Consider the following 221,163-nt stretch of genomic DNA (forward strand, 5'->3'; position numbering starts at 1 on the left):
ACTTTTTCCTGAACTCCTAAATTTCCAAGGGTTCCACCAGGACTGAAAGCCATGGTAAAGGATTTGCTCCCAATCCATCTTTTTCCGGCGGAAAGCGTGCGGCGCGCCCGTGACGGGCGACGAGGCAAACGATGACCGACGCGATGAAATGTCCGACCTGCAACTCCGAGCACGCCTATCAGGATCGCGGCCTCTGGGTCTGCCCGGAATGCGGCCATGAATGGAGCGGCACGGCGGAGGCCGCCGCGGACGCCGCGCAGGAGGCCGGCGTGCGCGATGCCAACGGCAATGCGCTCGTCGATGGCGACAGCGTCATCGTGATGAAGGATCTCAAGGTCAAGGGCTCCTCCTCCGTCGTCAAGGGCGGCACCAAGGTCCGCAACATCCGCCTGCAGGACGCGACCGACGGCCACAACATCGCCTGCAAGATCGACGGCATCGGCGCGATGAACCTGAAATCGGAGTTCGTGAGGAAGGCGTAAGCCGAGGCCCAGTGTTCAAAAGTGGACATACGCTGCTGCGCCGGACCGGTACCCATCGCTCAACATCCGCACGACAATTTTGGGAGGCCGCTCTGCGAGGACCGCCAACAAGCGACGCGACCCGGCCAAACCCGACCGATGACATGTTCGACAATCTGAGCGACCAGGCCGTTTTGCGATTGTACGAAAACATCCGGCATCAGGTTGCCGCCGACAAGGCGCTCGGAGGCAGGTATCGGCTGCTCGGCAAATCCGCCAGCGAGCGCGCCGAGCGGCTCGGGCGGGAGCTGACCGGCCGCGGCGTCAAGTTTACCGCCATCGAATGGTAAGCGCCGTTTAGGGTCCGCGATCTATCGCTGCCGCTGCGCCAGATAGAATCCGCACAGCACCGTCACCAATCCCGCCGTCTGCAATAGTGTCGGCGGCTCGCCCAGCAGGAGCCAGCCGGTGAGCACCGTCAGCGCCGGCACGCAGGCGGGGACAACGGCGGCGCGGGCGACGCCGAGGCGTTGGACCGAGACGGCGAACAGATAAAGCGCAGCCGGGCCTGCAAGCACGCCCTGCGCCAGCGCCTGGATGGCGTTCTCACCGATACCGATCGCCGCGATCCGCGCCAGCCCGCCGGTCATGAGGTAGATCGGCAGCAGCAGCAGCGACAGCACGTTGATGACGAGCGCGGCCGACACGGCGGAGACACGCCAGTGGCGCAGCAGCGCGCCGAAACCTGCGAACATCAATCCGGTCAGCACGAAGGTGAGATCGCCGAGCACGCCGTCGACGCCGATATGGCCGATCGATTCCGCGCCGATCACTCCGAGCCCGCCGACGATGACAACGGCGCCGGCGATGCGCGACGCGGAGACATGTTCTTTCAGGAACAGGGCCGCGAGCAGCAGGCCGCCGAGCGTCGCGCAGGAAGGCTGAATCACGCTGCCATGGCCGAGCGGCACGAACAGAAAACCAGTGTAGGAGATCAGCGACATCACGGGACCGCCGAGCACCATCAGCGCAAGGCCCCTGCCCCAGCCGATGCCGCAGAGATCGGAGATCCCGCCGCGTATCACCAGCGGCAGGAACGCGATGCCGGACCAGACATAGCGATGCACCAGCAGATCGACCGGCGTGAAGCCGACCTTGAGCCCGTGCCGCGTGCTGGCAAAGCCGAGCGCCCAGAACACCGCCGCGGCGAGGCCGCAAAGCACGCCGACAAGCGCCGGCGCCGCATCGCTTTTCCGAGTGAGAGCGTCGGCGCCGCTCGTCCGCTGATCCATAAGCAAGCCTTATGTCAGCGCGCGACGAGGCTCAACCCACGCGGTTGCAGATCTGGCTAGAAAAATCCGGGGCTGAGATCGAGCCCATAGGTCAGGCTCAGAACAAACACGAACAGCGCGGCGGCTGCGAACAAGGCGAGATGCCTGAGAATGAACGCGCGCGGCGAGACGCTTGCAACAACGGCTTTCTGTGCAACGGGCATGACTACTCCATTATGAAAATGATTCTTGGCTGCTCAATAAGCGGCGCCCGCATCAAGCGCGCCGATCTGCAACGCAACTATTAAAGAGATCACACTCGCTTTGAACGGCCGTACACAAGTGGCAAGTGACTACGACTCGCTGCGAAAAAAAAGACCGCGCTCCCGAAGGGGAACGCGGTCGTGGCAGGCTCGGAGAAAACGAGCCTGCATCACGTTAGCTTGATGTTGGCTTGTGGCGACCCCAGATCAGCGGGCGCTGCCGGTCGTGACATCAGCCGTCTTCACCTTGCGCGACGAGAGAACGCGGGCCTGGTGGATCGAAGCAACGTTGGTGGGTGCCGAGGCCTGCTGCTCGACATGCGCGGCACCGAGCACGCGCACCTGCATCGGGGACACAGGAAAACCGTTGGCCTCATAAGTCGGCAGCTCGGCGGCAAAAGCCGCGGTGCTGCCCGCGATCGTCAGGATGGCGGCGGCGATCGACAGAGTCTTCTTGTTCATGGGTGATGCTCCTTCAGTGGAAGATTCGGAGCACATTTAAGCGCGTTTTGCTGCATTGCGACATGCGTTGTTGCAACGCAACAACGCGCCGGGTGCATGGCAATATGTTTAATGCGCGCAACGCTTTGGCAAAATCGCCGCCCGGCGCGACATGACGCTTTTATGGGCGGCGTCAGCCGCCGAGCACGTGGCCCCAGCCGTCGAAAACGTAGGCCTTCCAGATCACGGTTCCGTCCTGGCCCGGCCGGCTGGCACGCCTGAAATCGTCGGCCTGCTCAGCGGTCCAGGTGATGATCGTATCGGAGAGCTGGTCGTGCAGGATGGCGGGCTCGGTGGGGTCGAAGGCGTCCATGGGACGAAGCGAGGAATGCGTCATGGGCGCCTAACGCGCTAGCCGCAGCAAAGTTGCCGCAAGGCGTCGGGCGCCGCTCCACACAGCTCATTTCAACGCCGTCGCCAGCGATTGCAGTTTTGCGACGAGGTTGGTGCCGAGGGCGTAGATGATCTCGATGATCGCGAGTGCGATGCCGGCTGCGATCAGGCCGTATTCGATCGCGGTGGCGCCGGATTCATCGGCGACGAATTCGGCCCATTTGCATTTCAGTTTCATGCGCGTGTCCTTCCCAACTCTGCCGGAAATCGCCGGCACGGGAGACTTGCATGACCACAATCCAAGATTGAGTAAATTCAACCGCCTCAAGTTGACGACAATGAATACTGCATTTGCAGGCCCTTTCGGCTGCGGCACCCCCTGGAACGCAATGGAACCCGCGTTGCCCGCGCGCAACACCCGCTCGAAAAGCCCGCTTTCGCCGAATTGCGCCATTGCGCCGCCACACCGTCCTCCGAACAATCGACGCGCGGCGTGCCTTTTCGTGCAAGACTGTTTGCCGAGACTGTTTGGTCAAGACTGTTCGGAGAAGACGAGGTTCGACAGAACCGTTTGGAGGCAGGGATCATGAATGATCGGCGGTCTCTTCTGGTGGCGGTCTCCTGCCCCTCGGCGGTTCTCGCCGGCTGGCTGGCGCTCTCTTTGTCCGCCTATGCCCCTGCCCTCATCGAGAACAGCGGCGCCAATGCTTCTGCCGTCTCGCGCGCCAAGGATCTCAGCCGGCTTGACCTCGCCGACATCCCGCACGCTGCGGCCATCGAGGACGGCGTCGCCCTGACCGCCGATATCGCGGCCGCTGTCGCTGCGACACCAGGCACGGTCACCGGTGAAGCGGCAGCGCCCGAGGCGCCAGCTCCGGCCATCAAGCTCGCCTCGGCCGACCCAGTGCTGATCTTGCCGACCGAAGCGCCGCTCGCGCCGCAGATTTCGCCTGACCCGACACCAGTTGCCAGCGAGATTGCTCCGGCTCCGGCGCCGGAGCCCGTGATAAGGCTCGCATCCGCCGATCCCACCGAGATCGTGACGACGGACGCGCTGTCGCCCGCGACGATCGCGACCGGCCCTGCGCCTGCCGCGAGCAAGGCCTCGCCGTCCGCGGACACGACCGCAGTACTCGACGAATGCTACGTCATGGAAGCCTGTATCGACCGGTATCTCTGGGCGCTCTACCAGCGCACGGCCAAGGAAGACTCGATCAAGGTCACAGATCGCCGCGCCGTCACCGTCAAGCGCAAGGGCAAGATGGTGACCGTGATGCGCAGCTTCACGAAACTGGTCGACGAGGACTTTGGCTGGAAGGATCCGAAGGCGGCCGACCGCGCCGGCATGTCGATGATGGACTACGTCATCGGCGGCATGGACAAGAGTTTCAAGAAAAAGCTGTTTCGTACGTTGCTCGCGGCTGAGGCTGCCGGGCTTTCGCCGGGCATCACCAGCGCGTTCCGCGACGACTATCGCCAGTCGATCGCGAGCGGCCTGAAGGCCGCCTCCGACCGCTCCTATCACGGCGGCAGCACGCGCGGCGGCTACGGCCACGGCATGGCGGCCGACATCGTCAGCACCAAGGGCGACAACCGCGCGCAACGCTGGGTCTCGACCGAGGTGCTGTGGAAGTGGGTCGATGCCAATGGCAAGGCGCTCGGCATCGGCCGCCCCTATCTTGGCCGCGATCCCCCGCATGTCGGCCCGGTCGACGGGACGGAATACGTCTCGCGCCGAGGCACGTCGGACCGTAAGGAAGCCAACGTCAAGCCCAGGAAGGCGCGGGCCGTGGCAAGCGCAAAGCCGCCAAAGGCGCAGGCGACGCGCGAGCAGAAGGTCCCGGCAAAGCCGCAGAAATCAGCGCAATCGGCCGCGAAGCGCGCGACCTGAGTATGGCGGTCTACCGTCCGGGCGTCGGCAGCGGCACGAGCCGCATCTCGGCGGTGCCGGCCTCCTGCGTGCGCACCAGCACTGCGAAGATGGTTTCGACTGCGAGCCGCACCGCCGCCTCGGTCGCTGTGCCCCTAGCCAGATGTGCCGCGATCAGGCCGGTGAGGAGATCACCGGTGCCTGAGGGGCGGATCGGCAGGCGCGGCGTCGCAAAGCGCGACAACTGACCGTCGGCGCACAGAATCGTTTCCACCTGCCCTTCCGCCGTATCAGTGAGCGTGCAACCGGTGGCGACCACGTCGATGCGACCGGTTCCGGCCAGCGCCGCGCACGCCGCGCGCAGACCCTGCGCATCCAATATGTCGAGGCCTGTGAGCAGCCCGAGTTCGAACTGGTTCGGCGTGGTCAGATTGGCAGCCGGCAGCAGCCGGTGCCGGACCACGTCCAGGATGCCGTCCGCGACATAGACCCGGCCGTCATCGCCGATCACGGGATCGCAGAGATAGACCAGCTTTGAATTGCGGGTCAGCGCCCGCTCGACGAAATCGGCAATGACAGCGGCATTGCCGGGCGAACCGAGATAGCCGGTGACGATTACCGCGGCCTCGTCGACGAGATCGCGCTCCTCGACGCCTCTCAGCAGATCTGCAACGAGCTCGGTCTCCAGCACCCGCCCGCGCACGGTCGGATAGCGCGGATGGTTCGACAGCAGCGTTGTCGGCACCGCCGCGACATTCACCCCTTCCGCCTGCATGGCATAGGCAGCGGCGCTGTTGCCGACATGGCCGTGGACCACCTGGCTTTGAATGGAGATGACAAGCATGAAAGTCCGTAGGTTCAAATGCCGCGCGAGACAAGGGTCGCCCGGATCACGAAAGACCATACCCAAGCCCGGGCCGCAGCGCCTGCATCTTCCGCGCCAGCCGCCGATGCCCGGTCTCCTCCGACCGCGCCAGCCGGTCCACGACCGCGACGTGATCCGCATCGCTCTTGTGCTGGTTGAGCTTGGCCTGCCCCTCGACGGTATCGACCACGAGATCGATGACGCGAATGGCGGCCAACATGGTCTCGCGCTTGTCCGGCTCCATCTGCGCGAGGTCCCAAGGTGCTTTCGGCAACCGCGCTTCCGACACGGCGAGCAGCGCATCGCCATGGCCGCGGTTCTCGTCAAGCCCGCGCGGATAAGCCACGCCCGATAGATGGACCGCCTCGTAGAGCCAGGTCGAGACGTTGTCCGGCGAAGAATACCAGTCGTTGGAGATATAAGCATCGTCGCCGGCAACGATCAGCAGAAAGCGCCGTGCGCCATCCGCGAGCGGGACAAGCGGATTCCTGGCGGTGAGATGGATCTGGACGATCGCGCGCCCCTCGCGTTGCTCCAGCACGAACGGCACATGCGAGGCGCGCGGACCGCGCTCATCCGCCGCCACGATCATTCCGAAGCCGCGCTGGGTTGCGAATTCCAGCGCTTGCTGCTCCTCGATGCGGAATTGGGGGCGGAGGACATGCATGGCGGCGCTCGTTGACTGGCTGGAGGACAAACCGAGGCTAACTCATGATCCAGTCAAGTCGGAAACGATATTGGCCCGCGAACGCGGATGTCAGGAATGACTTCGTCGCCGCGCAAGCTCATCGATATAGGCGCAGAACATGTCGGCCATTGCGTCGGCATGACGCGCGATCTCCGCCTCGTTGCGCGGTGTCTCCGAGAACCGCTTGCCAACCTCGCTCAGCGTCGTCTTGATCAGCTCGCCGGCAAGCTCCCGCGTCGCATCCGGCGCCTCGGGCAGGGCCTCCCGCATGAAGGCCGCGACGATGCCCTTACCGGCGGCCCGCGCGTCGTGTGCTTCGGGCGCGTCGCGATAAAGTGGTGCGGCGTCATCGAGCGCCCCACGGATCGCAGCCTCCTCGCACTCGGAACGAATGAAGGCGTGGACCAGCGCGCGCAGCCGCACCAGTGGCGGTTCCGCCCGGTGCGCCAGGATGCCGCGCAGGAGCTCGCTCGTGCGCCGCCACTCGTCGCTCTGGAGGCGGAACAGGATCGCCGCCTTGTTCGGAAAATATTGATAGAGCGACCCGACGCTCACCCCGGCCCGCTCGGCCACCCGCGCCGTCGTGAAGCGCTGCGCCCCCTCCTTGGCCAGGACCTGAACAGCCGCGTCCAGAATGGCCGCCACCAGCTCGTTCGAGCGGGCCTGCTGCGGCTGTTTTCGTGAGGAAACTGAACGGCTTCGACGATCGGCCATGGCGCCCTCGGGCAATGCGAATAGCGAATGCGACGAATTAGTCGTATTTCAATTCTCACGCAAGCACTGCCTCGCGGCGACATCTGGAGACTACACATGACCACCCCGACCATCATATCACTTGCGCCACTGCTCGATCGTCTGTTCGACCAGGACGAAGCGGCGCGCGGCGCGATGCGAGCCGCCTTCGCCGATGTGACCGACGCCGACCGCACACGGATGATGCGGAGCAAGACCGCTTACCGCGACCTCTACGGGCGGCTGAAGGACGCACCGCTCGCAGTCTCCCGCGAGACCGGTCACCTGCTTTACATGCTCGCACGCAGCTCCCGCGCCAAAGCGATCGTCGAGTTCGGCACCTCGTTCGGCATCTCGACCCTGCACCTTGCCGCGGGCTTGCGCGACAATGGCGGCGGTCGCCTCATCACCACCGAATTCGAACCGTCCAAGGCGGCCCGGGCGCGCGAGAACCTCGCGGCCGGCGGGCTGCTGGACCTCGTCGAAATCCGCGAAGGCGACGCGCTGAAGATGCTTCAAGTCGACCTGCCCGACACGATCGATCTCGTGCTGCTCGACGGCGCCAAGGCGCTCTACGCCGATATCCTGGATCTGGTCGAAGGCCGTCTCCGGCCGGGCGCGATCATCGTCGCCGACAACGCCGACGACAGCCCCGACTATCTGGCGCGCATGCGCAGGCCCGGAAGCGGCTACATGTCCACGGCCTTTGCCGAGGACGTCGAACTCTCCGTGCGGATCAACTAACGCCACCACCAATGAGCCGCCGCGCGAACCATCGCGCGGCGGTTTCGTGCTGCGCTCCGCCGTGTCGCAGGCTCGTCACTGACACGTGATAGCTGGACACGGGCAAACGTCACATTCCCCGTACCGCGCGGTATCTTTCTCTGCGCAACACGCCCGAGCCCGTGATGACTTCCGCCTTCAATGCCTACGCAGCGCTTGCCCTCGCTATCGTCCTCGAGGTCACGGCGTCCGCCTTCCTCCAGCAATCCGTGCAGTTCACCCGGCTGTGGCCGACACTGGCGATGGTGCTGTTCTACGTTGCCTCGTTCTACGCGCTGTCGGTCGCGATCCGGGTCATCCCCCTGAGCATCGCCTATGCGATTTGGGGCGGGGTCGGCATCATCCTGACGGCAACCGTCTCCTTCGTGCTGTTTCGCCAGATGCTCGACGCTGCGGCCTTCGTCGGTATCGCGCTGATCGTGTCCGGGGTCGTGGTCATCAACCTGTTCTCGGCGACCACAGTGCATTGATGCCGGCAAGCGAGGTATTCACCGGCAAGGGCTTCGGCTTCGCGACGCCCTGCCGGCAACAACCGCTCACGCCTACTGGCTTTGCGACGGCTTGGGAGCACGCGGCCCGGATCGCTTCGCGCCAGGTTTGGCCGCAGCCGGCGCCGCATCGACCGCTTCCAGATAGGAGGCAAGCGCCTTGGCTGTGTCCGAACTGGTTGCGTAATGGTCCTTCAGGAACCAGGACAGCGTCAGGTTGAAGCGTTCTTTGGCAAGGCCGCGCGGGCTGCGATGGCAGGTCGCGCACCCATCGGCGAAGAGCTTCTGCGGCGACTTGCCGGCATCGAGATTTTGTGCGGCGGCAATTGTCGCCGTCAGGACGGCGGCGGCTGCAAGTGTCATCGTTGGAAGAGTCATCAGGGGCGCGATCAGGTCGCGCCCCGGTCGAAATGGCGAAATCAATGTCGTCCCCTGCCCGTCTTGCGGTCAGGCCGCCAATAACTGATCGAATTCGGGCGGCGCATAGGCCTTGCCGTCCTGGTCGGTGATGACGACCTTCCACCCCTCGCTTGCCCAAACCTTTGCCTTCGCCACGATCAGCAAACGGCTCTCGCGGGCAAAACTGCACTTCTCATTGTCGCGTTCTGCGATCATCTTGTAGGCCAATGCGCATCCCCTTGCGTTGCCCTGCACCCGATCTCGTCGTGGCAGCGGGCTTTGGCGGCAATTCGCCGGGAGCGTGGCAATTTGATGCCATCCAAGGCAGCATTGTGCCTTGCTCGGCGGAACGACGGAGGTTGATCGTGCGTCGCATCATGAATGCGATCCTGCTTGTCGCGGGCCTGTTTGGTGCGGGCTTGCTCGGCGCGGTGCCCACAGCCGCGCAGACCTACGACCCGCGCCATCCCGTCTGCCTTGAGATCTACACGATCGACGGCCGCAGCATCGATTGCAGCTTTGCGACGATCGCGCAGTGCGCCGCGACCGCCTCCGGGCAATCCGCGCAGTGCTACGCCAATCCTTATGCCACGCAGAGCCGGCAGCTGAGCTTGGTTCCGTCGCCGCCGCGACGAAGCCGATAGCATCAGGTCTGCGCTCCGATCAGTGGACGCGAATGATGTGGGGGCGGCCAAGATCAATCAGCCCCTGCACCGCCGAGAGGCGGTCGTCGAGGGCTGCGATGGTCAGCAACAGATTGTTGCGGCGTTCGTCGAGAAGGCCCATCTCGGCGCCGGAGAGTTTGGTGCTCGATCGCTCCTTGTGAATCATCTCGAGAGATTGGCGCAATCCGGCAATCAGGCCGGACAGCTGCTTGGCCTCCTTGGTCATCGACCGCTTCGCGACATTGTGGCGGCGCGTCTCCGCCTGGTTCTGTCTCATCGTCGTCATCCTCCCGTGCCCCGCTGCCCCGAGTGGAATGCTTGCAGCTTTGAGTAGACATATTACGATCGATGAAATCTGCCCGCGAAGAACTTTCTTAAATTATACGCGCCGGGAACCTGGTCCGACCCAAGCAGAAAGCCCGGCGCGAGGGCCGGGCTTTCGTTGGCAAATTTAGTGCTTCTGGTGTCCGCCGCCGGGACCGCCGGCCGGCGCACCGCCGCCGCGCGGCGCGGCGTTGATGTGAGGAGCGCCGCCGCCGCCGTGCGGCATCGCGGGCGCAGCCGCGCGCGGCGCCGGCATCTGGGCATGAGCATTCATCGGCGAGCCGTGGCTCAAACTGGGCTGGGCCACATGCGGCATCGCGGGCCGGCTTGCGGGAGCGGCTGACACCCGCGGCGCCTCATGCGGCCGCGCCATCGGTTGCGCACGCACAGCCGCGCGGCTCGCGGCCTGCTCGTGCATGATGCGGGCTTGTGCATCGCGCGGATTGCGGCTCTGCAGATTGATACGCTCATGCGCGATGCGCTCGGTTCGTCCAGCACGGCTCCGGTCCGTCGTCACTGCAGTCTCGCGCTTGGCGATGGCGGCGTCGTGCCGTGAAGTTGCGGCATCATGGCCGGAGACCGCGGCCGCGCCCTTGACACTTTCCTTGGCATTCGCACCGTTGCGCCCGAGTGCGACCGCCGCATCGCGCGTTGCCGCGCGGCCGATGCGAGCCGCGCGCGGATCGATCGTCATCCGCGTCGCTTCGCGCTGATGCGAAGTCCAGTAGGTGTTCCAGTGGGCATGCCGCCGATACCATGGCCGCCCCTCATAATACCTCGACCAATACGAGGTCAGCACGAAGGGAACGATCGGCACGTCGATCTCATCGACATAGTCGGGGAGATAGACGTAGTGATTGCGGTAGAGATATTCGAGATATTGCGACGACACCCAGCCACGGTCATCCGAGAAGCTCACGTCGCACCAGGCCCTGCCGCGCAGGCAACCATGGATGTCGACGCGGGCGCCCTCGGGGATGCGATCGACCAGCGGAAAGCCCGAACCCGGCCCGGCGCGCAGGCCGGTCGAGACGGTGACCATGCCCGGTGCGGCCAGTGCGGCCGTCGGGGCGAGCAGCAATGCGGCTAATAACACGCTTCGGAATTTCATGGCGTAGTCCTCCTCTTTCGAGTCGGAACGCGCAAGCGGAACGGGCGTTCCGCGTACGAAGGTCTCATCCGCCAAAAGATCGAGACGGATGCCGCGCGCGGTTCAATATTCATTCGCCGTTCATCGACACAGCGCGCAAGAGCGCCGCCGGCCCGTCAGTTCGCTTGCAGCATGAAGCCGTCGAAGTACGCAGCAAGCGCAGCAAAATCATCCAGCGGCAGCACGGTCGCGACATACTGATCCGGCCGCACCACGACCGTGCAGCCGACCTTGCGATCGATGCCGCGCATGGTGAAGACGTCCTGACCATTCTTGAGGTCCGGACAGAACATCTTCTCGTAGTCGATCAGGCCGTACCGGCCCTTGCGCGGAAGCAGCAGCGCGGGCATCGCCTCGACGGCGAGCTCGCGATGATCTTGCTGGAAGACCGCCCGCAGGTCGATCACGCTGTCGATGTCGGCGGCCGCGGGCGTGTAACGCCGGACCGGCGACTCCCGCGCCTCGGAGAGAAAACTGCACAAGGCGCGAATGGCCGAGCCGGCTGCTGCGGGATTCTCAGCGCCAGAGAAAGCGTAGATGCGGAAGCGGCCATCCGCCGGCGCAGCGTGACCGAGATGCACGGGCTTCGCATCCGCAAGCCGGATCACCGGGGGGGAATGAAAGCGCGTGCCGATGACGAGGCCTTGCGCGAGATGCTGGTGCGACGTCGCTCCGGTCAGAACCGACGGACGGTAATGCGTCGCGGTGCCCGCGGTGTAGCGACCGTGCCTCACGAAATAGTCCTGCGTCCTGGCGGCATCGGCGCCGCCGGCCTTGGCGGCGGACGCAAGAATCCCCGCCCATTCGCGATCGAAATCGATCAGCTCTTTCGCGACCGCCTGGCGCTCGGCCGAATAGGAATGCAGCAGGCTCGGCGCAGACTGCTTCCGCAGAACGGCAGCGAGCTTCCAGCCGAGATTGAAGGCGTCCTGCATCGAGACGTTCATGCCCTGCCCCGCCTTCGGGCTGTGGGTGTGGCAGGCATCGCCGGCGATGAAGATCCGCGGCAGACGCGTAGCGATCTCGGTCTCCGGCACGTCGTCGAACTTGTCGGTCAGTCGCTGACCGATCTCGTACACCGACCACCACGCGATCTCCTTCACATCCAGCGTATGCGGCTTCAGGATCCGCTGCGCTTTCGCGATCACGTCATCGGCGGTGATGTTACGATTGGCGACGCGCTCGCCGATCTCGAGCTTGGCGAGCTCGACATAGAGGCGGACCATGTAGCCGCCCTCACGCGGGATGATCAGCAGGCTGCCGTCCTTGGCCGACTGGATCAGGGTCTTGAAGCGGATGTCCGGAAAATCGGTCACTGCCAGCACGTCCATCACGCCCCAGGCGTGATTGGCGGAATCGCCGAGCAACTCGCGGCCGATCGATTTGCGCACCATGCTGCGGGCGCCGTCGCAGCCGACGACATAGCGCGCCTTGATCGTCTCGACCTTGCCCTCGATCCTGGCATCGACCCGTTCGAGCCGCGCCGTCACGGCATGGTCGGCGGGACCCGCGGCCGGATCGACCTGAAGGTCGAGCAGGCGCCGGCTATAATGGGGCTCGAGCCTGGCCGGCGCTTTGTGCATAACGTCGAGAAAGCCATCATGGATGCGCGCCTGATTGAGGATGACGTGCGGGAATTCCGACAAACCGTCCTCGACGTCCTGCACCCGGCCGCTGCGGACGATATTTTCCGGCGCCCGCTCGTCCGGTTTCCAGAACGTCGTCTCGTTCACCCAACAAGCTTCCTTCAGGACGCGCTCGCTGAATCCGAAGGCGTGGAACATCTCCATGGTGCGGCATGCGATGCCGTCCGCCTGCCCGACCAGCAAGCGGTCCGGCTTCTGCTCGACGATGCAGGTCTTTATGTCGGCAAACTGCGCAAGCTGGGCAGCGAGCGTCAGGCCCGCAGGGCCACAGCCCACGATGAGGACATCCACTTCGTCAGGCACGGCCCCGGTGGCGCCGGAGGCCTGAATGCGCGCGGCGGGATCGGCGATTTCAGGATCGCCCGGCTGAAATCCATTGAGATGGAATTGCATGAGCACCTCTCCCCCCGATGTTTTGCTTGGATGTTGCTCAGTATGCTGACTATCAGTATACTTGTCAACGACACCGGCCGACCTGCCCCAATGGAGAAATTCGGTGAAAGACAACAACGACATGCCCGGACATCTGGCGCGCCGATTCCAGCAGATCGCAGTCGCGGTGTTTCTGGCCGAGGTTGGAGACGCCGGCTTCGACCTTACGCCGGTGCAATACGCCGCGCTCGCGACCATCAAGGCCAATCCGGGGCTCGACCAGGTGACGCTCGCAGGATTGATCGCCTACGACCGGACCACCATCACCGGCGTGATCGACCGCCTCGTGCAGAAGGGGCTCGCGGAGCGCCGCGCCTCGAGCCGCGACCGTCGTGCCCGCGAGCTCGACATCACCGACGAGGGCCGCCGCACGTTGCGCAAGATCACGCCGGCGGTCGAATCCGCGCAACGCATCATGCTGCGCGGCCTCAGCGCCAAGGAAGGTGAGGATTTGATGCGCCTCCTGCACAAGACCATCGCCGCCGGCAACGAGCTCAGCCGCGCCCCGCTGCGCGAAGCGCAGGCATAGAGCGTTTTCGAGCGACGTGGATGCCGGTTCGCGTCAAGAAAACGCGCCAGGACGATCAGCCCCGTAATTCTACCCGTCATTGTCGTAGATCCGCGAAACCAGGAACTAACCTTCGGCTGTTAGGGTCGGCCGCATTCGGCGTTTAACGCGCGATTAACTTTGCCGGTCTGGAGTTTCGGATGTTCAGGTTCCTCATTGCGGCGGCGGCCATCGCACTCTCGAGCGTTCCGGCGCTCGCGAATGGCCATGGTGGCGGCGATGCCCCTCCTCCGCCGAAGCCCGCGACCTCACCGGCGAAGGTGATCCTGACCAAGCAGGGTCCGACGCTCGTCGACCTCAACGGAATGACGCTCTACTATTACGAGCGCGATACCACCGGCAAGACGTCGAACTGCAACGGCAAATGCGTCGAGAGCTGGGTTCCGCTATCCGCAACGGCCGATGCCAAGGCGATCGGCGATTTCACCGTGATCAACCGCAACGACGGCAGCAAGATGTGGGCATATCGCTATCGTCCGCTCTACACCTCGCCGGCCGACAAGGCGCCGGGCGAGGCCAACGGCAATGCGACGACGTTGCAATGGCGCATTGCACGTCCCGAGAACTAGGGCGACCTCACCCGCGCCAGCTCGGCCGCGCTTCGACCTGCGCGTTCTGTCCGGGCGGCAGCACCACGACCATCGAATTGAGCTTCACCCGGTCATAGAGATCGATCACGTCCTCGTTGCGCATCCGGATGCATCCGGACGAGATCGCCTGCCCAATATATTCCGGCTGGTTGGTGCCGTGGATGCGGTAGAGCATGTCCTTATTGCCGGCATAGAGATAGATGCCCCGCGCACCCAGCGGATTGGCGGGACCGCCGGGCACGCGCGCCGGATAGGGTCCGAGCCGCGCCTGGATGTCCGCCGTCGGAACCCAGTCCGGCCATTCCGCAAGACGACCGACCCGCGCCACTCCGGAGAACGCCATGGCTTCCTCGCCGACCGCGACACCGTAGCGGATCGCCTTGCCGTCGGGCAGCACGAAATAGAGATAGCGCGCATCGGTATCGACCAGGATCGTGCCCGGCTGCTCCTTGCGCGGATAATCGACGATGTGACGCAGATATTGCTCGGGCACGCTCGCCTGCGCGTAAGGCGTATGCGCGAGCAGCTGCCGGTCGCGCGGCGTCATGCTCGCGTCCGTCGATGGCGAAAGCGTCGTCTGCATGCAGCCGCCCAGCGGAAGCATGGCAAGGACGAATAGAACGAATAAGGATCTTGGCACCGCCCGGCCCCGATAGCGATAGCAGCACCCCCAGCAACACCAGATGCTGCCAAAATCGTGCTGAAAACAAGGCATTGCGGAACACGTGCCTGTGTTTGATGAAGCGGGTTCCATCACCACAAACGGCGCAAGAGCGTCGCACAGTCTCCATCCCCTCGCCTTGCTTTGGTCAAACCCGGCTGGACTCGTGCGTCATGTGCTTGGGCCTCGGGGAATTGGATGGGCTCGCCTCACGGATCTGCTCGCGCGAATGCGGACGGCCAACACTTCAACTACTCAACACCTGGACTGCAAAAAACCCAGGCTTCAAAGGAGCTGCGATGCTCGCGACACTGAACTCTCGGCAAATCGTCGATGAGATCGTGAAGGACACGGTCACGAACAACGACCCGCACGACGCCGTGCAGATTTCGCCTGACATTGTGCTGGCCTCGCGCCCTCTCAGCGTCGCGCCCGCGCTCGCGCCTGAGATCACGACTCGTCCGGAAGTCAAAATAGATCCGGCGTTCACACTGAAGTCCAGAATGGATCCGGAGCCGAAGTTCAATCCCGTCCGCGAGCCGCAGGCGGCAGCGCCCTCGGTCGACACCGCCGTGCGCGTCGCACCCGGTGATGGTCTCAGCCGGCAGAAGCGCTCCTCCGCTGGTAAATGGCTGCGCGGTGCGTTCGTCACGATGCTGTTTGCGGGCGGAAGCGCGGCCGCCACTGTTGCCTGGGAGAAACATGGCGACACCGCAAAACAGATGCTCGCCGAATGGACACCGGCAGTGGCGTCGCTGCTGCCTTCGACGTCGCAGACGGCACCGGTCGCCGCCGCACAGGCCGCGCCGCCCGCGGACCAGGCCGCAACCGATCAAGCGGCAACGGATCAAGCGGCCGACCAATCTGCGGCTCCGCCTGCCACCCCGGTTGCAGCAGCGGTGCCCACGGCAACACAATCCGATCCTGTACAATCGGTGCAGTCGATGACGCGCGATCTCGCCGCGATGGCGCAACAGATCGAGCAGCTCAAGGCCAACATCGCCGAGTTGAAGGCCGGGCAGGAGCAGATGGCACGCGAGATGACGAAGCCGCCCGCGGCGAAGCCGGTGGCCGATGCGAAGCCGCGCATCGATCCGCGCGCGCAAATGTCCGCGCTGCCCCCGCGGCCCGCGGCGCCGCCGGTTCGCAAACCCAAGCCGGTCGTCTCGCACACCTACATGCCAGCTTATTCGCCGGCACCGCTCGCTCCGCCGCCGTCGCAGGCTGCCGCAGTGCCTCCGCCAGCTGCCATGACGACGACGCAAGCCGTTGCCGACGACGACGGACCTGTCGTGCGCCCGCCAATGCCGCTGCGCTGAACGATCGCACGCGAGGGCATGAAGCGTCGCGCCAGGGACGCTGTCCGAGTCGATGTGATGCGTTGAGTCCGGGTGACTACGGGAAGCAATGCTTCCATTGTTTTCCATCAAGAGAAAAGGCCGTCGGGATCTATGCCGGCGGCCTTCTCTTGCAGCTGCCGGTTCCCGGAGCCCGGTTCTGCTGCAATTCCATGGCTCATGATCACGCCGACATATTTAATAAAATCTTAACACGCTTGAATGTTGCACATCATTTCTGCGCCATAAGCACAGAGATTGCGCGTGCCGTTCATTCGATAAACATCGACTCAGTGGTACCATCAGTCATGTGTTGAAAGCCGAAGCTCAATTCGTCACACCGGGGAATTCGGATGCCTTACTATTCCTTCGATCTCGTGGTTGGTGAAGAGTTCAAGAACCAGGGCGGTATCATCCTCGAAGACATCGAGGTCGCCTCCGATCGTGCCGTTCAACTGGCCACCGAGCTGTCACAGGTGAAGCCCGAGTTGCAAAGCAAGGGTTGCGCTGTGCGCGTCACCGACCGCGATCACAAAGAGGTCTACCGCACGCCGCTCGATCCCGTGCCGGCCTGGCGGCGCTAGCTCGCCGGCCGCTTCGCTCCCGCACGCCATCCCCATTGCGGAGCGGCGCGCCAGCCGCTAGCCTTCCCGAAAATTCGGGGAGGTACCAAGGATGCGGACTGGTTTTCTGATGACGGCTCTGTTGCTGCTGGCGGCGCCGGCCCAAGCGGCCGACCATCCACGTTCGACCTATGTCACGTTGGTCTTGCAGGCCTTCGCCGCCAAGGTCGAATGTCCCGGCACGGATGTCGTCTACCAGGATCTGGTGCAGAAGGCGGAGCAGATGCAGCTGCCCGAGGGCACCACCGAGAAGGTCCGCAAGGCGATCGCCTGGATGCACACCGGCGGCAAGATGGGCGAGAAGCAGGACGACGATCTGATGGCCGAAGTCGCGGTGGCCACCCAGGCGACCGACCTCAACCAACGCCGCCTCGGCATGCCCAGCTGGTGCGAGGCCCAGAAGACCAACCTCGCCGGCCTGATCCGCAGCAAGGGCGGCTAGGGTTCTCAAGTGGCGTTAAGCACGCCGCGCCGGAACTTTTGCTTCGGCCAATAATCGTCACAATCCTCGCCAGCATGCGGCTCTCTTCGAAACTCGAACAGGGGAGCCCCATGCGGATCAACCATGTCTTTCTCGCCGTCGCGTTTGCCGTCGCTTCGATGCTGACTGCGCCCGTGCTGGCGAAGAATTCCGATGCCCAGAAGGGCGAGGACAAATCGACCTCGTCGTCATCGTGCAGCGCCTATCAGCAGGCGCCGGACGGCTCGTGGGAGCCGCTCCCCTGCAAGGAGACGGGCGAGCACTCCCAGCCGACACAGAATCGCACGTCGCCACAGGGCGCCGATCGCGGGGAGCGTTGAACGCGGGGAACCTTGACGCGCGAGGGTGTCAGCTCTGGTGCGGGCCGCGTATGATCTTCATCGCGTCAGCGATGTGACGCCACTCTTTGGCCTCGTCGCCCTCGCCGCGGCCCTCGCAGGCCCTGGCCTGTTCGGCGGCCTTCGCGATCGCCGCAAAACCATGCTGTTCCAGCATCTGGCGCGCGACGGTGTGGACCTGGACCTCGGTCATCATGGGCGTTCTCCCGTTTGACGAAACCGCGGTGCATCGCGCCGCCGCGGGTTGTTGACAACGATTGAGCCCCTGACCTCGTTCCGCAGCGTTCCGATCGGCGCGCAAAAGGCGGCCCGCTATGCCCAGCGGACCGCCTTCTCACCCACCCCAAATTTTGAAGCGTCGCGGCCGAGGTCCCTACCCGACCGCCGCGCGCCTGCGCTCGAAATCGTTGGGCACCTCGATATCGACCTCGAGGGTCGAGACCTCGTCGCCGCGATCGAGCCGGACGATGACCTTGGTCGGGTCCAGCGTGACGTGCCTTGAGACGACCGCGAGAATTTCCTCACGCAGCACACCGAGCAGATCGGGCTGGCCGCGCAGTCCGCGTTCATGGGCAAGCAGGATCTGCAACCGTTCGCGCGCGACGGGTGCAGAGGCCTTGTTGCCGCGAAGAAGCCGAAGCAGACCCATGCTCATGCGGCCCTCCGTCGCAGCAGGCGGTCCATGAAGCCCTTGCGCTCGGTCGGCACCTGCATCGGCACAGTGTCGCCGCAGAGCCGTCGCGCCGCATCGATATAGGCCCGCGCCGGTGCGCCTTCCGCGTTCGACAGCGTCACGGGCGTGCCGACGTTGGAGGCGCGCAGCACGTCCTGGCTCTCCGGGATGATGCCGAGCAAGGGCGTTGCAAGAATCTCGAGGATGTCCTCGATGGTCAGCATCTCGCCGCGCGCGGCGCGCGAGGGATCATAGCGGGTGATGAGGATGTGCTTCTCGACCCGCTCGCCCTTCTCGGCCCGCACCGTCTTGGAATCGAGCATGCCGATGATGCGATCGGAATCGCGCACCGAGGAGACTTCGGGATTGGTGACGATCACGGCTTCGTCGGCAAAGCGCATCGCCATGGAGGCGCCGCGCTCGATGCCGGCCGGGCTGTCGCAGATCACCCAGTCGAAACGGCTGCGCAGATCGTCGATGACCTTGCCCACGCCCTCTTCGGTCAGCGCATCCTTGTCGCGGGTTTGTGAGGCCGGCAGCAGCCAGAGGTTCTCCAGCCGCTTGTCCTTGATCAGCGCCTGCGGCAGCTTTGCGACGCCTTGCACCACATTGATGAGGTCGAACACGACGCGGCGTTCGGCGCCCATCACGAGGTCGAGGTTGCGCAAGCCGACGTCGAAATCGACGACCACGACCTTTTCGCCACGTTGCGCGAGCGCAGCTCCTAGTGCGGCGGTCGTCGTCGTCTTGCCGACGCCCCCCTTGCCTGACGTTACGACCAGTACCTTGGCCATCTCTGAAATCTCCTTCTGGTCAGTTCAGCGCAGTAATTCGCATGGTGTTGCCCTGGAGCCAGGCCTGGGCCGGCTTGCCGCGCAGGGCCGCGTCGATATCGTCGGCGGTCTGGTAAAAGCCATCGATTGCAAGCAGTTCGGCCTCGATCTTCTGACAATAGATGCGTGCGCTCGTGTGACCGTTCACGCCCGCCATGGCGCGGCCGCGCAGCGCGCCGTAGATGTGAATGGAACCGCCGGCGACGACCTCGGCGCCGGAGCCGACAGAACCCAAAATGGTGACATCGCCTTCGGGGAAGATCACGGTCTGACCGGAGCGCACCGGGCTTTCGAGCAGCAGGGACGTCGGCTTGGTTTCGACCTTCGCCTCAACCTTCTTGGGCGCACTCGGCTCGACCACGCAGCTCCGCCCGCCCGAAAGCAGCGGCGGCATCATGGGGGTCAGCCGGCTCTCCTCCACGCCCTCGATCCCGAGCACGCGGATATTGCGGTCCTGAAGGCTGGTGAGGAGATGGCCGATGCCGGATTGGCTGAGATCGACCGAGGACAGGTCGATCACCACGGGGCGGCCGGCGAAGAAACCCGGCGAGCGCGCGATGGTGGTGTCGATCTCCTGCAGCCAGTCCTGGATGGGAACCGTCGGCACGAACACGAAGGCCACATAGGAGCGCCCGCGTAAGCGCACCATTTGGCGTTGAGGTTTTACTGCAGCCTCCATAGCGGCCGACTCGTTCCCTGTTATTGAATGGTTAACGATGCCGCCGATATGGTTAATGGCCGGTTAATTTCTCCGTGGGGTTAGGTGGGGGCGGGCGTCGGGCCGTGGCCCTCGGCGACGGGCAGCCGCCCCAGATCTCCGGTGTCGTCCGGCGAAAGCCAGGACCCATACCGCGGAATCCATCGATGCGGACGGTGGGAGTACCGAACCACGAGTCTTCGCCGAATCACGCCCTGGGGTAATGGGTCCTGGCTTTCGCCAGGACGACGATAAGGAAGCCCCCCTACTTCTTCACCTTGCTCGCATCCATCTTGATGGCGGGATCGAGCATCTTGGTCGTGAACGCCGTCGTGACATCGAACGGCTTCTCCATGCCCAAATAGGTCTGGACCAGATCGTAGTCCTTCTTCATGCGCTCGCCGTCGATCCAGCCGAGCGACTTTGTCGTCGTGAATTCGTCGGTCATCAGGAATTTGATGCGCTCCCACTGGCGCTCCTGGTTCTCCTTGTCGAGACCGGAGACCTGATCGAGCAGCGCCTTCAGGCAGGGCGCGGCGTCGGCGACGCAGGTCGCGAAGGCCTTTTGCGTGACCCGCACGAACTCCTCGACCAGCTTCGGGTTCTTCTGCAGATAGTCGCCATTGACGATCAGCGAATTGCCGTAAGGATTGAGCCCGATGTCCTTCCAATTGACGTAGCCGAGATCGCTTCCGAACTCGATCACCTTCAAATCGTGCTCGTTGTAGAAGTCGCTGATGATGTCGACGGTATGGCTCTTCAGCGCAGCGATCTTCGCCGTCGGCCCGACATTGACGAAGCCGACGGAGTCGGGCGCAAGCCCTGCGGCCTTGGCGAAGGCCGGCCACATCACGCGCGAGGCGTCCCCCGGCGGATTACCGATCTTGTGGCCGGCAAAATCCTTCACCCCGTTCACGCCGTAGCTCTTCAGCCAGTAGAAGGTCTGGCCGGTGTTGGCGTAGACGCTCATCACGGCCACAGCGTCAGCCCCCTTGCTCTTCGCCACCAGCATGGTGGCGAGATCGGCGACGCCGAAGGGCGAACCGCCGGAGCCGACCTTGGCGGCGGAGACGCCGGAGCCCTTTCCGACCTCGATGGTCAGATCGATGCCCGCCTTCTCGTACCAGCCTTGTGCCTTGGCGTAATAATAGGGCGAGTGATCGGCCGTCGGCGCCCAGTTCAGGATCAGATTGACCGCCTCACCCGCGTTCGCCGGCATCGCCGGTGAACCGAGCATCAGGGCCACAGCCAGGGCCGAGCCCGCCGCCTGCAAACGCTTCATCGCATCTCTCCTCGTTGCCCGCGACCCGGCTTGTCGCTCTCCCCCTGTGAGGATACCAATGCAACAAGGCCGCCCTTCACTTGTCAACTGTTTGGTTGGAAATGCCCGCAAAACGTTCAGGCGACACCGTGCCGCAGCGGCGCGACCCGGTCGCCACGCGCAAGAAGCTGCTCACCGCGGCGCGCGAGGAGTTCGCCCGGCACGGCTTTGCCGGCGCCCGCGTCGACGAGATCGCGGAGCGCGCCGGCGTCAACAAGCAGCTCGTCTACCACTACTTCGGCGACAAGGACGCGCTCTATCTTGCCGTCCTCGAATGGGTTTACGCCGATATTCGCGAACAGGAGCGCCAGCTCAATCTCGAAGGCCTGCCCCCGGAAAAGGCGATCCGGAAACTGATCGAGGCCTCGTTCGATTACCTCGCGACAAACCCCGATTTCATCGTGCTTCTGAACGACGAGAACCGCGGCGGTGCCCGCCACGTCCGCGGCTCGACGCGGCTCGAGGCGATGCATTCGCCGCTGGTGAAGAGCGTGTCCCACATCCTTCACGAGGGCGTTCGCGCCGGCATGTTCCGCAAGGGGATCGACCCGATCCAGCTCTATATCTCCATCGCGGGCCTCAGCTATTTCTATCTCTCGAACACGCCGACGCTGTCGGCGATCTTCGGCAAGGACCTGTCAAGCCGGGCCGCGCGCCGCGCCCGCCGCCGGCACGTCGCCGATCTCGTGCTACATTCGCTCCGGCCGTAATCAACCAACTGGTTGAAACTTCCCTCAAGGCCGGTTAGGCTTGCGACCAGCGGCAAGGTGGCCGCTGCAACAGGGAGCAACCGGTGACAGGAGACGGCGCCCGCAATACGCGCAGCTTTGCGATCGTCCTGATCGTGCACCTCGCCGTGCTCGTGCTCTGGCAGGTCCTGGTCGACGCCTTCCATGTGCCGAAGTTCATCCTGCCCTCGCCGCTCGCGACGATCCAGACGCTGGGAACCGCGAGCTACGCCTGGGGCGCCAATACGCTGGTGACGGCGATCGAGATCCTCGGCGGCTTTGCGCTCGGAGCATTCGTCGGCGTCACGTTTGCCGTCATCTTCAGCTGGGCACCGCTGCTCAGCCTCGTGCTGCTGCCGCTGTTCGTGACGCTGAACATGATTCCGAAGGTCGCGCTCGGCCCGCTCCTCATCGTCTGGTTCTCCTACGGCATCGTGCCGAACATCCTGATCGCCTTCAGCATCTGTTTCTTTCCGATCCTGCTCACCACCGCGCGCGGTCTTCGTGAGGTCGAGCCGGATCTGCTCGATCTCGTCAAATCGCTGCGCGGCTCGCGCTGGACGCTGTTCCGCAAGATCCAGCTGCCGGGATCGCTGCCATACATATTCTCCGGCATGAAGGTCGGCGCCATCCTCGCTGTCGCCGGCGCCATCGTCGGCGAGTTCATCGCCTCCGAGCGCGGGCTCGGCTACCTCATGATCCAGGTGCAGTCGTCGCTCGACACGCCCGCGATGGTGATGGCCGTCGTGCTGCTGACGCTGCTCGGCGTCGCGCTTTACGGCTTCGTGCTCGTCCTCGAACGCATGTTCGTGGTCAGTGACGCAACACCGACTTGAACGGCAAAGCCAAGACCAAGGACCACAACCATGCTCCTGACCCGCCAGACACTGCCGAAAACCATCCCCGATATCGCCGCGCTCGACCATCTCCTGTGCCGGCCGACGCAGGCCTTGATCGACGACCTCGCCAGGGTCGAGGGCGACATCATGATCCTCGGCGTCGCCGGCAAGATGGGGCCGACGTTGGCGGGGCTTGCCAAAGCCGCAGCGCCCGATCGCCGCGTCATTGGCGTCGCCCGCTTCAGCGACGCCAGCGTCAAGGACTGGCTGCACGCGCGTGGCGTCGAGACCATCAATTGCGACCTGATGGACGAGACCGCGATTCAGGCACTGCCGAAGGCGCCCAACATCGTCTTCATGGCCGGCCGCAAGTTCGGCGCGGAGGGCGATCTGTCGCTGACCTGGGCGATGAATGCGCACGTGCCGGCGCTGGTCGCGCAGGCCTTCCCGTCGTCGCGGATCGTGGCGTTCTCGACCGGCTGCATCTATCCCTTCGTTCCCGTCGACGGCAAAGGCTCGAGCGAGGACATGGCGCCGAACCCGCCCGGCGAGTACGCCCAATCCTGCGTCGGCCGCGAGCGCATGTTCGAGTATTTTTCGCGCAAGCTCGGAACGCCCGGGCGGCTGTTCCGCCTCAACTACGCGATCGACATGCGCTATGGCGTCCTCCACGACATCGCATTGAAAGTGCTCACGGGCACTCCGATCGATGTCAGCATCGGCCACGTCAATTTCATCTGGCAGGGCGATGCCTCGTCCCAGGCGCTGCGCTGTCTCGCGCATTGCAGGGCGCCGACCTCGCCGATCAATGTCAGCGGCCACGAGATTTTGGCGGTGCGCGACCTCGCAGCACGATTCGGCGCCAGGTTCGGCCGCGCGCCGGTCCTGACAGGAAACGAACAGCCGACGGCATGGCTGACCGACACGTCCAAGGCAGTCGAGCTGTTCGGCCTGCCGGTCGTCGACACCGAGCAGCTGATCGCCTGGACCGCGGATTGGATCTCCCGCGCCATGCCGAGCCTCGGCAAGCCCACCAAATACGAGGTGCGCGATGGACGCTACTGACGCTCCGCGCGTCATCCGGCTTGGCGTCGAGGATGCTGCGGCAGGCCTCGCGCTCTCGACAGAGGCGCACTGGAACCAGAATGAAGACGACTGGCGCTTTTTCCTAAGCGACGGCATCGTGTTCGGCATCCGTGATGGCACGCAACTGGTCGCGACCGCGGCGCTCTTGCCCTACCCCGGCAACAACGCCTGGATCAGCATGGTGCTGGTGACGGCAAGCCACCGCCGGCGCGGTCTCGCCACGCGGCTCGTCGACGCCTGCCTGGCGACGGCACGCAAACGCAACCTGACGAGCTGGCTCGACGCGACGCCGGATGGTGCCGCCGTCTATGGGCCGCTCGGGTTCACGCCGACCCTGCAGTTGCGCCGCCTCAGGCTGGTGAAATCCGCTTCAACGTCGGAGCAGGCACCTTCATCCGCGCCGCTCGACGCGCTCCGCGCGCGTGACCGGCGCGCTACGGGCCTCGATCGAACCGCCCTGCTCTCTGCCTTTGCGCAGCGGCCCGGCTCACGCATCGTCTCCGCGAGCGGCGCCATCGCGCTGGTTCGCGACGGACGCACGGCGCGCCATATCGGCCCGCTGTTTGCCGACGACGCCGCAGCCGCGCTGACCTTGGTCGATGCCATCGCGCGATCGGAAACCGGCCCGCTGCTGCTCGACGCCGTCGCGTCGCAACCTGGGTTCCCTGAAGGATTGACCGCATCGGGCTGGAGCATCGAACGTCCGTTCCAGCGCATGCGGTTCGGCCCCGCCACTGCCACAGGTGAAGAAATGCCATTCGCCGTCGCCGGCCCTGAATTCGGATAGGATATCATGCACCACAGCCAGATCAACAGCGAGATCCGCAAGCTGATCGCCGACGGCACCGTGCTGCCGGCGCATCCCCTCGCGCTCACCGCCGAACGCCAGCTCGACACAAAGCATCAGCGCGCGCTGACGCGCTATTACATCGACGCCGGCTCCGGCGGCCTTGCGGTCGGCGTGCACACCACGCAGTTTGCGATCCGCGATGTCGGCCTCTACCGTCCCGTGCTCGAACTCGCCGCCGAGACTGCGGCGAACTGGACCAAGCGTCCGCTGGCGCTGGTCGCGGGCCTCGCCGGTCCGACCAGGCAGGCCACCATCGAAGCCCGCACCGCGCGCGACATCGGCTACCACGCAGGGCTCCTCAGTCTCGCTGCGATGAAGGGCGCGTCGGAGGACGAGATCATCGCGCATTGCGCAGCGGTCGCTGCCGAAATTCCGCTGGTCGGCTTCTATCTTCAGCCGGCCGTCGGCGGCCTGGTCCTGTCGAGCCGGTTCTGGCAGCGTTTTGCCTCGATCGACAATGTCATCGCGATCAAGATCGCGCCCTTCAACCGCTACAGGACCCTTGATGTTCTGCGCGGCGTCGCGGCGGCCGGCGCGCTCGACCGCGTTGCGCTCTATACCGGCAATGACGACCACATCCTGCTCGATCTGATGCTGCCGTTCGACCTCCGTGACAACGGAATCACCACGCGCACTTATTTCAAGGGCGGACTGCTCGGCCACTGGTCGGTTTGGACCGCGAGCGCCATAAAACAGTTCGAGCGCTGCAGAGCGGCACGGCACAAGGACAGCGTCCCGGCCGATTTGCTCGCGCTCGATACCCGCGTCACCGATTGCAACAGCGCATTCTTCGACGTCGCCAACGATTTTCACGGCTGCATCGCCGGCTGCCATGAGGTGCTGCGACGGCAGGGCCTGATGCAGGGCCTGTGGTGCCTCGATCCGAACGAGGGCCTTAGCCCCGGCCAGAAGAATGAGATCGACCGCGTCTACCGCGAGCATTCCGACCTCAGCGACGACGCGTTCGTGGCCGCAAACTTGAACAAATGGCTGGCATGAGCTCAAACCCCTTCATCAGCCTGCAAGGCGTCCGCAAGGTGTATCGCAGCGGCGGAGCCGAATTCCTGGCGGTGTCCGACGTCACCATGGACGTGCAGGAGGGTGAGCTTGTCTCGCTGGTGGGCCCATCCGGCTGCGGCAAGACCACGGTGATGAAGATTTTGGCCGGCCTGCACGACGCCGACGGCGGCACGGTGAACATCGGCAATGCCAAAAGCCCGTTCGATCCGACCCGCGACATCGGCATGGTATTCCAGCAGGCGCTGCTGCTGAAATGGCGGACGATCCTGGACAACGTGCTGCTGCCGGCAGAGATCGTCGGCCTGCCGATCAAGGCCGCGCGGGAGCGGGCGCGCGATCTGCTCAATCTGGTGGGACTTGCCGGCTACGAGCAGAAATATCCGCGAGAGCTCTCCGGCGGCATGCAGCAGCGCACCGCGATTGCGCGCGCCTTCATTCACGACCCGAAACTGATCCTGATGGACGAGCCGTTCGGCGCGCTCGACGCCTTGACGCGCGAGCAGATGAATCTGGAGATGCTGCGGATCTGGCGCGAGAGCGGCAAGACCATCATCTTCATCACGCACTCGATCCAGGAGGCCGTATTCCTGTCCTCGCACTGCGCCGTGCTGACGGCGGGCCCGGCGAAGATGGCCGATTATTTCCCGATCGACCTGCCCTTCCCGCGGGATCTGCCGCTCAAGACGACGGACGCGTTCGGCGCCTATGCACGGCGGATTTACGAGAAGCTCGGGCTGGGCGCGGCTTAATTCACCGCACGATAGATGCCGTAGGGTGGGCAAAGCGAAGCGTGCCCACCATGGCGAGTCAAGCAAGCAGTGGTGGGCACGGCGCAAGTGCGCCTTTGCCCACCCTACGGGAGTTTGCGCACTCAAGCCTTGTTGCGCATCTTGCCGAGCAGATAATTGTCGTAAAAATTCTCCGCGATCTGCGTGTAGAACAGCAGCTCCTTCATATAGGCGTCGTGGCTTTCCTTGGTGCGCTTGAACAGGTCGCTCTTGGTGGCGAGCTCGTTCAGATGCTCCTGGGTCGCGGCGTAGCAGGCCTCCAGCACCGGCTGCGGAAACGCCTTCAGCTCCGCGCCATTGGCGATCAGCCGCTTCAGCGCCGCCGGATTCACGCTGTCGTATTTCTCGAGCATCCAGGCGCCCGCGGCCGACGCGGCCTGGTTGACGATCGCCTGGTACTGCTTGGGCAGCGACGCCCACTTCTCGTCGTTGACGATCATGTGCAGCATGGCGCCACCTTCCCACCAGCCCGGGAAGTAGTAGTATTTGGCGACCTTCTGGAAGCCGAGCTTTTCGTCGTCATAGGGGCCGACGAATTCGACCGCGTCGATCGTGCCCTTCTCCAGCGCCGGATAGATGTCACCGCCCGCGATCTGCTGCGGCACCACGCCGAGCCGCGCCAGCACATGGCCGCCCATGCCGGCGATGCGGAATTTCAGGCCCTTGAGATCGTCGACGGTCTTGATCTCCTTGCGAAACCAGCCGCCCATCTGGGTGCCGGAATTGCCGCAGAGGATGGCATGCGCCTTAAACGGCTTCAGCGCCTCGTTAGTAAGGTCGGCGCCGCCGCCGAAATGCCACCAGGACTCCTGGTGGCGATGGTTCATGCCGAATGGCGCGCCGGTCGCATAGGCCAGCGCCGGCTCCTTGCCGATGTAGAAATAGAGCGGGGTCTGCGCCATGTCGACAGAGGCTGTGCTGACCGCATCGAGCGCCTGCAGGCCGGGGACGAGCTCGCCGGCCGCAAAGGTCTGGATCTGGAATTTGTTGTCGGTGGCCTCGGCAACATATTTCGCAAAAGTCTGCGCGGTGCCGTAGATGGTGTCGAGCGATTTCGGGAAGCTCGACGTCAGGCGCCATTTGATCTCGGGCGCGCTCTGCGCGATCGCGGGTGCGGCAACCAGCGTCGTCGCGCCGGCGAGCGCGCCTCCCTTGAGAAATGTACGGCGTTTCATGATGGGTCTCTCCCTGAACTATGTTTCAACGTATCGGCTTGAGCGCGATCTTCGCAGACCATTGCCTGTCCCTATAGCGGAGTCCAAGCCGTGAGCGGTAGCCCGGATGGAGCGCAGCGCAATCCGGGAATCTCCCCAAAAATCTGCCGTGTCGCTCTCAGAGCAGTTTGGCGCTGACGAACAGCGCGCGCACGGCGTTGGTCGCCTGCACGACGAGCATGGCGTTCTCGGCGGCGCCTTCGAGCGCTGCGACCGCGTCTTCATGCAGCGAGCGGAATTCCATCCACTCAACCGATTTGAAATTGGTGAGGAATTGATAGGCCTGGCCGACGGTCGCAATCGCCAGCGTGTCGCCGTTCAGCTTGATCTTGAACGTCGTGCGCAGCGGGGTCTCGGAACTTTGCGGATCACTCATGGGCTGCTTCTGGACGATGACGGCTTAACGAAGGGAAAACGGCAGCCCCGCCGTAGCAGGCAAATATCAGGCGCAGATATCAGGACTCAGTGCTCGCGCGCTGCGAGGCAGTCGCCGACGGGGTCAGCCGGGGCACCACGACCAGACGGTTGAACTCACCGTTGTCGTAGGCCTTCATGAATCGATCATAGTCCTTGATCGAAACGCAACCGTTGGAGTCGCCACGGGGCCCGAGCATGTAATTATGGGTGAGCAGGCCGACGCGGCCGAGCGCGCTGGTGCCCTCCGTGGGCGTCAAACGCAGTGCGCGGACGCCGTGAAACAGTTTTTCGCGCGGCTTCAGGTCGTAGGTCGCGGGCGGGGTGGCGCCAACCATGCGCTGGTCGACATGCTCCGGGTCGTCCATCAGCGCGCCCATGCCCGAATGCGCTTCCAGCGCGAGGCCGCTCGGCAGGTAAAGCGCCTTGGCCGAGATGTCGTAGACAGCCGTCCGCGAATCGTAACCGAGCGCGGCGAGATCGGGCGCCTTGCCGAACAGGCCGCTGTCGGGCGTCAGCGAGGCCAGCTTGATCTTGTCGGTGAATTTTTCGAAGAAGTTGCGGTTGTCGACCCGGGGGTTGGTCTCGGCATAAGCCTGGCTCGAGGCGATCTGGGCAGAGATGTCGGCCTGGGGCGGGCGCGAGCGCGGCATCGGGATGGCGTCAGCACGCTGCGCAAGTCTCGCCTCTTCGGACATGTGCCGGTCGTCGTCGGTCAGGGTCGAGCGCCAGTCGTCGCCCTGGAGCTTCTGGGCGAGCATCGCCTTGGCGTCGCGCAGCTTGAGCTGGACTGCACTCACCGCGGAGCGCTCCAGCGTCCGCAGGCCGAGCTCGCGGGCGGGCGGGCTGCTCGATGCCGAAGCGAAACGATCATCGAATGAAGGTGCATTGGCCGGCGGCAGTGCGGCGGTGACAAGCGAGGCCGAACCGCCGATATCCGCGACCCAGGCGGCGGCGCCCAGCGCCAGCGCGACGGCGGCCAGAGACAGCAATATCGTCTCGGCTCGCCCAATACGGCGGCGCGACAATAGCCTCTCGGCTTGTGCCCGGTCGGAAACCATCAGCTCCCCAAAATCGACCCCCGGGGGGACCCACCCCCACCCGGAGATTCTATACCAGCTACCACATTGGGAGCCAAAAGTTAGGCATAATCGGGGCCGGCAGGGGTCTGGCAAGGGTCTGGCAAGGCTCCGGCAAGCCATTCCGGGGTATCCCAAGGTATATTATGACTGATCCGTTCGATCTGGAACGCTTTGTCCGGGCCCAGGACCCGGTCTATGGCGACATCCAGGAGGAGCTGACCCGGGGCCGAAAGCAGAGCCACTGGATGTGGTTCGTCTTCCCCCAAATCGCCGGCCTCGGCTTCAGCGCCATGTCGCAGCGCTACGCCATCGCCTCCCGCGCCGAGGCCAGCGCCTACCTCGCCCACCCCATCCTCGGTCCGCGCCTGATCGAATGCACCCGCCTTGTGCTCGCTGTCGAAGGCCGGAGCATCAACGCCATCCTCGGCGCGCCCGATGACGCCAAATTCCGCTCGTCGATGACGCTGTTCGGCGCCGTGTCGGATGAGCCCGTTTTCGACGAGGCGCTCGCCCGGTATTTCTTGGGCGAGCGCGATCAGGCAACGCTCGATATCCTTGCGGCCCTCGACCGACGGCCCAAGTGGTCGCGGCCACCAGCGTAAACCCGGGATTAACATCGCCTGCCTATTGTCCGTGCAAATAGTTTCCCGCGCCAGTTGCCGGACAGAATCATGAAAATCGGTACGCTCCTGACCACCGCCATCGTTTCGCTCTCGACTGTGGGCGGCGGCCTCGCCGTCTACGTCGCCGTGACGAAATACCAGACGATGGAGCGGATCACCGAAGCTCAGGGGCGGCTGGCGATCGTCCGGGCCGTCAGCGACATCCCGCGCTACCTCAATCCCGAGCGCGGCTTTTCCACCAACATCCTGTATGGCCCTCCCGCCGTCGACCCGGCGCTGCTTGCCGAGCAGGGCAAGCTGCGAAAGCAGACCGATGCCGCCCGCGACACGATGAACGCGCTGCGCAAAGACCTGCCCGGCCCGTTTGACGACGGCAACACGACCGGCGGCAACATCGACGCCATCAACTCGAAGTTCACCGCACTGCGCGAGGCCATCGACAAGGCGATGTCGGGCCCGCCTGAGGCGCGCAAGGACGCTGCCAAGAAGATCGTTGCCGACAACGCCGTTCTTAACGCCGGCGTGACCGCGCTGCTCAACGAGCAGGTCCGCCGCATGGCGATCCTCAACGGCGATGCCTATCGGCAGGCCAGCTACGCCAACATCGCGATGACATTGCGCGACGTGGGCGGCTTCAACTCCAGCCTGCACAAGAACCTCGTCGGGGGCAAGAAGCCGGCGACCGACACCGAGAAGGCCGAGATCAGCCGCTCGCAGGGCCGCAACGATCAGATCGTGATGTCGCTGCTGGAGTTGCGTGGCAATCCCGCAACGCCGGCCAACGTCGCCGCCGCGCTGGAAAAATTCAACGCGATCTACATCGAAGAGTTCGGCCGCGAGCTCAAGCTGGTGAAGGAGGGTGCGGTCAGCGGCAAGTACGAACACGACATGGACACCTATTACACCGCCACGCAGCGCGGCCTCAGCACCATCATCGAGGTCCGCGACGCCTTCTACGACAACGCCGAGCAGATTCTCGCCGGTGCCTCGACCGCCGCCCACACCAGCTTCACCATCGCACTCGCGGGCCTCCTCGCCGTGCTGATCGCCAGCGCCGGCCTCATCGTCACGGTCCGCCGCCGGGTCTGCGCTCCGATCGTCAACCTGACGACGCGGATGTCGCGGCTTGCCGACGGCGAGGTCGCGGAAGAGATTCCCGGCGCCGAGCGTTCCGACGAAATCGGCGCGATGGCCGCGGCTGTCCGGGTCTTCAAGGACAACATGATCCGGGCCGACAGCCTCGCGGCGGAGAAGCAGGCCGAGAACGACGGCAAGATGCGCCGCGCACAGGCGCTCGACGGGATCACCCGCGCGTTCGAAGCCAAGGTCACCGAGCTCGTCGGCGGACTATCGAAAGCCTCCTCCACCATGGAAAGCACGGCGCAGTCGATGACCTCGACGGCGGCCCAGACCAACAGCCAGGCCGCGGTCGTCGCCGCCGCCTCGCAGCAGACATCGAGCAACGTGCAGACCGTCGCGAGCGCCACCGAAGAGCTGACCTCTTCGATCTCGGAGATCGGCCGTCAAGTGGCCCAATCCACTGAGATCGCGGCCCGCGCCGTCGACAACGCCCGCCGCACCGGCGACACCGCCCGCGCGCTGGCCGAGGGCGCGCAGAAGATCGGCGACGTCGTGACGCTGATCCAGAGCATCGCCGAGCAGACCAATTTGCTGGCGCTGAACGCGACCATCGAGGCCGCCCGCGCCGGCGAGGCCGGCCGCGGCTTTGCGGTGGTTGCTGCCGAGGTGAAATCGCTGGCGGGCCAGACCGCCAAGGCCACCACCGAAATTTCCGAGCAGATTTCGGCGATCCAGGCCGCGAGCGACGAGACCGTGACCGCGATCCGCAACGTCGCCGACGTCATCGGCGAGATCGACCAGATCGGCACCGCGATTGCGGCCGCGATCGAGGAACAGGGCTCGGCGACCAAGGAGATCGCCCGCAGCGTCCAGGAGGCCGCGCGCGGCACCCAGGAGGTCAACACCAACATATCGGGCGTGCAGCGCGCCGCCGACGACACCGGTACGGCCGCGCGGGAGGTGCTGGGCGCCGCCGAGCAGCTCTCGACCCAGTCACGCGACCTCGCCGGACAGTTCGACCGCTTCCTCGGTGAGGTCAGGTCGGCGTAAGCGCGGCAAACGCGCAGCTTCGTAGCCCGGATGGAGCGAAAGCGTAATCCGGGAATCGTGCCGCAAACACCGACGGCCCGGATTGCGCTTCGCTCCATCCGGGCTACGGGACCGTCAATACGGGGCTGTCAATAAGGCGGCGCCTTGCGCGCCCGTTGCGCCTTGGCGGCCTCGATCCACCAGGCGAGATCGTCGGCGAAGCGCGGGAACGAGCGTTCCAGCGCCTTGCCGCCCTCGCCGACTGGCTCGCCCGCCTCCGACAGCGTCTGAGCGATCGGGCCGACGCCGATGGTGCTCGACACCACCACCATGCCCATCTCCGAGAGCGTGCCATGCCAGGCGGTCGAGGCACGCGCGCCGGACAGGCGGCCGGCCGAGTAGCTCACGATGGCGGCCGGACGCCAGAACCACTCCTCGAGGAAGTGGTCGGTAAGATTCTTCAGGCCCGGCTGAATGCCCCAATTGTATTCGCCAGTGACGAACACGAAACCGTCCGCGCCGCGGATCTCTCCGGCCAGCTTCTCCAGCGCCTCGGGTGCGGAGCCCTTGGGATATTCCTTGTACATACGATCGAGCATCGGCAGGCCGATCGCCTTGGCGTCGATGAACACGACGTCGTCGCCGCGGGCGCGCAAGCGATCGATGACGAAATTCGCAAGGCGGATGCCCATGCGGTCGGAACGGTAGGAACCGTACAGGACGAGGATGCGATTGCTCATGACCGGTACTATAGCACGGATCATCAGACCGGCCTCAACGTTTTGACGGCTAGGTTCGCCGTCCGCATTCAAGCGTTTGCGACGGTGTCTCGCCGAACTGGTCCCGATAGCTTCTGGAGAAGTCGCCGAGATGCCAGAAGCCGAACGCCAGCGCAACGGCCTTGACGCTGTCGGCACCGGCGAGCAGCCGCTGGCGCACCAGCCACAGCCGCCGCAGGCGCAAGTAGCGGTGCAGGCTCATGCCGCGATAGCGGCGGACGACGTCGTGCATGGTGCGAACGGACAGACCGAGCTTGCGCGCGATCTCGTCGCTGTAGATGGGCTGCGAGAGGTCGTCGGAAAGCAGCGCGCGGATGTCCTGAAAGACCTTGAAGTTGCGCTCGTCATTGGGGCGCAGGGTCCATCGCGCAGGAACGATGCTTTCGAAAACTGCGTCCACAGCGCCGAGCAGGGTCTCCTTCATGGCGGCCGCCTTCAGCGGCACGTCGGGCGCATCGACCGGCTCCGAAGCGGCTGCCAGCACCTCCCGAACCACCCCGCGGAGCCGGTTCAAGCCCGCCGCGGTCGTTTCGAAGATGTTGAAGCAGAAGGCTGCTTGTGGCCAACCGCGATCCGTCACCTCTGGCCTGAACACCACCGAGGCGATTTGCCGCTGCACCTCCTCGATGGTGGTGTAAGCCGCGCCGCCGTTGCCGATGACGATGACGGGTCGCGTGCGCTGCGTGCCGTTGAATCGAACCGGGACGTCCAAATCGTCCATCGTGAATCCGATCGCCGTACAATTCTCGACGAGCTGTGCGTCGACGACCCGCGGAAATGCCCGCGTCAGATTGACGTCGCAGCCGGGCAGCGACAGAATGGTCTGCTCGGCCGAAATCCTCCGTACGAAAGGCGTGAACTCGAAGTTCAGGCCTCGTATGGCACTTCGAAATTCATCGACGTCGGTGAAACGAAATACCTTCGGCGCCAGCGTCGGCGCATCATCACTTCTGTTCATGGCAATGTGACTTCGCATCGCAACACACGCGCGTCCGGCGACGATGCTGGCCCAACTTCCCCGTTCCGGTGTCCCCTTAAGTCTGAAAGAATCACTTCGAACTATGCTGACCAGTTGGCGAGCGTCGAAGTCCAAGGACAAGGCGACGCATCAAATCTCGCCAATTTTCGATAGCGTTTCCCGTGTGGCCTGCGGTGCACATATACCTAGACGAGCAAAATCCAAATTTCAAATTAACGTTTGTCGAGCGGAATAGGCGCAGTTCGATAGTCCAAATCAATTTTGAGTCAGGCCCCTGCCATGATGGCAAATTCGCCTGCTGATATTCTTGCTGAATTGGAAGAGACGGTCGCAACGTGCCCGGCGGAGCGTTGCGCACGCATTCTCTCCGGCATGGTGCAGTTGCTCATTGGCAGCCGCGACCAGTGCCGGGAATTGCTCAGCAACGTGGTGGACGGTGTTCTGCTGCGATTGACGGAACGGGTCGAGGCCAGCGCACTGGTCCAGCTCAGCACGGCGCTCGCTGAGCTTGACATCGCGCCTCCCGAAACATTGTGGCGTCTCGCCTCGCACGATAATCCGGACGTGGCATGTCCTGTGTTGCTCAAGTCGCGTGCACTTTCCGCAGCCGATCTCGAGGCTGTCATTGACTCCCGTGGCGAGTGGCATCGACGCGCGATCGCCGACCGCAGCGACATCGCGCCGGCCGTGACCGAGGCGTTGATCAAGCACGGCGGCCCGATCTGCCTTGCCCTGATCAAGAACCCGGGAGCGAAATTCTCCGACGCAGCCTATGCAGCGCTGATTGCCAAGGCCGACCAGGACGGCGAGATCACGAAGGCGCTGGTACTCCGGCCCGGCACGCCCGACCTGGTCGTGCGCAAGCTGCTCTCCGTCCCACCAATCCGGAAGGCACCGGCGACGCCCAACCCATCCGCCGCGGCGCCGGTGCCGGAAGCGGAGCCGGCTGCGCCAAAGCGGCCTTGCCGGGCCGACTACGCAAGCGCGAGGCCGGAGATCGTCGTCCTCAACCGAATCGGCAAGCTCAATGATTCCACGGTGAACCGTTTTGCGATCCGCGGCGAGACGGCCAACCTGTTCACGGCGCTGTCGGTGCTTTCAGGGGCGCCGCTTGAAATCATCGAGCATGTCGTGAGCGACGACGATTGCGAGGGGCTGGTCATGGCGTGCCGGGCTTCGCGGCTGAACTGGCAGACCACCCTTACCATCCTGAGCAACCGCAGCGGCAAAAGGCTCTCCTATGCCGAGCGCGAGCGCGCGCAACGGATCTTCGAGACTCTGCTTCTGTCCACCAGCCAATGGACAGTGCGATGGGGGGAAATAGCGGCAAGCGCCAACACGAGCGATCCGGCAAATCGCGGCGCGAAGATGGGGGTTGGCCGATGAAGTTCGACGGTCGCAAGGCGCAGCGCGTGAAAATGGATCACAAGCAGCCGGTCAATCTGATGGGCTCGGACGGCACGTGGCGGCGCAGTTGCGTTCTGCTCGACATATCGCAAAGCGGTGCGAAGATCGAAGTCGAGGGCACGCTCGACGTTCTGCGGGCCAAGGAATTCTTCCTGCTGCTGTCGTCGACGGGGCTCGCCTACCGGCGCTGCGAATTGGTCTGGATCGACGGCACCACGGCCGGCGTGCACTTCGTCACCGTAGACGGAAAGAGGAAACCGGCAGCCGCCGCCGCCGCTCAGAGCAAATAGGCCCAAGGATTCATCGGTCACATCCACTCAGCATAATTCAGGTCAACCGTGCAGAACGCGCAAATTATATCCCGCCCCGTCAAAGGCGACGGCGGCATCCGAGAGAAGCAAGCGGCACGCCCGTTCGTGCATGTGCTGGCTGATTCCTCAGACAAACTATCGAGCGTCTGTTCGATTCTCGAGCTGCAGTTTGCCGTCTCAGGCGAACGGCTCGACGCGGAAGCCAAGCTGTCCCAGGTGCCGTTCGCGATCGTCATCCGCGCGGAATTGCGTGACGTCCGCACCATTGCGGCCATCAAGAAGCGAGCCGTAAAGCTCGCGAAGGCAACGAAGCGCATCTTCCTGGTCGAGCACTCCTCTCACATGAGTATTTCGCAGGCCTACGCGCTCGGGGCCACGCTCGTCCTTCCCGGAACGATCGACAAGATCAAGCTGCTGGCAGCGCTGGCGGAGCCCGCCGAAGTGGCGTCTGCTTTCTCAGGTCACGCGGCGCAGCCTGACAATGCAGTCGAGACCGCGGCGACCGCGATCGCATCGATGTTCACCTCGGTGACAACGGGCCAGCCGATCGACGTTAACGGCGCCATAGAAGCCGGCCGCCAAATCGCCGATCGCATCAGCCAGCATGGCCTGTCGGAATGGCTCACGACGGTGCGGCGCCATCACGAGGGGACCTATCAGCATTGTCTCCTCGTCACCGGCGTCACCATCGACTTCGGCCTGAGCCTCGGCGTCGGCAGGCCCGATCTGGAGCGCCTGTATACGGCGGCCATGTTCCACGACATCGGCAAGGCCCGGATCCCTCTTGCCATCCTCGACAAGCCCGGCCGTCTCGATCCGGAGGAACGTGCCATGATCGAGACTCACCCGGCAGCGGGCTACGATTTTCTGAAAGACCACGACGATATCTCGCCGGAGATCCTCGATGCCGTGCGGCATCATCACGAATATCTCGACGGCAGCGGCTATCCGGATGCGCTCGGGGCCGAGAGCATTGGCGACATCGTGCGGATTCTCACGATCTCGGACATCTTCGCGGCCCTGATCGAGTATCGGCACTACAAGCCGACGCTGCCACGCGGCGAGGCCTATGACATCCTATGCGGGATGAGCGGAAAGTTGGAGAAGGCACTGCTGATCGCGTTCAGGCAGGTCGCGCTCACGCGATAAGCGCGTCACACCCGCCTCGACTCCAGTCTAGTGCGCGGCGCGATGTATGGTGCGGCGCGGAACGGACCGGCAGGCGAGCCCGTTGGCCAGCAGCTTCATGTCCTCATGCCGGCCGCTGCGGATCAGCCGGCCGAACTCTTCGGGGGTGAAAGGAAGACTTGGATCATCATCGATCGGACGCCGCACTCGCGGGCCGAAGAACCGTCGAACCAGGCTAGCGAGCCGCCGCATGTCAATTCCCTCGCGCCAGCATCAAACCTTTCAGTCCGCACATTGTTCCTCCCGCACGATCGAGATTGCAAGAGGCCGCCAAGCGGTCCGCACCAAAAATTTCAGGCGAGAGAATAATCTCCTCTGCCTGCACTACTCCGCGAATCCGACGTAGCGCACGAAATCGTCGTTGCCCTCGCGATCGGAACGCACGGCGTTCGCGGCAAAGTTGTCGTCGGGATAGCCCATCGCGACGCAGGTCATGATCACCTCGTCCTCCGGAATGTTCGCGACCTCGCGCACCATGTCGGAACGCATGATGCCCTGCCCGTTGATCACCGAACCGAGACCACGGTCCCAGGCCGCGAGCACGATGCCGTAGCAGAGCGCGCCCAGATCGAAATGGCAGACCGCGCCGGGATCGAGCACGCGGTCATAGGTCAAGACCAGCGAGACCGGCGCGTCGAACTGGCGGAAGCCGCGCAGCACCCAGTCCTGCCGCATCGGCTTGTCGTCGCGCGCGATTCCCATCGCGCCGAACAGTTTCTTGGCGACGTCGACTTGCCGCGTGCGGTGCACGCCCTGGTATTCGCCATGACTGACGATGTCGCGCTTGACCTTGGCGCCGCCGACCATTTCCTCCATGTTGCGTCGGCGCAGCTGTTCCAGCGGTCCGCCTGTGAGCACGTGGACATGCCAGGGCTGGGTGTTCATCGACGACGGCGCACGTTTGGCGCTGTCGATGATCGCCTCGATCACCGCGCGCGGCACCGGCTCGTTCTTGAAGCCACGCACGCTGCGGCGCGACTGGACCAGCGTTTCGAATTCCACCTCAAGACCTCCCTGCCCGTTCATTCCCGGCATTGCCACATGCGAGCGGTTGCCGATGCGGCGCGCAAAATCTATGCTAACCCTCAACCAAGACCAAGAACCCTGTGAGGATCCCCATGAAAGCCAACATGGCCGCACCGCTCGATCCCGTCATCGCCCAGATCATTCCGCTGCTGCCGATGCGCGATCACACGACGATGACGCCACAGAGCGCCCGCGATTCCTTGCGCGCACTGGCTGCCTCGCGCGCGGCCATACCGCCGCCGCCGGTCGACATCGTCGCGGATATCAAGGTGAAAGGCGGCGCCGGCCCGCTCGACGCACGGGTCTACCGGGTCGGCACCACGCCGGCGCCGACCGTGGTGTTCTTCCATGGCGGCGGCTGGGTCGCGGGCGACCTCGAGACCCACGACCGGCAGGCACGCAACCTTGCGATCGAGACCGGCGCGGTCGTCGTCTCCGTCGACTATCGGCGCCCGCCCGAAACGCGCTTTCCCGGTGCGTTCGAGGACGCCTTTGCCGCGGTCAGCGACGTGTTTGGCCGCGTTGCGGAATTTGGCGGCGATGCAAAACGCCTCGGCGTTGCCGGCGACAGCGCCGGCGGCAATCTCGCAGCCACCACCGCGATCGCCTGCCGCGATGCCGGCATCAAGCTCGCGGCGCAACTCCTGGTCTACCCCGTGACCGACGTCCTCGGGAGTTATGCGGACGCGCGCGAGAACGCACCCTTTCCCTCGCGCGCCGAGAATGCCGAAGGCTACTTTCTCTCACGCGCGGTGATGGAGTGGTTCTGCGGCCATTATCTCGCCGATCCCTCGCACGCCACCGACTGGCGCGTTTCACCGCTGCGCGCGAAGTCGCTTGCCGGCGTCGCGCCCGCGATCGTCACCACCGCCTGGTTCGATCCCCTGCGCGACGAAGGTGCCGCCTATGCACGCGCGCTGGAAGCCGCCGGTGTGCCGGTGAACCATCATGAGGGCCCCGGCCTGATCCACGGCTATTTCGGCCTCGGCGACGCCTCCGAGGTGGCGCGGGCCGAAGCGCGGCGTGCACGGGCGGACTTCAAGGCGCTTCTCGCGCGGGGCGTATGATGTCGGGAGCGGCAGGATCGACCGCCGCGCCGGCCAGCGGTCAGACCTTGGCAGCGGGCACCTCGAAGAAACCCGTCGCCTGAACGAGCCGGCCGTCGTCGCCGAAGCGGCCGAAGCTCTCGCCCGTGACGAACACGTCACCGGTGCCGTCATACATTGTCCAGCGAAAAAGCCCCTGATCATGGTGCTCGAGGAAGCTGTCATTCCTGAAATGCGCGCCAGGAAACTTGAGCTGGGTTTGACCAATGCGCGCCATCAAGGCGTCACGTCCCTCAATCTGTGAGCCCGGATCGGTATACACGCAGTCCGCGGCAACGCTTTGCTCGAGCAGCCGACGCCGCTCGTCCTCATCGATGGGTCCCCACGCCGCCTGATAGGTGTTCCAAGTCTTCAATCGCGCTTCATCGTTCATCTCGCAGAACCTCTCATGGCCTCATGCACTTTGTGCAAATTGACAATTATCGTTATTTTGTCAATATGGCCGACGTTCAGTTCCGACCCTCGTGAGGCTCATGGCTCGTTCCGGCATTTCGAAAGAAGAGCTCGCCGTCGGGGCTGCGACGGAAGTCTTCTCCCGCTACGGCCATGCCCGCACGACGATGGGCGACATCGCCGCCAAGGCGGGAATGTCGCGGCCGGCGCTCTATTTGCTCTTCCCCGACAAGGATGCCGTGTTCGCGGCGGTGATCCAGCGAATGGACGAGCAGAAGCATCGGGAGATCAGGGCCGCCATCGCGCGCCTCGACGGCCTTCACGCCAAGCTGCTCCATGCCTGTAAATCCTGGGGATCGCATGGCTTCGACCTGATCGAGGCGCATCCCGATTCGGCAGATCTGTTCGACCTCCGTTTCCCCGCGGTTCGGAAGGTCTACGACAACTTCCAGTGTTTAGTCGCCGACCTCATCCGCGATCAGGTGAAGGCCGCTGGGATAGCGAACGAGCCGGAAGTGCTGGCGCGATGCCTGGTGTTCGGCATGCGGGGGCTGCGCGAAACCGCCCGAAGCGGCAAGGAGATGCGGCGGCTGATCGCCGTTCAGGTCACCGTGCTCGTCAGAAGCATCGATGACGGCCGTTGACCTGCTAAGAGCCGCCTATCGGGCGCTCCGCGCCCGTTGCGCGTCGGTGTGCCCCCACGTCTGGTCCCAATCCTGACCGGCGGCATCGACGACGCGGCCGTCGGCTTCGAAGAACTTGTTCGGCACCTGGAAGATCGCCAGGATCAGGGCGCCCTCCGGGCACCAGGCAGCATGCCGGCTGCCCGCCTCGCGCCAGATGAATTCGCCGGCCTTGCAGGCGATGCCGCTGGCCGGTCCCTCGTTGTCGACGAGAGCGCCCTCGATGACATAACTCTGCTCGACGCCGACATGCTCGTGATCGGGCAGCACCGATCCCGGCGCAAAGCGCATCAAGGCCGTCATCAGACCGCTGCTGCGATCGAACAGCAGCGTCTTGGCCTCGCAGCCGGGAAAGCGCGTCTTTTGCCATTCCATCTCTTGCGGCCGAACCAGGTGAGAATGCCGGTCAGAAGCGGCATTCGGCATGTTCGCAATCAGGGTCTCCATCACGATGCTCCCTCGGGCTAAACTCGCCCGAAGCTAGCAGGATCGCCCGTCCCGGTCAGCGAGCAGTGCAGCAGGCGGTGGGCCCTGTCGCACCCGCGCTCGGAAAATCGCTGGGAAGACCGGACGGCAGGCACTCATCCAGCTTGATTGCGCCACGATTCCCGGCTCCAATCCGCGCGCCATTTCTGGTTTAGGGAGACAATCATGATGAAGCGGATTTTCCTGGCTGCGATCGTTGCCACGTTTGCAGCGGGTTCAGCCTTCGCGGACGACACCTGCGAAAGCAAGGCTGTCGGCAAGGACGGCAAGGCCTTGGCTGGTGCCGCCAAGACCTCGTTCATGAAGAAGTGCAGGGCCGACGCCTGTGCGCCCAAGGCCGTCAGCGCCGAGGGCAAGCCGCTCGCCGGCGCCGCCAAGAACAGCTTCATGAAGAAGTGCGAGATGGGCGCGTAAGGCGTCGCGAATTCGCTGCATCTTTAGCGGGCAATCGCCAAACGAACACTGTCATGGCCGGGCCTGTCCCGGCCATTCGCGTGTGTGCTTTCATATGCCGGCGTCCAGACCAAATCATCCGAAAGCCGCCACCCTAGACAGGAGCTCTCGACTGACCGATCATACGGTGCTGAGCGAACCGGGGCGCATCGACAGGGCTTTCTAGGAAAGGGACGTCAAGATGTGGCAACCTCGAGTGCGTCATCACTTCATCGCGGCAATGAGCTTGCTCTTCGCGCTGCTCATCGGACTTGAAGCCGCGAACGCGCGGGGCCCGGGGCTGCCCAACGTCATGGTGCTCGCAACCGGCGGCACGATCGCCGGCAGCGGGGCGAGCAGCACCACGGTGGTCGGTTACACCGCCGCCACGGTGGGCATTGAGACGCTCCTGAATGCCGTCCCCGAACTGAAAACGGTGGCCAACGTCAAGGGCGAGCAGGTTTTCCAGATCGCCAGCGAGAACATGAACAATGACTACTGGCTCAAGCTTGCCAAGCGCGTCAACGCGCTGCTCGCGCAGGACGACGTCGATGGCATTGTGATCACGCACGGGACGGATACGATCGAGGAAACCAGCTATTTTCTCGACCTCGTCGTCAAGAGCAAGAAACCTGTCGTCGTCGTCGGCGCGATGCGGCCGTCGACGGCGATCAGCGCGGATGGGCCGATCAACCTCTTCAACGCGGTGATCCTCGCAGGCAGTGACGAGGCCGTCGGCAAGGGCGTGCTCGTTGCTCTCAACGATCAGATCAACGCGGCTCGCGATGTCACCAAGAACAACACCTCGACGGCAGACACCTTCCGCACGCCTGAACTCGGCTTTCTCGGCTACATGCAGGGCAACAAGCCATACTTCTATCGTCAATCGACTCGGCGGCACACGGCGGACTCCGAATTTGACGTCTCCAGCCTCGATGTCCTGCCGCAAGTCGACATCGTCTACGGCTACGCCAACATGAACCGGGTCGCGATCGACGCCTTTGTCGCCGCCGGAGCCAAGGGGATCGTGCATGCAGGCGTGGGAGACGGCAGCCTGGCTCGGCCCGCGGTCGAGCCGGCGCTCGACGAGGCCCGAAAGAAGGGGGTCGTGATCGTGCGCAGCAGCCGGGTCGGCAACGGCATCGTCGCACGCAACGGCGAGGCCAAGGACGACGAACACGACTTCGTCGTCTCGGATACGCTCAATCCTCAAAAGGCGCGCATTCTCCTGATGCTGGCGCTGACCAAGACGACCGACACGAAAGAAATCCAGCGGATGTTCTTCAGTTACTAGACCGTCCGGTCGCCTACTCCCGCTTGAAACGGTAGTCGAAGGCGGCACCGAGCGGCTTGATCAGCCCGACCGTCGGCGCCGGAAAATGGATCGGCAGGATCAGCGTGTCGGTGTCGGCGACGGAAGCAAAAAACTTTCGCCGCGACACCGCCGACTGCTTCGGATCCCAATCCGGCTTGGCCGACCAGTCCGGCTCGCGGCACTGGATCTGGTGGTGCATGAGGTCGCCGGCGACCACCGCGCGGCGCCCCTTCGAGAAAATGTTGACGCAGCAATGGCAGGGCGAATGCCCCGGCGTCGGCATCAGCGTGACGGTGTCGTCGAGCGCGTAGTCATCATCGACCAGCAGCGCTTGGCCTGCCTCGACGATCGGCAGGCAATTGTCGCGAAACACGGTGCCGGGCGGGTTGCTGCCCTTGGCATGCTCGGCCTCCCAGGCCGCATATTCTCCCTTGTGGAAGACGTATTTCGCATTCGGAAACGTCGGCACCCAACGGCCGTCGCGCAAGGTCGTATTCCAGCCGGTATGGTCGATATGAAGATGCGTGCAGAAGACGTAGTCGATCTGCTCGAAGGAGATGCCGAGCGCGAACAGCTCGTCGCGCCAGCGCGCCTTGCCCGGAAAATCGAACGGCGGCGGATGGCCCTTGTCCTCGCCGGTGCAGGTGTCGACCAGAATGGTGTAGCGCGGCGTGCGCACGACGAAGGTCTGATAGGTGATCATCATCATGCCGCGCCCAGCGTCGAACACCTCCGGCTCCATGGTCGGCAGATGGCGCTTGAACACGCCCTCGTCATAGGCCGGGAAAAAATCCTGCGGCCGCCGCCACGGCCCTTCCCGCTCGATCACCGCGTCGATGGTGATGTCGCCGATGCGCAGCTGCTTCATGGCTGTTTCGCTCCCGCTTTTTAGGAGGAGCGTAGCGGGCGGCAGCAACGCGTCAAGGCGGCGTAGCGGAATGCTAGCTCCGCAATCCCGGCGCTTCCTGCCCTGTGCGCGCGACATATTCGGTGTAGCCGCCGCCGAACTGGTGGATGCCCTCGGGCGTCAGCTCCAGCACGCGGTTCGACAGGACGCTGAGAAAATGCCGGTCATGCGAGACGAACAGCATGGTGCCCTCGAAATCCGACAGCGCCGCGATCAGCATCTCCTTGGTGGCGAGGTCGAGATGGTTGGTCGGCTCGTCCAGCACCAGAAAGTTCGGCGGATCGAACAGCATCTTCGCCATCACCAGGCGCGCCTTCTCGCCGCCCGACAATACGCGGCAGCGCTTCTCGACGTCGTCGCCGGAGAAGCCGAAGCAGCCGGCGAGCGCGCGCAAGGACCCCTGCCCCGCGGTCGGAAACGCGTATTCGAGTGACTCGAACACCGTCTGCTCGCCGTCGAGCAAATCCATCGCATGCTGGGCGAAATAGCCCATCTTGACGCTGCCGCCGACCGCCACCGTGCCCTCGTCCGGCTCGCTCGCTCCCGCGACGAGCTTGAGCAGTGTCGATTTGCCGGCGCCGTTGACGCCCATCACGCACCAGCGCTCCCTGCGGCGGATCATGAAATCGAGCCCGTCATAGATCCGCTTGCTGCCGTAGCCCTTGAACACCTTTTTGAGCGCAACAACGTCCTCGCCGGAGCGCGGCGCCGGCGGGAAGTCGAATGCCACCGTCTGGCGGCGGCGCGGCGGCTCGACCCGCTCGATCTTGTCGAGCTTCTTCACCCGGCTCTGCACCTGCGCTGCATGAGAGGCGCGCGCCTTGAACCGCTCGATGAACTTGATCTCCTTGGCGAGCATCGCCTGCTGGCGCTCGAACTGCGCCTGCTGCTGCTTCTCGCTCAGCGCCCGCTGCTGCTCGTAGAACTCGTAATTGCCGGCGTAGGTGGTGAGCGATCCTGAATCGATCTCGACCACTTTCGAGATCACGCGGTTGATGAACTCGCGATCGTGCGAGGTCATCAGCAGCGTGCCTTCGTAATCGTGCAAGAACTTCTCCAGCCAGATCAGGCTTTCGAGATCGAGATGGTTGCTGGGCTCGTCGAGCAGCATGACGTCCGGGCGCATCAGGAGAATCCGCGCCAGCGCCACGCGCATCTTCCAGCCGCCGGAGAGCTTGCCGACGTCGCCGTCCATCATCTCCTGGCTGAAGCCGAGGCCGGACAGCGCCTCGCGCGCGCGGCCGTCGAGCGCGTAGCCGTCGAGCTCTTCGAAGGCGTGCTGCACCTCGCCATAACGCGCGATGATCTCATCCATCTGGTCGGCCTTGTCGGGATCGGCCATCGCCGTCTCGAGCTCGCGCAGCTCAGCCGCGACCGCACTCACCGGCCCCGCCCCGTCCATGACCTCGGCCACGGCGCTGCGGCCGGCCATCTCGCCGACGTCCTGGTTGAAATAGCCGATGGTGATGCCGCGATCGGTCGAGACCTGCCCCTCATCGGGCAGTTCCTCGCCGGCGATCATCCGGAATAGCGTGGTCTTGCCGGCGCCGTTCGGGCCGACGAGCCCGATCTTCTCGCCCTTGTTGAGGGCGGCCGAGGCTTCGATGAACAGGATCTGGTGGCCGGCTTGCTTGCTGACGTTGTCGAGGCGGATCATGAGGTCTTTTTGGGGGATTGTTGCGTTGCAGCGTCAATAGGCCATGCGGGCCGTCAGGGGAAGCCCGGCCGGACCCGGATCAACCCTGTCCGCCGCCAAACTCCCGCAATTCGACCCGCAGCTTACGGCTTATAGACCTCCACGGTCTGCATCATGCCCATCTCCTCATGGTTCATCATGTGGCAGTGGAGCATGTAGACACCGGTGAAATCGATGAAGCGCGAGCGGAACACGACCACGCCGCCCTTGCGCTCCACGATCACGGAATCCCGCCATTCCGGCACCGCCAGCGCCTTGCCATTGGCCGAGATCACCTGGAACGGGTTGGTATGGATGTGGAACACGTGGTCGTCATGCTCATGCGTGTTGACGACGGTCCACTCCTCGACCGCGCCCAACTTGACCCGTTGATCGATACGGCTGGGGTCGAACTTCTTGCCGTCGACGAAGAACTGGAATTCCTGCCAATGGCCGGCCGCATCGGCCTCTGGCGCGGTGGCCGACAGCACCACCTTGCGGCGGTTGGTGATCTCGGAATCCTTGATGGTCGCGAGCGGCGCCGGCGGCAGGGTGCGCGGCAGCTTCATGTCCATCGGCGCGCCTGAGACCACGACCCGGGCCAGCGGTCCCACCGGCGACGGATGCCCCTGGTCGTAGGGCGCGGCATTGAAGGCGTAGGTGCCGGGGGCGCCTGCCTTCACCAGAATGTCGGCGCGCTGCCCAGGCGCGATCAGGACCTGCTTGAGCGGCTGCATGGCGCCGAGCTGGATGCCGTCATAGGCGATCGCATGCAGATCGTGCTTTTCCAGGTCGAGCAGCATGTCGTCCTGATATGCGGCATTGAGGATGCGCCAGCGCTGCACCTCGCCTGGCCGCATCTCGATCATTGGCCGGCGCTGGCCGTTGATGGCGAGAAAGCGCGTCGCGGTCTCGGGAAACAGCGTCTCGAAATTCTCGACCATGCCGTTGGCGTCATAGACCACCTGGGTGAGCACCATGAGCCGTTCGCGAGCCGTGGCGATCTCGGGAATTTCGGCGAAATCGCCCTCGATGATGACGGCGCCGACCATGCCGGAGGACATCTGGATGTCGGCGCTGCCGTGGTGATGCGGGTGATACCAGTAGGTGCCCCTGGTGTGATCGGCCGGCAGGGTGATTTCGATGTTGTAGCTGCGGCCCGGCGCCATCGACCGCATGACGTTGTCGGAAATCCCGCTCGGGCTGGTATGCGCGCCGTGGAAATGGAAATTGGTGTTGTTGAACTGGTGCGGATGGCTGATGTCGGCCGGCAATCCATCGCGGTTCGGCGGCAAATCGTTGATCATCTTGATGCGCAGGGTTTCGCCGGGCTTCATGCGCAGGGTCGGTCCGGGGCTGCCGCCTTCATAGGATCTGACATAGAGCCTGACGCCGCCGATCTGGCGATAGGCATAGCCGACGCGCAACGTCGTGCTCAGCACGCCATTGACGGACCGCCGTACCTCGGGCTCGACCAGCGCTTGGTCCATGGCAGGAACGGGCGTTTCAGCGACCATCCCCATGCTCGGCGACATGTCCGCGGTGTGGGACGTGCCCGCATGGTCGTGCATGGCGTGCTGGGCATTTGCGGCACCTGCGAACAGCGACAACGCGCCGGCTTTGAGACCGCAATCCAGCAATTGGCGGCGCGACAATGTCGTCGTACCCATCGCCCTGGTGACTGAAGACGCACCGTTCGAATCGTGCTGCATTTGAATTGCGCCCCCTGTTGCCGGACCGTCTTCCGTTCGATTCGATTCTAAAGCAAGCACGAAACCACAATTCGATCTGCGAGCGCACGACATTCAGCGGTTGTAAACCTTCTCACCCGTTCTATCGTCGCATGATGCATCGTGACGGATTCGCGCTGGCGCGCGCCTATGCCCTTCGGACATCGCATGCTGACGGCATCCCGATGTTCTCGAAATTCTGTACAAGGATATGATCATGGGGACTTCGCGACGCGAGTTCGTGAAGTGGTTGTCGGCGGGAGGCATCTCGGTCAGCCTGTCACATCTGGCGTCCGCGGCCGGTGTGCCCTTCGCAGCGCACGAGACGCTGCCTGGACGCGGCAAGTTCAATCCCGCGACAACGGGCGCCGGCCGTGTCGACGGCGTCGCCAAAGTCACCGGCGCAAAACTTTACGCCTCCGACTTCCGCGCCAACGATCTCCCCGGCTGGCCGCAGGCCACCTCGCACGCCATCCTGGTCCGCGCCAACGAAGCCACGCATGTCTATACCGGGCTGGACCTCGCCCGCCTCGGCGGCGCGCTCAAGCCGTCGGTGGTGGTGACGGCCGCCGATCTCGACCGGATCGGGACGCAGGTGCCGGAATTCTATGCGGGCGACCTGTTCTGTCCGGTCGGCAAGACGCCGCTTTATCTGGGACAGCCGGTCGCGCTTTTGATCTTCGAGAAGTTCGACGCCTTCGACCAGGCGCGTCTGGCGCTGCGCGACGGCACGTTCGTCCAGTTCGGCGAGGAGACCGGGCCTGTAGTCGTCCCCGATTACGGGGCCTTCCGCTTCACCCGCGTGGCAGGTCCCTCACCTGACAAACCGGATGTCTATTCGCCGCTCCAGGCCGGCTGGGTCTCGCCCAAGAAGGTCCAGAGCGCGGCGCTGCCGGTGTGGTCGCCGCTCGCGAAGGAGATGCCGGCGGATTACGCCAAGGCGGCGAAATATGGCGAGCAGATCCGCGCCGAGCTTGCAGCGGATGACGCCTCCACGCTGGTGCTCGACCGCGAGTTCGAGACGCAATCGGTCGACCCGATGTTCCTGGAGCCGGAATGCGGCCTCGCCTGGTACGACGGCAAGGGCGGCAATCTCGAACTGCTGCTCGGCGTCCAGTCGCCCTACGAGGCAGCTGAATCGATCGCGCATCTGCTCGGCAAGGCCCGCGCGCCCTACAAGCCGGCGCACATCAACGCGCAGTTCGCCCATGTCGGCGGCGGCTTTGGTGGCCGCGATCACACGCCTTTTATTCTCTATGTTGCGCTCGCGGCGGTCTGTTTTCCCGGCAAGCCGGTGCGGCTGGCGCATGACCGCTACCAGCAGTTTCAGGCTGGCATCAAGCGCCACGCGATCAAGATGCGCTCGCGCATCGGCGTCGATCGCGCGACCGGCAAGATCAAGGGGTTCGCCGCCGATCACGTGCTCGACGGCGGCGGGCTCGCCCATTTCTCGGCCAGCGTCGCCGTCGTCGCAGCCACTGGTGCAATCGGCATCTACGACATTCCGAAGGTCGACGTCAGGACCGTCGCGGTGCACTCGCGCGGCGTAAGCGCGGGCTCGATGCGCGGCTACGGCATCCTGCAAGCCATGACGGCGCTGGAGGTCCTGATCGACGAAGCCGCGTCCGAGCTCAAGCACGATCCGATCGATTTTCGGCGGCGCAATGCGCTGCCGCAAAACGGCCGGACCATGACGGGCAATCCCTACATCGTCTCGGTGCGCACGCCCGAAATCCTCGACAAGCTCGAGAAGCACCCGATCTGGCAGCAGCGGGCGCAGTTCAAACAGACCTCGTCGGATCGACTGGTCGGCACCGGCGTCGCCTGCGTGACGAAAGACTATGGCTCCGGCGCGGACGGCTCGCTCGGACGCGTGGAGCTTGGACCTGACGGCAAGATCGTCATCTATTGCGATCATGTCGAAATGGGCAACGGCATCGGGACGGCGCTGGCCAACCGGGTCGCCGGTCATCTCGGCGCCATCGCCGACGAGGTCTCGGTCGCCCGCGTCGACAGCTATGACGTGCTCGGGCTGGTCACATCAGGCGATCCCTCCACCATCGATCAGAAGACCCAGGATGCCGCGGAGAAAAATCCGCGCTGGGTGCCCGCGATCAGCTCGCCGACGAGCTCCTCGATCGGCGCCCATGTCGGCACGCATTCCGCCGCGGAAGCCGCCCGCGTCATTTTCCGCTTCGGCCTGTGGCCCGCGGCGATTGAGCTGTGGCACATCGCAAAGAGTGATCCGCGCGCACGGAAATGGGACGCCGCAAGCTGGCAGAACGGCCAGCTGACCATGCCCGGCCTCGAACCGCTCGCCCTCCCGGCGCTCGCGGCGACGGCTCACACGCGCGGCTTCGTCACCGGTGCGGTCGCGCACAGCTTCTCGCGCTGGGCGTGGTCGCGGGCACGCTTCCCGCTGTCCGGCGAGCAATATCGCGCCGAGATCGACGCGCTGGCGATCCGCAAAGGCAACGGCAAGTTCGAGCGGATCAACCGCACCAGCGTCAAGTTTCCGCCGACCGAGAACAACCGGATCGGCACCGCCTACACCTCGATGTGCGGCACGGTTGTTCGCGTCGAGATCGAGCGCGCAACCGGGAGCTTGCGCATCGCCAAGGCCTATAGCGTGCTCGAATGCGGCACCGCGCTCGTGCCCGAGGTGGTGATGGGCCAGGCCCAGGGCGGCTTCGCCATGGGCGTCGGCTACGCGCTGCTCGAAACCCTGCCCCCGTTCGAGGGCGGGCCGGGCAACGGCGAATGGAATCTCGGGCGCTATCTGGTCGCACGCGGCTCCGACCTGCCGCTCCGCGATCTCGAGATCGAGATGCTGAAGCCGCAAACGGCAGACGAAGCACCGAAGGGCATGGCGGAGGTCGTGATGATCCCGATCGTGCCGGCGCTGATCAACGCCATCCACGACGCCACCGGCCATCGCTTCCGCGCGCTGCCGGTCACCGCAAGCCTATTGAAGGGAGTGCTCGCGTGACGACCCTCAGCCTCACCATCAACGGCCAGAAGCACGGTCCGATGGACGTCCGCGACGATCTCTCGATGAACGATTTTCTGCGCGAGATGCTGGGCATGACGGGCACTAAGTTCGGCTGCGGCGCCGCGCAATGCCTGAGCTGCGCCGTCATCGTCGACGCGCCCGACGGCACCAGCACCACCAGCCCGACCTGCGTAGCGCCCGCCGTGAATTTCGACGGCAAGTCGATCCGCACCGTCGAGGGGCACGCCAGGGACGGCGAGCTCTCGACCCTGCAAAAGGCGTTCATCGCGCACTTCGCCTTTCAGTGCGGCTATTGCACCGCCGGCTTCCTCAATGAGGGCCAGGTGTTGCTGGAGCGCCTGTCGCGGACACCGGTCGCGCGGGAGGCGCTGGAGCAGACCATCGCGGATGCGCTCGACGGTCATCTCTGCCGCTGCACCGGCTACATCAAATATCACGAGGCGGTGCGCGACGTGATCCTCGCCGACTCGAAGCGCTACCTCATGGCCACCAAGTGACACGCACCATGATCTCCGACGTGCGGTTCAAGATGATTGCCGTGGTCGCCGCCCTCGCCGTTAGTCTCAGTGCGGGCTATGCGGCATCGGAGACGGCAGGCCACGCCCTCGCCTCGCCCGAGAGCTTTGCCTCGATCGGCGACACAGAGAAACGTTCGGCCGCAATCTTCACCGAGCTCGGCAAGGTGCTGACGCACCCGCGTTGCACCAATTGTCACCCGGCCGGCGACAGGCCGCACCAGGGCGACAATGCCCGCCTGCATCAGCCGCCGGTCACGCGCGGCGCTGACGGCCATGGCCTCGAGGCGATGCGCTGCAACAGCTGTCACCAGAAGGCCAATTTCGAGCCCGGCCGCATGCCCGGCCATCCCGAATGGCATCTCGCCCCGCGCGAGATGGCTTGGGAGGGCAAGACCGTCGGCGATATCTGCGAACAGATCAGGGATCCCGCGCGCAATGGCGGGCGCAAGGTGGAAGACCTGATCGACCATATCGGCAAGGACACCCTCGTCGGCTGGGCCTGGAAGCCCGGCTTCGGCCGCACGCCCGCCCCGGGCACGCAAGAGCAGGCCGGCGCGCTGGTCGAGGCCTGGGTGAAGACCGGAGCGGCGTGTCCGGCGCCGTGACGACGTCGAAGTGGTCCGTTCCGCGAACGGCGTTCAATCAAACTTGTCTTCCACGCCGAGCGTCATCATGTCATGGCGCGGCTTGATCGTTTCCGACGGCACCGCTGCCACCCGAGGAGTTCACCACGCATATCGCACCACGCCCTTGCCGGCGTAGCTGCGCGTCACGTTGGAGAACTCGCCGTCGAAAGTCGCGGCGGTCGACCAGCCGTTCATCCATTTGGTTTCGGCGGATGCGGTGAGAAGCGCGGAATCGCTAGCCTGCGGGGCGCCGTTGACGAATAAGCTGGCGCCCGGCAGCGTCTGGAACGTCGCACCGATGCCGCGGTCGGAACTGAAGTCATGCGCCCAGGCCACGCGGCCGCGCAGCGTCAGCATCGCGCTCTGCATGGCGAAGGATTTGTCGGCGCGCACGCCGAGTTCGCTGCGGGTGTCGGTCACGCTCTTCGCCGTATAAGCGAGCGTAAAGGTGTTGTTGCCCGAGATGACACCTTCCGCATAGGCCGGCAGTTCGAACGTGGTGAACTGGCCCGCCCCGTAGGGCGTGAAGCCAATTCCGCCGATCAGGGGCGCCACGAAGCGGTAGCCGCCCTCGACGCGGCCCGACCAGGCATTGGCGTTGAACTGCGCGCGCAGCCGATCGATGCCGGCGACGGTAACGGTGCGATCGGTGGTGACGTCCTGCCAGCCATAGGCGAGCGCGCCGGAGACATAGGCGGCGTCGATAGTGTGCCGAACGAACGCGCCGGCCTGGAACAGGTCGGAACGCCCGGTGCCGTTATTGGCGACGCTGAAACTGGTGCCGCCGCCGGCCAGCGAGAAGCCGGCGATGGTAAACGGCGAGAAGCGATAGTCGGCGCCAACAGCTGTGCCATAGACCTGCGACGTCGCCGCATTGGAGCCGGTCACGTTGTTGCCATCCGTCGTTTGCGAGCCGCCGAAGCCGGCCGCCCATACGCTCCAGCGCTGCTGGAATGGCACCGCAGCTGGCGCCTTGGTGTAAATCGCCGCCAGCGCATCGCTCGGATTGCGTTTCTTCGCGGCATGCGCCAGCGCTTCCGCGTCGGCGTAACCTGGCGCCGTGCCGGGCGTGTTCCCGCCTTCGTCCCTCCCGGCAATGAACGGGTCGGTCATGACGCCCATGAACTGGTTCATCGCGTTGAACGTGGATTGCTGCGATCCCGTTCCGGTCTCGCCGGCCGCCTGCGAGAGCCCCTTCGGCGACATGTTTGCGAACACTGCGGGAATGCCGCCGGTGGTGTTGAAGAACTTCGTCAGCGCGTCGCCGACCGCCTGCTGATTGGGGTTGAGGCCGCCTGGAATGGCGAAACTCAGCACCATGTCCAGGTAGACGTTGTTGGCATCGTAGCTCAACGTCGAAGAAAAGTTCGATGGCGCACCGGAAGTAATCACGCCACCGAAGGTACCGCCGACGCCACCGGTCGCGGTGAGGATGGTGTACTTCTTCTGCACATAGGTCCCGGGCGCAAAGCTGGCGCCCACCGCAGCGCCGCCAAGCGTCGCTGTACCGTTGACGACCGCAAAAGAGGCGGTCGTGGGGTCGATTTGGACCAGATATTGCGCGGCCGCCTGGAACGCGAGATTGCCTGTTATCGCCATCGACGAACCTGGCGTGCCGTTGCCAGGCGCAAAGATGCCGGAGATCGTGCTGTTGGCGCCGGTCACTGTGCCGGCGCCTTGCAAAACGGCGAATGTCTGGTTGAAGCCGTTCAAATCCAGCGTCGCGCCGCCCGCGACCGAAAACTGGTCGCTGGTCCCGAACGCGGCGGCATGTCCGGCGCGCAGCGTTCCGCCGTCTACTATCGTTGCGCCGCTATAGGTGCTGGCCGCCGAGAGCACCAGCGTGCCGACGCCGTTCTTGTTCAGTCCCCAGGTTCCGGCGTCGACACCCGTGCCGCCAGAACCGGTCTGGTCGGCGATGCCGTCCGAAAGCGTTTGCGTCGCACCGCCGCCGGGCTGGAAGTTGAGGATGCCGTTGCCTTGAAGGAAGATGCCGGCTCCGAAGGCAGAACCGCCACTACCTGCCGTGCCATTGTCCACGCCGCCAAAACCGTTGCCGCCGGCGCCGCCGACTCCCCCGGCGACGCTGCCGCCGTTGACGTTGAACGCGCCGGCGATCGTTAGCGAGCCGCCCTCCTGAACGAACAGCGCGCCGCCCAATCCGGCACCGCCGCCTCCGCCGCCGCCTCCGCCACTCCCACCGTTCGCCGCGATGCTGCTGCCGTTTCCGGCGCCGCCACCGCCAAATCCTCTACTCCCGCCCGTTCCGGCCACCTCACCCAAGTGGTCGGCCCCGCCGCCGCCGCCGCCGCCGCCGCCAACGCCACCAGCGCCTCCCTGATGGCCCGCTATCGAGTGCCCCCCTGCGCCGCCGCCGCCAAATCCCCCTGTGCCGCCTCTGTCGTCCGCAGCGCTATGACCGCCGCCGCCGCCGAATCCGCCTTGGCCATTGCTGAATATAGGACTTCCACCGATCCCGCCGGCGCCTCCATCGCCGGCACCTCCGCCGTTAATGCCACCGGGGGAACCGCCGAAACCTTGTCCGCCACTTGCCGCGCCCACGACAATGCCCGCTCCACCTCCGACCCCTGTGTCGCCATCGGCGCCGCGTCCGACACCGCCACCGGCCCCACCCCCTGCATTGCCGCCGAGACCGCCGCCTCCGCCGCCGGCCGTTCCTGCGCCCGGCACGCCGTCACCGCCGACAGCGCCGGCGCCGCCCGTTGCGTTGTTGCCCGAAAGAACGACGTTGCTCACGGTCACATGGCCGCCGCTCGCCACGAACAGCGCGCCGCCGGCACCGAGTCCGCCAGCGCCGCCCCCGCTACCGAATCCAATGGTGCCCCCATTGCCGCCGAGCGCCTGGGTGTTCTGGATCGTCAGATTGTTGACGGCGACAGTGCCTGCGTAGACAAAGAACCCGCGCTGCACACCACCGCCGTCCAGCCTGAAGCCGCCGCCATTCACCGTGACGTTGCTGGTGGTGTTGAAGGCGCTCAGCGTGTCGGCCGCTGCGCCAGTCAGCGTTATGTTGTTCTGGAAATTGATGACATAACTCGCGCTGGCATTGCTGTCGGCCTGCGCGATCGCCGCCGACAGGCCGGCGCTGTCGGACACATTGATGACCGTCTGGGCGTGCGCACAGGTGCAACCGATCAGGGCATAAGCCGTGCCGCTCAGGAGAGCTGATCGCATTAGAAGCTCGCGGCGCTGTCGACGGGCAGGCAGATTCTTCACTTCATTGCTCCACCGCCGGCACCCTGGCCGGTGGAAGCTGCGAGTGCCGGAATAGCGCCTGAGAGGACGAAGAAAGGGTCGGGCCATCGCCTGTCCGTCCGGCCTTCGCCGGGCCATCTAAGCCGGGCGCGCCCGTCGTCGTACGCATCGCTGATCTCCCAATGTCGCTACGCTGAGAGAATCCGTCTTCCCAGTCACGCCGCCGAATATCGCGCCGCTGGATAGGTCTGAGAACTACCTAGAAAGGTGGTTCGCCGTGCTTTATGTATGCCCGCGCAGGTCGGCGACCTCTGAGGTCGGAGAAACTCTGCACGCGCACTGGGAATGACATGCTTCTCTCCACGGATCCCATCGATCCGCAAAATCAAGAAATCTATGCGCTCTGGGATCAGTTGGCCGACTTCTCGGTTGCCGATGGTGATGCGGCGCTGACCCACCTGATGTCCGCACTGCGAACCATGTTGTCGGCACGCAATGTGCTGTGGGGCGTGGTCGTGCGATTGCCTTCGCCGAAGCGGGCCGATCCCCTGCTCGGCTGGCGTCCGCGCTTCGTCAGGGTGCTGGACCCGATCCCCGCGGTCGCGGCATCCGTGCAGAAGCAGTACGATACGCTCTGGTCCGACGACGTCGACCTGTCGCAGATCCTGTCAATGTCGGGCGATGAGCCGTTCCGCGTCCGCCTGCTGTTCGAAACGCTGCCGCCGGAATGGTTCGAGGGCAAGCACTATCGGCGGCACTATCTGGATGTCGGCTTCGCCGACAGCATTTCCGTGCGCATTGCGCTCAATGACGATTTGAGGATTCGCCTGTTCGTATTTCGTGATGCGCAGCAACCCCGCTTTACGGCACAGGACGGCCAGCGTCTGGGCTTCGTGATGCGCGCCTTGAGATGGTTTCACCGTCAACAATTGCTCAGCCACGGACTGCTCATCGCCAACGCGCCCCTCACACCCGCTGAACGCCGGGTGCTGCTCGGACTGCTCGCCGGGGACACGGAAAAGCAGATCGCACAGAAGCTCGACCAAAGTCCGAACACCACGCATTTCCACGTCAAGTCGATCTACGCCAAGTTCGCTGTGCGCAGTCGCCAGTCGCTCGCCGCGCTGTGGCTCGGCAGGCTGCGATAATGGGCGAGCAAATGTATTGCTGCTCGATTGTTTCGCCGTAGGATGGGAGCACAAGCTGGAGGGGTGAAATGACTTCTTTTCGAAGGTTGGTGATGGGGATTGTCGAAGCAATGGCGGTGCTCTCGATACTTTTCGGCACGATTGTCGGAGGACTTTATGGTGCAGCGTCTGGAGCGGTTTGGTCGAGCATTTTCGGAATTTCTCCCAACGTTGACATCCGGTTGCAAGGCATGGGCCAGGTAGCGACTACTGGAGTCGTGTTCGGGGTTATCATTGGCGCTATTCTAGGATTTGTGGTCTCGTCAACATTTGGAGGCACCGTCTTCTTTTTTGCCCAAATTGAACGGAACACCCGTAGTCCATTGGAAAGAGAACGCTCTGAAGAGCCGACACAATATCGGATCGCCCCGCGCTTCTAAGCATCCGCTGACGACTCAATGTCGTAGTTGGGTCACTTGCCGATATCGGCCCAAGTCGCACGTCAGGCCTGCTCTACCTTCGCAAGCGGACACCCAGAATTCTAAGCAACCGCCCTACGCCCGCCGCATCAGCTTGAGCGAGGCCGCCAGCCGCAGGCTGCGCTTGCCGGCAAGTGCGATGCCTTCGAGCTCACCGCTGTCGGCGGTGCAGGTTCCGGAGAAGCCGATCCCGACCTCGTTGCCGCCGAACACGAGGTTCTCGCCTTTCGCCGGCGTGTGCTCCTGGTTGAGCATCTCGCCCTTCCAGCGGCCGTCCGCCGAGGAATAGGAGCCGAGGTAGTAGAAGAACGCATCTCCGCCCAGGATGCGGCCGTCCATCAGCAGCATGACGCCGGAGAGCCCGGCATCGACGCCGTCGAGCGCGCGCAGATGGATCGCATAGAGCCCGTTCACGACCCCGCCCGGACCAACCGTCCCCTGCGGCGGCAACCCCTCGTCATCGAGCCGCGTGAGATTGGCCCAGAAGCCGGCGCCCGGCATCGTGTCCGCGCTGCCCGCGAGACGGATCTGGTTGCCGACGAGCCGGCCGCGTGCGCCGATCGAGGCGACGTCAGCCCCCATCAGCGGCTGGTAGTTGGGATCGTCGTTATGCCGTTCGGTGATGACTTCGGCGATGATCTCGCCGTCGCGCTCGAAATAGCTTCCGAGATGCGCGAAGGCCGAATTGCCGCCCAGCAGCTTGCCCTCATGCATGCACATGATGCTGCGGCCGAAGGCATCGTTGACGCCGTATTCAACCTTGTAGAGCCCGTCCAGCAACGCAAGTGACCCGCAAAATCAGAAGGAAAGCACGCGCTACCTAGCACCGCCATCGCATCAAGGCCATCGGGCTTTTTCGCGCAGGGCCATTCGCGAAGCCACACCCTGCAATGATGCCATCATGCGCCTGTTTTGCCCGACGGCGCAACCGATTTCGGCATTTCCGTAGGTGGCGATTTCAACAGCATTGCAGAGCTGTGATTTCAACTACTTGGCTACTGTGCATGGGGTTGTTTTTCGACTTTTTGTTTTGGCCGGGTCGCGAACGGCCCTTAGGCACTGACCAAAGCCGGCTTCGAACCCGCCGGCTGAGGCGCACGACAAAGCAGCATGGATCAAATGGAGCCATCAGCCGAGGCGCAGATCGCAACCCTCATCGCAAGCGCGGCGAAGCTGCCGCTGCTCGATGCCGCGTTCGAGCTCTGGCTCCGACGCTATCAGCTGGACTCGATCGAGGGGCGCCCGACCGCCGCAGAGGTCCGCGTCAACCGCACCCTCACGCCGGAGCGGAGCAGCGCGAAGTACCGCCGGGATCGCGACCACGCCCATAAGGGACCGACGTTCGGTTATGTGAAGCGTGCTCATCCCGGCGCCGATGACACTGCGATCAGGCGGGCCATCATCACCGCCGTCAGGTTCGAGGACGCGACCTTCACGCATTTCAGCTGGGACGGCGATTTCTGGGACTGCGTCGTCCGCGCGGTGGCAATGGCCTCCGCGCACTATCCGGATTTTCTCGAGACGAGCTATCGCGACGCCCGCAACAACGTCGCCTACTCCTACAAGTGAAGCTAGAGCATGATCCGGAAAAGTGCGCGGCGGTTTTATAAACCTAAAGCGCGTTCATCGCGCTTTAGAAGCACAGCGTGGTGACGAGCTTGCCCTGCTTGTCCTTGATCGCATAGGGACAGCGCAGCCGCTCCAGCGCCTGCTTGGCATCCTCATCGCCGAGCGCCGCGGCGCGCTCGTAATAGGATTTCGCGGCGTCCTTGTCCTTTGGCCCGCCGCGGCCTTCCTGCGCGAAGGCGCCCATCCGCTCCAGCGCGCCGGGATGGTTTTGCGCCGCCGCCTTCTCGAACAGCGCGCGCGCCGCGGCGTCGTCCTTTGCCCCGCCCGTGCCTTCGGAGAGCATCATGCCGAGCTGATACTGCGCCTCCGCATTGGTCTCGGCGGCCTTGCCGAGCAACGCGCGCGCCTGTGCTGGATCGGCCGGCGCGGCACCGCCGGTGCCGCCGAGCGCGGCGAGATTGCTGATGCCGCGGGGATTGCCGGCCTGTGCCGCCTTCTCGAACAGTTTGCGCGCCTGCGCTTCATCTCTGGCGACGCCGGAGCCGGTGCCGTAGGCCACGCCGAGCTCGACCATCGCCGCACTCGATCCCTTGTCGGCGGCCTTGCGCCAGGCAGCCATCGCGTCCGCCGTCTGCCGGTTGGCCGCATAGGCGCGGCCGAGCGCGAACATCGCGCGCCGCGATGATGGCGCAGCCTGCTTGCAGAACTTGATGGCGGTCGCAACGTCGGAGGCCGCAATCTCCGTCACGCCCCTCATATCGGCCGGCTTGTCGGGATCGCTGGGATCGGCGGCGACGCGGTCGCATAGGACGAGATCGGCCGATTGCGCATGCGCCGATAACGGCGCCGCAAGCGTGAGAAGGATGGCAACGAGGAAAGTCCGCATGGACGCCACGTTGCGTTGCCGTCCCGGCAAATTCAAGGCTCGAGTCCCGATTGGCGCAGCACCGGGACGACCTCCGGCGATGCCAGATAGCGCAGCAGCCGATCCGCGGCGTCGGCGTGCTCGGCGCTTGTCATCCTGCCGGCGGAGAACACGGCCGGCGTCTGCAGATCGTGCGGGATCGGGCCGACCAGCTCGATGCCTTCGACCTGCTTCAGCTCGCTGATCTGCTGCACGGCGAGGTCAGCCTCGCCGCTCACGAGCCGCTCCGCGGTAAAGCCCTGCTCGACGATGGTGGCTTTGGCGTTGATCTCTGCCGCGATCCCCATCCGCGCGATCAACCGGACGAAATAGACCCCGCTCGCGCCCAGCCGCGAATAGGCCACGGACCGCGCCGCGAGCAGCGTGTTGCGCAGTGCGGATTCCGTGGCGATGTCGGGATGTGCTTGCCCTGCCCGCACCGCAATGCCGACGAAGGAGCGCGCGAGATCGGCCGCGCTCCCTGCGACGACGCGGCCCTCGCTGATCATCTCGTCGAGGCCTTCGCGGGTGAGGATGACGAGATCGGCAGCCTCGCCGTCGCGCAACCGCTTGAGCAGTGCCAGCGTCGGCGCGAAATCGGCGTCAATGTGGACGCTGGTCGCGGTTTCGTAGGCGGAGAACAGGCTGCGCATCGCGCCCATCAGGCCGAGCGTCGAAAGCATGCGTATGTTTTCCATCAGCGATTCCCGTGGCGATCAGGCGCGGTGCATCAGCTTGAGCGCGGCGGTCAGGCGCAGACTGCGCTTGCCGGCGAGCGCCGTTGCCTCCAGCACCGCCTGCTCGGCATCATAACTGCCGGAGAACCCGATGCCGACCTCGTGGCCGCCGAAGATCGGATCGTCCTTGGCCGGCGTGTGCTCCTGATTGAGGACCTGGCCCTTCCAGCGCCCGTTGGCGGCGGTGTAGCTGCCGAGATAATAGAACGATGCATCGCCGCCGAGGATGCGGCCCTTGTTGAGCAGCATCACGCCGGTGAGACCACCGTCGACGCCATCGAGCATGCGCAGATGCACCGAGTAGAGCCCATCGGCGATGCCGGCCTCGCCGACGCCGCCGGCGATCGGCATCTCGTCTTCGGTGATCGGTGTCATCAACGATTGAAAGGGTACGCCCGGCAGCTCCTTGAGCTCGCCCTTGAAGCGATAGAGATCGCCGTCGGCCCAGCCCTTGGCCAACAGGGTCGCATCGTCCGTGCCCGCCATGGCGCGATAGTTCGGATCGGGGTTGTGGCGGACGGTGTCGATCACGACATCGACGCCTCCTTCGGTCTTCGTGTAGGTGCCGATATGGGCGAAGGCCGAATTGCCGCCGAGCATCTTGCCGTTGCCGGCATGCATCACGCTTCGGCCGACCGTGTCGCCGAGCTGAAATCTCACCTTGTAGAAGCCTTCAAACACCAGCCGTCCCCGGCCCTGCGCGCATCCAGACGCACTCTATCCCGCTTTCGGCGGCGATGGACAAGTTTCCCGCCATGATGTCCGAGGAGTCTCCCGCAACGGCTGTCATCAGAATGAAAAATCCGCCGAAGCCTTTCGGCTTCGGCGGATCGAAGTCCAACCCGGGCCAGCCCCCCAGCCCGGGCCGGGAGGATCTTAGGCGGCGGCCTTCTTGTCGGCCGGCACGGAGGCGATCGTCTTCAGGATCTGCGAAGCGATCTGGTATGGGTCGCCCTGCGAGTTCGGACGACGGTCTTCCAGATAGCCCTTGTAACCGTTGTTGACGAAGGAGTGCGGCACGCGGATCGAAGCACCGCGATCGGCAATGCCGTAGCTGAACTTGTTCCAGGGCGCGGTCTCGTGCTTGCCGGTCAGACGCTTGTCGTTGTCCGGGCCGTAGACGGCGATGTGGTCCATCAGGTTCTTGTCGAAGGCCGCCATCAGCGCCTCGAAGTACTCCTTGCCGCCGACCGTACGCATGTACTCGGTCGAGAAGTTGGCGTGCATGCCGGAGCCGTTCCAGTCGGTGTCGCCGAGCGGCTTGCAGTGGAACTCGATGTCGATGCCGTACTTCTCGGTCAGGCGCAGCATCAGGTAGCGGGCCATCCACATTTCGTCAGCGGCCTTCTTGGAGCCTTTGCCGAAGATCTGGAATTCCCACTGGCCCTTCGCGACTTCCGCGTTGATGCCTTCATGGTTGATGCCGGCAGCCAGGCAGAGGTCGAGATGCTCTTCGACGATCTTGCGGGCAACGTCGCCGACGTTCGAGAAGCCGACGCCGGTGTAGTACGGACCCTGCGGGGCCGGATAGCCGGAGGCCGGGAAGCCGAGCGGACGGCCGTCCTTGTAGAAGAAGTATTCCTGTTCGAAGCCGAACCAGGCGCCGGAATCGTCGAGGATGGTGGCGCGCTTGTTGGTCGAGTGCGGGGTCTTGCCGTCGGGCATCATGACTTCGCACATCACGAGCACGCCGTTGGTGCGGGCGGCATCCGGGAACACCGCGACCGGCTTCAGCACGCAATCGGAGCTGTGGCCTTCAGCCTGCTGGGTGGAGGAGCCATCGAAGCCCCAGAGCGGAAGCTGCTCGAGCGTCGGGAACGACGCGAATTCCTTGATCTGAGTTTTGCCGCGCAAGTTCGGAGTCGGCGTATATCCGTCGAGCCAGATGTACTCGAGCTTATACTTGGTCATTGAGCCTCTCTGTAGATGATGCGAAAGGTGGGGGCCGCAGGCCCCCGCACGATTGTTTACCCGGCCAACATCGGCCGACCCCTCCCAAGCATTTAACGTGCCAAAAGGCCGCAGCGCGGGAGGTTTTCCACCTCAACCGGCCTCCTCTCCCGCCCGGCGGATGGTCGACTGCGCCGTGCGTCATAGCGGCGCACCTTTGCGTGAAGCTGCACCGCAAAAATCCCGCGGAAAACGCCCGATTCTGGAGCAGGCAGGCTGGCGCCTGAGGTTGCCGACTAAACGCGCATCAACGTCCGGCAATATTCGCCAAGTCTGTGCCCGTCGCCCGCAACCTTCGCAATGGCCCACGCGTTAGCCACCCGACCGCTGCCTTAGAGGAAGCAGAATGCAGTCTGCCTACAAAATAGGCCAAGGCTGATTTCCTTTTCAGCACTTTGCATTTCGGAATGCACGGCCGATATGGGGATTCCAGTAACCACAAGCCAACGAGTCGGGCGCACCATGGAGGCCCAGCGCTGCGATCTCGGGAGATACCGCAATGATGAACAATGGACTGAGTCACGGATCTGCACAGATCTATCAATTCCCTGTCGGGGGCCGCTCGGCTCTCGGGGGGCGCCGCAACGGTGAGACCCGCCTTCCCGCCAACCACGCCTCGCTCCCCGCGAACGAGACGATTTGCAGCGGCAGCTGGTACCATCAGGAAGCAGTCGATGAAGCCAAGCCGAAATGGGATCGCTGATGCCCGCGTTCGGTTCAATACCGCCGCGCCCTCTCAAGCGTCCGGCGTCAGTTTGAAAAAGGGTCGAAACAACGAAGTTTCGGCCCTTTCTGATTCCTGCGGCAATACCGCCGTTCAGATGCCCGCGCAGGCCGTGACCGGCCGCTTCAGATGCTTGACCGTGGTGCTGCCGGTCTTGCCGATCACCAGCGTGATCCCCGCCGCCGAATAGCGCGCGCCGGAGACCGTGATCCGCTTGGCGAGCGTAACAGGCTCGCCGTCGATCTGGAGGAAGGCGCGCTTGTCGGCATCATAAAACCCAACGATGAACTGCGTACCATCGACGCACCGATAGGTCCGGAACGTCTGCGCATCGGCCTGCCGCGCTCCGATCATTGCGCCCGCCAGCATGGCGACCGTCAAAAGAATGGCCTTGTGCCGGCCCATGATCGCCCCCTGTAATAGATCTCAAGGACGCCCGTCGTGCGTCCAATGGAACCATAACGCAAGTTGATCTCATGCAAGACAAGTCCCCGCAAGACAACTCCGGACAAGACTCCCCTGCCCGCCATCTCGCCCTGCAGGGCGCCAGCAATTTTCGCGACCTCGGCGGCTATCCGACCGCAGATGGCCGTACCACGCGCTGGCGGCACATCTTCCGCTCCAACCATCTCGGCCAGCTCACTGCTGCCGATGTCGAGATCGTCCGCGCGCTGGGCGTGCGCAGCGCCTTCGATTTTCGCGGTGTCGAGGAGCGCGCGGCGGGCGTCTGCGTGATCAACGAGATCGCCGTGCATTCGCTGCCGATCGAGCCGACGGTCGTGGCTGCGCTGCGCGCCGAGCTCGCCAGGGGCAGGCTGACCGCGCCGGTCGCGCTCGAACTCATGCGCGAGTCCTATCGCAATTATGTCCGCCACAACACAGCCAGTTTCCGCATCCTGTTCGCGCATCTCCTGGAGGACCGCGCGCCGCTCGTCATTCACTGCACCGCCGGCAAGGACCGCACCGGCTTTGCCAGCGCCCTCATCCTGCATGCGCTTGGCGTGCCGGATGACGTCATTGCCGAGGACTATCTGCTGACCAACCAGCACTACAAGCGCGATGCGACGGCTGCCACCGATCTGCCCGAAGACGTACGCAATGCCATCGGTAGCGTAGAGGCGTCGTACCTTGCCGCAGCTTTCGAAGCTGTCGGCGCCGAATATGGCGATCTCGAAACCTATCTGCGCGACGGGCTCAAGCTCGGCGCGGCCGAGCGGAGCGCGCTCAAGGAGCGCTATCTCAAGTCGTAATCAGGCACGGGCATCTTTGCGTTGCACCGGTCGCCGTCAGGATCGCCGAACGCAGAGCCCGCGCGACTTGCATGGTGCTCCAGTCGCTCTGGTGCAGCTTCAACTCGTCGTCCGGCGCGAGCAGTTGCTCGAGCGAGGCGTTGTTGTGCTCGTTCCAGTGCCGCATCAGGGCCCAGCGCTGGAACAAATTGACTTTGGCCTCTTGCGCGGCGGCCCGGATCGCCGAGACCATCTTCTCCGAGAGCTTGGCATTGTCGCCGAGCATGGCCGTGACGTATTGCGGGTTGATAAGAATGACATCTGTGGCCGGATGATCGCGCAGGCGGGCCAATCCCTCGGTGATCTTAGCCACCACCTCATCGAAGTCGAATTCGTTGCTGCGAAACACGGCGTTGGTTCCGACCTGCCAGAGCACCAGCGAAGGATTGTCGGCAAAGATGTCGTCTTTGAACCGAGCCACTTCTTGCGGCGCTTCTTCGCCGCCCTTGCCACGGTTGAGCACGTCGATCCGGATGTCCCGATGGGGATCGTCATCCTTGTAGTGCTTTCTCAAATACAGCTCGAGCCGCGCAGGATATGCGACGACGTTGCCAAGTCCGGCCGTCGAGGATGACCCCATCGCCACGATGCGCACGGGCCCCCTTCCGCCCAATGCCTTCCTGAAGTTCGGCAGCGGATACTGCAAGTCAACGATCGCAGCAGGAAACTCGAGGGTCGGCAAATTGTCGGTCATGAAACAGCCTCCTCCACGATCTAAAGTTGCATCTTAGCCCAATCTGGAGCCGGCCGCCATTGCAAGTCCAGTTCGGGCCGCGCAATAGTCGGCGACAGGTGAAGGACGGAGAGTCTCGTGCAGGGAAAAGTCATTGTGGTGACCGGCGCACTCGGCGCGCTCGGCAAGGTGGTCGCCGAGACCGCACTGGCACGCGGCGCGCGCGTTGCCGGCATCGACCATGCGCCGTCGCAGATCCCCGCGATGCCTGAACGCATCGAGATCGGCGGCGTCGATCTGTCCGACGCAGCACAAGCAAAGACGGCGGTCGAGGCGGCGGCGAAGCATTTCGGCCGGCTCGATGCGCTGATCAACATTGCCGGCGGCTTCGCCTTCGAGATGGTCGGCGACGGTGACGTGAAGACATGGCAGCGCATGCATGCGCTCAACCTGCTGACGGCGCTCAACGCCTCGCACGCGGCGCTGCCGCATCTGGCCGCGTCCAAGGCCGGCCGCATCGTCAATATCGGGGCCATGGGCGCGCTTCAGGCCGGCTCCGGCATGGGCCCCTATGCAGCGTCGAAAGCCGGCGTCCATCGCCTTACCGAGGCGCTGGCGAGCGAGTGGAAAGACAAAGTGACCGTGAACGCGGTGCTGCCCTCGATCATCGACACCAAGGCCAACCGCGCCGACATGCCAAAAGCCGACTTCGCCAAATGGGTGACACCGCAGGAGCTCGCCGAAGTCATCCTGTTCCTCGCCAGCGATGCCGCCAGCGGCGTCACCGGCGCGCTGATCCCGGTCGGCGGGCGGGTGTAGTCGCATACCGGTTTGCTTGTCTTTGCGCCGGCTACGATTCTATCGAAGCCAGGAAAGCTCTACACTGCCCGCAACTGATTCCCCGATCGGACATGATACTCGGAAGCTTCCTTTGGAAACCACGCTCTACCTGCCTGTCAAACGGTTCCTCGAAGAGCTCGGCTTCACGGTCAAGGGCGAGATCGGCGGCTGCGATCTCGTGGGCCTCAGTGCCGGCAATCCGCCAGTGGTGGTGATCGGCGAGCTCAAGCTGAGCTTCAATCTCGAGCTGATCCTTCAGGCGGTCGATCGTGCACCGGCTGGCGACGAAGTCTGGATTGCCGCAAAGATGTCAGTGCGCGGCAAGGGACGCGAGACCGACGCACGCTATCGCAATCTCTGTCGCCGCCTCGGCTTCGGCATGCTCGGGGTGACCGACCAGGGTCAGGTCGAGGTGCTGGTGAAGCCGCCGACGGCAGCCCCGCGCCGCGAGCCGAAGGTGCGTTCGCGCCTCGTCGCAGAGCATCAGCGCCGCCAGGGCGATCCGGTGCTGGGCGGCAGCACCCGCGCGCCGATCATGACGGCCTATCGGCAGCAGGCGCTGGCCTGCGCCTCGGAACTCGCGGCGGGTCCGCGGCGGGTGAGCGAATTGCGCCAACGCTGGCCCGATGCCGGCAAGATCATGCTTAACAATGTGTATGGGTGGTTCGAACGCACCGAGCGGGGAATCTACGGGCTGACGGAAGCGGGCCACGCGGCGCTGAAACGCTGGCCACAACAGCTGGTTGCGGATGTTGCCGGTGTCGCGTCACCACCCTGACACCCAGCCCGTGCATAGCTGAGATGCCACACCGATTTCATATTGCAATGCAACATGGACGGCACTAGGTATCCCGGCATCGAAACGAGGCCGTTATGAACGCAGACTGGAATACCAAATATGGCACGCGGCGCGTGCGCCACGATCCCCCGACTTTGGACGAGGCGATCTTCGCCGCCGTCGGCATCACCGACGATCAGGAGCAGCAGGCCGAGATCGCCGCAGCCCTGATGGGAATGCCGCTCGATGTCGTCCAGGCCGAGGTCAAGAAACAGGTTCGCACCAACAGCCGCATCACCTCGACCCGCGTGATCGCCGGCGAACAGGGTGCGCAGCGCTCGGTAGTGGTCGAACGCCGTGTCGTCCGCCGCTTCGGCAACGACAAGCGCACCGGCACCTGACGCTTAGCTCGTTATTTTGAATACGAAAGCGGACCGGTTTTGCCGGTCCGCTTTTTGATTCCAGTCGGCTTTTTCAGGTCAGGCGGCGCGATTGCCATAGATGCTGGAGATGATCTTCCAGCAGGTCGAGTTGAAACTGATAAGAGCGCGGCCGGCCGTGAATGGCGAGGCCGCGAGATCAGCAAGTTCGTCCCCAGGCGCCTTGGCAAGATCAATCGTACCGGTCGATTCGCCATGACGGAATTGCAGATGCGCCCCGAATTTCCTGGCGAGCGCCCGCATTGCGTGGTTCTCGGCGCCGGTGGTGATGCGCAGGCGCTTGTAGCCTTTCCAGCGCGCTTCCGCGATCAGGCGGCTGAACAGCACGGTGCCGACGTTCTGGCGCCGCGCCGAGGCTTCCACGCTGAAGGCGACCTCGGGCAGCGAATCCCCCTCGGGCGGATGCAGCTCGGCCGCACCGCGGACCACGCCGTCGACGATATAGGCGACGATCACGGTGCCGTCCTCGGCACAGCGGGCGGCGTAACGCTCGATAAAACTGTCATCGAGAAAACCGTTGAAGCGGTCGTGCCGGCTTTCGGCATCGAGCCTCAGCAGGTGATCGCGCAAGAGCGGCAATTCTTCCTGCTGGCTCAAGGTGCGCACGTAGCCCTGAACGGACTTCGGGCGATTGGTTAGTTCAAGTCCAAAATCTGCTGCGAGTGACAAGTCAAAACTCCTCTTGGTATCCCTCGAGGAGGCGTTCGAATCCCTAGGCCTCCAATATTGTGCATCGCAACAAACTTTTCAAGACGGGAACCTGCCCAAGTTTCGGGCATTGGAGGCGACTAATTCGTTAATAAAATCAAGCCCCGTATTCATACGAGGACCAGCTGGGTCTGCGTCACCACGGCGACCAGCTTGCCGTCCTCGGTCTCCAGCCGAGTGGTCCAGACCTGCGTCCGCCGGCCCCTGTGGATTGGGGTGGCGGTCGCGATCACGGTGGTTCCCTCCTTGGCCCCGCCGATGAAGTTGGTCTTGCTCTCGAGCGTGGTCGTACCCTTGGCGTCGTCCGGCAGATTGATCACGGTGGCCGCTGCGCCGACGGAATCGGCCAGCGCCATCACCGCGCCGCCGTGGATGGTCTGATGAAGCGTGCAGAGATCGGGCCTGACCGTCATCCGCGCCACCACGCGATCTTTCCCGGCCTCGACGAACTCGACGCCCTTGAGTTCGGCAAACGGCATCTTCATCGCTTTAAGTTTCTCGAGCGGCGTCATCGGATCTCCTCCCAAATCATTCTGCTCGCAGGGTGAATTGCTCCACGCGGCAAAGCAATGACGTCCGAGGTAATCAGTGCGAGCGCGGCGAAGCAATCCAGACTCTTTCCGCGGATACATTTCTGGATTGCTTCGCTGCGCTCGCAATGACGGGGGAGACAGCCTTCGACCTCACGTCACCGCATTCACTACCTGATACTCCGGACGCCGCCACACCTCGCCCGCAATCACCTCCTCGATGATCTCGGCTGCCTTCATCACCTCGGCCTCGCCGATATACAGCGGCGTGATGCCAAACCTCATGATGTCAGGTGCGCGGAAATCGCCGATGACGCCACGGGCGATGAGGGCCTGCATCGCGGCGTAGCCGCCGTCGAAGGCGAAGGAGACCTGAGAGCCGCGGCGCTCATGCGGGCGCGGCGTGACGAGCTTCAAGGACGGGCAGCGGCGTTCGACCTCGGCAATCAGGAGATCGCCGAGCGCCAGCGAACGCGCGCGGACTTCCCTGATATCGACGCGATCCCAGATGTCGAGCGAGGCCTCCAAGGCCGCCATCGCCAGCACCGGCGGCGTTCCGACGCGCATGCGCTCGACGCCGCCGGCGGCCGCATAGGCAAGCTCGAACGCGAACGGCTTTGCGTGCCCCATCCACCCCGACAAAGCGGCGCGCACGCTGTCGGCATGGCGCGGCGCGACGTAGAGGAAGGCCGGCGCGCCAGGGCCGGCGTTGATGTATTTGTAGGTACATCCGGCGGCGAAATCAGCGCCGGTGCCGGCAAGGTCAACCGGCAGCGCGCCGGCCGAATGCGCGAGGTCCCACACCGTGACGATGCCGAGCGCATGCGCTGTTGCAGTCAGCTTCGCCATGTCGTGGCGCCGTCCGGTGCGGTAATCGACCTCGGTGATGTAGAGCACCGCGATCTCCACCGATAACGAAGCCTCGATCTCCTCCGGCGCCACCAGGCGCAATTGATGGCCACGGCCGAGCGTCGCGATCAGGCCTTCAGCCATGTAGAGGTCGGTCGGAAAATTGCCGGTGTCCGACAGGACGATTTTGCGCGATGCGTTCATGTCGAGCGCGGCGGCGAGCGCCTGATAGACCTTGAGCGACAGCGTATCTCCGACCATGACGGAGCCGGCTTCCGCACAGATCAGTCGCGCGATGCGATCGCCGACATGACGCGGCTGGACGTACCAGCCCGCCGTATTCCAGGCGCGGATCAACTCATCGCCCCACTCGGCGGTGATGACGCGGCTGACGCGCTCGGCGACACCAAGCGGCAACGCGCCGAGCGAATTGCCGTCGAGATAGATCACACCGTCCGGCATATGGAACAGCGCTTTGGTGTCGTCGTAGACGCGAAGCTTGGTCATGAAAATCTCTACAGGATCGTGCGCACGCGCCAGAGTTCAGGAAACAGCTCGACCTCCAGCATGCGCTTGAGATAGCTGACGCCACCGGTGCCCCCGGTGCCGCGTTTGAAACCGATGACGCGCTCGACTGTCGTCACATGGTTGAAGCGCCAGCGCCGGAAGTAATCCTCGAAATCGACCAGCTTCTCGGCGAGCTCGTAGAGCATCCAATGCGTTTCCGGCGCCTCGTAGACGATACGCCAGGCCTGCAGCACACCTTCGTTGAAACTGTGAGTCTCGCGAACATCGCGCGCCAGCACGGCCGCGGGCATCTTGAGTCCGTTGCGGTCGGCGAGCCGCAGCACCTCGTCGTAAAGGCTTGGGGTCGCAAGCTCGGCTTCGAGCAGTTGCGTGGTTTCCAGATCGTGCGCGTGCGGCTTGAGCATGGCGTGGTTGCGGTTACCAAGGAGGAATTCGATCAGCCGATATTGCCGCGACTGGAAGCCTGAGGACTGGCCAAGCTGCGAGCGGAAGCGCGTATACTCGCTGGGCGTCATGGTGCGCAGCACGTCCCAGGCGCCGTTGAGCTGCTCGAAGATCCGCGACATCCGTGCCAGCATCTTCATCGCAGGCTGCACCTCATCCTTCGCGATCGAACGGCGTGCGGCGCTGAGCTCGTGGATGGCGAGCCGCATCCAGAGTTCGGTGGTCTGATGCTGGATGATGAACAGCATTTCGTCATGGGCTTCCGACAGCGGATGCTGCGCGCCGAGGATCGCATCCAGCGCCAGATAGTTGCCATAAGACATGCGCCGGGCGAAATCGGTCTCGGCGCCTTCGCTTGCGGGATCGTATTCGCTGGACGTCATGGCAGGCCCTTTCGATCGATCGTTATGGCCTCGTCAGTCGAGGCCGATCAGGCGCGCGGTGATTGGCGACGACGGGTCCTTGAGGGCGTCGATCACGGTGAAATGGTTCAGCCCGGGATCGACGACAAGACGCGTCGGCACGTCGAAGCCAGTCCAGACATTGGCCATCAGATCGGACTGGCGGATGAATTCTGGCCGCTCATTGCCGCCGACCCAGGCGGTCACGGGGGAAGGCCCACGCGGCAGATGCAGCGCTGCGCTTTCCAGCGTCGCCTCCTCCATCGTCATGCGCAGGGTGTCGTTCATCCTGGTCTTGAGCAGCGGACGCAGATCATGCAGGCCGCTGACGGAGAGCGTGCCGGCGATGCGGTTGAAGATGGCGGGATCGAGCCGGCTATCATTGCACAGCATACGCGTGACGAGATGACCGCCCGCGGAATGGCCGGCGAGCCGGATCGGACCCGCGACGAGAGCGGCCGCCTTGGCGATCGCTGCGGCAATTTCCGTCGTAATGTCGGAGATGCGCGCGGCCGGCGTCAGTGTGTAGCTTGGCAGTGCCACCGTCCAGCCATGATGACGCGCGCCTTCGGCAAGATCGGTCCATGTCGATTTGTCGAAGCGCATCCAGTAGCCGCCGTGGACGAACACGACGAGGCCCTTGCTGTCGCCGTCTGGCAAGATCAGGTCGAGGCGCTGGCGCTCGCCGGGGCCATAGGCGATGTCGGCGCGAAACTCCTTCAGCCCGGCACGATAAGCCGCCGCCCGCTCCGCCCATAACGCCGGGATCTTGTCCGAGCCTGGGATATGGGCCGAATTGGCGTAAGCGTCATCCCAATCGCGCATCGTTGCTTCCTCGACGGACTCGGGTCTTGTGCAGCTGGCGCCAGTCTGCCACCGGCGCGGGCGGCATCCTAGTCTTTAGTTTAAGCTTAAAGGATTTGGGGGCGCCGCTGGATTGGGCAGGCGGAAGATGGTTCGTTCCCCGGGCGCAGCGCAGCGTGAAACGATGCGCAGCTGAACCGGGGTCCAACTGTGCGGTGACGTGGGTCCCGGCTCTGCGGCGCACCACTTCGCGCTGCGCCGCGTCCGGGACACGAGAGCTACCCCTTCTCGACCCCGCACCAATCCGCGATGAACAACGCCATCGCCTTGGTCGTCTTCTTCAGCGAGTCCAGATCGACAAATTCATTGAAGCCGTGCATCTCGCCGCCACTCGCGCCGAAGCACAGGCTCGGGATACCGTGATTGAGGCCGTAGAAGCGGGTGTCGGTGAGCGCGGTGAAGACGAGGTCTTCGATTTCGCCGCCATAGACGGTGTTGAAGGCCTTGCCGAACGCCGCCTCAGGCGCGGCGGCGTCGGTCAGCTCATAGCCTTCCGACAAGAAGCCCGACCATTCGACCTCCGGCGGATTGTTGGCGAGGAAGCGGTGGTTGCGTGCGGCAGCCGCAACGCAGGCCATGATCTCTTTCTGGTGATCGGCGATCGACCAGCCCGGCAACACAGCGATCCGGCAGTCGACGTCGCACCAGGCCGGCACGCTGGAGGCCCAGTCGCCGCCCTTAATGATGCCGGGGTTGAAATTGATGGGATGGTTCAGCGCCTTGAAGTGACGATCGGCTTTCGCGCGCTCGTTCCACTCGATCTCGAGTTTTTGCAGCGCCTGAATCAAATGATAGGCCGCCATGATTGCGTTCGCGCCGGAGCCGGCGAAAGCGACATGGGTCGGATGGCCCTTCACGCGCAGGCGGAACCAGATCACGCCGACCTGCGAGCGCACCATCTTGCCGCCGGTCGGCTCAGGAATGAAGCAAGCATCGGCACGATAGCCGCGTTGAAGCGTCGAGAGCGCGCCGACGCCGGTGCTTTCTTCCTCGATCACGGACTGGAAGTGAATCCGCGCCGTCGGCCTGAGGCCCGCGGCCTTGATCGCATCGAGCGCAGAGAGCGCTGCGATGGTGCCCGACTTCATGTCGCAGGCACCGCGACCGAACATCTTGCCGTCCTTGATGACGGGCGAAAATGGCGGGGTATCCCACAATTCCAGCGGCCCCGCCGGTACCACGTCGCAGTGGCCCTGGAGGATCAGCGATTTGCCCGCCTCGGTTTTGGGCCGGTACGTGCCGACAACAGTGCGCGCCTTCGAAAAATCATGCTCGATGGGGCCGAAGCCGCGCAAATCCTTGAGGTCGTCGACATCGATGTGCCAGTCGTCGACCTCGTAGCCGCGCGCGCGCAGGAGGTCGCCGATCATGTCCTGGCATGGCCCCTCCGCCCCACGGGTCGAGGGGATCGCGACGAAATCGCGTGTGGTCGCGAGCTGGGCTTCGAAGCCGGCATCGACGGCGTCAAGAATCCTCTGCTGCGTTTCGGCATTCATCAGGCAACTCCAATCGGGCATTGAGATCATCGAAGGAGCGCAAGCTAGCCGATTTCAGCCGTTCGGGTACTCTGCAAAATAGGCATCCCGCAATGCATCTTCGAGCAGCCGACCCTCCGAATAGCCATTCAGTGTCGCCGGCCGGCGCACGCCGTCGAGCAGCCGCGCGCAAGGCTCCGGCGCGCCCAGCACGGTGCGCACGGGGATGCGCTCGGCATAGATCGGCAATGCATAGTCCTCGTCGTCGTCGGCGACACCCTTGGCCCGGACTTTCGCGGAGGCTTCCTCGATCTCCATCGCGATAAAGGAGGTCGCCTTGATCTCCTGCGCATTGCTCGCCCGCAGGCTCGCTGTCCGATCCGGGAAGAAGCGGTCGACCATCGCGATCACCGCGCGCTCTTTCTCTTCGGGATCGGTCACGAGATAGGCGGTGCCGAACGCCATCACGGCGCGGTAATCGGCCGAGTGATTGAACCCGCAGCGCGCCAGGACCAGACTGTCGAGATGGGCGACCGTCAGGCACACACGCTCGCCCCTTGTCTGATTGCGCAGCATGCGGCTGGCGCTCGAGCCGTGCCAGTACAGCTTCGTCCCTTCGCGCCAGAAGAAGGTCGGCGTGCAATAGGGTTGGCCGTCGATCGCGTAGGAGACGTGGCAGAGCATCGAGGAATCCAGGATGCGATGAACGGTGTCGTGATCGTAAAAGCCGCGGTCGTGACGGCGCTTCACCTGGTTGCGCGCGGACGTCGGATAGGAATTTGGGTTCTCGGTCTGGCTCACGGCCGCTCCTGTCGGATTGGAACAATTCCAGGGCAGTTGTAGCCGCGGATTTGGTCCGCGATAGTGCCAATCCCATGCGAAAAATTCCGACCAATTTCGTCCCCTCGCCGGCCAAGGCCGAGCTGCCGCTCGATCTCGCAGGTCCGCACGTCACGGCTGGCGCCTCGTCGGCGCACCGGCTGTACCAGGCGCTGTGCGAGATGATCGTTGCCGGCCTCGTCAAGCCGGGCGAGCCGCTGCCGCCGTCGCGCACGCTGGCCAAACAGACCGGCTTTCGGCGCAATGCCGTCGTCACCGCCTATGAGCGGCTGATCGCCGATGGCTTCGCCGACGCCACCGTCGGCTCTGGCACCTTCGTCGCTGCGCGTATCCCCGCGCGCGCGGCCGAGCCGAAGCGACCAAAGATCAGCGTCGAAACGCCGGGGCAAGGCGCGTTTTCGCTCGGCTGTACCCATATCGACGCGCGCGCAGTACAGCGTTTCCGCGCCTTTGTCGGCCGTCGCATGCGAGCCTTCGGCGCGGAGCATCTGCACTATGGCGACCCCCGCGGCAGCCGCGAGCTGCGTGCGGCGATCGCCGATCATCTGTTGTCGGCGCGGGGCCTGCGCTGCGATCCCGATCAGATCATGCTGACGTCAGGCACGCTGCACGCGCTACGCATCGTGCTGAGCGCGATCCTGAAGCCCAACGACCAGGTCTGGTGCGAGGATCCAGGGTACCCCGCCGCGCGCAAAACCATCGCGCATTGCGGCTATCGTGCCGTGTCCGTTCCCGTCGACGCGCAAGGCATGCGTGTCGCCAGAGGCCGCGCAGCGGCGCCGTCCGCGCGCGCAGCCTATGTGACGCCGTCGCACCAGTTTCCGCTGGGTGTGCAGATGTCGATGCCGCGGCGGCTCGAGCTGCTGGACTGGGCCAGGCAGGCCGACGCCTTCGTGCTGGAAGACGATTACGACAGCGAATTCCGTTACGACGGCGCGCCGCTGATGTCGCTGGCCGGCATCGATCACCTCCAGCGCGTGATCTACATGGGCACGTTCGCCAAGACGTTGTTTCCGGGCTTGCGCATCGGCTATTGCGCCCTGCCCGAGCGCTTGATTGCGGATGTCACCGCGGCGCGGGCCGCGCTCGACCGCTTTCCCGGCACGCTGATGGAGGGTGCGGTGGCCGACATGCTCAATTCCGGCGCGTTCGCGGCGAACCTGAAGCGCGTGCGCAAGCTCTACCGCGAGGCGCGCGACGCGCTGGCCGGGACGCTCGAAGCCGCATCCCACGGCGTGCTGTCGGTGCCGGTCCCATCGCAGGGCCTGCATCTTGTCGCCCGGTTCGATTCCTCGGTCGATCTGGCTGTGGCGGCAGACGCCAAGCAGGCCGCCGGCGCCGAAGGCTGGCTATTGGCCGACACCTATTCACGCGCGCGTCCTCTGCCCGGTTTCGTGCTGGGATTTTCCGGCCACGCGATTCCGAAGCTCGTGGCATCCGCCGAGCGGCTCGCGCGGGAATCGCGAGCGGCCTTGCGTGCGAGGCGCAAGCCGGCCCGGCGGGCATGACGAACGTTCGCTATGAGAATCGGCTGCCGCTCCCTACATTGCGGCATCGATGCTGGGAGCTCACACCATGCTGCTACGCCGTGCGACTTGCCTCTCGCTCCTGATCTTCATCGCACTCGCCGCGACGGCGCGCGCAGGCACAGTCGGACGCGAACAGGACATCGTCGATCTCAAGCTCGGCCAGCGCGTGCAAGTGGACGACGGAACCTGTCCCGCCGGACAGGTCAAGGAAGTCCGCGGCGCCAAGATGACCGACAAGGGCGTCGCACGGACGAGCACCTGCGTGTCGCGGTTTGGTCCGAAATCGAAGCGATGAGCGCTACTTCGCCGGATCGAACATGCATTGCAGGGTCGGCTTGGCGATCTTGGTGAAGGTCGGGCCGATTTCGGTCTGCTTTGAGGCCGGCACCCAGTCGGTCTCGATCGTCGGCACCCCGGTCTCGCTGATGCCCCGCAGCAGGGCCTCGCGGAGATCGCGATCCTCGACGACGGCGGCAGCATGATCGTGCAGGCAGCCGCAGACCTCTTCCGGATGCTCCCATCGTCCGAGCATGCGCGGCGCGCATTGCCTCACGAACTCAGTACGGGGATCGGGTAATCTGGAGGGAGAGCGCACCTGCGCCTGAACGGCACTGATCGTCAGAAAGGATATGAACGCCGCGGCGCAAAAACGAACAAGCATGATGGCCTTTATCGGCTGATTTTTCTTGTTGACGATCAGAAGCGCGCGGCAACCACGATCGCCTGCGGCGCCGGGGTCGTGATCGGCGAGCCGCTGTACTGGAAGGTACCGATGCCCGGGACATTGCCATCCGGCGAGCCTGCGAACGAGGAGCCGGCGAGCACGAAAGCGAAAGCAAGGATGAGGCTGAGCGTGCGCATGGAGTTCTCTCTGAATTCGGTGGCCGGCGTGCGCCGTCGTCGTTGTGAGGTTGATAACCATGGGCGGTTTCGCGCGTGATGCGCCAAAGCCGGAAAATGGTTTCATCTCCGTGAGAATTGTTTCGTCCCGCTCGCGGCGACGACATATTCGACGGAAAATCTCAATCTTTTCAGATGGGTCATGCGGCCACCCAATGTGGCTGGCAGGTTCCGTGCGAGTTCAGATGCATGCCGGAGCGCTGGCGCCGTCATGATCCCGCCTCACACCCTTCACATGCGTTTTACGTTTTTCTGCTGAAGAGAAGCCGAACGAAGGCTGGGTCCTGTCGAACCGGGGGCGCTTCGACTGCGACCCAAGCTATCGAGACCGAGACGCCCGGGCATCGCCGAGCGCGTTCATGTGAGGAACGGCCATCATGACGGCGCAGAATCGCGCAACGACGCGCGATGCGGACCAACGAACGGACCGCTGGGAGCAACGGCCAGTTCGCAGCAGCGCCAATTCGCCTGGCGAAATGACTCTGCAATCAAGTCGTGGGTTTGAGGCCACGCCGCAGTCATTCGTGCGGCTGACCGGCTCGCATCTTGCAAAACCGCGCGCCAGCCGCGCTGACATCACTGAGTGAACGCAAGCGCGTCACTGAGTGAAAAACTCTCCGCACTTCTGGATGTTGGCGTCCGCCGGTCCCCACGGCATGATCGGCACGGTCGAGGTCGAGTTCTTCGGCGACCCCTCGATCAGCCTGTCCGAATAGACCATGTAGACCAGCACGTTGCGCTTGGCGTCACAGCCGCGCACGATCTGCATCTTCTTGAAGAACAGCGAGCGGCGTTGGCGGAACATGTCGTCACCCTGCTCCATCTTGTTCTTGAACTTGATCGGACCGACCTGACGGCAGGCGAGCGAAATGTCCGAGACCTCCTCCGCAAGGCCCAGCCAGCCCTTGAAGCCGCCCTTCTCCGGCACCGTGAAATGACAGGCCACGCCCTCGACTTCGGGATCGTCGAGGCCGTAGGTCGCAAGCTTGTCGTTCGGGCTCATCCATTTGAACACGGTCGAACGGCGGAAGATCAGATCTGGCTCGTCCGCGGCGAAGGCGGACGCTGCCGGCACGGCCAACGCCAGGAGGAATAAAGCGAGCCCTTTCAAGCGGATGCTGGAAAGACTGGGGAAACGAGATGACATGAAGTTCTCCGGAAACAAGTCCCAGCAATGTAGGCATCGGGCGACCGATCGGGAAGACGACCGGCAAGCCGACACGGCCGCCGTTTACCGCTCCGTGAGGCTTTTTTGCTACGCTTTGGACAAAAGTAGCTGATCGCAGAACCGCCGTGCTGGTGAACGCGTATCCCCTCTGAGAGACTAACATCTGATTTGGATTGTGGATTCGATGATGAACAGCGTGAACGGGTCTGGTTTTTCTGCCAAGCCGGCGCGATTTTGGCAGGTCGCTATTTTGACGGCGGCGGGTGCGATCGGTACGGCGAGCCAGGCGGACGCAGCATTTTATTACTGGACGGATTATTCCGACGGATCGTACGGGCGCCAGGAGCGCCATCCCGAAGTCCCGCGCCAGAAGCCCCAGAAGCGCGGTGCGGCCGGCAAGAAAGACCTCGTTTCCGAAAAAGAAGCGGGCACAAAACCGCAAGGTCCCCTCGTCATCGTCGTCTCGATCGACCGGCAGAAGGTCACGGTCTACGATACCAACGGCGTGTTCGCGGAATCCCCGGTGTCGACCGGCATGAAGGGCCATTCGACGCCGATGGGTGTGTTCAGCGTCATCCAGAAGCACAAATTCCACCACTCCAACATCTATAGCGGCGCGCCGATGCCGTACATGCAGCGGATCACCTGGTCGGGCGTTGCCATGCATGCCGGCGTGCTGCCGGGGTATCCGGCCTCGCACGGCTGCATCCGCATGCCGATGGCGTTCGCCGTGAAGATGTGGAACTGGACCAGGATGGGCGCGCGCGTGATCGTTTCGCCCGGTCAGATGTCGCCGCAGAACTTCTCACATCCGCTACTTGCCTCGGTGCGGGTGCCGCCGCAACCCGCGGCCAGCCTCGAGCCGCAGACCAATGCCGGCGACAAGGCCGATAAGGTCGCGGCCAATACCGGAGCCGCCGAAGCAAAGCCGGTTGAAACGAAGACCGCCAGCGCGGACGGCGTGCTCGAGCTGCGCTCGTCGGTCGGCCACACCGTGATGTCGGACGTGACCACCGGATATGCCCCGGGCCGCGAGGAGTCCGCGACATCCGCCGACCAGACCGAGACAACGGCAAAGCCCGAGACCAAGACCGCTGAGGCGGCGGACGCGGCCAAGTCTCAGGCCGGAGACGCCGCGCAGCCCGCGAGCACTGAAGCGAAGCCTGTCGAGGCCGCGGAGACGCCGAAATCCGAAACGGCCAAGTCCGAACCCGCGAAGACGCCCGATGCGCCGGCCGTGGCGCCAGCGCAGGCGGCAACGCCCGACGTCAAGAAGGACGAAACCCGCGTTGCCGATTCGGCGCCCGTGGCAAAACCTGACGCGCCCAAGCGGGCGGGCCAGATCGCGGTCTTCATCAGCCGCAAGGATTCCAAGCTCTACGTGCGGCAGAACTTTGCGCCGCTGTTCGAGGTGCCTGTCACGATCGCCGCGAGCGATCGGCCGCTCGGCACGCATGTCTTCACCGCCGAAGTCGACAAGACCGATTCCAATGCGCTGCATTGGTCGGTGGTGTCCTTGCCAGTGTCCGTTCGCTCTGCCGCGCGCCAAGATGACGGCCGCCTGACAGGCCGCCAGCGTGGCGCGGCCGTGATTCCCGTCGCTGCCAAGCCTGTGGTCACGCCGGACAGCCCGGCCGAAGCCCTCGACCGCGTCTCGATCCCCGCCGACACGATCGCGAAGATCAACGAAATGCTGACGTCAGGCGGCTCGATCATCGTCTCCGACCAGGGCATCAACCAGGGCGAGACCGGCGAAGGCACCGATTTCATCGTCCGCCTGTACTAGCGCGGCAGATAACGCGGTGTTGACGACGCCGCTCGCACCGGAGGGGTAACATCCGCCCGGATCATTTCGGGGGACGCCGTCATGATGAACCGCAGGACCATGCTCATCGCCGCCTTTGCAAGCACGCTGGCGCCGGCGACGCGTGCACTGGCGGATGGCGGCATGAGCCGAATTTCCGCCTACGCCTTCTCTTTCCCGGCATTGTCAGGCGACGACATCCGGCTTGCGGCCTTCACCGGCAAGCCGCTGCTGGTGGTCAACACCGCTTCGCTTTGCGGTTACACGCCGCAATATGCCGGTCTGCAAGAAATTTGGGGCGAGTTTCGCGAGCGCGGTCTCACCGTCATTGGCGTGCCCTCCAACGATTTCGGCGGACAGGAGCCCGGCGGCACCAGCGAGATCTCGGAGACCGCCCACCACCAATACGGCGTTACCTTCCCTATTGCGGCCAAGGCCGTCGTCGTCGGTGCAAAGGCGCATCCGTTTTACAAATGGGCGGCAGAGGCACGCCCGCGGGAAGTTCCGCGCTGGAACTTCCACAAATATTTGATCGGCCGGGACGGCTATATTGCCGACGTCTTTGCATCCACCGTGGAGCCGGCCGACACGCGGATCAAAACGGCAATCGCCAAGGCTCTGGCCGACACTTGACGCCACACGTCTCCCCAACCCGGTTGGGCACAATTGTGTTGGGGCGCCAAACAGCCGTTGCAATGGCGAGGGCCCACCATCTAGGCTAGGATCGTTAGGGGCAGGATGGTTTTGCCGGAGGCGAAAAGCCGCGGCGGAACAACGGGATCAATCTCGAGGACAACACCATGCGTGTGGCGGCAGGACTGATTTTGGCAAGTGCGATGTCTCTTGCGATGACGGGCGCGGCATGGTCGCAGACCCCGCCTGCAAAGCCCGCTGCCGCGACGCAAGCCCCTCCGGTGGCAACGCCGGCTGCGGCTGCGCCCGCTGCGGCTCCGGCACCCGCTCCTGCAGTAGCGGCCGCCGCGCCGGCGGGTTTCGTCAATCCTCCCCCGCCCAAACAAGCTCCGCAACCCGCCCGCGCAGCCTGCAACACGCCGGGCGCGCTCGGCGTCGCCCGCACTGTCGAGATCGACACCACCGGTGGTCCCGGCTTCGGCTTCGAGCATTTCAAGGAGCTCGATTTCCTGCGCGACCACGAGGTGGTGCTGACCTTCGATGACGGCCCCTGGCCTAAGAACACGCCCGCGGTGCTGAAGGCGCTCGCCGACGAGTGCACCACCGGCATCTTCTTCTCTATCGGCAAGCACGCGACCTACGAGCCGGAGATTCTCAAACAGGTCTACGCGGCCGGCCATACCGTCGGCACCCACACCTGGTCGCACGCCAACCTCAACAACAAGAAGCTCACGGAAGCGCAGCGCAAGGAAGAAATCGAGAAGGGCCTGTCTGCCGTGAAGTGGGCGCTCGGCGGCATTTCGCCCTCGCCGTTCTTCCGTTTCCCGGCGCTCCAGCATCCGCCGGAGATGGTCACCTATCTCGGCAACCGCAACACCGCGATCTTCTCCTGCGACATCGACTCCTTCGACTTCAAGGCTTCGAAACCCGAGAAGGTGGTCGAGACCGTCATGAAGAAGCTGGATACCAAGGGCAAGGGCATCATCCTGATGCACGACTTCCAGAAGCACACTGCGGAGGCCCTCCCCGAATTGCTCAAGCGCCTGAAGGCCGGCGGTTATAAGGTGGTGGCGATGCGCGCCAAGTTCCCGGCTTCGACGCTGCCGGAATACGACCAGGAGCTGCTCAAGGACGTCAAGCTGCCGACGGTGAGCACCCGGCCGGTCAACAGCGTCGTGACGACGGTTTCCGAATAGCCGCGCCATTGTCCTTTCGGATCGAAGGCTACGTCATCGTCTCCGCGGACGGCATGCTCGCCGACGCTGACCATGTCATGCCCGACAGCCTGAAATTCGAAGGCGACAAGCTGTTCTTCGAACAGGCGCTCGATCGCGCGGCGCTGATCGTGCACGGTCGTCACTCGCACGAGCAGCAGTCGAATTCACCCAAGCGCAAGCGCCTGATCCTGACGCGCAAGATCAAGGCGCTGACCGTCGATCCCGAGATGCCGAACGCGACCTTGTGGAATCCGGATCACGCCAGCTTCGAAGACGCCTGCGCGTTCGCCGATGTCGCTTCCGGCACCGTCGCAATCATCGGCGGGCCCGTCGTGTTCGACATGTTCATGGACCGCTACGACACGTTCTGGCTCTCGGAAGCCCCGCATCTGCGGCTGCCCGGCGGCGAAGGCTGTTTTGTCGAAGTACCGTCGCGTACACCTCGGGAAGTGCTGGCCTCACACGGGATGAAGCCGGGAGCGCCGTATCTGCTCGATGCGGCGCATGACGTGACCGTCACGCCGTGGCGCAGGACGTAGTGGTTTAACCTTCACACGTCCCCGTAGGCTGCCTCCGCCGGACGCGTGACGCGGCCGTAGCCCATGATCATGAACAGCGCGCCGATGATCGACAGGTTCTTGAGGGCATCGACCAGCATCTTGCCGTTGTCGGGCGGAACCTGGTTCCAGAAGTCGTAGAACAGGAAGGTCGCGACCGCGAGATAGACGATCATCAGCATCGCGAAGAAGCGCGCGCCGAAATTCAGAGCGATCATCACCCCCGCGACGATCTCGAGCACGCCGACCACGATCGCCAGCAGCTGCGGCGTGGTCATGGCCGTCGCCGTCTCGATCTGCTTGGTGTAAGGCGCGATCATATCCGGCACGACAACCTTGGCGGCGATGAAATCAACCGTCGACTGCATGGCAAACAGTCTTGCCGCACCCGTGTAGATGAACAGCACGGCGAACAGGATCCGCCCGAAAGTCACGAACGCTGGCATGATCGGCCTCTTTGCTCAGGCTTTTTGAAACCGGATTTTTGGCGAAAGCACTAAGGGATTATGGAGAGTCATTCGCCGGTTTACAAACGGGGAAATGGAAAACTGCGAGCAATTCAAAGTTGGTGGCGCGCTATTCGCTTGGCGCTCCCTAGCGGAATCGAAAAAAGCAGCGACCGCACCGCGCTCGGCGTCACGGCCGGGCTTGACCCGGCCATCCACGACTTACCTCGCCGCACCAGGAACGTGGATGCCCGGGACATCTAGTGCGAAGACGCGCTTCGCGCTTCCGCCCGGGCACGACGAGCCTGCGGAACGATCGCGGCTCCGAGAGACGCCCAACGCGCCACCCCGCCTTAAGTAAACAACGTCGGCTGCTGCCGCGACGCGCGCTCCTGCGCTTCCACCACAGCCACCGCGGTCATGTTGAGGATGCCTCGCGCCGTCACCGACGGCGTCAGGATGTGGGCCGGGCGCGCCGGGCCGATCAGGATCGGACCGACGGGCAGCGCGTCCGCCAGCGACTTGATCATCTGATAGGCGACGTTGGCGGTGTCGAGGCTTGGCATGATCATGATGTTGGCCTCGCCCTCGAGGTTGGAGTGCGGCAGCACCATTTTGCGCGCAGCGGCCGAGAGCGCGGTATCGCCTTGCATCTCGCCGTCGGCCTCGAGTTCCGGATGCTTCTCCTTCAGGAGCTGGGTTGCCCGGCGCATCTTGCGCGAGGATTCCGTGTCGTAGCTGCCGAAATCTGAATGCGAGACGAAGGCGATCTTCGGCTTGATGTTGAAGCGCTGGACGTGGACCGCCGCGAGCGAGGCGATCTCGGCGAGCTCTTCGGCGCTCGGATTGGGCCGCACCTGGGTATCGGCGATGAAGAAGGCGCCCTTGCTCGTGATCAGCAGCGCGAGCGCCGCATAGTCGCTGATCCCCGGCGTGAACCCGACGATCTCGCGGACATGGCGCAGATGGCTCATGTAGCGGCCCTCGACGCCGCAGAGCATGGCGTCCGCCTCTCCGCGCACCACCGCGAGCGCCGCGATGACGGTGTTGTTGGTGCGCACCACCGTGCGCGCCGCATCCGGCGTCACGCCCCGGCGGCCGGCGACCTCGACATAGGACTGCACGTAGGAGCGGTAGCGCGGATCGTCCTCGGGATTGACGAGGTCGAAGTCCTTGCCGGCCTTGATCGACAGGCCGAAGCGCTTGATGCGCGCCTCGACCACCGACGGACGTCCGACCAGGATCGGCGTCGCCAGCTTCTCTTCCAGCACCACCTGGGTCGCGCGCAGCACGCGCTCATCCTCGCCTTCGGCGTAGATCACGCGCACCGGCTGGGTCTTGGCCTTGGCGAACATCGGCTTCATGACGAGGCCGGAGCGGAAGGCGAAGCGCTCGAGCAGCGCGGTGTACTCGTCGAAATTGGTGATGGGCCGGGTCGCAACGCCCGATTCCATCGCGGCCTTCGCCACCGCCGGCGCGATGCGCAGGATCAACCTCGGATCAAAGGGACTCGGGATCAGCGAGCCCGGGCCAAACCCTTGCGTCTCGCCGGTGTCGAAGCCTTGCGCGACCGCATCGGACGGCGCCTCGCGCGCGAGCTGCGCGATGGCCTCCACGGCCGCGTGCTTCATCTCCTCGTTGATGGCGCTGGCGCCGACGTCGAGCGCGCCGCGGAAGATGAAGGGAAAGCACAGGACATTGTTGACCTGGTTCGGAAAATCGGAGCGGCCGGTGCAGATCATGGCGTCGGGACGCACTTTGCGCGCCTCCTCCGGCATGATCTCCGGCGTCGGGTTCGCGAGCGCCATGATGAGCGGCTTGTCGCCCATCGCCTTGGCCATCTCGGGCTTGAGCACGCCCGGTGCGGACAGGCCGATGAAGATGTCGGCGCCGCCGATCACGTCGGCGAGCGTGCGCTTGTCAGTCTTCTGCGCATAGACCGCCTTCCAACGGTCCATGGTGGTGTTGCGGCCCTCGTGCACGAGGCCGTCGATGTCGCAGACCCAGATATTCTTGCGCTGCGCGCCCATCGACACCAGCAGGTTCAGTGTCGCGAGCGCTGCGGCCCCTGCCCCCGATGCCACGATCTTGACGTCCGACAAGTTCTTACCGTTCAGGCGCAGCCCGTTGGTGATCGCGGCGGCGACGATGATCGCGGTGCCATGCTGGTCGTCATGGAAGACCGGGATCTTCATGCGCTCCTTGAGCTGCGCCTCGATCTCGAAGCATTCCGGTCCGCGGATGTCCTCGAGATTGATGCCGCCGAAGGTCGGCTCGAGCGCGGCCACCGTCTCGACCACACGCTCGATGGTGTCGGCCGCGATCTCGATGTCGAACACGTCGATGCCGGCGAATTTCTTGAAGAGGACCGCCTTGCCCTCCATCACCGGCTTCGAGGCCAGCGGGCCGATATTGCCGAGGCCGAGCACGGCGGTACCGTTCGAAACCACGGCGACCAGATTGGAGCGGATTGTCAGCGTCGCCGCTTCCGCGGGGTTCTTGGCGATCTCCATGCAGGCGGCGGCGACGCCCGGCGAATAGGCCAGCGCGAGGTCGCGCTGGTTGGCAAGCGGCTTGCTTGCCTGGATCTCGAGCTTTCCGGGGCGCGGCAGCCGATGATAGGCCAGCGCCGCCTGGTGGAGATCATCAGAATAGGACGACATGCGGTGTCTTGCCTCGCGTTACCGGCCTCAAACTACGTTGTCCTGACCGGTCCGCCTGCGGCTGGTATTTCCGGGTCATGGAAACGGGATGAAGCACGCCGGGCGCCCCGGTGGCAACATCCGATTGCGGCCCCATCAACAGGGCGCGCGGTCAAATAACTGATAGCGCTAGCTTTCCCTGGACCGCGCGTTGCTTTGCGAATATGGCAGGTTGCGTCGTGCAACGCGGGCAACTGGAGCTGGGAATGAAGCGAATCCTGATCGGCCTGATCGTCGTGGCCGTGGTCGCCGCGGGCGGATGGTTCGGCTTCAGCTTCTACGCAAAACATCGCGTCACCTCCGAGATCGAGGTGGCCTTCGAGCAGATCCGCGCCGGCGGCGGCAAAGCCACCCACGGCAAGGTGGCGTTCGATCTCACGAGCCGGACGTTGACGATCGAGGATATCGCGGTTGAGCCTGCCAACCAGCCACAGGCTCATGTCAAGATCGCCGCGATCAAGGGCGTGGGCCTCCGCCAGGTCGAAGAGACACGCTTCGCGGCCGACAGCATCGATATCTCGGGCTTCGAGGTCGCGCTCGACGAAATCGGCCCCGCGAAGCTGAAAGTCTCCTACAAGGTGCCGCAGTTGACCATGCGGGATTACGTCGGTCCCATTCATGCTCAGGGCGCGCCGACGTCAGGCTCCCTGATCGACATGTACCGTTTCGTGCTCGACCAGTACGTAAACGTGACGGCTTCTTCCGTGATCGCGCCGACGCTCGCAGTGGCCTTCGACGCGGGCAAAAGCGCCGGGGGCAGTGGCGAGGTCGCCTATTCGGGTCTCGCGATCCACAAGCTCGGCCAAGGCAAGATCGCCGCGATCAAGGCGGAGCGCGCCAGTTTCACGATCAACGTGCCGCAGCCGGGGAAGGCGGACAAGCTGACCGGCGAGGTGTCCGACATCATCATCATTGATTTCGATTCTACCGCGATCGCTGCCGCGCTCGATCCCCAGAAGGCCAACGACGACAGCTATCATCGTGTCTACGGACAGATGTCCAGCGGCACTTATGTCGTGACGTCGACCCTCGGCATCCGGATGCAGGTCGATGGGATCGCCATCACCATCGCGGTGCAACCGTCGAAATTCCGGCCCGCCGAGATCCTGGCGCTGCTGCCGGCGGACAGCTCGGTCCCGCCGACGCCGGCGCAATCGCGCGAGATGATGGAAAAGCTCGCCGGGTTCTATGAAGGCCTTCGCGTCGGCAAGATCGAGATCGGCACCATGTCGATGACGACCCCGCAAGGAACGCCCCGGCTGAGGGCCATCAGATACCAAGAGGGCGAGTTCGCGCTCGAGGGCCTCGATGCGCCGACGCCGCAAGGTCAAATCAAGATGGAGCGCTTCGCACTCAAATCGCTCAGCATCGCGAATTTGATGCGTTGGGCGGCAAGCCTCACCACTCCCGGGCGGGCGCCCTCGCCGGATCAGATGCTCGGGCTGTTCGGCGTGCTCGCAGGCGCGGAGATCAAGGGCGTGACGGCGCCGTTCAAGACCACCAAGAAGCTGGTCACGATCGACACGCTGAGCCTGGACTGGGGGCAGCTGGTCGGCTCGATCCCGAGCAAGGCGCATGTGGTTGCCAAACTTGTCACGCCCACCGATCCTTCCGATCCGAATCAGCTTCCATTGCTAGCCGCCGGCGTCGACAAGCTCGCCATCGACCTCGATCTCGGCGCCGCCTGGACCGAACAGTCCAACAGCTTCGCCCTGACGCCCGCGACCCTCGACATCGGAGGGATCGCAAGAGCGCAACTGCGTATCGGCCTCGGCAACGTACCACGCGAGGTGTTTTCGGCCGATCCCGCCCAGCTCATGGGCCAGGCGGCCCAGATCGAGGCGGGCACGCTCGAATTTTCATTGCGCGACGGCGGCGTCGTCGATCTCGTCGCGGCACAGTTCGCGCGCATGCAGAATGTCAGCCGCGATACTGCACGCCAGGCGCTCGTCGAGAGCATCAAGGCTAAACGCGAGCAAGTTGCTTCCGCCAATCCGGATGCAAACGCGGCCGTGGACGCGATCGCCCGCTTCGTCGAGACGCCGGGCCAGACGCTTTCCATCAAGCTGTCCCCGCGCGCCAAGGCACCGCTGATGCAATTGATGCAGCTCTTGCAAACCGACCCACAGAGCGCGCTTGCGCAGTTCAGGATCGAGGCGTCGACGGGCCTGTAGGCGAACCGGCCCGCGCACGCCTCACTTGCCGTCATGGCCGGGCTTGTCCCGACCATCCACGTTCTCTCATGCAATCTAAAAACGTGGATGCCCAGGACAAGCCCGGGCATGACGAATCCGTGGCCCTCTCCCGCGTGAGAGGAGAGGCGTTGCATTCACTTCTGCGGCAGATTCACCTTCACATGCAGCTCGCGGAGCTGCTTGGGGCTGGGCTCCGACGGTGCGCCCATCAAGAGGTCCATAGCCTGCTGGTTCATCGGGAACAGCGAGATCTCGCGCAGATTGTTGGTGCCGCACAAGAGCATGACGATGCGGTCGACGCCGGCGGCCATGCCGCCATGCGGCGGGGCGCCGTACTGGAAGGCGCGGTACATGCCGCCGAAGCGATCGACGACTTCCTGCTCGCCATAGCCGGCGATCTCGAACGCCTTCACCATCGCTTCCGGCACGTGGTTGCGGATTCCGCCGGAGGCGATCTCGTAGCCGTTGCAGGTGATGTCGTACTGGAACGCCTTGATGGTCAGCGGGTCCTGACCCTTCAGCGCCTCGAGGCCGCCCTGCGGCATCGAGAACGGGTTGTGCGAGAAGTCGACCTTCTTGTCTTCCTCGTTGTACTCGTACATCGGGAAGTCGACGATCCAGGCGAGCTCGAACCGCTCCTTGTCGGTGAGGTTCAACTCCTCGCCTACCTTGTTGCGGGCCAATCCTGAAAACTTCCAGAACTTGTCGGGATCGCCGGCGACGAAGAACGCGGCATCGCCTTCCTTCACGCCGATCTGCGCGCGGATCGCGGCGGTGCGCTCAGCACCGATGTTGTTGGCGAGCGGACCGGCCCCCTCGCCGCCCTCGCGCCACATGATGTAGCCGAGGCCCGGCTGTCCCTCGCCCTGCGCCCAAGAATTCATGCGGTCGCAGAAGGCGCGAGAACCGCCGCCCGGCGCCGGGATCGCCCACACCTGGTTCTTGGGGTCCTCCAACATCCGCGCGAACACCTTGAAGCCGGAGCCGCGGAAGTGTTCGGAGACGTCCTGCATCTCGATCGGGTTGCGCAAGTCCGGCTTGTCGGAGCCGTATTTGCGCAGCGCCTCGGCGAACGGAATGCGGCGCCAGCCCTTGGTCACCGGCTTGCCCTTGGCGAACTCCTCGAACACGCCGGTGATGACAGGCTCCATCGCGGCGAAGACGTCGTCCTGCGTGACAAAGCTCATCTCGACGTCGAGCTGGTAGAACTCGCCCGGCAGACGATCCGCGCGCGGATCCTCGTCGCGGAAGCAGGGCGCGATCTGGAAGTAGCGATCGAAGCCCGACATCATCAGGAGCTGCTTGTACTGCTGCGGCGCCTGCGGCAGTGCATAGAACTTCCCGGGATGAATGCGCGATGGCACCAGGAAGTCGCGCGCGCCCTCCGGCGAGGACGCGGTCAGGATCGGGGTATTGAACTCGAAGAAGCCCTGCCCCTCCATGCGCCTGCGCATCGACTTGATGATTTCGACCCGCGTCATGATGTTCTGGTGCAGCTTCTCGCGACGCAGGTCGAGGAAGCGGTACTTCAGGCGGATGTCTTCAGGGTATTCCTGGTCCCCGAACACCGGCAGCGGCAGGTCGCCGGCCGGGCCCAACACCTCGATCTCGCTGACATAGATCTCGATCTTGCCGGTGGGCAAATCGTCATTGTCGGTGCCTTCGGGACGGCGGCGGACCTTGCCGTCCATCTTGACCACGAATTCCGAGCGCAGCTTCTCGGCCTGCGCAAACGCCGGCGAGTCCGGGTCGACCACGCACTGGGTCAGGCCGTAATGGTCGCGCAGGTCGATGAACAGCACGCCGCCGTGGTCGCGAACGCGATGGACCCAGCCTGACAGGCGGACCGTCTCGCCGATGTTGCTCTCGCGGAGCGCGCCGCATGTATGTGACCGGTAGCGATGCATGGTCGTCCCAAATTCAATGTCGGAGGATCGAATCGAACCGCCGAGACGGCAGGCCCAAAGTTGCGGCAGGGTTTACCCGACGAGGCCGGGTGCGGCAACCAATGGAACGGCCCGTTTTCGGCTGGAAGTGCCCATTTTTGCCCAATCTGGGCTCAAGCCTTTGCCATCAGGCGTTCCACGCCTATCTTGAGGCCATGACAGTCCATTTCCCGTTCCAGAACTCCTATTCGGCGCTGCCCGACAGCTTTTTCGCCCGGGTCGCACCGACGCCGGTGGCGGCGCCCCGGCTGATCAAGCTGAACCGGCCGCTGGCGGTCCAGCTCGGGCTCGATCCAGATGTGCTGGAGACCCCTGAGGGCGCCGAAATCCTGGCGGGCAAGACGGTTCCCGCCGGTGCCGATCCAATCGCCCTGGCCTATGCGGGCCACCAGTTCGGACAGTTCGTGCCTCAGCTCGGCGACGGACGGGCGGTGCTGCTCGGCGAAGTCATCGACAAGGATGGCATCCGCCGCGACATCCAACTCAAGGGCTCGGGACCCACCCCGTTCTCCCGCCGCGGCGATGGCCGTGCCGCGCTCGGGCCGGTGCTGCGCGAATATATCGTGAGCGAAGCGATGTTCGCACTGGGCATCCCGACCACGCGCTCACTCGCTGCCGTCGTCACCGGCGAGCACGTCATCCGCGAAACCGCGCTGCCCGGCGCGGTGCTGACCCGCGTCGCCTCGAGCCACATCCGCGTCGGCACCTTCCAGTTCTTCGCGGTCCGCCGCGACACCGACGCCATTCGCCGGCTCGCTGACCATGTGATCGCCCGCCATTATCCGGAGCTATCAGGCGCCGAGCGGCCCTATCACGCGCTGCTGTCCGGCGTGGTCGCGCGCCAGGCCGATCTGGTCGCACGCTGGCTGCTGGTCGGCTTCATCCACGGCGTGATGAACACCGACAACAGCTCCATCTCCGGCGAGACCATCGATTACGGCCCGTGCGCCTTCATGGACGCCTACAACCCTTCGCAGGTGTTTTCCTCGATCGACGAGATGGGCCGCTATGCCTATGCCAACCAGCCGCGCATCGCGCTGTGGAATCTGACGCGGCTGGCCGAATGCCTGCTGCCGCTGTTCTCCGACGATCAGGAAAAGGCGGTCGCCGAGGCCCAGGACATTCTCGGCGCCTTCTCCGACACGTTCAGCAACGCCTATCAGGCGGGCCTGCGCAAGAAAATCGGCCTGTTCACGGAGCGTGACGGCGACGACGCGCTGATCCAGGACCTGCTGGATGCCATGGCCAAGAACCAGGCCGACTTCACCCTCACCTTCCGCAAGCTTGGTGACGCCGCTCGCGATCCGGCTGCCGACGATGCGCGCGCCCAGTTCATGGACCCGGGGGCGTTCGACGAGTGGGCCAGGCGCTGGCACGAGCGCACAGCCCTGGAGCCGCAGAGCGCAGCCGAACGGCAAGCCGCCATGCACGCCGTCAACCCGATGTTCATCCCGCGCAACCACCGCGTCGAGGCCGTGATCCAGGCCGCGGTCAACAACGACGACTACACGCCGTTCGAGGAGCTGGTGAAGGTGCTGGCAAAGCCGTTCGAGGACCAGCCGGACTACGCCGCCTACGCCGATCCCCCGCTGCCAGACCAGCGAGTGCTGCAGACGTTTTGCGGGACCTAGAGGCAAATTCGGTGCGTAGGGTGGATTAGCCGAAGGCGTACCGAGCCGAGCTTGTGGACGCCTCGCGCCACCGGAACCGCTGTCATCAAACTGAAACACTCGCACTCTAACGGCCTGTCAGGGTCGTCTTGCCGGAGGCGCCTGTCCTCCAACAGTCCTGACAAGCGCCATGCCCTTCAAATTCATCCACATTACAGACACGCATCTCACGAACCCCGGGCTGAAGCTGTATGGCCTCGACCCGCGCGCCCGGCTTGACGCTGCGATTGCCGACATCAACAAGCATCACGTCGACGCCGCCTTCGCGGTCGTGACCGGCGACCTCACCCATTGGGGCGAGGCTGAATCCTACGCCAATTTCGCCGACGCAATGGCGGCGCTGGAAATCCCCCACATTGCCATGGTCGGCAATCACGACCGCCGCATCACCTGTCTCGATAGTCTTAAGTCCGCCCCGCGCGATTCCAACGGTTTCGTGCAGGGCACGCGCACCACCGAGCACGGCCTGTTCGTGTTTCTGGACACGCTGGACGAGACCAGCCACGCCGGTGAGATGTGCGCCAAGCGCCTGGGGTGGCTCGCAAGCACGCTGGCAGCCGCGCCGGCGGACATGCCCTTCGTCGTCTTCATGCATCATCCGCCGTTCCCGGTCGGCGTCCACGCGATGGACGAAATCTCGCTGGCACAGAGCGCCGAGTTCGCCGAGGTGATCGCGCCCTATCGTTCGCGCATCCGCCACCTCTTCTTCGGCCACGTGCACCGGCCGATCTTCGGCAGCTACGGCAAGATCCCATTCTCGACGCTTCGCGGCACCAACCACCAGGTCTGGTTCGAGCTCGACGCTGCCGCGGCCGAGCATCTCGCCAGCCATGAGCCGCCGGCCTACGGCGTGGTGCTGATCGACGGCGAGAACCTGGTCGTGCACAGCCACGACTTCCTCGACACCAGTCTGCGCTTTCCCTTCGAGCCACCGGCGGGAGTGGACGGCCGCGACTATGCGCTCAATTTCCCGGCGCGATGAGATGAGCTTCGCAGAACCCGCGGCTCTCCCGGTCGCGGCCTCGGCGCCGCCGCGCCTGCATATCCTGAATCGGTTGTCTCACCGCTTCAAAACCTCGCTGCCCGCCTATCTGCTACTGCTGCCCTCGCTCGTCTTCCTCGCGCTGTTCACTTATGGTGCGATCGGCCGCGTCCTCGTCGACGCGCTCTATCAGCGCGCCACGCCCAGGGCGCCGGTCCGTTTCGTCGGTCTCGACAACATCGCAGCGGTGCTGGCGGACCCCGCCTTCACCGGCGCGGTCGTCAACAATCTCGTCTATGCCGTCGGCACCGCGGTCCCGGGCATCGGACTTGCATTGCTGTTCGCGCTGGCGCTGTCGCGCACCAACGCCGCAACCAGCGTGCTGCGCGCCGCGCTGTTTCTGCCGGTGCTGATTCCGATGGTCGCGGCCTCTGCGCTGTTCCTGTTCATCTTCCTGCCCAATGTCGGACTGCTCGACTATTACATCGGCAGCCTACTTCCGGTGCTGCCGAACTGGCTCGGCGATTCCGACATCGCGCTTTATGCGATCATGGTCATCACGATCTGGAAGAACGCCGGCTACTACATGCTGTTCTTCCTGGCCGGCCTGCAGGCGGTGCCGGAAGATGTCATGGAAGCCGCCCATCTCGACGGCGCCGGTCCGTACCAGCGGCTGCGCCACATCATCCTCCCCGAGCTCAAGCCCACCTTCCTGTTCATCACGGTCATCGCCACGCTCAACGCGGTCACGCAGGTCGACCACGTCTTCGTCATGACCAAGGGCGGCCCGTCCAACGCGACCAATCTCGTGCTGTTCTACATCTACCAGCAGGCGGTCGAGCACTACGACATCGGCAAGGCCTCGGCAGCGACACTGCTGACGCTTGCGGCGCTGATGGGCCTCACCGCGCTCTCCTTCCGGACCATGGCAAACCGCGAGGGCGGGTCATGAGGCTGGTCGACCGTCTGTTCAGGGACGTCCCGCTCGCCACGCGCCGCGAGATCACGCCAAAGCTCGGCTTTGCGCTGACCGTGCTGCTCGCGGTGGTCTGGCTGATCCCGTTCCTGTGGATGGGCGTGGCGACGTTGCGCCCGGCATCCGACGGCATCAATCTGATGGCCGAGCTGATGCCGAGCCTGAAGCCGACACTCGACAACGTCAGGGACGCCTGGGAGATCGGCGATTTCCCGCGCTACACCCTCAACACCATCATCATCTGCACCGGCATCCTCCTGGTGCAGGTCTTCACGATCACGCTGGCGGGCTTTGCCTTTGCGCGGCTCGCGTTCGCGGGCAAGACGCTGATCTTCTATCTGTTCCTGATGCAGCTGATGCTGGTGCCGGTGCTGCTGATCGTGCCCAATTTGAGCCTGGTGGCGCAGCTCGGCCTCTACGACACGCTCACCGGCGTGATGATGCCGTTCTTCGCTTCCGCCTTCGGCACCTTCCTGATGCGGCAAGCGTTCGAGGCTATACCGACCGAGCTGGAAGACGCTGCCCTGATCGACGGCGCCAGCCTGCTCCAGCGCATCCGCCACATCTACGTGCCGCTGTCGATGCCGAGCTTCTCGGCCTTCGCCATCATCTCGGTCACCAGCCATTGGAACGACTTCCTGTGGCCTCTGATGGTGATCAACTCGCCGGACAAGCGGCCGCTCACGGTCGGGCTCTCGGTGTTCACCGCGACCGCGGAAGGCACGCAGGCCTGGGGCACCATCGCTGCCGGCACGCTGATGGTGATCGCACCGCTGCTCATCACCTTCCTGATCTTCCAGAAACGCTTCATCAGCTCTTTCGTCACCTCAGGCATCAAATAGGAGATTTCTCGATGCTGTTTTCCCGCAGGCTTATGCTTCGCCTTGCCATCGCAGGCACTTTGGCAAGCGCCCTCACCTTCCCGGCGCTGGCCGAAGGCCCGACCGAGATAGACCTGTTCTTTCCCGTTCCCGTCGACGGCAAGCTCGCCCGCGACATGGGCACCCTGATCAAAGAGTTCAACGAGACCCATCCCGCGATCAAGGCGACCGCCGTCTACACCGGCTCTTATGACGACACGCTGATCAAGACGCGCGCCTCGATCAAGGCCGGCAAGCCGCCGGCCGCCGTGATCATGTCGGCCAACTTCCTGCTCGATATGCAGATCGAGGACGAGCTCACCAAGCTCGATCCCTTGATCGCCTCCGACGGCACCACCAAGGAGCAGTTTCTGGGCCAGTTCTTTCCGGCGCTGCAGGGCAACGCGGTGATCAACCGCTCGGTCTACGGCGTGCCGTTCCATAATTCGACGCCGCTGCTCTACATCAACGCCGACAAGGCGAAGGAAGCGGGCCTCGATCCGAGCAGGCCGCCGCAGACCTGGGCCGAGCTCACCGACTGGGCCAAGAAGCTCACCAAGCGCGAGGGGGACAAGGTGACCCAATGGGGCATCGCGATCCCCTGCGCCTACGACTATTGCGGCTGGATGATGGAAACCCTCACCATGACCAATGGCGGGCGCTACTACAACGAGGAGTTCGGCGGCGAGGTCTATTACGACACGCCCTCGATGCTGGGCGCGCTGACCTGGTGGAACGACCTCGTCACCAAGCACAAGGTTCATCCTCCCGGCGCAACGCCCGGCCCTGCCGTCAGCACCTCCTTCATCTCCGGCAACGCCGCGATGATGATGCTCTCGACGGGCTCGCTCACCTATGTGCGCGACAACGCCAAGTTCGCCTACAAGGTCGCCTTCATCCCACGCAACGTCCGCAACGCCGTGCCGATCGGCGGCGCCTCGCTGATCGTCCCCGCCGGCCAGGGAGCCGACAAGCAGAAGGCCGCCTGGACGTTGATCAAGTGGATGACCTCGCCGGAAAAGAGCGGCTGGTGGAGCCGCGCCACCGGCTATTTCGCTCCCAACATGGCCGCCTACAAGACGCCTGACATGGTCGAATTCCTGAACAAGAACCCGGACGCCAAGACCGCCGTCGAGCAGCTCGACGTCGCAAAGCCGTGGTTCGCGACCTACAAGACCGTGCCGGTGCGCAAGACGCTGGAGGACGAGGTCATGCTGGTTCTCAACGGCAAGAAGCAGCCGAAGGAGGCCCTCGTCGCCGCCCAGAAGGCCGCGGACGAGACGCTGAAGCCGTACAATGCGGAGACATCGCTGAAGCTGCCGTAAGGCCGGCGACATCGGCAAGACAAGCCTCGGCGCTCCGTCATGCGGGGCGCCGAATTCGTTGGACGGCCGCCCCCGTTAACCCCGCGTTCACCATCCGGCCCACCCCGGGCGCCGGTAACCACGAGAATTAACAAACCCTCAATTCGCCCCAGACAAGTTTAGCGATGTTTCTGAGGGGTTTTGCCGTGGATCTGTTGGTTTTCGAGTTCCTGGGGCTGGCACTGGTCGCCATGTGCGTGGTCGTGGTGGCGCTGCCTTGTGCGCGCAAACCCTCCCGGCGGGTCCGCTACGAATAGGATATTCGTCGGAAAATGCGATTCCGGCCCAAATGCAAGGCTCGAATTCGCTTCGAGCCCCTTGACATCACAGCGCTTTCGGCAGAACGGCTGATGGACTTGTCATGGGCCGTTCATGGATTTAATTACCACCACCGCTGACCTTGCGGCTGCCTGCAGCCGGCTGGCCAAGCACCCCGTCATTACCGTCGATACCGAGTTCCTTCGCGAGACCACCTATTACCCGCTGCTGTGCGTGGTGCAGATGGCCAGCGCCGAGGAAGCGATCGTCATCGACACCCTGGCCGCGGGCATCGACCTCAAGCCGTTCTTCGAGCTGATGGCCAATGAGGCCGTGCTGAAGGTGTTCCACGCTGCCCGGCAGGACATCGAGATCATCTGGCATCAGGCGGGCATCATCCCGCACCCGGTGTTCGATACCCAGGTCGCGGCCATGGTGCTCGGCTACGGCGACAGCATCGCCTACGACGCGCTGGTCGAGAAGGTCACCGGACACCGTCCGGACAAGACCCACCGCTTCACCGACTGGTCGCGCCGGCCGCTGACCAAGGAACAGATGCATTATGCGGTGTCCGACGTCACGCATCTGCGCGACGTGTTCGCCGCGCTCGATGCCGACCTCAAGAAGCGCCGCCGCAGCGAATGGGTCTCGATCGAGATGGAGGTCCTGACCTCGCCCAAGACATACGATTTCCACCCCGAGCGCGCCTGGGAACGGCTCAAGACGCGGGTGCGCAAGCCCAAGGACCTCGCGGTCCTGATGGAGGTCGCCGCCTGGCGCGAGCAGGAGGCGCAGAGCCGCGACGTGCCGCGCGGCCGCGTGCTGCGCGACGAGGCCGTCAGCGACATCGCGACCCACGCGCCGAATACGATCGAGAAGCTCGCAAACCTGCGCTCCGTGCCGAAGGGTTTTGAGAAATCCAAATGGGGCGCCGACATCGTCGCCGCCGTCGAGCGCGGGCTGGCGCGGGATCACGCCACGCTGCCGAAACTGGAAAAGCCGCGCAACAACAACAATGGCGCCGCGATCGTCGAGCTGTTGAAGGTGCTGCTGCGCATGACCGCGGAGCGCCATGCGGTCGCCAGCAAGGTGATTGCGACCGTCGACGATCTCGAGGAGATCGCGGCCGACGACGAGGCCGACGTGCCGGCGCTACGCGGCTGGCGCCGCGAGCTGTTCGGCGAGGCCGCACTGAAACTGAAGCGCGGCGAGCTGGCGCTGGCGGTCGAGAAAGGCCGCGTGATCGGGGTTCAGCGGGCGGAATAGGCCCGATGCCTCCTTGTCGTCCCGGCGAAGGCCGGGACCCATACCGCGGAATCTATCGTGGCGGGCGGTGGCTGTACCGAACGACCGATCTTCGCCAAATCACTCCCTGTGGTGATGGGTCCTGGCTTTCGCCAGGACGACACGGAGAGTGCGGCGGATCGCTCCGCCTGCACTGACGTTTCCCTTACGCCGGCGTCAGCTTCGCCACTTCGCCCTTCATGTCATCCAGCACGCCTGATATCGCCGTAACCAGCTCGTCGATCTGGGCCTTGGTGACGATCAGCGGCGGGCAGATGGCGATGGCGTCGAGCATGTTGCGCGAGATCACGCCGCGCTCCTGCAGCATGCGGCTGGCCATGCCGCCGACGGCGCCCGGCGTTGTCGCTGCGGTCTTGCGCGCCTTGTCGAGTACCAATTCGATCGCAGCGATCATCCCGACGCCTCGGACCTCGCCGACCAGCGGATGGCTGGTGAGTTCACGCAGCTTGCCTTGCATGTAGCCACCGAGTTCGGCGGCGTGCGCAACCAGGCCCCGCTCCTCGATGATCTTCAAATTCTCCAGCGCAATCGCCGAGCCCACCGGATGGCCGCCCGCGGTGAAACCATGGCCGAGCACGCCGATCTTGTTGCTCTCATCGGCGATCGGTTCGAACATGCGATCGTTCATCATGATGGCCGACAGCGGGAAATAGCTCGAGGTGATCTGCTTGGAGACCACGATCGCGTCGGGCTTGATGCCGTAGGTTTCGCAGCCGAACATCTTGCCGGTGCGGCCGAAGCCGCAGATGACCTCGTCGGCGACCAACAGGATGTCGTACTTGTTCAAAACCTTCTGGATCTTGTCCCAATAGGTTGCCGGCGGCACGATGACGCCGCCCGCGCCCATCACCGGCTCGCCGAAGAACGCCGCGATCGTGTCGGGGCCTTCCTTTTGGATCAGCGCATCGAGCTCCTCGGCTCGCCGCGTCGCGAAGGCTTCCTCGCTCTCGCCGGGCGCGCCGTCCTTGTAGAAATGCGGCGAGCCCGTGTGCAGGATGTTCGGGAGCGGCAAGTCGAAAGAGCGGTGGTTGTTCGGCAGGCCGGTGAGGCTGGCGGACGCAATGGTGACGCCGTGATAGGCGCGCATCCGGCTGATCACCTTCTTGCGCTGTGGTTGGCCGAGCGCATTGGAGCGATAGGCAATCAACTTCAGAACGGTGTCGTTGGCCTCCGAGCCCGAGTTGGTGAAGAACACCTTGCTCATCGCAACCGGCGCGAGCGCGACCAGCTTCTCGGCGAGATCGATCGAGGGCCCGTGCGATTTGGCGGAAAAGGTGTGATAGAACGGCAGCGCCTGCATCTGCTTGTGCGCAGCCTCGACCAGCCGCTTCTCGTTGAAGCCGAGCCCGACGCTCCACAGGCCTGCCATCGCCTCGAAATAGCGCTTGCCCGAGGCGTCGAACACGTAAGGGCCCTCGCCGCGTTCGATCACGAGGGGACCGGCCTGCTGATGGGCGCGCGCGTTGGTATAGGGATGGAGCTGATAGGCCACATCCCGGGCCTCTTGCGAATTGGGTAGCATGGACATTTGCAGGCATCCTTGAAAGCGTCACGTCGCCGGCGCGGCCGGCGTCATCACTCGATGATCCAGCTCCTTGGCTATTGCCACCGCGCAAAACTTGCAACGTCAATCCGTGGGCGGCAAGCGCTCAGCAGCGTTGCACAAAGCCGCACATCGGGAAGCCGTCACGCCGCGCCGTCGTCATTCCCCTCGTTATCGGCGGCAGCGGCCTCCCGCACCTCCACCAGTGCCATCGAGAGCAGATACACCGTCGTGGGCAGACCAAGACGGCGCGCCGCCTCGGCGGCATGCGACAAGTCGCTTGCCAGCTCCTTAAGCTGATCTCCCCGTGACAATGTCCCACTCCATCCGTCGATCGCGGCCGCCTACACCGCAACGGCGCCGCTGGTTCTGATCAGTTCGGCGCTGGACTGGATTGTAGCAAAATTCCCGATCACATTCACTACCGCCTGCTTGTAGGCGGCGGCATCGCCTGTCCCCGGCTGCCGGCAGGCCACCGCGTCGGCCACTATCTGGTAGCGATGGCTGCGGTGAAACCCGTCGATAGCGGTGGCCAGAATGGTTTCATCCAGGGAAAAGCCCGCGAGCACGCAACGGACATTGCGGATATTGGACATATAGTCCACAAACCGCGACGAGCTGTAGGCCGACGGCAGCGGGTGCTCGAACGTCATTTCTCCCGGCCGCGGCTTCGCCTCCGCGATCCAATCGGTCAGCCTGGATGCCGGATTAAACCAGGCCGCCTGCGCGATGCGCTTCAGATGCATCACCGGCCAGAGATTGACGCGCCACAGCGTCAGCATTTCCACGCAGCGCGCCGTGGCGTCATCGCCGTCGAGGATGACGTGGCGACGTCCTGGGGTCAGGTATTCGACCTGGAGATCCGCGCAGACCAGGATCGGCGGATCGTCGGTGATGGAAACCAGCATGGTTTTGCGCGCAGCTGCACCAGTTTCAACGGCCGGCGGGCGCGACGTCCCGCAGCGGCGACGTCACGGCCCGTCCTGCCGAGGCGTCGAGCACGCCCGGCCGGTCCCAATCGCCTTCGGGGCGGATGATCACGTATGGATCGCTGTCCAGGGTAATGGCATCTGGGCCCGGCTCGATCTCCAGCAGCATTTCCGTATAGGAGAAGTCGGAGAAAGTGATCTTGCGATTGTGGCCGAGCGGCTTGGCGCCGAAATGGGCCCAGAAATCGACCAGACGGTCCTGCGCCTGGCCGTAGATCTTGCGAAAGCCCTTGCGCTTCACATAGTCGACGCTCGCCTGTACCAGCTTGAACGAGACGCGCGAGCGCCGATATTGGTGCCGCACCGCAAGCCGTTCCACCTTGGCGAAATCGCCGAAGAACCGCACCCGCAGACAGCCCGCAGGCTCGTTGCCGACATAGCCGATGAAATGCGCGGCGACCATGTCGTTGCCGTCGAACTCCTCATCGAACGGGCAATCCTGCTCGGCGAGATAGACGGCTGAGCGGATCGAGGTGACCAGCATGAGATCGCTGAGATCGCGTGCGAGGCGAACGGTGATGGCGCGGGAATCGGGCTTCGCGAGAGGAATCCTAGTACCGTGCATCTGCAAAACTCCTTGCTTGAATGATCGCGCCGGGCATGCGCATCGGCTGCCGATGCCAAGGCCGCTCGTAGCACCACAGATCGGGTTGGAAGCTTGGAACAGGCTCGAAGCCTGTCGCCTTCATGATGTCGCGTCCGGCCACGGTTGACGGCTGCGCATAGCAATCCGAGTTGCGAAACCTTAGCTGTCTCAGATGAGCCGCGGCTTTGCCGAGACCGGCGACGCCGCGCCCCGTCGCCGCGATCGCCCAGATGTAGATGGCGGAAACGTCCTCGTTCGCGGACGCGAGATGGCGCGTCTCCGGCGCGGTGAGGCAGATCTCGTCGAGCAGCAGCGCATCATGCCCGCGATCGTTGAGAAACAGGAAAGCCATTCCGCCGACGAGGTTGCCCTTCCGGCTGAAAGTCAGGATGCTATCAGGATCGAAGGCGAAATATTTTGCAAGCTCAGCCGCCCCGATCCGAACGCCCGGCACCAGCCGGTTCGCCAACTGCGAAAGCGCGGCTATTTCGGAAAATTGGGCGCGACGGACGTCGACATCCGGACTGAGCGGCAGCGCGTCGAAATCATGCCTTGCGGCAAACGAGCCCCTTTCCATACCCATGTCACCCCTCTATCGTTCGCGGCTTTCGTGCCCCGCTATAACAAAGAGCTTAGCGGCTGGGGATCAGGCGTATGCAGCAGTTATTGCACCGGGGTGCTGCGATGATGCAGCACCGTGAAGAAGCCCTGGACATGTCCTGGGACGATTTGAAACTGTTTTTAGCTTGCGCAAAATATAAAAGTTTCCGCAACGCCGCCGAAGAGCTCGGGCTCACCTCCACCACCCTGATGCGCAGGATCGACCGGCTCGAAGAGAGCATCGATTGCAAGCTGTTCCTGCGCGACCAGAGCGGGCTCACGCTCAGCGACGAAGGCAGCGCGATGATCGCCGACGTCGCGCACATGGAGCGTCATGCCTTCAACGTGTTCCGGCGTGCCTCGCGGTCGTCCAATGACATGTCAGGCACCGTACGCGTCGCGGTGACGGAAGGCCCCGGCAATTTCTGGATCCTGCCGCGAATGATCGACTTCCAGAAGACCTATCGCAAGATCACCGTCGACCTGCGCTGCGCGATGGAACAGGCCGATGTCGCGCGGCTCGAATCCGATATCGCGATCCAGCTCGAGCCACCCACCAATCCCGATCTGATCGTCGCCAAGCTCGGTCGGCTGCACATCTATCCGTTCGTCTCCAAGGAGTACGAAAACCTCTACGGCGTGCCCGCGAGCCTGGCCGAGCTGAAGAACCACCGCATCATCAAGCAGAGCGCCCCGCAGGTCGACGACGGCGCTTATGCCCGCGTACTCGGACTTAAGTCGCTCGAGGGCATCGTCGGGATCAAGACCAATTCCTCGGTCGGCGTGCTCTACGCAGTGGAGCGCGGCGCCGGCATCGGATTCCTGCCGACGGTCTCGATCGCGCTCGGCGCCCCGCTCGTTGCCGTCGATCTCGGCGTCAGCCACCATGCCGATCTCTGGCTCACCTATCACAAGGAGTTCCGCACCTCCGAGCGCCACAAGATCGTGGTCGACTGGCTGAAGAAGATCTTCGATCCCAAGACGCATCCCTGTTTCCGCGACGAGTTCATCCACCCGAACGCGCTGGCGCCGATGATGACGGCCGCGCGCGAGGGCTTTGGATTGACGGGATATGTCGCGGCAATGCCGACGTAAAGCTTGAGCGTGATCTTTTCGGAAAACCGCTTCGCGGTTTTCCGGATCCTGCTCTGGGCGGACGTGGGCAGGCTTCGCCTCACCAACGATATTCGAAACCGACCGTGCCCTGATGCGACATCAGTTCGTTGCGGAACTTGCCGTCGTAATTGACGTAGAGCCGCGCCGTGTTGGTCAGGCTGAGCGAGGCCGAGGCGCCGGCATCCATGCCGTAGCGGCTCTCGCCGATGCCGGGCACGACGATGCTCTGGGTCCCGAGGCTGACCTGCACCGATCCCAGGTCCTGATGGAAATTGTCGACGAACTTGCCATAGGCGGACAGGTCCAGGATCTTCTGGTCGAAGATGAAGTAGCGCCCGATCTCCGCTCCGATCATGACACGCGCGCGCGAGAGCGCCGTCGAGCCGACATTGAGTGGATCGAGGCCGCCAACCTCCTGGAATGCGACGCTGGTGGCGCGGACATATTCCAGTGCGCCCTTGGGCACGATGCGCATCTGGTCCTTGGTCCAGTAATAGCTGATCTCGGTCAGCGCGCCGTCAACTGCGGCGCGATAACCCGCGGTCGCCAGTCCCAGGCCGGTGTCCCGGCTGGAGCGGACCTTGCCGAAGCCGTGCACCACCGCGAACGCCCAGGTCCAGGGACCCTTGTCGACCGAGCCGCTGAAGCCGAGTTGCGTCAGGTCCAGCGTCGCGGACTGAAGTGCGAGCGGCACGTTGATGTCGGTGTGGCTCTGGTCGACGGAGAAGCCGAGATTGACACCCGGCGCGAGCCGCGCGCCAAGACCTGCGACACCGCCAAACGTCTTCCGCTTGTCGCCGACAAAGTCTCCTTGCGCATCCGTCCGAACCGTGATGCCGTAACCCTCGAACCAGGTGCGGTAGCGCGGGTCTTCCGTGCTCGCCGACGCGCCGCCGCCGCCGGGATTGGTCCGGAACGCCCGGTTGACGCCGCCAGATGCCTGGTTTCCGAGCCGCTCCAGGAAATTCGAGCCGAGATTGAGCGAGCTGTTGCCGGCCGACTGGTCGTAATTGGTCGCGGTCGGCATCGGCGTCGGTGACGGCGTGGGTGTCGGGGTTGGCGTGGGCGTCGGGCTTTGCGCAAAGCCTGATGTCGTCGACAGCACCATGATGAGCGCAAACGCCACGGCAGCCGCGATCCGGCGGACGCGGTTCAGCCTGATCGCCTGCCGTGTCTCTGAGGGCTGCGACGTGCAGCACATGGCGACAAATCCCGAAGCAAAGGGCGGCGCGCAAAAATGCAACAGGAGCGGCGCACGCGTGCCGCGATTTGTGCCGAACTGTTACTGAGGGTCAACCGGCTGGCGCGTCAAGGCAAAGGCATTGCTTTCGATTGTGGTTCCGCGGCCACAGGTCGCAAATTGCGGACGGGCAGTCCGGTCGGGCTCTTGAAATTCGCGCGCGGCTTGCTAACGGGCGATTTTCATGTTGCAATATCGGACACAATCGGAATTGGCCGCTCGACTGTGCGTTTCGCGACATTGAGACTCAAGACTCGAACAGACTACCGGATGCCCGTTTGTGGCGTGGCACGCGAAAAGCGGCCGCGTCGTTTTTGTATCTAGCGGAGGAGACTGAGGATGCCGCAAAAGGGCACCGTCAAATGGTTCAACCCGACCAAGGGCTATGGGTTCATCAAGCCAAACGGCAGTGACAAGGACGTCTTCGTCCATATCTCCGCCGTCGAGCGCGCCGGACTCTCGACCCTCAATGAAAATCAGGTGGTTGAATACGACCTCGTGGAGAACCGCGGCAAAGCATCCGCGGAGAACCTCAAGGTCTCCTGATTTCTCTCGCGGTCTGCGCAAGAGATCATGACGTTGCCCCCGGCTCTGCCGGGGGTTTTTGTTTGGGATGAGACGTATTCCGAGTGCGATGGCGCTTCACCGCACCAACGGCGCTATCAGAAAATTCTCCGACGGCCCGCCGCCCGCGGTCTTGCAGACATCGCCCTCGATCTGGACCTTGCCGGTCGCGAGCAGGCTCAGTGCTGCGGGATAGATGCGGTGCTCGACTTCGAGGATGCGCTCCGACAGCGTGTCCGCCGTGTCGTGGTCGTTGACGGGAACCGCGCCCTGCATCACGATTGGGCCGGCGTCGGTCTCGGGGATCACGAAGTGCACCGTCGCGCCGGAGAGCTTGACGCCGGCGCGCAACGCCTGGCCGTGTGGGTCGAGACCGGGGAACGACGGCAGCAGCGAGGGATGGATGTTGAGCATCCGCCCGTACCAGGCCCTGGTGAACTCGGCCGTGAACAGCCGCATGAAGCCGCCGAGGCAGATCAGCTCGATACCGTGCTGATCGAGCGCTGCTTGCAGCACCTTCTCGAAGCCGGCGCGGTCCTTGCCGAATGGCTTGCTTTCGATCACCAGTGTCTTCACGCCGCTCGCTTTGGCCCTTTCCAGCCCCAGTGCGTCGGCCTTGTTCGAGATGACGAGCGAAATCTCCGCCGGAAAATCCGGCGCGGTCGCGCCCTTGATCAGCGCAGCCATGTTGGAGCCGCGGCCGGAAATCAGGATGGCGACGCGGCGTTTCATCACAGCGCCGGCCATTACAGCGCCAAATCGAGATGGCCGTTATAGACGACGCGGTGCTCGCCCTCGGCCGGGATCACGGTACCGAGCTGGGCCACGGTCTCACCGGCATCGGCGAAGACCTCCACGACCTCGTCGACCTTGTCCGGTTCGACGATCGCGATCATGCCGATCCCGCAATTGAAGGTCCGCAGCATTTCGAGTTCGGCGATGCCGGCCTGCGCGGCCAGCCATTTGAACACCGGCAGCACTGGCAGACGCGCCAGATCGATACCCACGCCGAGATGCTTCGGCAGCACGCGCGGAATGTTGTCGGTGAAGCCGCCGCCGGTGATATGGGCAAGCCCCTTCACCGCGCCGGTCTCGCGGATCGCGCGCAGGCAGGATTTGACGTAGAGCCGCGTCGGCGTCAGCAGCGCGCCGCCGAGCGTCATGACGGGCGCAAACGGCGCCTGCGCTCCGAAGCCGAGGCCCGATTGTTCCACGATCTTGCGCACCAGCGAGAAACCGTTGGAGTGCACCCCCGACGAAGCCAGCCCGATCACGGCATCGCCGGCGGTGATGTCCTTGCGCGGCAAGAGCGTGCCCCGCTCCGCGGCACCGACGGCAAAGCCGCCGAGGTCGTAGTCGCCGTCCTTGTAGAGGCCGGGCATCTCGGCCGTCTCGCCGCCGATCAGGGCGCAACCGGATTCGCGGCAGCCTTCGGCGACACCGGCGACGATCGACGCGGTCGCCTCCGGATCGAGCTTGCCGCAGGCAAAATAGTCCAGGAAGAACAGCGGCTCGGCGCCCTGCACCACGAGGTCGTTGACACTCATGGCGACGAGGTCGATGCCGATCCCGCCATGCAGGCCGGTCTCGATCGCGATCTTGACCTTGGTGCCGACGCCATCGGTCGCGGCCACCAGGATGGGGTCCTTGAAGCCGGCGGCCTTGAGGTCAAACAGGCCGCCAAAACCGCCGATTTCGGCGTCGGCGCCAGCACGCGCGGTGGCGCGCACCATCGGTTTGATCAGGTCGACCAGGCGGTTGCCCGCGTCGATATCGACGCCTGAATCGGCGTAAGTGAGGCCGTTTTTGCGGTCGGTCATGCCCGATTTCCAGTGGGTTTGCGGCTGGTTACGTCGAATTCCGGGGACACGCAATGGCTCGCATGGCGCGCCTCCGTATACTATGTAGAGATATCAACCGGTTCAGCCTCCAAAGGGCCGAATTCGAGGTCAGGCCGGGTGCCGGGAAGCGCCGTGTGAGTATACCGAACATCATCACTCTGGGCCGCATCATGCTGGTCCCGATCATCGTCTGGGCCATCGTGTCGAGCCAAATGGAGGTGGCGTTCGCCGTCTTCCTGATCGCCGGTATCAGCGACGCGGTCGACGGCTTCCTTGCCAAGCGCTTCAACATGACGAGCGAGCTCGGCGCCCTGCTCGACCCGCTCGCCGACAAGGCGCTGCTGGTCTCGATCTACATGGCCTTGGGCATCTGGGGCGCGATTCCGCGCTGGATCGTCATCCTGGTGGTCTCGCGCGATATCATGATCGTCGCTGCCGTGATCATATCTTGGCTGTTCGACCGCCCTGTGGAGATGAAGCCCTCGAAGGTATCCAAGCTCAACACTGTGGCCCAGGTGGCGTTCGCGGCGCTGGTGCTGGCCGCCCTCGCCTTCGGCTTCAAAGCCGGTCCTTATGATATCATCCTGATGGGCCTCGTCACGGTCTTCACGCTTTCCTCCGTATCGCTCTATCTCGTCGAGTGGTTGCGGCACATGAGCACGATCGAGGCCAAATGAGTTGGGAAGCGGCCCCGCAAAGGACCAACTCCCGCTCGATTAAGTCGCATCTCTTGAAACGAAGCCGGCCCGCCGGCACGGAGCAAAGCAAGCGTGCCAGGCCGCGTTCATCCCCGACAATTGGCGTTTTCGCTTCCGCATGCGGAGAGCCTGAGCCGGGACAATTTCCTCGAAGGCCCCGTCAATGCCGCCGGTCTTGCCCTCATCGACGCCTGGCCGGAATGGCCGAACCGGATCATGTGGCTGGCCGGCCCGGAAGGAAGCGGCAAGAGCCATCTCGCCGCGATCTGGGCCGAGGCCTCAGGCGCCCGCTCGACCACGGCCAATGGGCTGACCGCCGAAGCCGTCCCGGCTGCGCTCGCCACCGGCGCGCTGGTGGTCGAGGATCCCAAGGCCGGGGAATTCGACGAGCGCGCCCTGTTCCATCTGATGAATCTGGCCCGCGAGGACGGCGCCTACGTCCTCTTCATCGGACGCGAGGTGCCCGCATCTCTCGAGATCGAGCTCCCCGACCTGCGCTCGCGGCTCCGCGCCGTCCCCGTTATCTCGCTGTTGCCGCCTGACGACCAGCTCTTCCGCGGCCTGATCGTCAAATTCTGCGCCGACCGCCAGCTCGCGGTGGACGAGAGCGTGGTCAGCTACCTCGCCACTCGCCTGGAGCGGTCCTCGGCCGCCGCCCGACGGGCTGTGGACCTGCTGGACAGCGAGGCCCTGCGCCTCGGCCGCCCCGTCACCCGGGCCTTGGCCGCCGAGCTGCTCCGAGATGTCTGACAAGGCGGCTTGACGCGGCCGGACGGCGGAACATCAATGTCATCGAAACGTCATCGCTCTAACACATGCTCCCGCGGGTTTTGCGCGTAAGTCGCAAATTGGGGCGAACTGGATGGATCGACTTCTGATGGACTCTGCGCAAGCTGTTGAAGTTAAAGAAAAAGCCCCGGAAGCCGAGGGCCCGCCTGCGATCGCATCGAACCCCGAGCGGTTCATCAATCGCGAGCTCTCCTGGCTGCACTTCAACCGCCGCGTCCTGGAGGAATCGGTCAATCCCAGCCACCCCATGCTGGAGCGGGTGCGATTCCTGTCGATTTCAGCGAATAACCTCGACGAGTTCTTCATGGTCCGCGTCGCCGGCATCAAGGCCCAGGTGCGCGAGGGCATTGCCGAGCGCAGCCCCGACGGTCTGACGCCATCCGAGCAGCTCGCGCTTATCAACCGGACTGTCTCGCAGCTTGCCTCGGACCAGCAAGCAATCTGGCGCGACCTGCGCGGCACGCTCGCCGACGAGGGCATCGTGCTGGTCGAAGGCAAGGAAGTCACCAAGGCGGAACGAACCTGGGTCGAGGACTACTTCCTCAGCAACGTGTTCCCGCTGCTGACGCCACTCGCGATTGACCCGGCCCACCCCTTCCCGTTCATTCCGAGCCTCGGCTTCACCATCGCACTCCAGCTCACGCGCGCCGCCGACGGCAAGCAGATGAACGCGCTGATCCGCATGCCCGGCAAGATCGACCGCTTCATCCGTCTGCCGGCTGATGGCAAGGTCGTCCGGCTGATCTCGCTGGAGCAGGCCACTGCGCTGTTCATCAACCGCCTGTTCCCCGGCTACAATCTGCACGGCCAGGGCGCCTTCCGTGTCATCCGCGACTCCGAACTCGAAATCGAGGAAGAGGCCGAGGATCTCGTTCGCCTGTTCGAGACTGCGCTGAAGCGCCGCCGCCGCGGCTCGGTGATCCGGCTCGAGATCGACGCCAAGATGCCGGAGCAGCTGCGCAGCTTCGTGCAGCACGCGCTGTCGACCGCCGACGACGAGGTGTTCCTGGTCGACGGCGTGCTCGCCATGAACGAGCTCTCGCAGCTCACCCGCCTCGACCGGCCCGATCTGGAATTCACCCCTTATGTACCGCGCCATCCCGAGCGCGTGCGCGAGCAAGGCGGCGACATCTTCGCCGCGATCCGGCAGAAGGATCTCGTCGTCCATCACCCCTACGAATCCTTCGACGTCGTGGTGCAGTTTCTCCAGCAGGCGACGCGCGACCCCGACGTCGTCGCCATCAAGCAGACGCTCTACCGCACCTCCAGCAACTCGCCGATCGTGCGCGCGCTCGTGGAAGCCGCCGAAGCCGGCAAATCCGTCACCGCGCTGATCGAGCTGAAGGCGCGCTTCGACGAAGAGGCCAACATCCGCTGGGCACGCGACCTCGAACGCGCCGGCGTGCAGGTCGTCTACGGCTTCCTCGAACTGAAGACGCACGCGAAACTCTCGATGGTGGTGCGGCGCGAGGGCGGAAGCCTCACGACCTACGTCCACACCGGCACCGGCAATTATCACCCGGTGACCGCGCGCATCTACACCGACCTCTCCTACTTCACCTCGGATCCGACCATCGGCCGCGACGCCGCGCGCGTGTTCAACTTCATCACCGGCTACGCCGCGCCGAGCGACTTGGAAAAGATGGCGGTCTCGCCGCTGACCTTGCGCAAGCGCATCATCGAGCACATCCAGGGCGAGACCGCGCATGCGCGGCACGGCCGGCCCGGTGCAGTCTGGATGAAGATGAACGCGCTGGTCGACCCCGACATCATCGACGCGCTCTACGAGGCCTCACAGGCCGGCGTGCAGGTCGAGCTCGTGGTGCGCGGTATCTGCTGCCTGCGACCCGGCATTCCCGGATTGTCTGAGAACATTCGCGTCAAGTCGATCATCGGACGCTTCCTCGAACACGGCCGAATCTACTGCTTCGGCATGGGCCAGGGCCTGCCGAGCGCGAAAGCGGCTGTGTATATCTCCTCAGCCGACATGATGCCGCGCAACCTCGACCGCCGCGTCGAGGTGCTGTGTCCGCTGCAAAATCCCACGGTGCATCAGCAGGTTCTCGAACAGATCATGGTCGCCAACCTCAAGGACAACGAGCAGAGCTGGCAATTGTTGCCGGACGGGTCCTCAACGCGTATGAAGACCGCGAAGGGCGAGGAGCCTTTCAACGTCCACAACTACTTCATGACAAATCCGAGTCTGTCTGGCCGTGGTAAGTCGCTCAAGGAATCCTCGCCGCGCCGCCTCACGCGCCGTAATGAACGTCATCAATCCTGATCCGGGATCGTCGACGTGAAGCGGCCGCGCAAGCGCGGCTCGAGCGTCGCGGTCATCGACATCGGCTCCAACTCGGTCCGTCTCGTCGTCTACGAGGGACTGACGCGGAGCCTGATTCCGATCTTCAACGAGAAGACGCTGTGCGGGCTCGGGCGCGAGGTGCAGAGCACGGGCCTGCTCGCGCCTGACGCCGTCGACAAGGCGCTGACCTCGCTCAAGCGCTTCCGTGCGCTGTGTCGGGTCATGCAGGTCGGACGGGTGTTTGCGATTGCGACCGCCGCCTGCCGCGACGCCTCGAACGGCCCCGACTTCATCGCGAAAGCCGAGCGCATCTGCGCGGTGAAGATCGAGATCCTGTCGGGCCCGCGCGAGGCGCGGCTGTCGGCGCTTGGCGTGATCTCCGGCATCCATCATCCCGACGGCATCGTCGGCGACCTCGGCGGCGGCTCGCTCGAACTGATCGACGTGCGCAAAAACACCGTGCGCAGCGGCGTGACGCTGCCACTCGGCGGCCTCGCGCTGCAGGACCTCGCGCATAAATCCCTGAAACGCGCCGACCGCATCGTGCGCGAAGCGCTCGACGGGGTGCCGCAGCTCAAGGCTGGGAGCGGCCGCAGCTTCTACGCGGTCGGCGGCACCTGGCGCGCGCTTGCGCGCATCCACATCATCCAGAGTGGCTATCCGCTCCAGGTGATGCACGGCTATTCGATTTCGGCTGCCGAGGCGCTCGACTTCTCGCGTCGTCTTCGCCGGCTTGCGGCCGCGGGCATGCTCGCCGACATCGAGATCGTCGCCGATGCCCGGCGCCCGCTCCTCACCTATGCCGCACTGGTGCTCGAGCACATCATCCGGGTGGCGAAGCCGAAGACCATCGTGTTCTCGACCTTCGGCGTGCGCGAGGGCCTGCTGCACGAGAAGCTGCCGGACTCCGAACGCAACAAGGACGGACTGATCTGCGCGGCCGAAGAGCTGAACCAGCTGCTGTCGCGTTCGGCAAAGCATGCGCGCGAACTGATCGCCTGGACCGACCGCCTCGCGCGCGTGGTGAAGCTGCGCGAGACCCAGGAGGACCGCCGCCTCCGCCACGCCGCGTGCCTGCTGTCCGACATCGGCTGGCGCGTGCATCCCGACCATCGCGGCGAGCAGACGCTGAGCCTCGTCGTCAACGGCAATTTCGGCGCGATCACCCACACCGAGCGCGCCTTCGTCGGGTTGTCCGTGTTCTATCGCTATGCGGGCCTCAGCGAGGAAAACCAGCCGCCCGTCGCCATGCAGGAGCTGCTGACGCCGGCGCAGCTCGAACGCGCCCGCCTGCTGGGCGCGGCCTTCCGCGTCGCGCATCTAATCTCGGCGGCGCGTCCGGGCGTCTTGCCCGCGACGCATTTCCGCAGCCTGGGCCGCAAGCTGTTGCTGGTGTTCGAGCACCGCCTCGGCGACCTCGTCGCGGATCGCGTCGGCAGCCGCTTCCGCGCGCTCGCCCGGCTGATCAACCGCGCCGGCTCGATCGTCCGGCGGTAGATCGGCTAGCCTAACCTGATCCTGCCCGGACGTTTCTTGAGCCACATGATCCCGCCGCTGATGAACAGAACGAGGGGAGCGAAGCCGGCTGCGAAGACGAACAGACGCCCGACGAGTCCGAACGTCGCACCGTTGTGGATCCAGAGCTGTTCGGCCAGATAGCGATCGCCCATCGACGTGGCGCCCGAAGTGCGATCGTGCACCACCGCGCCGCTCCATGGATCGAGCCAGATCGCCCCCCGCGCACGTACCGCGGGATCAGCGCCTTCGGCCCGGAACTGCACGCGCCAGGTGTTGCGCGTTTCGGTTGGCGGATTGAACATGGCAATCGTCGTATCCGGCCTGGCCGCTTGCACGATTCGCACGATCGCATCGGCTGAGAGCTGCGGCGTCCCTGCGGCCGGCAGTTCGATCCGCGGCGAAGGATCAGGTGTCGGTTGCGACACGAGCCCAACAATGGGACGCACTACGCCAGGAAAAATGATCCCGACACCAGTGATCGAGATCATCGTGAGCGCGAGCAGCGCCCAAAAACCAGCCATGCCGTGGACGTCGAAAACAAATCGAAGAAGCGAAACGTCCTTGCTCACCGATACCGAGCGCCAGAACCGCCCCGGTTTCGGCCACCACAAGAACAGGCCCGAGACGGCCAAGCCGAGCAGTACGAGCCCGACAATGCCGACCAACTCCTTGCCCCACCACTCATGGAGCAGCAGCGTATAGTGGAGACGGTAAACCTTGAGGGCGAACGCGTTTATGTAGTCACGTCGTCCGAGAACCTTCCCGTTCGATGGATCGACCATGGTCGTCCAGCGATTGGGGTATCGACCTGTAGTGGTTTCGTGTGCGTGTATCACGACCCAGACCGGCCAAGTCCGGTCCGGAGCCAGGATTGTGGAAATCGGCGCGGTATCCGCCGCCGCGGCGGCGCGCATCACCTCGCTCAAGGTGACCTTTTGTTCGGGGCCGGCGGGGACGTAGAGCGCGGAATTCAGAGCGGCGTCGATTTCCCGATAGAAAACGATGAAGCTTCCCGTAAGGCCTATCAGCACCACGACGATGCCGCTGGTCAACCCGAGCCATCGGTGAGCCCAGAGAAGCTTGCGCTTTACGCGTCCAGGCCGCTTCAACTCAGAAATCCGTGGACATCGACAACAGCAGGGTCCGCGGAGCCCCCTGTGAGAGCGCGGAGAAGCTTGCCACGCCCGACCAGTAATTTTTATCGAACACGTTCTGGACCAGCGCCCGCAACGTGACAGGCCGGTTGTTGATGCGCGTGTTGTAGCGGGCACCGAGGTCGAGCCTCGTCCACGCCGGAACGACCTGCGTGTTTGCCGCATCCAGATACTGGTATCCCGTATAGATGGTGCTTGCGACCAGCGTCAGCCCGGGCGCGAATGGGGTGTCCCATTCGGCGGACAAATTGGCTTGCACCTGAGGCACACCGATCGGCGTCTTGCCGAGATTGGAAGGCGTGCTCGTCTTCGTCAGCTCCGGGTCGATCAGCGTCACGCCGCCAAGCACGCGAAGGCCTGTCTGCACCTCTCCGAATACCGTGAACTCCAGGCCGCGATTGCGCTGTTCGGCGTCGGCCCGGAAGACTTTGTCGACACCCAACTGCCCCGATGGCTTGGTGATCTCGAACAGGCTGATCGTGGTGGCCAGCATGCCGAAATCGATCTTGACGCCGGCTTCGTGTTGCTTGCTGAAATAAGGTGCAAGAACTTCTCCGGAATTGCTCGCCGTCGTTGGTGCGACATCCCCCTTGCTCAGTCCTTCGATGTAGTTTGCGTACAGGGAGACGTGGCTCCAGGGCTTGACGACCAGACCAACCATCGGCGTGAGCGCCGTTTGATCGTAAGCAGCGCTAACGGCACCCGTGGCGGTGTTGTAGTTGTTCGACTTCACGCCTTGTTGCCGGACGCCGACGGTCAGCTGAATGCGATCCTGAAAGACCGACAAGGTGTCGGCCAGCGCGAGGCCGGTCAATTCGGTATCGGAAAGCTTTGGAACAGTCGCGGGAGCCGGAACGAGTTGCTCCGGACGGGCGACCGGAGCATAGATGTTGGACAGCACCGGCGAGCCGGAAACAGAACCTCGCGACAATTGATCGGTGTAGTAGCTCCCCTGGAAGCTCACGGCATGATTGATCGCACCGGTCCCAAACCGGGCGCGCACGCCGGCGTCGGCGACGTTCCTGTCAATATCGAATTTGAAGCGGCCGGGTGTCGAACTGGTATTGCCGACCGAGTTCAGGATCGTCGGCGTACCAAACAGACGATCGACCTGGGTCCTGCCGCCACCGCCGTCGGCGAACACCGTCACGGAATCGGTCACGTCGTATTCGGCGCGTGCTAGCAGCGAGTTGTCATGGACCTTGGCGAACTCCCAGGCCTGCGTGACATTGCGCCTCCCGACCGGAGCGGTCGGGACAGCGACGCCTGTCGCGACCAGAAACGGCCTTGCGGGCGCGTCGAACTTTTCTTCCTGGTCGATGAAGTCGAGCGAAGCCCTGAACTTCTCGCCGCGATAGTCGAACGCCGCAGAGCCGACATGCGCCTGGCGGCTCTGGTTGTCGAGCGGCGTATCGCCGTTGTGATAACTGCCATTGACGCGAATTCCGAATTCGCGGTTCTCGCCGAACCGTCGGCTCACGTCGAGATGCGTGCCGAACTGGGAGTTCGTCGCGTAGTCGGTGGTAACCCGCGTGAGATCGACGTCACCTGCGCGTTTCGGAACGATGTTGATGGCGCCGCCGACGCTGCTGTTCGGAGCCATGCCGTAAAGGAGCGCGGTCGGGCCTTTGATGATTTCGATGCGTTCGACGTAGTCGGTGAACACACGGTAGTTTGGTGCAACACCATAGACGCCATTGAAGGCAATTTCTCCGACATTCCCCTCGCCGATCGGAAAGCCGCGGATGAAGAAGGAGTCGAGAATGCCACCGGTCTGGCCCGTGAAACGGACCGAAGGATCGTTGCTGACGACGTCGGCGACCGTGGTGGCCTGTTGATCTTCGATCTTCTTCGCCGTGTAACTGGTGATGTTGAACGGGGTGTCCATGAAGTCCCTGTTGCCCAGCAAGCCAATTTGCCCTCCGCGGGCCACCTGCCCGCCTGAATAGGCCGGCGGCAGCGTGCCGGGCTTCGGCGCTGCGGGAGTTCCTTCCGCTTGCGTCGTGACCTGCCCAACTGCGGGCGAGCTTCCGCGGGCTGCTCTTCGGCCGGGATTCGAACGTGCGCGTGCGCGCTGCTTCGGCACGTCTGCCGTAACGGTCACCGCCGGCAACGTTGTCGCCCGCTCCGTCTCCGGCACAGCGCTCTGCGCGTTGCTGCCGTGAAGGAAGCCGTCGCTGAACAAGGCGATGGAAATCACAGAGGCCGCGAAAGCTGTCGGTCTGGAGATCCTCGGTCGGGATCTGAAGGCAACAGCAAGAACAGCAACAGGGCGGCAAGTGACTCTCGGCGGCATCTCTTAACAGCTTCCGGTTTGATTAAATGAATACCGGAGCGACGTGCAGCGGGAACAGTCACCGAGTCAACGAAAACGGCTTTATTTTCAGTACTTTAGAATAAGACAACGTCTAATTATGGAAGGATCGCCATGGCAACGCTGGGCCATTCCAGTCCGGCGCGGCTTCCGTAGGCGACAACAGGCTTGGTGCGGACAGCGGCTGCCGCAGAGGATCACTCCGCCGATGCCTTGGCGTGGCGTTCGGAGGACTCCAGAGCGGCCGCGCTCATGCTGCGGCGGCGCCAGATGGAGCCGACGACCAGCACGACGACGACGCCGAGAGCTGCGCAGAGATATTCGCCGCCTCCGCCGCCATGGGCGAATTGCGGCGGGATGCGCAGGGCGCCGAGCATGTTGTCGAGCGAGGCGCCGAACGGACCGTCGAACAGCGTGTGCAGCCTCGGCGCGATGCCGGGATCGGTCGCGATCACCTCGCCCGCGATCCAGCCGAGCAGCGCCGCGCCGGCCCACACCAGAACCGGCAGTTTTGCAAGCAGCGCCATGATCAGCGCCGCACCGGCGACGATCAAGGGCACGCTGATGGCAAGACCGAGCACCAGCAAGGACGCGCTGCCATTGGCGGCCGCGGCCACCGCAATGACGTTGTCCAGGCTCATGACGATGTCGGCGACGACGACGATCTGCACGGCCTGCCAAAGATGCGAAGCCGACTCGACGCCGTCCTCGTCCTCCTGTTCCGGCACCAGCAGCTTTGCCGCAATCACGATCAGTGCAAGACCGCCAACCAGCTTGAGGTACGGTAGCTCCATCAGGCTCGCGACGATGCCCGTGAAGATGATCCGCAGCAGCACCGCGGCGCCGGCACCGAAGATCATGCCCCACAGCCGATGCCGCGGCTTGAGGCCGCGGCAGGCGAGCGCGATCACCAGCGCATTGTCGCCGGACAAGAGGATGTTGATCCAGATGATCTTGCCGACCGCGACCCAGAAGGTCGGTTCGGCCATCTCAACGCGGAACTGGGTGAAGAATGCCCCGATCGTAGCGGGATCGAAGATCTGCCAGAGCCAGTTCACACTACGTCCTTTCGCCGCGTCTCGTTAACTTATCGGCTGACGGATCAGCCGACGATCTCGTTGCCCGAAAAGAACTGCGCGATCTCGATCGCGGCGGTTTCCGCGGCATCCGAACCGTGCGCGGAGTTCTCGCCGATCGACTTTGCGTAGAGCTTGCGGATGGTGCCGTCAGCCGCCTTGGACGGATCGGTCGCACCCATCACGTCGCGATACTTGGAGACGGCACCCTCGCCTTCCAGCACCTGCACCACCACGGGGCCCGACGTCATGAAGTCCACGAGCTCGCCAAAGAAGGGGCGCGCCTTGTGGACCGAATAGAAGGTCTCGGCCTGTTCCTTGGTCATGCGGATGCGCTTCTGCGCGACGATGCGCAGGCCCGCCTTCTCGATCACGGCGTTAACCGCACCGGTGAGGTTACGCGCGGTGGCGTCGGGCTTGATGATCGAGAAGGTGCGTTCGATGGCCATGATCATGTCCTTGAAGAGAAAACGGTGGTTCGGAGTTGCCGGGCTTATATCGGCGCCTTCGCCATACGGCAAGCGACCGCCAAAACCGACTCCGGGGGCGCTTCGCCGCAGGCCAGGCGCCGAATTCCAACATGGATTACAACGATTTCACCCAGATGAACCCAATCTGAAGGCCTCGTCAGGGTTTGGTTCAGCCTCGCTCGGATAACCTCAGGTCCATCGAAACCAAAGCCTCTGCCCGAGGCGGACCGTTTCGGCGGCCTTTCCATCGACGCGATAGCCCCGCGCCGGCAGTTTTGAGGAGATCACCATGTTGAGGAAACTTTCGCTCGCCGCGGTCGCCGTGGTCGCGCTCGGTGCCGCGCTGGCCCCGACCTCCGCCTCCGCGCACTGGCATGGCGGCGGCTGGCATGGCGGCGGTGGCTGGCACCACGGCCACAGTTGGGGTGGACCGCGCTTTTATGCCCGCGGCCCCGTCGTCTCTTACGGCAATGGCGGCTGCTATGTGCGCCGGCTGGTCCCGACCCCCTGGGGACCCCGCTGGCGGATGATCAACCGCTGCTACTGAGCCCGACAGCACCTTTCCAAGAGCACCAACCAAGGGTACCTGTGCCCCCCAAGGTACCTTCCGAGCGAAGCCCCGGCGTCCCCCAACGCCGGGGCTTTGTATTCGGAGCGGGATATTGCACGGCTTCACACAATTTTTGCTAGAATGCCGCGCAATCGCCGCGAGTGGCGAAACCATTTGGGAGCCAAGGACTTGGTACCGTGTCGCTTCTATGAGAACACGGAACCCTGCGATGGTTAGCCTTTTCGCCGATGACAGCGAGCAAATCGACCGGCGCACCAGCCGCTCGATCCGCGATGCGGTGGGTGAACGGCTCCAGCAGAGCCTGCGGCTCGAGGCCAGGCTGCCGACGCACCTCGAGCAACTCCTCAATGAGCTGAAGCAGCGCGACCGCGATTCGCACTGACTTCGCAAGAACCGGCTTGCGGACACGGAAAAACGGGTTGCGTTTGATCGCGGGTGCGGTGACAAGGCCGCATGCTCTCCATCACCGACCTCTCCATCCGCCTCGCCGGACGCCTTCTGATTGACCAGAGTTCCGTGCAGATCACGCCCGGATCCCGCGTCGGCATGGTCGGTCGCAACGGCACCGGCAAATCGACCCTGTTCAAGGTGATCCGCGGCGAGCTTGCGGCTGAGCACGGCACGGTGACCCTGCCGCCCCGCTGGCGCGTCGGCAGCCTCGCGCAGGAAGCGCCGAACGGCCCAGAGAGCCTGATCTCGGTCGTGCTCAAGGCCGACCTCGAACGCGACGCACTGCTCACCGAAGCCGAGAGCGCGACCGACCCGCACCGGATCGCCGAGATCCAGACCCGGCTGGTCGACATCGACGCACATTCGGCACCAAGCCGTGCCGCAGCCATCCTCTCCGGCCTCGGCTTCTCGGCCACCGACCAGCTCCGCCCCTGCGCCGAATTCTCCGGCGGCTGGCGCATGCGCGTTGCGCTCGCCGCAACGCTGTTCGCGGCTCCCGACCTGTTGCTGCTCGACGAGCCCACCAACTATCTCGACCTCGAAGGCACGCTGTGGCTCGAGGATCACCTCGCGCATTATCCGCGCACCGTAATCGTGATCAGCCATGACCGCGACCTGCTGGAAAGCTCGGTCGACCAGATCCTGCATCTGGAACGCGGCAAGCTCACGCTTTACAAAGGCACCTACTCCTCCTTCGAGGAGCAACGCGCCATGCGCGAGATGCTCGACGCCAAAGCGGTCAAGCGGCAGGAAGCCGAACGCGCCCGCCTGCAGGCCTTCGTCGACCGCTTCAAGGCCAAGGCCTCGAAAGCCCGCCAGGCCCAATCACGCGTCAAAATGCTGGAGCGGCTGAAGCCGATCACGGCGCTGGTCACCCAGGATGTGCGCGAGATCAGCTTTCCCGCGCCCGAGAAAATCCTGTCGCCGCCGATCATCGCCACCGACAACGTCGTGGTCGGCTACGATCCGAACACGCCCGTCCTCAACCGCGTCACCTTGCGCGTCGACAATGACGACCGCATCGCGCTGCTCGGCTCCAATGGCAACGGCAAGTCGACCCTTGTGAAGCTGCTCGCCGGCCGTCTCGCGCCGTTCTCGGGCAAGGTGACCCGCGCGGACAAGCTGTCGATTGCCTATTTCGCCCAGCACCAGCTCGACGAATTGAACGAGGATGCCTCGACCTACGACCACGTCCGCAAGCTGATGGGTGAAGCGCCTGAGGCCAAGGTGCGCGCACGCGCCGGCGCCATCGGATTCTCCGGCAAGGCGGCCGACACCAAGGTCGGAAAATTGTCGGGCGGCGAGAAGGCACGGCTCCTGCTGGGGCTTGCGACCTTCTTCGGCCCCAACATGATCATCCTGGACGAGCCGACCAACCATCTCGACATCGACAGCCGCGCCGCGCTCGCGGAAGCCATCAACGAATTCCCCGGCGCCGTCATCATGGTTTCGCACGACCGCTATCTGATCGAGTCCTGCGCCGACCAACTCTGGATCGTCGCCGACCGCACCGTGACCAATTACGATGGCGACCTCGACGAATATCGCCGCCTGGTGCTGTCCGCCCGCAATGGCGAGCCCGCCCCGCGCGAGCGCAGCGCGGTGAGCGAGAAGCCGCAGCGCCCGAGATCGGACAATCGCGGCTCGCTGAAGAAACGTATCGCGGAAGCCGAAACCGAGATCGCCCGCGTCAGCGAGATCATCAGCAAGATCGACACCGCGCTCGCCCTGCCCGACATCTTCACCCGCGATCCCAAGCAGGCCGCGCAACTGTCGAAAGCACGCGCGAACGCAGCCGACGCGCTCGCGCGCGCCGAGGAGCAGTGGCTCGAGGCGAGCACGCAGTTCGACGCGGCGGCGGGTTGAAGCTCCACGACCGGGCCGACATTAAAAATCGCGAAAACAACCCCATGCACAGTACCGGTATTTTGCTACCTGGTCATTAGCTCTTGAATAGACAGTTCTTTACCGTGTTGGCTTAGCGCGTTCACGGAGCGATGTCGGCTCGAATTGCGCAGGAACGGCTCAGTCCGCAAACTGGCCGGCGGCCTTGATCATCGGAGCCCAACGGTCGACTTCACTCGCCAGCGTCGCGGCCAGCGCCTCCGGCGTCGCCTTCTCCTGCGGGACCGGCTCCGTGTTGATGTCGTTGAACCGGGCGATCAGCGCGGGATCCCTAAGCGCGGACTGGAGCGCCGCCGTCAGCTTCTGAACGACCGCCGGCGGTGTGCCCTTCGGCGCGTAGATGCCGTGCCACACGCCAAGTTCGAACCCCTTGAGGCCGGCCTCATCAGCCGTCGGCAGATCGGGCAAGCTCTTCAACCGCTCCTTGGTGGTGATCGCATAGGCCTTGACCTGCTTCGACATGATCGGGCCGGTCGTGTTCGTCGCCTGGTCGCAGGTGAGATCGATCTGCTTGCCGAGAAGATCGTTCATGATGGGGCCGTTGCCCTTGTAAGGCACCGCGGTGAGCTGCTTCTGGATCGCCGTCATGAACAGCATCCCGCAGAGATGCGAGGCCGCTCCGAGTCCAGCGTTGGCGTAGGTCAACTTGTCGCCCTGCTGTTGGGCGTAGGCGACCAATTCCTTCAGTGTGTCGGCCGGGAAATCCGCACGCGCGATGATGGTCATCGGCGCATTGGTCACAAGCCCGATCGGCGCGAAGGCGGTCTTCGTGTCATAGCTGAGGTTGCGGTACAATGTTGCGGCGGTCGAGAGGCCGACATGATGGATCAGCAGCGTGTATCCGTCGGGCTGGGCTCGCGAGGCGCGGGTCGTCGCGATGGTGCCACCGGCGCCAGGCGCGTTCTCCACGATGACCTGTTGGCCGAGCGATTTCGCCATGCCTGCCGCCGTCAGGCGAGCAATGGTGTCCGTAGGTCCGCCGGCGGCGAACGGCACCAGCATGGTGACGGGCCTGACTGGATAGTCCTGGGCGAGCGCCGCGCCAAACGGCAAGAGCAGAGCCGACACGAGGGCAATGAGCCGCATAGTTTCCTCCAAATTTTTGCTTGCTCCTATGTACGCATTCCGGGCTGCGCGGCCACACGAAAACGACTTCGTCGAGAGTGGAGCGCCCGCGGCATGGTGTAGCTGCCGAAAAGCCCGATCGGTTCTCAGGGCGCCTCGCGAAGCTTCGTCGGCAACAGGCGGGAACTAGCGCTCCCGCATGATCTCGTGCCGGTAGCGCTGCAGCGGCGATAGCAGGTAGCTCAGGATGGTGCGCGAACCGGTCCTGATCTCGACGGTCACCGCCATTCCCGGCGACAGGTTGACGAGGCGGTCGTCCACCTGCATCTGGGTGCGATCGAGCGAGATACGGGCGCTGTAACTCAACTCCTGCCCGCTGGGCTCGCTGCTGTCGCGTTGCGTCCCGGGCGCACGGTCGCTCCCGCGCTCCTGCGGCCGGTCACGGACGATGGCATCCTGCGAGACGCTCAGGACCCGACCTGCGAGAAGCCCGTAGCGGGTGAAATTGAAAGTGTCGATCTTGATCGCGGCGCCCTGCCCGGCCCCGACAAATCCGATATCGCGGTTGGAGATCATCGCCTCGATCTCGAGCCGCGTATCGGTCGGCACGATCACCAGCAGCGACTGTGCGGGCGTGACCACGCCGCCGACAGTGTGGACCGCGAGCTGCTGCACGACGCCGTCGACCGGCGACGTCAGTTGCTGAAGCCTCGTCCTCTGCTGCGCCTTGATCAGATCGCGTGCGACGCCATTGGCTTTCTGTTCGCTCTTGGCAAGCTCATCGGACAGACTTTTCCTGTACTCGGCCAAGGCCTGGATGCGGGTCTCCCGGATCGCAGCGACGGCCGCCTCGGCCTCCTTCAAGCGGCTACTCTGGACGCGAAGCTCCTCCTGCTGCTCGATCTGGAGCTGGAGGGTCTCATAATAGGTCAGCTTCGAGCCGATCTCCTTCTCCATCAGCGTCTTGCGGATCTCGACACGCTGCTGGGTGACCGGCAGCAACGCATCAAGCTTGTGAATCGTCGCAGCAATCGTCTGATGTTCGGCCTCCTTCTGCGCTTCTTGACGTGCGAGCGCCGCGAGCTTGGCCCTGTTCTCGCTGACCTGATTGGCGAGGAGCTGCCGTTGCGTCGCGACCAGCATGGGATCGGCGTCCTCTGGTACGACGAGATCGGCGGATACCCCTTCGCCGCCCGCCAATGCGGCGCGGAGGCGCGCAACGTTGAGCCGCTCGGCCATGAGATCGTCGTGCAGACGATCGCGCTCTGCGGCGTTCACGGTCGGATCAAGCTCGATCAGCAGGTCGCCCGATTTGACCGATTGCCCGTCCTGCACGTGAATGGCACGCACCACGCCGGTCTCGAACGGCTGGACCACCTTGCTTCGCCCGCTCGACACGACCTTGCCGGTTGCGGACGCCACGATGTCGATCGTGCCCCAGGCCGACCAGGCCAGCGCCGCGCAGACAAGCAGCATCAGGGCCATGGCGATGGCGCGGCCGATCGGCGACGGCGGTGTTTCCGTGATTTCCAGCGCCGCCGGCAGGAAGGCGACTTCTTCGGCGCGCCGACCCTTTCCATTCCGGAACGGGATCACGGTCTGCTCCGGCCGAGCGGCCGGCACAGTGCTAGCCGACCTCATAAATGCCTCCCTGGAGACGATGCAGGGCGGCGTAGCGGCCGCCGGTCTTGATCAGCGCATCATGCGTGCCGTCCTCGACCAGGCGGCCGCGTTCCAGGGTGAAGATGCGATCGGCGCCGCGGACGGTGGACAGACGGTGCGCGATGATCAGGACGGTGCGGCCTTTCGCGATCTCCTTCATGTTGTCATGGATGATCCGCTCGCTTTCATAGTCGAGCGCGCTGGTGGCTTCGTCGAAGATCAGGATCCGGGGATTGCCCACCAGTGCGCGGGCAATCGCGATGCGCTGGCGCTGCCCGCCCGAGAGCGTCGAGCCGCGCTCGCCGACCACCGTATCGTAGCCCTCGGGGAGCTCCAGAATGAAACCATGCGCGCCCGCGAGCTTCGCCGCGTCGATGATGCGATCCATCGGCAGGCTCGGATCGGCCAGCGCGATGTTGTCGCGCACCGACCGGTTGAACAGCATGTTGTCCTGGAGCACGATTCCAATCTGCCGACGGAGCCCTGCCGGATCGGTCGTCATCAGATCCATTCCGTCGACCAGCACGCGGCCGCCTTGCGGAACGTAGAGCCGCTGCACCAGCTTGGCGAAGGTGCTTTTGCCCGAACCGGACGATCCGACGATGCCGACGGTTTGTCCGGCTGGAATGTCGAACGAGACATCGTGCAGGATCTCCGGCCCATCGAGGCGGTAGCGGAAAGAGACGTGCTCGAAGCGGATGTTGCCCCGGATCGGCGGTAGCCCCGCGCGGGCGGCGGAGTAAGCCGGCTCCGCCGCGCTGTTGAGGATGTCGCCGAGCCGCGCGATCGACAGCCGCGCCTGATGAAAATCCTGCCAGACCTGCGCGAGCCGCAGCACCGGGGCCGACACCCGCCCCGCGAAGATGTTGAAGGCCACGAGCTCGCCGACGGTCAGGGCGTCACCGATCACCAGTCTGGCTCCGACATAGAGAATGGCGGCGGTGACGACCTTGCTGACGAGCTGCACCAGCTGGCTTGCCGTGTTGCCGAGGCTCGTGACACCGAAGCTCGCGGAGACATAACCGGCGAGCTGCTCTTCCCAGCGGCGCTGCATCTGCGGCTCGACCGCCATCGCCTTCAGCGTTTCGATGCCGCTGACGCTCTCGACCAGGAAAGCCTGGTTCTCGGCGCCACGGCGGAATTTCTCGTCCAGCCTGCGGCGAAACAGCGGCGTCGCCACGGCCGAGATCGCGATGTAGAACGGGAATGATGCCAGCACGATGAAGCTCATCTGCGCCGAATAGGCGAACATCACCGCCAGGAACACCGAGGTGAAGACCAGGTCGATGAGAAGCGTCAGCGACGAGCTGGTGATGAAATTGCGAATGTTCTCGAGCTCACGGACCCGGGCCACGGAATCTCCGACGCGCCTGGCCTGAAACCAGGCCATCGGCAGCGCCAGCAGATGGTGAAACAGACGTGCCCCGAGCTCGACGTCGATGCGGTTGGTCGTGTGCGCAAACAGGTAGTTGCGCAGGATCCCGAGCACGGTGTCGAACAGGGAGACGACGACGAGGCCGATGACGAGAACGTCGAGCGTGGACAGCGAGCGGTGCACCAGCACCTTGTCGATCACGACCTGGAAGAACAGCGGCGAGACCAGCGCAAAAAGCTGGAGGAAGAACGAAGCCGCCAGCACCTCGCCCAGCAGCCGCCGGTATTTGCCGATCGCGCCGATGAACCAGGTGATGTCGAAGTGCCGCCCGAGGTCGGACCGGCCGGCGCGCCGGACCATCAGGATCAAGCCGCCGTCCCAGATCGCGCACAGCTCGTCGCGATCCATCAGCACCGGGCGCTGCGCCTCCGGAGACTGCACCAGCACCTTGTCGGCGGAGGCCTTTGCGATGACCATGAAGCCGCCGTCCCGCAGCATTGCGATTGCAGGCAGCGGGGTGTCCGACAGACGGCTCCACTGCGTTCGATAGGTTCGCGCTTTAAGTCCGAGAGACCTGGCGCAGCGGACAATATCCGCTGCGCCGAAGCTTGCCGCGCCCAGCCGCCTGAGCTGCGCGCGATCGGCCGCGACACCTTGCAGATGCAGCAGCGTCAGCAACGCATCGAGCCCCGTATCGGAGGAGACCGCGTTGGTCATCATGAGCGTTCTCCGGGCCGATGCCGCCGGCTTCAGGCGTGCTGCGGCGATGCGAGCACCTGGCTTTGCGTCGCGTGCGGATCGGGCAGCGGCATCTCGCCGTTGCCCTCACCTGCCGGGACGAAGCTGGCCGCCATGGCCTGGTTGAGCAGCATCGCGGCCGCGAACGCTCCGCCCTGGATGACGACGTTGTTGCCGGTGCCGCCGTCCAGGATGTCGAGGCCGCCGCCGCCGATCAGCACGTCATCACCGGCACCACCTGCCAGCGTGTCGTTGCCGGGGCTGCCGATCAGCACGTCGTCGCCGTTGCCGCCATTGGCGACGAGCTGGATGCCGCCGTGCAAGCCGGAAGCCGTGATGACGTCGTCGCCATCGAGGCCATTGATGACGATCCTGTCGCCCGCGCCGGCATCGGTGATGTTGATGTCCTGGCCAAGCCCCGACACCGTGATGATGCCGTCGTGCTCGGTCACCGTGATGACGTCGTTGCCGCCGGTTGCGCTGATGGTCACGGTATCCGCGGCGCCGTCATTGGCGCCGAGATCGAGGTCGACCTGGCTCACGCCAGTGCCGGAGAGGTCGCCGACCGTAATGTCGTCGGCACCGCCGAGGGCAATGAAGTCGACATGTTCAACCCCGTTCAGGTCCATCGCAATGGCGGCAACATCTCGCGTGAACAGCACCCGGCCGCCATTGGCCGAGATGTTGATGGTCTCGCTGATATTGGCTCCGTTGAATGCCAGCGTGTCGGTGCCCTTGCCGCCTTCGACGGTGTCGCTGCCGTCGCCGGGATTCCAGACGAAAGTGTCGTCGCCCGCACCGAGATTGGCGAAATCGTCGCCGCGTCCGCCGTTCACAATGTCATTGCCGGCACTGCCGGTGATGGTGTCGTTGCCGTCGCCGCCGTTGATGTTGAGGCTGAACGACTGTCCCGCCTTGATGGAAGACGCATTGATGACGTCATTGCCTTGTCCGCCGTTGATGCCGAGTACATCACCGGCGTCCGCGTGCGCAATCGTCACCTGCGCAGCGAGGCCGTTGACCACGATCGATCCGCCGGAGGTCACGACCGATATGTTGTCGTCACCGGTCGTGCCATTCACGGTCACGCGGTCCGCCGCTCCATCGCCGCTCTGGCTGCCGGGGCCGGCACTCAGGTCGATGGCAACCTGCGCGATTCCTGTCCCGGTCAGATCGTTGACGGTGATGTTGTCGGCGCCGCCTGCTGCCGCGATCTGCACGTGCTCGACGCCAGCGAGGTCCATGACGATTGCACCGACGTCACGGGTGAGTAGCGCACGGCTTCCGTTCGCCGAGATCGACATGGTCTCGGCCACATTGGCGCCGGTGAACACCAGCGTATCGGTTTCCGTGCCACCTTCGACAGTGTCGCTGCCGTCACCGGGATTCCACGTGAAGATGTCGTCGCCTGCACCGAGAAGCGCGACGTCATTGCCGCGGCCGCCAGTGACCTTGTCGTTGCCGTCGCCGCCGATCAGGGTATCGGCTCCCTGGCTGCCGGTGATGGTGTCGTTGCCCGCACCGCCGTCGATGGTCAGCCCGATCGCCGCGCCGAGCGTGGATGCATCGATCGCGTCGTTGCCGCCGAGCGCCTGCACGACCAGCCGGTCGTTGCCGGCCTCTGCATTTGCGATCGTCACGACCTCCGGCAGCCCCGTGACGGTGACCGTCGTGCCCGTGGCTGTGACCTCGATGTGCTGATTGCCGTTGCTGCCGTTGACGGTCACCGTATCAGCTGCGCCGTCGCCTTGCGTCCCTCCCGGAACGGCTCCGAGATCAATCAGCACCTGCTTGACGCCGGTCCCGGTGAGGTCACCGACGGTGATGTTGTCGGCACCACCCCGCGCATCGAATTCGATCTGCTCGACGCTGTTGATATCCATCGTGATGTTGGCGACATCGCGGGTGAAGAGCACTCGGCCGCCATTGGCCGAGATCTTGATGGTCTCGTTGATGTTGGCGCCATTGAAAAGCAGCTTGTCGCTGCCCGATCCGCCTTCGACCGTGTCGCTGCCGTCGCCGGGATTCCAGATGAAAGTGTCGTCGCCACTCCCGAGCTGGGCGACGTCGTTGCCGCGTCCGCCGCTGACGATATCGTCGCCGCTGCCGCCGATGATGAGGTCGTTGCCGTCGCCGCCGATGATCCTGTCGTTGCCGGCGCCGCCATCAAGCGTCAGCGAGATCAGGCTGCCGAGCCCGTTGCCCGCGGTGATGACATCGTCGCCGCCGCCGCCGTGCAGGACGAGATTTTCCGTCGTGCCGATGTCGAGCGAGAACGGCGCCGCGCCCGCCCCGTCGAGCCGCACGCGGGTGCCGTTCGCCGTGATCGTGAACGTCTCGGCGCCGTTGTTGCCGTTGACCTGAGCCGTATCGTTGCCCTCACCACCCTCGAACAGGTTGGTGCCGCCGCCGGGATTCCAGATCATGACATCGTCGCCGGCCTGACCGAACAGCTGGTTGTCGCCGCTGCCGCCATCCAGGACGTCGTTACCCGCTCCGCCGAACAGCAGATCGTTGCCGCCGGCGCCCTTGATCAAATCGTTGCCGGCCTGACCAAACAGAAGGTCGGCTCCCGAGCCGCCCGTGATCTTGTCATTGCCGTCGCCGCCGAAGATGTGCACCGCGGGCATCGGTCCGTGGCACTCGTCGACGGTGATCGTGTCGTCACCGCCTTGACCGAAGATGTCGATCGCCGTGGTGTTGTCGACCGTGGGTTCGCCACCAACCGTTTTCACGTGCCCGTTATTGACCAGGATGCGGCCGGACTTGTCGCGACTTATCACGAGGCCGTTATTCGCGCTGTCGCCAAAAATGGTGAGCTGCCCCGTAACCGGGGAAAACACAGAGGTAATGGACATCCAAATGATCCTTCCGACCTAGCCCCTCCCCTCGGTGCGTAGCATTCGCGCACATGACGTTCTTGAACCGTTGCTTGAGACGCGCGTGATTATTCTGGAGATTTCCTCCAGTTTTGCTTCGGGGCAGTTTTCGACAGCGGACGTGAAGGCTCGCTGATCACGAACCGCGTGATCACGGATCACGCGTAACGCCCCCGTGATTTTCAACGCGCGCGGAAGAACGCGGCCCGAGGCAATGAAGGCGCTTTGGGCGAAGGTCGGCATCCCGCGATGTCGAAACTCACGAACGCGATCGCCGGCGGGTGCGAGCGCGAAGAGATAACGGTTCACGCCTCCGCCATCGCAATCAAGGGATGCAAAATCCGCTTGACGATGGGGGCAAGCATGCGCGGCTGATCGCATCGATAGCCGCAACCAGCATCAGGGTAAAAGGCCGACCCGTGTTACGCCGCCGACTTCTTCTTCGGCTTCGGCTTGGTCGCCTTCGGCATGACCGGCGCCTCGGGCGTGCCCTCGATCGAGGACAGGCGGCCGGACGTGAAGGTGTAGATGCCGGCACGCGGACCGCTCGTCCACGTCACGACCGCAACGCGCCTGCCGGCGGCATCACCGGAGAGGTTGACGTTCGAGGGCGCGCCGATGCCGCGCACCACGTCGCATTCGGTGTGGCCGAGCGCGACGGTGCCGCCCATCGGAGCCGGCGAGGTCGTCGACGCATTGGCATCGGCCGGCCCGGGCGGCGGCGCCATGCCGGCACAAGCCCCGTCGGCACTGACCAGATCCTCGGCAACAACCGGCTTGTCGGGGGTGAGCGGCGGCGACTCAATCGAGATGCTTTTGATGAACAGGCGGCTGGGCGTGTTGAACCACTGGGCATCCCGGGACAACAGATCGGTCCCCGAACAGCCCGCGACCAGCGGGGCTACGGCCGCCAACGCAACTATGAGCGAGCTGGGAAGCTTTTGATGTCGCACGATAAACTAAATTCCCCGAGTGAAGGATCGGCCCTAAGCAATTGTACCAACATCACTTTGCGGCACGAAGGTGACAAAAGCCATCATTGCCCGAAAAGTGCAAATTATCATTAATTGCGAGCGACCGCTAATTCCGCTTCTGCCACCGGCCCCGCTCGTCGGCCTGCCAATAGGTGACATCAAATCCCCGCGCCTTGCAATCCGTCCAGGCGCTGCGGGCGAACGCAAGCGCGTCCGGATCGTCGCCATCGAACAGCAGCACCATGCGCTCATAGCCCTGGGCGTCCTGCGGCAGCGCGGCGTTGTCGACGAGGAAGCGGACATTGGCACCGTTCGGATTGTCCTCCTCGACCGCCAGCACGATCGGCTGATCGGCGGCGTCGCTCACCCGCCATGTCGCGTGGGGCAGGAAGGAATCGTCGCGATAGGTCCACAGATGGGCGTCGAGCGCATCGGCGCGCTCCGGCGAATTCGACTGCACCACGACGCGCCAGCCGCGCTCGAGCGATTTCTCGAGAAGCGGCGGCAACACGTTCTCCACCGTCATGTTTTGCAGATGGTAGAAAAGGACTTCAGTCATCTCGGGTCATTTGCGCTCGTAATGGTCGGCGACCAGACGGTCCAGCAAGCGAACGCCATAGCCGCTTCCCCAGCTCTGGTTGATGTCGGTCTTCGGCGCTCCCATGGCGGTACCGGCGATGTCGAGATGCGCCCAGGGCGTGCCGTCCACGAAGCGCTGGAGGAACTGCGCCGCGGTGATCGAGCCGCCATGGCGTCCGCCGGTGTTCTTCATGTCGGCGAACTGGGAATCGATCAGCTTGTCGTATTCAGGGCCAAGCGGCAGGCGCCAGACCTTCTCGCCGCTCTCGATGCCGGCCGCCAGCAGCCGCTCCGCAAGCTCGTCATTGTTGGAGAACATGCCGGCATGCTCGGTGCCGAGCGCAACCACGATGGCGCCGGTCAACGTCGCCAGATCCACCATGAATTTCGGCTTGGTTCTCTTGGCGACGTACCAGAGCACATCGGCAAGCACCAGACGGCCTTCCGCGTCGGTGTTGATGATCTCGATGGTCTGGCCCGACATCGAGGTGACGATGTCGCCCGGGCGCTGCGCGTTGCCGTCCGGCATGTTCTCGACAAGGCCGATGGCACCGACGACGTTGACCTTGGCCTTGCGTGCCGCGAGCGCATGCATCAGGCCGACGACGCAGGCCGCGCCTCCCATGTCGCCCTTCATGTCCTCCATGCTGCCGGCCGGCTTGATCGAAATGCCGCCGGTGTCGAAGCAGACACCCTTGCCGACGAAGGCAACCGGCGCCTCACCCTTCTTGCCACCGTCCCAACGCATGATCACGGTGCGGCTCGGCCGCGCCGAGCCCTGGCCGACGCCGAGCAGCGCCCCCATGCCGAGCTTGTCCATCGCCTTGACGTCGAGCACCTCGATCTTGACGCCGAGCTTGCGGAGCAGGCCTGCGCGGCGCGCGAACTCCTCGGGAAAAAGCACGTTCGGCGGCTCGTTGACGAGGTCGCGCGCGATGATCACGCCGTCCACGATCGCAGCCGCCGATGCAAACGCCTTCTTCGCGGCGACGACATCGCCGACCGCAAACGAGACGTCGGCGCGCGAGCCGCCCTCCTCGCCGTCCTTCTTCTTGGTCTTGTAGCGATCGAACTTGTAGGTGCGCAGCCGCAGGCCCGAGGCGATCGCGACCGCCTGCTCGCTCGTCATGGCGCCATTGGGCAGTTCCGCCATGATGGTCATGGCCGCCGTCCCGACCGGAAGCTTGCTCGCCGCCACGCCGCCGAACTTGAGGAGGTCGTTAGCCTTCAGGCCGGTTGCCTTCCCGGCGCCGATCACGATCAGGCGGGTGGCCTTCACGCCCTCGGGTGCAAGGATGTCGAGCGCGGCGCCGCTTTTGCCTTTGAAGGCGGCGGCGGCCGCCGCCCGCTTCACGAGTTCGGTGGCGCCGCCGAGCGCCTTTGCGGTCGCCGGGCCGAGCTTCAGAGCGTCGTCGCAGAACACGACCATGATGCCACGGACGGCGGCAGATAATGGAACGAAGCCGACCTTGATGGCATCGGACATAAGTAACTCCTCAAAAACATTGCGCTTTTTTACCGATCGGCGGGCCCGGCCACGGGCCGGAGCTGAACGGCGATTCACTGAGCGTGCCGCACTATGGGCCACCGGCCCGGCAGATGCCAAGCACCCCCCGTGGCCGAGGGGCCACAACGAGGGAAATATTAACCATATATTGAGGGTGCCACGGGGCAGCCATTTTGTTGACGGATCAAAGGGATGGTACTGAGAGAGTAAGCCGGCGGATGAGATGGTTGGCCGACCTTGGGGATCCCCTTGCGGGGATTGGTTGGACAGCCGGAATTCCGGCCGGCATTGGGGACTTGGTGGGATTCGTGCGGTAGCGCATGGGGTCAATCGATAGGTATATCTTCCGCACGACGCTCGCGTCGTTTGCGCTGGTCCTGGTCAGCCTCACGGGCGTGATCTGGATTACGCAGGCGTTGCGCGGCATCGACCTGATGACGAGCCAGGGTCAGACCATCCTGACCTTTCTCGGCATCACCAGCCTCGTTGTGCCCGCGCTGGTCCTGATCATCTCGCCGATCGCGCTGATGATCGCGATCTCGCATACGCTGAACAAGCTCGCGACCGATTCCGAGATCATCGTGATGAATGCCGCCGGCTTCTCGCCGTTCCGGCTGTTCTATCCGTTCTTCTACGCCACCTGCGTCGTGGCCCTGCTGGTCGCCTTCATCGCCGCCTATCTCGCTCCCGACGGCATGCGCCGGATCAAGCAGTGGGACGCCGAGATCACCGCCGACGTGCTCACCAACATCCTGCAGCCCGGCCGCTTCGCCCAGCTCGACAAGAACCTGACGATCCGGATTCGCGAACGCCAGCCTGGCGGCATCCTCGCCGGCATCTTCATCGACGACCGCCGCGATCCGAACGAGCGGGTCTCGATCGTTGCCGAGCACGGCGAAGTCGTGAAGAACGACAACGGTTCGTTCCTGGTGCTGGAGACCGGCAATCTGCAGCGTTTCGAGGCCGGCAAGCGCGATCCGGCGCTGGTGGCGTTCGGGCGCTACGGCTTCGACATGTCGAAGTTCTCGGGCCAGGGCCGCGACGTCACCCTCGGCATCCGCGAGCGTTATCTCTGGGAGCTGCTCTCGCCGTCCGAGGACGATCCCGTCTACAAGCAGATTCCCGGTCAGTTCCGCTCGGCCCTGCATGACAGCCTGCTGGCGCCGATCTATCCGTTCGCCTTTGCCGTGCTGGCCTTCGCGTTTCTGGGTGCGCCTCGCACCACGCGCCAGAGCCGCAACTTCTCGATCGGCTCCTCGATCCTCGCCGTGTTCGGCCTGCGCATGGCCGGCTTCGCATGCTCAGTGATGGCGGTGAAATCGCCGGGGGCGGTGCTGGTCCAATATGCGATGGTCATTGGTGCCATCGGCATCGGGCTGGCGATCATCATTGGCGGCCTCGTGGTCGAACCGCCGCCGCGCCTCATGGAGGCCATCAACAGGTCGAACGCGCGCATCGCGCGGCTGTTCGGACGGCCGGCCACCGCATGAGCATGCTCACCAACACACTCGGGCGGTATTTCGCCGGCCGTTTCGTGGTCGCGGCGCTCGGCGTGTTCGCCAGCATTTTCCTGCTGCTGGTGCTGGTCGATTACATCGAGATGGTGCGCAAGACCTCAGGGCTCGCGTCCGCCTCCGCGGTCATGGTGGCCGAGACCTCGCTGTTCCGCGTACCGCAGCTGTTGGAGAAGCTGACGCCGTTCTGCATGCTGATCGGCGCCATGACCTGCTATCTCGCCCTCTCCCGCCGGCTCGAACTCGTGGTCGCGCGCGCCGCCGGCGTCTCCGCATGGCAATTCATCTCTCCGGCGCTCGGCAGCGCGCTCCTGATCGGAGTCATCGCCACCGTCGCCTACAATCCGATGTCGGCCAATCTGCGCGAGCTCTCCAAGCGCATGGAAGCCGAGCTGTTCGGCTCGGCGCCCGGCGGCGGCATTCAGGACGCCTCCGGCTTCTGGCTCAATCAGGTCACCAATGACGGCCAGACCATCATCAACGCGGCGCGCAGCGAGCAGCAGGGAGTCCGGCTCACGGGGCTCACCCTGTTCCGGTTTGACACAGAGCAGCACTTCAAGGAACGGGTCGAGGCACGCGAGGCGACGCTCGAGGCCGGCCGTTGGCTGTTCAAGAACGTCCGTCGCTTCTCGCTGGATTCGCCGCCGGTCGATCAGGCCAGCCTGGAGATTCCGACGACGCTGACCGAGGCGCAGGTCCGCAACAGCTTTTCCACACCCGAGACTGTGTCCTTTTGGCAACTACCGAGCTACATCCGCTCTTCCGAAAGCTCGGGCTTCGCGACAGCCGGATACCGACTCCAGTATCAGAAGCTTCTGGCACAGCCGTTTTTGCTTGCGGCCATGGTGATGCTCGCGGCCTCCGTGTCGTTGCGCTTCTTCCGGATGGGCGGCGTGCAGAAGATGGTTTTGAGTGGCGTGGGCGCAGGCTTTCTGCTCTACGTCCTGTCGAAAGTGACTGAAGATTTGAGCAAGGCTGAGTTGATGCATCCGATCGCTGCGGCGTGGTTGCCTGTGGTGGTGGGCGGCCTCACCGGCTTTTTGGCCTTGCTGTATCAGGAGGACGGATAGTGACGGCCGTCCACCGAGGGCCCGTGTCTCGTTTGACGCGGCGCACATTGGTGCGCGCGAACGGGTGTGGCTTGTCCATTCGCAGGTTCCTGCTTGCCGTCGCCGCCGCGGCATCGCTCGGTGGCCTGATGGACGTTGCCGCCGTGGCGCCGGCTTCCGCCCAGAGCTTCACCTACAATCCGCTGCCGCCGCGTGCGAAGCCGCCGAAGGCCGTCAACGACAACCAGATGCTGGTTCAGGCGACCGAGGTCGACTACGACTACAACAATTCGCGCGTCTCCGCGGTCGGTAACGTCCAGCTGTTCTACAACGGCACCAGCGTCGAGGCCGACAAGGTCATCTACGACCAGAAGACCAAGCGGCTTCATGCCGAAGGCAACATCCGCATGACGGATGCCGACGGCAAGATCACCTATGCGGAGATCCTGGACCTTTCCGACGACTACCGTGACGGTTTCGTCGATTCGCTGCGCGTCGACACGGCCGACCAGACCCGCATGGCGGCGAGCCGCTCCGATCGCTCCAGCGGCAACTACACGGTGTTCGAGAACGGCGTCTACACGGCCTGCGCGCCGTGCAAGGACGATCCGAAGAAGCCGCCGCTATGGCAGGTCAAGGGTGCGCGCATCATCCACGACCAGCAGGAGAAGATGCTGTATTTCGAGACGGCGCAGCTCGAATTCTTCGGCGTGCCGATCGCCTATATGCCCTATTTCTCGACGCCCGATCCGACCGTGAAGCGCAAGACCGGCTTCCTGATGCCGGGCTTCACGTCGAATACGCCGTTCGGCTATGGCGTCGAGGTTCCGTTCTACTGGGCGATCGCGCCCGACATGGACGCGACGTTCAACCCGCGCATCACGTCCAAGCAGGGCGTGCTGTTCCAGGCCGAATTCCGCCAGCGCCTGATGGACGGCGCCTATCAGATCCGCGTCTACGGCATCGACCAGCTCGATCGGAGCGCGCTCGCCGGCCAGCCCGGCGACAAGCAGTTCCGCGGCGCCGTCGACACCAAGGGTCAGTTCGCGCTGAACGACAAATGGGTCTGGGGTTGGGACGGCGTCCTGATGTCCGACTATTATTTCTTCTCGGACTATCGGTTGTCGCAATATCGCGATCCGCTGGGCTCGTTCCTGTATCTGCCGACGGATGCGCTCTCGCAGCTTTACCTGACCGGTGTCGGCAATCGCAGCTTCTTCGACGCGCGCACGATGTATTGGCTGAGTTACTCCGGCAACCAGAGCCAGGTGCCGATCGTCTACCCCGTGATCGACTACTCGAACGTGCTGAACTATCCGGTCTTCGGCGGCGAGTTCAGCTACAAGACCAATTTCGTGAACCTGTCGCGTGACACCGCGGTGTTCGATCCGATCACGACGCTCGCCAACACCAATGGCCTGTGCACGACGGTGTCGGCCGATCCGCTCGCGCGCACGCCGTCGCAGTGCCTGCTGCGCGGCTTCCCGGGCACCTACACCCGCCTGACGGCCGAAGCGCAGTGGCGCAAATCCTTCACCGATCCATTCGGTGAAATCTGGACCCCCTTCGCCATTCTCCGCGCCGACGCGATCAACTCCTCGGTCTCCAACCAGCCGGGCGTGTCGAACTATCTTCCTGTCGGTGACACCCAGGCGCTCCGCCTGATGCCGACTGTGGGCCTCGAATACCGCTACCCCTTCATCAACGTTCAGCCCTGGGGTTCGACCACCATCGAGCCGATCGCGCAGATCATCATCCGGCCGAACGAGACCTATGCCGGCAAGCTCCCCAACGAGGACGCGCAGAGCATGGTGTTCGACGCCTCGAATCTGTTCAGCGTCGACAAGTTCTCCGGCTACGACCGTGTCGAGGGCGGCGGCCGCGCCAATGTCGGCGTGCAGTCCACCACGCAGTTCGACAGGGGCGGCGCGATCAAGACGCTATTCGGACAGTCCTACCAGCTGTTCGGCATGAACTCCTTCGCGGTCCAGGACTCCATCAATACCGGCGTGGATTCCGGCCTGCAAAGGCCGCGCTCCGACTACGTGGCGAGCGCCGCCTACTCGCCCAACAGCACCTATACGTTCAGCGTTCGCTCCCGCATGGACGAGCAGACCTGGAACATCCAGCGCTTCGAGGCGGAAGGCCGCGCCAACTTCAACCGCTGGTCCGTCAGCATGCTGTACGGCAATTACGCGGCACAGCCGGAACTCGGCTATCTGACCCGCCGCGAGGGCATCCTCACGTCGGGCTCGATCAAGGTCGCGGCCAATTGGGTGGTCACGGGCTCGGCGCGCTGGGACCTGGAGGCCAACAAGATCAACCAGTATGTGCTCGGTGCCGGCTACGTCGACGATTGTTTTGTGCTCGGCTTGAACTATGTAACCGCGTATAGCTATTCCGCAGGCGCGACGCCGCCCACCCTGAACCACGCGATCATGTTCCAGATCGGCCTGCGCACGCTGGCGAACACAGCGACGACCAGCAGTTCCGGCGGCGGCCTCCAGTGAACGGTTTGAAGGTGCCGGCCGCGTGTTCCCGATCGCAGGTTCACCACGGCTGACATGCGAGCGACAAATATGACGATCCCATTGCCAGTCTTCCGACTCCTCCTCGTCCTCGCCGCCCTGCTCCTGGCCGGCACGCCGTTGCGCGCGCAGAACATCGTCGTGATGGTCAACGGCGATCCCATCACCGACTTCGACATCGAGCAGCGCTCCAAGCTCGACCAGTTGACGACGCAGAAGACACCGTCCCGTCAGGAGGTCATCAATGAGCTGATCGACGACCGGGTGAAGATGAAGGAAGGCAAGAAATACGGGGTCGACCCCGGCGTCTCCGACATCAACCAGTCCTACGATGGCATGGCGCAGCGCATGCGCATCTCGTCGGACCAGCTCACCAAGACGCTCGAGGTCAAGGGCGTCCGCCCCGAAACCCTGAAGAGCCGTATGAAGGCCGAGATGGTCTGGACCAGCCTCGTGCGCGGCCGCTTCAAGGAGAAGCTGCTGGTCGGCGAGAAGGACGTCGCGCAGGCCGTACAGGCCCAGACCGGCGACAAACTGCAGATCGAGGGCACCGAATACAAGATGCAGCCGATCGTGCTGATCGTGCCGCGCGGATCGTCGCAGGCGTTCCTGGAGACGCGGCATAAGGAAGCCGAGCAATATCGCTCGCGCGTCGGAAGCTGCGAAGAAGCCAATTCGTTGTTCCGCTCGACGCCGAACGCCACCATCCGCGACATCGTCACCAAGACCACGGCGGAATTACCCGAGGCGCTGCGCAAGGTCCTCGACGACACGCCGATCGGCCACCTGACCGCGCCCGAGATGACCAAGGCGGGCATCGAGATGGTGGTGCTGTGTTCGCGCAAGCCGACCATGATCGACACGCCGAAGAAGCGCGAGGTTCGCGAGAAGATGTATCAGGAGAAGTACGAGAAGACCCAGAAGGCCTATCTCGAAGACCTCCGAAAGGCGGCGATGATCGAGTATCGCAACCGCTGATGGCCCAGCAGCCTGCCAAGCCCCTCGCCCTGACGCTGGGAGAGCCTGCCGGCATCGGTCCCGACATCACCATCGCAGCCTGGCTCAAGCGCCGCGAACTGGACCTGCCCGCCTTCTATCTGCTCGGCGACGAGGCACTGATCGCCCGCCGCGCCAAGGCGCTCGGCGCCGAAATCAGGATCGCTTCGGTGAGCGCCGGCGAGGCCGCGGCCGCCTTCCCCGAGGCCCTGCCCGTGGTCGCGACCGGCGAGCCCGCGAGCGCCGAGCCCGGCAAGCCCGACGCATCGAGCGCCCCGGCCGCGCTCGCCTCGATCCGCCAGGCGGTCACGGATGTCCGCGAGGGCCGCGCCGGCGCCGTCGTCACCAATCCGATCGCCAAGAGCGTGCTCTATCGCGCCGGCTTCCGCCATCCCGGCCATACCGAATTCCTCGCCGAGCTCGCCGCGGACGACGGCCGCGCGCCGCAGCCGGTGATGATGCTGTGGTCGCCGCGGCTGGCCGTGGTGCCCGTGACCATCCACGTCTCCTTGCGCGATGCACTGGCCCAGCTCACCAGCGAGCTGATCGTCTCGACCGTGCGCATTGTCGCGAGCGAACTCAAATCGCGCTTCGGCATCGCCAATCCGCGCATCGCGATTTCCGGCCTCAATCCGCACGCGGGCGAGGACGGCTCGCTCGGCCACGAGGAGCAGACCGTGATCGCGCCGGCGATCAAGACGTTGCGCAGCGACGGCATCGAGGCGAAGGGGCCGCTCCCCGCCGACACCATGTTCCACGAAGCCGCGCGCAACAGCTATGACTGCGCCGTCTGCATGTACCACGACCAGGCGCTGATCCCGATCAAGACGGTGGCCTTCGACGACGCGGTCAACGTGACGCTCGGCCTGCCCTTCATCCGCACCTCGCCCGACCACGGCACCGCCTTCGACATCGCCGGCACCGGCAAGGCCAATCCGGCAAGCCTGATCGCCGCGTTGAGGCTTGCGAGCCGGATGGCGGCTGCGAAAACCCGATGAGCGCGATCGACGACCTCCCGCCGCTTCGCGAGGTCATTCGCCAACACGCCTTGTCGGCCCGGAAATCGCTCGGCCAGAACTTCCTCCTCGACCTCAATCTCACCGCGCGCATTGCGCGTGCGGCGGCACCGCTCGAGGACTCCACCATCATCGAGATCGGCCCCGGCCCGGGCGGGCTGACGCGCGCCTTGCTCGCGCTCGGCGCCAGACGCGTCATCGCCATCGAGCATGACGAGCGGGCGATCCCTGCCTTGCAGGATATTTCCGCGCGCTATCCCGGCCGTCTCGAGATCGTGCATGGCGACGCCATGACCTTCGATCCACGCCCGCTGCTATCGGGCGAGAGAGCAAAAATCGTCGCGAACCTGCCCTACAACATCGCGACCCACCTTCTCGTCGGCTGGCTCACCACCGAGCCCTGGCCGCCCTGGTACGACATGATGGTCCTGATGTTCCAGCGCGAGGTCGGCGAGCGCATCGTGGCGCGCGAGGACGAGGAGGCCTTCGGGCGGCTCGGCGTGCTCGCCAACTGGCGCTGCGAGACCAAGATCCTGTTCGACATTGCGCCGTCCGCCTTTGTGCCGCCGCCGAAGGTTACGTCTTCCGTCGTGCGACTGATCCCGCGCGAAAATCCTCTCGCCTGCGATCGCAAGCTGCTCGAACAGGTCGCCGCCGCCGCCTTCGGCCAGCGCCGCAAGATGCTGCGACAAAGCCTGAAGGCGCTGGGCGCCGACCCCGTGCGGCTCGCCGCAGCTGCCGGCGTCGATGCGACGCGGCGCGCGGAGACCGTTCCGATTTCCGGCTTTGTTGCCATGGCGCGTGAATTGGCCAATATACGCAGCGAAATAGAGAGATAATTTCGGAGGAAGAAATATGGCGTTGATGCGTCGGCAGTCCCTGGTCAAGTTCGATGCGCCGCTGTGCGAGACCATCGTCGACACGCCGAAGCCGCAAGGGCGGGAGGTGCTGGTGCGCATCGAGCGCTGCGGCCTCTGCCACTCCGATCTGCACATCCAGGACGGCTACGCCGATCTCGGCGGCGGCAAGAAGCTCGACACCACGCGCGGCATGACGCTGCCCTTCACGCTCGGCCACGAGATCGCGGGCGTGGTCGATGAAGTCGGTCCCGACGTGTTCGCCGGTCTCGTCGGCAGCAAGAAGGCGGTGTTTCCGTGGATCGGTTGCGGCCAGTGCCGTGACTGCGCCAATGGCGACGAGAACCTCTGCGCCAGGCAGCGCTTTCTCGGCGTCTCCATCGACGGCGGCTTCGCCACGCACGTGCTGGTGCCCGACGCGAAATATCTGCTCGACTACGATCCGCTGCCCGTCAACCAGGCCGCGACCCTGATGTGCTCCGGCGTCACCGCGTATGGCGCGCTCAAGCGCCTGGTCGACCGTCCGCGCCAGCGCAATCTCCTGCTGATCGGCCTCGGCGGCGTCGGCATGATGGGTCTTTCCTTCGCGGCGGCCATGTTCAAACAACCGATCACGGTCGCCGATCTCAGCGGTGCCGCGCGCGAGACCGCGCTGAAGAACGGCGCCGCGGTGGCCTACGATCCTGCCGAGCCCGACGTGATCAAGCGTATCCTCAAGGAAACCGATGGCGGCTTCGACGAGATCGTCGATTTCGCGGGCAACGAGAAGTCCATGGCCTTCGCGGTCGCCGTCGCCGCGCGCGGCGGCAAGATCGTGGTCTCCGGCCTGATGGGCGGCCAGTTCACGCTGCCGATGGTGCAATGGGTCTACAAGCGCATGACCATCGAGGGCTTCATGGTCGGCACGCTCACCGAGGCTCACGAATTGATGGCACTCGCCCGCGCCGGCAAGATCAAGCCGACGCCGATGCGCGAGGAGTCAATGGGCGACGTCCAGACCTGGATCGACGAGCTTCGCGCCGGCAAGGTCGTCGGCCGGATCGTGCTCAAGAACTAGATGCGCGAGAAGAACGAGGCGGCGGGGTCGGTATTTCGCCGCCGGCTTCACAATGTTCGCGATTAACTCGAGATTGACGCAAGCCGGTGTTCCAAATTGGGGAACCCGCTCTCGGCGGATTATGGTCCTCGCCAGCTCTCTTTTGGAATTCTGGTAAGACCATGCAGACCATCCGCCGCTTTCTCACCGACGAGTCCGGAGCCACCGCGATCGAGTACGGCCTGATCGCCGCCGGCATTGCGCTGGCGATCATCGCCGTCGTCAACAACCTCGGCGCGACGCTGAACAAGAAGTTCACCTCGATCAGCAGCTCGCTGAAGTAACGCGGGGCACGCGCGCCAATTCACGGCATTCGTCTGTCCCGCGGAACGGCAACGGCCGCGCCGCGTTGGCAGCCATGTCCATTCGCTGCACCGTCGAAAACGCATTCTTCATCGCCTGGAGCTTCCTGGAGCAGAGCGGAGAGCTCGGCTCTCCGGACGAGACGGCGAACGTCCTGCTCGACGCCATTGAGGCCCAGCTCAGGACCGGTGAACGCCGGCAACTGATGCTCGCCAACAGGGCGATCGATGCCTATCGCGCCCACGCGGAAAAAAGCCGGCCCGCGCACGATTGCGAAGCACGCTTCGGGTGACGAACTTCGGGTGATCAACATCCTCGCCGCCCTTGGGCCCGCCGGCCCGGCGGCTTTTGAGGTATAGGCCGGCGGTCCGTCGGGCAGAGCGCACGGGGTGCGGCGCTCCGCGACGAGGACGCTACGCCGATCCGCGCCCCTGCTGTGTGCACTCCTGCACAGAGCTCGTGAAGTTGAAGGCCGCTGGATTCGGCCGCGCCATGTGCCTCGCGTGCCATGCGCCTCGCCACTAACTTCCGGATTTCCGCAAGCGGGAGGCCACTTTTTCAACGTCTGAAAAACGCCTTGTGTGCACTTTGGAACCGTCGGCTCCGCCACGGAAACGTAGGGTTCTGGCCGGTGCCGATTCCCGGCCAGAGCAAGACATGTGACCGGTCGGCCCCAGAACGATCTTCTCCAGCGGCTCAGCCGCCCGGATTTCGAACTGCTCGCGCCGCACCTACAGCCGGTCGAACTCGAGGCGAGCCACATCCTGTATCACGCCGGCGACGAGGTCGCGGCGGTCCATTTTCCCTGCCGCTCCACGCTCGTGTCGTTCGCCGTGCCGGTCGAGGACGATCGCGAGGTCGAAAGCCTGCTGGTCGGGCGCGAGGGCGCGGTGGGCATTGCCGCCGGCCGCAGCGTCTCGCTGGCCTATTCGCGCATCGTGGTGAAGCTGGGCGGGACCCTGGTGCGGCTGCCGCTGCGCGCGCTCGAGCAGGCCCAGCAGAGGTCGGCCACGCTCCAGCAGGTGCTCTCGCGCTATGGCGACTGCCAGTTCGCGCAGCTGCTCCAGACCGCGGCCTGCAACGCCGCGCATTCGATCGAGCAGCGCGCCGCCAAGTGGATCATCTCCGCACAGGAGCATGTCGGCGGCCCCGAGATCCCCCTCACCCACGAGCAGCTTGCCGGCATGCTCGGCGTGTCCCGCAGCTATGCCAGCCGCGTCATCCAGATGTTCAAGGCGAGGCGGATCCTCGCGACGCGCCGTGGCGCCATCCTGATCCTCGACGCCCCGGCGCTCGAAGTCAGAGCCTGCCGTTGCAACGATTGGGTGAAGAAGCATTTCGAGGAAGTGCTGGGCGCGCGGCATCTGCCAGCGGCTGACGCTTTGCGGCCTCACGCGCGCGGCGGCGACTGACGCTTGAGGTGCAGATAGCTCGGACTGAAGTTTCCGAGCCGCTGCAGATCGCGCCATTTCAGGACGATCAGCTCGCCCTCGCGCATATCCATGGTCCCGCTCCGTCTGAGGTCGGCGAGCGTCCGGTTCACCGTCGCGATCGCCATGCCCAGCGTTTCGCCGAGCTGCGCCAGGCTGATCGGCAGACGGCAGCGATTGCCGCGGACAAGCTGCGCTGCGCGGGCACGGTAGAACAGCTCGCAGAACAGGTGTGCCATGCGCGCGTGCATCGGCCGGGCGCTGTTGTTGGTGATGGCCTCGCGAAAGATCGCGGCATCGAGCAGCGTCTCGCGCCAGACCGACAGTGCGAAGGCCGGCCGTCGCCGGAAGGCAATAAACAATTCGCGATGCGGGATGAACGCCACGGAAGCGGGCCCGAGCGCGCAGAGGCCATGGTCCATCTGGTCTATGAACAGTCCCTGGGAGTCCGGCAGGTCTCCAGACAGATGGAACGCGAGATATTGCCGCCGGCCGCTGTCGAGCAAATGGTAGCGCGCGACCATGCCGGAGACGACCAGCGCCGAATGCTCGGGTTCGTCACCCTGACGGATGAAATCCTCGTTCGGCGCGAACTCGCGCTGTACAAAGGTCAGCCCGCGAATTTCGGCGACATCCTCGTGTGCGAGTGCGGTGTGCTCGCCCAGGTTCCGAATCAGCACATCATGCGCTTTTTCCATGTGACCCGTTCCATGTGTCCCGCCAAAAATCCTGCCGGTTGGATCAAATGATACATCTGGCCCGCATCCAGCGGACTAGAACGCTGGTCGGAAGCACAGGTTGCTACCGGTCTGCGACATTGCTGGGTCGCGGCCCCCGTCCCTCGATCGCGGACTGCGCCCGCCATTCGCATGAGCCCTACGACGATCCTGAAACGCATTCGCCACCTGTTCGCATCGGATTCGGGCGAGCACCTGGACAGTATCCGCGCGGCCTTCCTGCATGGCACGTTGAAGGAGCCGGCGCGGCCGATGTCGGATCAGGAGCTTGCGCGCGCCATCCGCGAGTTCCAGGCGGTTCCCGTGTCCGATTGGACCATCGCAAAACTCTCACGACGCCTGCTCGAGCCGGCGATGCCGCGTGACGACTGAACACCTCTTCCTCTCATGCCATACCCGAAGTTCATCGCACATCTCCAGGCGATCGAAGGCCTCTCCGAAGACGAACGACGCCAGATCGCGGGTTTGCCGTCCACGCTGCGCCAGGTTTCGGATGGCGAGATCGTGCTGCGCCAGGGTGAGGATCCCTCCCGCTGCGTTTTCGTCGTCAGCGGATTCCTCTACCAGGCTCGCATCGTCGGCGATCGCAGCCAGATCCTCGCCTTCCACGTTCCCGGCGACATGCCATGCCTGCACACGCTGCTGGTCTCGCCGATGGATGCGGACCTCGTCGGTCTCGGACCCTCCATCGTCGGCTACGTTGCACACAGCCATCTCAAGCAGCTGCTTGACGGCTCCATTCATCTGACCCGCGCGTTCTGGCGCGAGACGCTGATCGATGCGGCGATCTCACGACAATGGATCGCGCGCCTGGGCGCACAGGCGGCGCTGCCGAAGGTGGCGCATTTGATCTGCGAGCTCGCCGCAAGGCTGGAGGTCGTAGGCCTCGTCAAGAACGGCCGCTTCCAGATGCCGATGACGCAGCGGCATGTTGCCGATGCGTGCGGACTGTCGATTGTCCATGTCAATCGCACCATCCAGGAGCTGAGAGGGCGCCGATTGATTGCCTGGGAGGGAAGCGAGATCGAGCTGCTGCTACCCGACGAGCTTCGCGCGCTCGCGGATTTCACGCCGGATTATCTGACCTGACAAAGACCGGTGAATGTGCCTCGGTCGGGGCGCCGGACGCGCTACCCGCTCCGTCGAATCTCCTCCCGCTGCGTCTCGACCTCTTCGGCGTCCTCGTCATCGACGTTCATCTGATGGGCACGGCCGCTCGCCTTGAGCAGTTCGTCGAGCTTGGCGTGAATCGCCTGAGTATCGCGATGCTCGGCGCGCTGGATCACTAGCGTCATGCCCCATGTCGCCAGCGTGGCGAACGAGTGCCATTCGAGCCCGTTGCCCAACGTGACCCAGGCAACGGCATAGGCCGCGAACACGGCAAACGCGGCGGGCCGCGACGTGGCAACGCCAATCTCGGTGAGCCAGCCTTTTGATTTGGGAAGGGACATGCGCGGCAACTCGCGCCATGGGGCGGCGTTCCAATGGAAGACGCTCGAAACCGGCACAGCGAAAGCGATCCCCCCGCGTCACGATCGCGACGACTTTATCCGCCATGATTTGAGCAACGGGCCGCCGGCACCCAGCACGGGATCTGTCTTCGGCTTGCGGGCCTTGGCGATGCGTTTGCTGGCGTCAGGACGCTCTCGCGTGTCGGTGCACTCGTCGTACGTCCCCTCCTGCGGATACGCTCCGACGACCAGGAAGTCCCGACTGGACTCGATCAGACGGTGTCCGGTGCCTGCGGGAAGGACCAGAACGTCTCCGGCCTTCACGCTCAAGATTCGCCCCTTGATCCCGCCGCACTCAATCTTGGCCATGCCGCGTGCCACGCCCATCACTTCGTGGATCTGCGAATGATAGTGGACGAAATCGTAAACCGTATCGCGCCAAGAGCGGCCCCAGCCATGACTATCGAACAGCGTGTCGACGATGACCTCTGGAGCAAAACGCCGGGTCTTCAGCTTCACCGCGCCGCGATAGAGCAGCACGGGAAAATGCGGGTTATTCGGCACGATGCCATCGTCCTGAAAACGGATGGCTGTCGGTTTCCGAGCCCGCACGAGCGCCCGCAGCGTTGCCGCGTCGGGGTGATCCTCCACGAGCTTCTTGGCGAGATTCTTGATCTGGTCCTTGATCGGCATGGCGTCTCCTCAGCCGCAATGAAACGTCTGGCGCCTGAGGAAGTTTCCGGACGCGGGATCTGGCCGGCGATGAACAGCGGAGATGTCGGCCAGCCCGACACAAGGCGTCGGGCAAAACACCTCGTCAAGCCCTCGGTGTAAAAACATTCCGCTTTTCGGAATTTCGGATTTATGGCATAAAGCGCGCATCCTGGCCCTGCCAAAGGGGCGTTCGCGACCGTCACGACATGCGGGCCGGGTGGCGGTGGACGGGGCAGCGACGGCGCGGGCGGCGTGATGACAGGGCGGGCAACCGTGAGTCCTCACGCGACGCGTACGACACGGCGCTGGAGAGCGGGTTCGTCGATCATCGGGGGTGAGCACACGCAAGCCTTCGATGATTTGGGCGAGACCGTCCGCGGACGGAGAAGTCGTGTGGTCCTGACGCCCGGGGTCTGTGCGTCAAGCCTCGCGGTGATGTGGCGGCCCGACCGGGCGCGCGCATCTGGTCTCCTCAGGCAAGGTGATAGGCCAAGGCGTCACGGGTACCGTCAGCGCGAGCGGCGCGGTCAGCACGTTCGGTCAAGGCGACGGCGTGACCTTCACCGGCTCCGGCCGCCTCGGTGGACGCAGCGGCTCCGGATCCTTCCGCCGCTCGGACGGCTGCGGCGGAACCTGGACTTCGACCAAGCAATAGCAGCGAAAAAGCCTGATTCCGCGGCGGAACGAACGCCGCGCAGGCCCGATTCAGGCCACATCCTCTCCGGATTTGCGGCTCATTGCCACCCAAGTCTTTGACGAGAAAGGGAAGGTAACGAGTTGCGTCGCGCGTAATCGGGAGACCAGGATGGGCAACCGCACCGCAAAGTTCTTATCCGCCCTTGTGGGCAGCATCATTGCCGGCGCGCCGCTTGCCGCCGTGTCGCAGAATGCACCGACGGCACCGAGCACGGCAAATGCCGCGAGCGACTGCCTTGCCTCGCCAAAGGGCGCCGCGCCGCAGGGCCAGCATTGGCATTATCGTCTCGAGCGCGCGACCAAGCGGCAGTGCTGGTATCTGCGCGCCGAAGGCGGCAAGGCCACTCAAACCGCACAGGCTGCGCCTGACACGCCCGCAGCGGATTCAGCCGTGCCGCAGCAGCACTCGGTCCAGGACGCGCGCGCCGAATATCTGACGCCGCAGAGCATCGCCACGGTGAAGACGCCCGCACAGGCGGGACCGGCGCGGACGCAACAAGCTGCGAGCCCCGCCGCCGACGCCAACGCGCAGCAGCCCGCCGTCGCCGGGCCCTGGCCCGACGCGTCCGCCGCGCCCACAGAGCAGCCGTCGCCCGCACCTGTCGCGGCCGCCGCGCAGCCGACCGCGAAACCGGCGAAGTCCCCTGCTCCGATGGCTCTGGCTTCGGCGGACAGCACCGCCGACAAGCAGACCGGCTCGCTCCAGATGCTGTTGCTCGTGATCGGCGGTGCGCTGGCGCTTGCCGGCATCCTCGCCAGCCTCGTCTACCGCTTCGCCGGTGGACGCGTCCGCGTTCAGGGTGCCGACCAGCGCCGCGTCAACTGGGACAGTTTTGAGCCGCACGATCACGACGATGGCCGCGCGCCCTGGCTCAACGCAGCGCCGGCCGGTGCGCAGCACGCTCAGCAGCCGCGCCCGGTGGATTTCGATGCCGTGCGTCCGCAGACAGCCAAGACCGCGCAGCTCGCCGCGATCGATCGCGAGATTGATGTGATCGAGGAGCGGGCCCCGCAAGCGCACGAAGATGCCGCAGAGCTCGACGATGCCGATATATTCAAAGGAGAATTCCAGATCGAGGCCGCGCCGCGGCTTGCGGCCAACGACGTCAATGACGAAGAGGCGGCCGATCGAGATAAAGATGCGGGAGTCGAGGACGTTATCGACATCGACGTGATCACGACGATGCTGGAACGGCTGGCCAAGGACGGGCCGCGGCTGACGCAGCCTAACCTTGAAGCTGACCTTGCAGACCTCGCACGAAGCCCACGAGGCCGGTCTGCCGCTCGCGCTTGAGGCGTTCGGCCTTCAGGATCGACTGCACCTCGGCGAAGGCCTCGTCAACGTCGTGGTTGATGACGATGTAGTCGTACTCGGCCCAGTGGCTCATCTCGTGGCTGGCGCGGCTCATGCGCTTGCGGATCACCTCGTCGGAATCCTGCGCGCGCGAATGCAGCCGTTTCTCGAGATCGGCAGCCGAGGGCGGCAGGATGAACACGCTGACGACGTCGGCGCGTGCTTTCTCTCGAAGCTGCTGCGTGCCCTGCCAGTCGATGTCGAACAGCACGTCCTGCCCAGCTGACAGCGCCGCTTCAACCGGCGCACGCGGCGTGCCGTAGCTGTTGTCGAACACGGTCGCCCATTCCAGCAGTTGGTCGGCCTTCACCATCGCGTCGAAGGTGGCCTTGTCGACGAACGAATAATCCCTGCCGTCGACCTCGCCCGGCCGCATCGCCCGCGTGGTCGCCGACACCGACATTCGGAGGCCGGGCATACGGTCGATCAACATGCGCGACAGCGTCGTCTTGCCCGCGCCCGACGGCGAGGACAGCACGAACATCAATCCGCGCCGCTCGACACCGTCAGTTCCGTGACCGCCAATCGTCATCGATCACTCCAGATTCTGGACCTGCTCGCGGAACTGCTCGACCACGTTCTTCATGGCGAGCCCCGTATTGGTCAGCTCGATGTCGTTCGACTTCGAGCAACAGGTATTGACCTCGCGGTGAAACTCCTGCGCCAGGAAGTCGAGCTTGCGCCCGACCGGGCCGCCCTTGCCGATCAGCTCGCGCGCCTGCGCGATGTGCGAGGCGATGCGGTCGAGCTCCTCGCGGATGTCGGCCCTGGTCGCAATCAGGATCGCTTCCTGCATCAGGCGGTCGGAATCGAAACGGTCGGAGGTGTCGAGCAGGCTCGCGATCTGCTCGGCGAGTCTCGCCTTGATCGCCTCGGGCTTGCGGCCGGGCGCGGCCTCGGCCTTCTTCGCCAGCTGCTCGACCTCGTCGACGCGCTGGATCAGGATCTGCCCGAGCGAGGTCCCCTCACGCTTGCGCATCTCGACGAGTTCGGCGAGCGCCTTGTCGAAGGCGTCCGCGGCGGCGGCGCGCGCGGACTTGTCCTCCTCCTCGTCGCCCTCGGGCTCGGCGACCTCGATGACACCCTTGATGGCCAGAAGCCCGTCGACGCTCGGCGCGACCGCATCGACCTTGCCGGCGATCACGGCGGCGGCCTTGAGGACGGCGTTGAGCACGTCCTCGTTGACGCGGACGCTGGTGGCCGCATTGGCGCGCTTGACGGTCAGATTGGCGTAGACGGTGCCCCGCGAGAGCAGCTCGGCGGCGCGCTTCTTGGCATGAGCCTCGAGTTCGTCGAACCCCTGCGGCAGCCGCACCCTGAGATCAAAGCCCTTGGCGTTGACCGACTTCAATTCCCATTCGAACGTATACGGCCCGCTCGCGCCGTGGCTTCGGGCAAAGCCGGTCATGGACGACAACGCCATCAGGTCAATTTCTCCAGAAGCACGGGATTCGCAGGGGCCATCAAGCCACGCGAATCTTAAGACTATTTTGCAAGAAAGTGTAACCCGCAAAGTCCCGCGGGGCAGGTCTGCGCGCAGGCCTAGCGCTGCACCACAGGGGGCGAGGCCTGCACCGCGCCTTGCCGGGCCGGCGGCGGACCCGCGGGGCGAGCAGGCGGCGGCCTTTTCTGCTGGTTGGGCCGCGCCGGCGTGGTCGCCGTCGGCGTATCGACGGCACCGGGCGCGGCGGCGGCCGGTGGCTGCGCGTCCTCGGCCGGCTCGACCGTGTCGTTCTGGATCTGCTTTTCCATCGCGCGCAGCTTGGCGACGTTCTTCTGGTGCGCGTCGTAGGTCTCGGTGAAGGAATGCCCGCCGGTACCATCCGCGACGAAATAGAGGTCACGGGTGCGGGCCGGGTTGGCGGCAGCCTCGAGCGAGGCGCGGCCGGGGTTGGAGATCGGGCCCGGCGGCAGGCCCTCGATGACATAGGTGTTGTAGGGCGAGGGCTGCGTGATCTCGCTGCGCTTGATCGGACGGCCGAGCGTGCCCTTGCCGCCGACGAGGCCATAGATGATCGTGGGATCGGACTGCAGCTTGATCCTCTGCTTCAGACGGTTGATGAACACGGCGGCGACACGGCTGCGCTCGTCCGGCTTGCCGGTCTCCTTCTCCACGATCGAGGCCAGCGTCACCAATTGCTCCGGACTCTTGACCGGAATGTCCTGACTGCGGCGCTCCCAGATCTCGGTCAGCACGCGCTTGTGCGCCTGCTGCATGCGCTGGATCACCTGATCGCGCGGGGTGCCGCGCGGGAACTTGTAGGTCTCGGGCAGCAAGGTGCCTTCGCGCGGCAGCTCACGCACACTGCCGGTGAAGATGTCGTTGTCGGACAGGCGCGCCACGATCTGCTCGGAGGTCAGACCCTCCGGGATCGTCACGGCATGCTGCACCACCTTGCCCTCAACGATGGTGGCAATGACGTCGCGCAAGGATGCGTTCTTCTGGAACGAATATTCACCGGGCTTGAGATCCGAGCTCGCCTTCAACGCAGCGACGCTGGCAATGAACGCCCACGGATTGACGTCGGTCACGCCTTCCCGGTTCAGCGTCTCGGCGATGTCACGTTTGCCGGCGCGCTGCGGGATGTTGACGATCTTGTCTTCCTTTAGCGGTCCCGGCGCCTCGAGCACCTGTCGGCCGTAGTAGTACACGCCGCCCGCGCCGATCATCGCAATCAGCAGCAGGGTGATGATGGCGTTGCCGACGATCACGAAGGGATTGCGCGCGCGGTCCGATCGCTTCGGCGGCGGCGGGACCTGCTCGGGCTCGAGCGCTGCCCGCGGGCTCCGGGGCGAAATGGGCGGCCTTTCACTCATCGAAGCAACCTGAATCCTGCCGGTTCAATCGCGACCTGACAATCGCTTGCCGAGCCAAATGCACGCGCCCGCTTCCATGACTATCGCCGAATACGGCAAAACGGTGGATTCGTCGCAACAACAAACTAATGGACCAGACGCCGGAAGATGACCGACGCGTTGGTACCGCCAAAACCAAAAGAATTCGACAACGCGACGTTGACCTCGCGCTTCTTCGCCTGATGCGGCACGAGATCGATCGCAGTCTCGACCGACGGATTGTCCAGGTTGATGGTCGGCGGCACGACATTATCGCGGATCGCGAGAATGGCGAAGATCGCCTCGATCGCGCCGGCCGCACCCAGGAGATGACCGGTCGACGATTTGGTCGAGGACATCGCGACCTTGGAAGCGGCATTGCCGAGCAGGCGTTCGACCGCACCGAGTTCGATCTCGTCACCGAGCGGCGTCGAGGTGCCGTGCGCGTTGATGTAGTCGAGATCGGACGCGGTGAGGCCGGCGCGCTTGAGCGCAGCCGCCATGCTGCGGAAGCCGCCGTCGCCGTCGGGTGACGGCGAGGTGATGTGATAGGCATCGCCCGAGAGACCGTAGCCGATCACCTCGGCATAGATCTTCGCGCCGCGGCGCTTGGCGTGTTCGAGCTCTTCCAGGACCAGAACGCCGGCGCCCTCGCCCATCACGAAGCCGTCGCGGTCCTTATCGTAGGGGCGCGAGGCCTTCTCTGGCGTTTCGTTGAAGGCTGTCGAGAGCGCACGCGCGGCGTTGAAGCCGGCAATGCCGATGCGGCCGATCGGCGATTCCGCGCCGCCGGCAACCATGACGTCGGCATCGCCCAGCGCGATCAGGCGGGCGGCATCGCCGACCGCGTGAGCACCGGTCGAGCAGGCCGTGACCACCGAATGGTTCGGTCCCTTCAGCCCATGCTTGATCGAGACATAGCCAGAGGCGAGATTGATCAGGCGGCCCGGAATGAAGAACGGCGAGACCCGGCGCGGCCCGCGTTCCTTCAGCAGGACCGCGGTTTCGGCGATGCCGTTGAGCCCGCCGATGCCGGACCCAATCATGGTGCCGGTCGCGCATTTGTCCTCTTCGGTCTCGGGGTGCCAGTTGGCATCGTCGAGCGCTTGGCCGGCTGCGGCCATGCCGAAGATGATGAAGTCGTCGACCTTGCGCTGGTCCTTCGGCTCCATCCAGATGTCGGGATTGAAAGTGTCGTTGGTGCCGTCGCCGCGCACGACCGTGCAGCCGATCTTGGTCTGAAGATCGGAGACATCGAAGCTCTCGATCTTGCGTGCGCCGCTTTCGCCGTCGAGGATGCGCTTCCAGGTCGGCTCGACACCGCAGCCGAGTGGCGAAACCATGCCAAGACCCGTGACGACAACCCGTCTCATATCCGAAAACTCCGCATCGAAAGATTCACGGCCAATAACAAGAAACCGGCTGACCGCTGTTGAGCGGTCCGTCCGGTTTCAATGTTGTCCCCGCGAAAATGAAGAGCCTTAGCTCTTCGCGTTCTTCTCGAGAAACTTCGTGGCGTCGCCGACGGTGAGAATCGTCTCCGCGGCGTCGTCCGGAATCTCGCAACCGAATTCCTCTTCGAACGCCATCACCAGCTCGACGGTGTCCAGACTGTCGGCGCCGAGGTCGTCGATGAAGCTCGCAGCGTCGACAACCTTCTCGGGTTCAACACCAAGGTGTTCGACCACGATCTTCTTAACCCGCTCGCCAATCTCACTCATTGCATAACCTCGTGTTGTTCCCTGTAGACCCGACCCCCCGGGACGATACGAGCCGTCGTGGTCGTTGACTGCCTTCGCTTACGAACTTTGATCTGGCCCCATCCTAACCGATGCAGGCCCGGCGAATGACGGCCAAGGCTCCGCATCGCCAATATACAGGGTTTCAAAAACCTGCAATGGCGTTCTTTGCCCATCCGTTGAAGGTCCGGTTATCATACTTCAATTGCGTTGACTACAAGCCTCATTTCGCTCCGGAAACGGCCGTTTGCCGCATTCCGCGCCGCCAAGGGGGCAGTGCGGCATGAAGCGTCAGATCATGGCCATGCCGCCGTTGACGTGGATGGTCTGGCCGGTGACATAGGCCGCTTCGTTCGAACTCAGGTAGACGGCGGCCGCCGCGATGTCCTCTGGCGTCCCCAGGCGATTGGCCGGAACCTTGGTCAGAATCGTTTCGCGCTGCTTGTCGTTGAGCGCGTCGGTCATCGGCGTCTTGATGAAGCCTGGAGCGATGCAATTCGCGGTGACGCCGCGCTTGGCGTATTCGGCGCCCAACGTCTTGATCATGCCGATCAGGCCCGCCTTCGACGCGGTATAATTGCCCTGCCCCGGATTGCCGGTGACGCCGACCACGGAGGTGATGGCGATGATGCGGCCGAAGCGCTTGCGCATCATCAATTTGGTGGCGGCGCGGGCGAGCCGGAAGGTCGAGGTCAGATTGATGTTGATGACCTCCTCCCAGTCCTCGTCACGGAGCTGCACGAAGAGATTGTCGCGGGTGATGCCGGCATTGGCGACGAGGATGTCGACCTGTCCCATCGCCGCTTCCGCAGCGGGCACCAGCGCCTCGACCTCGTCGGCCTTGGAGAGATTGCAGGGCAGCACATGGGTACGCTCGCCGAGCTTGCCTGCAAGCTCATCCAGCACTTCCTTGCGCGTCCCTGATATCGCAACGGTGGCGCCCTGCGCGTGCAGCGCCTGCGCGATGGCACCGCCGATGCCGCCGGTAGCACCAGTGACGAGCGCCTTTTTGCCAGTCAGATCGAACATCGATAACTCCTCCAAGGCACGATCCGGAAAAGTGCGCAGCTGTTTTCCGAAAGCATCGTGCGTCAACTAAAGAACCCGCGCGCGACGACGAATCATCGCGCCTCAGGCCTGCTTCGCAGCGGCCAATGCATCTTTGGCGGCAGCAATGTCGTTGGGGCCACCGACCGCAACGCCGACGGCGCCGTCCGCAATACGCTTGACGAGGCCGGTCAGCACCTTGCCGGCACCGATCTCGAAGAAACGGGTGACGCCCTGTTCCGCCATATAGGCAACCGACTCGCGCCAGCGCACGGTGCCGGTGACCTGTTCGACTAGGCGGCGGCGGATCTCGTCGGGATCGGTGATCGCGCTCGCCAGCACGTTCGACACCAGCGGGGCCGCCGGCGCCTTGATCGTGACCTTGGCCAGCGCCTCTGCCATCGCGTCCGCAGCCGGCTGCATCAGCTTGCAATGGAACGGTGCGGACACCGGCAGCAACATTGCGCGCTTGGCTCCCCTGGTTTTGGCGATCTCGAGGGCGCGATCGACCGCGGCCTTGTCGCCGGAGACGACCACTTGCCCGCCGCCATTGTCGTTGGCGGCCTGGCAGACCTGCCCCTGAGCGGCCTCGTCCGCCACCGCCACGGCGGCCTCGTAGTCGAGGCCGAGCAGAGCGGCCATCGCACCGACGCCGACCGGCACGGCTTTTTGCATTGCGAGACCGCGGATGCGAAGCAGCCGTGCGGTATCGGAAATCGTCAGGCTGCCGGCCGCAGCCAGTGCCGAATATTCACCGAGCGAGTGGCCGGCGACGAAGGCCGCATCCCGCCCCACGGAAAACCCGGCTTCGGCTTCCAGCACGCGCAGGGTGGCGACAGACACCGCCATCAGGGCCGGCTGGGCGTTCTGGGTAAGCTGGAGGGTTTCGGCCGGACCATCCCAGATGGTCACCGTCAGCTTCTCCCCCAGCGCGGCATCGACCTCGTCGAACACGGCGCGCGCCACTGGAAAGGCATCGGCCAGGGCCTTGCCCATGCCGACCGCCTGGGAACCCTGCCCCGGAAATGTGAATGCTGCCGTCATCGGCGCTCCCTGCTTGTCGGGCGTGATCCCTGCGAGAACCGGCAGCCGTTTACGCTCGGCCTTAGGACATGGTTCCGGATCATACTCCAAAGGGGGCCGTAGACACTGTCCGGGGCCGGAATGTCAAGCCAAGTTAGGAACTTCGATCGGCCTTCAAGTGGCAGCCTTCAATTGGCAGCCTTCACTGTAGAGACGGGTCGCTAGAATCCGCCGGCCGTCTGATTGGCGTCGACCTCGGACCCCGCCTGCGCGCGGCGTGCGCTGTTGACCAATTGCCCGGGCCGGTCATCGCGGTTCGGCTTCGCGGTCGCAAGCCGCAGTACGGCTGCGTAACTCGGTTGCACCTCCATACGGCCCGCATGCCGGCTCTCGCTCAGCAGGCGATGCACTTTCGGCAGATTGTAGCAGGGCACGTAGAACAAGAGATGATGTTCGAGGTGGTAGTTCACGTAGTACGGCGCGATGAACAGACGCTCGAGGAAATTGGCGTAGGTGGTGCGGGTATTGCGCAAGGGATCGCTGCTGTCAGGCACGACCGCGTGCTCGGCGATGTTGCGGATGCGGGTGATGACCATCATCCAGGTCAGGAGCGGCACCAGCCACAGCAGCGGATAGGCCCACCATACGCCGGCCGCCGTGAGCGCGGCGAACATCGCGCCATTGACCAGACATTGCGGGCCAAGCTTCTCCCAAAAATGCGCCGCGCGCTGCCGCAACGGCCAGTCCCTCGGCCCCAGCGCATTGAGCAACTGCGCCTTGCGCTGCTGGTAGCCCGTCTGCCCGGTGAGGTCGCGAATGAACTTGCGGCGATAGCTCAGCTTCGTGATCGGGAATGGCGCCGACAGCACGAGGTCAGGATCATCCTCCTGCTGCGTGCGCGCATGGTGCTGAAGGTGATAGCGCCGATAGCTGCGCGTCTCCGCAAAGAGAGGATAGGCGCAGAACCACTGGCTCAGGGCCAGATTGGTTTTCTCGTCGGCGGAGAGGCAGCCATGCGCGCCGTCATGCATGAGGATCGCGAGCCCGAGCTGGCGCGAGCCGATGATGGCGACGGCGAAGAGATAGGTGATCGGATTGGGCCACCACGCGACCAAGGCGATTGCCGCGATGATGAGCGCCCAGGCGTGCGCGATCAGCGCGACGCCTTTCCAGGTCACGCGCTGGCGCACGTCGGCAAGTTGGTCGTCGGTCAGGAAATCGCGGGCACGCATGCGAAGCGCAGTCATGGCCTAACTCTCCTCATTCGAATTGCTCGATGCGTCGCGCGCGTCGACGAGGCGCAGGCGCGCCGCGTCATTATTGGATTTCGCCTGTTCACCCAGCACGCGCAGCATCTCGGCGCACAGCGCCTCGGGCGAACGGCCCATCGCGTAGCCCTCGAGGATGATTCCGATGGCGACGGCCCAGAACCGCCGCGAACTCTCATCGGGCGCGCGCAGGGAGCGCCAGCCGTGCCGCGCGACCTGGCTCGCATAGGCCCGCGCACCTTCACTGTGCAGGCGCTCGATCGTGCGCTCGACCAGCGGCGCGAGATCCTGCCGCCGCCGCGTCAGCGTCAGCGCCTCGGCGAAGAAGGTCACCGAATCGCTCGCCGTAACGGTCTCGGCCAGCGCGTGGGTATAATCCTGGGGCGTGCGCGCCTTCAGCGCCGCCTGCTCGGTCGCCCGCGCCAGGTACAGCAGCTCGCGGCAGGCGCACTCGACGAACAGCGCCTCCTTGGTACGAAAATAATAGGTGATCTGGCTCGGGAACGCGTTCGCAGCGGCTGCGATGTCGGTGATCGCGGTACCCGACAGCCCCCGCTCCCGAAACAGCGGGCTCGCGGCATCCAGGAGCAGCGAGCGCATTTTGCGGCCGGCCGACCGCGTGGCGCGGACGGCGTGCTTGGGGTCGCCTGCCGCCTCGAGCGGCTCATGGGCCGGCTTCTCTGCCATTGGGGTTCGCTCCCGTTAGACTTGTTTGTATGATATACAAACAAACAAATCAAGCCGGTGGTGGTAGCCGGCGGCGGAGTCGGCCGCCCGCATCGAAACCCTCCGCGCTGAAGACGCCCCTGCAATCTTGCCAAAAACCTTGCCAAGTCAGCCGAAATCCGTATAACGCGCCCATCCGCAGACCCCGGCCGGGAGCTGAACGGACGGTCTCAGCAAATCATTCGTGATTTTGGTGTGGCAAGGCCAGTCGGCCCGTCGTCCCGTGTTTCCGCCTTCTGAGCTTAATCCCAGAGTCCTTTCCGAAGGCCTCTTAAGGGCTTGACGCCGGGCGATGCGCCAACATGAGGAAAGGACTTCCATGGCTCTCTATGAGCATGTTTTTCTCGCGCGCCAAGACGCGAGCACGCAGCAGGTTGAAGAGCTGACTGCGCAGATGACCGGCATTGTCGAGGGTCTCGGCGGCAAGGTTGTCAAGACCGAGAATTGGGGCGTGCGCTCCCTCACCTACCGCATGAACAAGAACCGCAAGGCGCATTTCGTGCTGCTCAATATCGACGCGCCGTCCGCGGCGATCGCCGAGATCGAGCGCCAGGAGCGCATCAGCGAAGACGTGATCCGCTATCTCAGCGTCCGCGTCGAGGAGCTCGAGGAAGGCCCGTCCGCGATGATGCGCAAGGCCGACCGTGACCGCGAGCGTGACGACCGTGGCGGCGGCTTCCGTGGCGATCGCGAAGGCGGTGGCTTCCGTGGCGACCGCGAGGGTGGTTTCCGTGGTGGCGATCGTGAAGGTGGCGGCTTCCGCGGTGACCGCGGTCCGCGCCGTCCGCGCGAAGACGCTGAAACCACCACCACCACCACGACGGATGGGGAGTAAGAACAATGGCTGAAGCTGGTGCACGCCGTCCGTTTTTCCGTCGTCGCAAGAGCTGCCCGTTCACGGGCGCGAATGCTCCGAAGATCGACTACAAGGACTCCAAGCTGCTGATGCGTTACGTCTCCGAGCGCGGCAAGATCGTGCCGAGCCGCATCACCGCGGTGTCCGCGAAGAAGCAGCGTGAGCTCGCCCGCGCCATCAAGCGCGCGCGGTTCCTGGGCCTGCTGCCCTACGTCATTCGCTAAGACGAATTCGGCCGGCGGCGACATCGCCGCCGGCCGTACGATCTAGTTTCTCATAAGGCTTCCGGGTCGTCCGGTCGCCGATGGTTGGGGCGAGATGCCTCTAACCGCTCGAAGGGAGCGGGACAGCTGATGATGGCCTTTGGACTGATAGCCCTGATCGCCGGCGCTGCGTCGGCCCTGATGTTCGCCTCGATCATTTCGGGCGCGCTGATCTCGCTCGTCCTGTTCTATCTCGCACCGCTGCCGCTGATGGTCGCCGCGATCGGCTGGGGACCGCTTTGCGCGAGCCTCGGCGGCATCGCCGCCGCAGTAGGCCTCGGCGCGCTGTTCGGCCTGCCCTACTGCATCGCCTTCGCCCTCACCGTCGCATTGCCGGCCTGGTGGCTCGGCCATCTCGTCCTGCTCAGCCGGCAGGTCGGACCTGCCGCGCCGGAGGCCGCCGCCGAGCCGCCCACTGAGCCTGTGCTCGAGTGGTATCCGGTCGGCCGCATCCTGCTGTGGATCGCGGGCTTCGCCACACTGACCACGATGGCCGCCCTGCTCACGCTCGGCACCGACGCCGAGACCATCACCGGCACGCTGCGTCGTGGCCTGATGCGCCTCCTCCGCGCCACCGACCCGCAGAGCTCCGGCGAGACCGACCAGTTCGTCGGCGCACTGCTGCGGATCTTGCCGGCCGGCGCCACCATCGTCGCGATGATGACGCTGACCCTCAACCTCTGGCTCAGCACCAAGGTGACGGCAACGTCGGGCCGGCTGCGGCGCCCCTGGCCGGACCTGATGACGGCGGAGCTGCCGCCGATGACGCTCGTGGCGCTCTGCATCGCGCTCGCCTTCTGCTTCACCGGCGGACTGCTTGCGATCGTGGCGCAGATCGCGACGGCGGCGCTGATGATGGGATATGCGCTGACCGGCTTTGCCGTGCTGCATACGCTGACGCTGGCGCTGAAGAGCCGCACCTTCTGGCTCGGCTCGACCTATGCCGTCGTGGTCGTGTTCGGATGGCCCGTCATCGCGATGGTGATCCTTGGCCTCGCGGATGCCGTGTTCGGCCTCCGCGAACGCTTCCTTCGTACGCGCCAGCCACCGCCGCTGCCGACCTCTTGAGTTCAAGTTCGAAATTCCAACTCACCCAACACATCAAAGGAGAACGAATATGGAAGTCATTTTGCTGGAGCGCGTCAACAAGCTCGGTCACATGGGCGAAGTCGTGAAGGTTCGCGACGGCTATGCCCGCAATTTCCTGCTCAAGCGCGGCAAGGCGCTGCGCGCCACCGCCGACAACCGTGCCAAGTACGACGGCATGAAGGCCGAGCTCGAGGCTCGCAACCTTGAGTCCAAGGGCGAGGCATCCAAGGTCGCCGAGAAGATCCAGGGCAAGAACATCATCGTGATCCGTCAGGCTTCGGAAGCCGGCCAACTGTTCGGCTCGGTCAACGTGCGCGACATCGTCGTGGCGTTCGAAGCCGACGGTGTTTCGCTGTCCCGCCCGCAGGTTCAGCTCGACGCGCCGATCAAGACCATCGGCAAGCACACCATCACGGTCGCCATCCACCCCGAGGTCGAGGTCGAGATCAGTGTCACCGTGGCGCGCAGCCAGGACGAGGCAGAGCGCATCAACCGCGGCGAGGATATCTCGACCCGCGACGAAGACCGGGATGCTGCGGCCGAAGCGATCGCAGCCGCCGGCGAGTTCTTCGACCCGGAAGCCCAGCAGGACGACGCCGAACCGGCGCCGGCTGCGGAAGAGACCGAGAAGTAAGCCTCGCGTTCGCGCAAGGCTTGCGAAGCCCGGCCGCCTCAGGCGGCCGGGCTTTTCGTTTTGGCGGCAACGTCCTCGCTCAGCATCGCGATCGAAGCGAGCGCCGTTGCCGTATGCTTCTCGACGCCGTCGCTGACGCAGAAAACGTCGGCTGCGACCACGGAGACCTGACGCCCCGGCTTGATCACCCTCGCCCGGCAGATCAGCTTCTCGCCGGCCGCGGGCGACAACAGATTGAGCTTGTATTCCGCCGTCAGCGCCGGCTGGCCGCGCGAAGTCGCGGCTGCGATCGTCGTGGCGTTGTCGATCAGGAACGCGGTGACGCCGCCATGGAAGAAGCCGTGCTGTTGCAACAGCTCCGGCCGGCGTTGCACCGCGATCGTGCAGGTGCCGCGCGACAATTCGGACAGCTCGGCGCCGACCAGATTCATAAAGCCCTGCCGACCGACATTGGCGTGGATGCGCTCGGCGATCGGTCCGAATTCGGGATCTGCTTCGGGTCGCATGACGCCTCTCCTTATTGCTTGTTGATTCGATCGAGCGGCCGTAGCGCGCGGCTGGCGCAGGCGATCAACGTGTCGGTCTCGGCGCGCGGATCGGCGCGGTCGCGTCCCGACAGGAAAGCGCGGCAAAAAATCTGCGCCGGACCGATGAGCTGGCTGACGAACATGACCGGCGTCATCGGCAAGAGCTCTCCGCGCGTGACCAGCGGCGCGCGCCAGCGCTCGATGCCTTCGGCAAGGCGCGCATTCTGCGCGCGCTGGGCATCGCGAACGTTCTCGCCCCATTCGCCGCGTGAGATCTCGAAGAGATAGCGCGCCTCGCGCCGGCTGGTGACGACCCAGTCCAGATGCGCCCGGATCAAACGATCGATGCCCTGCTCGGCATCGGGGAGAGGATCGAGTGCTATCAGCATCGCGGCGTGATAGTGCCGCAGCACCTCCAGGAACAGCGCACCCGCCAGCTCCTTCTTCGAGCCGAAGACGTGGAAGAAGCTGCCGTTGGAAGCGCGCGCCCGGGCGCGGATCGCAGCCACCGTGGCAGCTTCGAAGCCGACGCGGTCGAAGACGAAAAGCCCCGCCGCCAACAAATCCTCGCGCACACCAGCCGCCATGAACGCTCCTGGAGAGACACTCTAGAGTAACACTCTAACGGCGGTCAAGATGATGAAGGCCGCGCCATAACGCGGCCTTCGCATGCCTGTAAAATATGGTCGTTTATCGCGAAATCGGCGGCGTTGGCGGACCGGACGATTCGGCCGGCGCCGGTGGGGCCGCAGCGGTTGCGGGCGGCGCCGGCTCCTGCGACTTCGCTGGCGGTTCGGACCTCGCGGCGGGCTTGGGAGCAGCCTCTTCCGCCGCCTTGGGCGCAACTGGCTCGGCGGGCTTCGCGGCGGACGGTGCCGCCGGCGTCACCTGCGGCACCGGATCAGGCCGCAACGCCGGAGCCTCGCTGCCGCGCGGCTCAACCTTGGCGCTTTCCGGCTTGGCCTCGGCGGGCTTCTCGGACGGCTTGCTGCCCTCAGATTTGCTGCCTTCGGATTTGGCCTCGCCGGTGTCCCCCTTTGCAGTCTCGGGCTTGGGCTCGACCTTCGGCTCGCTCTTCTTGTCGTCTGCCGCCGGCGTCGCGGCATCGACCTTCGGTGCCTCATCACTTCCCGGCTTGCCGCGCTTGCCGAGACGCTTGGCCTTGCGCCCTTCGGGTGCAGCCTGGCCCTCGGGCTTCGCGCCTTCCTTCGTTCCTTCTTCGATCGGCCGCGCGGCGCGCTTCTGACGCGCGCCCTCGGCGGCGGGAGCGGCAGCCTCGCCTTCCGGCTTGGCGGATTCCTGAGAACGTTGCCGGCGGCCCTGATGTTCAGGGGACTGCGCGGGATTGGTATTGGCTTCCTTGTCCTTGTCCCTGGCCCCAGCTTTCTTGTCCTTGCCGTCTTTGGCCTGGTAGCGGGTGTCGGTGGCTCCATTGGAGACAAGGTAGGAGGCGAGCACGCCGGCCATGTCGGAGCTGGTCGTGTAATGCTGACGCAGGAAGCCTGGCAGCGAGCCCGGCGCCACCGTCTTCAACAGGCCGCGCGGGCTCTTGTGACATGCATTGCAGGTCTGCGCGAAGAGCTGGGATGGGGCCTTGCCGGCCTCGAGGTTCGTCGCCTGCGCGAGAACGGTATCGGTCGCGCCGAAGCCGATCAGAAGCAAGATCATCGCGAGGCTGAGCGCTCGGCTCGACATTCCCATCATCTCCATTGAATTCCGAGAGGTGCAGCCGGCAGGCGGCGCCACGGCGGGTCACCTTTTATCCGATTGAGCCGCGAATGGAAGCAGGCTCCGCGCGCAAGGATGTGATTAAGCGGTTTTGGAATATCCGCTTTGAGCACAGCGCAATAGCGAGCCCCGGACACCTCCCTAGATTTGGATGCAAACGCATAGGAACCGCTGAGATGGCCGGGCGTAGGGTGTGAAGGCCGGGTTAGTCGCATCTCTTCGGGTTCGCTCGAGAGGATGGGTGCCGATGGACCGATTGTTGCGTCAATTCCTGTCTCAGTTCATCCGCCGCGGGTCGATGACGGTGACCACGGCGAACGGCTCGAAGTTCACCGTCGGCGACGGCTCGGGCGAACCGGTTGCAGTCCGCTTCGTCACCGCGGACGCAGAGCGGAAGATCCTCGTCAATCCCGAACTCGGGCTTGGCGAGGCCTACATGGACGGCGAGTTCGTGGTCGAGCGCGGCACCATAGCTGATGCCCTCGCGATCCTGCTCGATCAACCCGACCTATTGCCGCACTGGGCAAAACCCTGGTGGCACCTGCGCTATCTGGTGCGGCACCTGAAGCAGTTCAATCCGCGCCCGCGCTCCCGCAGCAACGTCGCACATCACTACGATCTCGATGCAAGGCTCTATTCGCTCTTCCTCGACGCCGACAAGCAATATAGCTGCGCCTATTTCGAGACGCCGGAGAGCACGCTCGACGATGCGCAGCTCGCTAAGAAACGGCACGTCGCCGCAAAGCTGCTCGTCAAAGGCGGCCAGCGCGTCCTCGACATCGGCTCGGGCTGGGGCGGACTTGGGCTCTATCTCGCCGAGATCGCAGGTGCTGACGTCACCGGCATCACGTTGTCGACCGAGCAGTTGCAGATCGCCAATGCGCGCGCAGCCGAAAAGGGCCTGACCAGATCGGCCAAATTCCTGCTTCAGGACTATCGCGACATCGCCGGCCCGTTCGATCGCATCGTCTCGGTCGGCATGTTGGAGCATGTTGGCGCTCGCTTCTACGAAATCTACTTCCAGCGCTGCGCCGAGCTGTTGGACAAGGATGGCGTCATGCTGCTGCACTCGATCGGCCGCTCGCAGGGCCCGGACTCCACCAATCCGTGGATCGCCAAATACATCTTTCCCGGCGGCTACATCCCTGCTCTCTCCGAGGTGCTGCCAGCCATCGAGCGGGCGGGCCTGCTGGTCTGCGACATCGAGATTCTTCGCCTGCATTACGCCGAAACGCTGAAGGCATGGCGCGAGCGCTTCATCGCGCGGCGCGAAGAAGCCGTGCAGCTGTATGACGAGCGCTTCGCGCTGATGTGGGAATTTTATCTCGCTGCCAGCGAGATGACGTTCCGCAAGCAGGATATGATGAACTTCCAGATTCAACTCACGCGGCGTCAGGGCGTCGTGCCGATGACACGCAATTACATCGCGCGTGAAGAAGCCCGGCTGCGGGCCATCGAAGCCGGCGCCAAGCCGAGGCTGAAGCTGGCTGGTGAATAAATCCTAGTGGCGCAGGGTCGAAATCGGAGCGGACCGGAAAGACGCCGTTAAGGCCAATTGCATCCGCAGTGCCTTCAGGATTTCGGGGGCGACCGGCTCCCGACGCACTTCCGGCCGCTCAGCGTGCTCCATGGCCGCGATCAACCCCGACAGCCAAAGTTGGCTGCCTGCTTCGCTTCGCCAATTCCGGGGCTGCCGTTCTGGCCGCATCGCTTGCCTCATTCCCTGGTGGCAGATCGGGAGACAACCCCCCGCCCGCTTGCCTGTTCCCGGCTGTACTCCCGAAAGAATCCGGGGAGATGTGATCTGCTTCACATAAGTCTCGTCGGCCCTGGCTTAGACCGTCGCCATGAGCAACGAGACCAAAACCTCATTCGACGTGCAGGACGACCTCCGCACCGATTACGCCCTGATCGCTACGGGCGTCGGGGCGGCCCTGGTTGCGCTGGTCTACCTCCTGCTGGTCTGAACCGAGCCGAAAGCGCCCAGCGTGCGTCATTTCGCGCGCGTCTCGATATGTCAGCCCGCCAACCCATCAGGTTCACTTCATCCGACGTTTTCCGCGGCGCGGCAGCCGCCGCTTCCAAGCTGCGACCTGGTTCCACGAAAGTCCGTCAAGCGCGGCGCATGCTGCGGCGGCCAATCATCCACCATTTTAATGATCGGTTGATAGCGGCGAGCTTTTGCTTCCGCTTTGGGCTGAGGCGGCGCTTTATCCCGGCCCCGCATCCGCCCCAGAAAATTGCTATCGCTCGACCATGGCCCTAACTGATTCGAACGTTCTCAAACTCGCGCCCGAAGCCGGAACTCCCGCCTATCGAAGCGCGCCGCATAATATTGAAGCGGAACAGAGCCTTCTGGGCGCAATCCTGGTCAACAACGACGCGTTTTACCGCGTCTCCGACTTCCTGGAGCCGAAGCATTATTTCGAGCCGCTGCACCAGACCATCTTCGAGACCGCCAGCAGCCTGATCCGGATGGGCAAGATCGCGACGCCCGTCACGCTGAAGACCTTCCTGCCCGCCGACACCGATATCGGCGGCATGACCATCGGGCAGTATCTGGCACGCCTCGCCGCCGAAGCGACCACCATCATCAATGCGCAGGATTATGGGCGCACCATTTACGATCTAGCATTGCGACGCGACCTGATCGGCATCGGCGAGGACATGGTCAATGTCGCCTATGACGCCCCAGTCGACTTCGCGCCGCGGGCGCAGATCGAGGATGCCGAGCGCCGCCTCTACGAACTCGCCGAATCCGGCCGCTATGACGGCGGCTTCCAGAAATTTTCGCAGGCGCTGACGCTTGCGGTCGATCTGGCCGCGAAAGCGTTCCAGCGCGACGGAAAGCTGTCGGGCATCTCGACGGGCCTGCGCGACCTCGACACCAAGATGGGCGGGTTGCAGCACTCCGACCTCATCATCGTCGCCGGCCGTCCCGGCATGGGCAAGACGTCGCTTGCAACCAACATCGCCTACAACGTGGCCCGGGCCTATGTCGGAGAACTCCAGGCCGACGGCACCATGAAGGCCGCCCATGGCGGCGTCATCGGCTTCTTCTCCTGCGAAATGTCGGCCGACCAGCTCGCCACGCGTATCGTCGCCGAGCGCACCGGCATTCCCTCCTCGTCGATCCGCCGCGGCGGCATCTCGGAGGCCGATTTCGAGAAGATCCGCGAGGTCTCGATCGAGCTCCAGTCGCTGCCCTTCTATGTCGACGAGACCGGCGGTCTCTCGATTGCGCAGCTCATGGCGCGCGCGCGCCGGCTGAAGCGGCAGAAGGGCCTCGACCTCATCGTCATCGACTACATCCAGCTCTTGTCGGGTTCGGGCAAGCGCAGCGAAAACCGCGTGCAGGAAATCACCGAGATCACGACCAGTCTGAAAGCGCTCGCCAAGGAGCTCAGCGTGCCCGTGATTGCGCTCTCGCAGCTCTCGCGCCAGGTCGAGTCGCGCGACGACAAGCGGCCGCAGCTCTCGGACTTGCGCGAATCGGGCTCGATCGAACAGGACGCCGACGTCGTGCTGTTCGTCTATCGCGAGGAATATTACCTCGGAAACAAGGAGCCGCGCCCGGGCACGCCCGAGCACGAAAAATGGCGTCTGGACATGGATCTTGCGCATGGCAAGGCCGAAGTCATCATTGGCAAGCAGCGCCACGGCCCGACCGGCACCGTCGATGTGGCCTTCGAAGCGTCGATCACACGGTTCGGCGACCTCGCGCCGGACAGCCAGGTGCCGGACCGCAGCGGCAACGACTACTGAGTTCTGTGGGTTGAACCCGACCGGCCTCTTGCGTAAAACGGCGCCATGACAATGGCGTCCGACCCGAAAATCATTCCGCAATCCGGCCTCCTCTCCGCGGAGGCCAATCAGGCAGCCGCGCTCGCGACCTTCGGCGGCGTGCTCACCGTCGATCTCGACGCCATCATCGCCAATTGGCGCAAGCTCGAGAAGACGGCGGTGCCGGCCGAATGCTCGGCGGTGATCAAGGCAGATGCCTATGGCTGCGGCGCCGAGCAGGTCGCGCGTGCCCTGAACAAGGCCGGCTGCAAGACCTTCTTCGTCGCCACCATCGAGGAAGCGCGCAAGGTGCGCGCGGCGGTGCCGGAGCCTGCGATCTACGTGCTCGGCGGCTATTTCCAGAACACCGGCGAGCACTACGCCCAGATCAACTGCCGCCCCGTGATCGGCGATCTCAACGAACTCGCCGAATGGGACGTGTTCTGCCGCCGCACCGGCTGGACCGGTGGCGCCGCCATCCACATCGACACCGGTATGAACCGGCTCGGCCTGACGCTTGCGGAAGCGCAGGCCATCATCCCCCGCATCAACGCCGGCGATCACGGCATCACGCTGGTGATGAGCCATCTGGTTTCGGCCGAGCAGCTCAACAACCCGGTGAACGCCAAGCAACTCGCGGCCTTCCGAGGCATCGCCAGCGAATTCTCCGGCGTGCCGGCGGCACTCGCCAATTCGTCCGGCGTCTTCCTCGGCGCGCCCTTCCAGTTCGACATGGTGCGGCCGGGCGCCGCGCTCTACGGCGTGAACCCAACGCCGGAGGCCGACAATCCGATGCAGCCGGTGGCCGATCTCAAGGCCCGCATCGTGCAGATCCGCAACGTCGAGCGCGGCGAGAGCGTCGGCTATGGCGGCACCTGGACCGCACGGCGGCCGACGAAACTCGCGATCATCGCGGTCGGTTATGCCGACGGCTATTTTCGCGCCGCAAGCTCCAGTGACGGCACCCGCGGCGCCGAGGTCATCGTCGCCGGCAAGCGCTGTCCGGTCGCCGGCCGCGTCTCGATGGATCTGATCGCGATCGACATCACCGATCTGCCGCCCAACGCGGCGCGGCGCGGCCACATGGTGACGCTGCTTGGCGAGGGCATCACCGTCGACGAGCTCGCGCATCATTTCGGAACGATCGGCTACGAGGTGCTGACCAGCCTCGGCCGCCGCTACGCCCGCATCTACAAGGGGGGGAATGTTGTGGAGCCGCTGGCCAAGCCGGCTCCCGCGCAGGCGGTCGAGCAGCAGACGCCCGCGCCGCCGCCGATCGAACAGCCCGCAAGCCCGCCGCCGCTGCCGGGCTGAGCAGCTCGCCGCTTACTTCTTTTTCCTGCTGTCCAGCGCCGTCTTGCAGGTCGCGCTGAGCTGATCGCGCTTGCTGTTGAGGCAAGCGACGATGCCACCGCCCGGCGCAAGGCCGGCGCAGAATTTGTCATAGTCCGCCTTGCACGCGCCGCGCGGATCGGATGATTGTGCCGAGGCGCCCCCGGAGAACGCAACGGCGACGGCGATAACGGCAAAGCTCAACTTGGACATTGTTTCTCCGGTAACGGAAGGCAGGAGCCGGTAGCTCTACATGAAGATCGCGACGTTCAACATCAACAACATCAATCGCCGCCTGCCCAATCTGTTGGCATGGATGCGAACGGCGAAGCCAGATGTCGTCGCACTTCAGGAGTTGAAGGCAAGTGATGGCGAATTTCCGGCGGCCGCGATCGAAAAGGCCGGTTACGGCGCAGTGTGGTGTGGACAGAAGACCTGGAACGGAGTCGCCATCCTGGCCCGCAATGCCGAGCCCATTCTCACCCGCGATCGCTTGCCCGGAAAGCCCGGCGATCACGAAGCCCGCTACATCGAGGCCGCAGTACGCGGTGTCATCGTCACCAGCATCTACCTGCCGAACGGCAATCCGCAGCCGGGACCGAAATTCGACTACAAGCTCGACTGGTTCGCGCGCCTCAAGCGCCATGCCAGGACGTTGATCAAGCAGGACCTGCCCGTGGTGCTCGCCGGCGACTACAACGTTGCGCCTGATGAGATCGACATCTATCCGACGCGCTCGTGGGACAAGGATGCCTTGATCCAGCCGAAGAGCCGTGCGGCTTTTGCCTCGCTGGTGGCACAAGGCTGGTGCGATGCGATCCGCGAACTGCACCCGGAAAAGCGCATCCACACCTTCTGGGATTACAAGCGAAACCGCTGGCCGCGCGATGCGGGCCTGCGGCTCGATCATCTCCTGCTCAGCCCTGCCCTCGCCTCACGCCTGGCAAAAGCCGGTGTGGACAAGAAGGTTCGCGGCGAGGAAGGCGCGAGCGATCACGCACCGGCATGGGTCGTGCTGCGCTAGGTCAACGCCCGTAATACTCTTGCACCGTGTCCCACGCTGCTTTCTGCAGCAGCTCCACCGTCGGCGCATCAAGTCCCATCGTGTAGGAATTGCCGACCGGTGAGCGGCCCGTCAGGGCAGCGAACGTCACGCAGGTCGACAGATACGTGCCTGCGGGGCTCGGGTGCCGCTTGTCCGGCGCATACAGATTGAGCTCGGGCTGCAGCTTGCGCACGCGTGCGAAGGCCAGGCCTGCGGGGATCACCAGCGCATCATTGGCATTGCCGGCGATCGTGTAGGCCTCGGCCAACGCTTCCGTCATCTCAGGCTTGTCGGCGTACGCCCAGGACATGAACAGGACCGGCCGCATGCCATGGGCGCGGACGATCTCGCTGTCCTTCTTCACGAAGGTCGCGAACGCGTCCTTCAATTGCGGATGGATCGGGCACTGGCTGCAATCCATCATGACGACGGCGTCGTACTGCCTGCCCGGCTTGTTGAAGACGACGTTGTTCTGCTCGTCGAACGAATAGGCGCCGAGGCCGCCCGCCCGCAGCAGGTTCTCCATGTCGTGCCAATCGAGGCCTGAGCCGCCGATCGTCGCCATGGTATTGCGATAGGCCGCCTTGTTTTCGGGATACGCAGCCCGCTCCATGAAGGAGAGATGCCCGGGCATGCCGTTGTTGTAGTAGAAAAAGCTATTGCCGACGAACAGCGTGGCTTTGGGGAAATCCGGTCCTGATGTGGCGACCTTGGGCTTGGTCTGCGCCTGCGCATTGAAGCCGGCTACAACGGCCAGACACATCGCGAGCATCACTCGCGCGAAAAGACGCATCATCGGCTTCCTCCCTGTTCTATCGGGCCGGAAACAGATCAGCTTTTCAAGAAGGCCTCAAGAGCACGGGCGAGCAGCAGACATGCGTGAGAAGCCCATGCTCACCACAAATTCTTGCCGTCGATCATGGTCACCGGCACGGCCTCCAGATCGAATTCGTCGAACAGGCGCGCGTTGACGCCGACCCTGGGATTGTCGAAATCGGGCTTGCCGGTCGACCAGTCCGGCGACTCCGAATAGGTGCCGCAGCCGCAGCTTGCGCAGAAATGGTGTTTGACCGTGCGGCTACCCCAGAGATAGGTCGCGACGTTCTCCGCGGGCGACAGCAGCCGAAACTGCGCCGGCGTGTAATAGGCCCACAACGCGCCGCGCTTGGCGCAGAGCGAGCAGGTGCAACGGGTCACGCTCGAGGGCGCCTCCGTCACTTCGAACACCGTCTCACCGCAATGACAGCTTGCCTCGATCGGCATGACCCGCTCTCCGTTTTGTCAGGAGATGGTCGTAGCCCGCCCCTGCTGCCAACATGCTGTCAGCAGCGCGCAGCCGGCCTTGCCCCATGTGCTGCGAGCACCGACTTGCCGCGCCAACTCAACAAAAACATGAAAAACAACCCCATGCACAGTAGCCGACCGCTGGCGAATCAATGGGTTACGCATACTCCGAAACGCAGGTTTTCACCGGTCGAGACACTTCGCCCGACACGCAAACGGTGCGATGGGCCAGGAGCTGACCTCGTGGCGCCTTGCATTGGCGCCTTGTCCTCAGTTGCAGGATGGCGACGGAGGACGCGTTACCGGGCCTCGGCGATCTTCGGCCCAGATGACGGCATCTGCGCGTGAGTTGCCGGGAACCGGTTCGACGGCGATGCCGGGTCCGGTAATCGGAAAGCGGCGTCGGCCGGCGCTCCCTGGGGTGGTCGGCGGGCAACGGTCGTCGGAAGCACGATCACCTTCGCGCCGACTTTCACGCGATCATAGAGATCAACGACGTCCTCATTGGTCAGCCGGATACAGCCGGACGAGACCCGCTTCCCGATCGTATCGGGCTTGTTGGTGCCGTGAATTCTATATTCCGTTTCGCCCAGATACATCGCCCGAGCGCCAAGCGGGTTGCCGGGACCGCCTGCCATGAACCGCGGCAGATAGGGCTGACGCGAGACCATCTCCGCAGGCGGATGCCAGTCCGGCCATTCTGCCTTGCGAGCCACCGTCTGCTCACCGGACCATGTGAAACCTTCGCGGCCAACACCGATGCCGTAGCGCAGTGCTTGCGCGTCGTTCAGAACGAGATAGAGGAATGTGTTCTTGGTATCGATGATCACGGTGCCCGGAGTCTGGCGGCTGGCGTAGTCAACCACCTGCCGAACGAATGCTCCGGGAACGTCGGCCGCTTTGGGCGGTTCGACCAGAGGCGCCGGGGCCGGAAGCGGAGCCGGAGCCGGGGCTGACGGTGATGCATGAACTGGCGTTGAGACGTAAACCGGAGTTGACGACGCTTGGGCTTCGTGCGCGGACGACTTTCGTGTCGGTTGCACGTTCGCCGGCCCGGACAGCAAACCGTACCCCAAGGCGGCGACGGCCACGGCGCCAATTGCAACTCTTGCGGCCATCGGGATTGCGAACGTCTCCGCCTTTCCGCGTTTGGCCCGCTTACCCATACTCTTTCCCCCAGGTCACCATGCCCACGAGAGGTACCCAGTAAAATTTAAGAAACTTCGAAGCGATTTCGCTCAGGCTGGAACCTCAGCGATGGTTAACGCCGGCTCTCGTTCGCAGGATAGGGTTCCCTCGCCTCGCGGATCGCCCGCGCCGCTGGCCGCGGCTAAACTCTCCCGATTCGTGGAGACCGTTTTGGCTTTCCTCTTCGTCCTCATCGTCGGCCTCGTCGCAGGCACCATTTCCGGCATCGTCGGCACGGGCTCGTCGATCATGCTGATGCCGGTGCTGGTCTATGCTTACGGGCCCAAAGAGGCGGTGCCGATCATGGCGGTGGCCGCTGTCATGGCCAACTTCTCACGAATCCTGGCTTGGTGGCGCGAGGTCGACTGGCGGGCCTGCGCGGCCTATTCGGTGACAGGCATTCCGGCCGCCGTGCTCGGCGCGCGGACGCTGCTGGCCCTGCCCTCGCACGCCGTCGATCTTGCCATCGGCGTCTTCCTGATCGCGATGGTGCCGGTGCGCCACTGGCTGGCGCGGCACGATCTCAAGGCCAATCTCTGGCATCTGGCGATCGGGGGGGCCGTCATCGGTTACCTCACCGGCATCGTCGTCTCCACCGGCCCGCTCAGCGTCCCGCTATTCCTGTTCTACGGCTTGTCCCGGGGCGCCTTCCTCGCGACCGAAGCGGCTTCTTCGCTCGGGCTCTATGCCGCGAAATCAGTGACCTTCGAACGGTTCGGGGCGCTGACCGGCGACGTGTTCGTCAAAGGCCTGGTCGCAGGATCGTCGTTGATGGCGGGCGCCTTCATCGCAAAACGCTTCGTGCTGCGCCTGAAGCCGGAGATGTTCCGCGTGGTGATGGACGCGATCATGATCGTGGCCGGCCTCTCCATGCTCTGGAACGCCGCGCAGGCGTAGCCGGGCTTCGGGGTGCGCCCGGGCTCACTCTCTCGACCCGTCATTCCGTGCTATCAGCAAACCTGAAACTCCCGACTCGCTGTCCCGAACTCGCTGTCCCCATGGCCAAGAACACACTTTCCTTCGTCTGCCAGAACTGCGGCGCGGCCTATAACCGCTGGCAGGGCAAGTGCGAGTCCTGCGGCGAGTGGAATACGCTCGCGGAGGAGGACACGACCGGCAGCGTGCCGGTGTCGATCCGCTCCAAGCGAAAGGGGCGGACCTTCGCGCTGGAGAGCCTGTCCGGAAAAACCCAGGACGCCCCGCGTCTGTCCTCGGGCATGACGGAGCTCGATCGCGTCACCGGCGGCGGCTTCGTCCGCGGCTCGGTGCTTCTGGTCGGCGGCGATCCCGGCATCGGCAAGTCGACGCTGCTGACGCAGGCCACAAGCCTGCTCGCGCGCGCCGGGCACCGCGTCGTCTATATCTCCGGCGAAGAGGCGGTCGCGCAGGTTCGGCTGCGCGCCGAACGGCTCGGGCTGTCGGATGCGCCGGTGCAGCTCGCCGCCGAAACGTCTGTTGAGGACATCGTCTCGACGCTGTCTGAGGGCGCGGTGCCCCGGCTGATCGTGATCGATTCGATCCAGACGATGTGGACCGACACGGTGGAATCGGCGCCCGGCACGGTGACGCAGGTGCGCGCCTCGGCGCAGGCCCTGATTCGTTTTGCCAAGAGGACCGGCGCGGCCATCATCCTGGTCGGCCATGTCACCAAGGACGGCCAGATCGCCGGCCCCCGCGTGGTCGAGCACATGGTCGATGCGGTATTGTCGTTCGAGGGCGAAGGCTCGCAGCAATTTCGCATCCTGCGCGCCGTGAAGAACCGTTTCGGGCCGACCGACGAGATCGGCGTGTTTGAGATGACCGGGCTTGGCCTGCGTGAAGTCACCAATCCCTCCGAGCTGTTCTTGTCGGAGCGCGATCTCGGCACGCCCGGCACCGCAGTCTTCGCGGGCATCGAGGGCACAAGGCCCGTTCTGGTCGAATTGCAGGCGCTGGTGGCGCCCACTTCGCTCGGCACCCCGCGCCGGGCCGTGGTCGGCTGGGATCCGAGCCGGCTGTCGATGGTGCTGGCGGTGCTGGAAGCCCATTGCGGGGTCAAGCTGTCCGGCCACGACGTCTATCTGAACGTCGCGGGCGGCCTGCGCATCCACGAGCCCGCGGCCGATCTGGCCGCCGCCGCGGCGCTGGTGTCCTCGCTGGTTAATGCGCAGTTACCCACCGATGCGGTCTATTTCGGCGAGATCTCGCTGTCCGGCGTGGTGCGCCCGGTGGCGCAGACCCCGGCCCGGCTGAAAGAAGCGGCAAAACTCGGCTTTCAGCGTGCCGTGCTGCCCGAATCGGCCCGGGGCGAAGCCGGCGGTGATGCCGGCCTCTCGCTCAACGCGATCAACAGCCTGACGACATTGGTCGCCGAGATCGCCGCACGCGGCTCCCGGCGGGGCGACTCGAGTGCGCCGGCGGAGAAAAATGCCACACCGGCAAGATTCCGCCGTGGAGAGGGTTAGCCGGTGGTGACGTCCCCCGCCCTCGCCGCTATACAGCCGTCACAAAAGCAGCATGGGATTGCGTGGTTGCGGCCTTGCCGGGAACGTCGTCTGGCCCTCACTTAGGGCGGGCGGCCAAACACCGATTCGCTGAGCACCTTGAAGTACGAGCGGACCAGACCAGCCGATGCCAGTAACTATCCTCGACCTGATCCTGCTCGGTGTGATGCTGATTTCGGGCCTGCTCGCCATGGTTCGCGGCTTCATGCGCGAAATCCTGTCGATCGCGGCCTGGGGCACGGCGGCAATCGTCACCCTTTATTCATTCTCGAAGCTGCTGCCGACCGCAAAGACCTACTTCAACAACGATACCGTCGCGAGCGTGGTCGTGGTCGCCGGCGTGTTCGTGGGCACTTTGGTCGTGGTCTCCGTGATCACGGTCCGGATCTCCGACATGATCCTGGATTCGCGCATCGGCGCGCTGGACCGCACCCTGGGCTTTCTGTTCGGGCTGGCGCGCGGGCTTTTGATCGTCGTGGTCGCGTTCCTGTTCTTCACCTGGCTGGTGCCGGACAAGCAGCGCCCGGATTGGGTCACGGGGGCCAAATCCCGCGTGGTGCTGCAGGGAACCGGCGATTGGCTGATGGCCCTCTTGCCTGACGACCCCGAGAACACCATCTTGAAGAGATTCAAGAAAAACAAACCAGATGAAGAGCAAACTGATTCCGAGCAGCAGCCTTCGGGCAGTGGCGACGGATACAGCAAACCGGCTCGTGACAGCCTTAAAAAGCTGATCGAGAAACCCGCGGCGCGTTGATAAGCCCTAACGAGAGGCTCGGACGAGATGCGAAATCCTGACCAGGACGCCCTACTTGATCTCGGCCCGGCCGCGCTGGAACTTCAAGACGATCTGGAGGGGGATACGCTGCGCGAGGAATGCGGCGTCTTCGGCATCTACGGCCACCCCGATGCCGCCGCCATCACGGCGCTCGGCCTCCACGCCCTTCAGCATCGCGGCCAGGAAGCCGCCGGCATCGTCTCCTATGACGGCGGCCGCTTTCATTCCGAACGCCGCCTCGGTCTCGTCGGCGACACCTTCTCCCGCCGCGAGGTGATCGACCGCCTGCCCGGCACAATGGCAGTCGGCCATGTCCGCTATTCCACCACGGGCGCGACCATCCTGCGCAACGTGCAGCCGCTGTTCGCCGAACTGAATGCCGGCGGCCTTGCTGTCGCCCACAACGGCAACCTCACCAACGGCCTGACGCTGCGCCGCGAGCTCGTGAAGAACGGCGCGATGATGCAGTCGACCACCGACACCGAGGTGATCCTGCACCTGGTCGCGCGCTCCAGGCGCAGTCGCTTCATCGAGCGCTATATCGACGCGCTGCGCGAGATCGAGGGCGCCTATGCGCTGGTGTCGCTGACCAACAAGAAGCTGGTCGGCGCGCGCGATCCGCGCGGCATCCGTCCGCTGGTGCTCGGCGAACTCGATGGTTGCCCGATCCTGACCTCCGAGACCTGCGCCCTCGACATCATCGGCGCACGCTTCGTCCGCGACATCGAGCCCGGCGAGGTGATCGTGTTCGACGAGAACGGTCAGGACATTCACAAGCCGTTCCCGCCGATCGCGCCGCGGCCCTGCATCTTCGAGTACATCTACTTCTCCCGTCCGGATTCCATCGTCCACGGCCGCTCGGTCTACGAGGTCCGCAAGGCCTTCGGTGCGCAGCTTGCGCGCGAGAGCCACGTGCCGGTCGACGTCGTGGTGCCGGTGCCGGATTCCGGCGTGCCTGCCGCAGTCGGCTACAGCCAGCATTCCGGCATCCCGTTCGAGCTCGGCATCATCCGCAACCACTATGTGGGCCGCACCTTCATCCAGCCGACGCAGGCGATCCGCGAATCCGGCGTGCGCATGAAGCATTCGGCCAACCGCGCCGCGATCGAAGGCAAGCGCATCATCCTGATCGACGACTCGCTGGTCCGCGGCACCACCTCAAAGAAGATCGTGCGCATGATGCGCGATGCCGGCGCCAAGGAAGTGCACTTCCGCCTCGCCTCGCCGCCGATCCTCTATCCCGACTATTACGGCATCGACCTGCCGGACCGCGGCGGTCTTCTTGCGGCGACGCATTCGCTCGAGGAGATGCGCGAGATCATCGGCGCCGACTCGCTTGCCTTCCTGTCGATCGACGGCATGTACCGCGCCATGGGCGAGCCGGGCCGCGACCCCGCCAATCCGAAGTTCTCGGATCATTGCTTCACCGGGGCCTATCCGACCCACCTCACCGACCAGACCCAGACCGAGCAGCAGCCGCGGCAATTGTCGCTGCTGGCGGAGGCGAGCTGACGGCGCAGCCGTCATCCCGGGGTGGTCCGCAGGATTTTCTTGCAACCTCTGGATTCCGGGTTCGATGCTTCGCATCGCCTCGGAATGACGGCGTATTGGGGGCTTGTCCCGGCCATCTACGCCTGTAAAACCCGGCCATGACAAATCCCCTCGCCAACCGCATCGCTCTCGTCACCGGCGCCTCGCGCGGCATCGGTTTTGCCACGGCAAAAGCGCTGGCCAGGGCCGGCGCGCATATCGTCGCCGTGGCGCGCACGCAGGGCGGGCTGGAAGAGCTCGACGACGAGATCCGCAAGGACGGCGGCAGCGCAACGCTGGTGCCGCTCAACCTGACTGATTCCGGCGGCATCGCGCGGCTGGGCGCCGGCCTGCACGAACGCTACGGCAAGCTCGACATCCTCGTCGGCAATGCGGGCGTGCTCGGCCCCTCCTCGCCGATCGGCCATATCGAGCTGAAGGCCTTCACCGACGTGATGGCGGTCAACGTCGCCGCGAACTTCCAGCTGATCCGCTGCATGGAGCCGCTGCTCAAGCAGTCCGACGCCGGTCGCGCGGTGTTCGTCACGTCCGGCGCTGCCAACAAGGCGACCGCCTATGTCAGCCCCTACGCCGCCTCCAAGGCGGCGCTGGAAACGCTGGCGCGCGCCTGGGCGCAGGAGACTGCGAATACGAAGCTGCGCGTCAATTTGTTCAATCCGGGCCCGGTCCGCACCCGCATGCGCGCGACGCTGATGCCGGGCGAGGATCCGGCGACGCTCGATACAGCCGAGCAGGTCGCCGAATTCATCGTGCCGATGTGCGCGCCGGATTGGACCGAGACCGGCAAGTTCTACGATTACAAGACCCGCAGCCTGATGAGTTTCCGCTCGCCGGCCTGATTGACTTGACGGCCTCCCCGCGATTGACTGCCCGCGCTCAAGCGGCAGCAAGCTGCAGGCCAAAAAAGGGAGGTTGCCATGGCGCCATGGCGGAATCGCGCAAGCTTTAAGCGTGCGCTCGCAAATGTCTCTCGCGTCCTCTCTGTCCTGATCGCGGCCGTCGCGTTTGCGCTTCCGGGCGCGGCAACCGCCGGCGATGTCCCGACCTTCGCGGTCGACGCTTCCTGGCCAAAGCCGTTGCCGAACAACTGGATCCTCGGCCAGGTCGGCGGCATCACCGTCGACTGGCAGGGCCACATCTGGGTGATCCATCGTCCGCGCTCGCTCACCGACGACGAGAAAGGCGCGAGCCTCACTCCGCCGCGTTCCAAATGCTGCGTGTCGGCACCGCCGGTGCTCGAATTCGACAGCGACGGCAATCTGCTGCGATCATGGGGCGGCGCGGGCGAAGGCTATGAATGGGTCGGCCGCGAGCACGGCATCGAGGTCGACGAGCGCGGCTTCGTCTGGGTCGGCGGCAATGCCGACAACGACAACGCGATCCTGAAATTCACGCTCGACGGCAAGTTCGTCGCCCAGATCGGCAAGATCGCGCCGAGCCTCGGCAGCAGCGACACGACGCAGCTCGGCAAGCCCGCCGAGACCGCGATCGACAAGGCTGCCAACGAAATCTACGTCGCCGATGGCTACGGCAATCGCCGCGTCATCGTCTTCGACGCGACCACTCTCGCCTACAAGCGGCATTGGGGCGCCTACGGCAACAAGCCCGACGACACCAAGCAGGCGGCGTACGATCCCAAAGCGCCGGTGTCGCAGCAGTTCGGCAATCCCGTCCATTGCGTAAAGCTCGCCAATGACGGTCTCGTCTACGTCTGCGACCGCATCAACAACCGCATCCAGGTCTTCAAGAAGGACGGCACTTTCGTGAAGGAGTTCTTCTTCGAGAAGAACACGCTCGGCAACGGCGCGGTGTGGGACATCGCGATCTGGCCCGATCCGAAGCAGACCTGGCTGCTCAGCGCGGACGGCGAAAACAACGAGATCAGGGTCATCAAGCGCGAGGACGGCAGCGTGGTCGGAAGCTTCGGGCACAGCGGCCGCAACGCCGGACAATTCCACTGGGTGCATGCCATGGCGATCGACACCAAGGGTAACGTCTATACCGCCGAGGTCGACACCGGAAAGCGCATCCAGAAATTCAAGTTGACGTCGGACGCGCTGAAATAGCGTCTCGACGCATTTTACCCAAAAGTTAACGGAGCGATGACGCTGCGACTCAGCGTCATCCGGCTTTAGGCGCATTGCCGCCGGCCGTGGGACACGGTAGAGCCATCAGCCGGAACAAGGCTCCCATCCAAGAGAGCTGTCCGCATGTTTGACAATGGAGGAAACCTTTTATGACGACGACGTTCGCGCGCCGCTCCGCGGCCCTTCTGGCCTGTGCCGCCTTCGGTTTTGCCACATCCGCCTACGCCCAGGACAAGACCGTCAAGATCGGCGTGCTTAACGACATGTCCAGCCTCTATGCCGACATCGGCGGCCCGAACTCCGTGGTCGCGATCAAGATGGCGGTCGAGGATTCCGGCCTGCTCAAGAAGGGCTGGAAGATCGACGTGCTGAGCGGCGACCACCAGAACAAGCCCGACATCGGCGTTAACATCGCCCGGCAATGGATCGACAACGACAAGGTCGATGCGATCGCGGACACGCCGAGCTCCGGCGTGGCGCTCGCGGTGAGCAACCTCGTCAAGGAGAAGAATGCGGTGCTGCTCAATTCGGGCGCCGCCACCGCGGACCTCACGGGTAAGGCCTGCACACCGAACACGGTCTCCTATACCTACGACACCTACATGCTCGCCAACGGTACCGGCAAGGCGTTGACCAAGGCCGGCGGCGACAGCTGGTTCTTCCTCACCGCCGACTACGCGTTCGGACATGCGTTGGAGCGCGATACCAGCGCCGTCGTCACCGCCAATGGCGGCAAGGTGCTCGGTGGTGTCAAGCATCCGCTCAACACCGCAGACTTCTCCTCCTTCCTGCTGCAGGCCCAGTCGTCGAAATCAAAGATCGTCGGTCTCGCCAACGCCGGCGGCGACACCACCAATGCGATCAAGCAGGCCGCCGAGTTCGGCATTGTGCAGGGCGGGCAGAAGCTCGCGGCGCTGCTGCTGTTCATCAACGACGTGCATTCGCTGGGTCTGAAGACCGCCCAAGGCCTGACCTTCACGGAATCCTTCTATTGGGACATGAACGACCAGACCCGCGCCTGGTCGAAGCGCTTCTCGGCGCTGGCCAGCAAGAATGCGATGCCCTCCATGACCCAAGCCGGCAATTACGCGATGGTGCTGCATTATCTGAAGGCGATGGACGCGCTCGGCGGCAACCCGCATGACGGTGCCAAGGTCGTCGCCAAGATGAAGGAGCTGCCGACCGACGACCCGCTGTTCGGCAACGGCCCGCTGCGCGCTGACGGGCGCCGTCTCATCCCGGCCTATCTGTTCGAGGTGAAGAAGCCCGAAGAATCGAAGGGACCGTGGGACTACTACAAGCAGATCGCCACGATCGCCGCGGAAGACGCGGCCAAGCCGCTCAAGGACAGCGAGTGCCCGCTGGTGAAGAAGTAAGAAGTCGTAGGGTGGGTTAGCTCTGCGGCTGCGCAAAGCGCAGTCCGCAGGGCGTAACCCACCTCTTCTCGCGCGTCGGACAAGGTGGCGGATTACGCTTCGCTAATCCGCCCTACGGTTCTGATCTCGCCGCTCCCAGCGCCCGCACCGCGATCGCCACGCACGCCACCATCAACACCGCCGCGAGCAGGAACGGCGCGCCGGGCAGCTGCCATGGCGCGCTGGCGCCGATGAAGTATGAAAACGTCAGCGTGAACAGGAACGGGCCGACGAGCTGCGACACGCTCTGCACGCTGGCGGTCGCGCCCTGCAACTGGCCCTGCTGATCGGGCGCGACCAGGCGCGTCATCAGTGATTGCATGGCGGCGCCCGAAATGCCCCACAGCGACATCACGGGAATGCCGATCCAGAACAGCGGCCCGGTCGGCGCCGCGCCGAAGATCACGAAACCGATCGCGCCACAGCACAGGCCCATCAACAAGGCGTTGCGCTCGCCGAGCACGCGCACGATCGGGCCGATCGCGAGCCCCTGCACCACCATGGCGCAGATGCCGACCATCGCCAGCGTCAACCCCACGGTTTTCGAATCCCAGCCGTAGCGATAGGTGGCGTAGAGCACGAAGGTCGAGGGCAGCACGACATGCGCGACCTGCGCGATGAAGTTGACGACGGACAACGCAGCGAGCACCGCGTTGGAACGCAGCAGGCGGAGCGCACCGAGCGGATTGGCGCTCCTCCAGCGGAACGGCGCACGCTTGTCCGGCGCCAGCGATTCCGGCAGGACGAAGAGCCCATAGAGCGCGTTGGCAAAGCTCAAGGCCGCCGAGGCCCAGAATGGCAGGCGCGGATCGATGTCGCCGAGCAGGCCGCCCAGCGCCGGGCCCAGCACGAAGCCGGCGCCGAACGCAGCCCCAATCCGGCCGAACACCGCCGCGCGCCGCTCCGGCGGCGTGATGTCGGCAATATAGGCAAAGGCAGTCGAGATGCTCGCCGAGGTAATGCCCGAGATGACGCGGCCGATGAACAGCCAGACCAGCGACGGCGCCAGCGCCATCAGCACGTAGTCGGCCGCGAGCCCGAAATTCGACAGCAGCACCACCGGCCGCCGCCCGAAGCGATCCGACAGCGCGCCGAGCACCGGCGAGAACACGAACTGCATCAGCGCCCAGGCGGTGCCGAACAGGCCGAAGATGCGGGCCGCATGCGCCGTGTCGTTGTCGACGAAGCTCTCGATCAGTTTTGGCAGGATCGGCATGATCACGCCGAGCGCGAGCATGTCGAGCAGGATGGTGACGAAGATGAAGGCGACCGCGCCGCGCCGGACCGGCGCAGCGCCTTGCGCCACCGCCTCGCCGGCCTCGTTGCTCACGACGGCCGCTTGCGCTTGTGGGCGAACGGATTCGCCTTCTCGCGCAGGGTGATACGCACCGGCGTGCCGGGCAGCTCGAAGGCCTCACGCAGCGAATTGGTGAGATAGCGCAGATAGGATTGCGGCACCGCGTCCGCACGCGAGCAGAACAGCACGAAGCTCGGTGGGCGGGCCTTGGTCTGCGTGATGTAATTCAGCTTCAGCCTGCGGCCGGACACGGCCGGCGGCGGATTGGCCTGGACCGCCTCCTCGAACCAGCGGTTCAGCGCCGCGGTCGACACACGCCTGTTCCAAAGCGCATAGGCATCCTGGATTGCCTGCATCAATCGATCGATGCCCTCGCCCATCAAGCCGGAGACGGCGACGATCGGCACGCCCTTGATCTGCGGCAGCAAGTGATCGGCATCGCGGCGCAGGTTCGAGATCGCACCGCCGCCTTTGCTCTCCATCAGGTCCCATTTGTTGACGGCGAGCACGACGGCGCGACCCTCGCGCTCGATCAGGTCGGCGATGCGAAGATCCTGCTCCTCGAAGCGGTTCTGCGCATCCATCATCATCACGACGACTTCGGCAAAGCGCACCGCGCGCAGTGCGTCGGCGACCGAGAGCTTCTCGAGCTTCTCCTCGATCCGCGAGCGCCGGCGCAGACCCGCGGTGTCGAACACGCGAAACTCGCGGCCCTTCCAATTGATCTCGACCGCGATGGAATCCCGCGTGGTGCCGGCCTCCGGGCTCGTCAGCAGACGCTCCTCGCCCAGCAGATGATTGATCATCGTCGACTTGCCGGCGTTGGGCCGGCCGACGATCGCGACCCGGATCGGACGCGTGGCGGCCTCTTCCTCGGTCAGCGGCTCGTCATCTTCGAACTCATCCTCCTCCACCGGCTCCGGCATCAGCACCCTAAGAGCGTCGTAGAGCTCACCCATGCCCTCGCCGTGCTCGGCCGAGATCTGGATGGGATCGCCGAGGCCGAGCGCGAAAGCCTCCATCGCGCCGGCATCGCCATGCTTGCCTTCGCTCTTGTTGGCGACGAGCAGCACCGGCTTGTTGGCCTTGCGGGCGAAATCGGCGAAGGCGCGATCGTTGGGCGTGAGGCCCATGCGGGCATCGATCACGAAGAACAGCGCGTCGGCCTGTGCGATCGCGGCCTCCGTCTGCTCCTGCATGCGGGCGGTCAGCGAACCCTTGGCGCCCTCATCGAGGCCGGCAGTGTCGATGATCGTGAAGTCGAGATCGCCGAGCCTGGCCTCGCCCTCGCGGCGGTCGCGGGTGACGCCGGGCAGGTCATCGACAAGCGCGAGCTTCTGCCCGACCAGGCGGTTGAACAGCGTCGACTTGCCGACATTGGGCCGGCCGATAATGGCAATCTTGAAGGACATGGGTCATTCGTGCGCTGCCGGAGCCGCGCCTGTCAATGAAATGAAAAATCAGCGCGAGAAGCTGCCGCTCGGCATCGGCGCCGGGAAGGCGCCCTGCGTTTGCTGCTGGGTGGTCTGGGTCGGCTGCGCCTGCTGGACAGGCTGATCGGGCGGCGGCGCGGTGGTGCGCTTGCGCACGATCTTCTGCCTGGGCGGCGGAGTGGCCGCGGGCGGTGCGGCCTCGGGCTGGGCCTCGCCATCGACTTCGCCGGCGGGCGCCTCAGCCGGCGCGACGGCCGCGCTGGCCGGCTGCCTGGTCTTTTTCGCCTTGGCGCCCTTCGCCGGCTTCGGCTCGGGCTGGGGCTCCACAGGCAAGGCCGCGACGGCGGGTCCGTTCGGATCGGGCTGTTGCTGCGCGCCCTTGTACATATCCTTGGGAACGCCCTGCTCGAGTCCCGGCACGCCTTCCGGGAACACCGGCTTACGGTCGCCCGGCAGCTTCTTCTTGGTATCGAGGAAGTCGAGCATGTCGCTCGGATCGAAGCTGGAGCAACCGCCCAACACGCCCGTGAAGGCGATCAGGACGGCGGCTGCGATCAAGCGTGGCGTGCGGCGCATATCGGTATCTCGTCTCAGCTCTCGGCTCAGCTCTTCGCTACGGGCGGCAGCAAGGCTTGCAGAGCCTCGGCGCGTGAGCGCAAGCCGGGCGGCGTTTCGCCATCCTCGGCAATCGCGTCGAGCCATTTGCGGGCCGCGGTCATGTCGTTGTTGCGCCAGGCCGACAGCGCCAGCATCTCGCGGGCGGTATGACGGAAGGTCGATTTGGGCGCGGTGGAGGCGTCCAGCCGCTGCTGCATGTCGGCATAACCGGCACTGTCGAGCAGGAGGCCTGCGGCGCGGATCTTTGCCAGATCCTGCCACTCGCCGCCTGTGCTGCGGTCGGCGGCGATGTCGTCATACAGCTTGGCGCCTGCCTTGGGATCGCGGGCTGCAGCCTCGGCCGCAGCACGCAGCCGCGCAAGGGTGCGATAGCCCGATGGAGCCTTGGCAGCGAGCTCGGTGAAGGCCGCCTCGGCCTCCGCATGCTTGTCCTGATCGGACAGCTCGGCGGCCTTTTCGAAGGCGGCGCCGGCCTCGGCAGCCTTCTTGGCCTCGACATACTGGTAAGCACGCCAGCCACCCACGGCGGCGACGATCAACACCATCAGGGCGATGAAGACAATCGAATACTTGTCCCACAGCTTCTTGAGCTGTTCGCGACGTACTTCCTCGTCGACTTCGTCAAATAATTCAGACACTTATGCTAATCCCATGCCCGTCCGGGTGCGCGCGCCAAAGCGTTCGCGTCAGGAATCCCGTCCCCCACGTGGCGGCGGGGTACCCTAACGATATGGCGGTGGCAAGGCAAAGCGAGCCCGATCAAGGCGTTAACCACCGGGACAGCCCGGAGAGACGCCTCGCCGGGTCAGGCTCCCAACAGCTCCCGCAGCTGCCGCTTCAGCACCTTGCCATTGGCATTGCGCGGCAGCGGCTCCGCGGTGATCACCATCGTTTCCGGGACCTTGTAGTCGGACAACCGCTCCGCGCACCAGGCGCGCAAGGCCTCGCTGTCCACCGGTGCGCGCGCCACGACCACAGCGTGAACGCGTTCGCCCAGCACCGGGCACGCCTTGGCGACGATCGCACTCTCGACCACGGCGGGATGGCCGGCCAGCACGGATTCGACCTCGGCCGAATAGATCTTCAGGCCACCGCGATTGATCATGTCCTTCTGCCGGTCGAACACCCGGACAAATCCCTCCGCGTCGACCGAGCCGAGATCGCCGGAATGCCAGAACCCGCTGGTGAAGCTTTCGGCCGTGGCTTTCGGATTGTTCCAGTAGCCCTTGATCACGGAGGCACTCTGGATCCAGAGCTCACCGATTTCGCCAGGCGGCAGCTCACGCCCGTCCGCCCCCATTGCCAGGATGCGCGCACCCGGACACGGCAGGCCGACGCTGTCGATGTGGGTCGCCGTCAACTTGCCGGGCATGATCGTGGACGGCGATGTGGTCTCGGTCGCGCCGTAGCAATTCGCAAGCTCGAGGCCGGGAATGATCGCCTTGAGCTTCTCGATGGTAGCGACCGGCATCGGTGCGCCGCCAAAGCCTCCGATGCGCCAGCTCGACAGATCGTAGCTCTCGAAATCGGGCTGGAGCAGGCAGAGATTGTACATCGCCGGCACCATCACCGTGTAGGTGACGCGCTCGCGCGCGGCGAGCTTGAGATATTCGCCGGCTTTGAACTCTGGCATGATGATCAGCGCGCCGCCGCAGCAGATCATCGTCGTGATATTGGCGACGACACCCGTGACGTGGCCGAGCGGCACCGCCGCGATCGAGCGATCGGCCGCCGTCAATCGCAGGCAGGACACGAAGATCATCGAGGAATGGACGATGTTGCAATGGGCCAGCATCGCGCCCTTCGGCTTGCCTGTCGTGCCCGAGGTGTAGAGGATCATCGCGGTGTCCTCCTCGCTCGTCTCGACCGGCGCCGCGGCCGGCGCGTTGTCGACGAGCACCGCGAAATCCGACAGAGCCGGATCGTCGTCGACGGCGATGCGGTGGATCACATCGGGCACGTCTAGTGCATCCGGCAGCCGCTCCGCGAGTGCCGCCTCGTGGATCAGGATTTTGGCACCGCAGTCGGCGAGCACATAGGCGATTTCCGGCTTCTGCTGCCGCGTGCTGAGCAGCACCGTGACAAGCCCCTCATGCGCGGCAGCGAACAGCAGCAGCGGAAATTCGACGCGGTTGCCGAGCAGGATCGCGACACGATCGCCCCGCTGCAATCCGAGCTTGCGAAATCCCGCCGCGATCCGCGCAGCCTGCTCCGCGGCCTGCCGCCAGCTCAGCCGGACATCGCCCGAGATCAGCGCTTCGCCGTCGGGATTACGCGCGCAGGCATCTGCGATCATGGCCCATATGCTCACGGGGCGGTCGGCGAAGGCCGGCACCACGCGATCGCCAAAGCGCGTCTCGAGCCGCATCGGCGGGATCTGAGAATGCGACCAGTCCATCGGGATGCCCTCGGCTTGTTGCTCTTGTTACCTTCCGCGCATGGGCATGCCGGTGCTGTCTTGTGCTGATCGGCTAGCCGCCGATCACGGGAACACCGATCACGACCGGATGGAACGCAAACGCCAGCGCCAGATATGCGACGATTCCAACCACGATCGCGATCAGATCGTTGGTGACGCCGCCCACCGGAATCGGCGGACCGCCGCCATCGGTGCGACGCTTCAGCGTGATGCGGTCATACACCGCCCAGCCCAGGAAGGAGCCGAACAGGATGATGGAGCCGAGATCGCCATTGGCCAGAAGATGCGCCGCCGCCCACAGCTTGATGCCGGCCAGCATCGGATGCTTCAGCGTCGCATAGATGCGGCCGCGCAGATAGGACGCAACCACCAGGATGACCGCCGGCAGCATCAGCGCGAGGGTGATGTGCTTCAGCGCTTTCGGCGGATACCAGACGTCTATCCAGCCCGTCGCACGATAATGCGCGAAGCCCCAGATGATCAACGCGAGCCCCGCGAGCGAGGCGAGCGAATAGAGGATTTTGTAGGTCCCCTCGCCCAGCCTCGCGATTGCCTGCGCGCGCGCCTCGCGTTTCGTCGTGAACACATGCGCCGCAAAAAACAGCGCAAGCCCCAGGATCATGACCAGCAGACCCACGAGATTCTCCCCTCAACCAGCGCCCCAGCTCATGGCGTATCATCGATTGGCCGCGGGTCGCAACTGATGGGCTACTTGCCGATCTCGCGATTGTCGACATACCGGATCGCGATCGGCCGCCCGGCCAGGGCACCGCCAAGACCGCCGGTGAATTTCAGCGGCAAGCAGGCATTCAGCGATGAATTGATCGCCCTGAGATAGGTGGTTCTCGTCTCGGCGGGCACGCCCGCGGTCGCAAAGGTCAGGCGCGGCGGGCCGATCAGGCCGCCCGACTTGTTGAAGCTGAAACGCACGGCCATCTGCATGCCCGCGCGCGCATTGTCCGATGGCGGCGACCAGCAGCTGCGCAGCTCGGCGAAGAGGTCGCCGATCGTATCGAGATCGTGATCCGGCTTTTGATATTTGCCGCGATCCGCCTCCGGTGGCACGCTTTGGATCGTGAGCTGGAGGTTCTGGCCGTAGGGATAGTCGATCTCGGGAATACAGGGACCAGGCTCGAGCGGGCTGCAATAGGACGGCGTGCAGGGCCTGCCGTCGAGCACGCTGCACGGCTCGTGCGAAAACGGAATCGGGTTGATTTGTCGCGGCCGCGCGTCCGCGGCGATCGTCGAGATCGCCAGCAGGAGGAAAACAAGGATGCCGCGCCACATGACCAGAACGTGGCATCGCCGGAGAAGCCGTCAAGCCCGCAAGCGTTCACATGCTCGCGCGTACACGCGGTGTCGTCGTCCGGCTTGACCGGACGACCCAGTATTCCAGAGACGTTTGTGATTGAGCCGAGAGGCTGCGGCGTGCTGGATGCCCCGCTTTCGCGGAGCATGACAGCGGAGGGGGAGTGGCTGCAGAGCGGGCGAAGCCGCACCCTACCCCTTCTTCTTGACGTCCTTGACGTTGGTGAACTCGATGCCCTCGGCCCGTTCCCTGGTGTAGCCGAGATAGAACTCGTTCCGCGCCAGATAGACGGGGTCGCCGTCGACATCGTCGGCGATGCTGGAGGTGTTGGCCGCGATGAAGGTATCGAGCTTCTTGCGGTCGTCCGAAGAGACCCAGCGCGCAAGCTGGAACTCGCTGACCTCGAATTCAACCGGCAGGGAATATTCCGCATCCAGCCGCGCCTTGAGCACGTCGAGCTGGAGTGCGCCGACGACGCCAACCAGCGCGGGCGCGCCGTCGCGCGGGCGGAACACCTGCACAACGCCCTCTTCCGACATCTGCTGAAGCGCTTCCTTCAGCTTCTTCGCCTTCATCGCATCGGTGAGACGCACGCGGCGGACGATTTCCGGCGCGAAGCTCGGCACGCCGACGAAGTTGAAATCCTCACCGTCGGTCAGTGTATCGCCGATGCGAAGCGTGCCGTGATTGGGAATGCCGACGACGTCGCCGGCATAAGCCTCGTCCGCAACCGAACGGTCCTGCGCGAAGAAGAATTGCGGGCTCGACAGCGGCATGCTCTTGCCGGTGCGCACGAGTTTCGCCTTCATGCCGCGGCTCAACTTGCCGGAGCAAAGCCGCGCGAAGGCGATACGGTCGCGGTGATTGGGATCCATGTTGGCCTGGATCTTGAACACGAAGGCGCTCATGCGGGGGTCTGTGGCTTCGACCTTGCGCTGATCGCTCTCCTGCGCGCGCGGCTCGGGCGCGAACTTGCCGAGCCCTTGCAGCAAGTCGCCGACGCCGAAATTGCGAAGCGCGCTGCCGAAATAAACCGGCGTCAGATGGCCCTCGCGAAATGCTTCGAGCTCGAACGGTTTTGAAGCCGCGGTGACGAGCTCGAGCTCGTCCTTGACCGCGGACACGTCGAGATTGGCATTGAGCTTGCCGAGCTCGGCGATCTCGATCTGCTGCGCCGCGCCGGTCTTGGCGCCACCGCCTTCGAGCAGGCGCACGCCGCCATTGACGACGTCGTAGGTGCCGAGAAAGTCGCGGCCGCGACCGACCGGCCAGGTCATCGGCGTGGTATCGAGCGCCAGCGTCTTCTCGATCTCGTCGAGGAGCTCGAACACGTCGCGGCTCTCGCGGTCCATCTTGTTGATGAAGGTGATGATCGGGATGTCGCGAAGACGGCACACCTCGAACAGCTTTCGGGTGCGCGCCTCGATGCCCTTGGCGGCGTCGATCACCATGACGGCGGAATCGACCGCCGTGAGCGTGCGATAGGTGTCTTCCGAAAAGTCCTCGTGGCCCGGCGTGTCCAGCAGGTTGAACACGAGGCCCTCGAACTCGAAGGTCATGACCGAGGTCACGACAGAGATGCCGCGCTCGCGCTCGATCTTCATCCAGTCCGAACGCGTGTTGCGCCGCTCGCCCTTGGCCTTGACCTGGCCGGCCAGATTGATGGCGCCACCGAACAGCAGCAGCTTTTCGGTCAGCGTGGTCTTGCCGGCGTCCGGATGCGAGATGATCGCAAAGGTACGCCGCCGCGACACTTCAGCGGCAAGCGAGGAACGGGCCGTCGATTCGGCTGTGGTGGCGATGTCGGACATTGCGGCAGCGTTTGGCAGGGAAAATGAGCCTGATCAAGCCTCATCTGGTGATTGCGGAGCCTTCCGGCCAGCCCCATATCGGGCTTGGGTTGGGAGGACGGCCTTCCCCTCCCACAGCACACCAGTCGCGGGGACGACCCTGCCTTGAATGGAGGGTCGTCATGGCCTGGAGCATCCTGTTCGTCGCCGGTCTGCTGGAGATCTCCTGGGCGATCGGCCTCAAATATACCGAGGGGTTCTCCAAGCTCGTTCCGTCAGTCCTCACGCTCGGCGCCATGGCCGGCAGCATCATCCTGCTCGGGCTCGCCCTCAAATCGCTGCCGATTGGAACCGCTTATGCAGTCTGGACCGGCATCGGCGCGGTTGGTACCGCGACGCTCGGCATCGTCCTGTTCGGCGAGCCGGCCACCGCGTTCCGCCTCGCCAGCATCGGGCTGATCGTCGCCGGGATTGTCGGACTGAAGCTGGTTACCTGACGAAGAGCTTGACCGCCCACCAACTCAGCGCGGCGACGATGGCCGAGGCCGGCATCGTGATCACCCAGGCATAAACGATCGAACTGGCGACGTTCCAGCGCACCGCCGAGAGGCGGCGGGCGGCGCCGACGCCGACGATGGCGCCGGTGATGGTGTGGGTGGTCGAGACGGGAACGCCGAGGAAGGTCGCCATGAACAGGGTCGCGGCACCGCCGGTCTCGGCGCAAAAGCCCTGCATCGTGGTCAGCTTGGTGATGCGCAGGCCCATGGTGCGAACGATGCGCCAGCCGCCCATCAGCGTCCCCATCGCCATAGCGGCCTGGCACGAGAGCACCACCCAGAAGGGGACGAAGAATTCGCCGCCGAGCTGGCCCTGCGAATAGAGCAGCACGGCGATGATGCCCATGGTCTTCTGCGCGTCGTTGCCGCCATGGCCGAGCGAATAGAGCGAAGCGGAGGCGAATTGCAGGATGCGGAAGGCGCGATCCACGGCAAAGGGCGTGGAGCGCACCGAGGCCCAGGAGACGATCGCAACCAGCACCATCGCGAGCAGGAAACCGACGAGCGGAGACAGCACGATGGCGATCACCGTCTTGGACAATCCGCTCCAGACCGCCGCCGAAAGACCGGCTTTGGCCACGCCGGCACCAAACAAGCCGCCAATCAATGCATGAGACGAGGACGATGGGATGCCGAGCGCCCATGTCACCAGGTTCCAGACGATGGCGCCGACGAGCGCGGCGAAGATCACCTGAGCATCCACGATCGCGGGATCGATGATGCCGGTGCCGATGGTCTGGGCGACGTGGAGCCCGAACACCAAGAAGGCGACGAAATTGAAGAACGCCGCCCAGAACACCGCGTATTGCGGCCGCAGCACGCGGGTCGAGACGATGGTCGCGATCGAATTGGCGGCGTCGTGCAGGCCGTTCAGGAAGTCGAACAGCAGCGCGACGGCGATCAATCCGACCAGGACGGGAAGACCCAACGCAACATCCACGGCGTGGCCCCTGCCCTATACTTGCTCGATGACGATGCTGTTGATCTCGTTGGCGACGTCGTCGAAGCGGTCGGCGACTTTCTCGAGATGGTCGTAGATCTCTGCGCCGACGATGAAATCCATCGCGTTGCCGTCGCGATGCTTGAGGAAGAGTTCCTTCAGCCCGATATCATGGAGATCGTCGACGCGGCCTTCCAGCTTGCCCAGCTCTTCCGTGATCGCGGTCAGCATCGCCACGTTCTGACCGATCTTCTGCATCAGCGGCAGCGCACGGCCGACCAGATTGGCGCATTCGATCAGCAGCCCGCCGATCTCCCGCATCGGCGGCTCGAAGCTGCGGACTTCGAACAGCATCACGGCCTTGGCGGTCTGCTGCATCTGGTCGATGGCGTCGTCCATCGAGGTGATCAGGTTCTTGATGTCACCACGGTCGAACGGGGTGATGAAGGTGCGGCGCACCGCCGTCAGCACCTCACGGGTGATGTTGTCGGCATCGTTCTCGAACTGGTTGACGCGCTGACAATAGACCGGCGTCTCCTCGCCCCCGTTGAGCATGCTCTGGAGCGCGATCGAGCCCTGGATCACGGTCTGGGCGTGGCGGTCGAACAGGTCGAAGAACCGTTCTTCCTTGGGCAGGAAAGCGCGAAACAATCGCATCATGGGGGAGAGACTACCGGTTGGATTATGGCCTGGCCCAAGCGGGCCGTCATGAAACTGTCATAGACCATTTTCGATCCACGCGCGTGCCACCTCACGCCCGTGGAGCCGGATCATCCACCGCTTTCGCGCGTCAGTACATCTTCCATTATATCAATTACTTACAGCGACCGCCGGAAGTAATGCGCGATTTCGCCGATGACGCCACGGCGGAAGGTGAGCACGCAGATCACGAAGATCGATCCCTGGATCACGGTCACCCACTGGCCGAACCCCGCCAGATATTGCTGCATGGCGATGATCACGAAGGCACCGACCACGGGACCGAACACGGTTCCGAGTCCGCCGACAAGCGTCATCAGCACGACTTCGCCCGACATCGACCAGTGCACGTCGGTGAGCGAGGCATTCTGCGCCACGAAAACTTTCAGCGCACCGGCAAAGCCGGCCAGCGTGCCCGAGAGGACGAAAGCCAGGAACTTGTACTGATCGGTCCGGTAACCCAGCGAGATCGCCCGCGGCTCGTTCTCGCGGATCGCCTTGAGGACCTCGCCGAACGGCGAGTTGATGATGCGGAAGATCAGCAGGAAGCCGGCGAGGAAGCCGACCAGAACCACGTAGTAGAGCACGGTCGGCTTGGTCAGATCGAAGACGCCGAACATGCGTCCCTGCGGAATGCCCTGGATGCCGTCTTCGCCATGGGTGAACGGCGCCTGGAGGTAGATGAAGTACAATAACTGCGACAGCGCCAGCGTGATCATCGAGAAATAGATGCCCTGGCGGCGGATCGAGATATAGCCCGTGATGAGCGAGAGCACGAAGGCACCGGCGACGCCGACGAGGATGCCGAGTTCCGGCGGCAGCGCCCAGACCTTCAGCGCATGCGCGCTGCAATAGCCGGCCGTCCCCAGGAACATCGCATGGCCGAAGGACAGCAAGCCGCCATAGCCGATCAGCAGGTTGAAGGCGCAGGCGAGCAGCGCGAAGCACAGCGCCTGCATCACGAAGAACGGGTAGACTCCGGTGAATGGCACCGAAGCCAGCAGCAGCGCCATCACCACGAACACGATCATCTCGTCGCGGATCGAGCGCGGGGTTACCGGCAGCGTGTCGTCCGTCAAGGCTGTCATATCAGGCCGCCCTTCCCGTCAATCCCGTTGGCTTCACCAAGAGCACCAGCACCATGAGCACGAACACGACGGTGTTGGAGGCCTCGGGGTAGAAATATTTGGTCAGGCCCTCGATCACACCGAGCGCGAAGCCGGTGATGATGGAGCCCATGATCGATCCCATGCCGCCGATCACGACCACCGCGAACACCACGATGATGAGGTCGGCGCCCATCAGAGGCCGCACCTGGTTGATCGGCGCCGACAGCACGCCGGCGAGCGCGGCAAGGCCGACACCGAGGCCGTAGGTCAGCGTGATCATGCGCGGCACGTTGACGCCGAAGGCGCGCACCAGCGTCGGGTTTTCGGTGGCGGCGCGCAAATAGGCGCCGAGCCGCGTCTTCTCGATCAAGAACCAGGTCGCGATGCAGACCACCAGCGAGAAGATGACGACCCAGCCGCGATAGACGGGCAGGAACATGAAGCCGAGATTCATGCCGCCCTTGAGCTGATCCGGAATGGCATAAGGCAGGCCGGAGGAGCCGAAGTAGTTCTGGAACACGCCCTGCACGATCAGCGCAATGCCGAAGGTCAGGAGCAGACCGTAGAGATGATCGAGCCCGGTCAGCCATTGCAGCATGGTCCGTTCCAGGATCATGCCGAAGAGGCCGACAATGATCGGCGCAAGCAGCAACGCCCACCAATAGTTGATGCCGCCGAGGTTCAGCAGGAAATAGGCGACGAACGCGCCCATCATGTAGAGCGCACCGTGGGCGAAATTGATGATGTTGAGCATGCCGAAGATCACGGCAAGCCCGAGACTGAGCAGCGCGTAGAACGAGCCGTTAATCAGTCCCACCAGTAGCTGAGCGTAAAGAGCCTGCATCGATCCCGCACCCGGTCCCTTCGGCGTTCCCTGAAAGTCGCCCGCAGACCTGATGGCCTGCGGGCGGTTATCTTACTTCTTCAACAGCGCGCACTTGCTCTCGGACAGCGGCGTGAAGGCCTGGTCGCCCGGCACCGTACCGACCAGCTTGTAGAAGTCCCACGGTCCCTTGGACTCGGAGGGCTTCTTCACCTCGAACAGATAGGCATTGTGGATGGTGCGGCCGTTGGGCTGGATCTCGCCCTTGCCAAACAGATCGTCTTCCGTCGGCATCGACTTCATCTTCTCGACGACCTTGGCGCCGTCATGCGGGTTGCCGCCGAGCGCTTCCAGGGCCTTGAAATAGTGACGCACGCCCGCATACACGCCGGCCTGCACCATGGTGGGCGGCGCGTTGTTCTTCATCTTCTCGGCGAAGCGCTTGGAGAACGCACGGGTCTGGTCGTTCATGTCCCAGTAGAAAGTCTCGGTGAAGTTGAGGCCCTGTGCGGTCTCGAGCCCGATCGCCTTCACGTCGGTGAGGAACAGCAGCAGCGCCGCGAGCTTCTGGCCGCCCTTGACGATGCCGAACTCGGCCGCCTGCTTGATCGTGTTGGTGGTGTCGCCGCCGGCGTTGGCAAGGCCGATGATCTTGGCCTTGGAGGCCTGCGCCTGGAGCAGGAAGGACGAGAAGTCCGGCGTGTTCAGCGGGTGCTTGACGCCGCCGACCACCTTGCCGCCATTTGCGGTAACGACAGCGGTGGTGTCGCGCTCCAGCGCCGCGCCGAAGGCGTAATCCGCGGTCAGGAAGAACCAGGTGTCGCCGCCGGCCTTCACCAGCGCCTGGCCTGTGGTGTGGGCCAACATGTAGGTGTCGTAGGTCCAGTGCACCGTGTTGGGCGAGCACTGCGCGTTGGTCAAATCCGAGGTCGCCGCGCCCGAGTTGATATAGACGCCGTTCTTTTCCTTGATGACGTTGTTAACCGCAAGCGCCACGCCGGAATTCGGCACGTCGACGATGACGTCGACCTTGTCGACGTCGAACCACTGCCGCGCGATCGCGGTGCCGATGTCGGGCTTGTTCTGGTGATCACCCGAGATGATGTCGATCTTCCAGCCCTTCGCAGCCAAGCCGGAGTCTTCAATGGCCATCTGCGCGGCGAGCGTCGAGCCCGGTCCGCCGAGGTCGGCATAGAGCCCGGACTGATCGGACAGCGCGCCGATCTTGACGGTCTTGTCCTGCGCGAAGGCTGCACCGGTGGCGGTCACGACCAGCGCCGTGCCGAGCAGAAACGACGCAATCGACTTTGTGATCATGCTACTTCCCTATGAATCTTTTTGTTCTAGACGCCGAGATAGGTGTGGAGCTTGTCCATGTTGGCGGCAAGCTCCGCATTGGCAAATCCGTCGATGATCTTGCCGTGCTCGACCACGTAATAGCGGTCGGCGACGGTGGATGCGAACCGGAAGTTCTGCTCGACCAGGAGGATCGTAAAACCCTCCTTCTTGAGCCGCGCAATGGTGTGGCCGATCTGCTGGATGATGACGGGCGCAAGACCCTCGGTCGGCTCGTCCAGCATCAGGAAGTTCGCGCCGGTGCGCAGGATGCGCGCGATCGCGAGCATCTGCTGCTCGCCGCCGGAGAGTTTGGTTCCCTGGCTGTTGAGCCGTTCCTTCAGGTTCGGAAACAGATCGAATATCTGCTCGAGCGGCAATCCGCCGGGGCGCACCACCGGTGGCAACAGCAGGTTCTCCCGGACATCGAGACTGGCGAAAATTCCCCGCTCTTCCGGGCAGAATGCGATTCCCATCCGCGCGATCTTGTCCGAGCTCGTGCGGATGATGTCCTGGTTGTTGAACTTCACCGAGCCGGTGCGCTTGCCGATGATGCCCATGATCGACTTCAGCGTGGTGGTCTTGCCGGCGCCGTTGCGCCCGAGCAGGGTGACGACCTCACCCGCGTTCACGTCGAAGTTGATCCCGTGCAGGATGTGGGACTCGCCGTACCAGGCTTCGAGGTTGCGGACCTGGAGGAGGTTGCCGCCGCTCGCGGCCTTTGCGGGAGCTTCCGCCGATGCAGTCTCAGCCATGACCGGCTCCCAGATAGGCTTCCTTGACGCGTTCGTCCTTGGTGAGCTCGCTGTAATGGCCCTGCGCCAGCACCTGCCCGCGCGTCAACACGGTGATGATGTCGGAGAGATTGGCCACGACGCTCAGATTATGCTCGACCATCAGGATGGTATATTTCGCGGAGATGCGCTTGATCAGCGCCGCGATCTTGTCGATGTCCTCGTGGCCCATGCCGGCCATCGGCTCGTCCAGCAGCATCATCTCTGGGTCGAGCGCGAGCGTGGTTGCGATCTCCAGTGCGCGCTTGCGCCCGTAGGGCATCTCGACCGCGGGCGTATTGGAAAACTCGCTGAGGCCGACATCGTTCAACAGCTCGCGCGCGCGATCGTTGAATTGGTTGAGCACGGATTTGGAGCGCCAAAAATCGAAGGAGCTACCGTGCTGGCGCTGAAGCGCGACGCGGACGTTTTCCAGCGCGGTGAGATGGGGAAATACCGCCGAGATCTGGAACGAGCGAACCAGCCCCAGGCGGGCCACGTCGGCGGGCGCCATCGCGGTGATGTCCTGTCCCTTGTACAGGATTTTTCCGGCAGACGGTTTGAGGAACTTGGTCAAAAGATTGAAGCACGTCGTCTTGCCGGCGCCGTTCGGGCCGATCAACGCGTGAATGCTCCCACGGCGAACCTTGAGCGCAACGTCGCGGACGGCGAAGAAGCCCGCGAACTCCTTGGTCAAGCCTTCCGTTTCGAGAATGAACTCATCGGCCAAACAGTTTTCCCCCTGCCCGCACAACGCGCGTGGCTATCCTTGTTGCTTCGGCTTTCCGGAGGCCTTGGAGCCACTCCTTGGAGCCCATCCGGAACGCCGCCTCCGGGCGCGGAATATGCCGGAGGTGACGGGGGTTAGGCAAGGCGGAAAGCTGAGCAGGTCAGGCCTCCGGCCGGGAGACTTATGCTCCCTTAGTCGGACGTGTTTTGATGTCGCGCCTGCCCGGCCTCCCGGTTCGCAAAGCGCCGGTCATCAAGCCGTCGTTAACGGTCTTTCGTTCCCTACGCCAGCCTTCATAGAAAATTTTCCCGCCGCGAGGATCATGCGCGGGTTTCATGCGTCCGGAATTTCTATTCGCCGGGAATATTGCCTTGGATTTTGCAAGCGCGGCTCCTTCCGTGGTCAAGTCGATCCGGCAGCGTGATCTCCTGAACACGTGGCTGCGGCTTTATGCGCGCCAGCAGACGGCCCCGGCGATCTGGGAGTACCAGCCTGCGCGGCTCGAGGAAGAGCTCTCCGATCTGATCTATTATACGGTGGATGCGTCGACGCCGACGCCGCGTCTGACCATCCAGAGCGAAGGTACGCGAATCTCTCGCGCCTATGGACACACCGGCAAGGGCGTTCTGCTCGACGAGTATATCGGGCCGCGTCTCGTGCCGTTGGTGATGCCGGTCTATCATGAATGCGTGGCGCGCGGGCTGCCTGTCTACAGCGTTGCCGACGTCGATGACATCTACGGCCGTATCGTCGCCTATGAGCGCCTGCTGCTGCCTTTCCAGACCGACGGCAAGGTCTGTCACATCATCGCATCGCTCAAGACCTTCTGCGAGGACGGCGGCTTCGAGATCGAGAATCTGATGCGCGGAAATGACGCGCTGCCGCGCCCGAGATTGAGCGCGGTGATCGACCGCGACCTGTTCCATCGCCCCCCCGGCCGCATCGCGCCCGCCGAGCCGATCGAGTTCGCGGACCAGCAGGGCTCCGGTGTTCCCACCGAGATCATCGAGCTGAACTAGCGGTCAGCGCGATTTGACGGCGGCTTCCTTGGTCGTGACTTCCTTGGCATAAATGTCCGGCTTGAATCCGACCAGCAGCTTGCCACCAACTTCAAGCACCGGCCGCTTGATCATCGATGGTTGCGCTAGCATCAACGCCAGCGCCTTTTTCTCGGAGAGGCCTTCCTTGTCGGCATCGGGCAGCTTCTTGAAGGTCGTCCCGGCGCGATTGAGCAGCGTCTCCCAACCGACCTTGTCGCTCCACTGCTTGAGCTTGTCCTTCTCCACGCCCGCCGTCTTGTAGTCGTGAAACGCGTAGGCGACGCCATGGGTGTCGAGCCAGGCGCGCGCCTTCTTCATGGTGTCGCAGTTCTTGATGCCGTAGATGATGTTGGGCAAGACAGTCCTCGCGCATGCGTCATATCGTGATGCTTCGGCGTTGTACGCAACTCCGGTTCGCGCGACAATATTGCGAACGACGCCAGCTCTCCGAACGGACACTCCATGCACGTCACCCACGATCCAGCCGCGACCGCGTCGCCGACCATCGACTTCAACGCCTTCCTCGCGGTCGATATCCGTGTCGGCACCATCATCGATGCAAAGCCGTTCCCGGAAGCGCGCAAGCCGGCCTGGCGGCTGTGGATCGACTTCGGTCCCTCGATCGGCGTCCGCAAGAGCTCGGCCCAGATCACCGAAAACATCCGCTTGAAACGCTGGGCCAACAGGTAGCTGCGGTCGTGAATTTCCCGCCGCGCCAGATCGGCCCGGTCGTCTCGGAGGTGCTGACCCTCGGTTTCCCCGATGCCGAAGGCAAGGTCGTGCTGGTGCAGCCGAGCAAGCCGGTGCCGAACGGCGGACGGCTGTTCTAGTTTCCGGGCCGCTTCGGAATGTTCAGCCCGCGCTCGACCGCCGGACGCGCCAGCCCGCGTTCGAGCCAGGCCGCGACGGATTTGAACTGGCTGAACTCGACGAGATCGCCGGCGCCGTAGAAACCGATGAGGTTGCGCACCCAGCCGAGCATGGAGATGTCGGCAATGCTGTAATCGTCGTCCATAAACCATTGCCGGCCGGCAAGATGCATCTCCATCACCCCGAGCAGCCGCTTGGCCTCGCCCACGTAGCGCTCCAGCGGCCGCTTGTCCTCGAAATCCTTGCCGGCGAATTTGTGGAAAAAGCCGACCTGGCCGAACATCGGCCCGATGCCGCCCATCTGGAAATGCAGCCACTGGATGGTCTGGTAACGGCGCGCGGCATCCTGCGGCAGCAGCTTGCCGGTCTTCTCCGCGAGGTATTGCAGGATCGCCCCGGATTCGAACAGCGGCAGCGGCCTGCCGCCGGGACCATTGGGATCGAGGATCGCCGGGATCTTGCCGTTCGGATTGAGCGAGAGGAATTCCGGCGTCTTCTGGTCGTCCTTGCCGAAATCGACGAGATGGACTTCGTAGGGAAGCCCGATCTCCTCCAGCATGATCGAGACCTTGACGCCGTTCGGCGTCGGCAGCGAATAGAGCTGGAGCAGCTCCGGGTGCTTGGCCGGCCAGCGCTTGGTGATGGGAAAGGCGGACAGATCGGACATCAGGACCCCGGCTTCGTTCACGAGATGCCGCCTAGTCTAGGCGAGCGAACGAACGACGCAAGGTCGAGTGGTCAGATCATTTTCCCGCGCAGGTCACAACGGCCGCAGCAAATGGTTGGTGGCGTGCATCACATCGCGCTGTGCGCGTTGCTCGATGAAGAGCTGGCCGGTGACGAGCAGTGCTCCGGTGAAGACGAGCGCAAGCATCGCGGTAGCGAATTGACTGGCATCCCTCATCGGACGAGCTTCTCCCTCTTCGGTTCACACGAGGAACGCGGGCCAGCCGTCGTCAGTTCCTGCAAGCTTCAAATAATTGCAGCTTTTTCCCGACCCTAGCACGCGGACAGCCTCAATAATTAATCTCCATCCGCAAGCCCCGGGGGTCGGTCTCCTCCCCGCCGAACCGCTCCGTGCTATCGCGCGCTGCGACGGCGCAGGCACAGGCGTCGATGAGATCGTCACGGCCGATCCCGGTGCCATGTCGCTGAGTCAGCCATTTTGGCAAGCGCGCGAAGCCGCGCTGCTCCAGGAGTGCGATACGCTGCTCGCGGCCCTCCGCCGATGTCTTCCTTGCAAGCCGGACCCGCCCAGCCAGATTCCAGAAAATCAATTCCGGATGCGCTTCGCCGATGGTCTCCTGCCGCGTCGGCGTCATGATCTCGTCGACCTCCCTGATCTTATCCCTGATGTTCCAGAGCTGCGCCGATACGCCCTTGCCCTTGCCCTCGTATTCCCAGTAGTGCCGGTTAGCTGCAGTCATGTCGGCGAATGTCCAGAGGTCACGGCGCGCGCCGAGAAACACGGCGGGACCGACCAGCTCGCGCGCGCGCAAATCGCAGATGCGATACCCGCTCGGCTTCAAGCCGACCGGCATGTCGATCATCGCCCGGGCATGCGGCAGCGCGAGCAGCCGCGCGAGACCCGGCGAATAATCGAAGCCGTGATCACCGCGATGGTCGATCCAGGCGGCGACCCAGCCGAAGCGGAATCCATCGAGGCCGAGATGGTTTGGCAAGCTCCTGATCCTTGACGGGCATCCGCCCGCTCCTCTATCCCAGTTCCTCGCCCCGATGCCGCTCGAACAGGCGCTGCGCCAACAACGCATGGCCGAGCGTGCCGCCGGCGCGAACCGCCGCCGCGATCAGCGCGGCTTCCGCGATTTCTTCGCGCGTTACACCGGCCTTCGCCGCCTGCGCCGTGTGCACATCGAGGCAATAGGCGCACTGCGTGGTGAGCGCGACCGCGAGCGAGATCAGCTCGCGATATTTTGGCGGGATCAATCCGTCCTTGCGCTCGACCGCGTGGTTGAACGCAAGAAACGCGTTGGCCTCTACCGGCGCCAGCGCCACGAAGGCAGAGATGGATTTCAGATCGTCAGGGCCTTGATAATCGGCCATGGCTCATCTCGTCAGGTATTCGCGCATCAGCGCGCGGGCGCGATGCAGGCGGGCCTTCACAGTCTGCCGGGTCGCGCCGAGTGCGACGGCAATCTCGTCGATGGTCAATTCCTTGACGTCGCGCATCAGCGCGACATCGCGGTAGTGCGACGGCAGCGCCTCGAAGGCCGCTGCGACGTCGAGCCGCAAATCGGCTTCAGGACGCGACAGCAGCAGCGCCTCCGCCTCTCCGCCGTCGATCGCCGGCGCGAGGCTTGCCTTGCGGGCGAGCCGCAGGCATTCGCGGCGGACCACACTGAACAGCCAGGCCGAAAACGCCAGCCATGAGCGGATCGTGCCGACATGGCGAAACAGGATCCACAGCGCCTCCTGCGTCGCATCCTCGGCATCCGCCGAGCTGCGACAGGTGGCACGGGCATAGCGGCGGATGTTCGGCGGCGCCGTCTCGAGCAGAGACGCGATCGCCTGGGGATCGCCGAGGCGCGCGGCCTCGAACAGGTCCGGCGAGATCACAGCGGCGCTCACGAGACGCCTCCTCTTCCGATGCCGGCCATCGCGCACATCGGACAATAGCCGACGAGGCCCGTCAGCGCGAAGCCGCCGCCGCCGAGCGCCGCCAGCCACGCCGCGGCGCCGGTGAAATAGACGAATGCCGCGGCGGCCACCGCGACGCCCAAGGCGATCCGCACGGCTTGGTGCAGGCCGCCGATGTTCTTCCTGTAAAATGCCATCACATCCTCCGACATAAGCCGAAGCAAAATGCCTCGACCCTCAAGAGAGGGCGCGACGACCGGAAAGGATTCGCGGCGACGTGCAATTTTCTTCGCGATCAGCCTCCGACGGCCTGATAGGCCAGACGCTTGAATTCGAAGAAGAACGGATTCCAGAAGCCCATGTAGCGCTGCGCCATCAGCACACCGGCGGTATTGGCCTGCGGGCAGATCCACCAATGGGTGCCGGCAAGGCCGCCCCACTGGAATTCGCCGGTCGAGTTGGGAGGATCGAACGGCATCGGCGCGAAGGTGACGGCGCCGCCGAGGCCAAAGCCCTTGCCGGGGATCGGGCCGAGATTGGCGAAGCGGATGTTCTCGCCGGCGGGCAGCTGGTTCGTCATCATCTGCCGCAGCGTCTCCGGCTTCAGTAGCGCATCCGAGCCGGGGAGCAGCGCCCGTATCAAAGCGAGCATGTCGGGCAAGGTCGAGACCAGTCCGCCGCCGCCCGACAGCCGCGGGAATTGCCGCCGATAGGCCTGCGGATAAGGCAGGTCGTCGGCCCGGGTGAGGCCGGGCTTCATGGGATCGAGCACATCCGTGCCGTTGTAGAGCGCGACCAGCCTGCCCTGCTGCGCGTCCGGCACGTGGAAGCCGGTGTCGGTCATGCCAAGCGGATCGAAGATGCGCGCCTTGAGGACGGCGTCGAGCGGCTTGCCGGAGACGACCTCCACGACACGCCCGAGCACGTCGGTCGCCACCGAATATTCCCAGGACGCGCCGGGATGAAAGGACAGCGGCAGATCGGCGAGTTGGTCGATCATGGCGGCCAGCGGCGTCAACGGATTGAGAACGCGCGCCTCGTTATAGCCTTTGAACAGCACCGTACCGGGATCGAAGATGCCGTAGCTGAGGCCGGAGGTGTGGGTCAGAAGCTGCCGGATCGTGATCGGGCTCTTCGCCGGCTCGACGTCGGCAAGGCTCAAAGCACCCGGCTTCAGAACCTTGCGATTGCCGAGTTGCGGCAGGAATTTCTCGACAACGTCATCGAGCCCGATGCGGCCGTCCTCGACCAGCAGCATAATCGCGCAGGTGACGAAGATCTTGGTATTGGAGAACGCGCGAAAAATGTGATCGGGCCGCAGCGCGGTGCCCGCCTCGCGATCGGCGAAACCGACGCATTGCTGATCGACCACCTCGCGGCCCCGCAGCACCGCCCAGGATGCACCTGGAATGATCTCCTGATCGACGTAACGCTGCATTGCTGTCCGCGTGGCGGAAAAATCAGGTGTTCTGGCGTCCATGTGTTTCCCCGATGATGGTTGGGATCGATATAGCGTGAATTCGCCGGATATGAAGCCTGACCGGACGGCGCGGCTTATTCCTGCTTCATGAACGCAGTCACGTGCAGGCGGCGCCGAATCCACATCCCCTGCCGCTCGTACAGCGCGATGGCCGAGGAGTTGCTCGAGAACACGTGCAGGAACGGAATTTCGCCGCGCGCCTCGATCTGGCGCGCGACCGCCGCCAGCAGCGCCTGCGCGTAACCCCGCCCGCGATGGTCGGGGCGGACGCAGACAGCCGTCATCTCGACGAAATTGCCGGGCCTCATACGCTCGCCGGCCATCGCGACCAATTCGCCGCCGGCGCGGATGCCGAGAAACGTTCCGAGCTCGTGCGTGCGCCGGGCGAATGGACCCGGCTTCGTCAACTCCGTCAACGCCATCATGGCCGGAACGTCGGCCGCACCCAGCCGGACGATCTCGGCATCGCGAAGCGGACTGTCGGCCGGAGAGCCGATCATCTGCTCGCAGGGTCCGGCCAGCACGAGCTTGAAACCTGCGGGAACATCGACGGCCTCCGGTGTGAACAGTGCGGCGACCTGCGAGCCCGACAGGAGATCACGGAGCGCGGCAAAGCTCGCCTCGGACATGTCGACCATGTCGGCAAAGGGCGTCACGTCCACCGGATAACGCAACGCTCGCGGGCCACCTTCGGCCAGATGTTTGTGGCTGGTCGTCAGCGCGCTCCAGATCGGGCGATCCAGCAGCGTCACGTCACCGTTGGACACCGGCCTAGTCCTTTTCGAAGCTGACGATGACGGCGGCATTGGCGATGAGGATGGGGTCGTTGCCCTGTTCCGGGGCGGAGGGAATCTCCAGTCCGCCCTTCACCGCGTTGACGGTGACCGTGCCGTAAGGCAGCTCCTTCGCGACCGCATCCTTGTCGACGGCTTCGGGATTCGGCACCGCGATCGTGACGTCCACGAACATGTCGTTCGCAGTCTTGTCGATCATCCGGAAGAAGCCGAGGCTCGAGTGCCTGATGGCATCAGAGACGGCACGCTTCGCCGCCTTGGTGGCGTCCCTGCCATGGACGTCGACACCCATGCCCATCTCGGTGATACAGCGAACGCGAGCCATGTCTTTGTCCTGTGATTGATTAGATTGGGTTGATGCAAGTTGTTATCGCATTTTGGTTGATCGTCATACTCCGTCATTGCGAGAAGCGAAGCGAGGAAGCAATCCAGACTGCCCCTGCGGAAAAAGTCTGGATTGCTTCGCTTCGCTCGCAATGACGACGGAGGCAACCGCATCGCACAAACTCACGCCTTCGACTTCTCCCGCGCCCGCAGTTCGTCGACGAGCACCCGCACATTCTCCGAATAATCGATTGGGATCACGACCAGATGGACGCCGCCCTCCTTGAAGGCGGCATCCAGCGTCGGGCCAAAAGTGTCGATGCTCTCGATGCGATGTCCCTTCGCTCCATAGGCCCTCGCGTACAGGACGAAATCGGGATTGCCAAAGGTCATGCCAAAATCGGCGAAGTGATCGACGGCCTGTTTCCAGCGGATCATGCCGTAGGCGTTGTCCTCGAGCACCAGCACGACCAGATTGAGCTTGAGGCGGACGGCGGTCTCCATCTCCTGGCTGTTCATCATGAAGCCGCCGTCGCCGGCGACCGCGAGCACGCGGCGCTCCGGATACAGCATCGCGGCCATCATCGCCGACGGCAGGCCGGCGCCCATCGTCGCCAGCGCATTGTCGAGTAGCAGCGTGTTGGCGACGCGGGTGCGATAGTTGCGCGCGAACCAGATCTTGTACATGCCGTTGTCGAGCGCGACGATGCCGTTCTCCGGAATGACCTGCCGGATATCGTGCACGATGCGCTGCGGCGTCGGCGGCCAGCGCGCTTCGGTGGCGCGGTCGGCGATCTGCGCGAGAATCTTTTCGCGCAGTGGCAGCAGCGCGGCGGCTTGCGGCAGCTTGCCTTCGAGCCGGTCGGCGAGCAGTTCCAGGCTCGGGCCGACGTCGCCGACGACTTCCGCATCGGGAAAGTAGACCAGCTCGACGCTGGCCGGCGTGTAGCTGACGTGAATCACCTTCGGGCCCGACGGTCCCATGATGAAGGGCGGCTTCTCGATCGGGTCGTGGCCGATCGCGACGATCAGATCGGCGGCGTCGATCGCGTCATGAACGTAGTCGCGCTCGGACAGCGCGGCGGTGCCCATGTAGAGATTGGTGCCGCCGGGCACCGTGCCCTTCCCCATCTGCGTGGTGAAAAAGGGAATGCCGGTCCGCCGCACGAAGCTGGCGATGCCGTGGGTCGCGCGCGGCCGGCTGGTCGCGGCGCCCATCATCACCAGCGGGTGCTTCGCGGCCAAAATCATCTCGGCGGCGCGGTCGAGCGCGGCGCGATGGGCGACCGGGATCTCGATCGGATGAACCGGGATCATCGGCACATCAGGCACTTCATCGCCTGCGATGTCCTCAGGCAGTTCGAGATGCACCGGCCCCGGCCGCTCCTCCATCGCCACGCGAAACGCATCGCGGACCACCGTCGGGATGCTGGAGGCGCTGATGATCTGCCGCGACAGTTTCGTCAGCGGCTTCATGGTGGCGACCACATCGACGATCTGGAAACGCGCCTGCCGGCTGCTCATGATCGGCTTCTGGCCGGTGATCAAAATCATCGGCATTGCGCCAAGATGCGCATATGCCGCGCCCGTCGACAGATTGAGCGCGCCCGGGCCGAGCGTCGAAAGACATACTCCGGGCTTGCCGGTCAGCCGTCCGTGCGTCGCGGCCATGAAGGCGGCGGCCTGCTCGTGACGGGTCAGGATCAGTTCGATTTTGGAGGTGCGGAGCGATTCCACCAGATCGAGATTCTCCTCGCCGGGCACGCCGAAGATGCGGTCGACACCTTCATTCTCCAGCGCGGCGACAAACAGGTCGGATCCTTTTGCTTTGCGTTCCTGCCCACTCATGTCGCCTCCCGGTCACAATGTCGGCTCCCCGTGTTCCACGGCAGCCAGAGCATGGTAACGGTCCGCGCCGCGGGCACAACTCACAAAGAGGCGCGCAGCTGTATCATCCCTGTCATTGCGGAGTCTGGCGACAACGCTCGTCCCTCTCGTGTCCTTGCCGCGTGCGCTGTGCTATGGCTCAGGCGATGACTCCCAAGACCTTCGAAACCCGCTGCCTGCGCCTGCCTGCCGTCACCAAGGTGGTGCAGTGGGAGGGCACCTCCGTGTTCAAGGTCGGCGGCAAGATGTTCGCACTCGGCGGCGGCTTTGCCGCGCGCTCCGGCGGCTACATGTTCAAGGTCTCGAACATGGCCTATGCCATGCTGATCGAGCACGGCCTCGCGCGGCCGGCGCCGTATCTAGCGCGCGCCAAATGGGTGCAGCTCGTCGGCAACAACGCACTGCCGGACGCCGAGCTCACGGGCTATCTGGCGCAGGCGCACGCGCTGATCGCGGCGAAACTCACGCGGAAGTCCCGCAAGGCGCTGGGCCTCGACTGAAGCGCAGCCGCAGCTGAAGCGAAAGCCTGCACAGATTGACTCCGATGATATGCCTGACTAAAGTCAGACATCATGCTCGACCCTGTTTCCCGCGTCCGCCGCTTCAACCGCGCCGTCACGTCCGCTGTCGGCGCGCTCGACACGTCGTTCCTGGGACGCGGACGGCCATTGGGGGCGGCGCGCGTGCTCAACTCGATCGGGCATGGACGTTCGGACGTGGCCGAGATCCGCGACTATCTGGCACTCGACTCCGGCCTGATGAGCCGTCTGCTCCGCAGCCTCGAGGATGAAGGGCTGGTCGAGACCAACGCGCATGACGACGATGCCCGCCGCCGCGTGGTATCGTTGACGCGTGCGGGCCGGCGCGAGTTCGCGGCCTATGAGGCGCTGTCGAACACGCAGGCCGAGGGCTTCCTCGCACAACATTCGCAACGCGAGGCGCTGCTGGCGGCGATGGATTTGATTGCTTCCGCATTGACGCGCGAGCGCGTCGCGCTGGAGGAGATGGATCCGCGCAGCGAACAGGCCCGTTATTGTCTCGGCGAATATTATGGCGAGCTCGGCCGCCGCTTCAAGCAGGGGTTCGACGTCTCGCTGTCGCGCGATCCTGACGCCAAGGACATGCGCCGCCCGCGCGGCACCTTCATCGTGGCGATGTCGGACACGCTGCCGGTCGGCTGCGTCGGGCTGAAGGGCACGGATCACGGCTATGCCGAGATCAAGCGGCTGTGGGTCGCACCGGCGGCGCGCGGATTGCGGCTCGGCCGGCGCCTGATGGACGCGACCGAGGATGCCGCGCGCGGGCTCGGCATCAAGCTGCTGCGGCTTGACACCAACAGCGCGCTGGCGGAGGCCGGCCAGCTCTACCGGCGAAGCGGCTGGAGCGAGATCGCCCGCTTCAATGACGATCCCTACCCGGACCTGTTCTTCGAAAAACGTCTGTGAGCGCCGGCGCCGATCGCAGCGTTGCCGCGTTATGGTCGGAGCCGCAGGAGCAACGCCATGACCAGGTCAGACCTCGCCGACATCTTCCGCAACTACATCGCCTGCCTGAACCGGCAGGATTGGCCCGCCCTCGGACAGTTCGTCCACGATGACGTCGTCCACAATGCGCGACCGTTCGGACTGTCCGGCTATCGAGCCATGCTGGAGCAGGATTTTCGCGAAATTCCGGATCTGCATTTCAACGTCGAGCTGCTGGTCTGCGATCCGCCCCACATCGCGTCCCGGCTGACGTTCGATTGCACGCCGGCTGGAACGTTTCTGGGGCTGGATGTGAACGGCAGGCGCGTGTCCTTCTGCGAAAACGTGTTCTATCAATTTCGCGACGGAAAAATACGGCAGGTGTGGTCCATCGTCGACAAGCCCGCGATCGAGGCGCAGCTCTAGCGCTGCGCCTCGATGAACCTGCTTAGGCCGCCGCGGGCGCCAATTCCGCTCGCGGCTTCGGGAACGGCTTGAAATTCATCGCCATCAGGAAGGCGCCGAGGCCCATCGCCCAGGAGGCGATATAGAGCCAGACGTAGCTCGAGAACGCATCGTAGATCAGGCCGCCGGCGAGCGGGCCCGTGGCCATGCCGAGACTGCCGGCCATCGCGGTGCCGCCGATCACCGTCCCCATCATCTTGAGCGGAAAGTTTTCGCGGATCAGCACCGCGTAGAGCGGCATGGTGCCGGCATAGATGAAACCGAAGACGGCCCCGACCGCATAAAATGTCGTGAGCTGGTGCGCGAAGACATAGGCGAGTGCGCCAAACGCCTGCAGCAGCAGGCCCGAGACGAGCACGCGCTTGGCGCCGAAGCGGTCACCCATCAGGCCGAAGGCGATGCGTCCGCCGAGGCCGGCAAAGCCCTCGATGCTGTAGATCGTCACCGCCGCGACCAGCGGGATGCCGCAGCTCACGGCATAGGAGACGGTGTGGATGATCGGGCCGGAATGGGTGGCGCAGCAGAAGAAGTTGGTCGCGAGCAGGATCAGGAATTGCGGTGAGCGCAGCGCCTCTCCCATCGACATCTCACCTTGCACGGCGCTCTCGCCCGCTGGCGCGACGGCGGCGTGCGCGAGCGCCGGCGGGCGGCGCACCAGGAACGAGACCGGGATCATGATGGCGCCGACCACCAGCGCCACGATCTGCATCGAGGTGCGCCAGTCGTGGCCGGAGACGAGCCAGGCCGCGAGCGGCGCCATCGTCATCGGCGCCATGCCCATGCCGGCCGAAACCAGCGAGACCGCAAGGCTGCGATGGGTGTCGAACCAGCCGGTCACGGTCGCCATCATCGGCGCGAAGATCGCGGCACAGGACGCCCCGACCAGAAGGCCAAAGACGAACTGAAACGCCAACAGCGAGGTGGCATGGCTCGCCGCGAACAGGCTCACGGTCAGCGCCGTGGATCCCGTCAGCACCACCGGCCGCGGCCCGAACCGATCCGTCAACGTGCCCCAGGCCATGCTGGTGCAGGCCATCGCCAGAAAGCCGATCGTCATCGCGCTCGAGATGCCGGTCACGGACCAGCCGGTATCCTTTGCGATCGGCTGCAGGAACACCGGCAGCGAAAACATGCCGCCGATGGCGACGCAGCCGAGCAAGCCGCCCGCGGCGACGATCACCCAGCGATAGGAGGAAGAGTTCATTTTGGTCTCCCGTCAGGTCTGTCTGGGTGGAAGACGAATGGGAACATGGTGGACCGACAGCCCGGCGCAAGTTTTTGCGGCACGCTTTTGTGACCTGCCAAACAAAAAATGCGAAAACAACCCCATGCACAGTAGCCGGACGCTTTGGGATCAAGGACTTACAGCGCAGCTCTTTGGGGTGCGAGGAACCGGCGTTTGACTCGTCGGGCAAAACACCTGCATGATGGCAGCATCCCGCAAATCCTATAGCAAGGCTTCAAAGCGCAAGGCTTCAAACAGCCTCGCTGCGCCGCCACTCGCCGACCGTGAGCCAGATCGCCGAGACCAGGAAGTAGAGCGCACCAACGCCGGCATATCCCGCGACAGTCGCGATCGAGGGAACCGCAGGCGTCGTCGCCTGAACGATGAAGAAGCCGCCTGCAAGCGCCGACTGGCCACCGCTGAGCACCATGGCCCATTGCGCGCCAAAACTCCGCCAGCGGCGGATGGCCGTCCCCAACTGCAGCAGTCCAGACACAATCGCCCACGCCCCGAAGATTCCGAGCACCCAGTTCATGCTCGACTGGAGGGCGACGACGACCGCGATGGTTGCCGCAACGCTTGCCATAGCGTTGAAAACCTGGGTGCGATTCTGATCGAAGCCGCCGCTGCGCAAGGCGTCCGCGAAGTTGGCCGCGGCGTCCCATGCCGGATAGAGGACCAGCAAGGCGCCGGCGATGACTGGAGAAGAAGCCCCGGCGGCAAACGCAGCAGCAACCCAGGCGACCGAGAACGCCGCTCGCACGAAGTAGTATTGCTTCAGCCATCGCGCACGATCGGCACGAACCAGATCCAATTGATATTGCGCCACTGCAGTCTCTCCTATACCTACTAGTTGGTAGTCTCGCACGCAGCGAAGCCGACTTCGCTCCAGCCCACCTGCGAGCTGCGTTCGTTCGCTGATGTCTCTCAGTGCTTGTTGGACAGCCGGTCCAGCAACGGGGTGGTGATCACACCGAACATTTTTGGATCGCCATAGGCACGCGCCGACAGCATCGCGCCGTGAATGGTCGCCATGAATCCTTCCGCCTCGACCCGGGCTGTGCCGGAGAGCTTGAGTTGCCCCTTCCGCTTGCCACGCTCCATGACGGCCGTCAGCCAGGAAGCCAGTGAGCGGAAGTGCGCACGGACTTCGAGCGCGACCTCCTCCGGCAAGATCGGGAGCTCGCTCGCCAGCAGCGCGCAGACGCAGAACGGCGCCGTCGCATCATTGATGCACGCCTTCCAATACGCGACATAGTTTTCGAGCTGGTCGCGCGGATCAGGGACATTGCGCTCGAGCGCGGACAGTCCGGCCTCGGCTTCGGCGCGGTAGCGCGACACGAGGGTGCGGACCAGATCGACCTTGCTGGCGAAATGGTGGTGGATGCTTGGCTTGCGGATGCCGACCACATCGGCCACGTCGGCGTAGCTGAAACCATTATAGCCGCCCGCGATGATCAAGCTGCGCGCGCAGGCCAGGATGTCGTCGGCAGTCGAGGAAACATAAGTCATGACCTTAAGCTACCTTCCAGTTGGTAGGGCGTCAAGAACAGGATGCTTCAACCATCCGTGAGTGCTAGGAGCCTGCATGACCATCCGCCCGAGATGATCCTGCATCGTGAAGGCAGCGTCTCGATGCCCGGGAGTCGGAAGCCTTGCGCGCCGTCTGCCACCAGCACGAGATCGACCAGCTCGATGGCATGTTCTGGATCCAGCGGCTGTCGCGGCTGAAGCGCGAACGGCTGGTGAAGAAGTTCGAGAAGATGTCGCGCGGGTGAGCGCGCCGGCGAAGATCGGACTTGTGTGAAATCGCGCCGCCTGTTCGATGTGGAGAAATCAAACCAGCCTGATATGATCAGACCGGTCGGCCCCGTCGGGAGCGAGACGAATGACATATTCAGGTCGTTGCGCCTGCGGCGCGGTTTGTTACACCATTACGTCCGCGCCGATCCGCGGCTTCCAATGTCAGTGCAGCGACTGTCAGCGCGACACCGGCAGTGGCCACAGCTCAATCTTCGTGTTCGCGCGCAGCGCAGTCTCGGTGACAGGCGAGGTGCGCGAAATCGAGCGCATTGCCGACAGCGGCGCAGTCAAGCGCAAGGGGTTCTGTCCGAACTGCGGCTCGCCGATCTACAACAAGCCGGACGAGAAGCCGGAGTTCATCGGCATCTATGTCGGCACGCTGGACGATGCCAGCACGTTCAAACCGTCCGTCGTGCTGTTCTGCTCGCGCGGATATGCCTGGGATCACCTCGATCCCGAGATCTCCAAACTCCCGGAATGGCACCCGGGATCGCGCTGATTTGCAGATTGGGGGACAGCCAATGGCGATGAGCTTCGAGCTATCGATGCTGGCCGCCGCAATCGTCTGGGGCTTCGTACAGCTTGTCGCCGCCGCGCAAGCCGCGAACCTGCAGTACGGCCTCAGATGGGCTGCGAGCCCGCGCGATATCGAGATGCCTCCGCTCAAGTCCATCCCGGGCCGCCTCAAGCGAAATTTCCGCAACTACATGGAGACGTTTCCGTTCTTTGCCGCCGCGATCCTCATCTCTCACTCCGCAGGCGTTCACAATGAGCTGACTTATTGGGGATCGATCGCCTATCTTGGCGGACGCATCGCCTACACCGCGCTTTACCTATCCGGCATACCGCTCGTCCGCTCGCTGTTCTGGAATATCGCCAGCTTTGGCATGCTTGCAGTTTTGGCCGCGGCTTTCGTGCCTCACTAAAGCGGCGCCATAGCGACTTTGCCTTTGCCGCGATGCCTTCACGCCCGCTTCCCGCTCCGCTTGGTCATTGGCGCGTTACGACGCTCGCGTTTGCCGCGTGCGATTTCCGTCGCCAGGGCGTCCAGCTTCGGCTCCCAGAAATTGCGGAACTGACCGATCCATGCATCCACGGCTTGGAGCCCCGCAGCATCGACCGAATAGAGCCGTCGCTGCGCCTCCGCCCGAACCGTCGCGAAGCCGTTCTCGCGCAGAACCTTGAGGTGCTGCGACACGGCGGCCTGCGTGATCCCGAACTCCGCCCCTATCGCCTCGACGACCTCACCGGACGCCATCTCGCAGTGCGCAAGCAGCTCGAGGATGCGACGGCGGACGGGGTCAGCGAGGACCTCGAAGATTTGCATCAGCTTCCTGTGCCAGGATGCGCGACGTCGGGCAGCGTCTCGCCGCGATAGAAAGCGATGGTGCGGTCGGACCGCTGCTTCGCGGAGGCAGGATCCACGCCGCTTGCGACATGCGCCGCGCGCCAATACTCGCCGCTGCTCGTCATGAATGCCTTACCCGCGGGAGAGACCATCCATGCCTCGGCCGTCTCATGGTCGACCGATGCCCCGGTCGCAACATATCGCTCCAGCCCCGCAATGGCGAGATCCCAGCCGATCCCGACCGCCCCCGGACCGAACTGCTCCCAATGATCCTCGATCATCGCGGTGTGCTCAAGCGTCAATCGCGCCTGGCTTCGTTCTGCCGTCAGCTTGACATCGATCCAGCTCATCGCGCCGCCGAATTCCCACGTCGCCGCAAAATGGGTCGGCGGCGTACACGCCGTGATGGTCCCGCCTGCATTCCCCTTGAGCTGGTACTTTCCGCCGAGCCGGAGGTCTCCCTCGACCGGCAGAAACCAGCGCGGAATGCGTTGCTCGCTGGTCACTGCGTCCCAGAGATCGTCGACGCTGGTCTCGTAAAGCCGCGTCAGTGTCACCGCACTGGCCGCTTTCCCGTCCTTCTCGAAATTCCTCACCGAGCGCGTAACCAGCCCCAATACTCTTGCGACGTCGATCTCCATGGCGCTTGCTCCCTGTCGTTTCGCGCAAGGATGAATATCGGTCTAACCTAATATAAGTCAACTCTTATATTCAGGGGAGATGCCGCTCAGATATTTTCGAGCGCCTTTTTGAACATGGTGATGAAGGCCGCGACGGAGTCGTAGCCGAGACCCGAACGGATCCAGCCTGCCAGCCTGGCCGGCCTATGACGAGAACGACGTCGTGCAGATCCTCGGCAAACCGATCGAATCCCGCCCCAATCCGCAAGCCGCCCGCTTCCGCTTCCTCGACAGTTTCAGGCAGGATGGCATTTTGCCGATGCGCTGGCGGGAGCTGCCGTAGGCGCGCTCACTCGCCCGCCATCAGCTGCTTCGCCAGCGCCATGTAGGCCGGCAGCGTCACGGGGTCGTTGGCGGCGTTGCCCGCTGCGGGGTGCGAGGCGTAGCGCGCGATCACCATCTCGGCCATGGGATCGACGTAGATGCCCTGGCCGTGAACGCCGCGCGCCATGTAGGCGCCGTGGGCGTTGTGCGTGACCCACCATTGATTGCGATAGGACGCACCGGGCAACGTGGTGTAGCCGGCCGGCCTGAATTTTTCGGGATCGCCGCCGCGCGCGATATCCTTGACGACAGATGAAGGCACGATCTGCCTCCCGTTGAAGCGGCCGTGATTGCGCATGGTCTCGCCGAAGCGGGCGAGATCGCGCAAGGTGGTGGAGAGGCCGCCGCCGCCGCTTTCGGTGCCCATGCGATCGACGTGATAATGCGCGTCCTCCTCCGCGCCGATACGGGTCCAGATCCGTTCCGAGAGAAAATCGGACAGCGTCATGCCGCTGGCGCGCCTGATGATCCAGGCCAGCACATCGGAATTAACGGTCTTGTAGGCGAAGACCTTGCCGTGCTCACCCTGCTTCTTCTGACCGACGAGGAAATCGAAAATGTTGGTCGCGCCGTCATAGCCCGGTTCGATCGGCGCCATGCCGTTCGCCCGCCGCAACCCCCACACTGCGGAATTCCTGTCGGTGTAGACTTCGGTGTAGGCGAGCCCGGTGGTCATATCCATGGCCTCGTGCACGCGCGCATCGCCGAAGGCGCTGGCCTTCAGCTCCGGCACATACTCCGTGACAGGCGCCTGCGGATCGATCTTGCCCTCGGCGACCAGGATGCCGGCAAGCACGCCCGTGAACGACTTCGTCACCGACATCGCGATATGCGGCTTGTGCGGCTTCAACGCGCCGAAATAGCGCTCATAGATCAGCCTGCCCCGGTGCAGCACGACGATGCCGTCGGCATAGGTTTCCTTGAGCATCTTCGCGAACGTCATTGGCCGGCCGTCCATCGTGGTCGACGCGGAGGCGCCGATGTCATGGTCTTGGCACGGCAGCACCGATGCAGGCTCCGCCCCGCGCCAGACGTTTACGGTCGGCACCAGCTGGCGGATGTTGCTCCAGGCCCAGCGCAGCTCGGGGAAGCTGCGGAACGAGCCATTCTGGAAGGAGATGGTGCGGTTTTCCGGTGGCGGGAAGCCCTTCATCCAGCCGAGTGTTTCCGGATCGGTTTCGGCGGCGGTTGCGGGCGGCTGACTCGGGGCGGTGGCGGCGGACATGAATATTGGGCTCCGGAAGCGAACGACGGGGATCTCGTATCATGGCGATCGGTGGCGAACATCCAGTGTTTACGCCGAGGCGACCGTCGCCGCGCGCTGGGCACCAACCGTCTCCTGCGCTCCACCATCGTCCGCGCCATCTGCGTCAAACCGCCCCGCAAGGCGGGTTGAACAAAACACTTGCTTGCGACTTCTATCATCCTCACTCCGCCAACTTTGATCGCAGACGGAAGACATCTCATGCAAGTTCGCAAGTTTGCCATCTCGGACGCAACGCTCGAGCGTTCGCCGGGACAGGATGGCGACATATTCGTCGGCAATGTGATCGACCAGCGTCACGACGCGCCGGTCACCATCGGCTACGGCCGCTACGCGCCGAACCAGATCCTCGACGAGAAAATCGCTGTTGACGACGTCATGGTCGTGCTCGAAGGGAAGCTCTCGGTGTCGAGCAACGCCGGCACCGTGACCGCCGGTCCGGGCGAGATCGTCCACATGCCCAAGGGTGCGCAGGTCACCATCCGCTCGCACGAGCAAGGCGCCGTCACCGCCTATGTCACCTATCCGCACTGGCAGGAGGCGCGCGGGTGAGACAGGCTTTCGCGACCGCACCCCGTCATGAACTGGTCTGATCGACGGGGCAGAGCCCCGTCGATCAGACCCGAACGGATTCGTCATCAGGTCAAACGGACCGACATGCCGCCGTCTACCGTCATGGGGCTGCCCGTCATGAACGATGCCCGGTCGCTCAGGAGAAAAACGGCTGCCTGCGCGATCTCCTTGGGACTGGCCATCCGCTTCATCGGGTGGAGCCCGGCGATGAAATTCAGGGCGTCGGGATTTCCTTCGCCTGCCGACGGGGTGACAGTCCCTCCGGGCAGAAGCGCGTTGACGCGAATGCCTTCGGCCGCATGCTCGGCGCCCAGTGATTGAGCCAGGCCGATCAGTCCTGCCTTTGAAGCTGCGTACGCCGCCATTCCCGGCAAGCCCCCGTTGCTGAAGCCAACGAAGGACGAGGTGAAAACGATCGAACCGCCGCCCTGCTTGCGCAGCGCCGGGATCTGCGCCTTTGCGCCGAGGAATGCCGAGGTGAGATTCACCGCAAGCACATCGGTCCAATTTTCGACGCTCATCTCGGGGACCCGCGTCATGTCGCCGACGATGCCGGCATTGTTGAGAGCGCCGTCGAGCTTTCCGAAGGTCTTGACGGCGTGCTCGACAAGGCGGGTTGCATAGCCGGTGTCCCGAACGTCGCCCGGGAGAAAAGTCGCGCGCCCTCCGGCGCTCTTGATGCTTGCAACAATGGTCTGCAGCTCGGGGGCGCGGCGAGCCCCGAGCACCACATCGGCGCCTTCGGACGCGAACAGCGACGCCGCGGCAGCACCGATACCGCTGCTGGCGCCGGTTATGATGATCGTTTTGTTTGCCAGTTCCACCGCGAGACTCTCCTGATGTCAAAGCAAGCGAACAAGACATCAGGCACCGGCAAGCTGCCACCCGTTTCCCGAGTCACATGCGGGATCGGATGGCGGCGGCATTGATCGCGGATAGCGGCCCGCCGGCTTGTTGCGACCGAAAGCCAGGCCGCCGCCAGGGTTATTTCAGCGGCAGAAAGAGGTCCGCGACCGTCTCGTGCTCCGGCACCTCCGGAAAGAAGCTCAGCCGCTGACAATAGATCGGGAAGTCGCGTGCTTCCTCTCCGCTAGCCGGAAGCCAGTCGCGATAAAGGAAGAGCGCGGCCGGCTCGAGGTTGTCGGTGTAGCCGATAACGCGCAGCACCGCGCAGCGTCCGCCGGGGATGTCGCCGGCCTTGATTTCTTCGCCGTTCGCCACGATCGGCTGGTCGGTCCCGACGCAGAGGTCGACGCTGTAATCGGCGGGTGACGCAGGCCGCCGCTCGGAACGCCAGACATTGAAGGTCGGACTTGTGCTGGGGTGCAGGTGAGATGCCTTGCGCCACGCGATGAAGCGCTGGATGGTGGCGGGAAGCGTCGTGGGGTCGCCGCGATGCTCCATGATCGCCACCGGCGTCGGGGGCACATCGCGGATCGTCACGTCGTCGGTGGTAAACGTTTTCTGCATGAGCTTGCTCCTGGCATTGTCGAGAGGCCCGAAGGCCGCAAGCCACGGCTCCCAGTCGGGAGACTTCCGGAACGACGACGGCGATTGCCCGAACCGTTGCCGAAAGGCGCGGGCGAAGGCATCCGGTGCCTCGTAACCGGCATCCATCGCGATATCCGTGACATCAAGGGCGTCCATGTAGGCCAGCTGATGCGAAGCGCGCTTCATGCGGGCCAGCTGGACATAGCGATGCACCGATACCCCGAAGGTCGCCGAGAACTGCCGGTGGAAATGAAACTTCGAGAAGGCCGCAACAGCACTCACCGTGTCCAGATCCAGATCGCCGTCGAGATGCCGGTCGATATGGTCCAGCACCCGCCGCATCCGGTCCTGGTAGTTTTGCAGCGCCGCCTTCATCGTCCCTCCTCCGTGGCGGCTCCATCTAGTCGTTGACGGCCATGACACGCTCGACCGATCTTGCGGTTTGGCAGTTCTCAGTCGCGGGACACCGACAGCCCCGCGAGCAGCGGAGCGTACGCGGCGAGCCGGCGGGATACGAATTCCGTGAACAGCCGCACGCGCTTGGTCTTGCGTGTCTCCCCCTGCGTGAGAAGCCAAACCGTTCCGTACATGTGCAGGTCGGTGCCCGGCACCCTCGCGAGCAGCGGGTCGGCATCGCCGACGAAGCACGGCAGTGTCGTGATGCCGAGCCCCTGCCGGACCGCGGCGATCTGCGCCCCGGCGTCCGAGGTCCTGAATGGAACGCCCGTGGTGCGAACCTCGCCCGCGCTGGCCCAGTCCGGGATGCCATGCATGCTGATGACGATCCAGCGGAAGGGATCGGGCGCGCCGGCACGCCGCGCGGCCAGCCGATCCCTGGACATGTAGACGGCGCCGAACAGCTCCGGTCCCTTCATGCCGTGAAGATTGAGCGGCAGGGTTTTGCGGTCGTAGACGACGCGGATCGCGACGTCGGCCTCACGGTTGGTCAGGTTGGCCAGCTCGCCGAACGACAGGATATCCATCTCGATATCGGGATGCAGACGCGCGAAGTCGGCGAAATCAGGCATGAGCAGATGTGTCGCCATCGGCGGCGCCAGCGTCACCCGCAGACGCCCGCGCACGCCCTGGTCGCGCCCGAAGACGCGCGTCTCCAGCTGATGCGACGACGCTTCCATCTGGTCCGCGAATTCGAGGACCTCCTCGCCCGCAGCCGTCAGGCGGTAGCCCGAAGGCAGCTTTTCGAACATCTGGACCCCGAGGCGTTCCTCGAGCTGGGCGATGCGTCGCAGCACGGTCGCATGGTTCACATCGAGGCGCTCGGCGGCAGCCCGCACCGAGCCGCCGCGCGCGACGGCTAGAAAGTAGCGAACATCGTCCCAGTCGATCATGGTGCAATCCCGCACCACGCGGTGCGCCTTCCAAAACCCTGTCCAACGCCTCGTACCGCAGTACGGGCGGTCATCATAGGCCGCTCCCGCAGGCGCAGCCCCTTCCCAACGGCGGACGCCGATCGTCGCGGCTGGCGTCGGTGGTCCGACCGGATCGATTTCGCACCACCGATGTGCGCGCTTCCGCACTCAACGCCTGGCGCCGGCGGACCTATGTCGCGACTCTCGGGGGCAGATGCTGTCCCGATACCACGACAGGAGAACCTATGGGAAAGCTCGACGGCAAGGTTGCAGTCATCACGGGTGGCGCGACCGGCATCGGCCGCGCCGCGGCAAAGCGTTTCATCGAGGACGGCGCCTTCGTCTTCATCTTCGGCCGCCGGCAGCAAGCGCTCGACGCAGCTGTCGCCGCCCTCGGGCCCAACGTCCGCGCGGTGAAGGGCTCGGTCTCGGATGAGGCCGACCTCGACCGGCTCTACGCGGCGGTGAAGGCCGAGCGCGGAAGGCTCGACATCGTCTTCGCCAATGCCGGCGCGGGAAGCCAGCTTGCGCTCGGCAAGATCACCGCCGCGCACATCGACGAAACCTTCGACACCAATGTGAAGGGGACGATCTTCACGGTCCAGAAGGCGCTGCCGCTGATGCGCCGGGGCGGTTCGATCATCCTGACCGGATCAAGCGCCGGCACCACGGGCGCGCCGGCCATGAGCGCCTACAGCGCGAGCAAGGCGGCCGTGCGCAACCTCGCGCGGACCTGGGCGGAGGATCTGAAGGGCAGCGGCATCCGCGTCAACGTGCTGTCGCCGGGGGCGACCGCGACCGAACTCGCGAAGGAAGCGCTGGGCGAAGAGGGACAGAAGGTCTTCGCCGCGATGACCCCGCTGCAGCGCATGGCCGATCCCTCGGAAATTGGTGCCGTGGCGGCCTTTCTCGCCTCATCGGACAGCAGCTTCATGACCGCCAGCGAAGTCGCCGTCGACGGCGGACTTGCGCAACTCTGACTCCCGGCGCGGTCCCGCGCCAGGCTCACACATAACGAAAGAGAAACGACATGAAAAAACTAGAAGGCAAGATCGCAGTCGTCACCGGCGGAAGCAGCGGGATCGGGTTGGCCACAGCCAAGCGCTTCGTGGACGAAGGTGCGCACGTGGTGATCACCGGGCGACGCGAGAAAGAGCTGAAGGAGGCCGCAGCGTTCATCAAGACAAACGTGACGACGGTCGTGAGCGACGTCTCTCGCTTGGAAGACCTGGACCGGCTCTATGCCATCGTGAAAGAGAAACATGGTCACATCGACATTCTCTTCGCGAACGCGGGCGCGGGGACGATCGCGCCGCTCGCGCTAGCGACCGAGGCCCATTTCGACCAGACCTTCGATGTGAACGTGAAGGGGCTGTTCTTTACGGTGCAGAAGGCCCTCCCCCTTTTCAAGGACGGCGGTTCGATCATCCTGAACTCATCGGTCTCGAACGTGTTGGGGCTGCCGGGATTCAGCGTCTACGCCGCGAGCAAGGCGGCTGTGCGCAACTTCTCGCGCGCTTGGACGCTGGAGCTGAAAGACCGCAACATCCGCGTCAATACGATGAGCCCCGGACCAACCGAGACCCCTGCCCTGGAGACGACGACGGGCCTGACCCGCGAGCAAGCCGAGCAAGCGGCCGCTCAGTTTGCTTCACAGATCCCCATGGGTCGCAGGGGCAAGCCGGAGGAAATCGCGGCTGCCGTCACGTTCCTCGCCTCCGATGAAAGTTCTTACATCACCGGCGTGGATCTCGCCGTCGATGGCGGCACGGCGCAGGTCTGACCGCAGCATCAACACAAAATCAGAGAAACATCATGAGCTACGCAATTATCGGCTTCGGCCATATCGGCCAGGCGCTGGCCAGGGCGTTTGCCCGCAATGGCATCGAAGTTTCCGTTGCAACCACGCGCGACCCGGAAAGCTTTGCATCCGCCGCGGCCGCGATCGGACCCACGATCATTCCCAAAACACTGGCGAACGCGGTCAAGGCGGACATCGTCTTCTTGGCGGTCCGTTTCGAGTCGCACCAGGATGTCGCGAAGGCGCTGCCCACCTGGCAGGGCAAGACGATCGTCGATGTGACCAACGCCTACGGCGTGCCGCCTGAGAAACTGGGAGGACAACCTTCGTCCAGGGCCGTCGCGCAAGCCTTCAATGGCGGTCGGCTCGTCAAGGGCTTCAACCATCTGGGTGCTGCCGTGCTTGGCCAGGATCCGGCCGTCCATGGTGGCAGGAGAGCCGTGTTCCTGGCGAGCGACGATGACGCTGCCGCAGCGGAAATTGCCGTGCTTGCGGAAAAGCTCGGCTTCGCGCCGATCAAACTCGGCGGGCTTTCGGACGGCGGGCAGCTTGTGCAGGCGCGCGGAAATAGCTGGGGTCACCTGATCTTCAAGGATCTGGTCAAGTTCGGCTGATGAACACGGGGACACGAAGCATGCGATCGGATCGAGCGCGATCCGATCGGAGCGCAATGGAGAAATTCCCATGAGTATCGTGAAGAACATCCAGACCGTGAAGGACTTCTTCGCCGCGATCGGCCGCGGCGACAGCGAGGCTCTGCTGGCGCTGGTCACCGTCGACATCGAGTGGATCATTCCGGGTGAGGACTGGCCGCTGGCCGGCACGCATCGCGGGCACGACGGCGTGACGGATCTGCTCGAGACGGCATCCAGATCGATCGAAACGTCCACCGAACCCCGGGAGTTCGTCGCGCAAGGAGACCGGGTGCTGGTCGTCGGCTTCGCGAAGGGAAAGATCAAAGCCACGAACAAAATTTTCGAGGACGACTGGGTCTTCGCCATCACCGTTCGCAACGGCAAACTGACGAACATCCGCGAGTACGTCGACACGCAGGCACTGGCGCGGGCCGCGCGCGTGTCGAATGCCCAAGCTTAAAGGAGATCCAGATGTACGACCAATCCGGGCTGGCCGAGTTGATCCGGTTCGCACGAATAGAAGCGGGCTCCACCGTCATTGACGTTTACCCGGGCGACGGCGACTGGACCCGTCTCTTCTCCGAGATCGTGGGACCCGGAGGACGGGTTGACAGCTTCGTGCCGGCCGAGATCGCCCACTTCAAGAACGATCCCGTCGGCCGCATGCGGATGCTTGCGAAGGAGCCGGGCCGAGACAACGTCGAAGCCGTCTCGGCGGACCTCGTGGCGATGCCGCAGGCCACGCGACCAGCGGATGTCCTGTGGCTGCACCTGTTCTACCACGATCTCCACACCGCGCTGATCCAGGCCCGGGGCGCGACGGCGGCCCACTTCAATCGCGCCGTCTACGAGCGGCTGAAGCCCGGCGGGTGCTACGTCATCATAGACCACGCCGCCGCGCTCGGGGCGGGCACGAGCGAGGCCCAATCACTGCATCGGATCGAGCCTGCCTCCGTTCGCGAGGAGGTGGAGGCGGCCGGCTTCGTGCTGGACGCGCAAAGCATCCTGCTCGCGAACAAGGACGACCCGCACACGATCAAGGTGTTCGATCCCGCGATCAAGGGCAAGACCGATCGCTTCGCCTATCGGTTCGTGAAGCCGTGAGAGAGATCGTAGGGCGGATTAGCGAAGCGTAATCCGCCATCTTGTGCGCGACTCGGCGAGAGATGGCGGATTACGCCTTGCGGCTAATCCGCCCTACGCATCCGCTGCGGGCCAATTACAGGTCTTGAGCGTTCGGGGCAGCCGGATCACTTTTTAGTCGTGCCCTCAGATGGCTGCGCTGCCGATCCGCCGATTTTCGTCGAGACCACGTAGACGTCGACGCCGCTCATCGAGCATTCCTCGCTCGATGCCTGGTTTTTCGTGATGACCTCGATTGTCTTGCCATCCTTGGTGTGAAAGGTGATGTCGTAAACCTGCTGGTAGAGGTCTTTGCCGATCTTTTCGGACGCGAGACGAACGGCCTTGGTCTGCGCCTCGATCACTGATGGGATATCAATCAGGCCGGCGTTCTTGAGGTGCACGAGGGCCATGTTCCTGGGCCAACTCGCGCAGTCCGGAGACTTCGCCAGAGCCACCGCAGCCGGCATGGCAAATATTGCGGCCATCACCACTTTCAACGCGGCGCGCATCAATGCACCACCCTGATGGTGTGGTCGCCACTTTCACAGATTTGCTTGCGCCTATTGATGGGCAGGACGGCAATGGACATGCCGTCGCGGTCGCCGCGCTTACAAAGCTTCTTGCCAGGCCTGAGCTTCTGAAGTCCCGTATCGGTCAACAAGGTATTCTCCGTTCGGTTCGGCGCCAGATAGCATCATCGACCATGATGGTACAGAACCGACCGAAACGGAGCCCCTAAAAACGCGCCCTCGGCAGTACCTGCAATATTGCAGATTTGGCGCGATGGGAATGCGCGGGCGGTCTCGCCTAAGACTTCATGCCTAACTGATATCAGTCCGCGGTCATCCCGTCGATTGAGTCACGGCACGCAGGCCCACGACGAAATCCTAGGTGCGGCCATCGCGCATGACACCCCCGGCGTTGACCGGGAGTCCTCGGAATCAGCGAACGCCGAGCGCGTTTCGAAGTAGGCAGCACACAATGTTCGGATCTTGTCACAATCCGTGCTGGCCTGAATCTGCGCTCCCGGACCGCTCTTCAGCGCCCGCCTGAGCTCGTCTGTTTTCTTGATCAACGCCTCGATAGCGGCGGTCATCAACCCTTTCCCTTTGCCGGGAGTTGATGTGCGACAAGATTGTGGCCGACACGCGTGAGCTTGTACTCGCCCCGAGCCGCGCTTTCGAAGTAACCCGCGCCTCGGCAGTCAATCAATAATTGCTCCAGCTTGGTGGGCAATGCGAACCTACCCTGCTTGAAGTACCTCTCGATGTCTTCGATAGTAATGACCTCTTTGCGCTCGTTACCCGTGGCAATCTCGGCGAGATAATACGCAACCACGCACGCCATCTGGCGCGCCGACGATGGGTTTTTCAGCTCCTTGAAGCTCTTGATGTCCATCCCCGAGTATTCATTTTTGGGTGCACGAGACGGTGGGTGCTCTGCTCGCTCTTCTTGGGCTGGTTCCTGACGTTTGACAGCAACTTCGCCCGGCCCTGAGATGTTCAGATGTGCATACACTGCCTTTAGGATCGTTTGCTGGTCAGCCGCCTTAAAAGCTCCAAGCGCAGCAATGACTTGGTCAATAGCCTGACCAAGCGTCAGCTTCACCTGTTCGTCACCGGACGCATCAGTCATTCGGACCTCCGAATTTGCAAAACATTGCTCTTAGGATGAGTAGAGCGCAGCAATTTCTTGTGAATCTCGTTCCCGCCAGCGCCATGGTTAGCTGCGGTCTAGCTATCCCCGCGTCAAGACTGCTTCTCAAAAGCGCGCAGTTCTGGTGAGCGGCGAACAGCTCGGACTATCCCGTGCCTTGCACCGGTACAATAGCGAAATTTACGCACCAACTAACGGACAAACTTCAGCTGGAGGATCCCATCCCTAAATAAAGTGATGGGTCCATCCTCAGACACTTTAATTGCCAAGCCAAACCGGGAGGCCGAGATGGCAGCCTGAGTTCGTCCTCCGCCACTAATTTGTTCACCGCCTCCAGTTTGAAGATCAATTATCTCACCTGCACCTAGAACAATGCCGGAGCGACTCATTGTAGTGAGGCCATCCGACGTAAGAATTCCCAGAGCCTCGTTAGACCTGACCAAGGCGTCAAAGCTCTTACCGCAAGATAATTGCTTGAGAACGGACGATATGCCGAAATTGCCGATGTCTCCAGCAGGGGTCGGGCGCTTTTGCTCATCGTTAGCAATCAAAACGAGGGCGCCAAAACGCATGTCACTGACGGCCAACAAGCACGACGACACGCTCTCCGCGGTTTGGTCTTGAAGCCCAAACGAGACCAGTGTTTCCACCATGAGCGTCTTGTCGGTCGCAGACCAAAACAACTGATGCCAACGAAGTTGGACCTTATCTCGTGAGTGATCCGCAGCAGTATCGGATAGTCTGGTCCCACGGCCTGGCGCACCGCGTGGACGATATCAGCGGCAAACCGGGCCCGGCCGGGCAGATCCTTGCCTCCATAGGCATCCTCGCGGCGATTGGTACCTTCCCAAAAGAACTGGTCGATCAGATAGCCGTGCGCCCCATGCAATTCGACGGCATCAAACTCCAGGCGCTTCGCGGCAAGCGCGGCATCGGCGAACGCGCGAATTGCGTCCGCGATATCCTCTTCGCTCATCGGCTCCCCAAACTTCTTCTCGGGTCGAGACAGACCAGACGGGCTGTCGTAGGCTGCAGGAGGAGACCAATTCTGGGCACGCGTGCGGACGGCCCCGACGTGCCATAGCTGCGGCGCCATCAGGCCCCCCGCACCATGCACCTCGTCAACCACGCGCCGCCACCCGGCCAACTCCTTCTCGCCATGAAAGCGGGGAACATTCGGATCGTTCAGGGATGCCGGACGATCCACGCCGGTCCCCTCCGATATGATGAACCCGACTGCTCCTTCGGCACGGCGGCGGTAGTACCGCGCGACTTCTTCGGTCGGAATTCCGCCCGGCGAGAACGAGCGGGTCATCGGCGCCATCACGACCCGGTTCGGCAAGTTCAGCCCTTTCAGCCTGAAAGGCCGGAAAAGAACGTCGGTCACTATCTGCACTCCGTGAATTCGAACTTCGCGCGAACTTTCCGACGCAAACTCAACAAACCGCGTCGTCCATTCCGACCTCAACGATTGAGCTCATTTCTGGCCCGCAGTGAGCACGTCCCCGAACTGCTCCCACGAACTTCCGGACCAGCGCTGGAGCTGAAGCTGCGTGTAGGCCATGCTAATTCTCGGGACCTGTGTTGATCGTAATGCCCGGTATCACGGTGGGCAACGACAGCCCGCGTATGCTCCGCGACTGCTTGACGATATTCTCGCGCGAGAGATCGTTGCCACACTGCTTGAGCAGCTGCTCCAGAATCTGTCCCTGCTGCGTCCCGAACACATAATTGGCATCACCGATATCGCCGCCAGGAAGGTATTTGGCGAAATGTTCACGATACCATTTGATGCCGGGGTCGTCGGCCCATTTCTTGTCGTTCGGATCCTTGGTGATCGTCGCAGCGATGATGCCTACGGCCTTCTCCGGCCCGGCCGGAACGATGGTCGAAGACACAGAGCTCGAAACGAAGTTGATCAGGAAGAGAGGCTTCCAACCGATCTCGTCGGTTTTCTTGATGGCTTGTGCTGCGAATTTCGGCGTGCCCGCGACCAGAAACGCTTCGGCGCCGGACGCCTTCAGGGACACAACGTGGGAATCAATCGTCGGCTCGGTCACCTCGTAAGAGGACACGACGACCTTCTTGTCGAAATCGTCCTTCAAATAGGCTTTGAATGCATTGACGAAGTCCTTACCCAGATCGTCGTTCTGATAGAGGATCGCTATCTTCGCTTCCGGACGGGTCTGCGTGATGTACTTCGCGTAGATTCGTCCCTCTGTGTCGTAGCTCGGCAACCCCGTTGTGGTCATAGGAAATTCGGCAAAATTGGTGAATTTGGTGACTCCGCTGACCACGAAAAGATGAGGCACTTTCTTGGCGTTGACGTACTTTATGGTAGCACTGATGCCGGGGGTACCCCAGCGGACCGAACAGGAAGGCGACCTCGTCGCTTTCGATGAGCTTGCGGGTCTGCTCGACCGTCTTGGGCGGACTGTAGGCATCGTCATAGGTGATGAGGTTAATCTTTCGTCCGTTGATGCCGCCCCGATCGTTGATCGAATTGACGTAGGCAATCAGGCCCTTGCCAGTATTGCTGAGCGGCGAAGCGGGGCCGCTGAACGGAAAGGTCGCCCCTATCTTCACCTCGGACTCGGTAACCCCGGGCGTCTCCGCGCGCGCGGCCGCGCCGTTCATCGATGTCGCAAGCGCGACTGCGATCACTGCCTTCCTGAACATTGACTATTCCCTCCGGCGACAAATGCGTCGCTCACAATTCTTGCTTGAACGGCTCTATTTCGACGTCCAACGTGTTTCCTGGAATGCGTCAGCCTGCAGCCGCCGCCTCGGACGTCTCGGCGCTTGCCCGCGCGACCGCGATCTCGCGCAATTTGTGCTTGAGTATCTTGCCGGTGGAGGCCGCGGGGAGAGCCTCGAGGACAACCACTTCGGTCGGACGTTTATATGACGTGAGCTGCTGGGCGGCGTACGCCTTAAGATCTTCTGTGCTGACGCGAGCACCAGGCAGCAGTTGCACGAACGCAACGACCTCCTCGTTGCCGTCGACCGATCGTCCCACCACGGCCGATTGCACCACCTGATCGTGCGCATTCAGAACCGCCTCGACCTCGGCGGGGTACACGTTGAACCCGGAGCGGATGATGAGTTCCTTGGTGCGGCCGGCGATGTAGAGATGGCCCTCACCGTTCACCCGGGCGAGATCCCCCGTGTTGAACCAGCCCTGGCTGTCGATCGCCGCCGCCGTCAGCTCCGGAGCGCGATAGTAGCCGAGCATCACGTTGGGGCCGCGAACGTGCAGCTCGCCCACTTCGCCGGCCGCAACCGCCTTGGCTTGACCGTCCACGATCCGGTGCTCGATGCCGGGAAGAAAGGGGCCAACTGACTCGTCTGTGACAGGCTGCTCTGAACGGACACCCGACAAGCCCGGCGAGCATTCGGTGATGCCGTAATTGTTCAAGAGCGGGATTCCAAACTCGTCCTCGATCCGCTTTTTCAGATCGAGGTCGAGGGGAGCGCCGGCGACAGACATGAGCCGCAACCTGCCCCGATCGAGCCGTTGGATACCCTTGACCGCCTTGTATTCGAGCAAACGCTGATATGTGGCGGGCACGCCGAACAGGCTCGTAATACCCTCCTCGGCTATCGCATGTGCCAGCGCAGCCGGATCGGCCTTGGCTACGACGTGCAGGGTGCTGCCATGCATCAGCGTTGCAATCAGCAGAATCGAATAGCCGACGATGTGGGACATCGGCAGCACACCATAGATGCGGTCGGCCGGAACGTTCTTGCGCAGCAGCCCCGAAACCCTTCCGGTGAAGAGGAGGTTGCGGTGGCTCAACATGACCCCCTTCGGGGCACCGGTCGTGCCCGATGTGTAAAGAAGACCCGCAACCTGCCGCGCGCCATTTCTCTCGACGGGCTCCGGTTTCGCATCGGCATTGAGAGGACCGATGCCAATTCCGCCAAACGGCCCCACGGCGCTGATCTTGGCCCCGATGCGGCTGGCGTGATCGGCGGCTTCCTTCGAGACCGCCGCGTTGATCAGCACGCGCCTGGCGCCGCTATGCGTCCCGATCTGGTCGATCTCCCGGGCCGAGAGGCGGGGATTGACCGCGATGCCCCATGCATCGAGCTTGCTGGCCGCAAACAGGATCGCGCCCAGAGCCACGCTGTTCTCGCTCGCAATCATCACGCGATCGCCGGGCCTGATCCCGAGATCGGCGAGATCCTTCGCCGCGGCGTTCACGGCATCGGAGAACTGCCGGTAAGTCCACGAACGTCCCCCTTCCACGAACGCCGGATGATCCGGGATGTCCCGCACGAAGGGCGCGTAGACCTCGTGTACCCTGGACGGTAGTCCATCCAGCAACTCGGCCGCAGTGATATCGTCCACGCTCCTCATGCCGTCCTTCCTGGTGCTTTGTTTTTGAGATCGCAGAGCGGCCCCTTCAAACGGAAGGTCCGCACGGTCACTCCATCTGTGACGAGTAAATCGTTCTAAAACAGAACTGTCAACACGAACGGCTTTGCTACCGCCGCAAACCCCAAACACGCCGGTGCAATCACCTAATTCCTATTTGGAATTGAATGTTGCGACGCAGATCGTTCGGTGAAGCCGAAAGGCGACACTGGAACGAGCGCAGTGCTTGTTCGAACGCAGCCGCAGTAATTGGCGCTCTCTGGAGTCTGCTGATCCCGGCTCAATGCCCGCTGGCGCTCAGGTTTGGGAAGCTTCTGTCGGGACTCGGCATGCGTTCGCCGGGTTGAGAGTTCGCGCACCCAGGGTCACCATTTCTCGACCCATGGCCGGAGCACGATTTCGAACGCCCAGGTCGACCGATGCTGCCGATGAAGCTGCAGATAGGTTTTCGCGATATGGTCGGGGTCGGCCATATTGTCCTCGACAGTCGTCCCTGCCAGCCGATGCGCGCGAGTGCCGTCCTCCTGAGTCCAGCCGATCGCGGCGTCGATCGGCACATTCGCTATGTGGACGCCCTGCGGCATCAGTTCTCTTGCCATGCTTTGCGCGAGTGCGGACTTGGCATGACATGCCATTGCAAACGCGCCACTTGACGGGAAGCCCTTGAGCGCCGCGCTGGCGTTCGTGAAGATGATCGTTCCTCTCGCGCCGTTGCCGTCGGGTTGGTTTCCGAGCATGAGCCGAGCTGCTTGTTGACCGACCAAAAACGCGCTGAACGCCGAGTTTCGAAGAGTTTCGAGCACCATGATCGGGTCGGCTTCGATCACGTTCTTGCGGAAAATGCCGGGAACCCGGCCGTCAATGTTGTGAACGATAAGCCTTGGCGTTCCGATGTCCTGAACGACATTCTCGAACAGCCGTGCCACGGCTGCCGGTTCGCTTGCATCGCAGGCATACCGACGCACACCATAGGTTTTCTCGAGAGTTTCAAGCACCGCTTTTTCGGGATTCCTGGCTGCAACGCCGACACGCATGCCGCTTTCCGCGAACAGCCTGGCGCAACTCGAGCTGATACCCGGGCCGCCGCCGATAATGAGAGCAACCTCCTGGGCGGAAGTCTGGATGTCGCGGTTGGATCGAGTCATGTTGCTGCCTACGATGCGTTTGGTGACCTATTGCTTCGCTGCGACATTGCCCTTCGCGCCCGGCATTGCAATTCACTCAGCGGGTTTCACCTGCAACTGGGAGAACGTTTCTCAATGAAAGCTAGGACGGCTTCGGCGTGTTGCGTAGTCCCTGCCGCAAGTACCATCTCTCGGCCTCCTGATCCAATGACGTCAGGAAATCAGCCGAGAGCGCAAGATCGAGATTGTCCTTGATAGAGGCAAACGCGCTCCCCGGACCGTTCGCCAACATCCTTGCCACTGCAAATGCTTCCTGTTGCAGTTCAGCATCGGACACCACGCGATTAACCAGTCCCAGTACCTCACAACGGCGTGCATCGAGCCGTTCGGACAAATACATGAGTTCGCGAGCGCGCGACGTTCCGGCCAGCCGGGTCAATAGCCACGAAATGCCGTAATCGCCGGTCAGCGCAATCTTGGCGTACC

General features: G+C 64.1%; 234 protein-coding genes and 4 pseudogenes (1 of these 238 cut by a window edge). 104 read left to right on the forward strand and 134 right to left on the reverse strand.

Translation table 11 applies throughout. The features are described 5' to 3' along the window. The first annotated feature begins 131 nt into the window (after positions 1-131). Together ABIC03_RS01420 and ABIC03_RS01425 are read left to right on the forward strand one after the other, a co-directional pair. Positions 132-482, forward strand: a complete 351-nt coding sequence (locus ABIC03_RS01420) for a zinc ribbon domain-containing protein YjdM (protein ID WP_354054911.1) — start codon at positions 132-134, stop codon at positions 480-482. 143 nt (positions 483-625) lie between these two features. Continuing rightward, positions 626-811, forward strand: coding sequence for a hypothetical protein (locus ABIC03_RS01425; protein ID WP_275171869.1), 186 nt, complete (start codon positions 626-628; stop codon positions 809-811). 21 nt (positions 812-832) lie between these two features. Here ABIC03_RS01425 and ABIC03_RS01430 read toward each other — a convergent pair whose 3' ends face one another. From ABIC03_RS01430 to ABIC03_RS01450, 5 genes are all read right to left on the reverse strand, one after another. Next, complete coding sequence (locus ABIC03_RS01430; RefSeq protein ID WP_354054913.1) at positions 833-1,753, reverse strand: DMT family transporter; 921 nt, start codon at positions 1,751-1,753, stop codon at positions 833-835. Positions 1,754-1,809: 56 nt separating this feature from the next. Next, positions 1,810-1,956 carry a hypothetical protein gene (locus tag ABIC03_RS01435; protein WP_167552239.1) on the reverse strand — a complete coding sequence of 49 codons (147 nt, stop codon included), beginning with the start codon at positions 1,954-1,956 and terminating at the stop codon, positions 1,810-1,812. 246 nt (positions 1,957-2,202) lie between these two features. Further along, on the reverse strand, positions 2,203-2,457 hold the full coding sequence (locus ABIC03_RS01440) for a hypothetical protein (RefSeq protein ID WP_354054916.1): 255 nt from the start codon (positions 2,455-2,457) through the stop codon (positions 2,203-2,205). Positions 2,458-2,629: 172 nt separating this feature from the next. Beyond that, positions 2,630-2,833 carry a hypothetical protein gene (locus ABIC03_RS01445; protein WP_247297420.1) on the reverse strand — a complete coding sequence of 68 codons (204 nt, stop codon included), beginning with the start codon at positions 2,831-2,833 and terminating at the stop codon, positions 2,630-2,632. Positions 2,834-2,896: 63 nt separating this feature from the next. Then, a complete protein-coding gene (locus ABIC03_RS01450) occupies positions 2,897-3,067 on the reverse strand; it encodes a Flp family type IVb pilin (protein ID WP_338306798.1) in 171 nt (56 codons plus the stop codon). Between the two features lie 348 nt (positions 3,068-3,415). On the opposite strand from ABIC03_RS01450, the gene ABIC03_RS01455 reads away from it, so the two are divergent. Beyond that, complete coding sequence (locus ABIC03_RS01455) at positions 3,416-4,720, forward strand: M15 family metallopeptidase domain-containing protein (protein ID WP_354054918.1); 1,305 nt, start codon at positions 3,416-3,418, stop codon at positions 4,718-4,720. 10 nt (positions 4,721-4,730) lie between these two features. Here ABIC03_RS01455 and pdxY read toward each other — a convergent pair whose 3' ends face one another. From pdxY to ABIC03_RS01470, 3 genes are all read right to left on the reverse strand, one after another. Beyond that, positions 4,731-5,543, reverse strand: a complete 813-nt coding sequence (pdxY, locus tag ABIC03_RS01460; RefSeq protein WP_354054920.1) for a pyridoxal kinase — start codon at positions 5,541-5,543, stop codon at positions 4,731-4,733. A gap of 46 nt (positions 5,544-5,589) precedes the next feature. Beyond that, entirely contained in the window at positions 5,590-6,231 is a 642-nt protein-coding gene (locus tag ABIC03_RS01465; RefSeq protein ID WP_354054922.1) for an FMN-binding negative transcriptional regulator, read from the reverse strand. A 90-nt stretch (positions 6,232-6,321) separates the two neighbouring features. Next, positions 6,322-6,966: a TetR/AcrR family transcriptional regulator gene (locus tag ABIC03_RS01470; RefSeq protein WP_354057466.1), complete on the reverse strand. Its 645-nt coding sequence runs from the start codon at positions 6,964-6,966 to the stop codon at positions 6,322-6,324. Positions 6,967-7,062: 96 nt separating this feature from the next. On the opposite strand from ABIC03_RS01470, the gene ABIC03_RS01475 reads away from it, so the two are divergent. Next, positions 7,063-7,728, forward strand: coding sequence for an O-methyltransferase (locus tag ABIC03_RS01475; RefSeq protein WP_354054924.1), 666 nt, complete (start codon positions 7,063-7,065; stop codon positions 7,726-7,728). 164 nt (positions 7,729-7,892) lie between these two features. Continuing rightward, positions 7,893-8,237 carry a DMT family transporter gene (locus ABIC03_RS01480; protein WP_275171860.1) on the forward strand — a complete coding sequence of 115 codons (345 nt, stop codon included), beginning with the start codon at positions 7,893-7,895 and terminating at the stop codon, positions 8,235-8,237. 72 nt (positions 8,238-8,309) lie between these two features. Here the strand turns inward: ABIC03_RS01480 and ABIC03_RS01485 are convergent, their stop codons facing one another. Both ABIC03_RS01485 and ABIC03_RS01490 read right to left on the reverse strand, forming a co-directional pair. Next, positions 8,310-8,618 (reverse strand): hypothetical protein, encoded by a 309-nt coding sequence (locus ABIC03_RS01485; protein ID WP_354054927.1) that lies wholly within the window; start codon positions 8,616-8,618, stop codon positions 8,310-8,312. Between the two features lie 84 nt (positions 8,619-8,702). After that, the gene (locus ABIC03_RS01490) at positions 8,703-8,909 is read right to left on the reverse strand and encodes a hypothetical protein (RefSeq protein WP_342761057.1); all 207 of its coding nucleotides are present in this window, start codon (positions 8,907-8,909) and stop codon (positions 8,703-8,705) included. Positions 8,910-9,019: 110 nt separating this feature from the next. Between ABIC03_RS01490 and ABIC03_RS01495 the strand changes: the two genes are divergently transcribed. Then, on the forward strand, positions 9,020-9,298 hold the full coding sequence (locus ABIC03_RS01495; RefSeq protein WP_354054929.1) for a DUF3551 domain-containing protein: 279 nt from the start codon (positions 9,020-9,022) through the stop codon (positions 9,296-9,298). Between the two features lie 19 nt (positions 9,299-9,317). Here the strand turns inward: ABIC03_RS01495 and ABIC03_RS01500 are convergent, their stop codons facing one another. From ABIC03_RS01500 to ABIC03_RS01510, 3 genes are all read right to left on the reverse strand, one after another. Continuing rightward, on the reverse strand, positions 9,318-9,596 hold the full coding sequence (locus tag ABIC03_RS01500; protein WP_275171857.1) for a hypothetical protein: 279 nt from the start codon (positions 9,594-9,596) through the stop codon (positions 9,318-9,320). Between the two features lie 174 nt (positions 9,597-9,770). Next, complete coding sequence (locus ABIC03_RS01505) at positions 9,771-10,754, reverse strand: SH3 domain-containing protein (protein ID WP_354054932.1); 984 nt, start codon at positions 10,752-10,754, stop codon at positions 9,771-9,773. Positions 10,755-10,909: 155 nt separating this feature from the next. Next, positions 10,910-12,832 (reverse strand): FAD-binding monooxygenase, encoded by a 1,923-nt coding sequence (locus ABIC03_RS01510; RefSeq protein WP_354054934.1) that lies wholly within the window; start codon positions 12,830-12,832, stop codon positions 10,910-10,912. Positions 12,833-12,935: 103 nt separating this feature from the next. Between ABIC03_RS01510 and ABIC03_RS01515 the strand changes: the two genes are divergently transcribed. Continuing rightward, on the forward strand, positions 12,936-13,400 hold the full coding sequence (locus ABIC03_RS01515; protein ID WP_354054936.1) for a MarR family winged helix-turn-helix transcriptional regulator: 465 nt from the start codon (positions 12,936-12,938) through the stop codon (positions 13,398-13,400). 179 nt (positions 13,401-13,579) lie between these two features. Continuing rightward, positions 13,580-14,008, forward strand: a complete 429-nt coding sequence (locus ABIC03_RS01520) for a COG4315 family predicted lipoprotein (protein WP_354054938.1) — start codon at positions 13,580-13,582, stop codon at positions 14,006-14,008. 7 nt (positions 14,009-14,015) lie between these two features. Here the strand turns inward: ABIC03_RS01520 and ABIC03_RS01525 are convergent, their stop codons facing one another. After that, complete coding sequence (locus ABIC03_RS01525; protein ID WP_354054940.1) at positions 14,016-14,633, reverse strand: L,D-transpeptidase; 618 nt, start codon at positions 14,631-14,633, stop codon at positions 14,016-14,018. A 356-nt stretch (positions 14,634-14,989) separates the two neighbouring features. On the opposite strand from ABIC03_RS01525, the gene ABIC03_RS01530 reads away from it, so the two are divergent. The 4 genes from ABIC03_RS01530 to ABIC03_RS01545 all read left to right on the forward strand — a co-directional run bounded on the left by ABIC03_RS01530 (position 14,990) and on the right by ABIC03_RS01545 (position 17,451). After that, complete coding sequence (locus tag ABIC03_RS01530) at positions 14,990-16,009, forward strand: hypothetical protein (protein ID WP_354057468.1); 1,020 nt, start codon at positions 14,990-14,992, stop codon at positions 16,007-16,009. Positions 16,010-16,380: 371 nt separating this feature from the next. Next, a complete protein-coding gene (locus ABIC03_RS01535) occupies positions 16,381-16,611 on the forward strand; it encodes a DUF6894 family protein (protein ID WP_007591727.1) in 231 nt (76 codons plus the stop codon). A 91-nt stretch (positions 16,612-16,702) separates the two neighbouring features. Next, positions 16,703-17,092, forward strand: a complete 390-nt coding sequence (locus tag ABIC03_RS01540) for a hypothetical protein (RefSeq protein ID WP_275171851.1) — start codon at positions 16,703-16,705, stop codon at positions 17,090-17,092. Between the two features lie 110 nt (positions 17,093-17,202). Continuing rightward, on the forward strand, positions 17,203-17,451 hold the full coding sequence (locus ABIC03_RS01545) for a hypothetical protein (RefSeq protein WP_354054943.1): 249 nt from the start codon (positions 17,203-17,205) through the stop codon (positions 17,449-17,451). Positions 17,452-17,479: 28 nt separating this feature from the next. Here the strand turns inward: ABIC03_RS01545 and ABIC03_RS01550 are convergent, their stop codons facing one another. From ABIC03_RS01550 to ABIC03_RS01570, 5 genes are all read right to left on the reverse strand, one after another. Beyond that, entirely contained in the window at positions 17,480-17,665 is a 186-nt protein-coding gene (locus tag ABIC03_RS01550; RefSeq protein ID WP_219683905.1) for a hypothetical protein, read from the reverse strand. Positions 17,666-17,842: 177 nt separating this feature from the next. Continuing rightward, complete coding sequence (gene minE, locus ABIC03_RS01555; RefSeq protein WP_275171849.1) at positions 17,843-18,124, reverse strand: cell division topological specificity factor MinE; 282 nt, start codon at positions 18,122-18,124, stop codon at positions 17,843-17,845. Further along, positions 18,121-18,936, reverse strand: a complete 816-nt coding sequence (gene minD / locus ABIC03_RS01560) for a septum site-determining protein MinD (RefSeq protein WP_007591740.1) — start codon at positions 18,934-18,936, stop codon at positions 18,121-18,123. The genes minE and minD overlap by 4 nt, the downstream gene beginning before the upstream one ends. A gap of 19 nt (positions 18,937-18,955) precedes the next feature. After that, complete coding sequence (minC, locus tag ABIC03_RS01565; RefSeq protein WP_027517631.1) at positions 18,956-19,654, reverse strand: septum site-determining protein MinC; 699 nt, start codon at positions 19,652-19,654, stop codon at positions 18,956-18,958. Positions 19,655-19,937: 283 nt separating this feature from the next. Beyond that, a complete protein-coding gene (locus tag ABIC03_RS01570; protein ID WP_354054946.1) occupies positions 19,938-20,954 on the reverse strand; it encodes an ABC transporter substrate-binding protein in 1,017 nt (338 codons plus the stop codon). Between the two features lie 101 nt (positions 20,955-21,055). Between ABIC03_RS01570 and ABIC03_RS01575 the strand changes: the two genes are divergently transcribed. From ABIC03_RS01575 to ABIC03_RS01600, 6 genes are all read left to right on the forward strand, one after another. Further along, the gene (locus ABIC03_RS01575; RefSeq protein WP_007591743.1) at positions 21,056-21,703 is read left to right on the forward strand and encodes a TetR/AcrR family transcriptional regulator; all 648 of its coding nucleotides are present in this window, start codon (positions 21,056-21,058) and stop codon (positions 21,701-21,703) included. Positions 21,704-21,786: 83 nt separating this feature from the next. Further along, on the forward strand, positions 21,787-22,557 hold the full coding sequence (locus tag ABIC03_RS01580) for an ABC transporter permease (protein WP_354054949.1): 771 nt from the start codon (positions 21,787-21,789) through the stop codon (positions 22,555-22,557). Positions 22,558-22,587: 30 nt separating this feature from the next. After that, the gene (locus ABIC03_RS01585) at positions 22,588-23,625 is read left to right on the forward strand and encodes an NAD-dependent epimerase/dehydratase family protein (RefSeq protein ID WP_354054951.1); all 1,038 of its coding nucleotides are present in this window, start codon (positions 22,588-22,590) and stop codon (positions 23,623-23,625) included. Then, entirely contained in the window at positions 23,612-24,433 is an 822-nt protein-coding gene (locus ABIC03_RS01590) for a GNAT family N-acetyltransferase (RefSeq protein ID WP_354054953.1), read from the forward strand. The genes ABIC03_RS01585 and ABIC03_RS01590 overlap by 14 nt, the downstream gene beginning before the upstream one ends. A 6-nt stretch (positions 24,434-24,439) precedes the next feature. Then, complete coding sequence (locus tag ABIC03_RS01595) at positions 24,440-25,495, forward strand: dihydrodipicolinate synthase family protein (RefSeq protein WP_354054955.1); 1,056 nt, start codon at positions 24,440-24,442, stop codon at positions 25,493-25,495. Continuing rightward, positions 25,483-26,265, forward strand: a complete 783-nt coding sequence (locus ABIC03_RS01600) for an ABC transporter ATP-binding protein (RefSeq protein WP_354054957.1) — start codon at positions 25,483-25,485, stop codon at positions 26,263-26,265. Before ABIC03_RS01595 ends, ABIC03_RS01600 begins: the two co-directional genes overlap by 13 nt. Before the next feature lie 122 nt (positions 26,266-26,387). Here ABIC03_RS01600 and ABIC03_RS01605 read toward each other — a convergent pair whose 3' ends face one another. From ABIC03_RS01605 to ABIC03_RS01615, 3 genes are all read right to left on the reverse strand, one after another. After that, positions 26,388-27,479 (reverse strand): TRAP transporter substrate-binding protein, encoded by a 1,092-nt coding sequence (locus tag ABIC03_RS01605; protein WP_354054959.1) that lies wholly within the window; start codon positions 27,477-27,479, stop codon positions 26,388-26,390. A 157-nt stretch (positions 27,480-27,636) separates the two neighbouring features. Further along, positions 27,637-27,894 carry a hypothetical protein gene (locus ABIC03_RS01610; RefSeq protein ID WP_007609546.1) on the reverse strand — a complete coding sequence of 86 codons (258 nt, stop codon included), beginning with the start codon at positions 27,892-27,894 and terminating at the stop codon, positions 27,637-27,639. A gap of 79 nt (positions 27,895-27,973) precedes the next feature. Continuing rightward, entirely contained in the window at positions 27,974-28,924 is a 951-nt protein-coding gene (locus ABIC03_RS01615; protein WP_354054961.1) for a DUF2778 domain-containing protein, read from the reverse strand. A 233-nt stretch (positions 28,925-29,157) separates the two neighbouring features. Between ABIC03_RS01615 and ABIC03_RS01620 the strand changes: the two genes are divergently transcribed. Further along, the gene (locus ABIC03_RS01620; protein WP_354054963.1) at positions 29,158-29,616 is read left to right on the forward strand and encodes a DUF1810 domain-containing protein; all 459 of its coding nucleotides are present in this window, start codon (positions 29,158-29,160) and stop codon (positions 29,614-29,616) included. Between the two features lie 69 nt (positions 29,617-29,685). Beyond that, entirely contained in the window at positions 29,686-31,767 is a 2,082-nt protein-coding gene (locus ABIC03_RS01625; RefSeq protein ID WP_354054966.1) for a methyl-accepting chemotaxis protein, read from the forward strand. A 128-nt stretch (positions 31,768-31,895) separates the two neighbouring features. Here ABIC03_RS01625 and ABIC03_RS01630 read toward each other — a convergent pair whose 3' ends face one another. Together ABIC03_RS01630 and ABIC03_RS01635 are read right to left on the reverse strand one after the other, a co-directional pair. Continuing rightward, on the reverse strand, positions 31,896-32,486 hold the full coding sequence (locus tag ABIC03_RS01630) for an NADPH-dependent FMN reductase (protein ID WP_354054968.1): 591 nt from the start codon (positions 32,484-32,486) through the stop codon (positions 31,896-31,898). 49 nt (positions 32,487-32,535) lie between these two features. Then, complete coding sequence (locus ABIC03_RS01635; RefSeq protein ID WP_354054970.1) at positions 32,536-33,483, reverse strand: AraC family transcriptional regulator; 948 nt, start codon at positions 33,481-33,483, stop codon at positions 32,536-32,538. A gap of 300 nt (positions 33,484-33,783) precedes the next feature. Here ABIC03_RS01635 and ABIC03_RS01640 point away from each other — a divergent pair, with 300 nt between their 5' ends. The 3 genes from ABIC03_RS01640 to ABIC03_RS01650 are packed head-to-tail and all read left to right on the forward strand — an operon-like array spanning position 33,784 to position 36,371. Further along, positions 33,784-34,890 (forward strand): DUF2336 domain-containing protein, encoded by a 1,107-nt coding sequence (locus ABIC03_RS01640; RefSeq protein WP_354054972.1) that lies wholly within the window; start codon positions 33,784-33,786, stop codon positions 34,888-34,890. Beyond that, positions 34,887-35,201 carry a PilZ domain-containing protein gene (locus ABIC03_RS01645; protein ID WP_354054974.1) on the forward strand — a complete coding sequence of 105 codons (315 nt, stop codon included), beginning with the start codon at positions 34,887-34,889 and terminating at the stop codon, positions 35,199-35,201. The genes ABIC03_RS01640 and ABIC03_RS01645 overlap by 4 nt, the downstream gene beginning before the upstream one ends. A gap of 48 nt (positions 35,202-35,249) precedes the next feature. Then, complete coding sequence (locus ABIC03_RS01650; RefSeq protein ID WP_354054976.1) at positions 35,250-36,371, forward strand: HD-GYP domain-containing protein; 1,122 nt, start codon at positions 35,250-35,252, stop codon at positions 36,369-36,371. A 27-nt stretch (positions 36,372-36,398) separates the two neighbouring features. Here ABIC03_RS01650 and ABIC03_RS01655 read toward each other — a convergent pair whose 3' ends face one another. Beyond that, on the reverse strand, positions 36,399-36,602 hold the full coding sequence (locus ABIC03_RS01655) for a hypothetical protein (RefSeq protein ID WP_354054978.1): 204 nt from the start codon (positions 36,600-36,602) through the stop codon (positions 36,399-36,401). 132 nt (positions 36,603-36,734) lie between these two features. Beyond that, entirely contained in the window at positions 36,735-37,412 is a 678-nt protein-coding gene (locus tag ABIC03_RS01660) for a nitroreductase (RefSeq protein ID WP_354054980.1), read from the reverse strand. A 128-nt stretch (positions 37,413-37,540) separates the two neighbouring features. On the opposite strand from ABIC03_RS01660, the gene ABIC03_RS01665 reads away from it, so the two are divergent. Continuing rightward, a complete protein-coding gene (locus ABIC03_RS01665; RefSeq protein WP_354057470.1) occupies positions 37,541-38,503 on the forward strand; it encodes an alpha/beta hydrolase in 963 nt (320 codons plus the stop codon). Between the two features lie 40 nt (positions 38,504-38,543). On the opposite strand, the gene ABIC03_RS01670 is transcribed toward ABIC03_RS01665, so the two are convergent. Beyond that, positions 38,544-38,915 carry a nuclear transport factor 2 family protein gene (locus tag ABIC03_RS01670; RefSeq protein ID WP_354054982.1) on the reverse strand — a complete coding sequence of 124 codons (372 nt, stop codon included), beginning with the start codon at positions 38,913-38,915 and terminating at the stop codon, positions 38,544-38,546. A 100-nt stretch (positions 38,916-39,015) separates the two neighbouring features. On the opposite strand from ABIC03_RS01670, the gene ABIC03_RS01675 reads away from it, so the two are divergent. Further along, complete coding sequence (locus tag ABIC03_RS01675; protein ID WP_354054984.1) at positions 39,016-39,579, forward strand: TetR/AcrR family transcriptional regulator; 564 nt, start codon at positions 39,016-39,018, stop codon at positions 39,577-39,579. Positions 39,580-39,594: 15 nt separating this feature from the next. Here ABIC03_RS01675 and ABIC03_RS01680 read toward each other — a convergent pair whose 3' ends face one another. Then, positions 39,595-40,065, reverse strand: a complete 471-nt coding sequence (locus tag ABIC03_RS01680; protein WP_354054986.1) for a cupin domain-containing protein — start codon at positions 40,063-40,065, stop codon at positions 39,595-39,597. 204 nt (positions 40,066-40,269) lie between these two features. Between ABIC03_RS01680 and ABIC03_RS01685 the strand changes: the two genes are divergently transcribed. Both ABIC03_RS01685 and ABIC03_RS01690 read left to right on the forward strand, forming a co-directional pair. Then, positions 40,270-40,518, forward strand: coding sequence for a hypothetical protein (locus ABIC03_RS01685; RefSeq protein WP_354054988.1), 249 nt, complete (start codon positions 40,270-40,272; stop codon positions 40,516-40,518). 220 nt (positions 40,519-40,738) lie between these two features. Next, positions 40,739-41,830, forward strand: coding sequence for a type II asparaginase (locus ABIC03_RS01690; RefSeq protein WP_354054990.1), 1,092 nt, complete (start codon positions 40,739-40,741; stop codon positions 41,828-41,830). 13 nt (positions 41,831-41,843) lie between these two features. Here ABIC03_RS01690 and ABIC03_RS01695 read toward each other — a convergent pair whose 3' ends face one another. From ABIC03_RS01695 to ABIC03_RS01705, 3 genes are all read right to left on the reverse strand, one after another. After that, the gene (locus tag ABIC03_RS01695) at positions 41,844-42,719 is read right to left on the reverse strand and encodes an MBL fold metallo-hydrolase (protein WP_354054992.1); all 876 of its coding nucleotides are present in this window, start codon (positions 42,717-42,719) and stop codon (positions 41,844-41,846) included. 73 nt (positions 42,720-42,792) lie between these two features. Further along, complete coding sequence (locus ABIC03_RS01700; protein ID WP_018456346.1) at positions 42,793-44,415, reverse strand: ABC-F family ATP-binding cassette domain-containing protein; 1,623 nt, start codon at positions 44,413-44,415, stop codon at positions 42,793-42,795. 122 nt (positions 44,416-44,537) lie between these two features. Then, positions 44,538-46,145 (reverse strand): multicopper oxidase family protein, encoded by a 1,608-nt coding sequence (locus ABIC03_RS01705; RefSeq protein WP_354054994.1) that lies wholly within the window; start codon positions 46,143-46,145, stop codon positions 44,538-44,540. 235 nt (positions 46,146-46,380) lie between these two features. Here ABIC03_RS01705 and ABIC03_RS01710 point away from each other — a divergent pair, with 235 nt between their 5' ends. From ABIC03_RS01710 to ABIC03_RS01720, 3 genes are read left to right on the forward strand one after another with little or no spacing between them, the layout of a single operon-like run. Next, positions 46,381-49,152: a xanthine dehydrogenase family protein molybdopterin-binding subunit gene (locus ABIC03_RS01710; protein ID WP_354054996.1), complete on the forward strand. Its 2,772-nt coding sequence runs from the start codon at positions 46,381-46,383 to the stop codon at positions 49,150-49,152. Further along, complete coding sequence (locus ABIC03_RS01715) at positions 49,149-49,673, forward strand: (2Fe-2S)-binding protein (RefSeq protein ID WP_063992642.1); 525 nt, start codon at positions 49,149-49,151, stop codon at positions 49,671-49,673. The genes ABIC03_RS01710 and ABIC03_RS01715 overlap by 4 nt, the downstream gene beginning before the upstream one ends. 8 nt (positions 49,674-49,681) lie before the next feature. Further along, a complete protein-coding gene (locus ABIC03_RS01720) occupies positions 49,682-50,299 on the forward strand; it encodes an Isoquinoline 1-oxidoreductase subunit (RefSeq protein WP_354054999.1) in 618 nt (205 codons plus the stop codon). 120 nt (positions 50,300-50,419) lie between these two features. Here ABIC03_RS01720 and ABIC03_RS01725 read toward each other — a convergent pair whose 3' ends face one another. Continuing rightward, positions 50,420-53,515, reverse strand: coding sequence for an autotransporter domain-containing protein (locus ABIC03_RS01725; protein WP_354055002.1), 3,096 nt, complete (start codon positions 53,513-53,515; stop codon positions 50,420-50,422). 371 nt (positions 53,516-53,886) lie between these two features. Here ABIC03_RS01725 and ABIC03_RS01730 point away from each other — a divergent pair, with 371 nt between their 5' ends. Further along, positions 53,887-54,684: a helix-turn-helix transcriptional regulator gene (locus ABIC03_RS01730; RefSeq protein ID WP_275167137.1), complete on the forward strand. Its 798-nt coding sequence runs from the start codon at positions 53,887-53,889 to the stop codon at positions 54,682-54,684. Positions 54,685-54,752: 68 nt separating this feature from the next. Next, positions 54,753-55,103, forward strand: a complete 351-nt coding sequence (locus tag ABIC03_RS01735) for a hypothetical protein (protein WP_354055005.1) — start codon at positions 54,753-54,755, stop codon at positions 55,101-55,103. Between the two features lie 114 nt (positions 55,104-55,217). On the opposite strand, the gene ABIC03_RS01740 is transcribed toward ABIC03_RS01735, so the two are convergent. Then, positions 55,218-55,922, reverse strand: a complete 705-nt coding sequence (locus ABIC03_RS01740) for a GrlR family regulatory protein (protein ID WP_354055007.1) — start codon at positions 55,920-55,922, stop codon at positions 55,218-55,220. Positions 55,923-56,261: 339 nt separating this feature from the next. Between ABIC03_RS01740 and ABIC03_RS01745 the strand changes: the two genes are divergently transcribed. Beyond that, the gene (locus ABIC03_RS01745) at positions 56,262-56,711 is read left to right on the forward strand and encodes a hypothetical protein (protein WP_354055009.1); all 450 of its coding nucleotides are present in this window, start codon (positions 56,262-56,264) and stop codon (positions 56,709-56,711) included. A 64-nt stretch (positions 56,712-56,775) separates the two neighbouring features. Here the strand turns inward: ABIC03_RS01745 and ABIC03_RS01750 are convergent, their stop codons facing one another. From ABIC03_RS01750 to ABIC03_RS01765, 4 genes are all read right to left on the reverse strand, one after another. Continuing rightward, on the reverse strand, positions 56,776-57,597 hold the full coding sequence (locus tag ABIC03_RS01750) for a tetratricopeptide repeat protein (RefSeq protein WP_354055011.1): 822 nt from the start codon (positions 57,595-57,597) through the stop codon (positions 56,776-56,778). Between the two features lie 32 nt (positions 57,598-57,629). Next, positions 57,630-58,313 carry a substrate-binding domain-containing protein gene (locus ABIC03_RS01755; protein ID WP_354055013.1) on the reverse strand — a complete coding sequence of 228 codons (684 nt, stop codon included), beginning with the start codon at positions 58,311-58,313 and terminating at the stop codon, positions 57,630-57,632. 18 nt (positions 58,314-58,331) lie between these two features. Further along, positions 58,332-59,033, reverse strand: a complete 702-nt coding sequence (locus ABIC03_RS01760) for a GrlR family regulatory protein (protein ID WP_354055015.1) — start codon at positions 59,031-59,033, stop codon at positions 58,332-58,334. A gap of 195 nt (positions 59,034-59,228) precedes the next feature. After that, positions 59,229-60,263, reverse strand: a complete 1,035-nt coding sequence (locus ABIC03_RS01765) for a glutamine synthetase beta-grasp domain-containing protein (RefSeq protein ID WP_354055017.1) — start codon at positions 60,261-60,263, stop codon at positions 59,229-59,231. 541 nt (positions 60,264-60,804) lie between these two features. Between ABIC03_RS01765 and ABIC03_RS01770 the strand changes: the two genes are divergently transcribed. Then, complete coding sequence (locus ABIC03_RS01770) at positions 60,805-61,005, forward strand: DUF2735 domain-containing protein (RefSeq protein ID WP_473301368.1); 201 nt, start codon at positions 60,805-60,807, stop codon at positions 61,003-61,005. A 114-nt stretch (positions 61,006-61,119) separates the two neighbouring features. Here the strand turns inward: ABIC03_RS01770 and ABIC03_RS01775 are convergent, their stop codons facing one another. Further along, the gene (locus ABIC03_RS01775) at positions 61,120-61,431 is read right to left on the reverse strand and encodes an MliC family protein (protein WP_354055019.1); all 312 of its coding nucleotides are present in this window, start codon (positions 61,429-61,431) and stop codon (positions 61,120-61,122) included. Between the two features lie 71 nt (positions 61,432-61,502). Here ABIC03_RS01775 and ABIC03_RS01780 point away from each other — a divergent pair, with 71 nt between their 5' ends. After that, a complete protein-coding gene (locus ABIC03_RS01780) occupies positions 61,503-62,276 on the forward strand; it encodes a tyrosine-protein phosphatase (protein ID WP_354055021.1) in 774 nt (257 codons plus the stop codon). Here the strand turns inward: ABIC03_RS01780 and ABIC03_RS01785 are convergent. Beyond that, complete coding sequence (locus tag ABIC03_RS01785) at positions 62,266-63,009, reverse strand: SGNH/GDSL hydrolase family protein (protein WP_354055023.1); 744 nt, start codon at positions 63,007-63,009, stop codon at positions 62,266-62,268. The two genes, ABIC03_RS01780 and ABIC03_RS01785, sit on opposite strands and share 11 nt — an antisense overlap. 117 nt (positions 63,010-63,126) lie before the next feature. On the opposite strand from ABIC03_RS01785, the gene ABIC03_RS01790 reads away from it, so the two are divergent. The 3 genes from ABIC03_RS01790 to ABIC03_RS01800 all read left to right on the forward strand — a co-directional run bounded on the left by ABIC03_RS01790 (position 63,127) and on the right by ABIC03_RS01800 (position 65,007). Further along, a complete protein-coding gene (locus tag ABIC03_RS01790; RefSeq protein ID WP_354055025.1) occupies positions 63,127-63,807 on the forward strand; it encodes an SDR family oxidoreductase in 681 nt (226 codons plus the stop codon). A 112-nt stretch (positions 63,808-63,919) separates the two neighbouring features. Further along, a complete protein-coding gene (locus tag ABIC03_RS01795; RefSeq protein ID WP_354055027.1) occupies positions 63,920-64,606 on the forward strand; it encodes a DUF2161 domain-containing phosphodiesterase in 687 nt (228 codons plus the stop codon). A gap of 95 nt (positions 64,607-64,701) precedes the next feature. Then, positions 64,702-65,007, forward strand: coding sequence for a hypothetical protein (locus ABIC03_RS01800; protein ID WP_007591844.1), 306 nt, complete (start codon positions 64,702-64,704; stop codon positions 65,005-65,007). Positions 65,008-65,085: 78 nt separating this feature from the next. On the opposite strand, the gene ABIC03_RS01805 is transcribed toward ABIC03_RS01800, so the two are convergent. The 7 genes from ABIC03_RS01805 to ABIC03_RS01835 form a co-directional block, all read right to left on the reverse strand. Then, complete coding sequence (locus ABIC03_RS01805) at positions 65,086-65,715, reverse strand: GNAT family N-acetyltransferase (RefSeq protein ID WP_354055029.1); 630 nt, start codon at positions 65,713-65,715, stop codon at positions 65,086-65,088. Between the two features lie 149 nt (positions 65,716-65,864). Beyond that, positions 65,865-66,266 carry a PaaI family thioesterase gene (locus ABIC03_RS01810; protein WP_354055031.1) on the reverse strand — a complete coding sequence of 134 codons (402 nt, stop codon included), beginning with the start codon at positions 66,264-66,266 and terminating at the stop codon, positions 65,865-65,867. A gap of 171 nt (positions 66,267-66,437) precedes the next feature. Beyond that, a complete protein-coding gene (gene kynU / locus ABIC03_RS01815; RefSeq protein WP_354055033.1) occupies positions 66,438-67,640 on the reverse strand; it encodes a kynureninase in 1,203 nt (400 codons plus the stop codon). An 8-nt stretch (positions 67,641-67,648) separates the two neighbouring features. After that, a complete protein-coding gene (gene kynA, locus ABIC03_RS01820) occupies positions 67,649-68,488 on the reverse strand; it encodes a tryptophan 2,3-dioxygenase (RefSeq protein ID WP_027569723.1) in 840 nt (279 codons plus the stop codon). Positions 68,489-68,521: 33 nt separating this feature from the next. After that, positions 68,522-69,331 (reverse strand): hormone-sensitive lipase, encoded by an 810-nt coding sequence (locus ABIC03_RS01825; protein ID WP_354055036.1) that lies wholly within the window; start codon positions 69,329-69,331, stop codon positions 68,522-68,524. Positions 69,332-69,588: 257 nt separating this feature from the next. Further along, on the reverse strand, positions 69,589-70,866 hold the full coding sequence (locus ABIC03_RS01830; protein ID WP_354055038.1) for an ArgE/DapE family deacylase: 1,278 nt from the start codon (positions 70,864-70,866) through the stop codon (positions 69,589-69,591). A gap of 54 nt (positions 70,867-70,920) precedes the next feature. Next, on the reverse strand, positions 70,921-71,646 hold the full coding sequence (locus ABIC03_RS01835; protein WP_354055040.1) for a pyridoxamine 5'-phosphate oxidase family protein: 726 nt from the start codon (positions 71,644-71,646) through the stop codon (positions 70,921-70,923). A gap of 74 nt (positions 71,647-71,720) precedes the next feature. On the opposite strand from ABIC03_RS01835, the gene pdxR reads away from it, so the two are divergent. After that, positions 71,721-73,193, forward strand: a complete 1,473-nt coding sequence (gene pdxR / locus ABIC03_RS01840) for a MocR-like pyridoxine biosynthesis transcription factor PdxR (protein WP_275167155.1) — start codon at positions 71,721-71,723, stop codon at positions 73,191-73,193. 67 nt (positions 73,194-73,260) lie between these two features. Further along, positions 73,261-73,509 carry a DUF6719 family protein gene (locus ABIC03_RS01845; RefSeq protein WP_027517580.1) on the forward strand — a complete coding sequence of 83 codons (249 nt, stop codon included), beginning with the start codon at positions 73,261-73,263 and terminating at the stop codon, positions 73,507-73,509. 3 nt (positions 73,510-73,512) lie between these two features. Here the strand turns inward: ABIC03_RS01845 and ABIC03_RS01850 are convergent, their stop codons facing one another. Together ABIC03_RS01850 and ABIC03_RS01855 are read right to left on the reverse strand one after the other, a co-directional pair. Further along, complete coding sequence (locus tag ABIC03_RS01850; RefSeq protein WP_275167156.1) at positions 73,513-73,875, reverse strand: hypothetical protein; 363 nt, start codon at positions 73,873-73,875, stop codon at positions 73,513-73,515. 35 nt (positions 73,876-73,910) lie between these two features. Further along, the gene (locus ABIC03_RS01855; RefSeq protein ID WP_275167157.1) at positions 73,911-74,075 is read right to left on the reverse strand and encodes a hypothetical protein; all 165 of its coding nucleotides are present in this window, start codon (positions 74,073-74,075) and stop codon (positions 73,911-73,913) included. A gap of 416 nt (positions 74,076-74,491) precedes the next feature. Here ABIC03_RS01855 and ABIC03_RS01860 point away from each other — a divergent pair, with 416 nt between their 5' ends. Beyond that, positions 74,492-74,701 carry a hypothetical protein gene (locus ABIC03_RS01860; RefSeq protein ID WP_275167158.1) on the forward strand — a complete coding sequence of 70 codons (210 nt, stop codon included), beginning with the start codon at positions 74,492-74,494 and terminating at the stop codon, positions 74,699-74,701. 11 nt (positions 74,702-74,712) lie between these two features. Here ABIC03_RS01860 and ABIC03_RS01865 read toward each other — a convergent pair whose 3' ends face one another. Then, on the reverse strand, positions 74,713-75,261 hold the full coding sequence (locus ABIC03_RS01865; protein WP_354055044.1) for a CreA family protein: 549 nt from the start codon (positions 75,259-75,261) through the stop codon (positions 74,713-74,715). Between the two features lie 208 nt (positions 75,262-75,469). Between ABIC03_RS01865 and ABIC03_RS01870 the strand changes: the two genes are divergently transcribed. The 4 genes from ABIC03_RS01870 to ABIC03_RS01885 all read left to right on the forward strand — a co-directional run bounded on the left by ABIC03_RS01870 (position 75,470) and on the right by ABIC03_RS01885 (position 79,475). After that, positions 75,470-77,068: a L,D-transpeptidase family protein gene (locus ABIC03_RS01870; protein ID WP_354055046.1), complete on the forward strand. Its 1,599-nt coding sequence runs from the start codon at positions 75,470-75,472 to the stop codon at positions 77,066-77,068. Between the two features lie 81 nt (positions 77,069-77,149). After that, on the forward strand, positions 77,150-77,719 hold the full coding sequence (locus ABIC03_RS01875) for a glutathione peroxidase (protein WP_354055048.1): 570 nt from the start codon (positions 77,150-77,152) through the stop codon (positions 77,717-77,719). Between the two features lie 167 nt (positions 77,720-77,886). Continuing rightward, on the forward strand, positions 77,887-78,915 hold the full coding sequence (locus ABIC03_RS01880; RefSeq protein ID WP_275167161.1) for a polysaccharide deacetylase family protein: 1,029 nt from the start codon (positions 77,887-77,889) through the stop codon (positions 78,913-78,915). An 8-nt stretch (positions 78,916-78,923) separates the two neighbouring features. After that, a complete protein-coding gene (locus ABIC03_RS01885) occupies positions 78,924-79,475 on the forward strand; it encodes a dihydrofolate reductase family protein (RefSeq protein WP_354055050.1) in 552 nt (183 codons plus the stop codon). Between the two features lie 11 nt (positions 79,476-79,486). Here ABIC03_RS01885 and ABIC03_RS01890 read toward each other — a convergent pair whose 3' ends face one another. After that, positions 79,487-79,939 (reverse strand): DoxX family protein, encoded by a 453-nt coding sequence (locus ABIC03_RS01890; RefSeq protein ID WP_354055052.1) that lies wholly within the window; start codon positions 79,937-79,939, stop codon positions 79,487-79,489. 353 nt (positions 79,940-80,292) lie between these two features. Next, positions 80,293-82,602: an NADP-dependent malic enzyme gene (locus tag ABIC03_RS01895; RefSeq protein WP_007609425.1), complete on the reverse strand. Its 2,310-nt coding sequence runs from the start codon at positions 82,600-82,602 to the stop codon at positions 80,293-80,295. Positions 82,603-82,847: 245 nt separating this feature from the next. On the opposite strand from ABIC03_RS01895, the gene ABIC03_RS01900 reads away from it, so the two are divergent. Continuing rightward, positions 82,848-84,815 (forward strand): aq_1923 C-terminal domain, encoded by a 1,968-nt coding sequence (locus ABIC03_RS01900; RefSeq protein WP_354055055.1) that lies wholly within the window; start codon positions 82,848-82,850, stop codon positions 84,813-84,815. A gap of 155 nt (positions 84,816-84,970) precedes the next feature. On the opposite strand, the gene aspS is transcribed toward ABIC03_RS01900, so the two are convergent. Next, positions 84,971-86,743 (reverse strand): aspartate--tRNA ligase, encoded by a 1,773-nt coding sequence (gene aspS / locus ABIC03_RS01905; RefSeq protein ID WP_275167165.1) that lies wholly within the window; start codon positions 86,741-86,743, stop codon positions 84,971-84,973. Between the two features lie 194 nt (positions 86,744-86,937). Between aspS and ABIC03_RS01910 the strand changes: the two genes are divergently transcribed. From ABIC03_RS01910 to rnd, 6 genes are all read left to right on the forward strand, one after another. Continuing rightward, the gene (locus ABIC03_RS01910; RefSeq protein WP_354055058.1) at positions 86,938-88,413 is read left to right on the forward strand and encodes a protein adenylyltransferase SelO; all 1,476 of its coding nucleotides are present in this window, start codon (positions 86,938-86,940) and stop codon (positions 88,411-88,413) included. A gap of 169 nt (positions 88,414-88,582) precedes the next feature. Beyond that, positions 88,583-89,434 carry a phosphodiesterase gene (locus ABIC03_RS01915; protein WP_354055060.1) on the forward strand — a complete coding sequence of 284 codons (852 nt, stop codon included), beginning with the start codon at positions 88,583-88,585 and terminating at the stop codon, positions 89,432-89,434. A 1-nt stretch (position 89,435) separates the two neighbouring features. Beyond that, complete coding sequence (locus ABIC03_RS01920) at positions 89,436-90,386, forward strand: carbohydrate ABC transporter permease (RefSeq protein WP_354055062.1); 951 nt, start codon at positions 89,436-89,438, stop codon at positions 90,384-90,386. Beyond that, positions 90,383-91,252, forward strand: coding sequence for a carbohydrate ABC transporter permease (locus ABIC03_RS01925; protein ID WP_354055064.1), 870 nt, complete (start codon positions 90,383-90,385; stop codon positions 91,250-91,252). Before ABIC03_RS01920 ends, ABIC03_RS01925 begins: the two co-directional genes overlap by 4 nt. 11 nt (positions 91,253-91,263) lie before the next feature. Beyond that, positions 91,264-92,595: an ABC transporter substrate-binding protein gene (locus ABIC03_RS01930; protein WP_354055066.1), complete on the forward strand. Its 1,332-nt coding sequence runs from the start codon at positions 91,264-91,266 to the stop codon at positions 92,593-92,595. 411 nt (positions 92,596-93,006) lie between these two features. Further along, on the forward strand, positions 93,007-94,158 hold the full coding sequence (rnd, locus tag ABIC03_RS01935) for a ribonuclease D (protein WP_007591909.1): 1,152 nt from the start codon (positions 93,007-93,009) through the stop codon (positions 94,156-94,158). Between the two features lie 184 nt (positions 94,159-94,342). Here the strand turns inward: rnd and ABIC03_RS01940 are convergent, their stop codons facing one another. From ABIC03_RS01940 to ABIC03_RS01960, 5 genes are all read right to left on the reverse strand, one after another. Continuing rightward, complete coding sequence (locus tag ABIC03_RS01940; RefSeq protein ID WP_275167172.1) at positions 94,343-95,725, reverse strand: aspartate aminotransferase family protein; 1,383 nt, start codon at positions 95,723-95,725, stop codon at positions 94,343-94,345. A gap of 158 nt (positions 95,726-95,883) precedes the next feature. Beyond that, on the reverse strand, positions 95,884-96,054 hold the full coding sequence (locus ABIC03_RS01945) for a hypothetical protein (RefSeq protein WP_354055069.1): 171 nt from the start codon (positions 96,052-96,054) through the stop codon (positions 95,884-95,886). A 30-nt stretch (positions 96,055-96,084) separates the two neighbouring features. Next, entirely contained in the window at positions 96,085-96,648 is a 564-nt protein-coding gene (locus ABIC03_RS01950; protein ID WP_354055071.1) for an isochorismatase family protein, read from the reverse strand. A 25-nt stretch (positions 96,649-96,673) separates the two neighbouring features. Further along, on the reverse strand, positions 96,674-97,294 hold the full coding sequence (locus tag ABIC03_RS01955; protein ID WP_354055073.1) for a GNAT family N-acetyltransferase: 621 nt from the start codon (positions 97,292-97,294) through the stop codon (positions 96,674-96,676). Further along, positions 97,281-97,898 (reverse strand): hypothetical protein, encoded by a 618-nt coding sequence (locus ABIC03_RS01960; RefSeq protein WP_354055075.1) that lies wholly within the window; start codon positions 97,896-97,898, stop codon positions 97,281-97,283. Before ABIC03_RS01960 ends, ABIC03_RS01955 begins: the two co-directional genes overlap by 14 nt. A gap of 71 nt (positions 97,899-97,969) precedes the next feature. Here ABIC03_RS01960 and ABIC03_RS01965 point away from each other — a divergent pair, with 71 nt between their 5' ends. Then, complete coding sequence (locus tag ABIC03_RS01965) at positions 97,970-99,010, forward strand: LysR family transcriptional regulator (RefSeq protein ID WP_354055077.1); 1,041 nt, start codon at positions 97,970-97,972, stop codon at positions 99,008-99,010. A 79-nt stretch (positions 99,011-99,089) separates the two neighbouring features. On the opposite strand, the gene ABIC03_RS01970 is transcribed toward ABIC03_RS01965, so the two are convergent. Then, positions 99,090-100,232 (reverse strand): autotransporter outer membrane beta-barrel domain-containing protein, encoded by a 1,143-nt coding sequence (locus ABIC03_RS01970; protein WP_354055079.1) that lies wholly within the window; start codon positions 100,230-100,232, stop codon positions 99,090-99,092. 378 nt (positions 100,233-100,610) lie between these two features. On the opposite strand from ABIC03_RS01970, the gene ABIC03_RS01975 reads away from it, so the two are divergent. Further along, positions 100,611-100,817: a cold-shock protein gene (locus ABIC03_RS01975; protein WP_007591938.1), complete on the forward strand. Its 207-nt coding sequence runs from the start codon at positions 100,611-100,613 to the stop codon at positions 100,815-100,817. A 96-nt stretch (positions 100,818-100,913) separates the two neighbouring features. Here the strand turns inward: ABIC03_RS01975 and purN are convergent, their stop codons facing one another. Both purN and purM read right to left on the reverse strand, forming a co-directional pair. Next, entirely contained in the window at positions 100,914-101,567 is a 654-nt protein-coding gene (gene purN / locus ABIC03_RS01980; RefSeq protein ID WP_354055082.1) for a phosphoribosylglycinamide formyltransferase, read from the reverse strand. Positions 101,568-101,581: 14 nt separating this feature from the next. Then, positions 101,582-102,655 carry a phosphoribosylformylglycinamidine cyclo-ligase gene (gene purM, locus ABIC03_RS01985; protein ID WP_275167180.1) on the reverse strand — a complete coding sequence of 358 codons (1,074 nt, stop codon included), beginning with the start codon at positions 102,653-102,655 and terminating at the stop codon, positions 101,582-101,584. Between the two features lie 155 nt (positions 102,656-102,810). Here purM and ABIC03_RS01990 point away from each other — a divergent pair, with 155 nt between their 5' ends. The 4 genes from ABIC03_RS01990 to ppx all read left to right on the forward strand — a co-directional run bounded on the left by ABIC03_RS01990 (position 102,811) and on the right by ppx (position 107,962). Further along, positions 102,811-103,353: a CDP-alcohol phosphatidyltransferase family protein gene (locus ABIC03_RS01990; RefSeq protein WP_027569696.1), complete on the forward strand. Its 543-nt coding sequence runs from the start codon at positions 102,811-102,813 to the stop codon at positions 103,351-103,353. Positions 103,354-103,446: 93 nt separating this feature from the next. Then, positions 103,447-104,124: a P-loop NTPase family protein gene (locus ABIC03_RS01995; protein WP_354055085.1), complete on the forward strand. Its 678-nt coding sequence runs from the start codon at positions 103,447-103,449 to the stop codon at positions 104,122-104,124. Between the two features lie 127 nt (positions 104,125-104,251). Continuing rightward, complete coding sequence (locus ABIC03_RS02000) at positions 104,252-106,444, forward strand: RNA degradosome polyphosphate kinase (protein WP_007609387.1); 2,193 nt, start codon at positions 104,252-104,254, stop codon at positions 106,442-106,444. Between the two features lie 15 nt (positions 106,445-106,459). Then, positions 106,460-107,962: an exopolyphosphatase gene (ppx, locus tag ABIC03_RS02005; RefSeq protein ID WP_275167183.1), complete on the forward strand. Its 1,503-nt coding sequence runs from the start codon at positions 106,460-106,462 to the stop codon at positions 107,960-107,962. A gap of 5 nt (positions 107,963-107,967) precedes the next feature. Here the strand turns inward: ppx and ABIC03_RS02010 are convergent, their stop codons facing one another. The 4 genes from ABIC03_RS02010 to ndk form a co-directional block, all read right to left on the reverse strand. Further along, complete coding sequence (locus ABIC03_RS02010; protein ID WP_354055087.1) at positions 107,968-109,092, reverse strand: PepSY-associated TM helix domain-containing protein; 1,125 nt, start codon at positions 109,090-109,092, stop codon at positions 107,968-107,970. A 1-nt stretch (position 109,093) separates the two neighbouring features. After that, positions 109,094-111,025 (reverse strand): TonB-dependent receptor, encoded by a 1,932-nt coding sequence (locus ABIC03_RS02015; RefSeq protein ID WP_354057472.1) that lies wholly within the window; start codon positions 111,023-111,025, stop codon positions 109,094-109,096. Positions 111,026-111,648: 623 nt separating this feature from the next. Then, positions 111,649-112,509 (reverse strand): TerC family protein, encoded by an 861-nt coding sequence (locus ABIC03_RS02020; RefSeq protein ID WP_354055089.1) that lies wholly within the window; start codon positions 112,507-112,509, stop codon positions 111,649-111,651. Between the two features lie 44 nt (positions 112,510-112,553). Continuing rightward, complete coding sequence (ndk, locus tag ABIC03_RS02025; RefSeq protein ID WP_354055091.1) at positions 112,554-112,976, reverse strand: nucleoside-diphosphate kinase; 423 nt, start codon at positions 112,974-112,976, stop codon at positions 112,554-112,556. 310 nt (positions 112,977-113,286) lie between these two features. Between ndk and ABIC03_RS02030 the strand changes: the two genes are divergently transcribed. From ABIC03_RS02030 to ABIC03_RS02040, 3 genes are all read left to right on the forward strand, one after another. Then, on the forward strand, positions 113,287-113,544 hold the full coding sequence (locus ABIC03_RS02030; RefSeq protein WP_354055093.1) for a sulfur globule protein precursor: 258 nt from the start codon (positions 113,287-113,289) through the stop codon (positions 113,542-113,544). A 232-nt stretch (positions 113,545-113,776) separates the two neighbouring features. Next, a complete protein-coding gene (locus ABIC03_RS02035; RefSeq protein ID WP_354055095.1) occupies positions 113,777-113,950 on the forward strand; it encodes a hypothetical protein in 174 nt (57 codons plus the stop codon). 71 nt (positions 113,951-114,021) lie between these two features. After that, complete coding sequence (locus ABIC03_RS02040; RefSeq protein ID WP_354055097.1) at positions 114,022-115,884, forward strand: ABC-F family ATP-binding cassette domain-containing protein; 1,863 nt, start codon at positions 114,022-114,024, stop codon at positions 115,882-115,884. 159 nt (positions 115,885-116,043) lie between these two features. Here ABIC03_RS02040 and ABIC03_RS02045 read toward each other — a convergent pair whose 3' ends face one another. The 7 genes from ABIC03_RS02045 to ABIC03_RS02075 all read right to left on the reverse strand — a co-directional run bounded on the left by ABIC03_RS02045 (position 116,044) and on the right by ABIC03_RS02075 (position 126,681). After that, positions 116,044-117,009 carry a tripartite tricarboxylate transporter substrate-binding protein gene (locus ABIC03_RS02045; protein ID WP_354055099.1) on the reverse strand — a complete coding sequence of 322 codons (966 nt, stop codon included), beginning with the start codon at positions 117,007-117,009 and terminating at the stop codon, positions 116,044-116,046. Positions 117,010-117,174: 165 nt separating this feature from the next. Further along, positions 117,175-118,629, reverse strand: a complete 1,455-nt coding sequence (locus ABIC03_RS02050) for an HlyD family type I secretion periplasmic adaptor subunit (RefSeq protein ID WP_354055101.1) — start codon at positions 118,627-118,629, stop codon at positions 117,175-117,177. Beyond that, a complete protein-coding gene (locus ABIC03_RS02055; protein WP_354055103.1) occupies positions 118,616-120,745 on the reverse strand; it encodes a type I secretion system permease/ATPase in 2,130 nt (709 codons plus the stop codon). The genes ABIC03_RS02050 and ABIC03_RS02055 overlap by 14 nt, the downstream gene beginning before the upstream one ends. A 29-nt stretch (positions 120,746-120,774) precedes the next feature. Continuing rightward, on the reverse strand, positions 120,775-123,621 hold the full coding sequence (locus tag ABIC03_RS02060; protein WP_354055105.1) for a beta strand repeat-containing protein: 2,847 nt from the start codon (positions 123,619-123,621) through the stop codon (positions 120,775-120,777). A gap of 443 nt (positions 123,622-124,064) precedes the next feature. Then, complete coding sequence (locus ABIC03_RS02065) at positions 124,065-124,556, reverse strand: hypothetical protein (RefSeq protein ID WP_354055107.1); 492 nt, start codon at positions 124,554-124,556, stop codon at positions 124,065-124,067. Between the two features lie 166 nt (positions 124,557-124,722). Continuing rightward, positions 124,723-125,175: a DNA polymerase III subunit chi gene (locus ABIC03_RS02070; protein ID WP_275167194.1), complete on the reverse strand. Its 453-nt coding sequence runs from the start codon at positions 125,173-125,175 to the stop codon at positions 124,723-124,725. A 6-nt stretch (positions 125,176-125,181) separates the two neighbouring features. Further along, positions 125,182-126,681: a leucyl aminopeptidase gene (locus ABIC03_RS02075; RefSeq protein WP_354055109.1), complete on the reverse strand. Its 1,500-nt coding sequence runs from the start codon at positions 126,679-126,681 to the stop codon at positions 125,182-125,184. Between the two features lie 341 nt (positions 126,682-127,022). On the opposite strand from ABIC03_RS02075, the gene lptF reads away from it, so the two are divergent. From lptF to ABIC03_RS02125, 10 genes are all read left to right on the forward strand, one after another. Further along, positions 127,023-128,192 (forward strand): LPS export ABC transporter permease LptF, encoded by a 1,170-nt coding sequence (gene lptF, locus ABIC03_RS02080; protein WP_354055111.1) that lies wholly within the window; start codon positions 127,023-127,025, stop codon positions 128,190-128,192. After that, positions 128,189-129,286 carry an LPS export ABC transporter permease LptG gene (gene lptG / locus ABIC03_RS02085; protein WP_275167197.1) on the forward strand — a complete coding sequence of 366 codons (1,098 nt, stop codon included), beginning with the start codon at positions 128,189-128,191 and terminating at the stop codon, positions 129,284-129,286. Before lptF ends, lptG begins: the two co-directional genes overlap by 4 nt. Further along, the gene (locus tag ABIC03_RS02090) at positions 129,286-131,775 is read left to right on the forward strand and encodes an LPS-assembly protein LptD (protein WP_354055113.1); all 2,490 of its coding nucleotides are present in this window, start codon (positions 129,286-129,288) and stop codon (positions 131,773-131,775) included. Before lptG ends, ABIC03_RS02090 begins: the two co-directional genes overlap by 1 nt. 69 nt (positions 131,776-131,844) lie before the next feature. After that, complete coding sequence (locus tag ABIC03_RS02095; protein WP_354055115.1) at positions 131,845-132,771, forward strand: peptidylprolyl isomerase family protein; 927 nt, start codon at positions 131,845-131,847, stop codon at positions 132,769-132,771. Continuing rightward, on the forward strand, positions 132,771-133,787 hold the full coding sequence (gene pdxA, locus ABIC03_RS02100) for a 4-hydroxythreonine-4-phosphate dehydrogenase PdxA (RefSeq protein ID WP_354055117.1): 1,017 nt from the start codon (positions 132,771-132,773) through the stop codon (positions 133,785-133,787). The genes ABIC03_RS02095 and pdxA overlap by 1 nt, the downstream gene beginning before the upstream one ends. Further along, positions 133,784-134,644: a 16S rRNA (adenine(1518)-N(6)/adenine(1519)-N(6))-dimethyltransferase RsmA gene (gene rsmA / locus ABIC03_RS02105; RefSeq protein ID WP_354055119.1), complete on the forward strand. Its 861-nt coding sequence runs from the start codon at positions 133,784-133,786 to the stop codon at positions 134,642-134,644. The genes pdxA and rsmA overlap by 4 nt, the downstream gene beginning before the upstream one ends. Before the next feature lie 16 nt (positions 134,645-134,660). Next, a complete protein-coding gene (locus tag ABIC03_RS02110) occupies positions 134,661-135,719 on the forward strand; it encodes an alcohol dehydrogenase (RefSeq protein WP_354055121.1) in 1,059 nt (352 codons plus the stop codon). A gap of 161 nt (positions 135,720-135,880) precedes the next feature. Next, positions 135,881-136,042, forward strand: coding sequence for a Flp family type IVb pilin (locus ABIC03_RS02115; RefSeq protein ID WP_354055123.1), 162 nt, complete (start codon positions 135,881-135,883; stop codon positions 136,040-136,042). Between the two features lie 74 nt (positions 136,043-136,116). Next, positions 136,117-136,353 carry a hypothetical protein gene (locus tag ABIC03_RS02120; RefSeq protein WP_007609339.1) on the forward strand — a complete coding sequence of 79 codons (237 nt, stop codon included), beginning with the start codon at positions 136,117-136,119 and terminating at the stop codon, positions 136,351-136,353. Positions 136,354-136,720: 367 nt separating this feature from the next. Then, positions 136,721-137,473 (forward strand): Crp/Fnr family transcriptional regulator, encoded by a 753-nt coding sequence (locus tag ABIC03_RS02125; protein WP_354055125.1) that lies wholly within the window; start codon positions 136,721-136,723, stop codon positions 137,471-137,473. On the opposite strand, the gene ABIC03_RS02130 is transcribed toward ABIC03_RS02125, so the two are convergent. Then, on the reverse strand, positions 137,452-138,189 hold the full coding sequence (locus ABIC03_RS02130) for a Crp/Fnr family transcriptional regulator (protein WP_275167203.1): 738 nt from the start codon (positions 138,187-138,189) through the stop codon (positions 137,452-137,454). The two genes, ABIC03_RS02125 and ABIC03_RS02130, sit on opposite strands and share 22 nt — an antisense overlap. Before the next feature lie 171 nt (positions 138,190-138,360). Here ABIC03_RS02130 and ABIC03_RS02135 point away from each other — a divergent pair, with 171 nt between their 5' ends. After that, the gene (locus ABIC03_RS02135) at positions 138,361-138,600 is read left to right on the forward strand and encodes a hypothetical protein (RefSeq protein WP_354055127.1); all 240 of its coding nucleotides are present in this window, start codon (positions 138,361-138,363) and stop codon (positions 138,598-138,600) included. Positions 138,601-138,615: 15 nt separating this feature from the next. Next, entirely contained in the window at positions 138,616-139,317 is a 702-nt protein-coding gene (locus ABIC03_RS02140) for a Crp/Fnr family transcriptional regulator (RefSeq protein WP_354055129.1), read from the forward strand. A gap of 41 nt (positions 139,318-139,358) precedes the next feature. On the opposite strand, the gene ABIC03_RS02145 is transcribed toward ABIC03_RS02140, so the two are convergent. Next, positions 139,359-139,679 carry a low affinity iron permease family protein gene (locus tag ABIC03_RS02145; protein ID WP_275167206.1) on the reverse strand — a complete coding sequence of 107 codons (321 nt, stop codon included), beginning with the start codon at positions 139,677-139,679 and terminating at the stop codon, positions 139,359-139,361. 78 nt (positions 139,680-139,757) lie between these two features. Then, entirely contained in the window at positions 139,758-140,372 is a 615-nt protein-coding gene (locus ABIC03_RS02150; protein ID WP_354055131.1) for a cupin, read from the reverse strand. Between the two features lie 826 nt (positions 140,373-141,198). On the opposite strand from ABIC03_RS02150, the gene ABIC03_RS02160 reads away from it, so the two are divergent. Continuing rightward, the gene (locus tag ABIC03_RS02160; RefSeq protein ID WP_354055133.1) at positions 141,199-142,383 is read left to right on the forward strand and encodes a hypothetical protein; all 1,185 of its coding nucleotides are present in this window, start codon (positions 141,199-141,201) and stop codon (positions 142,381-142,383) included. On the opposite strand, the gene gmk is transcribed toward ABIC03_RS02160, so the two are convergent. The 9 genes from gmk to ABIC03_RS02205 all read right to left on the reverse strand — a co-directional run bounded on the left by gmk (position 142,316) and on the right by ABIC03_RS02205 (position 151,042). Next, positions 142,316-142,975, reverse strand: a complete 660-nt coding sequence (gene gmk, locus ABIC03_RS02165) for a guanylate kinase (RefSeq protein ID WP_354055135.1) — start codon at positions 142,973-142,975, stop codon at positions 142,316-142,318. The two genes, ABIC03_RS02160 and gmk, sit on opposite strands and share 68 nt — an antisense overlap. Before the next feature lie 3 nt (positions 142,976-142,978). Next, complete coding sequence (locus ABIC03_RS02170) at positions 142,979-143,866, reverse strand: YicC/YloC family endoribonuclease (protein ID WP_354055137.1); 888 nt, start codon at positions 143,864-143,866, stop codon at positions 142,979-142,981. A 119-nt stretch (positions 143,867-143,985) separates the two neighbouring features. After that, positions 143,986-145,260 carry an endolytic transglycosylase MltG gene (mltG, locus tag ABIC03_RS02175; protein WP_354055139.1) on the reverse strand — a complete coding sequence of 425 codons (1,275 nt, stop codon included), beginning with the start codon at positions 145,258-145,260 and terminating at the stop codon, positions 143,986-143,988. 125 nt (positions 145,261-145,385) lie between these two features. After that, complete coding sequence (gene fabF, locus ABIC03_RS02180) at positions 145,386-146,651, reverse strand: beta-ketoacyl-ACP synthase II (RefSeq protein ID WP_275167212.1); 1,266 nt, start codon at positions 146,649-146,651, stop codon at positions 145,386-145,388. Positions 146,652-146,759: 108 nt separating this feature from the next. Then, positions 146,760-146,999 (reverse strand): acyl carrier protein, encoded by a 240-nt coding sequence (locus tag ABIC03_RS02185; protein ID WP_006020277.1) that lies wholly within the window; start codon positions 146,997-146,999, stop codon positions 146,760-146,762. A 309-nt stretch (positions 147,000-147,308) separates the two neighbouring features. Further along, on the reverse strand, positions 147,309-148,046 hold the full coding sequence (gene fabG / locus ABIC03_RS02190; RefSeq protein WP_007592006.1) for a 3-oxoacyl-[acyl-carrier-protein] reductase: 738 nt from the start codon (positions 148,044-148,046) through the stop codon (positions 147,309-147,311). Positions 148,047-148,148: 102 nt separating this feature from the next. Next, positions 148,149-149,108, reverse strand: a complete 960-nt coding sequence (fabD, locus tag ABIC03_RS02195) for an ACP S-malonyltransferase (protein WP_354055141.1) — start codon at positions 149,106-149,108, stop codon at positions 148,149-148,151. A gap of 200 nt (positions 149,109-149,308) precedes the next feature. Further along, a complete protein-coding gene (locus ABIC03_RS02200) occupies positions 149,309-150,334 on the reverse strand; it encodes a fatty acid desaturase family protein (RefSeq protein ID WP_354055143.1) in 1,026 nt (341 codons plus the stop codon). Positions 150,335-150,337: 3 nt separating this feature from the next. Next, positions 150,338-151,042, reverse strand: coding sequence for a TetR/AcrR family transcriptional regulator C-terminal domain-containing protein (locus ABIC03_RS02205; RefSeq protein ID WP_354055145.1), 705 nt, complete (start codon positions 151,040-151,042; stop codon positions 150,338-150,340). Positions 151,043-151,400: 358 nt separating this feature from the next. Here ABIC03_RS02205 and rpsF point away from each other — a divergent pair, with 358 nt between their 5' ends. From rpsF to rplI, 4 genes are all read left to right on the forward strand, one after another. Continuing rightward, positions 151,401-151,916 (forward strand): 30S ribosomal protein S6, encoded by a 516-nt coding sequence (rpsF, locus tag ABIC03_RS02210; protein ID WP_275167216.1) that lies wholly within the window; start codon positions 151,401-151,403, stop codon positions 151,914-151,916. A gap of 5 nt (positions 151,917-151,921) precedes the next feature. Further along, positions 151,922-152,161, forward strand: coding sequence for a 30S ribosomal protein S18 (gene rpsR / locus ABIC03_RS02215; RefSeq protein WP_007592020.1), 240 nt, complete (start codon positions 151,922-151,924; stop codon positions 152,159-152,161). 129 nt (positions 152,162-152,290) lie between these two features. Continuing rightward, complete coding sequence (locus tag ABIC03_RS02220; RefSeq protein WP_354055147.1) at positions 152,291-153,268, forward strand: hypothetical protein; 978 nt, start codon at positions 152,291-152,293, stop codon at positions 153,266-153,268. A 49-nt stretch (positions 153,269-153,317) separates the two neighbouring features. Further along, positions 153,318-153,923 carry a 50S ribosomal protein L9 gene (rplI, locus tag ABIC03_RS02225; protein ID WP_354055149.1) on the forward strand — a complete coding sequence of 202 codons (606 nt, stop codon included), beginning with the start codon at positions 153,318-153,320 and terminating at the stop codon, positions 153,921-153,923. A 38-nt stretch (positions 153,924-153,961) separates the two neighbouring features. On the opposite strand, the gene ABIC03_RS02230 is transcribed toward rplI, so the two are convergent. From ABIC03_RS02230 to ABIC03_RS02240, 3 genes are all read right to left on the reverse strand, one after another. After that, positions 153,962-154,429 (reverse strand): PaaI family thioesterase, encoded by a 468-nt coding sequence (locus ABIC03_RS02230; protein ID WP_354055151.1) that lies wholly within the window; start codon positions 154,427-154,429, stop codon positions 153,962-153,964. An 11-nt stretch (positions 154,430-154,440) separates the two neighbouring features. Then, entirely contained in the window at positions 154,441-155,037 is a 597-nt protein-coding gene (locus ABIC03_RS02235) for a TetR/AcrR family transcriptional regulator (RefSeq protein ID WP_354055154.1), read from the reverse strand. Between the two features lie 103 nt (positions 155,038-155,140). Next, a complete protein-coding gene (locus ABIC03_RS02240; protein ID WP_354055156.1) occupies positions 155,141-156,145 on the reverse strand; it encodes a hypothetical protein in 1,005 nt (334 codons plus the stop codon). 280 nt (positions 156,146-156,425) lie between these two features. Here ABIC03_RS02240 and ABIC03_RS02245 point away from each other — a divergent pair, with 280 nt between their 5' ends. The 3 genes from ABIC03_RS02245 (at position 156,426) to alr (ending at position 161,275) form a co-directional block, all read left to right on the forward strand. After that, positions 156,426-157,676 (forward strand): cyclopropane fatty acid synthase, encoded by a 1,251-nt coding sequence (locus ABIC03_RS02245; RefSeq protein ID WP_354055158.1) that lies wholly within the window; start codon positions 156,426-156,428, stop codon positions 157,674-157,676. Between the two features lie 758 nt (positions 157,677-158,434). Next, positions 158,435-159,943, forward strand: coding sequence for a replicative DNA helicase (locus ABIC03_RS02250; protein WP_007592031.1), 1,509 nt, complete (start codon positions 158,435-158,437; stop codon positions 159,941-159,943). Between the two features lie 51 nt (positions 159,944-159,994). Then, complete coding sequence (alr, locus tag ABIC03_RS02255; RefSeq protein WP_354057474.1) at positions 159,995-161,275, forward strand: alanine racemase; 1,281 nt, start codon at positions 159,995-159,997, stop codon at positions 161,273-161,275. A 12-nt stretch (positions 161,276-161,287) separates the two neighbouring features. On the opposite strand, the gene ABIC03_RS02260 is transcribed toward alr, so the two are convergent. Next, positions 161,288-161,506, reverse strand: a complete 219-nt coding sequence (locus ABIC03_RS02260) for a hypothetical protein (protein ID WP_354055161.1) — start codon at positions 161,504-161,506, stop codon at positions 161,288-161,290. A gap of 40 nt (positions 161,507-161,546) precedes the next feature. Here ABIC03_RS02260 and ABIC03_RS02265 point away from each other — a divergent pair, with 40 nt between their 5' ends. Beyond that, positions 161,547-162,317 (forward strand): exodeoxyribonuclease III, encoded by a 771-nt coding sequence (locus tag ABIC03_RS02265; RefSeq protein ID WP_354055163.1) that lies wholly within the window; start codon positions 161,547-161,549, stop codon positions 162,315-162,317. A 1-nt stretch (position 162,318) separates the two neighbouring features. On the opposite strand, the gene ABIC03_RS02270 is transcribed toward ABIC03_RS02265, so the two are convergent. The 3 genes from ABIC03_RS02270 to ABIC03_RS02280 form a co-directional block, all read right to left on the reverse strand. After that, positions 162,319-163,134: a hypothetical protein gene (locus ABIC03_RS02270; RefSeq protein WP_354055166.1), complete on the reverse strand. Its 816-nt coding sequence runs from the start codon at positions 163,132-163,134 to the stop codon at positions 162,319-162,321. Between the two features lie 98 nt (positions 163,135-163,232). Next, positions 163,233-163,601: a GFA family protein gene (locus tag ABIC03_RS02275; protein ID WP_106943263.1), complete on the reverse strand. Its 369-nt coding sequence runs from the start codon at positions 163,599-163,601 to the stop codon at positions 163,233-163,235. A gap of 320 nt (positions 163,602-163,921) precedes the next feature. Beyond that, positions 163,922-164,788 (reverse strand): L,D-transpeptidase, encoded by an 867-nt coding sequence (locus ABIC03_RS02280; protein ID WP_354055168.1) that lies wholly within the window; start codon positions 164,786-164,788, stop codon positions 163,922-163,924. Between the two features lie 193 nt (positions 164,789-164,981). On the opposite strand from ABIC03_RS02280, the gene ABIC03_RS02285 reads away from it, so the two are divergent. The 7 genes from ABIC03_RS02285 to ABIC03_RS02315 all read left to right on the forward strand — a co-directional run bounded on the left by ABIC03_RS02285 (position 164,982) and on the right by ABIC03_RS02315 (position 173,085). Next, positions 164,982-165,707, forward strand: coding sequence for a sulfite exporter TauE/SafE family protein (locus ABIC03_RS02285; protein WP_275167228.1), 726 nt, complete (start codon positions 164,982-164,984; stop codon positions 165,705-165,707). 101 nt (positions 165,708-165,808) lie between these two features. Next, complete coding sequence (gene radA / locus ABIC03_RS02290) at positions 165,809-167,254, forward strand: DNA repair protein RadA (RefSeq protein WP_027517500.1); 1,446 nt, start codon at positions 165,809-165,811, stop codon at positions 167,252-167,254. A 166-nt stretch (positions 167,255-167,420) separates the two neighbouring features. Beyond that, positions 167,421-168,050, forward strand: coding sequence for a CvpA family protein (locus ABIC03_RS02295; RefSeq protein ID WP_007592055.1), 630 nt, complete (start codon positions 167,421-167,423; stop codon positions 168,048-168,050). 27 nt (positions 168,051-168,077) lie between these two features. Next, on the forward strand, positions 168,078-169,583 hold the full coding sequence (purF, locus tag ABIC03_RS02300) for an amidophosphoribosyltransferase (protein ID WP_007609288.1): 1,506 nt from the start codon (positions 168,078-168,080) through the stop codon (positions 169,581-169,583). Between the two features lie 137 nt (positions 169,584-169,720). Then, on the forward strand, positions 169,721-170,461 hold the full coding sequence (locus ABIC03_RS02305; RefSeq protein WP_354055172.1) for an SDR family NAD(P)-dependent oxidoreductase: 741 nt from the start codon (positions 169,721-169,723) through the stop codon (positions 170,459-170,461). Between the two features lie 78 nt (positions 170,462-170,539). Continuing rightward, positions 170,540-171,688, forward strand: a complete 1,149-nt coding sequence (locus ABIC03_RS02310) for an NHL repeat-containing protein (protein WP_354055174.1) — start codon at positions 170,540-170,542, stop codon at positions 171,686-171,688. 170 nt (positions 171,689-171,858) lie between these two features. After that, entirely contained in the window at positions 171,859-173,085 is a 1,227-nt protein-coding gene (locus tag ABIC03_RS02315; RefSeq protein WP_275167232.1) for an ABC transporter substrate-binding protein, read from the forward strand. 112 nt (positions 173,086-173,197) lie between these two features. Here the strand turns inward: ABIC03_RS02315 and ABIC03_RS02320 are convergent, their stop codons facing one another. The 8 genes from ABIC03_RS02320 to ABIC03_RS02355 all read right to left on the reverse strand — a co-directional run bounded on the left by ABIC03_RS02320 (position 173,198) and on the right by ABIC03_RS02355 (position 182,011). Further along, on the reverse strand, positions 173,198-174,454 hold the full coding sequence (locus ABIC03_RS02320; RefSeq protein WP_354055177.1) for a TCR/Tet family MFS transporter: 1,257 nt from the start codon (positions 174,452-174,454) through the stop codon (positions 173,198-173,200). Then, positions 174,451-175,833: a ribosome biogenesis GTPase Der gene (gene der / locus ABIC03_RS02325; RefSeq protein WP_354055179.1), complete on the reverse strand. Its 1,383-nt coding sequence runs from the start codon at positions 175,831-175,833 to the stop codon at positions 174,451-174,453. Before der ends, ABIC03_RS02320 begins: the two co-directional genes overlap by 4 nt. 48 nt (positions 175,834-175,881) lie before the next feature. Beyond that, positions 175,882-176,430: a hypothetical protein gene (locus tag ABIC03_RS02330; protein WP_354055181.1), complete on the reverse strand. Its 549-nt coding sequence runs from the start codon at positions 176,428-176,430 to the stop codon at positions 175,882-175,884. A gap of 26 nt (positions 176,431-176,456) precedes the next feature. Continuing rightward, positions 176,457-177,110: a tetratricopeptide repeat protein gene (locus ABIC03_RS02335; protein ID WP_354055183.1), complete on the reverse strand. Its 654-nt coding sequence runs from the start codon at positions 177,108-177,110 to the stop codon at positions 176,457-176,459. 167 nt (positions 177,111-177,277) lie between these two features. Further along, entirely contained in the window at positions 177,278-178,870 is a 1,593-nt protein-coding gene (locus tag ABIC03_RS02340) for a class I adenylate-forming enzyme family protein (RefSeq protein WP_354055185.1), read from the reverse strand. Between the two features lie 73 nt (positions 178,871-178,943). Further along, entirely contained in the window at positions 178,944-179,528 is a 585-nt protein-coding gene (locus ABIC03_RS02345; RefSeq protein WP_354055187.1) for an NnrU family protein, read from the reverse strand. Between the two features lie 71 nt (positions 179,529-179,599). Continuing rightward, positions 179,600-180,178, reverse strand: coding sequence for a UCP034077 family protein (locus ABIC03_RS02350; RefSeq protein ID WP_354055189.1), 579 nt, complete (start codon positions 180,176-180,178; stop codon positions 179,600-179,602). A gap of 213 nt (positions 180,179-180,391) precedes the next feature. After that, positions 180,392-182,011 (reverse strand): peptide chain release factor 3, encoded by a 1,620-nt coding sequence (locus ABIC03_RS02355; protein WP_354055191.1) that lies wholly within the window; start codon positions 182,009-182,011, stop codon positions 180,392-180,394. A 161-nt stretch (positions 182,012-182,172) separates the two neighbouring features. Here ABIC03_RS02355 and sugE point away from each other — a divergent pair, with 161 nt between their 5' ends. Beyond that, complete coding sequence (gene sugE, locus ABIC03_RS02360) at positions 182,173-182,487, forward strand: quaternary ammonium compound efflux SMR transporter SugE (protein WP_275167243.1); 315 nt, start codon at positions 182,173-182,175, stop codon at positions 182,485-182,487. On the opposite strand, the gene ABIC03_RS02365 is transcribed toward sugE, so the two are convergent. The 7 genes from ABIC03_RS02365 to ABIC03_RS02395 form a co-directional block, all read right to left on the reverse strand. Next, on the reverse strand, positions 182,480-183,487 hold the full coding sequence (locus ABIC03_RS02365) for an inorganic phosphate transporter (RefSeq protein WP_354055194.1): 1,008 nt from the start codon (positions 183,485-183,487) through the stop codon (positions 182,480-182,482). The two genes, sugE and ABIC03_RS02365, sit on opposite strands and share 8 nt — an antisense overlap. Positions 183,488-183,502: 15 nt before the next feature. Continuing rightward, the gene (locus ABIC03_RS02370; RefSeq protein WP_007609240.1) at positions 183,503-184,147 is read right to left on the reverse strand and encodes a DUF47 domain-containing protein; all 645 of its coding nucleotides are present in this window, start codon (positions 184,145-184,147) and stop codon (positions 183,503-183,505) included. A 158-nt stretch (positions 184,148-184,305) separates the two neighbouring features. Further along, the gene (locus ABIC03_RS02375) at positions 184,306-185,274 is read right to left on the reverse strand and encodes a branched-chain amino acid ABC transporter permease (protein WP_007609238.1); all 969 of its coding nucleotides are present in this window, start codon (positions 185,272-185,274) and stop codon (positions 184,306-184,308) included. 1 nt (position 185,275) lies between these two features. Then, positions 185,276-186,139 (reverse strand): branched-chain amino acid ABC transporter permease, encoded by an 864-nt coding sequence (locus ABIC03_RS02380; RefSeq protein WP_354055197.1) that lies wholly within the window; start codon positions 186,137-186,139, stop codon positions 185,276-185,278. 72 nt (positions 186,140-186,211) lie between these two features. Then, the gene (locus ABIC03_RS02385; protein ID WP_354055199.1) at positions 186,212-187,435 is read right to left on the reverse strand and encodes an ABC transporter substrate-binding protein; all 1,224 of its coding nucleotides are present in this window, start codon (positions 187,433-187,435) and stop codon (positions 186,212-186,214) included. 26 nt (positions 187,436-187,461) lie between these two features. Further along, a complete protein-coding gene (locus tag ABIC03_RS02390) occupies positions 187,462-188,208 on the reverse strand; it encodes an ABC transporter ATP-binding protein (protein WP_354055201.1) in 747 nt (248 codons plus the stop codon). Next, entirely contained in the window at positions 188,201-188,956 is a 756-nt protein-coding gene (locus ABIC03_RS02395; protein WP_018459153.1) for an ABC transporter ATP-binding protein, read from the reverse strand. Before ABIC03_RS02395 ends, ABIC03_RS02390 begins: the two co-directional genes overlap by 8 nt. 335 nt (positions 188,957-189,291) lie before the next feature. Here ABIC03_RS02395 and ABIC03_RS02400 point away from each other — a divergent pair, with 335 nt between their 5' ends. After that, a complete protein-coding gene (locus tag ABIC03_RS02400) occupies positions 189,292-189,975 on the forward strand; it encodes a PAS domain-containing protein (RefSeq protein ID WP_354055204.1) in 684 nt (227 codons plus the stop codon). Positions 189,976-189,978: 3 nt separating this feature from the next. Here ABIC03_RS02400 and ABIC03_RS02405 read toward each other — a convergent pair whose 3' ends face one another. Continuing rightward, on the reverse strand, positions 189,979-190,353 hold the full coding sequence (locus tag ABIC03_RS02405) for an ArsC family reductase (protein WP_354055206.1): 375 nt from the start codon (positions 190,351-190,353) through the stop codon (positions 189,979-189,981). A 105-nt stretch (positions 190,354-190,458) separates the two neighbouring features. Between ABIC03_RS02405 and ABIC03_RS02410 the strand changes: the two are divergent. Then, positions 190,459-190,826 (forward strand): annotated as a pseudogene (locus ABIC03_RS02410) (tRNA-binding protein). On the opposite strand, the gene ABIC03_RS02415 reads toward ABIC03_RS02410, so the two are convergent. The 10 genes from ABIC03_RS02415 to ABIC03_RS02460 form a co-directional block, all read right to left on the reverse strand. Beyond that, positions 190,823-191,533 (reverse strand): glutathione S-transferase family protein, encoded by a 711-nt coding sequence (locus ABIC03_RS02415; RefSeq protein WP_354057476.1) that lies wholly within the window; start codon positions 191,531-191,533, stop codon positions 190,823-190,825. The pseudogene ABIC03_RS02410 and the gene ABIC03_RS02415 overlap by 4 nt on opposite strands. 93 nt (positions 191,534-191,626) lie before the next feature. Beyond that, positions 191,627-191,770 carry a hypothetical protein gene (locus ABIC03_RS02420; RefSeq protein ID WP_007609210.1) on the reverse strand — a complete coding sequence of 48 codons (144 nt, stop codon included), beginning with the start codon at positions 191,768-191,770 and terminating at the stop codon, positions 191,627-191,629. Between the two features lie 112 nt (positions 191,771-191,882). Continuing rightward, the gene (locus tag ABIC03_RS02425) at positions 191,883-192,548 is read right to left on the reverse strand and encodes a DUF429 domain-containing protein (RefSeq protein ID WP_354055209.1); all 666 of its coding nucleotides are present in this window, start codon (positions 192,546-192,548) and stop codon (positions 191,883-191,885) included. Positions 192,549-192,582: 34 nt separating this feature from the next. Further along, positions 192,583-192,930 carry a carboxymuconolactone decarboxylase family protein gene (locus ABIC03_RS02430; protein WP_354055211.1) on the reverse strand — a complete coding sequence of 116 codons (348 nt, stop codon included), beginning with the start codon at positions 192,928-192,930 and terminating at the stop codon, positions 192,583-192,585. A 3-nt stretch (positions 192,931-192,933) separates the two neighbouring features. Further along, positions 192,934-193,455 carry an RNA polymerase sigma factor gene (locus ABIC03_RS02435; protein WP_354055213.1) on the reverse strand — a complete coding sequence of 174 codons (522 nt, stop codon included), beginning with the start codon at positions 193,453-193,455 and terminating at the stop codon, positions 192,934-192,936. After that, positions 193,452-193,661, reverse strand: a complete 210-nt coding sequence (locus ABIC03_RS02440) for a YgaP family membrane protein (RefSeq protein ID WP_354055215.1) — start codon at positions 193,659-193,661, stop codon at positions 193,452-193,454. The genes ABIC03_RS02435 and ABIC03_RS02440 overlap by 4 nt, the downstream gene beginning before the upstream one ends. Before the next feature lie 98 nt (positions 193,662-193,759). After that, a complete protein-coding gene (locus ABIC03_RS02445; protein WP_354055217.1) occupies positions 193,760-194,944 on the reverse strand; it encodes a serine hydrolase domain-containing protein in 1,185 nt (394 codons plus the stop codon). A 74-nt stretch (positions 194,945-195,018) separates the two neighbouring features. Then, positions 195,019-195,711 (reverse strand): GNAT family N-acetyltransferase, encoded by a 693-nt coding sequence (locus tag ABIC03_RS02450; RefSeq protein ID WP_354055219.1) that lies wholly within the window; start codon positions 195,709-195,711, stop codon positions 195,019-195,021. 4 nt (positions 195,712-195,715) lie between these two features. Then, positions 195,716-196,063 (reverse strand): Lin0512 family protein, encoded by a 348-nt coding sequence (locus ABIC03_RS02455; protein ID WP_275167260.1) that lies wholly within the window; start codon positions 196,061-196,063, stop codon positions 195,716-195,718. Positions 196,064-196,245: 182 nt separating this feature from the next. Continuing rightward, entirely contained in the window at positions 196,246-197,910 is a 1,665-nt protein-coding gene (locus ABIC03_RS02460) for an acetolactate synthase large subunit (protein WP_354055222.1), read from the reverse strand. A gap of 185 nt (positions 197,911-198,095) precedes the next feature. On the opposite strand from ABIC03_RS02460, the gene ABIC03_RS02465 reads away from it, so the two are divergent. The 3 genes from ABIC03_RS02465 (at position 198,096) to ABIC03_RS02475 (ending at position 199,838) form a co-directional block, all read left to right on the forward strand. Next, a complete protein-coding gene (locus ABIC03_RS02465) occupies positions 198,096-198,449 on the forward strand; it encodes an MmcQ/YjbR family DNA-binding protein (protein ID WP_275167262.1) in 354 nt (117 codons plus the stop codon). 72 nt (positions 198,450-198,521) lie between these two features. After that, positions 198,522-199,394 (forward strand): bifunctional helix-turn-helix transcriptional regulator/GNAT family N-acetyltransferase, encoded by an 873-nt coding sequence (locus ABIC03_RS02470; protein WP_275167263.1) that lies wholly within the window; start codon positions 198,522-198,524, stop codon positions 199,392-199,394. 57 nt (positions 199,395-199,451) lie between these two features. Then, entirely contained in the window at positions 199,452-199,838 is a 387-nt protein-coding gene (locus tag ABIC03_RS02475; protein ID WP_275167264.1) for an ester cyclase, read from the forward strand. A gap of 22 nt (positions 199,839-199,860) precedes the next feature. On the opposite strand, the gene ABIC03_RS02480 is transcribed toward ABIC03_RS02475, so the two are convergent. From ABIC03_RS02480 to ABIC03_RS02490, 3 genes are all read right to left on the reverse strand, one after another. Further along, positions 199,861-201,081, reverse strand: a complete 1,221-nt coding sequence (locus tag ABIC03_RS02480) for an MFS transporter (protein WP_275167265.1) — start codon at positions 201,079-201,081, stop codon at positions 199,861-199,863. Positions 201,082-201,352: 271 nt separating this feature from the next. Beyond that, a complete protein-coding gene (locus ABIC03_RS02485) occupies positions 201,353-201,931 on the reverse strand; it encodes a DUF308 domain-containing protein (RefSeq protein ID WP_275167266.1) in 579 nt (192 codons plus the stop codon). A gap of 98 nt (positions 201,932-202,029) precedes the next feature. Then, a complete protein-coding gene (locus ABIC03_RS02490) occupies positions 202,030-202,614 on the reverse strand; it encodes a TetR/AcrR family transcriptional regulator (protein WP_354055225.1) in 585 nt (194 codons plus the stop codon). A 131-nt stretch (positions 202,615-202,745) separates the two neighbouring features. Between ABIC03_RS02490 and ABIC03_RS02495 the strand changes: the two are divergent. The 3 genes and pseudogenes from ABIC03_RS02495 to ABIC03_RS02505 all read left to right on the forward strand — a co-directional run. Then, a pseudogene (locus ABIC03_RS02495) lies at positions 202,746-202,880 on the forward strand (peptide deformylase); the annotation flags it as partial. 110 nt (positions 202,881-202,990) lie between these two features. Continuing rightward, positions 202,991-203,404: a GFA family protein gene (locus ABIC03_RS02500; RefSeq protein WP_354055227.1), complete on the forward strand. Its 414-nt coding sequence runs from the start codon at positions 202,991-202,993 to the stop codon at positions 203,402-203,404. A gap of 22 nt (positions 203,405-203,426) precedes the next feature. Continuing rightward, positions 203,427-203,831, forward strand: a complete 405-nt coding sequence (locus tag ABIC03_RS02505; RefSeq protein WP_354055229.1) for an MAPEG family protein — start codon at positions 203,427-203,429, stop codon at positions 203,829-203,831. A 38-nt stretch (positions 203,832-203,869) separates the two neighbouring features. Here ABIC03_RS02505 and ABIC03_RS02510 read toward each other — a convergent pair whose 3' ends face one another. The 3 genes from ABIC03_RS02510 to ABIC03_RS02520 all read right to left on the reverse strand — a co-directional run bounded on the left by ABIC03_RS02510 (position 203,870) and on the right by ABIC03_RS02520 (position 206,482). Then, a complete protein-coding gene (locus ABIC03_RS02510) occupies positions 203,870-204,232 on the reverse strand; it encodes an ArsR/SmtB family transcription factor (protein WP_354055231.1) in 363 nt (120 codons plus the stop codon). Then, a complete protein-coding gene (locus tag ABIC03_RS02515; protein WP_354055233.1) occupies positions 204,232-204,894 on the reverse strand; it encodes an SRPBCC family protein in 663 nt (220 codons plus the stop codon). Before ABIC03_RS02515 ends, ABIC03_RS02510 begins: the two co-directional genes overlap by 1 nt. Positions 204,895-205,222: 328 nt before the next feature. Continuing rightward, positions 205,223-206,482: a serine hydrolase domain-containing protein gene (locus tag ABIC03_RS02520; RefSeq protein WP_354055235.1), complete on the reverse strand. Its 1,260-nt coding sequence runs from the start codon at positions 206,480-206,482 to the stop codon at positions 205,223-205,225. Between the two features lie 240 nt (positions 206,483-206,722). On the opposite strand from ABIC03_RS02520, the gene ABIC03_RS02525 reads away from it, so the two are divergent. Further along, a complete protein-coding gene (locus ABIC03_RS02525; RefSeq protein WP_354055237.1) occupies positions 206,723-207,073 on the forward strand; it encodes a EutQ-related cupin domain-containing protein in 351 nt (116 codons plus the stop codon). Positions 207,074-207,159: 86 nt separating this feature from the next. Here ABIC03_RS02525 and ABIC03_RS02530 read toward each other — a convergent pair whose 3' ends face one another. The 3 genes from ABIC03_RS02530 to ABIC03_RS02540 form a co-directional block, all read right to left on the reverse strand. Continuing rightward, positions 207,160-207,918 carry an SDR family oxidoreductase gene (locus tag ABIC03_RS02530; RefSeq protein WP_354055239.1) on the reverse strand — a complete coding sequence of 253 codons (759 nt, stop codon included), beginning with the start codon at positions 207,916-207,918 and terminating at the stop codon, positions 207,160-207,162. Between the two features lie 160 nt (positions 207,919-208,078). Then, on the reverse strand, positions 208,079-208,960 hold the full coding sequence (locus ABIC03_RS02535; protein ID WP_354055241.1) for an AraC family transcriptional regulator: 882 nt from the start codon (positions 208,958-208,960) through the stop codon (positions 208,079-208,081). A 77-nt stretch (positions 208,961-209,037) separates the two neighbouring features. After that, the gene (locus ABIC03_RS02540; RefSeq protein WP_354055243.1) at positions 209,038-209,934 is read right to left on the reverse strand and encodes a LysR family transcriptional regulator; all 897 of its coding nucleotides are present in this window, start codon (positions 209,932-209,934) and stop codon (positions 209,038-209,040) included. 266 nt (positions 209,935-210,200) lie between these two features. Between ABIC03_RS02540 and ABIC03_RS02545 the strand changes: the two genes are divergently transcribed. From ABIC03_RS02545 to ABIC03_RS02565, 5 genes are all read left to right on the forward strand, one after another. Next, entirely contained in the window at positions 210,201-210,935 is a 735-nt protein-coding gene (locus ABIC03_RS02545) for an SDR family NAD(P)-dependent oxidoreductase (protein ID WP_354055245.1), read from the forward strand. Between the two features lie 50 nt (positions 210,936-210,985). After that, positions 210,986-211,738 (forward strand): SDR family NAD(P)-dependent oxidoreductase, encoded by a 753-nt coding sequence (locus ABIC03_RS02550; RefSeq protein ID WP_354055247.1) that lies wholly within the window; start codon positions 210,986-210,988, stop codon positions 211,736-211,738. 32 nt (positions 211,739-211,770) lie between these two features. After that, positions 211,771-212,370, forward strand: coding sequence for an NADPH-dependent F420 reductase (locus tag ABIC03_RS02555; RefSeq protein WP_502916909.1), 600 nt, complete (start codon positions 211,771-211,773; stop codon positions 212,368-212,370). A 70-nt stretch (positions 212,371-212,440) separates the two neighbouring features. Next, on the forward strand, positions 212,441-212,851 hold the full coding sequence (locus ABIC03_RS02560; protein ID WP_354055249.1) for a nuclear transport factor 2 family protein: 411 nt from the start codon (positions 212,441-212,443) through the stop codon (positions 212,849-212,851). An 11-nt stretch (positions 212,852-212,862) separates the two neighbouring features. Next, a complete protein-coding gene (locus ABIC03_RS02565; protein WP_354055251.1) occupies positions 212,863-213,495 on the forward strand; it encodes a class I SAM-dependent methyltransferase in 633 nt (210 codons plus the stop codon). A gap of 146 nt (positions 213,496-213,641) precedes the next feature. On the opposite strand, the gene ABIC03_RS02570 is transcribed toward ABIC03_RS02565, so the two are convergent. The 9 genes and pseudogenes from ABIC03_RS02570 to ABIC03_RS02610 form a co-directional block, all read right to left on the reverse strand. After that, complete coding sequence (locus ABIC03_RS02570) at positions 213,642-214,025, reverse strand: hypothetical protein (RefSeq protein ID WP_354055253.1); 384 nt, start codon at positions 214,023-214,025, stop codon at positions 213,642-213,644. Then, positions 214,025-214,177, reverse strand: a complete 153-nt coding sequence (locus tag ABIC03_RS02575; RefSeq protein ID WP_354055255.1) for an integrase — start codon at positions 214,175-214,177, stop codon at positions 214,025-214,027. Before ABIC03_RS02575 ends, ABIC03_RS02570 begins: the two co-directional genes overlap by 1 nt. 198 nt (positions 214,178-214,375) lie before the next feature. Continuing rightward, positions 214,376-214,612: a hypothetical protein gene (locus ABIC03_RS02580; protein WP_354055257.1), complete on the reverse strand. Its 237-nt coding sequence runs from the start codon at positions 214,610-214,612 to the stop codon at positions 214,376-214,378. After that, the gene (locus ABIC03_RS02585; RefSeq protein WP_354055259.1) at positions 214,612-215,151 is read right to left on the reverse strand and encodes a hypothetical protein; all 540 of its coding nucleotides are present in this window, start codon (positions 215,149-215,151) and stop codon (positions 214,612-214,614) included. Before ABIC03_RS02585 ends, ABIC03_RS02580 begins: the two co-directional genes overlap by 1 nt. 568 nt (positions 215,152-215,719) lie before the next feature. Then, the gene (locus ABIC03_RS02590) at positions 215,720-216,559 is read right to left on the reverse strand and encodes an oxidoreductase (protein WP_354055261.1); all 840 of its coding nucleotides are present in this window, start codon (positions 216,557-216,559) and stop codon (positions 215,720-215,722) included. A 90-nt stretch (positions 216,560-216,649) separates the two neighbouring features. Continuing rightward, positions 216,650-217,851, reverse strand: a pseudogene (locus ABIC03_RS02595) (ABC transporter substrate-binding protein). Between the two features lie 88 nt (positions 217,852-217,939). Next, the gene (locus tag ABIC03_RS02600) at positions 217,940-219,535 is read right to left on the reverse strand and encodes a class I adenylate-forming enzyme family protein (RefSeq protein ID WP_354057479.1); all 1,596 of its coding nucleotides are present in this window, start codon (positions 219,533-219,535) and stop codon (positions 217,940-217,942) included. 383 nt (positions 219,536-219,918) lie between these two features. Further along, the gene (locus tag ABIC03_RS02605; RefSeq protein WP_354055263.1) at positions 219,919-220,698 is read right to left on the reverse strand and encodes an SDR family oxidoreductase; all 780 of its coding nucleotides are present in this window, start codon (positions 220,696-220,698) and stop codon (positions 219,919-219,921) included. Positions 220,699-220,784: 86 nt separating this feature from the next. Beyond that, positions 220,785-221,163 (reverse strand): annotated as a pseudogene (locus tag ABIC03_RS02610) (enoyl-CoA hydratase-related protein) (it continues 442 nt past the right edge of the window).

Source organism: Bradyrhizobium sp. RT6a, from assembly GCF_040547675.1.
Taxonomy (GTDB): Bacteria; Pseudomonadota; Alphaproteobacteria; order Rhizobiales; family Xanthobacteraceae; genus Bradyrhizobium.

Bases quoted from the DNA above. Each gene is read 5' to 3' on its own strand.
- ABIC03_RS01420 (WP_354054911.1), top strand. From the start codon at position 132: ATGACCGACGCGATGAAATGTCCGACCTGCAACTCCGAGCACGCCTAT.
- ABIC03_RS01425 (WP_275171869.1), top strand. From the start codon at position 626: ATGTTCGACAATCTGAGCGACCAGGCCGTTTTGCGATTGTACGAAAAC.
- ABIC03_RS01430 (WP_354054913.1), bottom strand. From the start codon at position 1,753: ATGGATCAGCGGACGAGCGGCGCCGACGCTCTCACTCGGAAAAGCGAT.
- ABIC03_RS01435 (WP_167552239.1), bottom strand. From the start codon at position 1,956: ATGCCCGTTGCACAGAAAGCCGTTGTTGCAAGCGTCTCGCCGCGCGCG.
- ABIC03_RS01440 (WP_354054916.1), bottom strand. From the start codon at position 2,457: ATGAACAAGAAGACTCTGTCGATCGCCGCCGCCATCCTGACGATCGCG.
- ABIC03_RS01445 (WP_247297420.1), bottom strand. From the start codon at position 2,833: ATGACGCATTCCTCGCTTCGTCCCATGGACGCCTTCGACCCCACCGAG.
- ABIC03_RS01450 (WP_338306798.1), bottom strand. From the start codon at position 3,067: ATGAAACTGAAATGCAAATGGGCCGAATTCGTCGCCGATGAATCCGGC.
- ABIC03_RS01455 (WP_354054918.1), top strand. From the start codon at position 3,416: ATGAATGATCGGCGGTCTCTTCTGGTGGCGGTCTCCTGCCCCTCGGCG.
- pdxY (WP_354054920.1), bottom strand. From the start codon at position 5,543: ATGCTTGTCATCTCCATTCAAAGCCAGGTGGTCCACGGCCATGTCGGC.
- ABIC03_RS01465 (WP_354054922.1), bottom strand. From the start codon at position 6,231: ATGCATGTCCTCCGCCCCCAATTCCGCATCGAGGAGCAGCAAGCGCTG.
- ABIC03_RS01470 (WP_354057466.1), bottom strand. From the start codon at position 6,966: ATGGCCGATCGTCGAAGCCGTTCAGTTTCCTCACGAAAACAGCCGCAG.
- ABIC03_RS01475 (WP_354054924.1), top strand. From the start codon at position 7,063: ATGACCACCCCGACCATCATATCACTTGCGCCACTGCTCGATCGTCTG.
- ABIC03_RS01480 (WP_275171860.1), top strand. From the start codon at position 7,893: ATGACTTCCGCCTTCAATGCCTACGCAGCGCTTGCCCTCGCTATCGTC.
- ABIC03_RS01485 (WP_354054927.1), bottom strand. From the start codon at position 8,618: ATGACACTTGCAGCCGCCGCCGTCCTGACGGCGACAATTGCCGCCGCA.
- ABIC03_RS01500 (WP_275171857.1), bottom strand. From the start codon at position 9,596: ATGAGACAGAACCAGGCGGAGACGCGCCGCCACAATGTCGCGAAGCGG.
- ABIC03_RS01505 (WP_354054932.1), bottom strand. From the start codon at position 10,754: ATGAAATTCCGAAGCGTGTTATTAGCCGCATTGCTGCTCGCCCCGACG.
- ABIC03_RS01510 (WP_354054934.1), bottom strand. From the start codon at position 12,832: ATGCAATTCCATCTCAATGGATTTCAGCCGGGCGATCCTGAAATCGCC.
- ABIC03_RS01520 (WP_354054938.1), top strand. From the start codon at position 13,580: ATGTTCAGGTTCCTCATTGCGGCGGCGGCCATCGCACTCTCGAGCGTT.
- ABIC03_RS01525 (WP_354054940.1), bottom strand. From the start codon at position 14,633: ATGCTTCCGCTGGGCGGCTGCATGCAGACGACGCTTTCGCCATCGACG.
- ABIC03_RS01530 (WP_354057468.1), top strand. From the start codon at position 14,990: ATGCTCGCGACACTGAACTCTCGGCAAATCGTCGATGAGATCGTGAAG.
- ABIC03_RS01535 (WP_007591727.1), top strand. From the start codon at position 16,381: ATGCCTTACTATTCCTTCGATCTCGTGGTTGGTGAAGAGTTCAAGAAC.
- ABIC03_RS01540 (WP_275171851.1), top strand. From the start codon at position 16,703: ATGCGGACTGGTTTTCTGATGACGGCTCTGTTGCTGCTGGCGGCGCCG.
- ABIC03_RS01545 (WP_354054943.1), top strand. From the start codon at position 17,203: ATGCGGATCAACCATGTCTTTCTCGCCGTCGCGTTTGCCGTCGCTTCG.
- ABIC03_RS01550 (WP_219683905.1), bottom strand. From the start codon at position 17,665: ATGATGACCGAGGTCCAGGTCCACACCGTCGCGCGCCAGATGCTGGAA.
- minE (WP_275171849.1), bottom strand. From the start codon at position 18,124: ATGAGCATGGGTCTGCTTCGGCTTCTTCGCGGCAACAAGGCCTCTGCA.
- minD (WP_007591740.1), bottom strand. From the start codon at position 18,936: ATGGCCAAGGTACTGGTCGTAACGTCAGGCAAGGGGGGCGTCGGCAAG.
- minC (WP_027517631.1), bottom strand. From the start codon at position 19,654: ATGGAGGCTGCAGTAAAACCTCAACGCCAAATGGTGCGCTTACGCGGG.
- ABIC03_RS01570 (WP_354054946.1), bottom strand. From the start codon at position 20,954: ATGAAGCGTTTGCAGGCGGCGGGCTCGGCCCTGGCTGTGGCCCTGATG.
- ABIC03_RS01575 (WP_007591743.1), top strand. From the start codon at position 21,056: ATGCCCGCAAAACGTTCAGGCGACACCGTGCCGCAGCGGCGCGACCCG.
- ABIC03_RS01585 (WP_354054951.1), top strand. From the start codon at position 22,588: ATGCTCCTGACCCGCCAGACACTGCCGAAAACCATCCCCGATATCGCC.
- ABIC03_RS01590 (WP_354054953.1), top strand. From the start codon at position 23,612: ATGGACGCTACTGACGCTCCGCGCGTCATCCGGCTTGGCGTCGAGGAT.
- ABIC03_RS01595 (WP_354054955.1), top strand. From the start codon at position 24,440: ATGCACCACAGCCAGATCAACAGCGAGATCCGCAAGCTGATCGCCGAC.
- ABIC03_RS01600 (WP_354054957.1), top strand. From the start codon at position 25,483: ATGGCTGGCATGAGCTCAAACCCCTTCATCAGCCTGCAAGGCGTCCGC.
- ABIC03_RS01605 (WP_354054959.1), bottom strand. From the start codon at position 27,479: ATGAAACGCCGTACATTTCTCAAGGGAGGCGCGCTCGCCGGCGCGACG.
- ABIC03_RS01610 (WP_007609546.1), bottom strand. From the start codon at position 27,894: ATGAGTGATCCGCAAAGTTCCGAGACCCCGCTGCGCACGACGTTCAAG.
- ABIC03_RS01620 (WP_354054963.1), top strand. From the start codon at position 29,158: ATGACTGATCCGTTCGATCTGGAACGCTTTGTCCGGGCCCAGGACCCG.
- ABIC03_RS01625 (WP_354054966.1), top strand. From the start codon at position 29,686: ATGAAAATCGGTACGCTCCTGACCACCGCCATCGTTTCGCTCTCGACT.
- ABIC03_RS01630 (WP_354054968.1), bottom strand. From the start codon at position 32,486: ATGAGCAATCGCATCCTCGTCCTGTACGGTTCCTACCGTTCCGACCGC.
- ABIC03_RS01635 (WP_354054970.1), bottom strand. From the start codon at position 33,483: ATGAACAGAAGTGATGATGCGCCGACGCTGGCGCCGAAGGTATTTCGT.
- ABIC03_RS01640 (WP_354054972.1), top strand. From the start codon at position 33,784: ATGATGGCAAATTCGCCTGCTGATATTCTTGCTGAATTGGAAGAGACG.
- ABIC03_RS01645 (WP_354054974.1), top strand. From the start codon at position 34,887: ATGAAGTTCGACGGTCGCAAGGCGCAGCGCGTGAAAATGGATCACAAG.
- ABIC03_RS01655 (WP_354054978.1), bottom strand. From the start codon at position 36,602: ATGCGGCGGCTCGCTAGCCTGGTTCGACGGTTCTTCGGCCCGCGAGTG.
- ABIC03_RS01665 (WP_354057470.1), top strand. From the start codon at position 37,541: ATGGCCGCACCGCTCGATCCCGTCATCGCCCAGATCATTCCGCTGCTG.
- ABIC03_RS01670 (WP_354054982.1), bottom strand. From the start codon at position 38,915: ATGAACGATGAAGCGCGATTGAAGACTTGGAACACCTATCAGGCGGCG.
- ABIC03_RS01675 (WP_354054984.1), top strand. From the start codon at position 39,016: ATGGCTCGTTCCGGCATTTCGAAAGAAGAGCTCGCCGTCGGGGCTGCG.
- ABIC03_RS01680 (WP_354054986.1), bottom strand. From the start codon at position 40,065: ATGGAGACCCTGATTGCGAACATGCCGAATGCCGCTTCTGACCGGCAT.
- ABIC03_RS01685 (WP_354054988.1), top strand. From the start codon at position 40,270: ATGATGAAGCGGATTTTCCTGGCTGCGATCGTTGCCACGTTTGCAGCG.
- ABIC03_RS01690 (WP_354054990.1), top strand. From the start codon at position 40,739: ATGTGGCAACCTCGAGTGCGTCATCACTTCATCGCGGCAATGAGCTTG.
- ABIC03_RS01695 (WP_354054992.1), bottom strand. From the start codon at position 42,719: ATGAAGCAGCTGCGCATCGGCGACATCACCATCGACGCGGTGATCGAG.
- ABIC03_RS01700 (WP_018456346.1), bottom strand. From the start codon at position 44,415: ATGATCCGCCTCGACAACGTCAGCAAGCAAGCCGGCCACCAGATCCTG.
- ABIC03_RS01705 (WP_354054994.1), bottom strand. From the start codon at position 46,145: ATGCAGCACGATTCGAACGGTGCGTCTTCAGTCACCAGGGCGATGGGT.
- ABIC03_RS01710 (WP_354054996.1), top strand. From the start codon at position 46,381: ATGGGGACTTCGCGACGCGAGTTCGTGAAGTGGTTGTCGGCGGGAGGC.
- ABIC03_RS01720 (WP_354054999.1), top strand. From the start codon at position 49,682: ATGATCTCCGACGTGCGGTTCAAGATGATTGCCGTGGTCGCCGCCCTC.
- ABIC03_RS01725 (WP_354055002.1), bottom strand. From the start codon at position 53,515: ATGCGATCAGCTCTCCTGAGCGGCACGGCTTATGCCCTGATCGGTTGC.
- ABIC03_RS01730 (WP_275167137.1), top strand. From the start codon at position 53,887: ATGCTTCTCTCCACGGATCCCATCGATCCGCAAAATCAAGAAATCTAT.
- ABIC03_RS01735 (WP_354055005.1), top strand. From the start codon at position 54,753: ATGACTTCTTTTCGAAGGTTGGTGATGGGGATTGTCGAAGCAATGGCG.
- ABIC03_RS01745 (WP_354055009.1), top strand. From the start codon at position 56,262: ATGGAGCCATCAGCCGAGGCGCAGATCGCAACCCTCATCGCAAGCGCG.
- ABIC03_RS01750 (WP_354055011.1), bottom strand. From the start codon at position 57,597: ATGCGGACTTTCCTCGTTGCCATCCTTCTCACGCTTGCGGCGCCGTTA.
- ABIC03_RS01755 (WP_354055013.1), bottom strand. From the start codon at position 58,313: ATGGAAAACATACGCATGCTTTCGACGCTCGGCCTGATGGGCGCGATG.
- ABIC03_RS01765 (WP_354055017.1), bottom strand. From the start codon at position 60,263: ATGACCAAGTATAAGCTCGAGTACATCTGGCTCGACGGATATACGCCG.
- ABIC03_RS01770 (WP_473301368.1), top strand. From the start codon at position 60,805: ATGAACAATGGACTGAGTCACGGATCTGCACAGATCTATCAATTCCCT.
- ABIC03_RS01775 (WP_354055019.1), bottom strand. From the start codon at position 61,431: ATGGGCCGGCACAAGGCCATTCTTTTGACGGTCGCCATGCTGGCGGGC.
- ABIC03_RS01780 (WP_354055021.1), top strand. From the start codon at position 61,503: ATGCAAGACAAGTCCCCGCAAGACAACTCCGGACAAGACTCCCCTGCC.
- ABIC03_RS01785 (WP_354055023.1), bottom strand. From the start codon at position 63,009: ATGACCGACAATTTGCCGACCCTCGAGTTTCCTGCTGCGATCGTTGAC.
- ABIC03_RS01800 (WP_007591844.1), top strand. From the start codon at position 64,702: ATGAACGCAGACTGGAATACCAAATATGGCACGCGGCGCGTGCGCCAC.
- ABIC03_RS01810 (WP_354055031.1), bottom strand. From the start codon at position 66,266: ATGACGCCGCTCGAGAAACTTAAAGCGATGAAGATGCCGTTTGCCGAA.
- kynU (WP_354055033.1), bottom strand. From the start codon at position 67,640: ATGACCAAGCTTCGCGTCTACGACGACACCAAAGCGCTGTTCCATATG.
- kynA (WP_027569723.1), bottom strand. From the start codon at position 68,488: ATGACGTCCAGCGAATACGATCCCGCAAGCGAAGGCGCCGAGACCGAT.
- ABIC03_RS01825 (WP_354055036.1), bottom strand. From the start codon at position 69,331: ATGCGCGATTGGGATGACGCTTACGCCAATTCGGCCCATATCCCAGGC.
- ABIC03_RS01830 (WP_354055038.1), bottom strand. From the start codon at position 70,866: ATGAATGCCGAAACGCAGCAGAGGATTCTTGACGCCGTCGATGCCGGC.
- pdxR (WP_275167155.1), top strand. From the start codon at position 71,721: ATGCGAAAAATTCCGACCAATTTCGTCCCCTCGCCGGCCAAGGCCGAG.
- ABIC03_RS01845 (WP_027517580.1), top strand. From the start codon at position 73,261: ATGCTGCTACGCCGTGCGACTTGCCTCTCGCTCCTGATCTTCATCGCA.
- ABIC03_RS01850 (WP_275167156.1), bottom strand. From the start codon at position 73,875: ATGCTTGTTCGTTTTTGCGCCGCGGCGTTCATATCCTTTCTGACGATC.
- ABIC03_RS01855 (WP_275167157.1), bottom strand. From the start codon at position 74,075: ATGCGCACGCTCAGCCTCATCCTTGCTTTCGCTTTCGTGCTCGCCGGC.
- ABIC03_RS01860 (WP_275167158.1), top strand. From the start codon at position 74,492: ATGACGGCGCAGAATCGCGCAACGACGCGCGATGCGGACCAACGAACG.
- ABIC03_RS01865 (WP_354055044.1), bottom strand. From the start codon at position 75,261: ATGTCATCTCGTTTCCCCAGTCTTTCCAGCATCCGCTTGAAAGGGCTC.
- ABIC03_RS01870 (WP_354055046.1), top strand. From the start codon at position 75,470: ATGAACAGCGTGAACGGGTCTGGTTTTTCTGCCAAGCCGGCGCGATTT.
- ABIC03_RS01875 (WP_354055048.1), top strand. From the start codon at position 77,150: ATGATGAACCGCAGGACCATGCTCATCGCCGCCTTTGCAAGCACGCTG.
- ABIC03_RS01880 (WP_275167161.1), top strand. From the start codon at position 77,887: ATGCGTGTGGCGGCAGGACTGATTTTGGCAAGTGCGATGTCTCTTGCG.
- ABIC03_RS01890 (WP_354055052.1), bottom strand. From the start codon at position 79,939: ATGCCAGCGTTCGTGACTTTCGGGCGGATCCTGTTCGCCGTGCTGTTC.
- ABIC03_RS01895 (WP_007609425.1), bottom strand. From the start codon at position 82,602: ATGTCGTCCTATTCTGATGATCTCCACCAGGCGGCGCTGGCCTATCAT.
- ABIC03_RS01900 (WP_354055055.1), top strand. From the start codon at position 82,848: ATGAAGCGAATCCTGATCGGCCTGATCGTCGTGGCCGTGGTCGCCGCG.
- aspS (WP_275167165.1), bottom strand. From the start codon at position 86,743: ATGCATCGCTACCGGTCACATACATGCGGCGCGCTCCGCGAGAGCAAC.
- ABIC03_RS01910 (WP_354055058.1), top strand. From the start codon at position 86,938: ATGACAGTCCATTTCCCGTTCCAGAACTCCTATTCGGCGCTGCCCGAC.
- ABIC03_RS01915 (WP_354055060.1), top strand. From the start codon at position 88,583: ATGCCCTTCAAATTCATCCACATTACAGACACGCATCTCACGAACCCC.
- ABIC03_RS01920 (WP_354055062.1), top strand. From the start codon at position 89,436: ATGAGCTTCGCAGAACCCGCGGCTCTCCCGGTCGCGGCCTCGGCGCCG.
- ABIC03_RS01925 (WP_354055064.1), top strand. From the start codon at position 90,383: ATGAGGCTGGTCGACCGTCTGTTCAGGGACGTCCCGCTCGCCACGCGC.
- ABIC03_RS01930 (WP_354055066.1), top strand. From the start codon at position 91,264: ATGCTGTTTTCCCGCAGGCTTATGCTTCGCCTTGCCATCGCAGGCACT.
- rnd (WP_007591909.1), top strand. From the start codon at position 93,007: ATGGATTTAATTACCACCACCGCTGACCTTGCGGCTGCCTGCAGCCGG.
- ABIC03_RS01940 (WP_275167172.1), bottom strand. From the start codon at position 95,725: ATGTCCATGCTACCCAATTCGCAAGAGGCCCGGGATGTGGCCTATCAG.
- ABIC03_RS01950 (WP_354055071.1), bottom strand. From the start codon at position 96,648: ATGCTGGTTTCCATCACCGACGATCCGCCGATCCTGGTCTGCGCGGAT.
- ABIC03_RS01955 (WP_354055073.1), bottom strand. From the start codon at position 97,294: ATGCACGGTACTAGGATTCCTCTCGCGAAGCCCGATTCCCGCGCCATC.
- ABIC03_RS01960 (WP_354055075.1), bottom strand. From the start codon at position 97,898: ATGGGTATGGAAAGGGGCTCGTTTGCCGCAAGGCATGATTTCGACGCG.
- ABIC03_RS01965 (WP_354055077.1), top strand. From the start codon at position 97,970: ATGCAGCAGTTATTGCACCGGGGTGCTGCGATGATGCAGCACCGTGAA.
- ABIC03_RS01970 (WP_354055079.1), bottom strand. From the start codon at position 100,232: ATGTGCTGCACGTCGCAGCCCTCAGAGACACGGCAGGCGATCAGGCTG.
- ABIC03_RS01975 (WP_007591938.1), top strand. From the start codon at position 100,611: ATGCCGCAAAAGGGCACCGTCAAATGGTTCAACCCGACCAAGGGCTAT.
- purN (WP_354055082.1), bottom strand. From the start codon at position 101,567: ATGAAACGCCGCGTCGCCATCCTGATTTCCGGCCGCGGCTCCAACATG.
- purM (WP_275167180.1), bottom strand. From the start codon at position 102,655: ATGACCGACCGCAAAAACGGCCTCACTTACGCCGATTCAGGCGTCGAT.
- ABIC03_RS02000 (WP_007609387.1), top strand. From the start codon at position 104,252: ATGGACTCTGCGCAAGCTGTTGAAGTTAAAGAAAAAGCCCCGGAAGCC.
- ABIC03_RS02015 (WP_354057472.1), bottom strand. From the start codon at position 111,025: ATGGACACCCCGTTCAACATCACCAGTTACACGGCGAAGAAGATCGAA.
- ndk (WP_354055091.1), bottom strand. From the start codon at position 112,976: ATGGCCATCGAACGCACCTTCTCGATCATCAAGCCCGACGCCACCGCG.
- ABIC03_RS02030 (WP_354055093.1), top strand. From the start codon at position 113,287: ATGTTGAGGAAACTTTCGCTCGCCGCGGTCGCCGTGGTCGCGCTCGGT.
- ABIC03_RS02035 (WP_354055095.1), top strand. From the start codon at position 113,777: ATGGTTAGCCTTTTCGCCGATGACAGCGAGCAAATCGACCGGCGCACC.
- ABIC03_RS02040 (WP_354055097.1), top strand. From the start codon at position 114,022: ATGCTCTCCATCACCGACCTCTCCATCCGCCTCGCCGGACGCCTTCTG.
- ABIC03_RS02045 (WP_354055099.1), bottom strand. From the start codon at position 117,009: ATGCGGCTCATTGCCCTCGTGTCGGCTCTGCTCTTGCCGTTTGGCGCG.
- ABIC03_RS02050 (WP_354055101.1), bottom strand. From the start codon at position 118,629: ATGAGGTCGGCTAGCACTGTGCCGGCCGCTCGGCCGGAGCAGACCGTG.
- ABIC03_RS02055 (WP_354055103.1), bottom strand. From the start codon at position 120,745: ATGATGACCAACGCGGTCTCCTCCGATACGGGGCTCGATGCGTTGCTG.
- ABIC03_RS02060 (WP_354055105.1), bottom strand. From the start codon at position 123,621: ATGTCCATTACCTCTGTGTTTTCCCCGGTTACGGGGCAGCTCACCATT.
- ABIC03_RS02070 (WP_275167194.1), bottom strand. From the start codon at position 125,175: ATGACTGAAGTCCTTTTCTACCATCTGCAAAACATGACGGTGGAGAAC.
- ABIC03_RS02075 (WP_354055109.1), bottom strand. From the start codon at position 126,681: ATGTCCGATGCCATCAAGGTCGGCTTCGTTCCATTATCTGCCGCCGTC.
- lptF (WP_354055111.1), top strand. From the start codon at position 127,023: ATGGGGTCAATCGATAGGTATATCTTCCGCACGACGCTCGCGTCGTTT.
- lptG (WP_275167197.1), top strand. From the start codon at position 128,189: ATGAGCATGCTCACCAACACACTCGGGCGGTATTTCGCCGGCCGTTTC.
- ABIC03_RS02095 (WP_354055115.1), top strand. From the start codon at position 131,845: ATGACGATCCCATTGCCAGTCTTCCGACTCCTCCTCGTCCTCGCCGCC.
- pdxA (WP_354055117.1), top strand. From the start codon at position 132,771: ATGGCCCAGCAGCCTGCCAAGCCCCTCGCCCTGACGCTGGGAGAGCCT.
- rsmA (WP_354055119.1), top strand. From the start codon at position 133,784: ATGAGCGCGATCGACGACCTCCCGCCGCTTCGCGAGGTCATTCGCCAA.
- ABIC03_RS02110 (WP_354055121.1), top strand. From the start codon at position 134,661: ATGGCGTTGATGCGTCGGCAGTCCCTGGTCAAGTTCGATGCGCCGCTG.
- ABIC03_RS02115 (WP_354055123.1), top strand. From the start codon at position 135,881: ATGCAGACCATCCGCCGCTTTCTCACCGACGAGTCCGGAGCCACCGCG.
- ABIC03_RS02120 (WP_007609339.1), top strand. From the start codon at position 136,117: ATGTCCATTCGCTGCACCGTCGAAAACGCATTCTTCATCGCCTGGAGC.
- ABIC03_RS02130 (WP_275167203.1), bottom strand. From the start codon at position 138,189: ATGGAAAAAGCGCATGATGTGCTGATTCGGAACCTGGGCGAGCACACC.
- ABIC03_RS02135 (WP_354055127.1), top strand. From the start codon at position 138,361: ATGAGCCCTACGACGATCCTGAAACGCATTCGCCACCTGTTCGCATCG.
- ABIC03_RS02140 (WP_354055129.1), top strand. From the start codon at position 138,616: ATGCCATACCCGAAGTTCATCGCACATCTCCAGGCGATCGAAGGCCTC.
- ABIC03_RS02145 (WP_275167206.1), bottom strand. From the start codon at position 139,679: ATGTCCCTTCCCAAATCAAAAGGCTGGCTCACCGAGATTGGCGTTGCC.
- ABIC03_RS02150 (WP_354055131.1), bottom strand. From the start codon at position 140,372: ATGCCGATCAAGGACCAGATCAAGAATCTCGCCAAGAAGCTCGTGGAG.
- ABIC03_RS02160 (WP_354055133.1), top strand. From the start codon at position 141,199: ATGGGCAACCGCACCGCAAAGTTCTTATCCGCCCTTGTGGGCAGCATC.
- gmk (WP_354055135.1), bottom strand. From the start codon at position 142,975: ATGACGATTGGCGGTCACGGAACTGACGGTGTCGAGCGGCGCGGATTG.
- ABIC03_RS02170 (WP_354055137.1), bottom strand. From the start codon at position 143,866: ATGGCGTTGTCGTCCATGACCGGCTTTGCCCGAAGCCACGGCGCGAGC.
- mltG (WP_354055139.1), bottom strand. From the start codon at position 145,260: ATGAGTGAAAGGCCGCCCATTTCGCCCCGGAGCCCGCGGGCAGCGCTC.
- fabF (WP_275167212.1), bottom strand. From the start codon at position 146,651: ATGAGACGGGTTGTCGTCACGGGTCTTGGCATGGTTTCGCCACTCGGC.
- ABIC03_RS02185 (WP_006020277.1), bottom strand. From the start codon at position 146,999: ATGAGTGAGATTGGCGAGCGGGTTAAGAAGATCGTGGTCGAACACCTT.
- fabG (WP_007592006.1), bottom strand. From the start codon at position 148,046: ATGTTCGATCTGACTGGCAAAAAGGCGCTCGTCACTGGTGCTACCGGC.
- fabD (WP_354055141.1), bottom strand. From the start codon at position 149,108: ATGACGGCAGCATTCACATTTCCGGGGCAGGGTTCCCAGGCGGTCGGC.
- ABIC03_RS02200 (WP_354055143.1), bottom strand. From the start codon at position 150,334: ATGACTGCGCTTCGCATGCGTGCCCGCGATTTCCTGACCGACGACCAA.
- ABIC03_RS02205 (WP_354055145.1), bottom strand. From the start codon at position 151,042: ATGGCAGAGAAGCCGGCCCATGAGCCGCTCGAGGCGGCAGGCGACCCC.
- rpsF (WP_275167216.1), top strand. From the start codon at position 151,401: ATGGCTCTCTATGAGCATGTTTTTCTCGCGCGCCAAGACGCGAGCACG.
- rpsR (WP_007592020.1), top strand. From the start codon at position 151,922: ATGGCTGAAGCTGGTGCACGCCGTCCGTTTTTCCGTCGTCGCAAGAGC.
- ABIC03_RS02220 (WP_354055147.1), top strand. From the start codon at position 152,291: ATGATGGCCTTTGGACTGATAGCCCTGATCGCCGGCGCTGCGTCGGCC.
- rplI (WP_354055149.1), top strand. From the start codon at position 153,318: ATGGAAGTCATTTTGCTGGAGCGCGTCAACAAGCTCGGTCACATGGGC.
- ABIC03_RS02230 (WP_354055151.1), bottom strand. From the start codon at position 154,429: ATGCGACCCGAAGCAGATCCCGAATTCGGACCGATCGCCGAGCGCATC.
- ABIC03_RS02235 (WP_354055154.1), bottom strand. From the start codon at position 155,037: ATGGCGGCTGGTGTGCGCGAGGATTTGTTGGCGGCGGGGCTTTTCGTC.
- ABIC03_RS02240 (WP_354055156.1), bottom strand. From the start codon at position 156,145: ATGTCGAGCCGAGCGCTCAGCCTCGCGATGATCTTGCTTCTGATCGGC.
- ABIC03_RS02245 (WP_354055158.1), top strand. From the start codon at position 156,426: ATGGACCGATTGTTGCGTCAATTCCTGTCTCAGTTCATCCGCCGCGGG.
- ABIC03_RS02250 (WP_007592031.1), top strand. From the start codon at position 158,435: ATGGCCCTAACTGATTCGAACGTTCTCAAACTCGCGCCCGAAGCCGGA.
- alr (WP_354057474.1), top strand. From the start codon at position 159,995: ATGGCGTCCGACCCGAAAATCATTCCGCAATCCGGCCTCCTCTCCGCG.
- ABIC03_RS02260 (WP_354055161.1), bottom strand. From the start codon at position 161,506: ATGTCCAAGTTGAGCTTTGCCGTTATCGCCGTCGCCGTTGCGTTCTCC.
- ABIC03_RS02265 (WP_354055163.1), top strand. From the start codon at position 161,547: ATGAAGATCGCGACGTTCAACATCAACAACATCAATCGCCGCCTGCCC.
- ABIC03_RS02270 (WP_354055166.1), bottom strand. From the start codon at position 163,134: ATGATGCGTCTTTTCGCGCGAGTGATGCTCGCGATGTGTCTGGCCGTT.
- ABIC03_RS02275 (WP_106943263.1), bottom strand. From the start codon at position 163,601: ATGCCGATCGAGGCAAGCTGTCATTGCGGTGAGACGGTGTTCGAAGTG.
- ABIC03_RS02280 (WP_354055168.1), bottom strand. From the start codon at position 164,788: ATGGGTAAGCGGGCCAAACGCGGAAAGGCGGAGACGTTCGCAATCCCG.
- radA (WP_027517500.1), top strand. From the start codon at position 165,809: ATGGCCAAGAACACACTTTCCTTCGTCTGCCAGAACTGCGGCGCGGCC.
- ABIC03_RS02295 (WP_007592055.1), top strand. From the start codon at position 167,421: ATGCCAGTAACTATCCTCGACCTGATCCTGCTCGGTGTGATGCTGATT.
- purF (WP_007609288.1), top strand. From the start codon at position 168,078: ATGCGAAATCCTGACCAGGACGCCCTACTTGATCTCGGCCCGGCCGCG.
- ABIC03_RS02305 (WP_354055172.1), top strand. From the start codon at position 169,721: ATGACAAATCCCCTCGCCAACCGCATCGCTCTCGTCACCGGCGCCTCG.
- ABIC03_RS02310 (WP_354055174.1), top strand. From the start codon at position 170,540: ATGGCGCCATGGCGGAATCGCGCAAGCTTTAAGCGTGCGCTCGCAAAT.
- ABIC03_RS02315 (WP_275167232.1), top strand. From the start codon at position 171,859: ATGACGACGACGTTCGCGCGCCGCTCCGCGGCCCTTCTGGCCTGTGCC.
- der (WP_354055179.1), bottom strand. From the start codon at position 175,833: ATGTCCTTCAAGATTGCCATTATCGGCCGGCCCAATGTCGGCAAGTCG.
- ABIC03_RS02330 (WP_354055181.1), bottom strand. From the start codon at position 176,430: ATGCGCCGCACGCCACGCTTGATCGCAGCCGCCGTCCTGATCGCCTTC.
- ABIC03_RS02340 (WP_354055185.1), bottom strand. From the start codon at position 178,870: ATGGACTGGTCGCATTCTCAGATCCCGCCGATGCGGCTCGAGACGCGC.
- ABIC03_RS02350 (WP_354055189.1), bottom strand. From the start codon at position 180,178: ATGTGGCGCGGCATCCTTGTTTTCCTCCTGCTGGCGATCTCGACGATC.
- ABIC03_RS02355 (WP_354055191.1), bottom strand. From the start codon at position 182,011: ATGTCCGACATCGCCACCACAGCCGAATCGACGGCCCGTTCCTCGCTT.
- sugE (WP_275167243.1), top strand. From the start codon at position 182,173: ATGGCCTGGAGCATCCTGTTCGTCGCCGGTCTGCTGGAGATCTCCTGG.
- ABIC03_RS02370 (WP_007609240.1), bottom strand. From the start codon at position 184,147: ATGATGCGATTGTTTCGCGCTTTCCTGCCCAAGGAAGAACGGTTCTTC.
- ABIC03_RS02375 (WP_007609238.1), bottom strand. From the start codon at position 185,274: ATGACAGCCTTGACGGACGACACGCTGCCGGTAACCCCGCGCTCGATC.
- ABIC03_RS02380 (WP_354055197.1), bottom strand. From the start codon at position 186,139: ATGCAGGCTCTTTACGCTCAGCTACTGGTGGGACTGATTAACGGCTCG.
- ABIC03_RS02385 (WP_354055199.1), bottom strand. From the start codon at position 187,435: ATGATCACAAAGTCGATTGCGTCGTTTCTGCTCGGCACGGCGCTGGTC.
- ABIC03_RS02390 (WP_354055201.1), bottom strand. From the start codon at position 188,208: ATGGCTGAGACTGCATCGGCGGAAGCTCCCGCAAAGGCCGCGAGCGGC.
- ABIC03_RS02400 (WP_354055204.1), top strand. From the start codon at position 189,292: ATGCGTCCGGAATTTCTATTCGCCGGGAATATTGCCTTGGATTTTGCA.
- ABIC03_RS02415 (WP_354057476.1), bottom strand. From the start codon at position 191,533: ATGTCCGATCTGTCCGCCTTTCCCATCACCAAGCGCTGGCCGGCCAAG.
- ABIC03_RS02420 (WP_007609210.1), bottom strand. From the start codon at position 191,770: ATGAGGGATGCCAGTCAATTCGCTACCGCGATGCTTGCGCTCGTCTTC.
- ABIC03_RS02430 (WP_354055211.1), bottom strand. From the start codon at position 192,930: ATGGCCGATTATCAAGGCCCTGACGATCTGAAATCCATCTCTGCCTTC.
- ABIC03_RS02440 (WP_354055215.1), bottom strand. From the start codon at position 193,661: ATGGCATTTTACAGGAAGAACATCGGCGGCCTGCACCAAGCCGTGCGG.
- ABIC03_RS02445 (WP_354055217.1), bottom strand. From the start codon at position 194,944: ATGGACGCCAGAACACCTGATTTTTCCGCCACGCGGACAGCAATGCAG.
- ABIC03_RS02455 (WP_275167260.1), bottom strand. From the start codon at position 196,063: ATGGCTCGCGTTCGCTGTATCACCGAGATGGGCATGGGTGTCGACGTC.
- ABIC03_RS02460 (WP_354055222.1), bottom strand. From the start codon at position 197,910: ATGAGTGGGCAGGAACGCAAAGCAAAAGGATCCGACCTGTTTGTCGCC.
- ABIC03_RS02465 (WP_275167262.1), top strand. From the start codon at position 198,096: ATGACTCCCAAGACCTTCGAAACCCGCTGCCTGCGCCTGCCTGCCGTC.
- ABIC03_RS02470 (WP_275167263.1), top strand. From the start codon at position 198,522: ATGCTCGACCCTGTTTCCCGCGTCCGCCGCTTCAACCGCGCCGTCACG.
- ABIC03_RS02475 (WP_275167264.1), top strand. From the start codon at position 199,452: ATGACCAGGTCAGACCTCGCCGACATCTTCCGCAACTACATCGCCTGC.
- ABIC03_RS02480 (WP_275167265.1), bottom strand. From the start codon at position 201,081: ATGAACTCTTCCTCCTATCGCTGGGTGATCGTCGCCGCGGGCGGCTTG.
- ABIC03_RS02490 (WP_354055225.1), bottom strand. From the start codon at position 202,614: ATGACTTATGTTTCCTCGACTGCCGACGACATCCTGGCCTGCGCGCGC.
- ABIC03_RS02500 (WP_354055227.1), top strand. From the start codon at position 202,991: ATGACATATTCAGGTCGTTGCGCCTGCGGCGCGGTTTGTTACACCATT.
- ABIC03_RS02505 (WP_354055229.1), top strand. From the start codon at position 203,427: ATGGCGATGAGCTTCGAGCTATCGATGCTGGCCGCCGCAATCGTCTGG.
- ABIC03_RS02510 (WP_354055231.1), bottom strand. From the start codon at position 204,232: ATGCAAATCTTCGAGGTCCTCGCTGACCCCGTCCGCCGTCGCATCCTC.
- ABIC03_RS02515 (WP_354055233.1), bottom strand. From the start codon at position 204,894: ATGGAGATCGACGTCGCAAGAGTATTGGGGCTGGTTACGCGCTCGGTG.
- ABIC03_RS02520 (WP_354055235.1), bottom strand. From the start codon at position 206,482: ATGTCCGCCGCCACCGCCCCGAGTCAGCCGCCCGCAACCGCCGCCGAA.
- ABIC03_RS02525 (WP_354055237.1), top strand. From the start codon at position 206,723: ATGCAAGTTCGCAAGTTTGCCATCTCGGACGCAACGCTCGAGCGTTCG.
- ABIC03_RS02535 (WP_354055241.1), bottom strand. From the start codon at position 208,960: ATGAAGGCGGCGCTGCAAAACTACCAGGACCGGATGCGGCGGGTGCTG.
- ABIC03_RS02540 (WP_354055243.1), bottom strand. From the start codon at position 209,934: ATGATCGACTGGGACGATGTTCGCTACTTTCTAGCCGTCGCGCGCGGC.
- ABIC03_RS02545 (WP_354055245.1), top strand. From the start codon at position 210,201: ATGGGAAAGCTCGACGGCAAGGTTGCAGTCATCACGGGTGGCGCGACC.
- ABIC03_RS02550 (WP_354055247.1), top strand. From the start codon at position 210,986: ATGAAAAAACTAGAAGGCAAGATCGCAGTCGTCACCGGCGGAAGCAGC.
- ABIC03_RS02555 (WP_502916909.1), top strand. From the start codon at position 211,771: ATGAGCTACGCAATTATCGGCTTCGGCCATATCGGCCAGGCGCTGGCC.
- ABIC03_RS02560 (WP_354055249.1), top strand. From the start codon at position 212,441: ATGAGTATCGTGAAGAACATCCAGACCGTGAAGGACTTCTTCGCCGCG.
- ABIC03_RS02565 (WP_354055251.1), top strand. From the start codon at position 212,863: ATGTACGACCAATCCGGGCTGGCCGAGTTGATCCGGTTCGCACGAATA.
- ABIC03_RS02570 (WP_354055253.1), bottom strand. From the start codon at position 214,025: ATGCGCGCCGCGTTGAAAGTGGTGATGGCCGCAATATTTGCCATGCCG.
- ABIC03_RS02580 (WP_354055257.1), bottom strand. From the start codon at position 214,612: ATGACCGCCGCTATCGAGGCGTTGATCAAGAAAACAGACGAGCTCAGG.
- ABIC03_RS02585 (WP_354055259.1), bottom strand. From the start codon at position 215,151: ATGACTGATGCGTCCGGTGACGAACAGGTGAAGCTGACGCTTGGTCAG.
- ABIC03_RS02600 (WP_354057479.1), bottom strand. From the start codon at position 219,535: ATGAGGAGCGTGGACGATATCACTGCGGCCGAGTTGCTGGATGGACTA.
- ABIC03_RS02605 (WP_354055263.1), bottom strand. From the start codon at position 220,698: ATGACTCGATCCAACCGCGACATCCAGACTTCCGCCCAGGAGGTTGCT.